The 230686-nt window shown below is 66.0% G+C and carries 194 protein-coding genes, 4 tRNA genes, 1 other RNA gene and 1 pseudogene (2 of these 200 running past the window's edge); 101 read left to right on the forward strand and 99 right to left on the reverse strand.

All coding sequences use genetic code 11. From position 1 onward, the window contains the following. On the reverse strand, positions 1–542 hold the 5' portion of the coding sequence (dnaK, locus tag ABEA50_RS04580) for a molecular chaperone DnaK (protein ID WP_345493746.1). Its footprint begins 1315 nt before the window's first position; the window shows 542 of its 1857 coding nt (coding positions 1–542); its start codon is at positions 540–542; the stop codon falls past the left edge of the window. Between the two features lie 684 nt (positions 543–1226). Here dnaK and ABEA50_RS04585 point away from each other — a divergent pair. The 5 genes from ABEA50_RS04585 (at position 1227) to ABEA50_RS04605 (ending at position 9143) form a co-directional block, all read left to right on the forward strand. Beyond that, a complete protein-coding gene (locus ABEA50_RS04585; RefSeq protein ID WP_345493747.1) occupies positions 1227–3842 on the forward strand; it encodes a LuxR C-terminal-related transcriptional regulator in 2616 nt (871 codons plus the stop codon). Between the two features lie 83 nt (positions 3843–3925). After that, positions 3926–5053, forward strand: a complete 1128-nt coding sequence (locus ABEA50_RS04590; RefSeq protein ID WP_345493748.1) for a hypothetical protein — start codon at positions 3926–3928, stop codon at positions 5051–5053. Between the two features lie 178 nt (positions 5054–5231). Next, on the forward strand, positions 5232–6590 hold the full coding sequence (locus ABEA50_RS04595) for a S1 family peptidase (protein ID WP_345493749.1): 1359 nt from the start codon (positions 5232–5234) through the stop codon (positions 6588–6590). A 157-nt stretch (positions 6591–6747) separates the two neighbouring features. Further along, positions 6748–8076 (forward strand): S1 family peptidase, encoded by a 1329-nt coding sequence (locus ABEA50_RS04600; protein ID WP_345493750.1) that lies wholly within the window; start codon positions 6748–6750, stop codon positions 8074–8076. A gap of 158 nt (positions 8077–8234) precedes the next feature. Next, positions 8235–9143: an NRDE family protein gene (locus ABEA50_RS04605; RefSeq protein ID WP_345493752.1), complete on the forward strand. Its 909-nt coding sequence runs from the start codon at positions 8235–8237 to the stop codon at positions 9141–9143. Positions 9144–9248: 105 nt separating this feature from the next. Here the strand turns inward: ABEA50_RS04605 and ABEA50_RS04610 are convergent, their stop codons facing one another. Further along, complete coding sequence (locus ABEA50_RS04610; RefSeq protein WP_345493754.1) at positions 9249–10022, reverse strand: hypothetical protein; 774 nt, start codon at positions 10020–10022, stop codon at positions 9249–9251. A gap of 450 nt (positions 10023–10472) precedes the next feature. On the opposite strand from ABEA50_RS04610, the gene ABEA50_RS04615 reads away from it, so the two are divergent. The 8 genes from ABEA50_RS04615 (at position 10473) to ABEA50_RS04650 (ending at position 20180) form a co-directional block, all read left to right on the forward strand. Further along, positions 10473–13748, forward strand: coding sequence for a heterodisulfide reductase-related iron-sulfur binding cluster (locus ABEA50_RS04615; RefSeq protein WP_345493755.1), 3276 nt, complete (start codon positions 10473–10475; stop codon positions 13746–13748). A 114-nt stretch (positions 13749–13862) separates the two neighbouring features. Next, on the forward strand, positions 13863–14357 hold the full coding sequence (locus ABEA50_RS04620; RefSeq protein ID WP_345493756.1) for a hypothetical protein: 495 nt from the start codon (positions 13863–13865) through the stop codon (positions 14355–14357). 22 nt (positions 14358–14379) lie between these two features. After that, complete coding sequence (locus tag ABEA50_RS04625; protein ID WP_345493757.1) at positions 14380–14709, forward strand: hypothetical protein; 330 nt, start codon at positions 14380–14382, stop codon at positions 14707–14709. A gap of 77 nt (positions 14710–14786) precedes the next feature. Further along, a complete protein-coding gene (locus ABEA50_RS04630; protein ID WP_345493758.1) occupies positions 14787–16529 on the forward strand; it encodes a hydroxysqualene dehydroxylase in 1743 nt (580 codons plus the stop codon). A 494-nt stretch (positions 16530–17023) separates the two neighbouring features. Then, positions 17024–17665 carry a pyridoxamine 5'-phosphate oxidase family protein gene (locus ABEA50_RS04635; RefSeq protein ID WP_345493759.1) on the forward strand — a complete coding sequence of 214 codons (642 nt, stop codon included), beginning with the start codon at positions 17024–17026 and terminating at the stop codon, positions 17663–17665. A gap of 110 nt (positions 17666–17775) precedes the next feature. Next, on the forward strand, positions 17776–19014 hold the full coding sequence (locus ABEA50_RS04640; RefSeq protein WP_345493760.1) for a Mur ligase family protein: 1239 nt from the start codon (positions 17776–17778) through the stop codon (positions 19012–19014). Then, positions 19011–19721 carry a type 1 glutamine amidotransferase gene (locus tag ABEA50_RS04645; protein WP_345493761.1) on the forward strand — a complete coding sequence of 237 codons (711 nt, stop codon included), beginning with the start codon at positions 19011–19013 and terminating at the stop codon, positions 19719–19721. Before ABEA50_RS04640 ends, ABEA50_RS04645 begins: the two co-directional genes overlap by 4 nt. Positions 19722–19868: 147 nt before the next feature. After that, a complete protein-coding gene (locus tag ABEA50_RS04650) occupies positions 19869–20180 on the forward strand; it encodes a hypothetical protein (RefSeq protein ID WP_345493762.1) in 312 nt (103 codons plus the stop codon). 158 nt (positions 20181–20338) lie between these two features. On the opposite strand, the gene ABEA50_RS04655 is transcribed toward ABEA50_RS04650, so the two are convergent. Both ABEA50_RS04655 and ABEA50_RS04660 read right to left on the reverse strand, forming a co-directional pair. Continuing rightward, the gene (locus ABEA50_RS04655; RefSeq protein WP_345493763.1) at positions 20339–21235 is read right to left on the reverse strand and encodes a transglutaminase family protein; all 897 of its coding nucleotides are present in this window, start codon (positions 21233–21235) and stop codon (positions 20339–20341) included. Next, positions 21232–24933 (reverse strand): circularly permuted type 2 ATP-grasp protein, encoded by a 3702-nt coding sequence (locus ABEA50_RS04660; RefSeq protein ID WP_345493764.1) that lies wholly within the window; start codon positions 24931–24933, stop codon positions 21232–21234. Before ABEA50_RS04660 ends, ABEA50_RS04655 begins: the two co-directional genes overlap by 4 nt. Positions 24934–25133: 200 nt before the next feature. On the opposite strand from ABEA50_RS04660, the gene ABEA50_RS04665 reads away from it, so the two are divergent. Together ABEA50_RS04665 and ABEA50_RS04670 are read left to right on the forward strand one after the other, a co-directional pair. After that, positions 25134–25343 carry a hypothetical protein gene (locus ABEA50_RS04665; RefSeq protein WP_345493765.1) on the forward strand — a complete coding sequence of 70 codons (210 nt, stop codon included), beginning with the start codon at positions 25134–25136 and terminating at the stop codon, positions 25341–25343. Positions 25344–25367: 24 nt separating this feature from the next. Beyond that, positions 25368–26009, forward strand: a complete 642-nt coding sequence (locus ABEA50_RS04670; RefSeq protein ID WP_345493766.1) for a hypothetical protein — start codon at positions 25368–25370, stop codon at positions 26007–26009. 474 nt (positions 26010–26483) lie between these two features. On the opposite strand, the gene recR is transcribed toward ABEA50_RS04670, so the two are convergent. The 3 genes from recR to ABEA50_RS04685 all read right to left on the reverse strand — a co-directional run bounded on the left by recR (position 26484) and on the right by ABEA50_RS04685 (position 27957). Next, the gene (recR, locus tag ABEA50_RS04675; protein ID WP_345493768.1) at positions 26484–27092 is read right to left on the reverse strand and encodes a recombination mediator RecR; all 609 of its coding nucleotides are present in this window, start codon (positions 27090–27092) and stop codon (positions 26484–26486) included. A gap of 19 nt (positions 27093–27111) precedes the next feature. Next, complete coding sequence (locus tag ABEA50_RS04680) at positions 27112–27459, reverse strand: YbaB/EbfC family nucleoid-associated protein (RefSeq protein WP_345493769.1); 348 nt, start codon at positions 27457–27459, stop codon at positions 27112–27114. A 63-nt stretch (positions 27460–27522) separates the two neighbouring features. Next, positions 27523–27957 carry an SRPBCC family protein gene (locus ABEA50_RS04685; protein WP_345493770.1) on the reverse strand — a complete coding sequence of 145 codons (435 nt, stop codon included), beginning with the start codon at positions 27955–27957 and terminating at the stop codon, positions 27523–27525. Positions 27958–28272: 315 nt separating this feature from the next. Between ABEA50_RS04685 and ABEA50_RS04690 the strand changes: the two genes are divergently transcribed. Further along, the gene (locus ABEA50_RS04690; RefSeq protein WP_345493771.1) at positions 28273–29712 is read left to right on the forward strand and encodes an FAD-binding oxidoreductase; all 1440 of its coding nucleotides are present in this window, start codon (positions 28273–28275) and stop codon (positions 29710–29712) included. Further along, positions 29709–31025, forward strand: a complete 1317-nt coding sequence (locus ABEA50_RS04695) for a class I SAM-dependent methyltransferase (RefSeq protein WP_345493773.1) — start codon at positions 29709–29711, stop codon at positions 31023–31025. Before ABEA50_RS04690 ends, ABEA50_RS04695 begins: the two co-directional genes overlap by 4 nt. 37 nt (positions 31026–31062) lie before the next feature. Here the strand turns inward: ABEA50_RS04695 and ABEA50_RS04700 are convergent, their stop codons facing one another. From ABEA50_RS04700 to ABEA50_RS30895, 5 genes are all read right to left on the reverse strand, one after another. Further along, positions 31063–34695: a protein kinase domain-containing protein gene (locus tag ABEA50_RS04700; RefSeq protein WP_425577566.1), complete on the reverse strand. Its 3633-nt coding sequence runs from the start codon at positions 34693–34695 to the stop codon at positions 31063–31065. 410 nt (positions 34696–35105) lie between these two features. Next, positions 35106–35519, reverse strand: coding sequence for a PPOX class F420-dependent oxidoreductase (locus ABEA50_RS04705; RefSeq protein ID WP_345493776.1), 414 nt, complete (start codon positions 35517–35519; stop codon positions 35106–35108). Between the two features lie 134 nt (positions 35520–35653). Further along, complete coding sequence (locus tag ABEA50_RS04710) at positions 35654–37804, reverse strand: 3-hydroxyacyl-CoA dehydrogenase NAD-binding domain-containing protein (RefSeq protein ID WP_345493777.1); 2151 nt, start codon at positions 37802–37804, stop codon at positions 35654–35656. Between the two features lie 134 nt (positions 37805–37938). Beyond that, a complete protein-coding gene (locus tag ABEA50_RS04715) occupies positions 37939–39153 on the reverse strand; it encodes an acetyl-CoA C-acetyltransferase (protein WP_345493778.1) in 1215 nt (404 codons plus the stop codon). A gap of 292 nt (positions 39154–39445) precedes the next feature. After that, on the reverse strand, positions 39446–42529 hold the full coding sequence (locus tag ABEA50_RS30895) for a DNA polymerase III subunit gamma and tau (RefSeq protein WP_425577527.1): 3084 nt from the start codon (positions 42527–42529) through the stop codon (positions 39446–39448). A 464-nt stretch (positions 42530–42993) separates the two neighbouring features. Between ABEA50_RS30895 and ABEA50_RS04725 the strand changes: the two genes are divergently transcribed. The 3 genes from ABEA50_RS04725 to ABEA50_RS04735 all read left to right on the forward strand — a co-directional run bounded on the left by ABEA50_RS04725 (position 42994) and on the right by ABEA50_RS04735 (position 46855). Then, positions 42994–43845, forward strand: a complete 852-nt coding sequence (locus ABEA50_RS04725) for a hypothetical protein (RefSeq protein ID WP_345493779.1) — start codon at positions 42994–42996, stop codon at positions 43843–43845. A gap of 95 nt (positions 43846–43940) precedes the next feature. Further along, positions 43941–46187, forward strand: coding sequence for an MMPL family transporter (locus ABEA50_RS04730; RefSeq protein ID WP_345493781.1), 2247 nt, complete (start codon positions 43941–43943; stop codon positions 46185–46187). Continuing rightward, a complete protein-coding gene (locus ABEA50_RS04735) occupies positions 46184–46855 on the forward strand; it encodes a TetR/AcrR family transcriptional regulator (RefSeq protein ID WP_345493782.1) in 672 nt (223 codons plus the stop codon). Before ABEA50_RS04730 ends, ABEA50_RS04735 begins: the two co-directional genes overlap by 4 nt. A 21-nt stretch (positions 46856–46876) precedes the next feature. Here ABEA50_RS04735 and ABEA50_RS04740 read toward each other — a convergent pair whose 3' ends face one another. Next, a complete protein-coding gene (locus tag ABEA50_RS04740) occupies positions 46877–48040 on the reverse strand; it encodes a neutral zinc metallopeptidase (protein WP_345493783.1) in 1164 nt (387 codons plus the stop codon). A gap of 75 nt (positions 48041–48115) precedes the next feature. Between ABEA50_RS04740 and ABEA50_RS04745 the strand changes: the two genes are divergently transcribed. Continuing rightward, on the forward strand, positions 48116–49765 hold the full coding sequence (locus tag ABEA50_RS04745) for a DUF2207 family protein (protein WP_345493784.1): 1650 nt from the start codon (positions 48116–48118) through the stop codon (positions 49763–49765). Positions 49766–50035: 270 nt separating this feature from the next. Here the strand turns inward: ABEA50_RS04745 and ABEA50_RS04750 are convergent, their stop codons facing one another. After that, positions 50036–51343, reverse strand: a complete 1308-nt coding sequence (locus ABEA50_RS04750) for an ROK family protein (protein ID WP_345493785.1) — start codon at positions 51341–51343, stop codon at positions 50036–50038. A 668-nt stretch (positions 51344–52011) separates the two neighbouring features. Continuing rightward, positions 52012–52587 carry an HhH-GPD-type base excision DNA repair protein gene (locus ABEA50_RS04755; protein WP_345493786.1) on the reverse strand — a complete coding sequence of 192 codons (576 nt, stop codon included), beginning with the start codon at positions 52585–52587 and terminating at the stop codon, positions 52012–52014. Positions 52588–52767: 180 nt separating this feature from the next. Here ABEA50_RS04755 and ABEA50_RS04760 point away from each other — a divergent pair, with 180 nt between their 5' ends. Beyond that, positions 52768–53574 carry a methyltransferase domain-containing protein gene (locus tag ABEA50_RS04760; RefSeq protein WP_345493788.1) on the forward strand — a complete coding sequence of 269 codons (807 nt, stop codon included), beginning with the start codon at positions 52768–52770 and terminating at the stop codon, positions 53572–53574. A gap of 53 nt (positions 53575–53627) precedes the next feature. On the opposite strand, the gene ABEA50_RS04765 is transcribed toward ABEA50_RS04760, so the two are convergent. Further along, on the reverse strand, positions 53628–54917 hold the full coding sequence (locus ABEA50_RS04765; RefSeq protein WP_345493790.1) for an aminotransferase class I/II-fold pyridoxal phosphate-dependent enzyme: 1290 nt from the start codon (positions 54915–54917) through the stop codon (positions 53628–53630). Positions 54918–55100: 183 nt separating this feature from the next. Then, positions 55101–55195, reverse strand: an RNA gene (gene ffs / locus ABEA50_RS04770) — signal recognition particle sRNA small type. A 106-nt stretch (positions 55196–55301) separates the two neighbouring features. Between ffs and ABEA50_RS04775 the strand changes: the two genes are divergently transcribed. Further along, positions 55302–55386, forward strand: a tRNA-Ser gene (locus ABEA50_RS04775). A gap of 114 nt (positions 55387–55500) precedes the next feature. On the opposite strand, the gene ABEA50_RS04780 is transcribed toward ABEA50_RS04775, so the two are convergent. Beyond that, positions 55501–55698, reverse strand: coding sequence for an NADPH-dependent FMN reductase (locus ABEA50_RS04780; RefSeq protein ID WP_345493792.1), 198 nt, complete (start codon positions 55696–55698; stop codon positions 55501–55503). 192 nt (positions 55699–55890) lie between these two features. Further along, positions 55891–57270 (reverse strand): wax ester/triacylglycerol synthase domain-containing protein, encoded by a 1380-nt coding sequence (locus tag ABEA50_RS04785; RefSeq protein WP_345494653.1) that lies wholly within the window; start codon positions 57268–57270, stop codon positions 55891–55893. Positions 57271–57429: 159 nt separating this feature from the next. Here ABEA50_RS04785 and qcrB point away from each other — a divergent pair, with 159 nt between their 5' ends. Then, complete coding sequence (qcrB, locus tag ABEA50_RS04790; RefSeq protein WP_345493793.1) at positions 57430–59043, forward strand: cytochrome bc1 complex cytochrome b subunit; 1614 nt, start codon at positions 57430–57432, stop codon at positions 59041–59043. A 218-nt stretch (positions 59044–59261) separates the two neighbouring features. On the opposite strand, the gene ABEA50_RS04795 is transcribed toward qcrB, so the two are convergent. Continuing rightward, on the reverse strand, positions 59262–59447 hold the full coding sequence (locus tag ABEA50_RS04795) for a DUF397 domain-containing protein (protein ID WP_345493794.1): 186 nt from the start codon (positions 59445–59447) through the stop codon (positions 59262–59264). Positions 59448–59890: 443 nt separating this feature from the next. Between ABEA50_RS04795 and ABEA50_RS04800 the strand changes: the two genes are divergently transcribed. From ABEA50_RS04800 to ABEA50_RS04810, 3 genes are all read left to right on the forward strand, one after another. Continuing rightward, positions 59891–60463, forward strand: a complete 573-nt coding sequence (locus ABEA50_RS04800) for a DUF309 domain-containing protein (RefSeq protein ID WP_345493795.1) — start codon at positions 59891–59893, stop codon at positions 60461–60463. Positions 60464–60529: 66 nt separating this feature from the next. After that, positions 60530–61450, forward strand: a complete 921-nt coding sequence (gene gluQRS, locus ABEA50_RS04805; RefSeq protein WP_345493796.1) for a tRNA glutamyl-Q(34) synthetase GluQRS — start codon at positions 60530–60532, stop codon at positions 61448–61450. Positions 61451–61516: 66 nt separating this feature from the next. Continuing rightward, entirely contained in the window at positions 61517–62275 is a 759-nt protein-coding gene (locus ABEA50_RS04810; RefSeq protein ID WP_345493797.1) for an RDD family protein, read from the forward strand. Positions 62276–62375: 100 nt separating this feature from the next. Here ABEA50_RS04810 and ABEA50_RS04815 read toward each other — a convergent pair whose 3' ends face one another. Then, the gene (locus ABEA50_RS04815; RefSeq protein ID WP_345493798.1) at positions 62376–62960 is read right to left on the reverse strand and encodes a DUF4190 domain-containing protein; all 585 of its coding nucleotides are present in this window, start codon (positions 62958–62960) and stop codon (positions 62376–62378) included. A 104-nt stretch (positions 62961–63064) separates the two neighbouring features. Here ABEA50_RS04815 and ABEA50_RS04820 point away from each other — a divergent pair, with 104 nt between their 5' ends. Beyond that, a complete protein-coding gene (locus ABEA50_RS04820) occupies positions 63065–63862 on the forward strand; it encodes a queuosine precursor transporter (protein ID WP_345493799.1) in 798 nt (265 codons plus the stop codon). 32 nt (positions 63863–63894) lie between these two features. On the opposite strand, the gene tgt is transcribed toward ABEA50_RS04820, so the two are convergent. From tgt to ABEA50_RS04845, 5 genes are all read right to left on the reverse strand, one after another. Beyond that, positions 63895–65133 (reverse strand): tRNA guanosine(34) transglycosylase Tgt, encoded by a 1239-nt coding sequence (gene tgt / locus ABEA50_RS04825; protein ID WP_345493800.1) that lies wholly within the window; start codon positions 65131–65133, stop codon positions 63895–63897. Positions 65134–65205: 72 nt separating this feature from the next. Beyond that, positions 65206–67119: an ABC transporter ATP-binding protein gene (locus tag ABEA50_RS04830; RefSeq protein WP_345493801.1), complete on the reverse strand. Its 1914-nt coding sequence runs from the start codon at positions 67117–67119 to the stop codon at positions 65206–65208. Beyond that, positions 67116–68849: an ABC transporter ATP-binding protein gene (locus ABEA50_RS04835; RefSeq protein ID WP_345493802.1), complete on the reverse strand. Its 1734-nt coding sequence runs from the start codon at positions 68847–68849 to the stop codon at positions 67116–67118. Before ABEA50_RS04835 ends, ABEA50_RS04830 begins: the two co-directional genes overlap by 4 nt. Before the next feature lie 91 nt (positions 68850–68940). Beyond that, positions 68941–69399: an RrF2 family transcriptional regulator gene (locus tag ABEA50_RS04840; RefSeq protein WP_345493803.1), complete on the reverse strand. Its 459-nt coding sequence runs from the start codon at positions 69397–69399 to the stop codon at positions 68941–68943. A gap of 59 nt (positions 69400–69458) precedes the next feature. Beyond that, a complete protein-coding gene (locus ABEA50_RS04845) occupies positions 69459–70052 on the reverse strand; it encodes a TetR/AcrR family transcriptional regulator (RefSeq protein WP_345493804.1) in 594 nt (197 codons plus the stop codon). A gap of 221 nt (positions 70053–70273) precedes the next feature. Here ABEA50_RS04845 and ABEA50_RS04850 point away from each other — a divergent pair, with 221 nt between their 5' ends. Both ABEA50_RS04850 and ABEA50_RS04855 read left to right on the forward strand, forming a co-directional pair. After that, positions 70274–72568 carry an MMPL family transporter gene (locus ABEA50_RS04850; protein WP_345493805.1) on the forward strand — a complete coding sequence of 765 codons (2295 nt, stop codon included), beginning with the start codon at positions 70274–70276 and terminating at the stop codon, positions 72566–72568. Between the two features lie 200 nt (positions 72569–72768). After that, the gene (locus ABEA50_RS04855; protein ID WP_345493806.1) at positions 72769–75048 is read left to right on the forward strand and encodes an MMPL family transporter; all 2280 of its coding nucleotides are present in this window, start codon (positions 72769–72771) and stop codon (positions 75046–75048) included. On the opposite strand, the gene ABEA50_RS04860 is transcribed toward ABEA50_RS04855, so the two are convergent. After that, entirely contained in the window at positions 75016–75279 is a 264-nt protein-coding gene (locus ABEA50_RS04860) for a hypothetical protein (protein WP_345493807.1), read from the reverse strand. The genes ABEA50_RS04855 and ABEA50_RS04860 overlap by 33 nt on opposite strands. A 121-nt stretch (positions 75280–75400) precedes the next feature. Then, positions 75401–75610: a hypothetical protein gene (locus ABEA50_RS04865; RefSeq protein WP_345493808.1), complete on the reverse strand. Its 210-nt coding sequence runs from the start codon at positions 75608–75610 to the stop codon at positions 75401–75403. A gap of 210 nt (positions 75611–75820) precedes the next feature. Here ABEA50_RS04865 and ABEA50_RS04870 point away from each other — a divergent pair, with 210 nt between their 5' ends. Next, positions 75821–76132 carry a DUF6191 domain-containing protein gene (locus ABEA50_RS04870; RefSeq protein ID WP_345493809.1) on the forward strand — a complete coding sequence of 104 codons (312 nt, stop codon included), beginning with the start codon at positions 75821–75823 and terminating at the stop codon, positions 76130–76132. A 237-nt stretch (positions 76133–76369) separates the two neighbouring features. Here the strand turns inward: ABEA50_RS04870 and ABEA50_RS04875 are convergent, their stop codons facing one another. Both ABEA50_RS04875 and ABEA50_RS04880 read right to left on the reverse strand, forming a co-directional pair. Then, positions 76370–76717: a hypothetical protein gene (locus tag ABEA50_RS04875; RefSeq protein ID WP_345493810.1), complete on the reverse strand. Its 348-nt coding sequence runs from the start codon at positions 76715–76717 to the stop codon at positions 76370–76372. Beyond that, positions 76714–77007, reverse strand: coding sequence for a hypothetical protein (locus ABEA50_RS04880; protein ID WP_345493811.1), 294 nt, complete (start codon positions 77005–77007; stop codon positions 76714–76716). Before ABEA50_RS04880 ends, ABEA50_RS04875 begins: the two co-directional genes overlap by 4 nt. Positions 77008–77139: 132 nt before the next feature. Here ABEA50_RS04880 and ABEA50_RS04885 point away from each other — a divergent pair, with 132 nt between their 5' ends. Beyond that, positions 77140–77874 (forward strand): helix-turn-helix domain-containing protein, encoded by a 735-nt coding sequence (locus tag ABEA50_RS04885; protein ID WP_345493812.1) that lies wholly within the window; start codon positions 77140–77142, stop codon positions 77872–77874. A gap of 270 nt (positions 77875–78144) precedes the next feature. Then, entirely contained in the window at positions 78145–78453 is a 309-nt protein-coding gene (locus ABEA50_RS04890) for a putative quinol monooxygenase (protein ID WP_345493813.1), read from the forward strand. A gap of 467 nt (positions 78454–78920) precedes the next feature. On the opposite strand, the gene ABEA50_RS04895 is transcribed toward ABEA50_RS04890, so the two are convergent. The 3 genes from ABEA50_RS04895 to ABEA50_RS04905 are packed head-to-tail and all read right to left on the reverse strand — an operon-like array spanning position 78921 to position 80619. Next, positions 78921–79787, reverse strand: a complete 867-nt coding sequence (locus ABEA50_RS04895; protein WP_345493814.1) for a helix-turn-helix domain-containing protein — start codon at positions 79785–79787, stop codon at positions 78921–78923. Further along, complete coding sequence (locus tag ABEA50_RS04900; protein ID WP_345493816.1) at positions 79784–80332, reverse strand: DUF6879 family protein; 549 nt, start codon at positions 80330–80332, stop codon at positions 79784–79786. Before ABEA50_RS04900 ends, ABEA50_RS04895 begins: the two co-directional genes overlap by 4 nt. Next, entirely contained in the window at positions 80320–80619 is a 300-nt protein-coding gene (locus tag ABEA50_RS04905) for a hypothetical protein (protein WP_345493817.1), read from the reverse strand. Before ABEA50_RS04905 ends, ABEA50_RS04900 begins: the two co-directional genes overlap by 13 nt. A 211-nt stretch (positions 80620–80830) precedes the next feature. On the opposite strand from ABEA50_RS04905, the gene ABEA50_RS04910 reads away from it, so the two are divergent. Next, the gene (locus tag ABEA50_RS04910) at positions 80831–81121 is read left to right on the forward strand and encodes a hypothetical protein (protein ID WP_345493818.1); all 291 of its coding nucleotides are present in this window, start codon (positions 80831–80833) and stop codon (positions 81119–81121) included. After that, the gene (locus ABEA50_RS04915; RefSeq protein ID WP_345493819.1) at positions 81118–81270 is read left to right on the forward strand and encodes a hypothetical protein; all 153 of its coding nucleotides are present in this window, start codon (positions 81118–81120) and stop codon (positions 81268–81270) included. The genes ABEA50_RS04910 and ABEA50_RS04915 overlap by 4 nt, the downstream gene beginning before the upstream one ends. Before the next feature lie 207 nt (positions 81271–81477). Here the strand turns inward: ABEA50_RS04915 and ABEA50_RS04920 are convergent. The 3 genes from ABEA50_RS04920 to ABEA50_RS04930 form a co-directional block, all read right to left on the reverse strand. Next, a tRNA-Ser gene (locus tag ABEA50_RS04920) sits at positions 81478–81565 on the reverse strand. A 67-nt stretch (positions 81566–81632) separates the two neighbouring features. Beyond that, on the reverse strand, positions 81633–82067 hold the full coding sequence (locus tag ABEA50_RS04925; protein WP_345494654.1) for a nucleoside deaminase: 435 nt from the start codon (positions 82065–82067) through the stop codon (positions 81633–81635). A gap of 25 nt (positions 82068–82092) precedes the next feature. Next, complete coding sequence (locus tag ABEA50_RS04930) at positions 82093–82632, reverse strand: tRNA adenosine deaminase-associated protein (protein WP_345493820.1); 540 nt, start codon at positions 82630–82632, stop codon at positions 82093–82095. 57 nt (positions 82633–82689) lie between these two features. Here ABEA50_RS04930 and ABEA50_RS04935 point away from each other — a divergent pair, with 57 nt between their 5' ends. After that, on the forward strand, positions 82690–83640 hold the full coding sequence (locus tag ABEA50_RS04935) for a prephenate dehydrogenase (protein WP_345493821.1): 951 nt from the start codon (positions 82690–82692) through the stop codon (positions 83638–83640). Positions 83641–83807: 167 nt separating this feature from the next. Here the strand turns inward: ABEA50_RS04935 and ABEA50_RS04940 are convergent, their stop codons facing one another. After that, entirely contained in the window at positions 83808–84356 is a 549-nt protein-coding gene (locus ABEA50_RS04940; protein ID WP_345494655.1) for a putative glycolipid-binding domain-containing protein, read from the reverse strand. Positions 84357–84895: 539 nt separating this feature from the next. Here ABEA50_RS04940 and ABEA50_RS04945 point away from each other — a divergent pair. Continuing rightward, on the forward strand, positions 84896–86338 hold the full coding sequence (locus tag ABEA50_RS04945) for a serine/threonine-protein kinase (protein WP_345493822.1): 1443 nt from the start codon (positions 84896–84898) through the stop codon (positions 86336–86338). 473 nt (positions 86339–86811) lie between these two features. Here ABEA50_RS04945 and ABEA50_RS04950 read toward each other — a convergent pair whose 3' ends face one another. The 4 genes from ABEA50_RS04950 to ABEA50_RS04965 form a co-directional block, all read right to left on the reverse strand. Further along, positions 86812–88731, reverse strand: a complete 1920-nt coding sequence (locus ABEA50_RS04950; protein ID WP_345493823.1) for an ABC transporter ATP-binding protein — start codon at positions 88729–88731, stop codon at positions 86812–86814. After that, positions 88728–90542 carry an ABC transporter ATP-binding protein gene (locus ABEA50_RS04955; protein ID WP_345493824.1) on the reverse strand — a complete coding sequence of 605 codons (1815 nt, stop codon included), beginning with the start codon at positions 90540–90542 and terminating at the stop codon, positions 88728–88730. The genes ABEA50_RS04950 and ABEA50_RS04955 overlap by 4 nt, the downstream gene beginning before the upstream one ends. 209 nt (positions 90543–90751) lie before the next feature. Continuing rightward, on the reverse strand, positions 90752–92677 hold the full coding sequence (gene fadD32, locus ABEA50_RS04960) for a long-chain-fatty-acid--AMP ligase FadD32 (protein WP_425577528.1): 1926 nt from the start codon (positions 92675–92677) through the stop codon (positions 90752–90754). A gap of 136 nt (positions 92678–92813) precedes the next feature. Next, on the reverse strand, positions 92814–94064 hold the full coding sequence (locus ABEA50_RS04965; protein ID WP_345494658.1) for a KasA/KasB family beta-ketoacyl-ACP synthase: 1251 nt from the start codon (positions 94062–94064) through the stop codon (positions 92814–92816). 429 nt (positions 94065–94493) lie between these two features. Here ABEA50_RS04965 and ABEA50_RS04970 point away from each other — a divergent pair, with 429 nt between their 5' ends. Then, positions 94494–95627: a DNA cytosine methyltransferase gene (locus ABEA50_RS04970; RefSeq protein WP_345494659.1), complete on the forward strand. Its 1134-nt coding sequence runs from the start codon at positions 94494–94496 to the stop codon at positions 95625–95627. After that, positions 95624–96037 (forward strand): very short patch repair endonuclease, encoded by a 414-nt coding sequence (locus ABEA50_RS04975; protein ID WP_345493825.1) that lies wholly within the window; start codon positions 95624–95626, stop codon positions 96035–96037. Before ABEA50_RS04970 ends, ABEA50_RS04975 begins: the two co-directional genes overlap by 4 nt. Here ABEA50_RS04975 and ABEA50_RS04980 read toward each other — a convergent pair. Then, positions 96021–96146 (reverse strand): hypothetical protein, encoded by a 126-nt coding sequence (locus tag ABEA50_RS04980; protein WP_345493826.1) that lies wholly within the window; start codon positions 96144–96146, stop codon positions 96021–96023. The two genes, ABEA50_RS04975 and ABEA50_RS04980, sit on opposite strands and share 17 nt — an antisense overlap. A 157-nt stretch (positions 96147–96303) precedes the next feature. Here ABEA50_RS04980 and ABEA50_RS04985 point away from each other — a divergent pair, with 157 nt between their 5' ends. Continuing rightward, positions 96304–96996, forward strand: a complete 693-nt coding sequence (locus tag ABEA50_RS04985; protein WP_345493827.1) for a DUF998 domain-containing protein — start codon at positions 96304–96306, stop codon at positions 96994–96996. On the opposite strand, the gene ABEA50_RS04990 is transcribed toward ABEA50_RS04985, so the two are convergent. Both ABEA50_RS04990 and ABEA50_RS04995 read right to left on the reverse strand, forming a co-directional pair. After that, on the reverse strand, positions 96977–98554 hold the full coding sequence (locus ABEA50_RS04990) for an esterase-like activity of phytase family protein (RefSeq protein ID WP_425577529.1): 1578 nt from the start codon (positions 98552–98554) through the stop codon (positions 96977–96979). The two genes, ABEA50_RS04985 and ABEA50_RS04990, sit on opposite strands and share 20 nt — an antisense overlap. After that, complete coding sequence (locus ABEA50_RS04995) at positions 98551–98703, reverse strand: hypothetical protein (protein ID WP_345493830.1); 153 nt, start codon at positions 98701–98703, stop codon at positions 98551–98553. The genes ABEA50_RS04990 and ABEA50_RS04995 overlap by 4 nt, the downstream gene beginning before the upstream one ends. Positions 98704–98839: 136 nt before the next feature. Between ABEA50_RS04995 and ABEA50_RS05000 the strand changes: the two genes are divergently transcribed. Further along, positions 98840–99574 (forward strand): maleylpyruvate isomerase family mycothiol-dependent enzyme, encoded by a 735-nt coding sequence (locus ABEA50_RS05000; protein ID WP_345493831.1) that lies wholly within the window; start codon positions 98840–98842, stop codon positions 99572–99574. A gap of 373 nt (positions 99575–99947) precedes the next feature. Here ABEA50_RS05000 and ABEA50_RS05005 read toward each other — a convergent pair whose 3' ends face one another. The 6 genes from ABEA50_RS05005 to ABEA50_RS05030 all read right to left on the reverse strand — a co-directional run bounded on the left by ABEA50_RS05005 (position 99948) and on the right by ABEA50_RS05030 (position 103905). Beyond that, entirely contained in the window at positions 99948–101312 is a 1365-nt protein-coding gene (locus ABEA50_RS05005) for an amidase (protein ID WP_425577530.1), read from the reverse strand. Positions 101313–101715: 403 nt separating this feature from the next. Next, entirely contained in the window at positions 101716–101967 is a 252-nt protein-coding gene (locus ABEA50_RS05010; protein WP_345493833.1) for a hypothetical protein, read from the reverse strand. Beyond that, on the reverse strand, positions 101964–102467 hold the full coding sequence (locus ABEA50_RS05015; protein WP_345493834.1) for a RelA/SpoT domain-containing protein: 504 nt from the start codon (positions 102465–102467) through the stop codon (positions 101964–101966). Before ABEA50_RS05015 ends, ABEA50_RS05010 begins: the two co-directional genes overlap by 4 nt. 401 nt (positions 102468–102868) lie before the next feature. After that, positions 102869–102941, reverse strand: a tRNA-Arg gene (locus tag ABEA50_RS05020). Between the two features lie 36 nt (positions 102942–102977). After that, positions 102978–103067 (reverse strand) — tRNA-Ser (locus tag ABEA50_RS05025). 91 nt (positions 103068–103158) lie between these two features. After that, positions 103159–103905, reverse strand: a complete 747-nt coding sequence (locus tag ABEA50_RS05030) for a dienelactone hydrolase family protein (RefSeq protein WP_345493835.1) — start codon at positions 103903–103905, stop codon at positions 103159–103161. Between the two features lie 194 nt (positions 103906–104099). Here ABEA50_RS05030 and hisC point away from each other — a divergent pair, with 194 nt between their 5' ends. Continuing rightward, on the forward strand, positions 104100–105179 hold the full coding sequence (gene hisC, locus ABEA50_RS05035) for a histidinol-phosphate transaminase (protein WP_345493836.1): 1080 nt from the start codon (positions 104100–104102) through the stop codon (positions 105177–105179). Positions 105180–105323: 144 nt separating this feature from the next. Further along, a pseudogene (locus tag ABEA50_RS05040) lies at positions 105324–105458 on the forward strand (HAD-IIA family hydrolase); the annotation flags it as partial. 59 nt (positions 105459–105517) lie between these two features. Here ABEA50_RS05040 and ABEA50_RS05045 read toward each other — a convergent pair. The 5 genes from ABEA50_RS05045 to ABEA50_RS05065 form a co-directional block, all read right to left on the reverse strand. Beyond that, complete coding sequence (locus ABEA50_RS05045; protein WP_345493837.1) at positions 105518–106591, reverse strand: alpha/beta hydrolase; 1074 nt, start codon at positions 106589–106591, stop codon at positions 105518–105520. A gap of 285 nt (positions 106592–106876) precedes the next feature. Then, positions 106877–108709 (reverse strand): phosphoenolpyruvate carboxykinase (GTP), encoded by a 1833-nt coding sequence (locus tag ABEA50_RS05050; RefSeq protein ID WP_345493838.1) that lies wholly within the window; start codon positions 108707–108709, stop codon positions 106877–106879. A gap of 224 nt (positions 108710–108933) precedes the next feature. Next, a complete protein-coding gene (locus ABEA50_RS05055) occupies positions 108934–110673 on the reverse strand; it encodes a hypothetical protein (protein WP_345493839.1) in 1740 nt (579 codons plus the stop codon). Further along, positions 110660–111793: a hypothetical protein gene (locus tag ABEA50_RS05060; protein ID WP_345493840.1), complete on the reverse strand. Its 1134-nt coding sequence runs from the start codon at positions 111791–111793 to the stop codon at positions 110660–110662. The genes ABEA50_RS05055 and ABEA50_RS05060 overlap by 14 nt, the downstream gene beginning before the upstream one ends. Before the next feature lie 76 nt (positions 111794–111869). Further along, a complete protein-coding gene (locus ABEA50_RS05065; RefSeq protein WP_345493841.1) occupies positions 111870–112652 on the reverse strand; it encodes an SDR family oxidoreductase in 783 nt (260 codons plus the stop codon). Positions 112653–112878: 226 nt separating this feature from the next. Between ABEA50_RS05065 and ABEA50_RS05070 the strand changes: the two genes are divergently transcribed. The 4 genes from ABEA50_RS05070 (at position 112879) to ABEA50_RS05085 (ending at position 119697) form a co-directional block, all read left to right on the forward strand. Further along, positions 112879–114213 (forward strand): lipase family protein, encoded by a 1335-nt coding sequence (locus tag ABEA50_RS05070; RefSeq protein ID WP_345493842.1) that lies wholly within the window; start codon positions 112879–112881, stop codon positions 114211–114213. Positions 114214–114332: 119 nt separating this feature from the next. Further along, a complete protein-coding gene (gene trmB, locus ABEA50_RS05075; protein ID WP_345494660.1) occupies positions 114333–115085 on the forward strand; it encodes a tRNA (guanosine(46)-N7)-methyltransferase TrmB in 753 nt (250 codons plus the stop codon). Further along, positions 115082–115840 carry an NYN domain-containing protein gene (locus ABEA50_RS05080; protein ID WP_345493843.1) on the forward strand — a complete coding sequence of 253 codons (759 nt, stop codon included), beginning with the start codon at positions 115082–115084 and terminating at the stop codon, positions 115838–115840. The genes trmB and ABEA50_RS05080 overlap by 4 nt, the downstream gene beginning before the upstream one ends. Next, positions 115840–119697 carry an MMPL family transporter gene (locus tag ABEA50_RS05085; protein ID WP_345493844.1) on the forward strand — a complete coding sequence of 1286 codons (3858 nt, stop codon included), beginning with the start codon at positions 115840–115842 and terminating at the stop codon, positions 119695–119697. Before ABEA50_RS05080 ends, ABEA50_RS05085 begins: the two co-directional genes overlap by 1 nt. Positions 119698–119787: 90 nt before the next feature. On the opposite strand, the gene ABEA50_RS05090 is transcribed toward ABEA50_RS05085, so the two are convergent. Then, positions 119788–121860: a DUF2339 domain-containing protein gene (locus ABEA50_RS05090; protein ID WP_345493845.1), complete on the reverse strand. Its 2073-nt coding sequence runs from the start codon at positions 121858–121860 to the stop codon at positions 119788–119790. A gap of 441 nt (positions 121861–122301) precedes the next feature. Further along, entirely contained in the window at positions 122302–122760 is a 459-nt protein-coding gene (locus tag ABEA50_RS05095) for a hypothetical protein (RefSeq protein ID WP_345493846.1), read from the reverse strand. Between the two features lie 271 nt (positions 122761–123031). On the opposite strand from ABEA50_RS05095, the gene ABEA50_RS05100 reads away from it, so the two are divergent. Next, positions 123032–124210, forward strand: coding sequence for a helix-turn-helix domain-containing protein (locus ABEA50_RS05100; RefSeq protein WP_345493848.1), 1179 nt, complete (start codon positions 123032–123034; stop codon positions 124208–124210). A gap of 5 nt (positions 124211–124215) precedes the next feature. Here the strand turns inward: ABEA50_RS05100 and ABEA50_RS05105 are convergent, their stop codons facing one another. The 4 genes from ABEA50_RS05105 to ABEA50_RS05120 all read right to left on the reverse strand — a co-directional run bounded on the left by ABEA50_RS05105 (position 124216) and on the right by ABEA50_RS05120 (position 128698). Further along, a complete protein-coding gene (locus tag ABEA50_RS05105) occupies positions 124216–124890 on the reverse strand; it encodes a DUF1707 SHOCT-like domain-containing protein (protein ID WP_345493849.1) in 675 nt (224 codons plus the stop codon). A 599-nt stretch (positions 124891–125489) separates the two neighbouring features. Further along, positions 125490–126122 carry a response regulator transcription factor gene (locus tag ABEA50_RS05110; protein WP_345494661.1) on the reverse strand — a complete coding sequence of 211 codons (633 nt, stop codon included), beginning with the start codon at positions 126120–126122 and terminating at the stop codon, positions 125490–125492. A gap of 73 nt (positions 126123–126195) precedes the next feature. Beyond that, entirely contained in the window at positions 126196–127383 is a 1188-nt protein-coding gene (gene macS / locus ABEA50_RS05115) for a MacS family sensor histidine kinase (protein ID WP_345493850.1), read from the reverse strand. Next, on the reverse strand, positions 127361–128698 hold the full coding sequence (locus ABEA50_RS05120) for an AI-2E family transporter (RefSeq protein WP_345493851.1): 1338 nt from the start codon (positions 128696–128698) through the stop codon (positions 127361–127363). The genes macS and ABEA50_RS05120 overlap by 23 nt, the downstream gene beginning before the upstream one ends. Before the next feature lie 189 nt (positions 128699–128887). On the opposite strand from ABEA50_RS05120, the gene ABEA50_RS05125 reads away from it, so the two are divergent. The 3 genes from ABEA50_RS05125 to ABEA50_RS05135 all read left to right on the forward strand — a co-directional run bounded on the left by ABEA50_RS05125 (position 128888) and on the right by ABEA50_RS05135 (position 131987). After that, complete coding sequence (locus ABEA50_RS05125; RefSeq protein WP_345494662.1) at positions 128888–130408, forward strand: adenylate/guanylate cyclase domain-containing protein; 1521 nt, start codon at positions 128888–128890, stop codon at positions 130406–130408. 4 nt (positions 130409–130412) lie between these two features. Then, positions 130413–131501 carry a lysylphosphatidylglycerol synthase transmembrane domain-containing protein gene (locus ABEA50_RS05130; RefSeq protein WP_345493852.1) on the forward strand — a complete coding sequence of 363 codons (1089 nt, stop codon included), beginning with the start codon at positions 130413–130415 and terminating at the stop codon, positions 131499–131501. A gap of 84 nt (positions 131502–131585) precedes the next feature. Further along, positions 131586–131987: a DUF3054 domain-containing protein gene (locus ABEA50_RS05135; RefSeq protein WP_345493853.1), complete on the forward strand. Its 402-nt coding sequence runs from the start codon at positions 131586–131588 to the stop codon at positions 131985–131987. A gap of 27 nt (positions 131988–132014) precedes the next feature. Here ABEA50_RS05135 and ABEA50_RS05140 read toward each other — a convergent pair whose 3' ends face one another. Next, entirely contained in the window at positions 132015–133637 is a 1623-nt protein-coding gene (locus ABEA50_RS05140; RefSeq protein WP_345493854.1) for an NTF2-like N-terminal transpeptidase domain-containing protein, read from the reverse strand. A 462-nt stretch (positions 133638–134099) separates the two neighbouring features. Here ABEA50_RS05140 and ABEA50_RS05145 point away from each other — a divergent pair, with 462 nt between their 5' ends. Both ABEA50_RS05145 and aroQ read left to right on the forward strand, forming a co-directional pair. Continuing rightward, on the forward strand, positions 134100–134744 hold the full coding sequence (locus tag ABEA50_RS05145) for a hypothetical protein (protein WP_345493855.1): 645 nt from the start codon (positions 134100–134102) through the stop codon (positions 134742–134744). 18 nt (positions 134745–134762) lie between these two features. Continuing rightward, positions 134763–135206: a type II 3-dehydroquinate dehydratase gene (gene aroQ, locus ABEA50_RS05150; RefSeq protein WP_345493856.1), complete on the forward strand. Its 444-nt coding sequence runs from the start codon at positions 134763–134765 to the stop codon at positions 135204–135206. On the opposite strand, the gene ABEA50_RS05155 is transcribed toward aroQ, so the two are convergent. Then, positions 135198–135704, reverse strand: coding sequence for a nitroreductase family deazaflavin-dependent oxidoreductase (locus ABEA50_RS05155; RefSeq protein ID WP_345493857.1), 507 nt, complete (start codon positions 135702–135704; stop codon positions 135198–135200). The genes aroQ and ABEA50_RS05155 overlap by 9 nt on opposite strands. Positions 135705–135830: 126 nt before the next feature. Here ABEA50_RS05155 and ABEA50_RS05160 point away from each other — a divergent pair, with 126 nt between their 5' ends. Further along, positions 135831–136253: a TIGR03618 family F420-dependent PPOX class oxidoreductase gene (locus ABEA50_RS05160; protein WP_345493858.1), complete on the forward strand. Its 423-nt coding sequence runs from the start codon at positions 135831–135833 to the stop codon at positions 136251–136253. Here the strand turns inward: ABEA50_RS05160 and ABEA50_RS05165 are convergent. Further along, complete coding sequence (locus ABEA50_RS05165) at positions 136250–137377, reverse strand: helix-turn-helix domain-containing protein (protein ID WP_345493859.1); 1128 nt, start codon at positions 137375–137377, stop codon at positions 136250–136252. The genes ABEA50_RS05160 and ABEA50_RS05165 overlap by 4 nt on opposite strands. A gap of 675 nt (positions 137378–138052) precedes the next feature. Between ABEA50_RS05165 and ABEA50_RS05170 the strand changes: the two genes are divergently transcribed. Together ABEA50_RS05170 and ABEA50_RS05175 are read left to right on the forward strand one after the other, a co-directional pair. Next, on the forward strand, positions 138053–138346 hold the full coding sequence (locus ABEA50_RS05170) for a hypothetical protein (RefSeq protein WP_345493860.1): 294 nt from the start codon (positions 138053–138055) through the stop codon (positions 138344–138346). 10 nt (positions 138347–138356) lie between these two features. Beyond that, positions 138357–138575 carry a hypothetical protein gene (locus ABEA50_RS05175; protein ID WP_345493861.1) on the forward strand — a complete coding sequence of 73 codons (219 nt, stop codon included), beginning with the start codon at positions 138357–138359 and terminating at the stop codon, positions 138573–138575. Between the two features lie 27 nt (positions 138576–138602). Here ABEA50_RS05175 and ABEA50_RS05180 read toward each other — a convergent pair whose 3' ends face one another. After that, the gene (locus ABEA50_RS05180) at positions 138603–139484 is read right to left on the reverse strand and encodes an NAD(P)-dependent oxidoreductase (RefSeq protein WP_459077153.1); all 882 of its coding nucleotides are present in this window, start codon (positions 139482–139484) and stop codon (positions 138603–138605) included. A gap of 138 nt (positions 139485–139622) precedes the next feature. Between ABEA50_RS05180 and ABEA50_RS05185 the strand changes: the two genes are divergently transcribed. Next, a complete protein-coding gene (locus tag ABEA50_RS05185; RefSeq protein ID WP_345494664.1) occupies positions 139623–139988 on the forward strand; it encodes a winged helix-turn-helix transcriptional regulator in 366 nt (121 codons plus the stop codon). 93 nt (positions 139989–140081) lie between these two features. Here the strand turns inward: ABEA50_RS05185 and ABEA50_RS05190 are convergent, their stop codons facing one another. Beyond that, positions 140082–141200: a glycerate kinase family protein gene (locus tag ABEA50_RS05190; RefSeq protein WP_345493862.1), complete on the reverse strand. Its 1119-nt coding sequence runs from the start codon at positions 141198–141200 to the stop codon at positions 140082–140084. Positions 141201–141968: 768 nt separating this feature from the next. Next, on the reverse strand, positions 141969–143570 hold the full coding sequence (locus ABEA50_RS05195; protein ID WP_345493863.1) for an alpha/beta hydrolase: 1602 nt from the start codon (positions 143568–143570) through the stop codon (positions 141969–141971). A gap of 179 nt (positions 143571–143749) precedes the next feature. On the opposite strand from ABEA50_RS05195, the gene ABEA50_RS05200 reads away from it, so the two are divergent. After that, the gene (locus ABEA50_RS05200; protein WP_345493864.1) at positions 143750–144061 is read left to right on the forward strand and encodes a GNAT family N-acetyltransferase; all 312 of its coding nucleotides are present in this window, start codon (positions 143750–143752) and stop codon (positions 144059–144061) included. Here the strand turns inward: ABEA50_RS05200 and ABEA50_RS05205 are convergent, their stop codons facing one another. After that, positions 144062–144823, reverse strand: a complete 762-nt coding sequence (locus ABEA50_RS05205) for a lysophospholipid acyltransferase family protein (RefSeq protein ID WP_345493865.1) — start codon at positions 144821–144823, stop codon at positions 144062–144064. Positions 144824–144960: 137 nt separating this feature from the next. Here ABEA50_RS05205 and ABEA50_RS05210 point away from each other — a divergent pair, with 137 nt between their 5' ends. Continuing rightward, the gene (locus ABEA50_RS05210; protein ID WP_425577531.1) at positions 144961–145605 is read left to right on the forward strand and encodes a YqgE/AlgH family protein; all 645 of its coding nucleotides are present in this window, start codon (positions 144961–144963) and stop codon (positions 145603–145605) included. A 122-nt stretch (positions 145606–145727) separates the two neighbouring features. On the opposite strand, the gene ABEA50_RS05215 is transcribed toward ABEA50_RS05210, so the two are convergent. Further along, on the reverse strand, positions 145728–146138 hold the full coding sequence (locus ABEA50_RS05215; RefSeq protein ID WP_345493866.1) for an SdpI family protein: 411 nt from the start codon (positions 146136–146138) through the stop codon (positions 145728–145730). A 274-nt stretch (positions 146139–146412) separates the two neighbouring features. Between ABEA50_RS05215 and leuS the strand changes: the two genes are divergently transcribed. Then, on the forward strand, positions 146413–149277 hold the full coding sequence (gene leuS, locus ABEA50_RS05220; protein ID WP_345493867.1) for a leucine--tRNA ligase: 2865 nt from the start codon (positions 146413–146415) through the stop codon (positions 149275–149277). 864 nt (positions 149278–150141) lie between these two features. Here the strand turns inward: leuS and ABEA50_RS05225 are convergent. Then, complete coding sequence (locus tag ABEA50_RS05225) at positions 150142–150852, reverse strand: SDR family oxidoreductase (RefSeq protein WP_345493868.1); 711 nt, start codon at positions 150850–150852, stop codon at positions 150142–150144. A 171-nt stretch (positions 150853–151023) separates the two neighbouring features. Between ABEA50_RS05225 and ggh the strand changes: the two genes are divergently transcribed. Then, positions 151024–152364 (forward strand): glucosylglycerate hydrolase, encoded by a 1341-nt coding sequence (gene ggh / locus ABEA50_RS05230; protein WP_345493869.1) that lies wholly within the window; start codon positions 151024–151026, stop codon positions 152362–152364. Positions 152365–152476: 112 nt separating this feature from the next. Beyond that, positions 152477–153229 carry a glycoside hydrolase family 25 protein gene (locus tag ABEA50_RS05235; RefSeq protein ID WP_345493870.1) on the forward strand — a complete coding sequence of 251 codons (753 nt, stop codon included), beginning with the start codon at positions 152477–152479 and terminating at the stop codon, positions 153227–153229. A gap of 162 nt (positions 153230–153391) precedes the next feature. Here the strand turns inward: ABEA50_RS05235 and ABEA50_RS05240 are convergent, their stop codons facing one another. The 3 genes from ABEA50_RS05240 to ABEA50_RS05250 form a co-directional block, all read right to left on the reverse strand. Then, the gene (locus tag ABEA50_RS05240; RefSeq protein ID WP_345493871.1) at positions 153392–155458 is read right to left on the reverse strand and encodes a PhoX family protein; all 2067 of its coding nucleotides are present in this window, start codon (positions 155456–155458) and stop codon (positions 153392–153394) included. 123 nt (positions 155459–155581) lie between these two features. Next, positions 155582–156388, reverse strand: a complete 807-nt coding sequence (locus ABEA50_RS05245) for a hypothetical protein (protein WP_345493872.1) — start codon at positions 156386–156388, stop codon at positions 155582–155584. Between the two features lie 111 nt (positions 156389–156499). After that, on the reverse strand, positions 156500–157033 hold the full coding sequence (locus ABEA50_RS05250; RefSeq protein ID WP_345493873.1) for a lipoprotein LpqH: 534 nt from the start codon (positions 157031–157033) through the stop codon (positions 156500–156502). Positions 157034–157163: 130 nt separating this feature from the next. Between ABEA50_RS05250 and ABEA50_RS05255 the strand changes: the two genes are divergently transcribed. Together ABEA50_RS05255 and ABEA50_RS05260 are read left to right on the forward strand one after the other, a co-directional pair. After that, positions 157164–157460, forward strand: coding sequence for a hypothetical protein (locus ABEA50_RS05255; RefSeq protein ID WP_345494733.1), 297 nt, complete (start codon positions 157164–157166; stop codon positions 157458–157460). Positions 157461–157551: 91 nt separating this feature from the next. Next, entirely contained in the window at positions 157552–157716 is a 165-nt protein-coding gene (locus ABEA50_RS05260) for a hypothetical protein (protein ID WP_345493874.1), read from the forward strand. 223 nt (positions 157717–157939) lie between these two features. Here the strand turns inward: ABEA50_RS05260 and ABEA50_RS05265 are convergent, their stop codons facing one another. The 5 genes from ABEA50_RS05265 to ABEA50_RS05285 all read right to left on the reverse strand — a co-directional run bounded on the left by ABEA50_RS05265 (position 157940) and on the right by ABEA50_RS05285 (position 162242). Beyond that, positions 157940–158113 (reverse strand): hypothetical protein, encoded by a 174-nt coding sequence (locus tag ABEA50_RS05265; protein WP_345493875.1) that lies wholly within the window; start codon positions 158111–158113, stop codon positions 157940–157942. 81 nt (positions 158114–158194) lie between these two features. Beyond that, a complete protein-coding gene (locus ABEA50_RS05270; RefSeq protein ID WP_345493876.1) occupies positions 158195–158491 on the reverse strand; it encodes a hypothetical protein in 297 nt (98 codons plus the stop codon). A 131-nt stretch (positions 158492–158622) separates the two neighbouring features. Next, positions 158623–159348 (reverse strand): amino acid ABC transporter ATP-binding protein, encoded by a 726-nt coding sequence (locus tag ABEA50_RS05275; RefSeq protein WP_345493877.1) that lies wholly within the window; start codon positions 159346–159348, stop codon positions 158623–158625. Continuing rightward, entirely contained in the window at positions 159349–161151 is a 1803-nt protein-coding gene (locus ABEA50_RS05280) for an ABC transporter substrate-binding protein/permease (protein ID WP_345493878.1), read from the reverse strand. Between the two features lie 296 nt (positions 161152–161447). Then, on the reverse strand, positions 161448–162242 hold the full coding sequence (locus ABEA50_RS05285) for an LLM class F420-dependent oxidoreductase (protein WP_345493880.1): 795 nt from the start codon (positions 162240–162242) through the stop codon (positions 161448–161450). Positions 162243–162503: 261 nt separating this feature from the next. Between ABEA50_RS05285 and ABEA50_RS05290 the strand changes: the two genes are divergently transcribed. Further along, complete coding sequence (locus ABEA50_RS05290) at positions 162504–163583, forward strand: ABC transporter ATP-binding protein (RefSeq protein ID WP_345493881.1); 1080 nt, start codon at positions 162504–162506, stop codon at positions 163581–163583. 525 nt (positions 163584–164108) lie between these two features. Here ABEA50_RS05290 and ABEA50_RS05295 read toward each other — a convergent pair. Further along, positions 164109–164633, reverse strand: a complete 525-nt coding sequence (locus ABEA50_RS05295; protein ID WP_345493882.1) for a winged helix-turn-helix transcriptional regulator — start codon at positions 164631–164633, stop codon at positions 164109–164111. A gap of 101 nt (positions 164634–164734) precedes the next feature. Between ABEA50_RS05295 and ABEA50_RS05300 the strand changes: the two genes are divergently transcribed. From ABEA50_RS05300 to ABEA50_RS05310, 3 genes are all read left to right on the forward strand, one after another. Next, complete coding sequence (locus tag ABEA50_RS05300) at positions 164735–165904, forward strand: thiolase family protein (RefSeq protein WP_345493884.1); 1170 nt, start codon at positions 164735–164737, stop codon at positions 165902–165904. A gap of 256 nt (positions 165905–166160) precedes the next feature. Then, positions 166161–166352, forward strand: coding sequence for a hypothetical protein (locus ABEA50_RS05305; protein ID WP_345493886.1), 192 nt, complete (start codon positions 166161–166163; stop codon positions 166350–166352). A gap of 94 nt (positions 166353–166446) precedes the next feature. After that, on the forward strand, positions 166447–167418 hold the full coding sequence (locus ABEA50_RS05310; protein ID WP_345493888.1) for an o-succinylbenzoate synthase: 972 nt from the start codon (positions 166447–166449) through the stop codon (positions 167416–167418). 33 nt (positions 167419–167451) lie between these two features. Here ABEA50_RS05310 and ABEA50_RS05315 read toward each other — a convergent pair whose 3' ends face one another. Together ABEA50_RS05315 and ABEA50_RS05320 are read right to left on the reverse strand one after the other, a co-directional pair. Further along, positions 167452–167964: a TIGR04338 family metallohydrolase gene (locus tag ABEA50_RS05315; RefSeq protein ID WP_345493889.1), complete on the reverse strand. Its 513-nt coding sequence runs from the start codon at positions 167962–167964 to the stop codon at positions 167452–167454. A 136-nt stretch (positions 167965–168100) separates the two neighbouring features. Beyond that, a complete protein-coding gene (locus tag ABEA50_RS05320) occupies positions 168101–168976 on the reverse strand; it encodes a DUF2786 domain-containing protein (protein WP_345493890.1) in 876 nt (291 codons plus the stop codon). Between the two features lie 124 nt (positions 168977–169100). Here ABEA50_RS05320 and ABEA50_RS05325 point away from each other — a divergent pair, with 124 nt between their 5' ends. From ABEA50_RS05325 to ABEA50_RS05350, 6 genes are all read left to right on the forward strand, one after another. After that, a complete protein-coding gene (locus ABEA50_RS05325; RefSeq protein WP_345493891.1) occupies positions 169101–170402 on the forward strand; it encodes an ABC transporter substrate-binding protein in 1302 nt (433 codons plus the stop codon). Positions 170403–170533: 131 nt separating this feature from the next. Continuing rightward, on the forward strand, positions 170534–171478 hold the full coding sequence (locus tag ABEA50_RS05330; protein WP_345494666.1) for a carbohydrate ABC transporter permease: 945 nt from the start codon (positions 170534–170536) through the stop codon (positions 171476–171478). After that, positions 171478–172374: a carbohydrate ABC transporter permease gene (locus ABEA50_RS05335; RefSeq protein ID WP_345493892.1), complete on the forward strand. Its 897-nt coding sequence runs from the start codon at positions 171478–171480 to the stop codon at positions 172372–172374. The genes ABEA50_RS05330 and ABEA50_RS05335 overlap by 1 nt, the downstream gene beginning before the upstream one ends. Before the next feature lie 212 nt (positions 172375–172586). After that, positions 172587–175166 (forward strand): transglycosylase domain-containing protein, encoded by a 2580-nt coding sequence (locus tag ABEA50_RS05340; RefSeq protein WP_345493893.1) that lies wholly within the window; start codon positions 172587–172589, stop codon positions 175164–175166. Between the two features lie 245 nt (positions 175167–175411). Continuing rightward, the gene (locus ABEA50_RS05345) at positions 175412–175870 is read left to right on the forward strand and encodes a GyrI-like domain-containing protein (RefSeq protein WP_345493894.1); all 459 of its coding nucleotides are present in this window, start codon (positions 175412–175414) and stop codon (positions 175868–175870) included. Positions 175871–175879: 9 nt separating this feature from the next. Further along, on the forward strand, positions 175880–176305 hold the full coding sequence (locus tag ABEA50_RS05350; RefSeq protein WP_345493895.1) for a GyrI-like domain-containing protein: 426 nt from the start codon (positions 175880–175882) through the stop codon (positions 176303–176305). 82 nt (positions 176306–176387) lie between these two features. Here the strand turns inward: ABEA50_RS05350 and ABEA50_RS05355 are convergent, their stop codons facing one another. The 4 genes from ABEA50_RS05355 to ABEA50_RS05370 all read right to left on the reverse strand — a co-directional run bounded on the left by ABEA50_RS05355 (position 176388) and on the right by ABEA50_RS05370 (position 180266). Further along, positions 176388–177470, reverse strand: coding sequence for an inositol-3-phosphate synthase (locus tag ABEA50_RS05355; RefSeq protein WP_345493896.1), 1083 nt, complete (start codon positions 177468–177470; stop codon positions 176388–176390). Continuing rightward, positions 177463–178020 (reverse strand): PadR family transcriptional regulator, encoded by a 558-nt coding sequence (locus ABEA50_RS05360; RefSeq protein WP_345493897.1) that lies wholly within the window; start codon positions 178018–178020, stop codon positions 177463–177465. The genes ABEA50_RS05355 and ABEA50_RS05360 overlap by 8 nt, the downstream gene beginning before the upstream one ends. A gap of 267 nt (positions 178021–178287) precedes the next feature. Beyond that, positions 178288–179106 carry a DUF1707 SHOCT-like domain-containing protein gene (locus ABEA50_RS05365; RefSeq protein WP_345493898.1) on the reverse strand — a complete coding sequence of 273 codons (819 nt, stop codon included), beginning with the start codon at positions 179104–179106 and terminating at the stop codon, positions 178288–178290. Between the two features lie 23 nt (positions 179107–179129). Further along, complete coding sequence (locus ABEA50_RS05370) at positions 179130–180266, reverse strand: DUF1707 SHOCT-like domain-containing protein (protein ID WP_345493899.1); 1137 nt, start codon at positions 180264–180266, stop codon at positions 179130–179132. A gap of 114 nt (positions 180267–180380) precedes the next feature. Here ABEA50_RS05370 and ABEA50_RS05375 point away from each other — a divergent pair, with 114 nt between their 5' ends. The 3 genes from ABEA50_RS05375 (at position 180381) to ABEA50_RS05385 (ending at position 185631) form a co-directional block, all read left to right on the forward strand. Next, positions 180381–180800, forward strand: coding sequence for a DUF5318 domain-containing protein (locus ABEA50_RS05375; RefSeq protein ID WP_345493900.1), 420 nt, complete (start codon positions 180381–180383; stop codon positions 180798–180800). 805 nt (positions 180801–181605) lie between these two features. Further along, positions 181606–183777, forward strand: a complete 2172-nt coding sequence (locus ABEA50_RS05380) for a transglycosylase domain-containing protein (protein WP_425577532.1) — start codon at positions 181606–181608, stop codon at positions 183775–183777. A 102-nt stretch (positions 183778–183879) separates the two neighbouring features. After that, positions 183880–185631 (forward strand): glycosyltransferase family 87 protein, encoded by a 1752-nt coding sequence (locus tag ABEA50_RS05385; protein WP_345494668.1) that lies wholly within the window; start codon positions 183880–183882, stop codon positions 185629–185631. A gap of 18 nt (positions 185632–185649) precedes the next feature. On the opposite strand, the gene ABEA50_RS05390 is transcribed toward ABEA50_RS05385, so the two are convergent. The 6 genes from ABEA50_RS05390 to ABEA50_RS05415 all read right to left on the reverse strand — a co-directional run bounded on the left by ABEA50_RS05390 (position 185650) and on the right by ABEA50_RS05415 (position 195028). After that, positions 185650–187200 carry a TerD family protein gene (locus tag ABEA50_RS05390; protein WP_345493901.1) on the reverse strand — a complete coding sequence of 517 codons (1551 nt, stop codon included), beginning with the start codon at positions 187198–187200 and terminating at the stop codon, positions 185650–185652. Between the two features lie 32 nt (positions 187201–187232). Beyond that, positions 187233–188639: a TerD family protein gene (locus tag ABEA50_RS05395; RefSeq protein ID WP_345493902.1), complete on the reverse strand. Its 1407-nt coding sequence runs from the start codon at positions 188637–188639 to the stop codon at positions 187233–187235. A gap of 93 nt (positions 188640–188732) precedes the next feature. Beyond that, positions 188733–189569 carry an HAD family hydrolase gene (locus ABEA50_RS05400; protein WP_345494669.1) on the reverse strand — a complete coding sequence of 279 codons (837 nt, stop codon included), beginning with the start codon at positions 189567–189569 and terminating at the stop codon, positions 188733–188735. A gap of 62 nt (positions 189570–189631) precedes the next feature. Then, positions 189632–192577: a phosphoribosyltransferase gene (locus ABEA50_RS05405; RefSeq protein ID WP_345493903.1), complete on the reverse strand. Its 2946-nt coding sequence runs from the start codon at positions 192575–192577 to the stop codon at positions 189632–189634. Continuing rightward, positions 192574–193788, reverse strand: coding sequence for an HpcH/HpaI aldolase/citrate lyase family protein (locus tag ABEA50_RS05410; protein WP_345493904.1), 1215 nt, complete (start codon positions 193786–193788; stop codon positions 192574–192576). Before ABEA50_RS05410 ends, ABEA50_RS05405 begins: the two co-directional genes overlap by 4 nt. A 13-nt stretch (positions 193789–193801) precedes the next feature. Continuing rightward, positions 193802–195028: a hypothetical protein gene (locus ABEA50_RS05415; protein ID WP_345493905.1), complete on the reverse strand. Its 1227-nt coding sequence runs from the start codon at positions 195026–195028 to the stop codon at positions 193802–193804. Between the two features lie 141 nt (positions 195029–195169). On the opposite strand from ABEA50_RS05415, the gene ABEA50_RS05420 reads away from it, so the two are divergent. The 3 genes from ABEA50_RS05420 to ABEA50_RS05430 all read left to right on the forward strand — a co-directional run bounded on the left by ABEA50_RS05420 (position 195170) and on the right by ABEA50_RS05430 (position 197754). Further along, positions 195170–195745, forward strand: coding sequence for a TerD family protein (locus ABEA50_RS05420; protein WP_345493906.1), 576 nt, complete (start codon positions 195170–195172; stop codon positions 195743–195745). A gap of 179 nt (positions 195746–195924) precedes the next feature. Next, the gene (locus ABEA50_RS05425) at positions 195925–197037 is read left to right on the forward strand and encodes a DUF475 domain-containing protein (protein ID WP_345493907.1); all 1113 of its coding nucleotides are present in this window, start codon (positions 195925–195927) and stop codon (positions 197035–197037) included. 93 nt (positions 197038–197130) lie between these two features. After that, a complete protein-coding gene (locus tag ABEA50_RS05430) occupies positions 197131–197754 on the forward strand; it encodes a TerD family protein (RefSeq protein WP_345493908.1) in 624 nt (207 codons plus the stop codon). 24 nt (positions 197755–197778) lie between these two features. Here the strand turns inward: ABEA50_RS05430 and ABEA50_RS05435 are convergent, their stop codons facing one another. Next, positions 197779–199188 carry a glycosyltransferase family 87 protein gene (locus ABEA50_RS05435; RefSeq protein ID WP_425577533.1) on the reverse strand — a complete coding sequence of 470 codons (1410 nt, stop codon included), beginning with the start codon at positions 199186–199188 and terminating at the stop codon, positions 197779–197781. A gap of 184 nt (positions 199189–199372) precedes the next feature. Here ABEA50_RS05435 and rpsF point away from each other — a divergent pair, with 184 nt between their 5' ends. The 10 genes from rpsF (at position 199373) to ABEA50_RS05485 (ending at position 210332) form a co-directional block, all read left to right on the forward strand. Then, on the forward strand, positions 199373–199660 hold the full coding sequence (gene rpsF, locus ABEA50_RS05440) for a 30S ribosomal protein S6 (protein ID WP_345493909.1): 288 nt from the start codon (positions 199373–199375) through the stop codon (positions 199658–199660). A gap of 90 nt (positions 199661–199750) precedes the next feature. Continuing rightward, on the forward strand, positions 199751–200287 hold the full coding sequence (locus ABEA50_RS05445; protein ID WP_345493910.1) for a single-stranded DNA-binding protein: 537 nt from the start codon (positions 199751–199753) through the stop codon (positions 200285–200287). A gap of 58 nt (positions 200288–200345) precedes the next feature. Continuing rightward, positions 200346–200597, forward strand: coding sequence for a 30S ribosomal protein S18 (gene rpsR / locus ABEA50_RS05450; RefSeq protein WP_040871322.1), 252 nt, complete (start codon positions 200346–200348; stop codon positions 200595–200597). A 17-nt stretch (positions 200598–200614) separates the two neighbouring features. After that, the gene (gene rplI, locus ABEA50_RS05455; protein WP_345493911.1) at positions 200615–201067 is read left to right on the forward strand and encodes a 50S ribosomal protein L9; all 453 of its coding nucleotides are present in this window, start codon (positions 200615–200617) and stop codon (positions 201065–201067) included. A 676-nt stretch (positions 201068–201743) separates the two neighbouring features. Further along, positions 201744–204341: a replicative DNA helicase gene (gene dnaB / locus ABEA50_RS05460; protein WP_345493912.1), complete on the forward strand. Its 2598-nt coding sequence runs from the start codon at positions 201744–201746 to the stop codon at positions 204339–204341. Between the two features lie 552 nt (positions 204342–204893). Further along, positions 204894–205817, forward strand: coding sequence for a helix-turn-helix domain-containing protein (locus ABEA50_RS05465; RefSeq protein ID WP_425577567.1), 924 nt, complete (start codon positions 204894–204896; stop codon positions 205815–205817). Continuing rightward, complete coding sequence (locus tag ABEA50_RS05470) at positions 205817–206017, forward strand: DUF397 domain-containing protein (protein ID WP_345493913.1); 201 nt, start codon at positions 205817–205819, stop codon at positions 206015–206017. Before ABEA50_RS05465 ends, ABEA50_RS05470 begins: the two co-directional genes overlap by 1 nt. A 479-nt stretch (positions 206018–206496) precedes the next feature. Further along, positions 206497–206946 (forward strand): VOC family protein, encoded by a 450-nt coding sequence (locus ABEA50_RS05475; RefSeq protein WP_345493914.1) that lies wholly within the window; start codon positions 206497–206499, stop codon positions 206944–206946. A 226-nt stretch (positions 206947–207172) separates the two neighbouring features. Further along, the gene (locus ABEA50_RS05480; protein WP_345493915.1) at positions 207173–208132 is read left to right on the forward strand and encodes a DNA-processing protein DprA; all 960 of its coding nucleotides are present in this window, start codon (positions 207173–207175) and stop codon (positions 208130–208132) included. A 511-nt stretch (positions 208133–208643) separates the two neighbouring features. Then, entirely contained in the window at positions 208644–210332 is a 1689-nt protein-coding gene (locus tag ABEA50_RS05485) for a cutinase family protein (protein WP_345493916.1), read from the forward strand. 382 nt (positions 210333–210714) lie between these two features. Here the strand turns inward: ABEA50_RS05485 and ABEA50_RS05490 are convergent, their stop codons facing one another. The 3 genes from ABEA50_RS05490 to ABEA50_RS05500 form a co-directional block, all read right to left on the reverse strand. Then, positions 210715–211131, reverse strand: a complete 417-nt coding sequence (locus ABEA50_RS05490) for a hypothetical protein (RefSeq protein WP_345494672.1) — start codon at positions 211129–211131, stop codon at positions 210715–210717. 315 nt (positions 211132–211446) lie between these two features. After that, the gene (locus ABEA50_RS05495) at positions 211447–212682 is read right to left on the reverse strand and encodes an epoxide hydrolase family protein (protein ID WP_345493917.1); all 1236 of its coding nucleotides are present in this window, start codon (positions 212680–212682) and stop codon (positions 211447–211449) included. Further along, entirely contained in the window at positions 212679–213146 is a 468-nt protein-coding gene (locus ABEA50_RS05500; protein WP_345493918.1) for a MarR family winged helix-turn-helix transcriptional regulator, read from the reverse strand. The genes ABEA50_RS05495 and ABEA50_RS05500 overlap by 4 nt, the downstream gene beginning before the upstream one ends. Before the next feature lie 362 nt (positions 213147–213508). On the opposite strand from ABEA50_RS05500, the gene ABEA50_RS05505 reads away from it, so the two are divergent. From ABEA50_RS05505 to ABEA50_RS05520, 4 genes are all read left to right on the forward strand, one after another. Continuing rightward, complete coding sequence (locus ABEA50_RS05505; RefSeq protein WP_345493919.1) at positions 213509–213964, forward strand: nuclear transport factor 2 family protein; 456 nt, start codon at positions 213509–213511, stop codon at positions 213962–213964. A 32-nt stretch (positions 213965–213996) separates the two neighbouring features. Continuing rightward, on the forward strand, positions 213997–214650 hold the full coding sequence (locus ABEA50_RS05510; RefSeq protein ID WP_345493920.1) for a class I SAM-dependent DNA methyltransferase: 654 nt from the start codon (positions 213997–213999) through the stop codon (positions 214648–214650). Between the two features lie 136 nt (positions 214651–214786). After that, a complete protein-coding gene (locus ABEA50_RS05515) occupies positions 214787–216187 on the forward strand; it encodes a WS/DGAT/MGAT family O-acyltransferase (RefSeq protein WP_345493921.1) in 1401 nt (466 codons plus the stop codon). A gap of 258 nt (positions 216188–216445) precedes the next feature. Then, entirely contained in the window at positions 216446–217567 is a 1122-nt protein-coding gene (locus ABEA50_RS05520; RefSeq protein WP_345493922.1) for a nitronate monooxygenase, read from the forward strand. Positions 217568–217814: 247 nt separating this feature from the next. On the opposite strand, the gene ABEA50_RS05525 is transcribed toward ABEA50_RS05520, so the two are convergent. After that, the gene (locus tag ABEA50_RS05525) at positions 217815–218600 is read right to left on the reverse strand and encodes a GntR family transcriptional regulator (RefSeq protein WP_345493923.1); all 786 of its coding nucleotides are present in this window, start codon (positions 218598–218600) and stop codon (positions 217815–217817) included. Between the two features lie 125 nt (positions 218601–218725). Here ABEA50_RS05525 and ABEA50_RS05530 point away from each other — a divergent pair, with 125 nt between their 5' ends. The 4 genes from ABEA50_RS05530 (at position 218726) to ABEA50_RS05545 (ending at position 224899) form a co-directional block, all read left to right on the forward strand. Continuing rightward, a complete protein-coding gene (locus tag ABEA50_RS05530) occupies positions 218726–220219 on the forward strand; it encodes an ABC1 kinase family protein (protein WP_345493924.1) in 1494 nt (497 codons plus the stop codon). A 151-nt stretch (positions 220220–220370) separates the two neighbouring features. Beyond that, positions 220371–221165, forward strand: a complete 795-nt coding sequence (locus ABEA50_RS05535; protein ID WP_345493925.1) for a 2OG-Fe(II) oxygenase family protein — start codon at positions 220371–220373, stop codon at positions 221163–221165. After that, entirely contained in the window at positions 221152–221871 is a 720-nt protein-coding gene (locus ABEA50_RS05540; protein WP_345493926.1) for an SDR family NAD(P)-dependent oxidoreductase, read from the forward strand. Before ABEA50_RS05535 ends, ABEA50_RS05540 begins: the two co-directional genes overlap by 14 nt. 655 nt (positions 221872–222526) lie before the next feature. Further along, the gene (locus tag ABEA50_RS05545) at positions 222527–224899 is read left to right on the forward strand and encodes a lysylphosphatidylglycerol synthase transmembrane domain-containing protein (protein WP_345493927.1); all 2373 of its coding nucleotides are present in this window, start codon (positions 222527–222529) and stop codon (positions 224897–224899) included. Positions 224900–224983: 84 nt separating this feature from the next. Here ABEA50_RS05545 and ABEA50_RS05550 read toward each other — a convergent pair whose 3' ends face one another. The 3 genes from ABEA50_RS05550 to fadD5 all read right to left on the reverse strand — a co-directional run bounded on the left by ABEA50_RS05550 (position 224984) and on the right by fadD5 (position 227887). Continuing rightward, entirely contained in the window at positions 224984–225499 is a 516-nt protein-coding gene (locus ABEA50_RS05550) for a hypothetical protein (protein WP_345493928.1), read from the reverse strand. 98 nt (positions 225500–225597) lie between these two features. Next, a complete protein-coding gene (locus tag ABEA50_RS05555) occupies positions 225598–226203 on the reverse strand; it encodes a cysteine hydrolase family protein (protein ID WP_345493929.1) in 606 nt (201 codons plus the stop codon). 100 nt (positions 226204–226303) lie between these two features. Further along, complete coding sequence (gene fadD5, locus ABEA50_RS05560) at positions 226304–227887, reverse strand: fatty-acid--CoA ligase FadD5 (protein WP_345493930.1); 1584 nt, start codon at positions 227885–227887, stop codon at positions 226304–226306. Between the two features lie 357 nt (positions 227888–228244). Here fadD5 and ABEA50_RS05565 point away from each other — a divergent pair, with 357 nt between their 5' ends. The 3 genes from ABEA50_RS05565 to ABEA50_RS05575 all read left to right on the forward strand — a co-directional run. Next, positions 228245–229222: an NAD(P)H-dependent flavin oxidoreductase gene (locus ABEA50_RS05565; RefSeq protein WP_345494673.1), complete on the forward strand. Its 978-nt coding sequence runs from the start codon at positions 228245–228247 to the stop codon at positions 229220–229222. 201 nt (positions 229223–229423) lie between these two features. After that, on the forward strand, positions 229424–229738 hold the full coding sequence (locus ABEA50_RS05570) for an acyl carrier protein (RefSeq protein ID WP_345493931.1): 315 nt from the start codon (positions 229424–229426) through the stop codon (positions 229736–229738). Next, positions 229735–230686: the 5' portion of an SDR family NAD(P)-dependent oxidoreductase gene (locus tag ABEA50_RS05575; RefSeq protein ID WP_345493932.1), read on the forward strand. 4475 nt of this gene lie beyond the right edge of the window; the window shows 952 of its 5427 coding nt (coding positions 1–952); its start codon is at positions 229735–229737; its stop codon lies beyond the right edge, outside the window. Before ABEA50_RS05570 ends, ABEA50_RS05575 begins: the two co-directional genes overlap by 4 nt.

Genomic DNA, 230686 nt, shown 5'->3' on the forward strand with positions numbered 1-230686 from the left:
AGCAGCGAGACGTCGAAGGTGCCGCCACCGAGGTCGAAGACCAGGATGGTCTGTTCCTTGTCGCCCTTGTCGAGACCGTAGGCGAGCGCGGCCGCGGTGGGCTCGTTGACGATGCGCAGCACATTGAGGCCCGCGATCTGTCCGGCTTCCTTGGTGGCCTGGCGCTGGGCGTCCTCGAAGTAGGCGGGAACGGTGATCACCGCGTCGGTGATCTCCTCACCGAGGTAGGACTCGGCGTCGCGCTTGAGCTTCATCAGCGTGCGCGCGCTGATCTCCTGCGAGGTGTACTTCTTGCTGTCGAGCTCGACGGTCCAGTCGGTGCCGACGTGGCGCTTGACCGAGCGAATGGTGCGGTCGACGTTGGTGACGGCCTGGTTCTTCGCGGGCTGACCGACCAGCACCTCACCGTTTTTGGCGAAGGCGACGACCGAGGGGGTGGTGCGCGACCCTTCCGAGTTGGCGACGACCACCGGTTCGCCACCTTCGAGCACGGCGACAACCGAGTTCGTGGTCCCGAGGTCGATTCCGACCGCACGAGCCATTGTGTTTCCTCCTCTTTCACTGTGTCCGGTACTTGCAGTTCGTGTGTGGGCGCCGAGGCGACGGTGTCGCCCGTGGGCAGACAGGCATCGCCCTGTGGCACAAGACATCCCGTGCCTTCAGACCTCGCTCCCCGGCGCCGCGGTAGAGCACGATCTCAGCAACGCTGAGCGTGGTCGGCTCAATCCTGCACCCGATCGAGTCGGGAGTCAAACCAAACTTGAGCCTCGTTCACTCAACATCGTCACAGTGCTCAACGGGCGACCCGCGCGAATGATTCCCGAACCGCGAAATTCACAGAGCCGGACCGGCGACAACTACCCTGACCAGCAGCGATTCATCCCAACTCCGCAGCGGAAACCCTGATAACCACCCATCGCCGCCAGCTTGATGGTCCGATCACCGGTACCCGCCGCAACGGCTGGCCGAAGGGCACGGCCGGGGTGCCGCCAGGATCACCACCCCACCGCCGTTTACCGCCGAGCGGTAACGACCGTCGACCCAACCCCGACAGACAGATGTGTCGGCGCACACTCCCTCTCGCCGTGCTCACCGACGCCTTCCGCACGTCACCGCGCCAACCGGCCGCCGGAACCACCGGCGATACCCACCGACACAGTTTTCGAACGGGGTTCTCGAATGACACGACGCATCGCGGTTCGGACGCCACCGCACCACGACCTGTCATGAACGGCAACGACCTCGGCCGCACCCGCCCGGTACCGCCGAGAGCGTGGGGGTCGAGGAACGAGTCGGCGCGCCTGCCCGCTGGGCACTCGCTGCCGGCCCTCGGCGCCGCGTTCGACACCATCCCCCGTGCACGCGAGATCTTCCGTGCCCTCGATTCCGCCGAGCAGAAACCGGTGGTCTATCTGATCCGCGGCCGATCGGAGACCGGCAAGTCGACGCTGCTGTCCGCGATCCGCGCCAGGTTGCGCGCGCGCGGCATTCCGCTCGCCGACGACCCGACCACCCGCGCGTCGGACCTGCTCGCGCGCAGTGCGCTCGTCGTCGACGACGCGCACACCCTCGGCCGACGCGAACTCGAATCGCTCTGCGCCACCATCGAGTCCAGACACTGCACGGTGGTGGTGGCCACCCGGCCACACCCGCACGACCGCGCGCTGCGCACCCTCACCGACATCGCGGCCCGCCGCGGGCGCGTGGTGGACCTGCGCGCGCTCGGCGTCGTCGATATCGCGCCGTTCGCACGGGAACTGGGCATGATGGTGCCGCGTCACGTGGCCACCCACATTCACCAGCAGACCGCGGGGATCCGCGGCGGCGTTGTCGCCGCGCTCGACGCCGCGCGCTCCACCAGGACCGACGCGGGAACCGCCGCACTCGACGCGGCGATCGCCACCTGGGCACGCACACTACTGGACGATCTGCCGCCGGAGCTGTGGGAAACCCTGGTCGTCGCGGCGGTCGGCACCGGACTGGACCCCGGCGAACTCACCGAAACCCTCGGCATTCCCGCCGACCTCGCCCAGGACCACATCGACCGGGTCAGGGCCACCGCACTGGTCACCGACGCCGACCTGCTGCTCGCGCCCGCGGTCGGCGGACTGCGCACGCTGCTCGGCGACCGCACATTCCTCGCGGTGCAGCGCACGCTGCTCAACGCGCGCCTCGACGCCGGATTGTTGCGCGATCACACCGCACTGTTGCTCGCCGAGTCGGGAGTGCGCGACCCTCGGCTCGCGGAATTCCTCAGCGGCGCCGCGGACAAAGCCGGTGCGGCGAGCGCGCGCTACTACGCTGCCGCCGCCGCGGCCGGTGCCGAACGTGACCGGATCGCGCTGCGGTGGGCAGAGGCGGCCGCACGCGCCGGCGATAGTGATACCGCGCTACGACTGGCCGAACCGATGCTGATCCGTACCGACCTATCCGACACCGACCTGGCCTCGGCGGTGCGCGTCTGCGCTGGCGTACTGACCAACCGTGGCCTGGTCGGCCGTGCCGCGCAGCTGTATTCCTGGCTCGGCGCGCACCGCGTCGGCGCGGACTGGTCGATCGGCGCCACCGTGCTGTATCTGGCCGGTGACGCCGAGGGCGCCGAGGCGATGACCGCGTCGGCGTCTCGATGGCCGCCCACCGAGGCCACCGCCCGCGACCGGCTGATCGTCGCCGCGCTCGCGCATTCGATGCGCGCCGGTTCGAGCGATGACGACGTCGCCTCGGCGGTGTCCGAGCTGATCCAAGCGACACACGCCGGTGATTTCGCCGCGCTCCCGTGCGGCCCGGAAACAATCGCCACGCTGCTGTGCCTCGGCACCGGACAGCCGCGAAGGGCCGAAGACGCGTTGAACCGAGCCGTGGCGGGCAGTACCCGCGCCGACGCGGCGACACACGGCCGACAACGAGTGCTCGCGGCATGGACGGCGATGCTCGGCGGCGACGAGTTCGCCGCGGCCGCGACCTGCGCCGCCCTCGACACCGACGCCCTCGACGACCGCGATCGACTCCTCGCCTTCGGACTCGAAGTCGGACTCGCTCGGCGCACCGGCGACCGCACGGCGCTCGCCGCCGCGTGGCAGCGGGGGCGCGCACTGCTCGACGAGGTGACCGCGGATCTGCTCGCCCTGCTGCCGATCGGTGAATTATGGCTGGCCGCGATCGAGCTCGATGACGAACGCAGGGTCACACCGTTGGTCGAGGCCGCCTCGACACTGGTGAGCGGCCTCGGGGAGCCACCGGCGTGGGCCACCGTGCTGCGCTGGTACGGCATTCGCGCCGCACTGGCTCGCGAGGACATCGCGGTCGTCACCGAGCGCGCGGGCCAGCTCGCCCAGACGGGCGAGCACCTGGCGCGGACACTCGCCGCTGCGGGGCAGATCTGGGCGCGCGTGCGCGGCGGCGAGGTCGAGGTCGAGTCGGTGCGGGAGTCGGTCCGCGCGTTGCACGGTGCTGGCATGAGCTGGGATGCGGCGGCGCTCGCGAGTGAGGCCGCGCGCGCGAGCGACGGGCCGGCGAGTACGCAGGGATCGAGCGCGCAGGGGCTGCGCGAGCTCGCCAGGATGGTCAGGGCCGACAGTAAACCGCAGGAGCTCCCCGCGACTGGGAAGGCGCGCGACACCGCGACCGTCGATCCCGCCGCGGTGTTGAGCGACCGTGAACGCGAAGTGGTCGAGCTGGTACTTCTCGGTCTGACCTACCGCGAAATCGGCGCTCGCCTGTACATTTCCGCCAAGACTGTCGAACATCACGTCGCCCGCATCCGGCGGCGGCTCGGCGCGCGATCGCGTGCGGAGTTATTGTCGATGCTTCGCGCAATGGGACACGGCTCGCTGCTGGTGTGACCACGGCGCGTCAGCCCGGCGAGGATCGCCGGTTCAGCGTCCGCCGGGCCGGACGACGCACACGGCGAAGTGAGGTAACGAGGATGGCCACTGGGGTGGGCCTGCGGATCGCCGACGACCAGTGCACGGCGGCGATCGTCACCGACGGCGACGAACCACCGCAATTCATCGTTCGCGAGTCGGTCTTGCACATGTCCGAAGACGGCGATGCGGAACTCGGTGGCACCGCCCCCGAGCGCTCGCATTCGATTACCGGATTCGTCGGTGCGATCGGTGACCCCGCTGGCATCAGAGTCGACGACGGCGAGGCATACCGGGCCGAGGACCTGGTAGCCACCGCGTTGTTCTGTTTGATCAATCTGACCGCTGAGCACCTCAACGGTGCGGCCGAGTTCTACGCCACCCACGGCGCCGACTGGCCGCAGGAGTACGTGCAAGCGCTGCGCGAAGCGCTCGACTATCTCGGCTTGCGTTCGGTCGCGCTCATCTCCGAGGGTGAACTCCCCGGCACCGAAACCGAGGTAGCCGGTACGTCTTTCGCCTACGACGCCGGGATGGTCGCGCTGAACTCGGTGCTGGCCACCCCGGCGGGAGCTACCCCGCCCGATCCCACCGACACCGAGAACTCCGCGGACGTCACCGATGTCATCCCCAGTGTTCCCGAGCCGACACCGCAGGCCTATTCGGCGGCGTTCCCCAGCGCGCGACCGCACCTCGCCCCGGAGTCGGCGGCGCCGGAGACCGCGATCGCGCACCCGGTCACCCCGCAAAAGGTCGCGCCGACAAGAGATTCCGACAAAGATCGCAAACGCATCCCGCTGCTGGTCGCCGCCGCGGCGGTGGTCGGGCTCGCGCTCGGCGCGATTGTCGTCGGGTTATTGTTTCGCGGCAACGAGCAAACGTCGGTGCCGCCGATCCAGGACGCGCAGTCCGAGCCGTCTTCGGTGACGCCCACCCCGACAACGCCGGTCGAGTTGCCTCCCGTGGCACCCATCGAGGTGACAACCACCGAGCCGGAGGAAACGACGACCGAGCCGCCCGAAACCACCACGGAGGAGCCGACACCGTCGTCGGAGCCGCCGCCGAGCACGACGACCGCCCCCCGCCCGACCAGCACTACGCGTGTTCGGCCGACCACGACCAACCCGTGGGGTTACCAACCGCTGCCGGAGATTCCGTCGATCCCGACTCTCCAATACCCGGGACGTTAGGTACCCGCGTGCCGGATTGGTCAGCCGACAAACCGTTTGTGCCTTAAAGTGATCCGCTGACCGGTGCCATGCGAAACGGGGCACCACAGACCATTGCTCGAAGAAGACTGTTCGCCACGGAGATTCGGACCCGCGGCGTAGGTTTAGCAGGCACTTTTGTGCCGAACGAAGGGACTTCATGCGCAAGTTGGTGGCGCGTCGCGCCGCGGTCAAAGCAGTTGCCATCGCTTCGACTGTTCTTTTGGCTCCCTTGTTCGGCATCACTACCGCCTCGTCGGCACCCGAGGCTCCGACGCAGCTCGCGGCCGACGGCCTGCCCCCGGAATTGGCGGAGGCGGTCGCCCGCGACCTGCACATGACGCCCACCGAGTACCTCGATCGTGCGGCACGCGCCCAGCAATTGCGTGACTACGCACGCGATTTCCGCGCCGAACGTCCCGACGCGTTCGCGGGAGCGTGGATGGGCGCCGACGGCAAACCCATCGTCGCGGTGACCTCGCCGGCCGCCGCGCAGATCGCGTCGGCCGACGGATACCAGACCAGCCTGGCGCCGATCTCGGCCGACGGACTGGAAGGCTCGCTGACGCAACTCAATCAGTGGGTCACCACGCTGCCGAAGGAACTGTCGCAGGCGATCAACTCGGTGGCCATCGATTTCCTCGGCAGCCAGCTGGTGATCTCGATCGCCGACAGCGCGATCGGCCACCTGCTGAACCTGCCGACACTGATCGCGAACATCAAGGTGATCCTCTCGCCCGGCGGCGGTGGCCCGGTGGAACGCAAGCCGATGGGTGGCGACACCTACATCAGCGCGCCGACCGCGCTCAGCGATGCCTCGCTCAAGAGCGTCGATGTCTGCTCGTTCGGTTTCAACAGTGTCGACGCGGCCGGTAATGCCCTGAATATCAGTGCGGGACACTGCAATCCGAACCTCGATGCGGGTAGCCAAGAGGCCACCGTCTACATGCCCGACGTGCACAACATCCCGTCGAGCCCGGAACTCGGCACCTTCGTGCGCTCGACGCTCGGCGACGAGAGCGGCCTGGACTACTCGGTGATCAAGCTCAACGAGCGCGCTGTCGGCGCGGGCATGGATCAGCCTTCGGTGCGCGGCGCCAACCGGACCACGCTGCCGGTGACCGGCACCGCGGATCCGATCGTCGGTGCCCCGGTGTGCAAGTCGGGCCAGTCCTCCACCTTCACCTGTGGTTACGTCGTCGCCGACCGCGTCGAGACACAGCTGTTCACCGCGTCCGGCCAGAGCAAGACCGTGCGCGGCTTCGCCAGCTCGGCGTGCACGCTCGGCGGCGACAGCGGCGGCGCGATCGTGTCGGGAACGCTTGCCCTCGGCATCACCAGCGGCTCCAACGCTGCCGACGCGCCGGACTGCAACCAGGCCAACATCTCCCTGGCGCAGTACGGCGGCACCGCGACCCTCGGCATCCCGATCCGTTCGATCCTCTCCGACATCGACGCCTCCTCCGGCGGCGGGATCGGCAGCGGAATCTCGGTGCGCACGCGCCCTGCCACCAGCTGACATGTGCGCGTAAGCGCCAGCAGCACAACCCGATGCGGTGTGTCGGCCGACGTCACCACCGGTGTGTCGGCCGACATTTCGCGCTCGTTCGCACTATTGAACAAACCGACCCGCCACACGAGTAGGCACATGGCGCCGGAGCCCATATAGTCTGTGCATGCTCCTGCCACGTATAGGTCCGCTTCGATCAGCCGCGCGCCAGACCAGGATCCGAAAAACCGCTATCGCCGCTTCGGCGGCGATCTTGCTGTTCGGGCCCACAGCGGCAGTTGCCTCGGCCCAGCCCGCCGATCCCGCACCGAACCTGCCCGCCGATCTGGTGGCCGCGGTGACCCGCGATCTCAAGATCTCACCGGAGGAATACCTGCACCGCGCCGACGTCGCGCAGCAGGTAGCGGGCTTCGCCACCAACGCGCAGAACCAGTACCCCGAGGTCTTCGGTGGTGCGTGGTTGGACGACGCGGGCAAGGCCGTCGTCGCCCTCGCCCAGGGACCGAAGGCCGATCAGGCGCGCGCCGCGGCGGAATCCGCCGGTTTCCAGGTGCGCAATGTCGCCAAGAGCGAGGCCGCGCTGCGCGGTGAGAAGTCCGCGTTCGAGCAGTGGCTCGACACCCAGCCTGCCGAGGTGTCGGCGCTGGTGCGCGGTGCCGTCGTCGACACCGTCAACAACACCATCGCGGTGCGTGTCGAGAAGGCCGGACTGCCGTTGCCGAACTTCATCGACCCTGCGCGGGTGCTGGTGATGGCCCCGCCGGTGGCGGCCGAACCCGGCCCGCCGCAAGCCGGTGACATTGCCGGTGACGCACACGGCGCGCTGGCCGGTGGCGACGGATTCGCTTCGGTCGCCGGCAAGACCTCGCTGCGCTGCTCGCTCGGTTTCAATGGCACCGACGGCAGCGGTAACACGGTGAATATCACTGCGGGCCACTGCAACCCGAATCTCGAGGCGGCTGGTACCGCCGACGCGGCCGGCGTGTACGACATCAACGGCGACCGCCTGGGCGCGCAGCTCGGCGTTTTCCAGAAGTCGGTGCTCGGCGCGCAGGACTACTCGGTCGTCCGCATCAACGATCAGGCCAAGGATCGCTTCGCCAACAACACCGTGCGTGGCCCCGGCGGCGGCACGATCGCCGTCGACGGTGTCGCTACCCCGGTGGTCGGCGCGCCGGTGTGCAAGTCCGGTGCGCGGACCGGCTTCAGCTGTGGCGTTGTCAACGCGGTCGACCAGACCGTGCAGGTCGGCGAGCGGGAGCTCACCCAGAGCTTCTCGGCCAACATCTGCGCGCTGCCCGGCGACAGTGGCGGCGCGATCGTGACCGGTACGCAGGCACTCGGTATCTCCAGTGCCTCGTCGGTCGCGGACTTCCCGATCTGCGAGATCCCCAACATCATCGGCGCCCTCACCGGCGATGCACCCCAGCTGTTCGCGCAGCCGGTGAGCGTTGTGCTCGCGGACAACCCCGGTCTGGAAGTGCGTACCAACTGACCTGCCTGAGCGGGTAGCGGTCGAACAGGGGCCGACAGCGTTCACCTCGGTGTCGCTGTCGGCCCTTTCGCTGTCTTCTGGAGCCTTTTCGCTGTCCCTACGCGGACCATTCTCGTCGAGGCCGTCGCCGCGTCGGATTCGTGCGGCATCCTGGAGGTATGTGTTTGGTGTTGATCGGGTGGCGGGCGCATCCGAAGTATCGATTGATCGTCGCGGCCAATCGCGACGAGTACTACGTTCGGCCCGCCGAGCCGATGCGTCGGTGGCCGGAGGTACCCGGCCTGATCGCCGGGCGCGATGTCGGCGCCAAGAACAAGGCGGTCGGCGATCCGCCGGGGACCTGGCTCGGGCTCACTGCGGAACCCAACGGCCACAACCGTTTCGCTGCGGTGACCAATGTGCGTAACCCGAGTGACGAACGCGCGCAGGCACGTTCGCGCGGCGCACTGCTGATGGATTTTCTCGGCGGTGGCGGCGACGACCCCACACAGTTCAACAAGAAGCGCTGCGACCCAACGGAATACGTGCGCTCGGTAGCGTCGGCGCCGGATGATTACAACGGCTACAACCTCGTCGTCGGCGATATGGCGTCGCTGTGGTGGCATTCCAATCGAGGCGAGGCGACCCCGCAGCGGCTCGTTCCCGGCTTCCACGGGCTCTCCAACGCCGCGTTCGTCAGCTCTGTGGGTGTTGACCCACCCGGGGCGGAACTGACGGCGCCACAGCCGGTCTGGCCCAAAGTGCGTGCGGGCGTGCTCGGTCTGCGCGCAGTGGTCGAATCCGACGCGGACGCGGTGGACCGGTATTTCGAGGTGCTGGCCGATCGGACGAAGGCCCCGGACCGGCTACTCCCGCACACCGGCGTTTCACATGCGATGGAGCGCGCGCTCTCGTCGCGGTTCATCGCGCATTCCGTGCACGGAACGCGGGCGAGCACCGTCCTACTGGTGGGCGAGGACGGGTCGTTCGAGATCACCGAGCGTTCGTTCGGGCGCCTCGGGCGGCTCACGGGAACCGTGTCGTTGCACGGACCTTCCGGCACCATGGCGTTGCCCGACGTGGCGTAGCGACGGCACGGAAACGGGCCGAAGACCAGACTGAGAAAGGCCACTGGCCCGTTCTCCGCGGAGAACGGGCCAGTGGCAGGTATTCGATTTTATGGGTGCACCGGTTTACTTCGGTGCTTCCTCTGTCGAGTTGGCCGCGTCCACCTTCGGCTCCACCGGCTTCACGTTGGCCGCTTCCGCCCACTTGGTGGTGCCGTCCGGCGCCTGCATGGTGTTGACCAACTCCAGGCCAGCCGCGACCAAGGTGGGACCGCCCACCGCGATCGTGCCGAGGATGCCGCCGACGCCCGCACCGATCGGCAGGCCCGCGAGGCAGCCGACGCCGAGAAGCGGCAGGCCGAGGACACAGCCGGCGACCGCGCCGATGGCGGTGCCGACGAACCCACCGATCATGGTGGCGAGACTGAAATTGCTCGCGAACTCGTCCTGTGCGTACTTGTTCTCGAGTGGGGACGCGATCGACTTGGCGACAACCGGCTTGGCAACCACGGGCTTGTCGGAGACGACCAGCCCTTCGGGCTTGTCCGGGGTGATCTCGAGGACGCTGTCGTCCTTCTGCAGGTTCGTCTTGACCGGAACAACGGTTCCGTCGACGTTCATGTCGAGCGGGAACGAGACAACCGTGTTGCCCTTGTCGTCGCGCACGTTGGCGATCGTGGTCTTCGGAGCGTCTTCGGTAGCTCCGTCTTCCTCCGTCACCGCGAAGGTGCCGCCTTTGAGCGACGCGACGACCGTCTTGTCGACCAGCTTGACCGAGTATGCGATACCAGGGTCGGCCGGAGCGGGCGCCGGGGCCGGGTCCGCGTGTGCGGTGCCGACGCCAATGGTCATAGCACCGATGACCAACGCGGCGGCCGCGGTGGTTTTACGGAGTTTCATTCAGTTTCCCATCCATCATCAGGTTGTCCGCCGCGTTCGCGTCACGCGAGAGCTCATTTCATCAAATCCGGTGTGACTGTGCCGGATCCACCCCGAGCGGTGACCTTGAAGTACGACAGACAAGAACGTCGGCGAGCGTAGTCGAACCCGGTCTGGTATGCGAGAAGCGTTACACCCCTTGTGGACTAAGCCTGTCCTTAGCGATTAGTCCCGTTGCCTCGACGTTTACCGTGAGCACAGCCGTGCGCCTCCCCAACGCTGGGCAATCGTATGTGATGCTGATCACAGACGTACTGGCGAGTAAGACCCTATGAAATGGGGCAGGCGCGCGGCTGACAACTCCAAAACCGACGCCTGTTACTGACGAGTAACTTACCGCCGGTTAGGATACGACCCACTGGGCAGTTCCGAACTGCCCCGCTCGTGATGCCTCTAAAGAAAGGTCGCGACATGAATGCCCTGACAGTGACGCTGGGCACGATTGGGGCGGCGCTCAGCCTCCTGTGTTGGGCGTCGTTCTTCGGCGGCGTCGGCAGCATCGTCCGCGCCATCATGATCGGCCAGCCCGCACCGGACCGTTGGCGACCGTTCTTCCCCCGCTTGAAGACGATGCTCGTCGAGTTCCTCGTTCATACCCGAATGGCCAAATTCCGCACGGTGGGCTGGGCGCACTGGCTGGTGATGATCGGCTTCATGGGTGGTTTCATCCTGTGGTTCGAGGCATACGGTCAGACGTTCGATCCCGAATTCCACTGGCCGATCTTCGGCGACTGGGCGATCTACCACCTGTGGGACGAGATCCTCGGTATCGGCACCGTGCTCGGCATCGGCACGTTGATGGTCATCCGTCAGCTCAACCACCCGCGTGTGCCCGAGCGGCTGTCGCGCTTCAGCGGCTCCAAGTTCGGGCCCGCCTACGTCATCGAGCTGATCGTGCTGATCGAGGGCCTCGGCATGGTCTTCGTGAAAGCGGGCAAGATCGCCGCCTACCACCACTCGAACCCGGCGACCGACTTCTTCACGATGCAGGTCGCCAAGCTGCTGCCCGCCAACACCACCATGGTCGCGCTGTTCGCGTTCGTGAAGCTGATGTCCGGCATGGCCTTCCTCTACCTGGTCGGCCGCAACATCACCTGGGGCGTGGCCTGGCACCGTTTCTCGGCCTTCTTCAACATCTACTTCAAGCGTGAAGACGACGGCGGCGTCGCGCTCGGCGCGGCCAAGCCGATGATGTCCAAGGGTCAAGCCCTCACGATGGAGAACGTCGACCCCGACACCGACACCCTCGGTGTCGGCCGGATGGAGGACTTCTCCTGGAAGGGCTGGCTGGACTTCACCACCTGCACCGAGTGTGGTCGTTGCCAGTCGCAGTGCCCGGCGTGGAACACCGGAAAGCCGTTGTCGCCCAAGCTGTTGATCATGTCGCTGCGCGATCACGGCGACGCCGTCGCGCCGTACCTGCTCGCCGGTGGTCGTCGCGACCCCGAGGGCACCGAGATCGGGCTCGTCGACGACGAGGGCAACCCGGACGAGAAGGCGCTGGCCAAGATCCCGGCCGCCGCGCGCGCCGAATCCGAGCGGCCGCTGGTCGGCGGCGAGGACGTCAACGGCATCATCGACCCCGAGGTGCTGTGGAGCTGCACCAGCTGCGGCGCGTGCGTCGAACAGTGCCCGGTCGACATCGAGCACGTCGACCACATCATCGACATGCGCCGCTACCAGGTGCTGATCGAATCGGACTTCCCCTCCGAGCTCGCCGGGTTGTTCAAGAACTTGGAGAACAAGGGCAACCCCTGGGGCCAGAACTCCAAGGACCGGCTCAACTGGATCAACGAAGTCGACTTCGACATTCCCGTCTTCGGTAAGGACGCCGACAGCTTCGACGGCTACGACTACCTGTTCTGGGTGGGTTGCGCCGGTGCCTACGAGGACCGCGCCAAGAAGACCACCAAGGCCGTCGCCGAACTGCTCGCCACGGCGGGCACCAAGTTCATGGTGCTCGGCGCGGACGAGACCTGCACCGGTGACTCCGCGCGCCGCGCGGGCAACGAGTTCCTGTTCCAGCAGTTGGCGCAGCAGAACGTCGAGACCATCGACTCGGTGTTCGAGGGCATCGCCGACGACAGGAAGAAGCAGATCGTCGTCACCTGCGCGCACTGCTTCAACGCACTCAGCAACGAATACCCGGAGCTGGGCGGCAAATACAACGTCGTGCACCACACCCAGCTGCTCAACCGGCTCGTCCGGCAGAAGAAGCTGATTCCGGTCGCGTCGGCCTCGCGCAATGTGACCTACCACGATCCCTGCTTCCTCGGCAGGCACAACAAGGTCTACGACGCGCCCCGCGAGCTGATGGCCGCCTCCGGCTCCACGCTGGTGGAGATGCCGCGCCACGGCGAACGTTCCATGTGCTGTGGCGCGGGTGGCGCGCGGATGTGGATGGAAGAACAGCTCGGTAAGCGCATCAATGTCGACCGCGTCGACGAGGGCCTGAACACGCTGGCGTCCTCGAACGGCGGCGAACCCGGCAAGATCGCCACCGGTTGCCCGTTCTGCCGCGTCATGCTCACCGACGGCGTCACCGCACGCCAGGACAGCGGGCAGGGCGAAGGCGTCGAGGTGGTCGACGTGGCCCAGCTGATGCTCGACTCCATCGACCGGGTCGAGTCCTCGACGCTGACCGAGAACCTCGTCGTCGTCCAGGAGCCCAAAGCGCCTGAGACGCACGAGGAGACCGAGCCGGAACCGGCACAGGCTCCCGCCGCGGAGCAGGCAGAAGCTCCCGCCAAGGCGGCACCATCCGGTGGTGGACTCGCGATGAAGGGTCCTGCCAAGGCACCGGGCAAGGCGGGTGGCGGCCTCGGTATGAAGGGCGCCGCCAAAGCACCCGGAGCCAAGGCTCCTGCGGGCGAAGAGGCCGCCGAGACCACCTCGGCTCCGGCCGCTCCGGCCAAGGGCCTCGCCATGAAGGGCCCGGCGAAAGCTCCTGGCAAGGGCCTCGGCATGAAGGGCGCCGCCAAAGCACCGGGCGCGAAGGCACCGGGCAACGCGGCCGCCGAAGCACCGGAAGCCGAGGCGGGGAGCGAATCCACGCCCGCGGCGCCACCGGTCAAGGGGCTCGGCATGAAGGGCGCCGCCAAGGCACCGGGAGCCAAGCAGGCGCCCGGCGCCAAGGCCCCAGGCGCCAAGACATCCGACACCGAAGTATCCGACGCCGGTGCGGCGAGCGAACCTACGCCCGCCGCACCTCCGGTGAAGGGACTCGGCATGAAGGGCGCCGCCAAGGCACCCGGTGCGAAGAAGGCGGCGGCACCCGCGCCGTCTGCGGAAACCTCGGCACCCGAGGACACGTCGGCTGAAGAGTCGGCGGCGACCGAGGACGCCACGGCTTCGGCCCCCACCGAAACCAAGCCGTCGATCCCCGCCAAGGGTCTCGCCATGAAGTCGGGCTTCAAGCGACCGGGAGCCAAGGCGCCCGGCGCCCCGGCAGCGGCGAAGTCGGAACCGGCAGCGCCGGAACCGAAGCCGGCCGAGCCCGAGGAGTCGACCGAAGCCCCCGCCACGGAATCCGCTGAGCAATCACCGGAGCCCACCAACGGGACTTCCCCCGACCACACCAACGGCTCCACCCAGCCGAGCAACGGCGCCGCCAAGCCCCCCACCGCCAAGCCAGGCGGCCTCGGCTTCAAATCCGGCACCAAAGCCCCTGGCAGCCGCAAGAACTAACACAACGGAAAAAACCGCACACACCGCGAGCCGGGTCCGCACTTCGGACCCGGCTCGCGGTGTATTGACGTTTTTCGGTTCCAATATCAGAAGTAGTTCTGATATCATTTCCGTATGAATGCGACAGCCACATGGTCGGAGTTCCTACGCGACCCGAATCGGATCATCGACGACATGGAACGCAACGGCGACATCACACTCCTGCGCCGTTCCGCGCCGTCCGTTCGTCTTTCCGATGAGGCCGCGGCCGCAGCGACAGAAGAGACGCTCAGTGCGCTCACACTGTTGATCGCGGCCGTCATGGACGACGAGGTACTCGATCGCCTAGTGGAGCGACTCGCGCTCCCATTTCCGTGGATCGAGCTGCTGCCACAGGCAGATCGGACCGAATTCATCGCTGATTTCCTCGCGCACGCGCGGGGCGACCTCGCCATCGGTCGAGTCAGCGCACTCTCCACCACACTTGCCGCCTGGCGTGACACAGCCGCAGCGTACGCGGATAGTCGACTCGGCCTTGGCACTACAGACCTGACCTACCTCGACAAGCCGGTGCCGGTGGAGCGACCCGAACCAGAGGTAGCTGAGCCGCCAGGGACGACGAGTGGGTAGGAATCGCGATGTCCCGAGACCATTGAAACGTTCCGAATACACGATTGTTTTCATCACCAGCGAGGCACAAAAGGGATGGATCGACTGCCTCGCCGCAGCTCGCAACGCAATGGTCGAGGCATGGGACACGCTGACCCGCGAACCCGTGCAGCAGTCAGCGAGGATCTACCCGCTGAAGGGCGGACTTCGCTATGGCAGTTACCAGGGAAGAACCTACGAACGGTTCCAGTACAAGTTCACCGACGGCGGGCGTCTTTGGTACTTCATCGAACCTACGCCCAAGGGGAGCGCGACAGCGGGCCGTGTGCTGCTCGAACGGTGCTTGACCGGGCACCCGAAGGAGACGGAATAGCGGATCTCTGCGATCGCACTGCGGGCCTCAGGAGGGTGGAATAGGTTGGGGCCCAAGCGTGGTCGAGGGTTGGTTGGGTGGCGATTCGGTTGGGTTTTTCGCGTAGGGGATTGTTGCGGGGGGCGGTCGCGGCCGGTGCTGTCGGTGCGGTGCGACCCGCTGTGGCGGGAGCGGATTCGGGTGGTCGGCGCGTCGCGGTGCTCGGGGGTGGGGTTGCCGGGTTGACGGCGGCGCACGAGTTGGCCGAGCGTGGGTTCGCGGTGACGGTGTATGAGCGTCGGGCGTGGGGTGGGAAGGCGCGCAGCGTTCCTGTGCCGGGAAGCGCGGGCGACGGTCGGCCAGAACTGCCCGGCGAACACGGGTTTCGCTTCTTTCCCGGTTTCTACCAGCATGTTCCGGACACGATGCGGCGAATCCCTTTCGCGGACAACGCGAACGGCGTATGGAACAACCTGGTCTCGGTGCCACAGGCCAGGGGTGCCCGCCTCGACGGCGACGATTTCGTCGTGCCGCTCAGCGTCGACGGGGTGGGGATCGCGCCGGAGGTCTTCCGCGAGACGCTGGGCGCGAGCATCGCGACCGCGCTGCGCATGCCGATGAGCGAAGAGCTCTACTTCGCGAACCGCCTGCTGGTGTTCAACAGCAGCTGCGACGCGCGCAGGCTCGGCCAGTGGGAAAACACCTCATGGCGTGACTTCGTCGGCGCGGGCGAACGCTCACACGAATTCCGCGCGCTGATCTCCCGCAGCCTCACCAGCCTCTTGGTCGCCGCGAAGGACGACATCGCCAGCGTGCGCACGATCGGCACGATGGGCGAACAGTTCCTCGGCAACCCGCTGAGCATCGGCAACGACGGCAGCATCGATCGCGTACTGAACAACCCGACCAACACCGCGTGGATCGACCCGTGGACGCAGCGACTCCAGGCACTCGGCGTGAATATGGTCCTCGGCACCGAAGTGACCGGTTTGGACGTGCGCGACCGCAGGATCAGCCGCGCATTCGCGACCGACAACGACGGCACACCCCGAGTCATCGACGCCGACCACTTCTTCGTCGCACTGCCCGCGGAACGCGCACGGCAACTGTGGTCGCCGGAGGTGTTGGCCGTGCGGCCCGAATTGGCAGGAATGGACCGGCTTTTCACCGATTGGATGAGCGGCATCCAGTATTACCTGCGCAGCGAAGGTGGCATCGTCGACGGCCACGTCGCCTACATCGATGCGCCGTGGGCACTCACCTCGATCAGTCAGAACAGCCTGTGGTCGAACAAGCTCGACTCCTACGGCGACGGCACGGTGCGCGACTGCCTCTCGGTGGATATCTCCGACTGGAACACCCCCGGCATCCGCTACGGCAAACCGGCCAAGGAATGCACACACGAGGAGATCGCCCGCGAGGTGTGGGCACAAATGACCGCGCACCTCAACGACCGAGGACCCGTGTTACGCGAGGCCGACCTGCATTCCTGGTTCCTCGATCCGGGCATCACCTGGCAGGAGCGCACCGGCCGCAACACCAACGCGGACCCACTGCTGATCAACACCGCCGGTTCCTGGCAATACCGTCCCGAACCCCACGGCAACCTGGAAAACCTCTATCTGGCAGGCGATTACATACGCACGAACATCGACCTCGCCACCATGGAGGGCGCCAACGAGTCCGCCCGCGCGGCAGTGAACGCACTACTGGAGGTCACCGGCTCGCACACACCCCGCTGCCGCACCTTCACCCTCTACCGCGCCCCCGAACTGGACCCACTGCGCCGCCTGGACGAATCCCGCTACGCAACCGCCCAACCCAACCTTTTCGACACCTGACCCCAAACACTCAAAGCCCAAGGAAACCACAACACCACCCCCCGGGCTCACCCCTGATACCCAGTGAAACTCCCGCTACCCCAACAAAACTCACCAAAGCACGAGCCGCCAAACCATTATTCCGAGCGCAGCGAGACCGGCACAGTAAGTTCGCGGCCGTCTCGCGTTCGAGTGCCCGTTTCGTAGGCGACGAAGGAGCAAGAAACGGGTACTCGAACGCGAGACTCTCCGGCCGCGAACCACGCGGCGCCAGCCGCCAAAAAACACAGCGAGGAGATCCTCACCCCCGCACACCACCCCGCACCCGTCACTCACCCCCGCACACCACCCCGCACACCCTCGACAACACCAAAACCAGCACCCACACCACGTCAACCCTCCAACAAGAATCACCCTGCCCCAAACCCGATAACCGCAGCTCCGTGGGATTTGTCTCCCCCCAGCTGACCGGTATTCGATCGCCTCGACCACCCCTCCGATGTTTCAATCGATGCATGCTCCAGCGCAGGGACAGCAACGAGATCACCGATCCGGCCGATTTGCGGCAGCTCCTCGGTGCGGTAGCGCCCCGGGTTGCCGACAAGGACCGGCCGAAGCTGCACCCGCTGGATCGGGAATGGATCGCCAATTCGCCGTTCATCGTGCTCAGCACCAGCGACGAAGACGGCAACTGCGACGCTTCCCCGAAGGGTGATCCGCCTGGATTCGTGAAGGTGCTCGACGACAGCACGATCGCCATCCCGGAACGACCGGGCAATCGGCGCGGCGACGGCTACTTCAACATTCTCACCAACCCGCATGTGGGCGTGCTGTTCCTCATTCCGCGCAGGACCGACACGCTCCGGGTGAACGGTCGCGCTCGCCTGGTCCGCGAAGCGCCCTACTTCGATGACATGTTGGTGCGCGGACATCGCCCGATCATGGCGATCGAGGTCGACGTGGAGCAGGTGATGCACCATTGCGCCAAGGCGATCATGCGCAGCCATCTCTGGGAACCCGACGAGTGGCAGGACGACACGCTGCCGAGCCAGGCGCGGCTGGTGAAGGAGATCCGCACCGACATCGCCGAGTCGGTCGAGGAGTTGGAGCGGCATTACGCGCCGGAGCTCTACGAGAAGTATCTGTACAAGGGCTGAGCCTCCACGCGGCTCTCGCGAAGTGCGCTACCGAGTGGATTACGCCACACGAGGCGCACCGCGACGGACGTCGTGTCGAACACCGACGGCGACGAACATAGACTCGCCGCGTGGCAAACATAACGGTGCGCGGGCGAATCGCGCTGCGGGCGGCGGCGACGGCCTCGTGGGCCTCGCAGAAGGCGGGCCGCGGCAAGGGTTCGATGATCGGCGGGCTGATCGCCCTGCTGATCGACAAGACGATCATGGATCAGCTCGGCCGCGACCGTCGCACGGTGTTGATCACCGGAACGAACGGCAAGTCGACCACCACCAGGATGACCGCGGCGGCCCTGGGCACCCTCGGTCGGGTGGCCACCCAGGCCGACGGCGCCAATATGGACGCGGGCATCGTCGCCGCGCTCAACCTCGACCGCGCGGCCGAGTTGGCGGCGATCGAGGTGGACGAGTTGCATCTGCCGCATGTCACCGATTCGTTGAATCCTGCGGCGGTGGTGCTGCTGAACCTCAGCCGCGACCAGCTCGACCGGGTCGGCGAGATCAACATGATCGAACGCAAGCTGCGCGCGGGTTTGGCCAGGCATCCCGACACCGTGGTCATCGCGAACTGCGACGACGTACTGATCACCTCGATCGCCTACGACCACCCGAACGTGGTGTGGGTGGCCGCGGGCGGCGGCTGGGCGATGGACGCCACCAGCTGCCCGCGCAGCGGTGAGCCGGTGCTCTGGGAGGGTGCGCACTGGCACAGCACCGGCACGGATTTCCAACGGCCCGAACCGAATTGGTGGCTGGACGGCAACGATCTCGTCGATGACACCGGTCGACGTTTCCCGCTGGAGCTTGCCTTGCCCGGGCGCGCGAACCGAGGTAACGCAGCGCAGGCGGTAGCCGCGGCGGTCGCTCTCGGCGCCGATGCCGAGGGCGCGGTCGCGGCGGCGGCCACCGTGCGTGAGATCGCGGGCCGCTACCGGACGGTGCGAGTCGGCGAGCATGCCGCGCGGTTGTTGCTGGCGAAGAATCCCGCGGGCTGGCAGGAAGCGCTGTCGATGATCGAACCGTCGTCGGCGGGTTTGGTGATCGCCGTGAACGGCCAGGTGCCCGACGGTGAGGACTTGTCCTGGCTGTGGGATGTGCGTTTCGAGCACTTCGAGGGGGTGCAGGTGGTGGCCTCCGGTGAACGCGCCACCGATCTCGCGGTGCGCCTCACCTATGCCGGTGTGCGGCACGAAACCATCGCCGATCCGGTGCGCGCCATCGCGTCCTGTCCGGCGGGGCACGTCGAGGTGCTGGCGAACTACACCGCGTTCCGTGATCTGAACCGTGGCCTCGAGGAGCGGACGGCATGAGCGAATCCACTGTGCGCATCGGCCTGGTGCTGCCGGATGTGATGGGTACCTACGGCGACGGCGGCAACGCGCTGGTGCTGCGGCAGCGGCTGCGGATGCGCGGCTACGACGCGGAGATCGTGGAAATCACGCTGCCGCAACCGGTGCCGAATTCGCTGGATCTCTACGCACTGGGTGGCGCGGAGGATTCGGCGCAGCGGCTGGCGACGAGACATCTCCAGCAGTACCCCGGTTTGCAGGAGGCGGCCGCGAAAGGTGCTCCGGTGCTGGCGATCTGCGCGGCGATCCAGGTGCTCGGCGAGTGGTACGAGACCGCCGAGGGCGAGCGCGTCGACGGTGTCGGCCTGCTCGACGCGACCACAACGCCGCAGGCCAAGCGTGCCATCGGCGAGGTGACGACCACACCGTTGCTGCCGGAGCTCACCGCCGCTCTCACCGGATTCGAAAACCACCGCGGTGGCACGAAACTCGGCGGCGACGCGACCCCTTTCGCCAAGGTGACCCGCGGCATCGGCAACGGCATCGGTGACGGCCTGGAAGGCGTGGTCCAGGGCTCGGTGATCGGCACCTACATGCACGGCCCAGCCCTCGCCCGCAACCCGGAACTGGCCGACCTTCTGCTCACCCGGGCCCTCGGCATCGATTCTCTGCCCCCACTGGACCTGCCCGAGGTAGACCAACTCCGCAAAGAACGCCTCCGCACGTAGGAGTTAGCGCCCAACCACCAAGATCGCCAGACAATTCAGCGGTGCGACCCGACCAACTCGACAGGCAGCTCCGGCGATCCGGACTCGACCGCGTCCGCGAGGGTAGCGAGCTCGGTTGGCCGTACGCGCGAAGACTCCGCGGCCCCTGTGCCCCGCGAGCCGGGCCACCAAGATCACCGGGACATCTCGGCATCGCCGCTCGACAAGCCGGTGCTCGCCCGGCCATTGACCAGGTGCGCCAAAGACAAGGCACACCACTTCAGCTTGCTGGCCGATGTGGTGGGGCGCTCTCTGCGGGTGGGCGGTGACACGGCGGTCGAACCGATCCGCGACGCCATCGCGAACTTCCGGATGCCGTTGTCGGACACCGTGCGCGGATATCGGCTGGGCACTATCACCAAGATCACCAGGACAACTCGGCGGCGCAGCTTGATGGACTCCGCACCTGAGTCCTGCTGACTCAGCGCGATCGCATCGCGTGGGTGGTGGGGGCTCGCGACTGTGGTGGCTCGGGGGCGCCGAGCGTCCGAGCGGCATCGAACCTTTGACCGAAGGCTCATCGGGGTTTCATGATCAGCGGGGAACTCGCTGACGCGGGCATCCTGGTGGGGCGGCGGCTAGGCGGGGATGACGTCTACCGAGACGGTGATGGTGCTTTGGGCGGCGTCGGTGTAGATGATTCCGCGCAGCGGGGGGACGTCGGTGTAGTCGCGACCCCAGGCGAGGGTGATGTAGCGGGTGTCGGCGAATTGGTTGTTGGTGGGGTCGAAGTCGAGCCAGTGGCCGGTGCCGGGTTCGGTGCTCGGGATCCACACCGCCGACCAGGCGTGGGTGGCGTCGGCGCCGACGACGCGTCGGCCGCCGGGCGGTGGATCGGTGGCCAGGTATCCGGAGACGTAGCGGGCGGCGAGGCCGTGGGAACGTAGGCAGGCCACGCCGATTCGGGCGAAGTCCTGGCAGACGCCGGTGCGTGCGGCGAATACGTCGGCGACCTTCGTCGCGACGGTCGTGGAACCGGAGCGATAGCCGAAATCGGTGTGCACGCGGTGGAAAAGTTCGGCGACGGCCTCGCGCAAAGGCCTACTCGGCGTGAATGATTCGGCGGCGTAGGCGGTCACTTCCTCGGTGATCTCCGCAGGCTGGAGGTCGAGGGTGAATTCGACGGCAAGCGGGTTGGTGGTCGGCCGCATCTGCTCCCACGGCTGTCCAGCCAACTCGAGCACGGTCGGATCGGGTGCGGCGACCTCGACGAGCGATTCGCCGGTCACCACGAGCTGGTCATGTGCCGCACTGACCTGGAAGTAGGCGGTGGTGTTGCCGTAGACGTCGGGGCCGACCGAACGATCCGACGGCTGCGGGTCGATGCGCAGCTCATGGCCGAGAACGCGTTGCCGAGGCAAGGTGCGCGGGGTCAGATAGGCCCGGCCGTAGGAGCCGCCGACCTCGTCGGAATAGGCGTAGGTGGTGACGTGCCTGATCCGGTAGCGCCCCGAGAACTCCACCTCGCCGCTCATTCGGACGCTCCGTCAATCGGCGCCGGACTCTGCGGCGCCGGGTTCTGCGGCGCCGGGTTCTGCGGCGCCGGGTTCTGCGGCGCCGGGTTCTGCGGCGCCGGGTTCTGCGGCGCCGGGTCGTTCAGCGCCGAGTCATACGCTGCCGGGTCACGCCCCACCGAATCATGCGCTGCCGAATCATGCGCTGCCGGGTCATGCCCTGCCGAATCACTCCTTGCCGAGTCGCGCCCTGCCCGGTCACGCTCCACCGAATCACGCTCCACCGAATCACGCCCTGCCGAGTCGCACCCTGCCGAATCACCCCCCACCGAATCGCGCCCTCCCGAATCACGCCCTGCCAGGTCGCGCCCTGCCCGGTCACGCTCCACCGAATCGCGCCCTCCCGAATCACCCCCCACCGAATCACGCCCTGCCGAGTCGCACCCTCCCGAGTCGCGCCCCACCGAATCACGCGCGGCCGAATCACGCCCTGCCCGGTCACGCGCGGCCGAATCACGCAACGCCAGGCCACGTCCCACCGAGTCACGCCCTACCGAGTCCTGCAAGGCCGAGTCCTGCAAAGCCGAGACCTGCAAGGCCGAGTCATCCTTCACTCGAGCATCGCCGCCCGCGTCACCCCACAGCGGACGCGTGCCCGACGGCGGGGAGAGCGCACCGGTCTCGAACACCTCGGCCAGTTCGCGTAGTCGCAGATCTATCTCCGCGAGCAATTCCGCGAGTTCGGTTCTATCGCAATCCTCGTCGACGATATCGAGGTCGTCGGGGTCCACGCGGCGCAGCACGCGTTTGGCGTCGGCGAGCAATCGTTGCGCACGCGCCGAACTCGCCGCGCTCGGCAAGGCCGCGAAATCGTCGTCGAGCCGGTCGAGTTGGTAGGCCAGCGATCTCGGATTGCCGGTGTCGAACAGCAGCAGTCGCGCGACCGAGGCGATGCGCACCGAATCCCCGTAGCGGCGGCGGTAACTCACGGCGGATTCGGTGGCGCGTAAGACCGATTCGGTGATCACCCGTTCGGCTTCCGCAGGGCAGGTGCGCACGAACGCGGCCGAAAGCACGCCGGTGAGCGCGAGCCCACGCTCGATCCGTTTACCGATGTCGAGCACGGTCCAACCGGTATCGCGCACATGGGATTCGGCGGCGATTCCCGACAGCGCCAGTAGCGCGGCGAGGGTCAACGAATGGACCGACGACAGCGACGAATCCCGCGTCCCGTCCCGGTAGTCGGCGATCGCACGATCGACGGCGCCGAGAATCATCCAGGTGTCCGCCGAAAGTTGATCACGCACCGAGCGCGCGGCGCTCCCGTATCCGTCCACCGCGAAGGCGAGCGACCCACACATCTCACGATCGACGGTCAACGACACCAAGTAGTCATGCCCCGCGCGCGCGGCACCAGACAACCCTGATCTACCCGCTTCTTCCCCCCGCACACCCCGCGAGTCGACCGCATGCCGATCCACATCCGCCGATACGCCCGCACCGGAGTCACGCTCAGCCCCAGCCGGTCCCACTACACCGCCGCCTGCCCCACGCACCGACGAGCCGAACTCCACAGCGCCCTCCGAGACCGAACCAGGACCCCGCACATCATGGCGTTCCTTGCCTTCTTGTTCCGCGGCACGCGAGCCACCACCTGACACCACCCCGTTATTCACCGCCGGACCCCGACGAGCTACACCCTCGCGGTTCGCATCTCCCCGGACCCGATCATCTCCACCCGATCCCGGCCGACTCGAATCCGACTGTGCCGCAACCGCCTGCGTCGTATCGGGCGCCGCCCGCTCCACCTGGCCCCCAGCACCCGCACTTTCCGCAACCGCACCACCGCGACCCACCTTCGCCCCCGGCTCGACCGACTGAACCGGGTCGTCCTCAGCCACACCCGCTCGGCCGAACGTGACGGCAGGTGCGGCAGTGGAGGTGGTGGCGGCGAGCGCGTCCATCAGTACCGGCAGCGCCTCGACGCCCGCTAACCATGGGCGGTAGCGGTAGTCCTGGTAGCGGTCGTGAGTCGCGATGAGTAGGCGTATGACCGCCTCGGCGCGTTCGCCGTAACGGCCCATCCGGAACTGGGCCTCGAGTACACGGGGTGAACTGATCGTCTCGGCCACGGTGCTGCGCCGATCCCGTTGCGCGCGGGTGGTTTCGGCGGCAACTGCCGCCGAACGACTGGGCTCGGCCTTGACCCATACGTCTTTGGCCGCCACCTTGGTGGCCGTGCGATCGTCACCGCGCGCACGCATCTGTCCGAGGCCGCCGGTCATCGCCATGTGGCCGTCCCGTCTGGCAATGGTGAACAGCCGCATCCCGACCGGCGCCGAAGCCAACGCGCCGGCGCGCACCGAGGGCGCTACCGAGAACTGCGCGGGTTCCTGACCGACCCACTGCCACCCGGTCTGTTGGATCTTCGCCTTCAATTCCGCGCGCTGCCGAATCGACAAGCCTGGCCCGAATACGGTGCTGCCGTCCACCGCCGACCGGAGCACCAGGCGGTGCAGGTTGGTGATCAGGTGCGCGCGCTGCACGTCGTCGCCGCCCCAGTACGACGGCGCGCTCTCCAGCAGCAAATCCTCCCCGAGCAGCGTGCGCGCCACCCGGGGCAGCAACGCCGCCAACGCCGGATTCTCCAGTAATCCGCTGCCCAACGTGTTCACCACCGTCACAGCACCGCGCCGCAGCGCCTCCACCAACCCCACCACCCCGCTGCCGGAATCCGGACTCAGGTCCAGCGGGTCGCAGCACCGCGCGTCCAGTCGACGCAACACCACGTCGACACGTTTCAACGTGCCGAGCGAACGCATCAACAACGCGCCGTCGCGCACCACCAGATCCGCACTCTCCACCAGGGGAAACCCGAGTATCGACGCGAGGTGTGCCTGGTCGAAGGCGGTATCGGCGTGCGCGCCTGGACTGAGCACAACGACGACCGGCTCGTCCCCGTCACCGGTCTGCGCCGCCTCGATCAGCAGCAGCCGCATCGCCCGCGCGAAGGGGCCGAGCGGACGCGGGTCGGCATGCTCGAACGATTCGGGGATCGCCGTGGACACCACCCTGCGGTCGGCGAGCGCGTATCCCGCACCCGAAGGGGTTTGCGCGTGGTCGGCCAGTACACGGAAGCGCCCGTCGGCCCACCGGCTGATGTCACAGCCGTGTAGGAACAGCTGATGCTGTCCGGGCACCGTAATGCCGTGTGCCGCACGGAGATAACCATTGTGGCCGAATACCACCTCGGGCGGAAGCAAACCCGAGGTCAGTGTGCGGCGCGGACCGTAGATGTCGGTGAGTACCTCGTCGAGCACGCGGGAGCGTTGCACGAGACCGGCTTCCAGTCCGGCCCAGTCGTCGGCCGCGACCAGCAGCGGGACGGGGTCCAGCCGCCATGGCGTCGACCCGTCCCTGCCGACCTCGGTGTAGGTGATGCCGTCATCGGCGATCAGCCTGCGCACCCTGCCGTCGAGCCGGTCGAGGCCATCAGCGTCGAGCTCGGCGAAATCGTTCGACAGCTCCGACCACCGGCCGCGTATCCGTCCCGTCGGCTCGATCAGTTCGTCGTAGTAGCCGTCGGTCGACTCACCGCATTCGTCGTACGGCGCGTCCTGCCCCTGCGTTCGGTAGCTTTCGAGTTGCTCGATGGCACGAGTCCGGGAGTCCGATACCCGAGGACGATCGACTACACCACTGGTCAGAGCAACTTGCACGGACTCCGATCGCCGCTCTGCGGAAGGATTGCTGACCATCCAGTCATCATCACATCGTGGCGAGCGCCATGGGCGGGCATCAGCTCGGCGATTTCGTGTCCGGCCACCGCCGCCACTCGACACACCGCCGCCGACCTCCCGCAGCGCACGCCAGCCTGGTGCTATGACCGAATAACGGCTCGATCACGACGGGAGACACCATGCGCACCGACCGCTGCCTTTTCTGCGATCGCGCGATCGACCACTGCCACGGCACCCTGATCGTGCACGCGGGAAACACCACCGAATGCACCGAACGCGACTGCGTTGATCTCGACCACGCCCGGCACACGTTCGTCATCGACTGCGGCGACCTCGCGGGTGGCTGCGCGTGCGCCGAGCCGAACATCGCGATGCGCGAAGGTGCGTGAACCGCGCCAACTACCCTGACCCGGATGAGTTACGAGCACGTGTTGCTGCCCTCGGGGGCCGCTACCTCACCCGCCGAGGCCGACGCCTACCTCAGCACCCAGCAGGGTGTTCCGGAATCGGCGACGGTCGCCGCGATCGCCGCCGAACTGAACCGCCGCGACGAACAAACCCCCGACGAGGACACCTTCCTCGCCGCCGCACCGGTAGGCGGAGCGCAGACGGGCGCGGCACTGGTGGTGTCGAGCCCGTACGACGCCATCGGTTTCGTCCGCGCGCTGCTGTTCGAGCTGGCGACGCCACGCGATTACGCGCTGTATGACCCGCAGTTGGCCTGGCTCATCGACCCGGCCGGACATGTCGAGGTCGAAGTCACCCACGGCGGCGCGGGAGAATTTCCCTATATTACTAAAACCCTTGCACAACAGTGGGTTTCCGCTTTGAGTGACCCCGAGCCCTACATCATCGCCTCGCGTGACGACCACGAATACATCCAGGCATACCGCATGGGCGAGGACGAATTCACCGTCGAATATCGCGACGGATCCCCGGAAAAGCACTTCGCCACGGCACTGGACACCGCGGCGACCGCCGAGGTGATCTGGGCGTGGGCGAACAACGACACCGCGCACATCGGATCCCTGCCGTGGACACGGGTGAAGTTCTGAGCGCCAACGCTTCTGGCGATTGCCGAGTGCAGTTCACACCCGGTGACCGCGCGGGTGCCATTCCTGCGCCGACCGAAGGCAGCCACCGCGCCTCGGCTTCTACCGAGATGTTCTCGCGACACGAACACCATTCGAGCACAAAGTATTTCGCCGAAACCCGCGCTGCGGTAGTTGGAGCTTGCCGACGTCGAAGCCGGTGCGCGACATCGGCGGCACCGTAGATCACCGCACAGACACAGTTCGGCGCACGCGCAGCGACTCGACCTCGAAACGCGTTCGAACCCGCGCGACCAGAGCGGTTCGCTACCGATCGTCCGCTAGCTCGCCCGCAAGACTTACGGAGACTTCAAACACCTACTGAGGGCTGTAAAAAGTCCGGTCACTTGGCGGAGGGCACGCCCCGAGGAAACAGGAACCCACCGAAAGCGCCGCTGACGCTGGTAGGAATCTCCATCCTTCGGTGTGGAGAGGATGTCAAAGCACGCGCCGTCCCGACAGCGCGCGCCCGAGCGTCAACTCGTCGGCGAACTCCAGGTCGCCGCCCATCGGCAGACCCGAAGCCAACCTCGTCACGCTCAGCCCGGGGAAATCACGCAGCATGCGCACCAGGTAGGTGGCCGTCGCCTCGCCCTCGGTGTTCGGGTCCGTCGCGATGATCACTTCGCTGACGTCCACCCCGTCCTGCTGGTTCCCGATGCGCGCCAACAACTCCCGGATACGCAACTGGTCGGGCCCGACGCCGCTGAGCGGGTCGAGCGCACCACCGAGCACGTGGTATCGGCCACGGAACTCACGGGTGCGCTCGATCGCCTGCACGTCCTTCGGCTCCTCCACCACGCAGATCATGGTGCGGTCGCGGCGCGGGTCGGCGCAGATGCGGCACAATTCGCCGTCGGACACCGTGCCGCAGACCACGCAGAACTGCACGCCGTCACGCACCTTCTGCAACGCGGCCTGCAACCGGTCGATATCCGGTGGTTCCACCTGCAACAGGTGAAACGCGATTCGCTGCGCGCTCTTCGGACCGACGCCGGGCAACCTGCCCAATTCGTCGATCAGATCCTGAACCGGCCCCTCGTACACCCTGTTCGCCTAGGTCGACTCAGAGACCGGGCAGACCGGGGATCGAGCCACCGCCGCCGAGCCCACCCGACAGCGGTCCGAGACGCTCGGCAGCCAATTCCTGCGCGTTGGTCATGGCGGTGTTGACCGCGCCGATCACCAAGTCCTGCAACGTTTCCACGTCGTCGGGGTCGACGGCCTTCGGATCGATACTCAGCGCGACGATCTCACCGGAGGCCTTGATGGTGACCTTGACAAGGCCGCCGCCCGCCTGGCCCTCGACCTCGGCTTCGGCGATCTCGGCCTGCGCCTGCATCACCGCCTCCTGCATCTGCTGCGCTTGGGCGAGTAACTGCTGCATGTCGAACTGCTGACCACCGGGCTGCACGGCAATGTCCTCTCTGGAGAAAGTGTCTTCGGCCAGCCTAGACCCGTCGCTACCGCGACCCGATCAGGCGAGTTCGCGCTGCAGATTCCCCAGCACCTCGGCCTGGATCTTCTTCAGACCCAGCGGCGCGAAGATGCCCTCGAAGATGCCGCCGATACCGCCGGCACCCTGCCACGCCGTCTCCACGTCGACGCGCGAACCGGCACCGTCCGGCGCGACCGTCCACGTGGTGACCAGGGTGGAGTTCGAATCACGCTCGGTGACTACCGAATCCGACACCGAAATGGTGGCGTGCACATTGCGCGAGCGCTTCTGCGTGGCCTGCAACGTCCATTCCGCCACGGTGCCTTCGCCCTTACCGCCCTCGACGAGGCGGTAATCGCGGTAGTGCTCCGACAGGATGCGCGGACGCACCGTCTCGTAGTCCGCGATCGCGTCGAGCGTGCGCTGCGGGTCCGCCGTCACGGTGATCGAACTGCTTGCGCTGACCTGTCCCACTATGAGCTCCTTGTTCGGGTTTTTATCCGGTTTGTCCCGATTAGCGTAGTTCGGGATTTATTTCGGCGAGATCGGATACGCCTGCTACGAAACCGATCTCCATCCTGCCCTGTCGAACCATTGCCGGCGCGGTGAGGGCGGGCACCGGACACCGCGTGCGGTACTTCGCAACGCCTACAACACTCGCTGCCGCGCCACGGTGAAATTATGCGAACCGGCACGGCTCGACTTCGCAACATATGCGTGACTTTTCGCCCGTATGGTGCCCTCGCGGTAGCCGGGCATAATGACGAGTACTAGCGTCGAGGGGTGGCATTGAGTCTGTTTGGGAACGCCGGACAAGGATCAGCCGTACGCGAATCGGGGTTCGCCGCGCATCAGGCGGGTGTCGATCGCCTACTCGCGAGTTATCGCGCCATCCCCGACGACGCCAACGTGCGATTGGCGAAAAAGACCTCCAACCTCTTCCGAGCCAGGGCGGCCAACCCCGCCCCCGGGCTCGACGTCTCGGGGTTGACCAAGGTCATCACCGTCGACCCGGTCGCCAAGACCGCCGACGTCGCGGGGATGACGACCTATGAGGAGTTGGTGGCCGCCACCCTCCCCTACAACCTGGCCCCGCTGGTGGTGCCGCAACTCAAGACGATCACCCTCGGCGGCGCGGTGACCGGTCTCGGCATCGAATCCACCTCTTTCCGCAACGGCCTCCCGCACGAATCCGTGCTGGAAATGGACGTGCTCACCGGCTCGGGCGAGATCATCACCACCGCACCGAACGGGCCGGAAGCCGACCTGTTCCGCGGCTTCCCGAATTCCTACGGGACGCTCGGCTACACCGTGCGGCTGAAAATCGCACTCGAATCGGTCCAGCCCTACGTGGCGCTGCGGCACGTGCGCTTCCACGACCTGCGCGCCCTCGAATCCACCCTCGCCGAAATCGTCGCCGAGGGCAGCTATGACGGCGAACACGTCGACTACCTCGACGGGGTGGTCTTCACCGCCGACGAGAGCTACCTGACCCTCGGCAGGCAGACCGACGAACCGGGCCCGGTCAGCGATTACACCGGCATGGACGTTTTCTACCGGTCCATCCAGCACGATTCGACCACCCCCAAGCGCGACCGGCTCACCATTCACGACTACCTGTGGCGCTGGGACACCGACTGGTTCTGGTGCTCGCGCGCCTTCGGCACCCAGAACCCGAAGATTCGCCGGTTCTGGCCGAAGCGCTACCGCCGCAGCAGCTTCTACTGGAAGCTCATCGCGCTGGACCACAAATACAACATCGCCAACCGGCTGGAAGCCCGCAAGGGCAACCCGCCCCAGGAACGCGTAGTACAGGACATCGAGGTCCCGGTGGAACGCACCGCCGACTTCGTCGAATGGTTCCTGCGCGAAATCCCGATCGAGCCGATCTGGCTGTGCCCGCTGCGACTGCGCGACACCGGTGGGCCCGAAACCTCGGGACGCACCTGGCCGCTGTATCCCCTCGAGCCGAAACGGACCTACGTCAACGTCGGGTTCTGGTCGGCCGTCCCCACGACCTCCGGACAGCAAGAAGGAGCGGCCAACCGTGCGATCGAACGCACCGTGACCGACTTCGACGGACACAAGTCGCTCTACTCGGATTCCTATTACGAACAGAGCGAGTTCGCGGCGCTGTACGGCGGAAACACCTATACCGAACTCAAAAAACGTTATGACCCCGACCAGCGCTTGCTGGATTTGTATTCGAAGGCGGTGCAACGCAAATGACGACTTTCAAGGATCGCTCCGAGGTCTTCGCAGAACTCGGAACCAAGCTCAGCATTGCCGAGATCTTCGAGACCCTGCTCGAGGGCCCGCCCCCGATCCGGCTCACCGCATACGACGGTAGTGCCACAGGTCCGGAAGACTCGCAATACGTCCTGGACATCAAGACCCCGCGCGGCATCAACTACGTGGCGACCGCGCCCGGCGACCTCGGGATGGCGCGCGCCTACATCTCGGGCGACATGACCGCGACCGGCGTGCACCCCGGCGACCCGTACGAGTTCCTGAAGGCGATGGGTGAGCTGAAGTTCCGGCGCCCTTCGGCGCTGGCGCTGGTCACCATCGCGCGCTCGCTCGGATGGGAACGCCTCAAGCCGGTTCCGCCGCCGCCACAGGAAACCCTGCCGCGGTGGCGTCGAATCGCCTTGGAGGGCCTGCGGCACTCCAAGGCGCGCGACGCCGAGGCGATCCACCACCACTACGACGTGTCCAACGGCTTCTACGAACACGTACTCGGCCCGTCGATGACCTACACCTGCGCGGTCTACGGCGACGAGAAATGGACGCTGGAGCAGGCCCAGGAGAACAAATATCGGCTGGTCTTCGAGAAGCTGCGGCTCGAGGAGGGCGACCGGCTGCTCGATATCGGCTGTGGCTGGGGCGGCATGGTGCGCTACGCCGCCAAGCGCGGCGTCAAGGTGATCGGCGCGACGCTTTCGGCCGAGCAGGCGCAGTGGGCGCAGCAGAAGATCGCCGAGGAGGGCCTTACCGAGCTCGCCGAGGTACGGCACTCCGACTACCGCGACATTCCTGAGGGCCAGTTCGACGCGGTCTCCTCGATCGGTCTCACCGAACACATCGGTGTGCAGAACTACCCGTCGTACTTCGGGTTCATGAAGGGCAAGCTGCGCGACGGCGGCCTGTTCCTCAACCACTGCATCACCAGGCCCGACAACCTGCGCACCACCAAGGCGGGCGACTTCATCGACCGGTATGTCTTCCCGGACGGTGAACTGGTCGGCTCCGGCAGGATCATCTCCGAGATCCAGAACCTCGGGCTGGAGGTTCTGCACGAGGAGAACCTGCGCGAGCACTACGCGCTGACCCTGCACGAATGGGGCAAGAACCTGGTCGAGAACTGGGATGCCTGCCTCGAAGAGGTCGATGAGGGCACCGCGAAGGTGTGGGGCCTGTACATGGCGGGTTGTCGACTCGGCTTCCAGCACAACGTCGTTCAGCTACACCAGGTCCTCGGCGTCAAGCTGTCGGCCGACAGCAGTTGGACGGTGCCGCTGCGCCCGTGGTGGACCGCCTGATTCTCGGCATTCGAGAGGCTTGCCCGCACTGCCCGCTCTAGTCCAGGAGTTCATCCAGGAACAGGGCGGGCAGTTCCATGTCGCCATCGATCCCGAATTCCGATGCCGCCGAAGCAGAGTCATCGCGCAACACACCGAGGATCGCGACAACTCCCGGCCCCGCATCCAAAAGCGGCCTGGTCCAACCCAGTTCGGCGCAGGTAGCCGCGGCAGGCAACAGTAGACCGGTCGCTTCGCCGACCCACCCGGAAGCCGCGAGGCACTCGGCCAACAGCAGCGTGGCATCCAGACCCGCCCGTGGCCGCGCGTTCTCCGACATCCGCCCGTGCAGCGCACGAGCACGGCGTACCGCCTGATCGTCGGAGTCGAGCCGATGGTCGGCGAGCAACGCGCGGATCGAGGCGATCTCCTCGGCCTCCGCCGCCAGCAACGCCGCACCATTCAGCCGCCGGCCCGTATGCGGCGGTGCCGCAGCATGATCCGGCCGCTGCCCGGTGCTCACCTCGGGCCGCAATCCCATCCGCAGCCGCTCGGCGCGAATATGCGCGGCCAAGCGCACCAACCGGTTGTCCACCGCGATCCGCGCGCCCTCGTCCAACCTCGCCACCGCCGTACGCATGTCGCCGCGCGCCGCCTTCACCCGCGCACCGACCACAAAGGTGGAGATGAGGAAATCCACCGGGCCGACCCGTGTCACCAACTCGTGGCTCTCGTCGAGCAACCGGTCGGCCTCGTAGAGATCGCCACGGCGGTAACTCAATTCACCGAGCAGCGCGGCCGCCACCCGCACCGCGTGCGAGCGGGGGCCAGCCCTGGCCCGCGCCACCTCCCACGCCTGCTGAAAGCATGTTGTCGCGGTGGGGATATCGAGCTGCTCGTAGGCCGAGGCGCCCTGCCCGCACAGGCCGAACACCGTACCGAGTGGATCCTTCGAGGTCGCGTGGAATTGCGCCGCCCACCGCTGCACCTCGCGGGCGCCGTCGAAATCGAACTCGCACAATCGCACGAACGTGGTGAGATTCGCCGCCGTCGACACCGTCCACGCCGGCAATTCCTCCGGCCGTTCCAGACAACCGGAAATCCGGTCGAGCACACCGGCGGTGTGGTCGCGCGCGACCTGATCCGACGCCGCCAACACCGCCGCCTGACACCGCTGCCGATCGACATCGTCGGCCGAGGAGCCGCGCGCGAGCAGGTTCGACAGCTTGCCCAGTGCGGTGCGCGCGGCCCCGGCCTGCTGCACATTGAGATTGGCCCTCGCCACCGCCATCAGCAGCTTGGACCGTGAAGCCACCTGCTGCACCGGCAGTTTCGATACCGTCCCCAGCAGCGTGGCCAGCCGCGAACCGTCGATCAGGTCCATGCCGCCGCTCTCGATGAGGTCCAGCGCCATCTTCAGATCGGTGGCCTCCAACGCGTGATCGACCGACTTGCGCAACAACTGGTGCTCGGCATACCACCGAGCAGCCTTACGGTGCAACACTTTCAGCTTGCCCGGCCGCGCGCGCTCCAGCCGCGCGCGCAGATGTTCGGCGAACAACGGCTGGATCCGAAACCAATCCGGGTCGTGCTCGATGCGGCGTACGAACAGCTCGCGCTGTTCGGCTTGCGCCAACATTCGCTCGGCATCGTCGTCGCCGGACAACGCCGAGGCCAACGAACCGCACACCCGCTCGGTCACCGAAATGGCGGTGAGAAAATCGAGCATCTTCGGTTCCAGTGTGTCCAGGACGTTTTCGGCCAGATACTCCCGGATCCCGTGATTGCCTTCGGCGAGATTGGCGATCAACTGACCGGGGTCGACGTTGCCGCGCAACGCCAACCCCACCAGCTGGATCGCGGCGGGCCAACCGTCGGTGGCCGAATGCAACTGCTCGACCTCTGTGTCGGTCAGCGGATAACCATTGCGCCGCACCAAGATCTGCCTGATCTCGGCGGTGGTCATGCGCAGCGCCGTCGAGCCGATCTCGACCAGCTCGTCGTGCACCCGCATCCTGCTCGTCGGCAGACCGGACTGCTCCCTGCTGGTCACCACGAAACGCAAATGGTGACACCCGTTGTCCAACAACGCCGCCATCGCCCGGTGCGCGCCCGCGTCGGTGATCCGGTGCCAGTCATCGATGATCACGACGACCGTCGTGCCGCCCGCGTGGATCTCATCGATCAACGTGGAAATCACGAATGTCGTTGCCTCCGAGGGGCGCTCCTCGAGCAGCTGATCCAAACCGGTGCCGATATCGGGACACACCCGCCGAATAGCCTCGATGAGATGGGCGAGAAACCAGATCTCGTTGTTGTCGTCGCGGTCGACCGCGATCCAGGCGACCGGCACCCCGTTGCCGGCGAGCTCACCGCGCCACTGTGCGGCCACCGTGCTCTTGCCGAAACCCGCGGGCGCGTGGATCACCGCGAGTCTGCGCCGACCACCCGCGCGCAGCAGATCGAGCAACCGTGGCCGCCGCACCGGGTCGCGCGCGGGTGTCGCCGGCCGAAACTTGGTGGTTGCCGTGGGCGGCACCGTCGTTCCCGTCGGCGGCAGCGCCGCGGCGGTCGGCTCCGGTTCGTCCGCTCGCGGCGCCGAGGCGCGTAGGCGCAATGGCCGACTGCGCCGCGCCGAGACCGCGGGCCCGGATTCGGAGAGCCCGGTGGAGTTTTCGAGGTCGGTGCGCAATTCGAGATCAGGGTCGCGACCCTCGCCGATGATCGATTCCGGCAAGGCGACCGCGTCGAGCAACGCCATCTCGTCGGGGACCTGACCGTGCGCGCGCTGTACCTCGCGCAGCAATTCACCGAACGCGAACGCCGACGTCGGCCGCTGGCCGGGCTCCATCGCCATCGCCTGCGCGATCGCGTCGGCGACATCCGCGGGAATGTCCTGCTCACTCAGGTCGGGTACCGGCTGCGTGGTGATCCGCAGAAACTGCGCCACCACCTTCTCCCCCGCCTGTCTTTCGAACGCGGCATGCCCGGTGAGCAGCGCGAACAATGTCGCACCGAGCCCGTACACATCCGAACTGACCGTCGGCGCAGCACCTTTGAGCACCTCGGGCGCGGTGAACGCGGGGGAACCGGTGATCAGGCTGCTCGAGGTCTGGAAACCGCCGGTAATCCTGGCGATACCGAAATCCGTGAGCTGCGGTTCGCCGTAACTACTGAGCAGGATGTTCGCGGGTTTCACATCCCGATGCAGGATCCTCGCCCGATGCGCGCTCTCGATCGCACCGGCCAACTTCACCCCGGCGCGTAGCGAATCCGCCCACGACAGCGGACCGTGATCGCGCACGACCTGTTCGAGCGATCCGCGCGTGCAATACGGCATCACGATCAGCGGCAATCCGCCGGGCGTCACGTCTACCTGCAAGATTTCGACGATATTCGGGTGCCCGGACAGCCGCCCCATCGCCTGCTCCTCACGCAGGAACCGCTCCCGGCTCTCGACATCGATCTCCTCGGAGAGCACCTTCACCGCGACGACGCGCTCGAGCGCGCGCTGGATACAGCGATACACCACACCGAAACCGCCTCGACCGATCTCGCGCGCCGCCGACAAACCCATCGACGCGAGTTCCTCGACGATCACGGTCGGTTCGACCGAAGCGGCCGACGCGCGCTCGGTCGACTGACGCTGGGTCGTCGATTCTCCGGTATTCGGCCCGGGGGTGTTCGGCACCGAGGTATTCGACTCGGCCGGAAGTGATTCGGGGCTCACCCTGCCCGAGCGGGCTTGCGGGTTCATGTGATCACCTCGAACTCACATCGAATCGACGTCACCGGCGACCGAGCGGCGCGCCTGCATCGAACACCTCCAGTGTCCCTCAGGTTCGGCGGCTTGTCCGTTTTGTCGCGACCAGTCCGTTACCCGACCCAGCTGAACGGAGATAGCCCGTGCTGCCTGCGCTCACTCCAACGTAGCGCGGGCAGGCGATCGGCGCGCCGAGTTTCGCGGCAAGATCATTTCCACCCCGACCTTCCTGGTAATTCGCCACACCGTCACGCCGACGCCGACCTGCGACGATCACGAAAGCCGATGACGTGCCTCGACGTAACGATCCCCGCGCCGAGCCGGGGACCGCCGCGGGCTCAGTCGCCGAATCCGGTGATCTTCCTCGGCGCCACGCGCACCACCAGTCGTCGCACCCGTGCCGGCTCGGCAGGTGGCGGTTCCCCGATGTACTTCTGGGTAAGCGCGTACGACCACACCCTGTCCGTATCATCGACCAGCTCCGCGATGCCCTGGATATCGACGGTGCGGTAAGGATTGTCCTGGTCGAAGACCGTGACGCCGATACGCGGATCGCGCGCCAGATTTCGAGCCTTGCGCCGCTGCGCCGTGGTACTGAACACCAAGGTGTCGCCGTCGAGTCCGACAAAGACCACCGAGGTGTGCGGTGCTCCGTCCTCGTCCAGCGTCGCCACGGTGGCGAACGCCTTTCCCGAGATCAATTCCTTCGCGCGCTCATCGAGTACAACAGCCGCGTCATCACTGGAGGTCATACCGCGGTGCAACGCGGCTTCGCGCGACAAACATCCCCCGCGACGACGAGAACCCGCCCCCACGAAGGGGACGGGTTCTGCCGTCTGCGGCTACCGCGCAGCATTTACTTTCCGTGGGAACGCTTGCGCGCCCGTTACTTCCGCAGCGAAGCGGGGACCTCGAAACGGTCGCCGTAGGTCTTCGCCAGCTCGTCGGCGCGGGCGACGAAGCCCGCCTGGCCGCCCGGGTAGCCCACGATGAACTGGTGCACGCCACCGGTCCAGGCCGGGTAACCGATACCGAAGATCGAGCCGATGTTCGCGTCGGCGGTCGTCTCGAGCACACCCTCGTCGAAACACTTCTGCGTCTCGATCGCCTCGATGAACAGCATCCGGTCGATGAGGTCCTGCAAAGGAACACCGAAACCCGCGGTCGTCTTGAAGTGCTCACGCAGCCCGGGCCAGATGCCGGTGCGCTTGCCGTCTTCGTCGTACTCGTAGAAGCCGGCCTTCTCCAAACGACCGGGACGACCCTGCTCCACCAGGTAGTTGATCACGTCCTGGGCGGGGTGGCGCTTCTTGCCGAGCGTGGCGTCACCCTTGGCTGCCGCCTCCTCGGTCTCCGTGGCGATCTTCTTCATGAGCTTCAGGTTCAGCTCATCCGACAGCTGCAACGGCGGCGCCGGGTAACCCGCCTGCGAGCCGGCCTGCTCGATGGTCGCGGGCTCGATGCCCTCACCGAGCATGGCGATCGCCTCGTTGACGAAGGTACCGATCACCCTGGAGGTGAAGAAACCACGGCTGTCATTGACCACGATCGGGGTCTTCTTGATCGCGAGGGTGTAGTCGAACACCCTGGCCAACGCCTCGGGCGAGGTCTTCTCACCCTTGATGATCTCCACCAGCGGCATCTTGTCCACCGGCGAGAAGAAGTGGATGCCGATGAAGTCTTCCTTGCGCTTCACACCCTCGGCCAGGCCGGTGATCGGCAGGGTCGAGGTGTTGGAGCCCAGCAGCGCGTCCGGGGTGACGATGTCCTCGATCTCCTGGAAAACCTTGTGCTTGAGCTCGGTGTTCTCGAATACCGCCTCGATCACGAAGTCGACACCGTCGAGATCCTTGGCATCGGCCGCGGGGGTGATCCGGGCCAACAGCGCCTTGGACTTCTCCTCGGTGGTCTTGCCCCGCGAAAGCGCCTTGGCCTCGATCTTCTCCGAGTAGTTCTTGCCGCGCTCGGCCGCCTCGATCGTGACGTCCTTCAGCACGACCTCGTAACCCGCCTTGGCCGAGACATAGGCGATACCCGCGCCCATCATGCCCGCGCCGAGCACGCCGACCTTCTTGATCTCCTTCTTCGGCACGTCATTCGGCCGCGACCCACCGTTGTTGATGGACTGCAGGTCGAAGAAGAACGCCTGGATCATGTTCTTCGCGACCGGCCCGGTGAGCAGGTGCACGAAGTACCGCGACTCGATCAGCGACGCGTTGTCGAAATCGACCTGCGCGCCCTCGACCGCCGCGGCCATGATCGCGCGTGGTGCCGGCATGTTCGCGCCCTTGATCTGCTTGCGCAGGTTGGCGGGGAACGCCGGCAGGTTCGCCGCGAACGCGGGCGAGGACGGGGTGCCGCCGGGGATCTTGAAGCCCTTGACATCCCACGGCTGCGCGACCTTGTCGGGGTTGGCCTTGATCCACGCCTTGGCGGCGGGCAGCAGCTCCTCGACCGAGCCGACCAGCTCGTCGACCAGGCCGATCTCCTTGGCCTTGGCGGGCTTGTTGCGCTGGCCCTGCAACAGCACCTGCATCAGGGCCGACTGCAGGCCGAGCAGGCGCACGGTGCGCACAATGCCGCCACCGGCGGGCAGCAGGCCGAGGGTCGCCTCCGGCAGGCCGATCTGCGAACCGGGCACGTCAGCCGCGATCCGGTGGTGGGTGGCCAAGGCGATCTCCAGGCCGCCGCCGAGCGCGGCACCGTTGATGGCCGCGACCACGGGCTTGCCGAGCTGCTCGAGCCGACGCAGCGCGCCCTTGATCGTGCCGAGCTCTTCGAGCAGGGCCGCACCGTCGTCGGGACCGACATTCATCATGTTCTTCAGGTCGCCGCCGGCGAAGAAGGTCTTCTTCGCGGAGGTGAGCACGACACCGGTGATGTCGTCCTTCTCGGCTTCCAGCCGGTCGACCGTCGCCGACATCGACGTCTTGTACAGGTCGTTCATCGTGTTGGCGCCCTGGTTCGGGTCGTCCATCGTCAGCACGACGATGCCGTCCGAGTCCTGCTCCCAACCGATCATGTTGGCTTCGCTCACAGCTTTCTATGTCTCCTCGTTGAATGTGCGACGCTCGTGGTTTCGGCGGCGGCGTGCTCCCCGCTCGGGGAGCAGCTGCCGTCCTGCCGGTCCGAACTCGCGCCGCAGCGAATTATCAGCTGCCGGTGGGGAACTCAGATGCGTTCGATGATGGTGGCGACACCCATGCCGCCGCCGATGCACAGGGTGACCAGCGCGTAGCGAGCGTTGCGGCGCTCGAGCTCGTCGACCATGGTGCCGGTGATCATCGCGCCGGTCGCGCCGAGCGGGTGACCCATCGCGATCGCGCCACCGTTCACGTTCAGCTTCTCGTCCGGGATGTTCAGATCCTTCTGGAACTTCAGCACCACGGAGGCGAAGGCCTCGTTGATCTCGAACAGATCGATGTCGTCGAGTGTCAGGCCCGCCCGGTCGAGCACCTTCTTGGCGGCCGGCGTCGGGCCGGTCAGCATGATGGTCGAGTCGGCGCCACTGGTCGCGGTCGCGACGACGCGCGCACGCGCGGTCAGGCCCGAGGCCTTGCCCGCCTCTTCCGTGCCAACCAGCACCAGCGCGGCACCGTCGACGATGCCGGAGCTGTTACCGCCGTGGTGGACGTGGTTGATCTTCTCCACGAAGTGGTACTTCTGCAGCGCGACCGCGTCGAATCCGCCGATCTCACCGATCGTCGCGAAGGACGGGTTCAGCTTGCCGAGGTCGGCCGCGGTGGTGCCGGGGCGCATGTGCTCGTCCTTGTCCAGTACCACGATGCCGTTGATGTCCTTGACCGGGACGACCGACTTCGCGAAGTAGCCACCGGTGGTGGCCTTGGCCGCCAGATCCTGCGAGCGGACCGCGTAGGCGTCGACGTCGTCGCGGCTGAAGCCCTCGATGGTGGCGATCAGGTCGGCCGAAACGCCCTGCGGCACAACGTAGGTGTCGTAGTTCGTGGCGGGGTCGAGCATCCATGGGCCGCCGTCGGAGCCCATGGCCACGCGGGACATGGACTCGACACCACCGGCGATGACCAGGTCGTCGAAGCCGGAGCGCACCTTCTGCGCGGCGAGGTTCACGGCCTCCAGGCCGGAGGCGCAGAACCGGTTGAGCTGGAAGCCGCCGACGGTGTCGGGCAGGCCCGCCGCGGTCGCCGCGGTGCGGGCGATGTCCATGCCCTGGTCACCGACGGGGCTGACGACGCCGAGGATGAGGTCGGAGATCCGATCCTCGTCGAGGTTCGGGAAGCGGCCGCGCAACTCCTGGATCAGACCAACGGTCAGGTCGATCGGCTTGACCGAGTGCAGCGAACCATTCTTCTTGCCGCGGCCGCGTGGGGTGCGGATGGCCTCGAAAATGTAGGCCTCTGTGGTCATATCGGAGTGTTCCTTCCTTAAGGGTGCAGCGGCCGGACTCGTGTCCGACCGAGCGCTCTGTGCTGCGCCACCGCGTGCCGCGGTATCGCTGCGGGTCACCTCGCCGATCGGCCCCTGCCGACCGTTGTCCTAACGCTGTACAAAACACGGCAGGACAACGGTCGTACGCGCCGATCGCCCGTACGCCTTGGCATACCTTAAAACCTCGGAATACCGAAGTTCGCGGCTACCCGCCCCATCCTAGCGCGAGATGCGAACTCCGGTTAACTTAACGTCGCCTGAACGGTGCTTGTCAACCGTTCAACTGTGTGGCACCCAGCTCACTTTTCAGCAACTCCATAGCCACCTCGTCCGGGTCGCGACGATCCTCGGGCGCGACGGGATCGGCGGCGGCCGCGAGCATCTCCTGCTCCTCTTCGGGTGTGGCGGGACCCAGCGGCCGCTTGGTCTCCCAATCACCCCCTGCTTCCGGGTCGTTACCGCCGACCTGGGCCGGTTCCTGCGGCGTGAAGTCCGAGGGTCCCGGGTCGTCCGGGAGATCCGGGTAATCCGGCGGTGGGATGTCGTCGTCACGCGAGGGTCGCGCGTCGGGCCGTTGTCCAGCCCCATTTCCACCCGACCCCCCGCCGCCCGCGTTCTTGGCTTGACTCGGCCGCGAATACCGAGGAGCCGACTGGCCGGAAGCTTCGCGCCCCTGCCGAGCGGTCGTCTTCGGCGGCGGCGCTTGGCGCGGGGTGCCGCCACCCACTTCCCATCGCACCTCGCGATCGCCGCCGACCACAGCACCCACCGCGGTACGCATCGCCGCGAGATTCTGCGGCGTCGACAATCGCTGCGCCAGCGGCGCGTGCTGGTGGCCGAACACGATGACCGCGCCGGGGCCAGCGCCCTCGACCCGAAGCACCGAACCACCCGCCAGCATGGCGTGTACCGCCGCGCCCCCGACCTCGCGCACCTTCGCGCGAATATCCGCCCACGCGGCCTCGACCTCGCGCACCAGGTCGCCGGTCGACTCGGTCACCGGCGCGGCCTCCTCCGCGGGCGTCGGCGTGACATCCGCGCCGACCGCTGCCGTCCGCGCATCCGATTCTCCGTGTGCCGCAGCATCTTCCGGCCCGGTAGCCGTATCGGTCCCGAGCCCGACCGCTGCCGGGCTCGGATCGGATTCACGCTGTGGCGCACCCTGTTCCGGCTCGTTCGCCGCACCGGTTTCGAGCCCGCCCGCCGCGTCCGAATGCGGTGCGTCGGAGATCCGCTGGCCATCGCCCGACCCCGACCGTGGGCCGTCCGAATCCGGGGCACCGGATTCCTCCGGCACTCGCACGGTCGGCCCGACAACTCCCTGCGGATCCGGGCTCGACGTCCCTCCGGCGTCCGCGTGCGCACCGGAACGATCCGGAGCATCCGATACGTGCGTGTTCGGGTCCGGTGACCTCGAGCCCGACATGTCGTCCACGGCATGCCCGTTCGGACCCTCTGCTTCCGCGCCGGGGCCCGCCACCTGCCCCGCCGCATTCGCGTCGGCACCCTGCACGTCCGAACTCGGTCCAGTGGTGCCGTCGTGGGTCGCCTCGGACTCCGGTGGCGGCATGTCAGGCGTTCGCGACGTTGGGCTCGCCGGATCCGAACCTTGATCGCGCCCTGCTCGCGGCGAACTCGACCCCGTAGCAGCCGATGAACCTGCGGAGTTTCCCCCTCGTCCGGCTTCGGTCGTGCGTGAATCGGAGGCCTCGGCACGAACCGGCGCCGAACCCTCGTGCGAATCCGCCCCGGTGGTGGCACCACCCTGCGCGTTCCCGCGCGCCGGGACGGTGGCGGCATCGCTGCCCCGCGCAGGCGCGGCTGCCGAATCTCGGCTGGACGAGTTCGACTCTGCCGCACTCGATTCGGCGGCATACGCGACCGCTGCGGCGGGTTCCTGCGCACCCGACCCCTGTGCATCGACGGTCCGCACGGGCGGCCCGGCATGTGCCTGGTTCGCTCCCGCGACCTCGGCGCCTTCTGCACCCCGCCCCGACGACCCCTGGGTGGGCTCCGATTCGCTGCGACCGGCGGCGGAAGGTGGGTTCTCGCGGCGCATCGCGGCCAGCGCTTCGGCACCGCGCCTGCGCGGCGGACCGGAAGGCACATCGGGTTCGGCGGCGGTAGGCGAGCCGACCGTTGCGGCGGCCGAACCGCCCTGTGCCGTTGCGGTTCCCGCCGACGCCGCCGAGAACGTACCGTCGGCGAGACCACGCTCCAGTCGTTCCAGCCGTTGCAGTGTCGCGGATTCGGTCTCGGAAACGGCGGGTAGCAGCATTCTGGCGCACACCACTTCGAGCAACAGCCTCGGCGCGGTGGCACCGCGCATCTCGCCGAGCCCTTCGTGCATCAGCTCGGCGTAGCGGGTCAGTGTGGCCGGGCCCAGGCGTTGCGCCTGCGCGCGCATCCGGTCGAGCACATCGCCGGGGCCGGAGACCAAACCCCGTTCCGCCGCGTCGGGTACCGCGCGCAAGAGGATCAGGTCGCGCATTCGTTCCAGCAGGTCGACGGCGAAGCGACGCGGATCGTGGCCGGCCTCCATCACTCGGTCCACGGTCCCGAACAGTGCGGCACCGTCACCGGCGGCAAGCGCCTCGATGGCGTCGTCGATCAGCGCCACATCGGTGACGCCGAGCAGCGAGACCGCCCTCGGATAGGTGACGCCCTCGGGACCGGCGCCTGCCAGCAGTTGGTCGAGCACGCTGAGGCTGTCGCGGGGCGAGCCACCGCCCGCACGAATCACCAACGGGTACACCGCTTCTTCGACCGGCACGTGTTCCTGCTCGCAGATCTTTCCGAGCAGCCCACGCATCGTGGCGGGCGGCAGCAACCGGAAAGGGTAATGGTGGGTGCGCGATCGGATGGTCGGCAGCACCTTCTCCGGCTCGGTGGTGGCGAAGATGAAGATCAGGTGTGCCGGCGGCTCCTCGACGATCTTGAGCAGCGCGTTGAAGCCCGCCGTGGTGACCATGTGCGCCTCGTCGACGATGAACACCCGGTAGCGGGATTCGGCGGGCGCGTAGAAGGCCCTGTCGCGGAGTTCGCGGGTGTCGTCGACACCACCGTGGCTCGCGGCGTCGAGTTCGATGACGTCGAGGTTGCCGGTACCACCGGGGCCGAGCGCGACGCAGGACGCGCACACACCGCACGGAGTCGAGGTCGGCCCTTCGACGCAGTTCAGTGAACGCGCGAGGATGCGCGCGGAGGAGGTTTTGCCGCAACCGCGCGGGCCGGAGAACAAGTAGGCATGACTGATCCGCCCGGTGTCGAGCGCGATGCTGAGCGGGTCGGTGACGTGCTCCTGACCCACTACCTCAGCGAACGTTGCCGGTCGGTACTTCCGGTACAGAGCCACGGCCAGAGGCTACCGGCGAGGGCCGACAAAGAACATTCCCGCTGCACATCGGCAGCAGGACCGACCCGATGTCTCCAAAATATCCGCAAATGTGATGCACATCACATAACGACGAGCGCGCGCTTTCAACCGCTGGAATGGCGACAGCGAAAGGCAATCAACGAGCAAACACGCGCCACCCGTCCGCCGAACTCAATAAAAGTCATGCGACCAATTCCTATGACCTGGATATACAAACCAAGTCCCCGTTACATCCCCCGATCGGGAATATAACGAAACAATCACCAGGGATGACAGTACCGCGATTGTCTGGTTACCGTGGCACTCGGCAGCTTCGGTTGCCAAACCTTCATCAGGTTGGTGGCCCCGGCCGGTCCCTCATCCCGACCGGGGCGCAACCGAACACAAGCTTCCACTATTTCGGGTGCTTTCCCGATTCACACACTTCCGGAGGAATTTCCACCGTGCCGTCGTGTGACGATATCGCCGCAGCCTGGCTCTCGGGCACCGACTTCGCCGGCGACCGCGATGCGGTCGACCTGCTCAGCCGCGCGATCAGCCCGCAAGAATTCGCCATCAATCGCGAATCGCTACCCGTCACGGCTGCCGCCGACCCCACCACCGCCGAAGCCATCCTGGAATTGCTGCGACGCCACCAGGTACCGACCATCGCCGCGATCCGCACCCTCACCGCGCAGAACGACATGCGGCGCGAGGCCGAGCGGATCGAACGACTCGGCCGCCGCGCGCAGCGCAGCATCGACGACTTCGGACGCGTCCTCGCCACCCTCGCCGACGCGCACTGGCGCGCACACGGCACCGGCCCGACGCGCCGCGATGTGCTGTCCTCCGAGCAGATCATGCACTTGGTTCAGGCCAAGCTCGGCAATATCGCCCCCTCGGCCGTGAAGCATCTCTGGCTGATCGAACGGGCGCAACGGGCCGGATGGATCGCCTCCAACGCCGATCCAGGATCGCTGTGCGCGGGACGACGATTCCACGCCAGCCAATACGGCAACCGGGTCTCACTACGTCCGGTCAACACCATCGGCACCGCGATCGCCGCCTACATCGACGACCGCATCGCGGAGAACGGTGTTGCACCGCGCTGGTCGACGCTCACCCAGGAGCTGCGCGACGATCGCGGCCGCAGAATCTTCCACAACACCGCCGACGCACGCGCACAAGAACTCTGGCTGTCGACGGCGGGGTGGATCGAGGTCCGTGACGGGCTGCTCTACCCAGGTCGGCGCGGCCTGCGCGCGATCGCCAGACAGTCTCGTACCCGCGAACGAGACACGGTCGGTTCGCACTGACTCCTCGACAGTCCTGTGTTAACGGCGTTACGCTAACGCCGTTAACACAGAGCGCTCCTGGTTGAGAGCAGCGCTCCTTCCCAGGAGGCAGCCCCATGCTGACCAGGATCACCCGGTTCACCACCCGTTTTCCCCGAGCCGTTCTCGGCGTGGCAGCGATCGTCGCGGTCCTGTGCGCCCTCTTCGGCGCGAGCGTGGCAGGCCACCTCGAGTCCGGCGGCTTCGTCTCCGACAACGCCGAATCCACCAGGGTCCCGCAACTGCTCGCGCAGAACTTCGACGGCGCCGCACCCAATTTCGTCCTACTGGTCACCGCCGAGGCGGGAGCCGACGACCCGGCGACCAAAACGGCAGGGCACCGGATCACCACGGCGCTCGCGACTCGCCAGAATGTCCAAGGCGTGCAGTCGTATTGGACGACCCCCGCGCCGCTGTCCGCCGCGCTGCGCAGCTCCGATGGCAAGAGCGCGCTGATCGCCGCGGTGCTCACCGGTGACGACACCCAGGTGCAGCGGATCGCGGGCGAGCTCACCGACGAATTCGCGGGCACCGACGCGGGCATCACCGTGCGTCAAGGTGGTGTCGCCGCCGTCTATCACGATGTCACCACCCAGACCAGCCGCGACCTCGCCGTCGCCGAGGCCGTCGCGATACCGCTGTCGATGATCGTGCTTGTCCTCGTCTTCGGCAGCCTGATCGCCGCGTCGCTGCCGCTGCTGATCGGCCTGTTCGCGATCGTCGCGACGCTGGCGGTCCTGCGGGTGTTCACGCTGGTCACCGACGTCTCGATCTACGCGATGAACCTGACCACCGCGATGGGCCTGGCGCTGGCGATCGACTACAGCCTGTTCATCGTCAGTCGCTACCGCGAGGAGCTCGGCAACGGCCTCGACTACACCGCGGCAGCCGTGCGCGCGGTCCAGACCGCGGGCCGCACCGTGCTGTTCTCAGCGCTCACCGTGGCGCTGTCGCTCGCCGTTCTCGCGGTCTTCGACCTGTACTTCCTGAAGTCGTTCGCCTACTCCGGAGTCGCGGTGGTTGTGACTGCCGCTGCCGCGTCGATCCTGATCCTGCCCGCGGCGCTGGTCTTGCTCGGACCCCGCATCAACACACTCGACCTGCGAGTTCCCTTGCGGCGGTTGTTCAGACGCGGCGATCAGGAACCGGGACCGATGGTCCCGGAGCAGACCCGCTGGTATAAAACGACACAGGCCGTGATGCGCCGCGCGGCACCGATCTCGATCGTCATCATCGCGCTGCTGCTCGCGCTCGGCTCCCCATTTCTCTCCGTGCGTTTCGGCTACCCCGACGACAGGGTGCTACCGGCCAGCGCGCCCAGCCGTGCGGTCGGCGACGTGCTGCGCACCGAGTTCCCGCAGGCCGACCCGGTCAGCGCCACCACGATCGTGCTCGACGGCTACCACGGCGACAACGCGGCGATCGGCACCTACGCGGCCGCGTTGTCCAGGATCGACGGGGTCCCCGCCGTGCTCTCGAGCGCAGGCGTCTACCTCGGCGGCGGACGCGTCGCGGCGCCACCGCCCGGCATGGCCAACGACACCGGGACCTACCTCAACGTATCCACCAGCATCGACCCGTTCTCCCCCGAGGGCGGTCGACAATTGGACGAGATCCGCGACATCGCCGCGCCTGCGCCCGCACTCTACGGCGGCGCGGCGGCAACCAACGCCGACGGCCTCGAGGAACTCGGTGCCCGACTACCGCTGGCGGGTGCACTGATCGCCTTGGCCACCTTCGTGGTGCTGTTCCTGTTCACCGGGAGCGTGGTGCTACCGCTGAAAGCCCTTCTGCTCAACACCTTGTCGCTGGCAGCCTCGTTCGGCGCGATGGTGTGGATCTTCCAGGAGGGCCACCTGTCCTGGCTGTTCGACTTCACCGCCGTCGGCTACCTGGTGCCGACCATGCCGATCCTGATGTTCTGCCTGGCCTTCGGACTGTCGATGGACTACGAGGTGTTCCTGCTCTCCCGCGTGCGCGAGGAATGGCTGGCCGGCCACGACAACACCCGCGCGGTGGCGATCGGCGTCGCGCGTACCGGACGCATCTTCACCGCCGCCGCCGTACTGATGGCGATCGTGTTGGGCGCCCTTGCCACCGCCAAGGTCTCGTTCATGCAGCTGATCGGACTCGGGCTCACCCTGACCGTGCTGGTCGACGCCACCATTATCCGCGGCCTGCTCGCACCGGCACTGATGCGGCTACTCGGCCCCGCCAACTGGTGGGCACCGAAACCCCTTGCGCGACTGCACGACAAGATCGGTTTCCGCGAAGCGACCGACGCGTCGCCGCAGCGCCACCTCGACAACGCGCAGCAGCGATGACCGGCCTGCGTCGACCACGCTCGGCACGCGGCTCCGGCGCCGAGCTACGCGACGAAATCCTCACCGCCACAGCGGGATTGCTGGCCAGCACCGGGCACGCGGACGCGGTGTCGATCCGTGCGGTCGGCAAGCTCGTCGGGGTCAGCGCGCCGTCGATCTACCGGCACTTCGCCGACAAGAACGCGCTGATCGACGCCGTCGTCGCGCAGGTATTCGAGGCACTGGCCGACGCACTACGTGCGGCGACCGACCCGTCGACCTCGCCGGTGACGCAACTGCGTGATCAGGGAACGGCTTACGTCCGATTCGCGTTGGCGCACCCCGAGCAGTACCGGCTCGCGATGGTCACCAACCCCGACGGCGCAGTCGATCAGGTACTCGGCAGCGGCGCCTTCCACCATTTCGCCGACACCGTGCGCGCGTGGATGGCCACCGGCACCATCGAATCCGGCGACCCCACCCCGATCGTGCTGGAATTCTGGGCGGCCGCACACGGAATCGCCGCGCTGTTGATCGCTAAACCGTACCTGCCGTGGGGCAATGTCGAGGACGCCGTGGACAGGGTGCTCAGCGCCGCCTGCGTCGGACGCGCCGTGCTCGGCATGATCGGCGGCGAGCCGTCCCCCGATTCGGTCGAGGAATGGATCGCGCACGTACGCGAGTCATGAGTCGCGCTGCCACGCTGGAGGTCAGCTCACCTCGCCCGACGACGCGGTGAAGGTGTTGCACTGTTGTGTGCGGTTGTGCTCGGCGCCCGCCTCGAACCACTGGCCGCCGTGCGCGGCGCTGCCGTGATCGCGCATATCGCCACCGGAGTCGCCACGATTGTGCGAATCCTCGGTGGCGTCGTTGAGCTGCGAACTCGTCAGCGAACCACCGTCTTCGGACGAACCGAGGTACATCCCGTCGAAGCAGTTGGCCTGCAACTCCACTCGCCGCGACAGCTCGAGCCCGCTGGTGCTGCGCACACCGGCCGCGACACGATCACGATTGGCCTTGCCGAGAATGCCTGCCACCGCCTGCACGTGGTGCCCGTACTCGTGCGCGAACACCGAGAGATACACCACCCAGTCGTCGCCGAACATCTCGGTCTGCAATTGGCTGATGGGCATGTAGATGGTCTTGTTCGCCGAGCAGTAGAAGGCGGCGAAGTTGGTGGTTGTGCCGGTGCACGGAGTGCTGATACCCGAGGTGTCGGCGGTGACATTGAGCTGTGGACGCTCGAACGGCAGGCCGGCGGCACGCAACACCGGTTCCCACGCGGAAGCCAAACAGCCTGCGGCGCTTTCGAAGAACGAGCGCGCGGCCTGCACCTGTGTGCTCCACGGCGAGTAGTCACAACTCGCGGGCAAGAGCGTGGCGTTCGGGTCGGTGAGCAAGGGATTGTCACCGGTCTTCGCCGGTGCGGTCGCGTTACCCGGCGATGATTCCGACGACGTGGTCGCCCCACCGGGGTAGGTGAACGTCGGTGCGGTTCCCGAGGAAACGGTCGAATCAATACCGGCAACGATCGCCATCCGCACCACCCCGACGACAACGATCAGCACGACGATCAGCAACGCGGCGACCCAACCGCCGGACCCGCGATTCGGCGGCCGTGGCGGGCGGCCCGGCGGACCGTAGGGCAGCGGCGGCGGAACCGGAGGGCGGTAACCGGGTGCGGGACCGTAGCGCGGCGCAGAGCCGTACCCTTGCGGCGGGCCATAATTGGGGGCTGGCGGATAACCGGGCGGCGGGCCGTAACCCGGTGGTGGGCCGTACCCAGGCGGGCGACCATAGCCGGGGGGCGGCGGATATCCAGGCGGCGGGCGGTAACCAGGTGGTGGTCCGTACCCAGGCGGTGGTTGTGTCACGCCCCCGCACCCCCTCATCTCCGTGTTCACCGACAGCCGCTGACGCAGGATAGCAAGCTGTCTAAAGTGACAGCCATGCCGTTTTCTCGGGGGGGCGCCTCGCGCGCGCTGTTTCTCGCCACCGCAGGTCTGTCCGCCGCCGTCGGTTTACTCGCCACCGCGGCGCCGTCACCCGCCCAGCCCGCCCCTAGCGGTGCCACCATCACCGCGGATCTGACGCTCGACGAGCAGGGCGTACTCCAAGTCTCCGAACGGGTTTCGGTGCCCGACGGTGGTTCGTTCCGGATGGTGTTGCCGCTGCGCTTGCAGATCACCGACGACGCCGAGCGCGTCTTCGAGGTCACCGATGTGCATACCGAGGGCGCAGCCACCGCGAACGTCGCCGACGATCAGTTCACCATGGAGTCCCATCCCGGCGAATCCAGTTTCCGCTACGCGATCCACAACACCGTCGACGAAGCACCCGGCACCCAGGTCTTCCACTGGCTCGGTGTGCTGAACACCGACATCGCCTCGATCGATGCCGCGTTGATCAGCCCGAGCTTCGAAATGGGCATCGTCGACTGCAAACTCGGCCCGCCAGCGGCGGCGAAACCGTGCGCGAACGTGCGTGTCGAACCCGACGGCGTGCTCGCGCTGCAACAGACCGACCTGCACAAGGGCGACGCCATCGACCTGACGATGCAGATACCGCCCGGCACCGTGCCGAGCAATGCCGACGTGCGCGATTCCGGTGCGGCAGGGCCGTTCTCGGTGACGACACCGGTGCTCGTCGCGTTCGGCGTGCTGGTGCTCGCGCTCGTCGCGGTGGCGGTGCTGGTTGTGCTGCGGCGCAAACGGGCCACCGCGGACTCCGACGCGACCCAGACGATCGACCCGTTGTTGCGCGACGGCGACCGAGTGCAGTTCACCTCACCCGACGGCGTGCTTCCCGGCGCGGCGGGTGTCTTGCTCGACGAGCAGGTCGATCCGGTCGATATCGCCGCCACCGTCGTGGATCTCGCGGTGCGCCGCTACATCTGGGTGACGCCGCTGAGTGACAAGGACTGGCGGATCACCCGCGTCAACGCGCCGGACGACCAACTACGGGCGTACGAGAAGGTGGTGTACGAGACGCTGCTGCCCGAGGGCACCGACACGGTGACGGTCGCCGAGTTGCGCGCGCCGGGGCGGGTGCTTTCGGACCCCGTGCGCACCGCGATGCGCCAGGACGCGGTGGAGCACGGCAACTTCGTCGACCACCGCCGCGTCGGCGTGCCGGTGTGGCTCGGCGGCGGGTTGATCCTCGTCGGCATCATCGTGGCCATCGCCCTCGCACTCACCTCGGGACACGCCCTGGTGGGTGTCGCGATCGCGCTCGGCGGGGTCGCGTCGCTGGCCTTACCGAAGTTCCTCCCGCTGCGCACCACCCGAGGTGAGCACCTCTGCGCACAGGTCCGTGCGCTCCAGCGCGGGTTGGAAGCAACTCGGCGCGAACAGATTCCACCGGTCGACCAGGAAACCGTGTTCTCCCGCGGCCTCCCGTTCATGCTGATCGGCGGCCGCGTGGACAACTGGATTCGCGGCTTCCGCGACATGGACCCCACCGCCGACGCGCAACCGGGCCTGTACTGGTTCGGCGGCTTCGAACGCGACCGCAACCTCCACCGCTTCGCCGGACACTTCCCCTTCTTCATCACCGCACTGGAAAGCGCCTTCACCGCGGCGGGCGACCCACACCGCTGAACCCTGAGCAGAACAAGTGCAGCACAATGCTGTCACCGCGCGGCCGAGCTCTACTCCGCGTCCGACTATCAGCGGCCTTCGCTCCAGAGCCAGCCGCGAATCAGCCCACGCTGCGAAGCCGCAGCGTGACCCGGTGCGGTCGGATGGTGTGGCGCAAGCGAACCGCGGTGACGCCGAATCGAACTCGCACCGAAGCCGACTGTGCCCCCTGTGCGGCACAGTCGGCTCGGATTCGACTACGGGTGCGAAGAACCTTGGGCCCGCGAACGCTCAGCCTTCGCTGCGGGTGCGACGGATCGCGCCGAGCGGGTCGGCGTACAACGCGCTCAATGAGGTGACCACGGCGGCGAATTCCTGCACCTTGCCGCCGAATCCGCTGATGCGGATGTCGGTGGGTGGCAGCGTCGAGCCCTGGTTGAACGCGCGCGAGACGTGGGCGAGCGCGGGACGGTAGCCGGTGAAGGCCTGACCGCCGAGGATCACCCGGTCCGGGTTCAGCATGTCGCGCACCAGTGCGACGGTGTTGCCGAGCATGGTGGCCCGCTCGGCGAGCAGGTCTCGTGCTGGCTGCGAACCCGCCTCGGCCACCCGGTACAGGTCGGCGAGGGTGGAACCGGCGGTCCCGTTGTGCGCGGGGATGATTCCGCGCCCGACCGCCCGCGCGTGCATCGCGCGGTCACCGACCGTGACCTCGAGGCAGCCGCGCCGGCCGCACGCGCATTCGACGTCCGATCCGGTGGGAAGGTGCGCGATGGAGCCGGGGCCGTTGCTCGGCGTGTGCACCCTGCCGTCCAAAGTGACCGCGATGCCCGCGGTTTCACGTACATAGAAATACAGGCTGCTGCCGCGCTCCGGTGCGGTGGTCACCGGCCGCGCATCCACCGGGGGCAACAGCAATTCCGAACCCGCCATCGCCTCGACATGCGGAGCTACCGAGACCGGTAGCTCGAGCACCTCGCCGAGGACGGCGCCGACCTTGGCGCCCTGCCAGTCCAGCTTGGGGTGGTCGACGACGCCGGTGAGCGGGTCGACCCGGCCGCCGATCGCGACACCGGCCCACAGCGCCTTGCGGCGATGCCAACGCTGCAGGAAGGCGCGTGCACTGCGGGCGACCGTGGTGGTCGCGAATTCCTGTCCGCTTTGCGGGGTGGCGATAGCGAGACCGCCGAGAATACGACCGCGCAGATCGGCGGCGACGATCTTGGTCACCGCGGCGCCGATGTGGATGCCGATGGTGAGGTAGGCCTCATGGTCGATCTCGAAGGGGACGCGGGGGCGGCCGACCGCGCCGGAGGCGGTGAGGTCGGGGCGCTCGCGCAACAACCCCGCCGTGAGCAACGCCGACACCTGACGGTTGACCGTGGCGATGCTCAAATCGGTTGTGCGAGCGGCATTGTCACGCGAGACCGGGCCGGCCATCGCGGACCGCAGTACTGCGGCCGCCGGATTGTCGGCGACACGTAATTCGGGGGCGACAACCGGCCGCTGAACGCGGGTACGACCGGTGGCGGCCCTGGTGGCGGAGCGTTCACGAGCGGTGCGACTGAGAACTGAAGGGCGAGAGGTGGGAGCAGACACTATGCGAAATTCCTTGCCGAAGTCTCGCCGATTCCCGACGAGACATGCCTATATGGGCGGCGAGGCAGCAAATATGTCGATCAATCGACGTTGCTGCGCTAAGCGCAACTACACAATTCGCGGGTCAACGGCAACCGCAAACCTAGCGCGGTGGTCACATAGGTGACTCGCAGCGCGGTAGATCGGATGCCGGACATGTTGAATAAATTAACACCAGAATCGACGATGCACCACCCCATGCCTGGCACTGTGCTTGCGCACACATTGTTTGCGCAGCTAGTCGCGTGCGACGACGTCGATCCGGCGACGACCAGCGCCGCACCGGACCGGCCTGCGCGACCCTTCGTCGGCGCATGACCGGGTCACCAGCCGTTTTCGACCGCCGAGCCGCACCATGACGACAGCCGGGATCGGTTTCCTGGTTCGCCTACGCGAGGGCGAGCACTGCGGTAAAATCCGTTGCGGCACCCAAGATTTCGATTTATTGACAATATTGTTCATCACGCTGTGTCGACACAGCGTGGTCGTAAACCCTGAAATTTAAAAGTCCGCAAAATTGCGGGAAATACAGACACCCCGGCAACCAGGCAATTAACCGGTTATGTCGATTTACGCGACGGCCTATCACGGTCCGGCAACATCGCGACCACGCCGCCGGCGAACCTCGGCTACCCCGCCTTTGCCGCCGCTTTCGCCTGCTTCTTGAATTCCCTTACCTGCGAGAGCGTTTCGGCATCGACGACGTCCGCCACCGACCTCCGTGACCCGTCGTCGCCATACGAGCCCGCCGCCGCGCGCCACCCCGCCGGCCGCACCCCGCGCTGTTTGCCGAGAAGTGCCAGGAAAATCTTCGCCTTCTGCTCGCCGAACCCCGGCAAGGCCCGCAGCCGGCGCAACACCTCCTTGCCGTCCGGATCACCGACGGACCACAGGTTCTCCACCTTGCCGTCGTAGTGCTCGAGCACATACGCGGCAAGCGCCTGCGCGCGACGCGCCATCGACCGGCCGTAACGGTGAATGGCGGGCGGCGTCGCGGCCAATTCCTCGAACGCCTGCGGATCAGCCTCGGCGATGCGATGGATGTCGAAACCGCCCATCCGGTCGGCCAACTTCTTGGGGCCACGGAAGGCCTGCTCCATCGGGTACTGCTGATCGAGCAACATCCCCAACAGGGTGGCGAAATGGTCGGTGGACAGTAACTCGTCGGCCTCCGGGTCCTGGGCAAGGCAGAGTGTGCGGCTCATCGTCGGCTCCTGTTCTCGGGGCCTCCCATGCTATGTGCGCCCCGGTGCGTCGCAACAGCTTCGAACAAGCCGCCTTGCTACGTGCGGGTAGGTTTTCGCGCGCGTAGGCTCCTGGAAATGCCTGTGATGACGGCAACACCCCTAGGCACGACAGCTCCGGCTGAGGATGGACACGGCTCGATGAGCACCTACGGTTTGCGACCGGATCGATTCGATCGCGCTGGCCAGGACGAAGTAGTCGACGCTCGCGACCTTCAGGCCGCGCTGCCGGGAATCCACCGACTGCGCGGGTGGGCACACGAGGTGCTCGCACCTCGTCCGGGTGAGAGCGTGATGGATATCGGGTCGGGCACCGCGGCCGAGGCGATCTCCTTCGCCACCGCCGTCGGCCCCTCCGGCAGCGCGTTCGGTGTGGAACCCGACCCGCAGCTGCTGGCCGCCGCCCAACGTCGCGCCGCGCAGGCGGGCTCGGCGGCCGAATTCCATTCCGGCGACGCCTACGGACTGCCCTTCGGCGCGGAACGCTTCGACGCCGTGCTCAGCGAACGCGTGTTTCAACATCTCACCGCGCCCGCGCGTGCCGCGAACGAGATCATCCGAGTACTGCGTCCCGGCGGTCGAGTCGTGGTGATGGACACCGACTGGGGGACCACGATCGTGCACCCCGGCGAGCACCGGGTGGTCGCGCACGTGGTCGACACGTTGATCTCGGCGACCACCAATCCGTTCGCCGGACGCGGACTCGCCGGATGGTTGACCAAGGCGGGGCTGGTCGTCGACGACATCGGCTCGCACGCGTTGGTCCAAGACCGCTCCGTCGGCGCGGGTTCGTTGGTCACCCGAATCTCGGGGATGGCGGTGGCGCGCGGCGTGATCACCGAGGCGCAGCGGGAGAAGCTGCTCGCCGACCTCGCCGTTGGCGCGGACCGGGGGGATGTGCACCTGTCGGTGACCATGTTCGCCGTGCTCGCCCACAAACCCGACTGACCGAAGAGGAACGGACGCGTACCTACTCGGTACGCGTCCGTTCGTTCGGTCCGCTACTTGCCGAGCGCCTTCTCCGTGGCCGCGAGCAGCACACAGGTGGCGAGGCCGTCCATCGCCGTCTCCAGCTCCGAGAGTTTCGGGAAGCTGGGGGCGATGCGAATGTTCTTGTCCTCCGGGTCGTTTCGGTACGGGAACGCCGAACCCGCTGCGGTGAGCGAGATCCCGGCCTGCTTGGCCAGCTCGATCACCCTGGTCGCCGTGCCCTCGGGCACGTCGAGGCTGACGAAGTATCCGCCCTTGGGCTCGGTCCAGGACGCGACCTTCGCCGCGCCGAGCCGGTCTTCCAGAATGCGCAGCACCATGGCGAATTTGGGCGCCAGGATCTCCCGATGCTTCTGCATGTGGGCGCGTACGCCCTCGGCGTTGCCGAAGAAGCGCACGTGCCGCAGCTGGTTGATCTTGTCGGGGCCGATGCTCTTCTTCGCGGAGTGCCCGAGGTACCAGTCCAGGTTCGCGGTGGAACCGCCGAGGAAGCTGACGCCGGAACCCGCGAAGGTGATCTTGGAGGTGGAGGCGAACACCAAGGGGCGGTTGGGGTTTCCTGCCGCAGCGGCGAGCCCGAGAATGTCGAGATTGGGCGCCGCGGTGTCGGTGAGCGGATGCACCGCGTAGGCGTTGTCCCAGAACAGGCGGAAGTCTTCGGCTGCGGTTGGCATCGAAACCAGTTCCCGAGCAACCTCTTCGGAGTACACGACACCGCTCGGGTTGGCGTAATTCGGTACCGCCCACAGCCCCTTGATCGCCGGATCGTTGGCGACCAGTTCGGCGATGGCATGGGTGTCGGGGCCGTCGTTACCCATGGCGACGGGGATCATTTCGATCCCGAGTGATTCGGTGATCGAGAAGTGCCGGTCGTAGCCGGGACACGGGCACACGAATTTCACCGTGGGCTCGTCGACCCAGCGGCGAGGCGAATCGTTGGTGCCGTACAGCATCGCGAAGCTGATCGCGTCGTGCATCAGTTCGAGGCTGGCGTTGTTGCCCGCGAGCAGGTTCGCCACCGGGATACCGAGCAACTCACCGAAGATCGCGCGCAGTTCGGGCAGGCCGTGCAGGCCGCCGTAGTTACGGCAATCGGTGCCCGAGGAGTCGCGGTAGTCGCCGTCGCCGGGGAGGGTGAGCAGCGCCGAGGAGAGGTCGAGTTGTTCCGGCGACGGTTTTCCCCTGGTCAGATCCAGCGTGAGCTTCTCGGCCGCGAGCTTCTCGTAGTTCGAGGTCTGGGTCTCGTGTTCGGACACGAGCTCCGTGTTGCTCATCAAACCGATCTGCGTTTGCCGGGGCATCCTGGACAGCCTTTCAACGACACGTGGTGTGGAGGGAATGATGTCCGCGGCGAGCGCACCCGCGACAACGGACCGTGTTCACGTTACCCGGCCCAGGCATGGATTTGGCGGCATTATCGGCGGCAATGGGAAGCGACACCCACCGCGTGAATCTGGCAGACCCCCTGCCCTAGCCCCTGAAATATAAGGGGACCCCGCGCACCCGGCAGAGCCCGTTGACCCTTGCTGCCTTCCGGCCCTGGGGGAGTTCACAGGATGCGCGCCGCGCGGGATCCGTTGGCCAGTGTAGCCGCCCCCACCGGACCCATGGGCCAGGGGTGCGCCGACCGCCCGCGAACCACCCGATTTGGTAACCACCCGATGCCTACCGGTATGCTCCTGGACGGAGGATTCGCCTAGTGGCCTATGGCGCTCGCCTGGAACGCGGGTTGGGTTAACGCCCTCAGGGGTTCAAATCCCCTATCCTCCGCAGCGAACGCGCTGGTCGGTGCCGGTCTCAACCGGCACCGACCAGCGCGCAGCCTTTTCCAGGCAGATTCCTGGCCACAGCGGACAACAACCCACCAAGACCGATCCATGGAGTTCACGCGACGTAGGGGAGCGGATCACCGTGCAGGTTGGCGGGTAACGGGCGGTCGGCGAGATCGATGACGTCGATGGTGATCCCCTCGTATCCGGCCGCGTAGGCGGTGAACCAGTCGACGATCGTCGGGGCGAACCGCCCCTGCCTGGTGCTGCCCACAATGACCGCGACGTTTCGTGACTTTCGCTGTGTACTCATGCTTCTCAGCATGCAACCTGAACTAAACTTCAGGTCAACTGTCGTGCGCCGTTCCGTTCCCAGCAGGACGCGGCGCATGGATCGGGACCGAACGAGTCGCGGGCGCCGAGGGTGCGGCCACCAATACGCTCCTCGCTCGATCCGTGCGCGCGGCGAGCACCGATTCGTACACGAACCGGCAGGAGCGCAGCGCTATTCGAGCGCGGAGACCACCTCGAGCAGCGCGGCGCGCAGCAGCACGGCATAACTGTCGAGGTCGGGGACCGTGACGGGGTCGGCATGCAGGGAGACGGTGATCGTGTCGCCGATGCCGTGTATGCCGTGGGTCAGGTGCATCACCGAGCCGATGGCGGGGAAACCCGCGGTGAAGCGGACGGTTCCGCCACCGAACGCGAGGTCGGCGGGCCCGCGGTCGACGCTGGAGACAACGGTGTGACCGGCGATCTTCGGCGGCACCGTCTCGAGGGGATAGCGGTCGACGTCACGGCGCAACAGCGGCGCGGGCAAACCGGCGGTGACGCGATCCTGCGCGGAAAGCAGGGGGTGTTGGGCGCGCTGGCGTCGGTCGGCCAGCGCTTCGGCGATGCCGTCGGCTCGGCGGCGCAGATCCGGCTCGTCGGCCAGCAGATCCACGCCGACACTGCGAAAGTTATTGCGCGGATAGGTTTTGCGCCCCGAAGGCGGTCGCGGCAACGCCACGGGAACTTGAGCTCCCAAGCGGTCGATCGGTGCGCCACGGTCGGACAGATGCCGGGCGAGGGCGAGCGAGATCGCGGTCAGCGCGATAACGGTGAGCGTCCGGCCGGGAACTCGCAGGGCGGCGGCGGCGAAGACCATCATGCGGACCTGATGGTCCTGCTGCCCTTCCAATACGGTCCGATTCACGATGCTCGGCACGAAATCCGGCCCTGGACCGGGTAATTCACCGGACGCGGTCAATTCGCCCAGTTGCCGTCGCGCTCGCGCGGCGTGGAAACCGCGCACCACCGTGGCCGCGAAATCACCGGGGAACCGCAGCAGCCCGAGCGCACCCATCGAGGGGGTGCCACCTGACATGCGCCCGACCGACGCGCCACCCTCCTCGCGCACGCCCGCCACCGGCTGGGGGTTCTGCGCGAACAAAGCGCGCGCCAACGCCGCGGCACGGCGCCCATCGGCCAACGCGTGCGATATCTGGAGCACCGTGACCAGCGCGCGCCCCCGGTCCTCGTAGCCGGGTGCGCCGGTGATCGCACGGAAGACATGCAGCCGCCACGGCCGTTGCACCGCGTCGACCCCGGTCCCGACCAGTTCACCGAGCGCAGCGGTGACCGAGGACCAATCCGGTTGCGGCAGCGTGTGTTCGACAAATTGCTGAGCGGCGAACTCGCACCGGACCCAGGACGGATAATCCATATCCCCGCGCACCTCGCGCAGCCGCACCCGCAACTCGGCGATATCACTGGAACGGCGGGCGATGAATGCGCGCAATTCGTCGGTTTCGCGGCCGACGTCGTCGAAGCAGTACAGCAGGAACAGGTCGTTGCGGGTACGGCCGGACAGCCAGTACATGGTCGCGTCCTGCGGTGCCATCACATTCACCAGGCCACGATATCGGCGGACGCCAGTCGTGAAGACAACGATGCGGCGGCATTCGCGAAAAGGTCCGCACGCAAACCCATCGATTCGAAAGCCCACTACTGCTACGCTGTGTAGTAGATACAATCTCTCACCCAGGGCGGGGTGTCGACCATGACAACACAGCTAGGTCGTACGACAAAAGCGCAGGCGGACGGGTTCGATGAGCGATATCGCGCCGCCAGTTTTCTCCGGCGCTCGATCAACAAAGTCTTTCCGACGCACTGGTCGTTCCTCCTCGGCGAGATCGCGCTCTACAGCTTCATCATCCTGCTGCTCTCCGGGATCTATCTGACCTTGTTCTTCGATCCTTCGATGACCGAGGTCGTCTACGACGGCGCCTACCAACCCTTGCGCGGTGTCACCATGTCGCGGGCATACGAGACCGCGCTGAACATCTCCTTCGAAGTGCGCGGTGGAATGTTCGTCCGACAGGTACACCATTGGGCCGCATTGCTTTTCGCGGCATCGATCATCGTGCACCTGCTGCGCGTCTTCTTCACCGGCGCGTTCCGCAAACCGCGTGAGGCGAATTGGGTGATCGGCTCGCTCCTGCTGATCCTGGCGATGTTCGAGGGGTACTTCGGCTATTCGCTGCCCGACGATCTGCTCTCGGGCACCGGATTGCGTGCCGCGTTCTCCTCCATCACGCTCGGGCTCCCTCTGGTGGGCACCTGGCTGCACTGGCTGATGTTCGGCGGCGACTACCCGGGGACCGACATTATTCCGCGTCTTTTCATCGCCCATGTGCTGCTGTTTCCCGGCATCATGCTCGCGCTGATCGCCGCGCATATCGCGTTGGTCTGGTACCAGAAACACACCCAATTTCCCGGGCCGGGCCGCACCGAGAAGAACGTGGTCGGCGCGCGCATCGTGCCGGTGTTCGCCGCCGATCAAGGCGCGTTCTTCGCCTTCACCCTCGGCGTCGTCGCCGTACTCGGCGGGGCGTTCCAGATCAACCCGATCTGGAATCTCGGTCCCTACAACCCTTCTCAAGTGTCGGCCGGTTCGCAGCCGGACTTCTACATGATGTGGACCGACGGGATGATGCGCCTGATTCCTCCGTGGGAGCTGTACCTCGGGCGCTACACCATCCCCGCGCCGGTATGGGGCGCGCTGATCATGGGTCTCGTCTTCGCGGTCCTGATCGCCTACCCGTGGATAGAGCGTCGCCTGACCAAGGACACGGCCGCGCACAATCTGCTGCAACGACCGAGGGACGTCCCCGTGCGCACCGCGATCGGCGCGATGGCCGTCACCTTTTACCTGGTACTCACCCTGTCGTGCGTGAACGACATCGTCGCCTACAAATTCGACATCTCGCTCAACGCGACCACCTGGATCGGCCGGATCGGGGTGTTGCTTGGGCCGCCGATCGCCTATTTCCTCGCCTACCGGTTCTGCCTCGGCCTGCAACGCAGCGACCGCGCGGTGCTGGAGCACGGTATCGAGACCGGTGTGATCAAACGCCTGCCGCACGGCGAGTACCTCGAGGTGCACCAGCCGCTCGGCCCGGTCGACGACCACGGCCACCCGATTCCGTTGGAGTACCAGGGCGCTTCGGTTCCGAAGAAGATGAGCAAACTCGGAGCCGCCGGCAAGCCAGGCACCGGCGGTTTCCTGCGCGCCGACCCGCACGAGGAGTCCGAACGCGCTCGCGAGGCCGACCACCGGGAAGAGCGCGAACAGCTCGCGGTGCTGCGGCGTTATCAGGAGATCGAGGAATAGCTCCCGACCGGCGACGGAAAACAGAAATGGTCGGTTGCATAAATCGCGAACGCGGAAACAAAGGCTCGGAGAGAATCCCGAAACATTACTGAAACAAATGCGAAGGCCCCGAGCCATATCGGCTCGGGGCCCATTCCACCTGGTGTTCGGACCGGCAGGTCATTCAGGCGCCACAGTGCGCCTCATCGCGCCTCATCGCGGACCGAACACGCGCCGCGCTATAGCCCGGTCAGAAACGCGTCCCACTCACCTGGGGAAAACGCGAGAACCGGGCCGACCCCGTTATCTTTGGTGTCGCGGACAGCGACATCACCATTGCCGAGAAAAGCGACTTCCACGCAGTTCCCGTCCGGGCCGCTATGCGTGCTCTTACGCCACATCGCACCCGTCACATCAACCTTCACGGACTAGCTCCTTCGCTGCGTCGAGAACGAAATTTCTACTGACATCGTTCTAACAAGCACTGTTCCAACTAGCTCCAACTAGCGCTGACATCCAGCGGGTAACGCCGAATCACCATGCTGCGCCCAGCGATAGCGCGCGACATTCGTATGCGTCGTTTCGCACTGTACGTCGAGGCGGAATGCACCGCACGAGGGCCCACCCGCGCGCTAAAGACTAGCAGGTCTCACGAAAGTCCGCCGAGCTAGTTCGAATTACCTCAACAGTGCTGTCGGGATTGTGAAAGATGATAGTTGCGGGAACATTGCTGAGAGACTGCATTCTTTGAAATAGTATTGAACTGCAATCGTTTCACCTTATGTGATTGCGTTGTGATCCGACGCTTATTCAACGCTCAGGTCACGCACCATCGACCGCGCACCCGACCGGCGTGCATGATGGACGTATGACCGAACGCGATCGCGACGACGCAGGTCGCGCACAAAATGCCCGTCCACGCGACGAACTCGGGCGACCGCTTCCGCCAGGAAGTGCCGGGATTGCCCGAATTCCAGACGATCTCGACTTGCCACCGGACGAGACGCTCACCTTCGCCCAACAACTGCTGGACGACGGTTTGGCGTTCAACGCACACGAGGTATTGGAGGCCGCGTGGAAGAACGGGCCGTTCGCCGAAAGGATGCTGTGGCAAGGTCTCGCGCAACTCGCTGTCGGGGTCACACACATCCAACGCGGGAATCGCAGGGGCGCGCGCACGCTGTTGACGCGCGCGGTGTTCCGATTGACCGCTTCTAGCGACAGCCTCCAGAACCCAGATGGCACAGATACGCCGCAAACCAGCGACCCCACGGCCGCCGAGCGTCCCTACCTCGCCCACGATCCTGACGACGACCCCTACGGCATCGACCGCGCGGGACTGATCGCCTACGCCGAGGGCTTGATCGCCGCGCTCGACGACCACACCGAAATCACCGAGGACCGATTGCGGCCTAGGCTGCGTCATCGACCGCTTGGCTAGCATGGCGGGCGTGCGCACACCGTCGACCGCGAACCTCAGCTCTCGACGCGCCCACCCGAGCAGCCGATGAACGCGAGCCTCGGCGCGGGGCGCTACGCGCCGAGCCCGTCGGGCGATTTCCACCTCGGCAACCTGCGCACCGCGCTGCTCGCATGGGCATTCGCCCGCGCCGACGGCAAACGCTTCCTGCTCCGGGTCGAGGATCTCGACCGCGTACGCCGCGGCGCCGAACAACGCCAACTCGACGACCTCACCGCGATCGGGCTCGACTGGGACGGGCCGGTGCTACGACAGTCCGAACGCCTGCCGCACTACCGGCAGGCCATCGACCGACTCACCGAGGCCGGACTCACCTACGAATGCTTCTGCACCCGGAGAGAAATCCAGCAGGCCACGAGCGCGCCGCACGGGCCGATGGGGGCCTACCCCGGCACCTGCCGCACGCTCACCAGCTCGCAGCGCGCCGAATTTCGCGCTCAGGGTCGCCGCGCCGCACTGCGACTTCGCGCGCGGCGCACGCAATTCGAGATCGTCGATGAACTGCACGGCGACTACCTCGGCCAGGTCGATGACGTAGTGCTGCGCCGAGGCGACGGCATCCCCGCCTACAACCTGGCCGTCGTGGTCGACGACGCGGCGCAGGGAGTAGACCAGGTCGTGCGCGGCGACGACCTGCTCGCCTCGACACCACGCCAGGCCTACCTCGCCACCCTGCTCGACCTGCCGATCCCCCGATACGCCCATGTGCCCCTTGTGCTCAACGCCACAGGAGCGCGCTTGGCCAAGCGAGACGGCGCGGTAACCCTGGCTGATCAGCGCGAACTCGGCATTACACCGACACAGGTAGTCACCGCGCTCGCCCACTCGCTCGGCGTGCGGGCACAGACCTCGGCGCAGTTCCTCGAACGTTTCGACCGCGCGCGACTGCCCCGAGAACCGTGGGTACTGGGAACGAATGGGTTGTTGCAACACGACCGATGTCCGTAACGTACGCATTTCGTTCCATCTACGGAACACAGTTCATCGACCGATCCACGACGAGGACCAGTAACTATGACAAGCGGTGGGTACGACCCCAACCAATATCCGCAAGGCGGACAGCCGTACCCGCAGGGCGGGCAACAGTATCCGCAAGGCGGACAACAATATCCACAGGGGGGGCAGCCCGGCTACGGTCAGCAGCCCCAGTACGGCCAGGACCCTTACGGCCAGCAGCAGTACGGGCAGCCGCAGCAACCGCAGCAGCCCCAGTACGGCCAGCAGCCACAGTACGGTCAGCAGCAGCCGCAGTACGGCCAGCAGCCACAGTACGGTCAGGATCCCTACGGCCAACAGCAGCAATTCGGGCAGCCGGGCTACGGTCAGCAGCCCGGTTTCCCCGGCGGCGCAGGGCAACCGGCGGATATCGGCATTCGCCTCGGCGCGCGCGTGATCGACGCAATCATCGTGGGCATTCCCGTCGGCGTCATATCCGCTTTCCTGCCGAACGGCTTCGGGGGGCAGTACATCGCCCAGATCCTGATTGTCGTGGCCTACTTCGCGTACTACGTCGCGTTGGAAACCACCCAGGGCGCCACTCTGGGCAAGCGGATTCTCGGTCTCCATGTCGTCGCGCCCGGCGGTGCGCCCAAGATCGACCCGGCCACTTCGTTCAAGCGCAACCTCTTCTACGTGGCGAACATCGTTCCGTGCATCGGCCCCTTGGTGTCGCTCGGCCTGATGATCTACATCGCGGTCACCGCTTCGCAGGACCCCTACAAGCAGGGCTGGCACGACAAGTTCGCCGGCGGCACCCAGGTCGTCAAGGCCTGATTCACCTTCCGTCTCGAACAACCAGGGGCGCACCCGATATCGGGTGCGCCCCTGATGTTTTCGAGGATGCTGGGGCAATCGACCGTGCCTGAGGTCAAGGTCAACTAGAGGCCGCGGCCACGATGACGACCACGAAGTACGCGATGATCAGCACGATCACCCCGACACCGATCCAGATACCCGCCTGCGCCATACCCCGGCCGTCCTGACCGCTCTGCTTGATCTGGTTCAGCGAGATGACACCGAGAATGATGCCGACGATCGCGCCGACACCGCAGGTGAACAGTCCGGCGATCGAAGCGATCAGCGCACCGATCGCCATACCGTTGGTCCCCCGCGTCGGCATACCGTAGGGCTGGTACTGCGCCTGGTACCCGTAGTTCGGCTGCTGCGGGTACGGCTGCTGGCCAGGATAGGGTTGCTGGCCAGGGTAGGGCTGCGCCGGATACGGCTGCGGCTGTTGCGGTTGCTGCGGCTGTTGCGGATAGGCAGGGTACTGCGGCTGTTGAGCCTGCTGCTGTGGCGGTGGCGTCTGCTGCGCTGGATACTGCGGCACCGACGGATAACCCGACGGCTGGTCGACATTCGGATACTGCGGACCCGAATTCTGTGCACCAGACTCCGACGAGACGCCTTGCCCGCCGTATTGCTTCCACCATTCGTCGGAATCGCCGGGGTTCGTCATGGCCTACACACTAATGGGTCGCACCGGACACGCGATGCCCCGAATCCGTGCGGGATGACAGGGGTGGTGATAGCCGACCGGCCGCCGCCCGACCTGGTTTGATGATGCGGGTGAGTGAGACCGACAAGTCCGAAACGCCCCTCGAACGACAACCCGACGACAACGGGTCTGGACACCCCGATGGCCACGCGGCATTCGCCCAGGTCACGCGGGGTTACTACACACCGGTCGTCGTCCTTTTCGCCGTCACGCTGATCATCTCGAATATCTGCGCCACCAAGGGCGTCGAATTCTTCGGCGATGCCTCGGTGTCGCTCGGCCCCTTGCAGATCCTGCCCATCGCCACCGACGGCGCCTTCTTCCTGTTCCCACTGGCCTACATTCTCGGCGACGTGCTCAGCGAGGTATACGGCTTCCGCGCCACCCGCCGCGCCATCTACTACGGCTTCGCCGCGCTGCTGCTGACGGTGGCCTGTTTCGCGATCGCGATCTGGCTGCCCGCCGCGGGCTTCTACGAGAACCAGGACGCCTTCCGCACCGTCATCGGGACGACACCGCGCCTGGTGATCGCCGGGCTCGCAGGCTATTTCGTCGGCCAGTTGCTCAATTCCGCGACACTGGTGTTGATCAAGGAACGCACGAAGGAAAAGCACCTGTGGGCGAGGCTGATCGGCTCCACCGTCGTGGGCGAACTCGCCGACACCCTGCTGTTCTGTTCGATCGCGGCCGGGGCGATCGGCATCGACTCCTGGCAACAGTTCGTCAACTATGTGATCGTCGGCTTCCTCTGGAAGACGCTGTGCGAGGTGCTCGTGCTGCCGATCACCTACCGCGTGATCGCCGTCCTCAAGAAGCGCGAACCCAGTTACGCCCCAAGGGAATCCGACCCTCTGCACGCCTGAATCTCAGCGCGGTCGCCGCACCGGATCGAAGGTCACGGCGCGGCGACCCTGCCTTTCCAACGACCGAGGGCCTCGGCCTTGTACTCATCGAAGTACCCGCCGTCGATGCTCGCCCTGATCCGATCCACCAGTCGCACCGTGTAGCGCTCGTTGTGGATGGTGCACAGTGTCGCGGCGAGCATCTCCTTGGCCTTGAACAGATGATGCAGGTAGGCGCGGGTGTAGTTGGCACAGGTATAGCAGTCGCAGTGCTCGTCGATCGGCGTGAAGTCGCGCCGAAAACGGCTGGTGTTGATATTGAAACGCCCCTCGTCGAGGTAGATGGCGGCATTACGAGCCACCCGCGAGGGGTTCACACAATCGAAGGTATCCGCGCCGTTCTCCACCGCGGTGAAGATGTCCTCCGGCTCGCTGATCCCGAGCATGTGTCGCGGCTTGTCTTCCGGCAGTTCGTCGCAACACCAGCCGACGATCGTGCCGAGATTGTGCTTCTCCAACGCGCCGCCGATGCCGTAACCGTCGAAAGCGGTTTCCGCCGCGCCCCGTAACGTCTCCAGCTCGCGACATGCCTTGCGGCGCAGGTCCTCGTACTGCGCGCCCTGGATCACCCCGAACAGCGCCTGGTAGGGCCGATGGGTGCGCGCGGCGGTCAGTCGCTCGTGCTCGTCGAGACAGCGCCGCGCCCACTCGTGCGTGCGCCGCAACGATTTCTCCTGGTAGTCACGGGTATTGAACAGCGTCGTCAACTCGTCGAAGGCGAACATGACGTCCGCGCCGAGCTGATGCTGGATGTTCATCGACACTTCCGGGGTGAACCGGTGCTTGGAGCCGTCCAGATGCGAACGGAAGGTGACACCGTCGTCGTCGACAACGGCGAGCCGTTCCTTGCCCTTGGCGATCACGTCGTCGCTGCGCACCCCCACCGACTCCATCGCGATAACCTTCTTGAATCCCGCGCCCAGCGACATCACCTGGAAACCACCGCTGTCGGTGAAGGTGGGGCCCGACCAGTTCATGAAGTTACCGAGCCCACCCGCCTCATCGACGATGTCGGCGCCGGGTTGCAGGTAGAGGTGGTAGGCGTTGGCGAGCAAGGCTTGGGCGCCGAGTTCGCGCATGGTCTCCGGCAGCATCGCCTTCACCGTCGCCTTGGTACCCACCGGGATGAAAGCCGGGGTCGCGATCGTGCCGTGCGGTGTCTCGAGCACGCCGGAGCGACCGTTGCGCCCGTCGAGGCGGGTGCCGATGGTGAAGGAGTAGGACGCGACCACGACGTCATCCTTGCAGCAAGCGCCCGCGACACCGATCGCACCCGCCCGTGGCGGTGATCGAGGCCACGGGACCTATGCCTCGGCCGCGGCCGCCTCGAACTGGGCGTTGTAGAGTCGGAAGTACGCGCCACGCTCGGTCAGCAGCCGGTCGTGGGTCCCGTGTTCCACGATGCGTCCCTGCTCCATCACCACGATCAGGTCCGCGTCGCGGATGGTGGAAAGCCGGTGGGCGATCACGAAACTGGTGCGATCCTTGCGCAACGCCGCGGTCGCCTGCTGCACCAACAGTTCCGTCCTGGTATCCACCGAGCTGGTGGCCTCGTCCAGGATGAGGATCGACGGCTTGGCCAGGAAGGCCCGCGCGATGGTGATCAGCTGCTTTTCACCGGCGCTCACCCCGGAGCCCTCTTCGTCGATCATCGTGTCGTAGCCGTCGGGCAGCGCGTGCACGAAACGGTCGACGTAGGCGTCGCGGGCGGCGTCCAGGATCTCCTGCTCACTGGCGTTGGTCTTGCCGTAGGCGATGTTCTCCCTGATCGTTCCGCGAAACAGCCAGGTGTCCTGCAACACCATGCCGATGCGGGAGCGCAGGTGATCGCGGGTGATCTCGGTGATGTCGACGCCGTCGATGGTGATGGCGCCGGAATCGAGTTCGTAGAAGCGCATCAGCAAATTGACCAGGGTGGTCTTACCGGCGCCGGTGGGCCCGACGATAGCGATCACGTGGCCGGGGTCGGCGACCAACGACAGCCGCTCGATCACCGGCTTGTCCTTGTCGTAGCCGAACGAGATGCCTTCGAATTCCACCCTGCCCCGGTCGACCGGGCGCGTTTCGGCCATCACCGGGTCGGGGCTCTGTTCCGGAGCGTCGAGGATCTCGAAAATCCGCTCGGCCGAGGCGACCCCGGATTGCAGCAGGTTGGCCATCGCGCCGATCTGCGTCAGCGGCTGGCTGAACTGCCTGGAGTACTGGATGAACGCCTGCACCTCGCCGAGCGACAGGCTGCCCGTCGCCACTCGCAGGCCACCGACCAGCGCGACGAGTACGAAATTCACGTTCCCGAGAAACATCACCGCGGGCATGATCAGCCCGGAAATGAACTGCGCCTTGAAGCTCGACTCGTAGAGCCGCTGATTGCGCTTGTCGAACTCCGCGGCGACCTCGCGGCTTCGACCGAACGCGGTCACGATCTCGTGGCCGGTGTATGCCTCCTCCACCTGGGCATTCACCAAGCCGGTGTATTTCCACTGGTCGACGAAGTGCGGCTTCGAACGCTTCGCGATCTGCGCGGTGACCACGATCGCGGCCGGCACGGTGAGCAACGCGATCACCGCGAGCAGCGGCGAGATCCAGAACATCACGATGAGAATGCCGAGCACCGTGAACACCGAGGTCAACAGCTGACTCATGGTCTGCTGCAAGGTCTGCGAAACATTGTCGACGTCGTTGGTGACGCGACTGAGGGTGTCGCCGCGCGGGGCGGAATCGAAGTAGCGCAACGGTAGTCGGTGGATCTTTTCCTCGACATCGCTCCGTAGTCGCTTCACCGTCCGGTTGATCACCAGGTTGAGCAGGAAGCCCTGCAACCAACCGAACACCGCCGCACCGAGATACAGCGCCAGCACCAGCACCAGCGTGCGGCCGACGGCACCGAAATCGACGCCGACACCGGGGACGACATTCATCGCGCCGAGCATGTCGGCGAAGGTGTTGTCGCCCTTGGCACGCAACGCCTCGATCATCTGCTCCTTGCTGACCCCCTCGGGCAGTTGCCTGCCGATCACACCGTCGAAGACGAGGTTGGTGGCCTTGCCGAGGATGTAGGGCCCGAGCGTATTCAGCACCACCGAGGTGGTGACGAGCACGACGATGAGCACGACCAGCACCCGTTCGGGTGCGAGCCTGCGCAGCAGTCGCTTCAACGAAGGGCCGAACGATTTCGGCTTGGTGTCCGGTGCGCCAGGCGCCGGTGCTCCCGGTCTCACCGAACCTCCTCCGCGCTCAATTGCGAAGCCACGATCTCCTGGTATTCGCCGCAGTCGCGCAACAACCGTTCGTGTGTTCCGATCCCGACGATCGCGCCGTCTTCGAGCACCACGATTTGATCCGCGTCGCGGATGGTGGCGACCCGTTGCGCCACGATGATCACCGACGCCGCACGGGTGACCGGACGCAGCGCGGCACGCAGCCTGGCGTCGGTGGCGACATCCAGTGCGGAGAACGAATCGTCGAACAGGTAGACCCTCGGCTGTTTCACCAAGGCGCGCGCGATCGCCAGGCGTTGACGCTGACCGCCGGACACGGTGGTTCCGCCCTGCGAAATCGGCGTTTCCAAACCTTGCGGCATGCCGCGAACGAAGTCAGCGGCCTGCGCGATCTCCAGGCTGCGCCACAGCTGCTCGTCGGTGGCGTCGGGGTCGCCGTAGCGCAGATTACTGGCCACCGTGCCGGAGAACAGGTACGCCTTCTGCGGCACGAGACCGATCTGTTGGCGCAGCAGTTCCAGATCGAGCTCGCGCACATCGGTGCCGCCGAGAAACACCGCGCCACCGGTGACATCCATCAGGCGCGGAATCAGATTCACCAGCGTCGACTTGCCCGCGCCGGTCGAACCGACGATCGCGGTCGTGGTGCCGGGCTCGACGGTGAACCGGAGCGCGTGCAATACGGGTTGTTCGGCGCCGGGGAAACAGAATTCGGCATCGCGAAAATCCACCTGGGCCGGGTCGCCGAGGAACGGCTTCGGGACGCTCGGCGCCACCACCGACGACTCGGTCGTCAACACCTCGCCGATCCGGTCGGCCGATACCGCGGCGCGCGGGGCCATCATCGCGAGGAACGAGGCCATCATCACGGCCATCAGAATCTGCATGATGTAGGACAACATCGCGGTGAGCGAGCCGATCTGCATCTGCCCCGAGTCGATCAGGTGTCCACCGAACCAGATCACGCCGACGGCGGTGACATTGCTGATCAGCATCACCGTGGGGAACATCAGCGCCGTCAGCCTGCCGACCCGCAACGCGGTCTCGGTGAGTTCGGTGTTGGCCACGCCGAACCGCCACGTTTCCTGGCGCTCACGAACAAAGGCGCGGACCACCCTGATGCCGGTGATCTGTTCGCGCAGCACCCGGTTGACCGCGTCGATGCGGATCTGCATCTGCCGGAAGCCCGGCACCATCCGCGCGATGATGAGCGCCATCGACAGCCCGAGCACCGGCACCGCGATCAGCAGCAGCCACGACAGTCCGATGTCCTCGCGCAGCGCCATGATGATTCCACCGACGCACATGATCGGCGCCATCACCAGGACCGTCGCCGACATGACGATCAACAGCTGCACCTGCTGGATATCGTTGGTGTTGCGCGTGATCAGCGACGGCGCGCCGAAAGCCCCGACCTCGCGCGCGGAGAAGGTGCCGACCCGATGCAGCAACGCACCGCGCATATCCCGGCCGGCACCCATCGCGACCTGCGCACCGAGGTACACCGAGAACGCCGACGCGATGATCTGCACGCCGGTCACCGCCAGCATCCACAGGCCGGTAGTCCAGATGAAACCGATATCGCCCTTGGTGACGCCGTCGTCGATCAGATCGGCGTTCAGACTCGGCAGATACAGCATCGCCAGTACCGAGACCAGTTGCAACGCGACAACCCCTGCCAACTGAGCGCGGTAGGGGCGTGCGTGGGTGCGGAGCAGGCTGATCAACATGGTTGATCGCAGACTACTTGGCCGCACCGACCACCGTCGCGAACATTCGCTACCAGCGCGAATGCTTGCCGTGTGCGGTCGGCGCGTTCCTTCATCTGCGTACCCAGGCTCCGGGATCCTCGGTCAGCGTGTCGAGAAAACCCGGTAGTCGGTCCTCGGCGATCTCGGCGATCGAGACGTTCTCCAGGACGGCGCGAATGTTCACCCGCAGCGCGATCCACACCAATTGCAGCGGTTGCGCGGCACCGGGGTAGCGCACGTCTTCGGGTCTTTCACCACGCACCGACGCGAGCGGACCCTCGACGGCGCGGATCACGTCGGCGACGGAGATCTCCTCGGCCCCTCGGGTGAGCCAGTATCCGCCGTCGGGTCCGCGGCGCGAGACCACCAGGTCGGCTCTTCGCAGGTCGCCCAGCACGCTCTCCAGCACTTTGGGAGAGATGTGTGCGGCGGTGGCGATGGTCTCGGCCTTGACCGCGGCGGCGGACGACGCACGAGCTATCTCCAGCAACGTCCGCACCGCGTAGTCGATCTTCGCGGTGATGTGCACGGAGGTGACTTTCTGACCTAGGGGTGGGCGCGGCTGGCTGGAAGGATTCCGAGACGAATCTACGCGTCCTCGCCCGCACTGAGTACCGTGGTCGCCGCGTCGAGCAGTACGCGTTCGACCAATTCGTCCGACCCTCCCGGCACTACGTCCTTGGAAACCATTGCCACTCTGAGGATTTCGATGGCGACACCGGCACGGAGCTTGCCCTCGTCGGTGGCGTCGGGTCCAGCGAGCCAGGCCAGCAGCGCACGGTTGGCGTCGAGGATGTCGGGGTATCGGTTGGCGGAGGCGTTGAGGATGGCGACCGCGTCGCGCGAAAGCAGTACGCCGACATCGCGGTGTTCGATCAGGCCGCGCAGGTAATCGCCGAGCACAGTTCGGATGCCGTCCGCGTCGCGCGGGATCTGCGCCAGTTCGTCGGAGACCGTGCGCATGTGATCGATGATCGGGTTGATGATCGCCATCAGCAGATCGAGCTTCGACGAGTAGTGATAGTAGAGCGATGCCTTTGTGATCCCTACCGCATCCGCGACCTCGCGCAGGCTCGTTTGTTCGAATCCCTTGGCGCCGAACAACGTTGTCGCGGCGTCACGTATCGCGAGTTTTGTCCCACTACCTGCGACAACACTTTCCGATGCAGCATGGACGGCCATTGATGAATCCTCTCACCACTGTCGCGGCGACGTAAGCCAGGTCACTAAAGCAGAGGTTGTACCTCCGCTTTTTTCCCGGGTAGCCTACCTACCGTACGGTAGGCAGAGAGCACCTCGTCACGGGCGGTACCGCAGTGCAGGCGGCCCCCGACGCGACACCATCGAGAGCTTTCGGCCGTAGGCCAGCACGTCCCCCAGCCACCATCGCTAGGAGAAACCCTGTGTCCGTGTATCTGTATCGATGGGGAAAGTTCGCTTTCCGCCGGAAATGGATCGTCCTTCCGGTCTGGCTGCTACTTCTCGTACTGATCGGCGCTCTCGGCCAGCAGCTGAGCAAGCCGATGACCAGTAATTTCAGCATCCCGAACCTGCCATCGGAACGCGCGACCGAGATCCTCGACAAACACTTCCCCGGCATGTCGGCCGCCTTCGAATTCGACGCGGTCACCGGCACCTACGTCATCGCGGCACCCCAGGGCCAGAAGCTCACCGACCCGACCAACCATGCCGCCGTCGAGGAACTCATCGCCCAGCTCGGCAAGCTCGACATCGTCGACCACAGCAAGCCGCTGGTCGACCCCATCGCCGCCACCGAACAGATGGGCTGCCTGGCCGATCCCGACCCGGCCAAATGCAGTGGCGCACCACTGAACGTGCTCAACGACGCCGCACCCGACACCGTCGCGGTGGTCAGCGCGCCCTTCACCATCGACAAGGTCACCGACGTCACCGACGCGCAGCGTGATGCCGCCTCCGAAGCGGCCGCGACCGCGCGCGCCTCCGGGCTCGAGGTCGAACTGAGCGGTTCCATCGCGATGAAACAGGAGATGCCCAGCGGGCAGTCCGAGATCATCGGCATGGGTGTCGCCCTGGTCGTGATGGTGGTGGCGTTCGGTGCCATCGTCGCCGCGTTCGTGCCGATCGTCACCGCGATCGTCGGGCTCGGCGCGGCCACCTCGGTGATCTTCCTGGGCAGCGCCTTGTTCGAGATCCCAAGCTTCACCACGTTCCTCGCCTCGATGATCGGCATCGCGCTCTCGATCGACTACGCGCTTTTCATCGTCTCGCGCTATAAAACCGAACTGCCGGAACAAGATTCACCCGAGGAAGCCGCAGGCGTCGCGACCGCGACAGCGGGCTCGGCCGTGGTGTTCGCCGGGCTGACGGTGATCATCGCGCTGGCCGGACTCAGCGTCGTCGGCGTCAGCTTCATGACGTTCATGGGCCTCGGCGGCGCGATTGCCGCCGCGTTCGCCGTGCTCACCGCGATCACCCTGATGCCAGCGTTGCTCGGCGCAATCGGCACCCGACTGTTCAAGCCGAAGCTGCCGTTGGTCGCCCAACACAACCCCGAAGACCCGAATTCGGTCACCAACGGCATGCGCTTCGGTCGCCTCATCGGCAAGGCGCCCTGGGCGGCGCTCGGCCTGAGCGTCCTCGTGCTCGGTGCGTTGGCCGCACCCGCGGCCGGACTGAACCTCGGCCTGCCCGGCGACGACAGCATGGCGAAGGATTCCACGATCCGTAAGGCCTACGAGCTGCGCACCGAAGGATTCGGCGAAGGCAGCAACGGCGTGCTCAATATCGCCGCCGACCTGTCGGCCGTGGCGCCCGACCGTCGCGAAGCCGCCGTCGCGGCATTGCACGACAAGTTGCTGTCCTACGAGGGCATGGACTACCTCACCGCGCCGCAATGGAGTCAAGACAAGCAGGGGGCCGTGTTCAACGGTGTCCCGAAGTCGGGACCCAACAACCAGGACACCAAGGACCTGGTGAGCCACGCTCGCGACGCCGAAGGCGACCTACAGGCCGAATACGGCATGGAATACGGCATCACCGGCACCACCGCCATCTATGCCGACATCGACCACGTGCTGCTCAGCAAGATCCTGCCGTACCTGGCGGTCGTCGCCGGCGCGGCGTTCCTGTTGCTGATCCTGGTGTTCCGCTCGATCCTGGTCCCGCTCACCGCCGCACTCGGCTTCCTGCTCTCGGTGGCCGCCACCTTCGGCGCGACCGTACTGATCTTCCAGGAAGGAAAGTTCGGGCTGATCGACGATCCGCATCCGATCATCAGCTTCATGCCGATCATCCTGATCGGCTTGGTATTCGGGCTCGCGATGGATTACCAGGTGTTCCTGGTGACCAGGATGCGTGAGGAGTTCGTGCACGGAAAGTCACCCAAGGACGCGGTGGTCGCTGGTTATCACCACGGTGCCCGCGTGGTGACCTCGGCCGCGATCATCATGATCTCGGTGTTCGGTTCGTTCATCCTCTCCAGCGACGCGATGGTGAAGTCCTTCGGCTTCGCACTGGCCGCCGGTGTGCTGTTCGACGCGTTCATCGTCCGCATGGTGCTGATCCCCTCGCTGCTGGTCCTGATGGGCAAGTGGTCGTGGTGGATCCCGAAGTGGCTCGACCGCGTGCTCCCCGATATCGACGTCGAAGGCGCGAAGCTGCGCGAGGTGCAGCGCAAGTCGATCGAAGAGGAGAAGGTCCCGGTCGGCGTCAGCTGACCGAAGCAACATCCTCGACCCCGTGTCCCCGCGAGAGGGCACGGGGTCGAGTGCTGTCAGGCATACTCTCAGCTATTGCTCGTGCCGACAGCGCGGCACAGCGTTGTACTCGCTCGACCCGGTAGTCCCGGCCGATCCAGCCGGAAGAAGTTCGTCGCTCGCCCAGAACCGGCAAACTCGATCACCGCGAGGAGAACATCGTGTCCGTGTATCTATACCGGTGGGGGATGTTCGCTTTCCGCCACAAGTGGGTCGTGCTACCGGTCTGGCTCGTATTGTTCGTGATTCTCGGCGCGCTCGGCGCCCAACTGAAGAAGCCGATGACCGACGACTTCAGCATGCCGAACCTACCGTCGGAGCGCGCGACGCACATTCTCGACGAACACTTCCCCGGCATGTCCGAGTCCTTCAAATTCGACGCCGTCACCGGCACCTACGTGGTCGCGGCGCCGCGGGGACAGAAGCTCACCGACGAGCCGAACCGGCAGGCGATAACCGCGCTGCTGGAACAACTCGGCGGCCTCGCCATCGTCGACCACGCCAAGCCCCTCGCCGACCCGATCGCCGCCACCGAGAAAATGGGCTGCCTGGTTCCCGACCCCGACCCGAGCAAATGCGGTGGCGCACCACTGAATGTGCTGAGCAAGACCGCACCCGACACCGTCGCGTTCTTCAGCGTCCCGTTCACCCTCGAAGAGTTCAGCGACATCACCCCCGAAGACCGCACCGCCGCCTACGACGCGGCCGACGGCGCACGCGCCGCCGGGCTCACCGTGGAGATCAGCGGGTCGATCGCGACCGAGCAGGAGGCGCCGAGCGGGCAGTCCGAGATGATCGGTATGGCCGTCGCGCTGGTGGTGATGATCATCGCCTTCGGCGCGCTCGTGGCGGCCTTCGTGCCGATCATCACCGCCATCGTCGGACTCGGCGCGGCCACCTCGCTGATTTTCCTCGGCACCTCGGTCACCTCGATCCCCTCGTTCACCACCTTCCTCGCCTCGATGATCGGCATCGCGCTCTCGATCGACTACGCGCTGTTCATCGTCTCGCGCTACAAACACGAACGGGCCGTACTGGATTCGCCCGCACAGGCCGCCGCGACGGCGATCGGCACCGCGGGCTCCGCGGTGGTCTTCGCGGGGCTCACCGTCATCATCGCGCTGGCGGGGCTGAGCATCGTCGGCGTCAGATTCTTGACGTTCATGGGCTTGGGTGGCGTCATCGCCGCGGCTTTCGCGGTACTCACCGCGATCACCTTGATGCCGGCGATCCTCGGCGCGTTCGGCCGATTCCTGTTCACACCGAAGCTGCCGTTCGTCGCCAAACACGACCCGGAAGACGACACCTCGATCACCAACGGCATGCGCTTCGCAAAGCTCATCGCCAAGGCGCCCGCGATCGCGCTGCTGCTCAGCATCATCGTGCTCGGGCTGCTCGCCGCGCCGGCCACCGGACTGAGCCTCGGCCTGCCCGGCGAGGACAGCATGCCGAAGGACACGACCGTGCGAAAAGCCTACGAGTTGCGCACCGAAGGCTTCGGCGAAGGCAGCAACGGCACCCTCATGGTGGTCGCCGACCTCTCCGACGTGCCGCAGGACCGCAGGACCGAAGCGCTCGGCGCGCTGCGCGACGAACTCGTGGCCTATCCCGACATGGACTACGTCAGCCAGCCGCAGCCGAGCCAGGACGGCCGAGGTGCACTGCTCAACGGGACACCGAAATCCGGGCCGAACAACCAGGACACCAAGGATCTCGTCGCCGATGCCAGGGCAGCGGAATCCGAGCTGAACTCCGAATACGGCATCGAATACGGCATCACCGGCACCACCGCCATCTACGCCGACATCGACCACGTGCTGCTCAGCAAGATCATTCCGTACATGGCGATCGTCGCTGGCGCCGCGTTCATCCTGCTGATCCTGGTCTTCCGCTCGATCCTGGTCCCGCTCACCGCCGCACTCGGCTTCCTGCTGTCCATGGCAGCCACCTTCGGCGCGACCGTGCTGATCTTCCAGGACGGCAAGTTCGGTCTGATCGAGGATCCCGGCCCAATCGTGAGCTTCCTGCCGATCATGCTGATCGGCCTCGTATTCGGCCTCGCCATGGACTACCAGGTGTTCCTGGTGACCAGGATGAGCGAGGAATACGTGCACGGAAAATCACCCACCGACGCGATGGTCCTCGGATATCACCACGGGGCCCGCGTGGTGACGGCGGCGGCGATCATCATGATCTCGGTGTTCGGCTCGTTCTTGCTGGAAAGCAATGCCACCGCCAAATCGATGGGTTTCGCGCTGGCGGCAGGCGTGCTGCTCGATGCCTTCGTCGTGCGGATGGTGTTGATCCCCGCGCTGTTGGTCCTGCTGGGCAAATGGGCGTGGTGGATCCCGAAGTGGCTGGACAGGATCGTGCCGGACATCGACGTGGAGGGCGCGAAGCTGCACGCGCTACGCGACAAGGGCACCGGCGGCGCCCACTGACTCGTCTCCGTCGGTCGGTGTCGGCAGGTCGCAGTGCTCGACCTTGGGGTCCATGCCCGCGTAGTTCAGCGGCCCGGTGAACGCGGTCAGCGCGATCGTCCCGAATCCCGCGCAATCCAGCGGCCTGCTGTCGAGATAGTGCCGTTGATTCGCGGCCAGCAGCCCCACCGCTATCCACACGAGAACCAGAAATCCGAACAGCCGAGGACCCGCACTTCTCCTGGTCCTCACGCGATAATCATCGTTGCGCATCGCATCGGTCCCTTCCGTGCTCCCGGTCGGGCGAGTACCCCCGGATTCGGGGGTTACCCACTGGCTACGGAATGAGTCCGGGCAATTCGGCCGACGACGGTTAGGGGCTGGGCTGCGGTATATCCGGTATATCGCAGTTTTCGACCTTCGGGTTGACGCCCATGTAATTCAGCGGCCCCGCGATCACGGTGACCGCGATCGTGCCGAGCCCCGCGCAGTCTCGCGGCCCACCCTCGAAGTAGTCGCGCTGCGCCGAGGCGGTGATACCCACCGCCAACCAGATCAGGAGAATGACACTGCCGATTCGCATGCTGCCTCGCGTTCACATCTACCGCGCGGATCATTCACTGGCGCAACGTTTCACCGCGACCACACCGCCGCCGACCCGGTGGCCGACACCACTGATGGTACCGACCCGGCGCCGTGGGACCCGGACAATCGCGGCGTCCTTGTGACATACGCGTGACCGACGTTCAATGGAGCGATGACGGCGTTCTTCGGGTGGATGATCCCGGGTTGGGTGATCCTGCTGCTGGTGGTGGCGGTATTCGAACTGACGGTGAACAAGCGCCGCAAGCAGCGCAAGACACCCGTGTCCGGCACCTTCACCGACGAGTTCACCGCCTTGTTCTACTCAACCAAGCGCATGGAACTCGACCACCGCGCCTCGGTCGCCATGCTGCGCGACGAACAAGCCGAGGGCGCACCCCCGTTCGGCGTCGATTTCACCAGCGGCACCGTCACACTGAGCAGTAAACCCACTACGCCGCAACAGCTTTCAGAACCAAACCCACCCGAAAACAAAAAGCCCCTCACCTGCCGTAACAAGTGAGGGGCATAAGCGGTGACGGAGGGAGTTGAACTCTTTCCGCCACCGTGGTCACAGCCGAAAAAGTGTTTTTGCCTGCAAGAACACATCAGCGTGGATCAGCCAGAGCCATCGGTGATTGTGCCCAAGGGCCGTAGTTTCGGTGGTCGCCGAACAACTCTCCGACCCGGATTGTGCTGGCGCCGACAAGGTTGGCGGGCGCGCGAAACTTGGTCCGAGTTGGGTCTGGTTTCCATGGGCTCACAGCCCGATCGGCGGCCCTTCGATCGGCAGCGCCGGATACCCGTCGTACGTTTGCTCCGGGTACAGCGTCGTCACCCCATCCAGTTCGGCAAGCAGGGCGCGCACCGCGGTTTCGGGCAGATGCTCGACCGTCGGCACGAACAGCGCTACGGCGTTCATCCGGCGCACGATGTCCAACAAGTTCGCGGTGCGGCGCAGTGTCCGGTCCGAGTGCGTGACAATCAGGGGCATCTCGTACCCCCATCGGGTCGCCAAGACGCGTAGACGCTTCGAGTGCCATTGCTCCTCGGCGCCGGACAAGTCCGTCCGCAGGTAGCCCAAGGCAATGAGTGGTTCGTCCGTCATCGCTCGACCCCCACGGCCGGGGTCGCACGGCCGGAATCGACCATCGTCCAGAACGCGGCATGCTTGTCGGAACACGTCGCAATGTCGCAGTTGATCCGCACCTGCAGAACCCGATGAGCCTGCTCGACTGTGTACGGAACTTGCGGGGCCGCATGGCATTCCCGGTTCAGGATCTCACCCACCGGCACCGCGCCGGGTATCTCGAACGCCCTATCGAGAAGCCAGGACAGTAACCAGAAGATGACGCCGATGCCAGCCAGGACAATAACGGCAGTGATGAGCACGATCACGGACACCTCTCGCCATATGAGTTCGGTCCCCTCAGCGTGTTCTCGGCGTTGTGTCCATGCGACGACTCATACGGCGTCAAAGCACCCTCACATAGGGCGACATTGAGGCGTCAAAAGACTACCGTTCGGAACATGAGCACACCCAACACGGCACTACGGGCGGCCCGAAACGCCCGCCTGATGAGCCAGGACGATCTCGCCCGAGCACTTCGGGACGCCGGGTGCGTCTCCGCGACGAAACGCCTTGTGCAGCGGTGGGAATCGGGAACCACCACCCACCCGCGACCCACCCATGCTCGCGCGCTCGAGCGGGTGATGGGCTTGCCGATCGAAACGCTCGGCTTCGGCACGGTGATGGCTGGACGAGCGCTCGGCGGTGAGGACGACGGCAGTCATGAGGTCGAATCGGAGATCGGCGCCGTTGCGGCTGTCCACGTTCGCGGGCTGCCCCGTGGAACAGGCAGCTACTCCGGCATCTGGGTGTCGCGCTACGAGTACTACTCGAGTGGACGAGAAGCGACATTCAAAGCGGCTCACTACGTCGTCATCCTCCAGCACGACGACCGCTTGACGGTACGCAGCCTGCCGGGTTCGGCGCCGTCCTCGCTACAAATGGATCTCAGCCTTGAAGGCAACGTCGCTACAGGTACGTGGCACGAACACACTGCACCGGAGGGCTACTACCGAGGCGCCCACTACCACGGCGCCATCCAACTACTGATCGAGTTGACCGGGCGCAGAATGGCAGGGAAGTGGGTCGGGTTCGGCAAGGGCTTCAACGTGAACGTTGGACCGTGGGAGCTGGTGTTGCAGGACCCATCCACGAGCAAGTCGGCCGTCGATGCCTATAACCGCCCGGTTGAGTGAGAGGCGACCGCCGACAACATGACTGGGTGCCCGTGGACGGACTGCCCGCTACCCACGGCTATTCACCGTCGAGCCGGCATATGCCCCGTACGCGACGAAATCGCCTCGGCGAGAACCACTCTGCGAGATGATGGAATGTTGACCGGACGACGAAAGGGAGACGCGCGCGTGAAACCGGGGGCACGATCTGGCGCTGGAACTCCCGCAACGGTACCGGTGTCGCCGAACTCGCAACCGTCGACGCAGGCAGCTTCACGGTACGGTCGGTGCGTGTTCGCACTCGTGGTGAAGTTCAACCTGTACAGCGACGAGAAAGCCACGGCCTTCGACCAGTTGGTTGCCGAGACCGTCGAGCAGATCACTGTCCACGAGCCCGGAACTCTGGTGTACGCCACGCACACCGTTGCCGACGAACCACTGTCACGGGTGTTCTATGAGGTCTACCGGGACCGTGAGGCGTTCGACGAGCACGAGCGGCAACCCCACACCAAGCGTTTCCTGGACGCGCGCGGCGAGTTCGTCGAGTCCTTCCGGGTCGAGTTCGTCACCCCGACCGTGTCGAAGGGATTGCCGACCTAGGTCACAGACCCCCGGCTATCCCGCACCACACGGCCAGCCCGTGCACGGTGTCGACGCTGCGCGCTTCGGCACGCGCCAACGCCCGGACTGTCTCGTGCACCATCGGGTTGTACCGGGTCTGCGACGGCGCCACATCCTTCGCCGTAAGCAACGCATGCTCGGCGCGACGCGGTCCCCGTGCAGCAGGTAGGCGCGCGCGAGGTCGATGTAGTGGTGCCCCGCTCGCTCCCTCGGTGCGTCGGCCGGAATCACGAGGTGCTGTGCGCGAGTGAGCGCGCCGAACTGGCGAACGATCTTGTCGTCGCTGCCCAGTTCGGACAGCAGAAGCTGAGACCATGGGGCGATGGGATAGTTTGGCACAACGACCTGCGATTTCCGGATCGGTCACCCGACCGGATAGCCAGGCTGACAACATATCTCGGGCACGGCGCAGATGTTTCATACAGCTTCCAGGTCCACCGGTCGCGCTAGTCGGCGTCCGAATGCCGACCTGCCATGAGTCGATGCTCGGCCTCCAGTCGGTCGAGGATCTCAACAGCCCCGCCGCCGTGTACCGCAAGCTTGTGCATCGCACCGAAAACCTGGTCATAGATTGCGATCTCCGATGGTCTCGTGACCGTCAGCTCGGCACTGATGGTCTCGACCATGACGCTCTCGCGGTCGAACATCGCGAACCCGTGAGACCCGAGCAGAGTGTTCGCCGCGAGCGGCACGATCGCTAGGTCTACTCGAGGATTTCTCGCTTCCTCGATGAGTCGCCGAATCTGTTCAACCATCACGAGCCGTGAACCGACGACCTGATGCAAGGCGGCCTCGGCCACGATGAACGCGAACCGCCGGCGCCCCGACCGCAAGATTCGTTGCCGAGTCATCCGCACCGCGACAGCTTCATCTATATCGTCGCGTCCACCGGGAATTTGGGATCGGCATTCCAATAGAACGGCCCGCGCGTATTCGGCTGTCTGCAATAGGCCGGGAACCACGGCGTTCTCGAACCACCGGACATGCTGTGCGCGGCCTTCGATTTCGAGGGACTGGCGTTGCCTGTGGGCTCGGCCGGATGCGACGACTCGTCGCCATTCCAGGTACATCGACTGCACGTTGCGCAGCGTCGCGATGAGGTCGTCGTACACCAGCAGCGAGTCGGTTGCGCGGCACCACGCTAGAAGGTCGTCCTCGCTGGGTTGCTGCTTGCCCATCTCGATGCGAGACACTTTGGACGGGTGCCAGCCGCACGCGGCAGCCATGTCTTTGCCGGACAGGCGGGCATCTCTTCGGAGTTCGCGCAACCGCGCTCCGAGAGCCGCACGCGCCTGCCCGACGTTGCTACTCACCGGCTGACGGACTCCTTGCGCATATATTCCACGCGGTCGATCCCCTGCTCCCACAACCGTTGTGCCGCTGTCGCACACACCTTCGCGATTTGCTGGTCCGTGGTGACTGCCACCCCTTCCCCAGCGCCGTCGTCATCGACGGTGTTGAACGCGACAATCGCATCATCGATCAGCCAGAAGTCGTCGGTCGGAATATGACCGGCCGCCACGTGCCGAGGTAGGTATCGGATTTGCTCACCGGCCGCGACATTGGGCGCGCACGCATCCAACAACCAACGGGTGTACTCGACATGCGGGACGGTGACCACCCGAATCCGGCGCACATCGACACCGCGCGCGACAGTCTCGGCGACGAGCCTGCACCAATCCCGACCGCCGTTGGTCTCGACGATCGCGCCTGTCTCGCGCCATACCGTGAGCGGTTCGTACTCGTCGGGCATTTGGTAGCTGTCCTGGACTTCGACATGCACGAGACTGGATTGCGCTTGGCGGAAGTACTGGCCGTAGATGCCTTGCCCGGAAAGTTCGCCGGTTACCGCCCGCACCGCGGTACCTCCACTGCGGTCTCGTCCGGATCGAGGATCAGCTTCGAACGAACTTCGTCGGTAACCGGCGAACCGGCGACAAGCACAAGTTCCGGTGTCTCGGTGGTCTCCACGGTGATGGTACTACCGGCCTCTGCCCACTCGAGCAACTGCGAGTGCGGCATCAGGACTGCGTGACCGTCACGGGTCGCGATGCCCTGATAGATCAGGGTGTCGGTGTCAGTGGCATACAACGCGGGGCACCCGCCATCCTTCGATCCTGAGCCGAGCAAGCGTAATTCGGTCATGAGAGCTTCCTTCGCAAAAGGTAGATGCGGACAACGCAATTCTCCGAGATCATCGCCGGTATTGCACACGATTACCGCGCAATCTCCCGCAATTCGCTGGTCCGGTATGCACGCCACTTCGTAGCTTCAGATCAGCCCCGCCGCCGGGCCGATCTTCATTCCCCGGCGGTGGGCGCCCTCCACAGCACAACGCCGCTAAGGGGTCACTGCGATGCCCGAGTTCACCGCTGTCGTCATCACGATCGTTGCCACGCTGGTCAGCTTGTGGGTGATCTTCGCCGTCCGACCGCACGTCATCACCTACGGATTCACATGGCGACACGCTCGGCTCGAACCCGAATGCCATGCTGCACCGGAGATTCCGTTCACCGCCGAGCAGGCCAGCCGGGTAATGCAGATTCTGATCGACTGCGACGCGAACACCTGCGCCCGAAAACGCGCCGCCTACTGGACATGGGTAGACACCGGCCACGCCACGGCGGCCGTGGAGGTTCGGCGATGACGTGGCGCATCGTGTGGGACGAGGACAACCGGCCGGAGAAGCCGCGCGGTTGGCTGCGGCGCGACGACGGCACGGTTGCCATGGTCACCGAGGGCGGGCGGGTGCTCGATCCCGAGGAACTAGACCCGGAGGGTCGGCAGAGCCGATGACTCCACAACGTCACTGCGACCATAAGGACCTGCTCAGACTCTCGCGATGAACGCGCACCGCTCGGTTCTATGCGCGAACTCGCCGACACCATGGACGCGGCGTATTCCTCGGCCGGTTGTGAGCAACATGTGGGCACGGAGCCAGATCGAGAATTCCGCAGAGATAAAAAAAGCCCCTCACCTGCTGGAGCAGGTGAGGGGCGTAAGCGGTGGCGGAGGGATTTGAACCCTCGGAGGGGGGTTACCCCTCACACGCTTTCGAGGCGTGCTCCTTAGGCCGCTCGGACACGCCACCGGGAAGTACCCTACCGGACGGCCTGGCTGTTCACTAAATCGCCGCTCGAGCTGGGCAAACGCCGGGCTCAGCGTTGGGTGTGGAAGAAGGTGTCGAGCAGTGCGGCACACTCGGCTTCGAGGATGCCACCGCGCACTTGGGGACGGTGATTGAGCCGACGGTCGCGCACGACATCCCACAGCGAGCCGACCGCACCGGTCTTCGGCTCCCACGCACCGAACAGCACCCGCTCGACGCGCGCCAAAACCAGGGCCCCCGCGCACATCGTGCACGGTTCCAAGGTCACCGCGAGGGTGGTGCCTTCCAGCCGCCACCCGTCACCGACGATTTCGGCGGCGCGACGCAGCGCGAGAACCTCCGCGTGCGCGGTGGGGTCGCCGAGTGCTTCCCTCGCGTTCGCCGCGCGGGCGATCTCGTGGCCGGAAGCATCGAAAACCACGGCGCCCACCGGCACATCACGCTCGTCCGCCGATGCGGCCGCGGCGATGGCCGCACGCACCATGGCGGCGTCGCGCTCGGCCGACACGTCAGTGCGGCAGCTTGTCCAGCACCGCCGACAGCTCGTTGGCGAAGCCGAGACGCTGCGCGATCATGTTCAGCTGCTCGTCGGGGTAGAGATCGGTTTCGGCGAGAATCACACTCAATACCGGCTCGGGCAAACCGAGATCGGCGAGCACTCCGAGGTCGCCCTCTTCCCACGGGTCGATGTCGTCGAGTTCGTCGGGATCGATATCCGGGATCTCCACGTTCAACGCGTCGAGCACGTCGGCGGCGATGTCGTAGTCGATCGCGGCCGTCGCGTCCGAGACCAGCAACCGGGTTCCGCTCGGCGCGGGGCGCAGCACGATGAAGAACTCATCGTCGACGTCCAACAATCCGAATACCGCTCCGGAACTGCGCAGGGCTTTCAATTCGTTTTCGGCTGCGGACAAATCGAGGAGTGCGGCGGAAGTCAGCGGACTACACCGCCAGGTACCGTCTTCGCGGACCACCGCGACTGCGAACCCTTCCACGTCATCGAAGTCATCCGACGCCGCCCTATTCGTGCCCGAGCGCTGTGCTGCCATGCCGCAACGGTAGTCCGCCGAGGCGGAAATGTAGAAGTCGTATGCGAATCTGTTCGCGTGACTGCTGAACGGAATGCGCCGGTGTGCGTCCTCGGAACGGGTTTGATCGGCGGTTCCGTGCTGCGAGCCGCCACGGCGGCGGGTTACCGCGCTTGGGGTTTCAACCGTTCCTCGGTCGGAGCCCGCGCGGCGCGCGCCGACGGATTCGACGTCACCGAAGACCTGTCGAGCGCCCTGAACCGCGCCGCGCGGACCGAGGCGTTGATCGTCCTCGCCGTGCCGATGCCCGCGGTCGGGCAGCTACTCTCGGCCGTGCGCACGCACGCCCCGAACTGCGCGTTGACCGATGTGGTGAGCGTGAAAGCCCCGGTCGCGGCGGCGGTGCGCGAATACGGCCTCGGTGCGAATTACGTCGGCGGCCATCCGATGGCTGGCACCGCCGAATCCGGCTGGGCCGCTACCGATCCCGAACTATTCCGCGACGCGGTGTGGGCGGTCGGTGTGGATGCGGGCACCGCGCGCCAGGCATGGACAACGGTGGTGCGGTTGGCGCTGGATTGCGGGTCGGTGGTGGTGCCGGTGGTGGCGGACGAACACGATCGCGCGGTCGCCAGGATTTCGCATCTCCCGCACGTTCTGGCCGAGGCTTTGGCGCGGGCCGGTGCGAATGGTGGCGAATTGGCGCTCGGGCTCGCGGCCGGATCATTCCGCGACGGGACGAGGGTCGCGGCGACCGCACCGGATCTGGTGCGCGCGATCTGTGAACCGAATTCCGTGGCACTGCTCGAGGTTTTGGACGAGACGCTGCGGGCGCTCGGCGCCGCACGTGAGAGCCTGCGCGCGAACGCTCACCTCGGCGAACTGGTGGATTCCGGGCACGGCGCACGCGAGGAGTTCGACAGAAACCGGCGCTGGGAAATCACCGATATTCGCGTGGGGGAGGATAATTGGCTGGAACGTTTACGCGAGGCCGGTCGACGTGGCGGGGTTTTGACACGGCTGCCGTGAGCAACATCGCACAGGTTCCCTGCGCTTGATTGAATTCTGTACGAGTTCCGGGTCGGGTGCGATAACGGCGACACCGCACCGGTGCCCACTTCTCGACGAGGAATCCGAAATGCGCCGCCGACGCCGGTATTCGAGGGAATCGGCCCGCCACCCGCCGCGCCGACGGCTCAGACCCGCTCGGCCAAGCCGGGATAGTCGAGCAGGAACCCATCGGGGTCGACGGTGACGGTCGCGCTCGAGACCGGTGACAGCACGCTGATGCCGTCGGTACCGCTGCTGTAGACGAGCGTCGCCTCCTGCACCAACAGGTCGGGTAGTCGCACATACACCACCGGGATCTGCACCTCGTCGAACGCGTAATGCAGTCCGAATCGGCGGATCGGCAGCGTATTGAAGAATGGGCTCAGCACCACGTCGACGTCGAGCGCACCGGCGAAGGTGGAGCGGCCACGGTCGCTCTCGGTGTCGACCAGCCAGTAGTTCTCCTCGTCGCGCGCGATCGAGGCATGCCGCTCACCCGCCTGCGTCGTGGTGCGCAACGAGAGTCGTTTCGTCGCGCCGTTCTCATCGGTGACGAGATCGTAGGACGCGCTGAACGGCGGATGATCAACGCTGTCGGCACCGATCATGCGGCCCGCGGCGCGAATCCGATTGCCATTGACGGTGACGCGCACCGACTCCATCCGTGCACCATTGTGCGCGCGCCACGTCAGCATCGTCGGCCACCTCGACGCGGGTTTACCCTCGGCCGCGGGCGCGGTGCCGGAGGCTTGGTTCGCGGATCCGGGGGCTTGATTCGTCACCTGTCTACCGTAGGCGACATCCCCCATCCCTCGGCACAACATGGTGATCGCATCGACTTCGTGGCCGAGTACGTCGACGTCGTCGCCGGTGCACAGCGACCGGCACGAATACAACTCCCGCTCTCGCTCGACCGAGTAGCGGCATACCCCCGATATGCGCCCTGTTCGACCGAGTGATCGTCCCACTGGCGACGATCGCTAGACGTACCCGAGCGTCAGTGGCACTCGGCGAGAGTGCGCCGGTTGTCGGGAATGTCGCGCAGTGCGCCGGCCGTGTCCGGTGTGTGGTCGACAGAGGACCTTGCCAACGGTGGACGCCCGCACCGAGAGCGTGGGCGAGGTGGCCGCCGACGCCGACCGTCGTCAGGCCGAGTGCGGGCAGCGATGGGTCGCCCCGCGCACCGGTATCCACGATTTCGGCGATGTGTCTCGGCCAGGTAGCGTCTGCCACTGTGCGTGGGGGTTCGGAAATCGGTGGTTACTCGATCGAACAGGTGATCGGCCGGGGCGGGATGGGCACGGTGTACCTCGCACGCCATCCACGGTTGCCGCGCAGCGTCGCGCTCAAGGTCATGACCGGCATGAACGAAGCAACCGATCCGGAACTGAGCCGCCGCTTCGAACGGGAAGCCGATATCATCGCCCGGCTCGAGCATCCGGGAATCGTCGCCGTCTTCGACCGGGGCGTCGACGACGGTCAACTGTGGATCGCGATGCAATACATTCGCGGCACCGACGCCACGAACTGGGATGCCTCGGCTCATGCTCCGGCGGACACCGTGGCCATGCTGAGCGAAACCGCGGCCGCGCTCGACTACGCCCACAGCTGTGGCGTCCTGCACCGCGACGTCAAACCCGCCAATATCCTCATCGCGGACGCCGAGGCACACCGCGAAAGCCGCGCGGTCCTCACCGATTTCGGCATCGCCAGGCTGACCGATACCGCGAGCACCCAACTCACGGCGACGGGATCGGTCACCGCGACGCTCGCCTACGCCTCGCCCGAACAGCTCTCCGGCGAGGTGGTGGATCACCGGTCCGATCAGTACTCCTTGGCATGCACCCTGTTCGCGATGCTCGCGGGCCAGCCGCCTTTCGTCGCGACGAATCCGGGGCAGGTCATCATGGGCCACCTCATGCAGCCGGTGCCACGCCTGACCGGCGTCCGGCCGGACCTGCCTCCCACCGTGGACGCGGTTCTCGAGCGCGCCATGGCCAAACGACCGGACGAAAGGTTCGCCAGCTGTGGCGAATTCCTCGCCACCATGCGTGCTGCGCTCGACGGACGGCACATCGCCGCGCGTTTCGCACCGACCGTATTCAACGCGCCCGCGCACGCCATGATGCCGAGCATGGGGCCGCTTGCCGGTCCTGGTCCGCACGCGAATCCGGTAATGCGCGAAGCCGAACCACCAAGCGAAATTCCCGTTGAGCTCGAGCCACCGAAACGGCCTGTGGCGGCTCTTGTCTCCGCGCTCGCCACGCTCGTCGTCGCACTGGCGATGACGTGCGTGACTGTCATTTCGGTGATCCTCGCGTTCGAGCAATGGGACCCAAAATACGCGACCGAGACACTGGTAGGACTCGGCGTCTACCTGCTGGCCACTGCCGTGTGGGCGGGCGCGGGACTGCTACTGCTGTCCGGACGACGCTCAGGTCAGGTCCTGACCATTTTCTGCGCGCTTGTCGGTGCGGCTTTCGCTGGCTTCATCCTGATCGTGAACATGATGAACCACAACATCGTCGGCTTGCCCTTGTTCCTGTTCTCCGGCTTGCTGATCGCGTCGGGAATCGCCCTGCCCTGCGCCTTGACGAGCACGACACGACGCTGGATCACCCATGGCACACTCCTCGCCCAGCGTGCGCGGGAACTGACCACTTTCCTCCCGATGTGAAACTCGGGTCGCGACCGCGCGAATCGGTCGTAGTTTCGCGCTCGACCAGACTGCCTCGATGTCGCGGCGAGCCGACAACTGCGCAATATGCGAGGGTGGCGGCGCGGACTCCGCGTCCCTGCGGGCGCAGACCGACGCGGGCAAGTTCTTCTCGACTCACCCGCCGCGTTCTACTGCAACGAACAGCTTTTCGCGCCTGCACCCTTTGCCTTTTGCCGGTATGACCGTCCTTGCCGGAATGACGGGCAAGGGCGACACCCAGGCGCATCGCACAGTTCACGCCTGACCTGGTAGAAGGTGTAGAAACCCGCCCATGCCTTTGTTCCGCTGTAGCCGAGCAGGACAACCGGCCGAAATATCGTTCCCGACGCACGCGGACAGCCATACCGTGGATCTGTCACCGCCCCGTCGAGGCCAGGTGGCGAGCAACGTGGGATGCCCCGCAGCGGACGAGGCCTGCGACGTACATCGTTTCACACCAACGACTCTCGCCACGCCGCGTGCAGGCTGGCGAAGCGGCCGGTGGTCGCGATCAGGTCGGCTGGGGTGCCGTCTTCGATGATGCGGCCGGATTCCATCACCAGCACGCGGTCGGCGATTTCCACGGTGGACAGGCGGTGGGCGATGATCACGGCGGTGCGGCCGTGCAGTAGCCGTTCCAGGGCGTGTTGCACCAGGCGTTCGCTGGGAATGTCGAGGCTGGAGGTGGCCTCGTCCAAGACCAGAACCGCGGGGTCGGCCAGGAACACTCTGGCGAAGGCGACCAGTTGGCGCTGGCCCGCCGACAATCTGCCGCCGCGCTTGCGCACGTCGGTGTCGAAGCCCTCGGGCAGGGTCCGCACGAAGTCGTAGAGGCCGACGGCGCGTGCGGCGGCGTGTACCTCGGCGTCGGTTGCTTCCGGTCGCCCGAGTCGGATGTTGTCGGCCACCGAGCCGGAGAACAGGTACGCCTCCTGGGTGACCATCACGACGTGGCGGCGCAGATCGGCGTCGGTGATTCGGCGCAGGTCGACGTCGTCCAGGTAGAGCGCGCCGCCGACCGGATCGTAAAACCGGGTGAGCAGTTTGGCCAAGGTCGACTTGCCCGCGCCGGTGGCGCCGACCAGCGCGATCACCTGGCCCGCGGGGATGTCCAAGTCGAATTCCGGTAGCACAGGGCGCGCGGGTTCCTCGGTATCCGAACCCGACCGCGATCCGTAACCGAACCAGACTCGTTCGATCCGCACAGCACCCTGCACCTCGGTACGGTGCACCGGATCGCGCGGCTCCTGGACCTCGGGCTCTTCCTCCAACACCCCGGAGATCTTCTCCAACGCGGCCGCCGCGGACTGGTAGGCGTTGAACACCTGCGCCAATTCGTCGAGCGGATCGTAGAACTCGTTGAGGTACAACAGGTATGCCGCGAGCACGCCGACCGCGAGGTTGCCCTCGATCACCTGCCACGCGCCGACCGCGATCACCAGCACCTTCGTGAGGTTGCCGAGCAGACGGGTGAGCCCGGCATAGTCGCCCATCCCCCGCATCGCCATAACCGTCGCGGCGCGGTACTGCTCGTCCTCGGCCGCCAACACCGACTCGTTGCGGCGCTCGCGCCGAAAGGTCTGCACCGCGCGCATGCCACCCATGGATTCGACGAACTGCACCACCACGCGCGCGATCGCGCCCCTGGTACGCCGGTATCCCGCGCGCTGCCTGCGCTGCGCCCAGCGCGTCACCCACAGCAGCGGCACGAATCCGACCAAAACGATGACCGCGAGCCCCTGGTCGAGGTAGATCAGGATGCCCGCGATGGTGAGCACCGAAAGGATCGCGCTCAGTGCCTGATTGAGGGCGCTCTCCAACAGTTGTTGCAGCGTTTCGATATCGCTGGTGAGCCGAGCGACGGCCTTACCCGAGGTGTACTGCTCGTGGAAGGAGACGCTGAGCCGCTGCATGTGGGTGAAGGCGCGGGTGCGCAGGTCGAACAGCACGCTCTGGCTGAGCTTGCCGGACAGTCGCAGGAAGGCGAAGAGGGTGAGGCCGCCGACCAGGGAGGTCGCGAGGTAGCCGCCCGCGCTCCAGATCAGCGGCGCCCAGTTTCCCTTGGCGCCCTGGGCTATTCCCGCGTCGATGCCGTGCGCGATGAACAGCGGCGACGAGACGTGCAGCAGGTTCTCGAGCACGACGAGCACGAGCACCAGCGCGGTGAGCTTGCGGTACGGGCGAATCAGGTCGAGCAGCAGGCGCCGGGAGCGCCCGGCCAGCACCCGGTTCCCGGTGACGGTGACCTCTTTTTCCTCACCGGCGATGCCGCGCCAGTCGGCGACCGCGTCACCGCTTCGCGGCGCCGCCTCGTCGGCGACCGGCGCGAGAGCGTTCGTCTCGGACTTCGAGGTATCGGTACCGGTGCTCATCGCGGCGCCCCTCCCATCAGCGCGCGGTAATGATCGCTGCTGCGCAGCAGTTGTTCGTGTGTTCCTTCGTCGACGATGCGACCGTCCTCGAGTACCACGACGCGATCCGCCAGCGCCGCCGTCGAAGGACGATGCGCCACAAGCAGTGTGGTCGCGTCCGCCAGCACCGCACGCAGCCGTTGTTGCACCAACTCTTCGGTGCGCACATCCAGCGCCGAGAGCGGATCGTCGAGCACGATGACACGGTGGTGATCGTCGGCCCGCGCACCGACGACCGACCCGCGCAACACCGCGCGCGCCAGGGCGAGCCGCTGCCGTTGCCCACCCGACAGGCTCAATCCTTGTTCGCCGATCCTGGTGTCGAGGCCCCACGGCAGCTCGTCCACGAATTCGCTCGCCTGCGCCACCGCGAGCGCGCGCCGAACTTCGGCGTCGCTGGCACCGGGATCACGGAGCGCGACGTTCTCCCGCACGCTGGCCGAGAACAGCACCGGGTCTTCGAAGGCCACCGACACCAGCGAGCGCAGATCCGCGATCCGCAATCGCGCGATGTCGAGGCCGTCGATGGTGATCGCACCGGCGGTGACGTCGTAGAGGCGAGGAACCAGGTTGAGCAGCGCGGTCTTTCCGCTCCCGCTCGCACCGACGAGCGCGACCGTCTCCCCCTGCTCCACGGTGAACGAGACTCCGCGCAGCACTTCGTCTTCCGCGCCGGGGAAGCCGAAACGTACGGTGTCGAAACGCAATCGGCCACCGGTCCGCGACGGTAAGGCCACCGGGTCGGGCGGGTCGGTGATGTCGAGGGGAATGTCCATGATTTCCCAGTACCTGTCGGCGGCGGTGCGCGCGTTGTTCAGCTCGGCGAGCAGGAATCCGGTCCAGGCGATCGGCCACTGGAGGAAGCTGGCCAGCGTCATGCTGGCGACCAACGCGCCCAGCGTCATCGAGCCGTGCACCACCGCGTACCCGCCGTAGCCGAGCGCGAACACGATCGCGAGTCTCGGCAATACCGTCATCGAAGGCCACAGCATCGCGTCCAGGCGCACCTTGACCAGTTCGGTCCTGCGCAGCGCGCGTGACTGCGCGATGAACCGACCACCGAAGAACACGCCGCGACCGAATGCCTTGAGCACGCGCACGCCCTGCGTCGATTCCTCCGCGGTCGTGGCGAGGTCGCCCGCCTGATCCTGCGAGCGCCGCGCCGCCACCGCGAAGCGCCGTTCGAAGTACACGCACACCCACAGCAGCGGGACCGCGATGACCAGGAAGGCGAGCCCGATCTGCCAGCTCAGCACCAGCAGCACCAGCAACCCGACCGGGATCATCACCCCGTGCAGTACGAGGGCCGAACCGGCGAAGACGACGAAACGCCGCAGGGTCGCCAGGTCGTCCACCGCGCGCGAAAGCAACTGCCCCGATTCCCAGCCGTCGTGGCGCGCGATCGCCAGCGACTGCAACTTGCGAAAGATCATCGCGCGCAGGTCGATCTCGAACCTGGTGGCAGGCTTGGCGATCACCCAGCGCCGCCCCCACACGCCGAACGCCTCGGCGACACCGACGACGAACACCAAAACCACCGGCAGGAGTACGGCGGCGAAATCGCGGTTCGCGACCGCGCCGTCGATGATCCGCGCGACCAGCAACGGACTCGCCAACGCACCCGACCAGGCCAACACCGCCAGTACGTTCGTGGCGAGCACCGCCCACCGATGCGGACGAAGATAGGGCCAGAGGCGTAATAGCGAACGCAGCAGGCCGGGCCGCTGCGGCTCGGGTAAGTCGGGTTCCGTTCCGGTAGGTGCGGAATCCACGGTGACAGACAATGCTCCCCCTCGGCATGCGTGGATCGTGGTGTCCTGGAATGGATCGCCCGACGATGATGACACCGGGGTCCGACAATCCAGCCTCGCATCAGCACCACGCTCGGCCAACTGATTTTCGGCCGAGCCCGCGCCTGCCTGATCCAGGAACATCACCCCACTCAACAACCTCGAGTTAACTCGAGGTCAAGGGGCTTGCCTCACACCGATGCGGTCTGCGACACCACGCCGATCTCCGCATCGGGAAACGCCTGCTGTTGATGCCCGCCGCGCAATGTGCCCGCCAGGTACGCCGAACGGCATGCGCGCCTGGCGATCTTGCCGCTGGAGGTACGCGGTATCGAACCCGCCGGCACGAGCAGCACATCGCGCACAGTCACCGCGTGCCGCTGGACGACCGCCATGCGCACAGCGTCCGCGATGGGTTGCGGGTCGAGTTTGCCTGCGCCCGTATTGCGTTCGGCGACAATCACCAACTGTTCGGAGGTGTCGTCGGCGTCGAAACGCAGACCCGCGTGACTGCCGCGCTCGAACACCAACGCGGGCAGCTCGTTCGCGGGTACCGAGAACGCCGCGACGAAACCGGGCCGCAAGGCCGTGCTCGATTCCTGCGCCGAATACTCCAGATCCTGCGGGTAATGATTGCGACCGTCGACGATCACCAGATCCTTCACCCGTCCGGTGATGTACAGCTCGCCGTCGAGGTAGGCGCCGTAGTCGCCGGTGCGCATCCAGTTCGCGTCCTCGGCGGCACCCTCGGCGTGACTGGCCTCGGCATTGCGACGGGTGAGCGTGGCCCGGAAGGTGGTTTCGGTCTCCTGTGGCCGTCCCCAATATCCGATGCCCATGTTCTCCCCGTGCAACCAGATCTCACCGACCTCACCGTCGGCGCGTTCGACGCCCGTTTCCTGGTCGACGATCACCGCCCACTGCGACAACGACACATACCCGCAGGACACCTGGGCGATCGCACCCTCGGAATCGGGGTCGACCTGGCGCATCCGCCCGGAATTCAAGGCGGCCCGCTCGACATAGACCACCTTCGCCTCGTCCTGCGCCCTGGTGGCGGAGACGAACAGGGTGGCCTCGGCCATCCCGTAGCAGGGTTTGATCGCCTTCGGCGATAGACCATAGGGCTCGAATGCCTCGTTGAACTTGCGCATCGAGGCCACCGACACCGGCTCGCTGCCGTTGATCAGGCCGATCACATTCGAAAGATCGAGCACCTCGTCCTGCTTCGGCAATCCGCGCGCCGCGGCGTGCTCGAACGCGAAGTTGGGTGCGGCGGCATAGGTTCCCGCCCCATCGGAAGCGGCGGCCAATTCCTTGATCCAGCGGTAAGGCCGCCGGACGAACGCGCTCGGGGACATGATCGTGATGAATCGGCCGGCAATGGTCGGCAGAATCACGCACAGCAAACCCATGTCGTGGAACATCGGCAGCCAGGTGACCCCGCGCGAATCTTCGGTGACCCCGATGGCGTCGATCATCTGCAACAGATTGGTTCCCACCGCGCGGTGGGTGATCTCCACTCCCGCAGGCGTTCTCGTGGAACCCGAGGTGTATTGCAGGTAGGCGACGCTGTCGATATTGATATCGGGCCGCACCCACGCCGCACCAACCGAATCCGGAACAGCCTCCACCGCAAGAATTCTCGGCCGTCGTGGCGCGGGAAGACCACGAAACATGTCACGCACGCCCCCCGCCGCCGAGCTGACGGTCAGAATGGCAGCGGGCGAACAATCGGCGAGCACCGCCTCCAGACGATCGGAATGCCCCTGCTCCTCGGGGTCGAGCAGCGGCACCGCGATATTGCCCGCATACACCGCGGCGAACACCGACACCACGTAGTCCAGGCCCTGCGGCGCCAGAATCGCCACCCGATCGCCCGGCTCGGTGACCTGCTGCAACCGTGCCGCGACCGCACGCAGTCGGTGACCGAACTGCCGCCAGGTCAACTCGTGATACTCGCCGTCACGCTCACGGGAGTAGTCGATATAGCGGTAGGCGAGGTCGTCGCCGCTTTCGGCACTGTGCTTGTCGACGAAGTCGATCAGCGTCTTGTCGCCGCGAATCTTGATATTGCCGTGCTCGTCCAGATAGTCATCGAAAGTCTCGTCGATCATCGCCTTATCCTTTTGCCAACGCGCGTCCCAGCGAGGACGCGCAGTTACACCGAACACAGGTCGATCACGAAGCGTCGCCGACGCTAGCAGGCGCGACCTCGTGTACTGAAAAGCCCCTTGGCGCCGCCGAGCGGACTCAGTACCGCCCGAAAGTCAGCGCGACGTTGTGTCCGCCGAATCCGAACGAGTTGTTCACCGCGTAATCGACGGCGCCCTGCCTGGCCTGACCGTGCACGATGTCGAGGTCGACCTCCGGGTCCTGGTTGTCCAGATTCAACGTCGGCGGGACGACGCTGTCACGCACCGACAGCACGGTGAGCACCGACTCCAGCGCGCCCACCGCGCCGATCGAATGCCCCAGCGCCGACTTCGGGGCATACACCGAAGCATGGTTGCCGATCGCCGAGCTGATCGCCCTGGCCTCGGCGGTGTCACCGATCGGGGTCGCGGTGGCGTGCGCATTGATGTGCGACACATCGTTTTTCGTCAATCCCGCTGTCTGCAACGCCCGCGTCATCGCGCGGGCCGCCCCCGCGCCCGAGGGGTCGGGTGCCACCAGGTGAAAACCGTCGGAGGTGATCCCAGCGCCGAGCAACCTGGCATGGATCGTCGCGCCACGTGCTTTCGCGTGCTCCTCGGTCTCCAGCACCATCAGCGCGCCGGCCTCGCCGAAGACGAAACCGTCGCGGTCGGTATCGAAAGGACGCGAAGCGCTCTTCGGGTCGCCATTGCGGGTGCTCATCGCACGCATCATGGTGAACGCCGCGATCGCGATCGCCTGGATCGAACCCTCGACACCGCCGGTGACCACCATGTCGGCATCGCCCATCACAATCGTCTTCCACGCGTTGGCAATCGCCTCCGAGCCCGAAGAACATGCCGAAACCGGGGTGCTCACACCGGCTCCCGCCCCCAACTCGATCGCGACACACGCCGCGGCACCGTTGGGCATCACCGCCTGCACGGTCATCGGCGAAACCTTGCGGTAGCCACCATTGTTCAGCTTGTCCCTGGCGTCGATGATCGCCTCCGCACCACCGAGACCGGTACCGATGCTCACCGCGAGGCGATGCTTGTCGACCTCGGGACTGCCCGCGTTGCGCCACACCTCACGCCCGAGCACGGTCGCCATCTGCTCCACATACGACAGTTGCCGCACCTCGGCCTTCGTCAACGAGGCCGCAGGCGAGACCTTCAGATGGCCGCCGATGCGCACCGGCAGCTCGAACTGATCGATGAACGAGTCCTCGAGGACATCGATGCCGCTGTCGCCGCCGAGCAGGCCCTTCCAGGTGGAATCGACATCGCCGGCGAGTGAGGTGGTCGCGGCGAGGCTGGTGACGACGACATCGGGAAAGCTCCCGTTCGCGGTGGACGGAATCTGCATCTGTTCGCTCACTTTCCCTAGCGTCGCTCTGGAAACTGTGTCGAGCCGAAAACCTGGTCACGCGGCCGATCGAACGACGCACGCGTGGCACAACCGTGTGCCGACAAGCTGGTGGCGCTGAAACGCAAACTGCGGACAAACCGAACTACTGGCAACCGAACAGCGAAAACGGTGGGGCACAAGCAAACACACGAACCGCGGTGGCCATCTTCCCGCTGGTCAACGGTGGCGTTCGGCGCGGATAAATTATCGAACAACAGCCTACCGAGCGCAGGAAGTGACACGCGGACGGTACCAGCTCGCACACCCGCGATCGGACGGTTCGGCGATCGCTTTGCGCGACTCGAGTAACCTGCACCCCTGGGTACGACGCGACATCGGCGACGTCCATGGGTGCAGGTGAGGAGGAAGCCGTTGGCGAGCGCGCGAATGGTCGGACTGTTCGCCGGGATCGGTGGACTCGAACTAGGACTCGGCGCCAGCGGCTGGCACACCGAACTGCTCTGCGAGATCGATCCCGGCGCTCGCGGCGTGCTCGCCCACCGATTCCCCGACACACCACTGCATCCCGACGTCACCCGATTGCGCGCGATTCCCGCGAACACCGAACTGGTCGCGGCGGGGTTCCCGTGCCAGGACCTCTCCCAAGCAGGCCGCACCGCCGGTATCACCGGCACCAGGTCGGGCCTGGTCGACGAGATATTTCGGCTGGTACGCCGCCGGCGCGGGCCGCGCTGGCTGTTGCTCGAGAACGTGCCGTTCATGCTGCAACTCGGCCGAGGCGCGGCGATGCGCCACATCGTCGACGCCCTGGAGGAACTCGGCTACACCTGGGCATACCGGGTGGTCGACGCGCAGGCGTTCGGGCTACCGCAACGGCGCAGGCGGGTGCTGATGCTCGCCTCGCGCACCGAGGACCCCAGGACCGTGCTGTTCGGCGAGGACGCGGGAATCCGCACCGTCGGCGACCCCGAACACGATCCGTGCGGCTTCTACTGGACCGAGGGCGTGCGCGGCCTCGGTTGGGCGGTGAACGCGGTGCCGACGCTCAAAGGTGGGTCGGGGCTCGGCATCGCGAGTCCGCCCGCGGTCCGGCTGCCCTCCGGCGAGATCGTCACTCCCAGCATCATCGACGCCGAACGCCTGCAAGGCTTCGAACCCGGTTGGACCGCTTCGGCTTCCACCGTCCCCGGGGTACGCGAGGGACACCGGTGGAAGCTGGTGGGCAATGCGGTGAGCGTGCGCATGGCGCAATGGGTCGGTGGACGGCTGGCCGACCCACTCCCACCACTGCCCGGCCAACAGCACCTCGTACCGGGAACGCCATGGCCGGTCGCCGCGTGGGGGCACAACGGTGTCGCCTATCGCATGCCATTGTCGACCTGGCCCGTGCACGAGCCCTACGAAGATCTGCGGGAATTCCTCACCGACGCGCGCTTGCTCTCCGCGCGGGCGACCGCGGGATTTCTGCGCAGAACCACCATGGGCAATCTGCGATTTCCGCCGGGATTCCTCGACGACATGGCAAGCCACCTCGACCGCATGGGCGGATGGGCGGCATGAGTACCTCGCCACGCACCGACGCCGCGACCAGCGCGCGAATGGCCCGTCAACGGCGCACCGGCACCAAGCCGGAGCTGGCCTTGCGCAGAGAATTACACCGACGCGGCCTGCGCTACTTCGTGGACCGTGCGCCGCTGCGTGGCCAACGCCGACGCGCCGATCTGGTGTTTCCCCGCAGCCGCGTCGCCGTCTACGTGGACGGCTGCTTCTGGCACCGCTGCCCGAGGCACGCCACCGACCCGAAGAACAACGCCGAGTGGTGGGCCACCAAGCTCGCGGGCAATGTCGCGCGCGACCGCGCCACCGACGACACACTCGCCAACGCGGGCTGGCGGGTCGTCAGGGTGTGGGAACACGAAAGCCCGATCGAGGCCGCCGACCGCGTTCAGGCGACTATCGCGGCGAGCTGACCTGCTTGACTCGCACAAGGGTGCGCGGCGCGTGTGCGGCGATGTAGCCGGACGCGACCATCACCGCCATCACCGCTAATCCTGCGACGGCGGTCGCGAAGCCGATCATGGGAGACCTCCTCATATTGCCTACCTATAACAATGTCGACCGAACCTGACAGAACACTGTGTAGCGGTTGGTAATGACGTGTGTGATCTCACTCTTATCAGGACACGGTGACATCTAGTCGCACATTCGTCCGGTCACACACGCGAGAATTGCCGATGTGACCGATAGCCCCAAGCGTGTGCGGGTGGCCGTGGCGCTGCTGGCCGGGGCGCTCGCCCTCGCAGGACTGTGTTATTCGTCCTGGATTCTCGAGTTCGTCCTGCCCATCGACATCGACCCGGTGAATACGTTCCTGAGCGAACTCGACGCGGTAGGTAAGCCCTATCGTGCGGTGTTCGCCACCGCGGACAAGATCGTCGGCGTGCTGCTGGTTCCCGCCGCGATCGCGGGTCTGCTGCTGTTTGCTCGGCTACGGTGGAGCACGATCGGTTGGGTGGCGCTGCTGTGCTTCGGTGCCGCCACCATCGCCGACGCGATGCTGCCACTGCACGACTGCGTGCCGACCCCGAAAACGACGTGCGGCGGCCCACGCGCCCTGTTTCCACAACTGCACGAGCCGCATGCGCTGTCGAGCAGCCTCGCGGTGTGCTCGATCGCCGTGGCGGGTATCGCCTTCAGCGTCGCCGCGTTCCGCTACCGACGCTGGGCGCTGCTACGGACGGTAGGCACGGCGATCCTGGTGCTCGGCACCGCGGCGACGGTGTGGATGATGGTCGCCGACGACCTGTCCGGCCATTACGCCCTCGGCATCGCCCAGCGCATCCAGGTCGGTGCGATCTCGCTGTGGTTGATCGTTTTCGGGATCGCCGTCACCGACCGATCCGAACGAGTCAGCTCTGCTCGACCTTGACCCGCACGGTGCGCGTGTCCTTCTCGGCGGGCAATTTGGTCGTGTCGACGAACAGAATCTCGCCGGTGTCCTGCACACCATTCGGCAGCGTCTTCGCCAGCAGACCGAGCGGCGGGTGATCGCCCTCGCTCGCGGCAAGGCCGAAATCGCTGTCGTTGGCGATATACAGCGTGGCGCCACCGTCGAGCGTGGCGACACCCTCGATCTTGTCGTGACCGAAGAATTCGCCGTCGGCATCGAGTTCGGTGACCAGACCAGCGAAATCGAAGTCCGCGGTGCGCGCGACCGGGGTAATGCCCGCCTTGGCCAACGCCGCGATCCCATCGGCTGTACTGCCCGAACCGACAAGCGACTCCACCGGTTTGTCGCCGACCAGCAAACCGCCGTGTTCCGGATCATAATGCGCGCCAGCGACTTTCGCAGCAGGACCGATATCGGTCGCACCCGAGATATCCACGGTCCGCAGCTTCTTGTTGGCGTCCGGCGGCAGGTTTCCATCACGCTCGTCGACCAGGAACGTGGTCGCGGTCAGTGCGGTGATCTCCGAATCGGCCACCTTCGTCGAACTCGGATTCTCCAACGGCAACGCGAATTCCTTCTGCGCCTTGGATCTCAGATCGACCGTCACGATCCTCGTCATCGGCACGTCCTTCGCGGAGCCTGCCAGACCCGGGGTGTTCAGCGCGCTCTGCATGACACCGACCAACGTGTTCCCGTCCGGCGTCACCGTAAGACCCTCCATGCCCTGGTTCGGGGTGCGCAGCGAAAGCTCTTTCGGCAGGCCGTGTCCCGGCGTGAGCCGTTCGATCTCGGTGCCGTCGGCGGCGAAGTGGGCGACGAAGGGTCCGTACTCGTCCGACACCCAGAACGTGCCGTCGGACAACGCGACCAAGCCCTCGGGATCGATGCCGTGATCGGTGGGCGCCAACACGTTGCCGTTCAGGTCGAGAATCGTTTCCCCGGTGTCGGCGGACACGTCGACCTGACCGTTGAACGCGACACCCCGCGCCGTACGCAGATCGATCGTCGAACGCAACACGGCACGACTGTCGACCAACTCGAACCGGCCGATCTTCGGCACGAAATCCGGTGTCGGCGCGATCTTCTCGTTCTTGTTCGGACCATCCACATTGGGACCACGATCGGTGAGACCGTAGAACTCGTTCGGGCTGCCGGGCACCGGAGCCAACGCCGAACCGAAACCGCTGCCCTGCACCGTTGTCCCGCCGAATTCGCCGAACGTAGGAATGTCGGTGGTGTACAGGCGCACCGCGTCGGTGGTGGTCACCTCGAAGGCGTCCGCACCCGAATACCCCTCCTTCGGGGTGTACACCAGCGCGCCATCGGTACGCCTGCTCAGCTCACCGTGCTCGGGGTCGGCCACGCGAAGCGCGGCACTACCACCCGTCTTCGCCAGCAGGTCGTCGATCGAGATCACCAACGGCTGTCCCGCCGTCGCGGTGAAATCCGTGGCGGGGGCCGAAGCGGAACAGCCGACGACCGCACCTGCACCAACGAGGGCGATCGCGACGCGAGCGGAACGAGACAAAGCTTTCACCACCATTGCTTACCCCGCCGACCGGGCTGTGCGCGTACCTGTGGGTGAAAATTGGGTGTCGCGACGGTGCCTTCGATGTCTTCGGTCGGCGAAAACCGGTAAGCCACTCCCGTGCCGTCCTCGAGATCCGCAGGGTCGTGTCGATTCACGCAGGACACAATGCGAATCGCAGCACCAACATCGGCGGCCCGCGATGTCGTGTCCATTCGCGCGAAACACGATTCGGCCGCAGGCAGCTCCGGGCAGCAGCGGATGTTCGCCCACCCGACTCGTTAGAGTCGAAACGTGACCAGCACTGCCCGAGAACATCCCTCGCCCGACCACGTCGTAGCCCTCGACACGGTCGAGGCGGCAACCACACGGCTGTTCGACACCGCACGCACCCTCAGCGATGACGACCTCGCTGGCCCTTCACTCCTACCGGGTTGGACGCGCGGTCACGTACTCGCCCACTTCGCCCGCAACGCGGACAGTCTGGTCAACCTGCTGCTCTGGGCCCGCACCGGCATCGAAATCCCGCAGTACGCCAGCACTTTCCTGCGCGACCACGACATCGAGGCTGGCGCGCCCCGGCCGATCGCCGAGCAGGTCCTCGACAACGAGACCGCCGCCGAACGCTGGCTCGCCCTCGGCAAGGCACTTTCGCAGCAGCAGTGGGAGGTCGAGGTCCGCACTCGGCAGGGTCATCCGATCCGCGCGACCGAGGTGCGATGGATGCGTCTACAAGAGGCCGAAATCCACCACGTCGATCTGAATGTCGCCTACCAGCCCTCGGATTGGCCCACTGATTTCGTCGAACGCGTTCTCACCCAGGCCAGCGCCGACCTCGACCGCAGCACCGCCGAGGACACGGTCTCGTTCACAGTGCGTGCCACCGACCTGGATTTCAGCGCCACCATCGGACCCGACCCCACCGCCACCATCACCGGTCCCGCGTCGTCCCTGGCCGCCTGGCTGCTCGGCCGTTCCCCCGGCGAAGACCTCACCGGTGACGTCCCGGCACTACCCGCCTGGAAATAGTCGCCGGACAGACCCCGTCAGGCACCATCGATCCGACCGCTGCCATCGCACCATCCACTACCCTCGCTGATCCCCGAACACGCAGGGGACGCACTGGAATCGTGCGGCGAGGAGACCACCCCTCGCCCGTTGCCTGATCACCTCCAGAAACCTGCACCGGCATCAGTGAACTGGCGCACGAACTCCTTCCTGGCACCGAGTGCTGTCGCACACGCGCGCACATGGACCAGCCGCAAGCCTGAAAGCGCTGTCCTCGCTCAGCCTGTGCGGCATGGACGGGTGTACCGGCGTAGTCCAGGGCGGTGCCAGGCGGCTGCCCAACCAGGCGACAGCTTCGGGCCAGGTCAGTGCGGCGAGTTCGGCGCGTATGGTCTCAACCGGTGATCCTGGGGAACGGACTGGCCGCCTCGAGCTGATAGGCCAGGTCGAGCAGGGTCCGTTCGTCGCCACGCGCGGCGGACAGCTGCACCGAACCCGGCAGGTTCCCCGACATGAGGCCGTGCGGGACCACGATGGCTGGTCCGCCACCCACGTTGTTCAACGGCGTAAAGCCCACGTAATCGATGAGTTTGGTGAACAACTCGGCGAACGGTTGGCTCGGGGAATGTTCACCGATCAGCGGCGCCGGTTGGGACAACACCGGCGAGATCAGTACGTCGATGTCGTCGAAGTGGCCGTCATAGATGCGGGTGGCGCCCTGTAGCCGACGAATCGCCGGCACCAGACGATGGGGGTTGCTGGCGGCGTAGCGCGCGAGCCCCCGGGTGAACGGGTCCAGGCCGCGGAGGCGAAACTGCCTGCGGTGCGTGAGCTTCGCCGACCCGCCCATCAGGATCGCGACCAGCGCCCAATAGAGCTTGAAGTCCTCGACGAATTGCGGGTCGAGCCGCAATCGGAGCTCATCGACCTGATGCCCCAGCGCGGCAAGGGTCTTCGCCGCCGACTCGACCGTCGCGTCCACCTCATGATGCACCGAGCGACCCAGTACGTCGTGGCGCACCAATCCGATGCGCAGCCGCCGACCGGTCGGCCCTTCGACGAGCCCCACCGGCGTCAGCTGTGGATTGGCGCGGAAACTTTCCGCAGCGGCCAGGTAGTGCGCGGTGTCGCGCACCGTGCGCGTGACAACACCCTCGGCAACGAGATTGACCGGGAGCTGCCGCACCCCCGGCTGGTCGAGAAGCCGAGCACGCGTCACCTTGAGGCCGACCAACCCGTTGACCGCGGCGGGTATGCGGATCGAGCCACCACCGTCATTGGCATGCGCGATCGGCACCGCCCCCGCGGCCACCAGCGCCGCCGACCCACCAGAGGACGCGCCCGCGGAGTGTTCGGTATTCCACGGGTTGCGCGTCGGCGGCCGATCGACATATTCGGTGCTCGCCGTCAGCCCGAACTCAGGCAGGGTCGACTTGCCGAGCAACGTGAACCCTTGGGCAAGAAACTGTTCGGCGGGTTCGCTGCTGCGCTTGGCCGGATGCGTGGTGAAGGCGGCAGAGCCGTGCCCGGTGGGCAGCCCCGCGACGTCGACATTGTCCTTGATGAACGCGGGCACCCCCGCGAACGGCCCGGTGCTTTCGGATTGCTCGCGAGCGCGCTCGAAACACGCGAATTGCACGCCCCGCAACCGAGGGTCGACCCGCTCGACACGCGCGATCGCCGCCTCGAGCACCGCGTGCGGATCGAGCACCCCCGCCCGAATCTCGGCAGCCAACCCGACAGCGTCATGATCGCCCATGACGTCATCAACGAACGCATGAACAGTCGATTCGTCGCCCATATGGCTCCCATTTCTGCCGCCGATACGTGTCGATCCACCCGACACACGTTCCATTATCGGGTGGACACGGCATGTGGCCACCGCCAAGACGGCCGGCTCGCCCAAATTCGACAGCAAAGCATCTTCTGGAAGCCGTTATTATCGCCACCTGCTGCGGTATCACCTGTGCTGCATGGCCTCTGAATCATCCAGACGCGGCGTGAGCCGATCGGCCATCTCGACCGCACGGCGACACTGTTCCGGACGACTCAACGCACCTGTCGCATCACCACGCAGCGAAGTCCTGAACCCAGCCAAGCTGGAAATTTCAAAGCCTCAGCACACCTGGGCCGCCTTGGCCGCGAGAAGGGCAATCCGTGGGTCAGATGCCCGCGAAGTACTTCGAGACCGCAACCGTGCCGTCGAAATAGTTCGCGTGCGTCACCTTGACAGTGTCGAGCGAGTCGGACCCGATCAAGATGATCTCGATCTGATCGCCTTCGTTCAGGTGCTGCCGCTCGAGTCGGGCGTACTCCGCCATCGCCAGCGCGGCGTCCGACCCGAACTCTCGGATGTCGTCCAGCTGCGCCTTCGAGTGGTCGAACACGAGCAAGAAGTGATTCAGTACGCTCACTGCCAGCCTCGCTTCAGTAATGGTTCCGCCTGCTCTCGCAGTGTAGTCACGTTCGCGGCCAGCGTCCCGCTGACAACTCCTCCAGACTCTTCGATGGCCATGGCCTCCGACACCGCCTTGAACCATCTCTGGACCTCATCCGGCCCCCTGCCGCCCTTGACGTCCACGTTGAGTCGACCAGTCACCGTTTCAACCATGAAAGCCCATTCGTGCATCGCACGCGTCCGGAGTTGGACTTCGATCAGACGCTCGTCGTACTGCACAATGATGTGCACTGCCCGATACCCCGTGTCGCGCGGGGCAACGATGTAGTCCCTGGTGCGAACCGCTCGGTCTCGCTGCTCCCATCGCCGTTGAACTCGCCTCAGCTCGTCGACATTATTGAGGACGGCTCGGCATCCACCGATGTCTGCCATCGTCGACAACGCCATAGTCGGCTCACGCTTCAGCTTGTCGAGGATCGTCGGTGTCCGTTTGAGCCGTTGCGAAACCTTCGGCATCGCACACTTCTCCGCACTCACCCGAGACCGCAAGCCCATAGTCGCTTTCTGGAGCGGCCCAGCATGCGCTGTCCGCCAAGCGACCAGCGTGTCATACGCCGGTGTGACTTCGAAGGCATCTAGATCACCGGTCATGTACCGGCGCAGGACCTTACCAGCCTTGTTTATCTGTTTTTTGACGGCACACCCCGACCCGGCACTCCGCGAAGAGTACTCGGTTGACAGCCCACACAGCGCAACCGAACAGCCCGTTACCTAGCGGAAGGCACGTCGAGAACGGGAATCACCCCGCGCTACCTCGGCAAGCGCGGCGTACAAAATCGTTTCAACCGACCGCCGTACCGCGCAGCAAAGATCAGGAGGCCCCTTCCGTAATACCGGAAGGGGCCTCCTGAATAAAGTGCGGCTGAAGGGATTCGAACCCCTAACCTTCTGATCCGTAGTCAGATGCTCTATCCGTTGAGCTACAGCCGCGAGTGTTATTCAGTTGTGTACCCGGTTTCCCGGGTGTGGCGGAGGCGAGAGGATTTGAACCTCCGGTCCCGGTGAAGGGACAACTCATTAGCAGTGAGTCCCATTCGGCCGCTCTGGCACGCCTCCTGGAGCCTTCTGACGAGGGCACCGGTTCCTTTCGAACCACCGAGCAGAAAGGTTACAGTAGCTGCGGGCGAGATAACAAAACGCCTGGTAGTTAGCGCAAATTACTGTCGAACCAGTCGAAAATCCGTGACTGAGAACCGACTTCGTCACCGTCTTCCTCGGCCGGGCCGAGGTTGTCGACGCGGTGGTGCAGATCGGGGTAGCGGACGACGAGACTCGCCACCGCCGCGCGGGCGGTGGCATCGCGTAGTCGGTCGACATGGTCGGCGGGGGTGTTGGGGTCGTCGGAGCCGAACAAGCCGAGCCAGGGAGCCTGGAGGAGGGGTGCGACGTCCACCAGTGCGTCACCCTGTGCGGCGATCGGCTCGATGATGCCGTGCGCGGACACGCTCACCGCCGCCCCGATCGGGCGGTTGGTCGCGACCAGGAAGGCCGCGGTCCCCGCGGTGTCGAAGCCGAGCACACCGACCGTGTCGGGAAAGACGCCGCGACCAGTGAGCCAGTCGAAGCACGCGTCGAAATCGTCGAACAGATCGTCGCCGAAGACCTGACTCACCGGGGCCGACTCCGATCGGTGGAACAGATTCGGCGCGACCACCGTCCACCCGTCGGCGGCGAGCGCACTCATCAGCGCCAGCAACGTGCCGGTGAACTCCCTGGACTCGTGCAGCACCACGATGCCGCCGCGGGCGGCGCGCTCCGGTTCCAGCACGGTGATGGGTACCTGGGCCGCGGCTCCGGCGCGCTCGCGCCCATTGGCCGTCGAGGAGGTCACTCGATGGTTTTCGAGGTCTGCGCCGCCACGAAGTGGGGCAATATCGTTGTAAGTGCCCGACATGAATCCAGGGTAGGCGAGTTCGGGACGTTCGGCAGAAATCGCACGTGAGAGCTGGGGAACCGGAAAATTTTCGGTAGCTTGCGGTCCTCCGCGAACGCGCAGGAGACACCGCGCACCTCGGGCTAACTCCTGGCCGCGCAGTCCAGGCATGGACCAGGCCATGGACGCCGACGCGCCACGACTACAGTTGGAGTGTGACAGCGCAGACACGGCCGGACCTAGCTTCGATTCCGGCGTACGTCCCAGGCCGCGACCGTCCCGGCGCGGTCAAGCTCGCCAGCAACGAGACCACCTTCGGTCCGCTGCCCGCCGCCACCAAGGCGATCACCGAGGCCGTGGAACTGGCCAGCCGGTATCCGGACAACCAGTCGACGCAGCTGCGTACCGCGCTCGCGAAGTTCCTCGACGTCGAGGTCGCGCATGTCGCCGTCGGGTGCGGCAGCGTGGCACTGTGCCAGGAACTGGTGCAGATCACCTGCGCGGCACCCACCGACGAGGTGCTGTTCGCGTGGCGCTCGTTCGAGGCGTATCCGATCGTCACCCAGGTCGGCAACGCCACCGCCGTGCGGGTGCCGCTGAACTCGGAATTCGCGCACGACTTCGACGCGATGGCGGCTGCCGTCACCGAGAACACCAAGCTGATCTTCGTCTGCAACCCGAACAACCCGACCGGCACCGCCGTCGGCGAGGACGAGCTGACGCGATTCCTCGACGCGGTCCCTGCGCACGTACTCGTCGTGCTGGACGAGGCCTACTACGAATACACGCGATTCCCGAAGGAAAACCACCCCGACGGGGTGGAATTGGGCCGCAGCAGGCCCAATGTCGTTGTGCTGCGCACCTTCTCGAAAGCCTATGGCCTGGCCGGGTTGCGCGTCGGCTACGCCGTCGGCGACCCCGAGGTGATCACCGCGCTGATGAAGGTGCATATTGCGTTCAGTGTGAGCCGGGTAGCGCAGGCGGCGGCGATCGCCTCACTGGAGGCCAGGCACGAATTGCTCGACCGCACCGACGCGCTCGTCGCCGAGCGCGACCGGGTCCGCGACGCATTGCTGGCGGTGGGCTATCAGGTGCCGCCCAGCGAGGCCAACTTCGTCTGGCTACCTCTTGGCGAACGTAACACCGAGTTCGCCGACGCCAGCGCGGAAGCCGGTGTGCTCGTGCGCCCCTACGGCGTCGACGGTGTGCGCGTCACGGCGGGTGATCCGCATGAGAACGACCTGTTCCTGAAGTTCGCCACCAGCGAGGAGACCGTGGCCCGCTTCGTCGGCTGAGGGTTCCCCCGCCAATCCGCTCGCGGACGAACACCGACCGCGAACTCATCAAGGCGTGGGTGACGCCGTCGACACCGATACCGACGCACGTCGGCGTGTACCGAGTCACCGAGACGCGGCGTCGACGTTGGTGCACGGCCGGGCCGCGAGCTCGACTGGACCTCCGCGCTGGTCACCGCGACCTTCCTCGACGAGTAACGCCTTAACGCAACCGCATACGTGGTCGGCGAATCCGGACTCACCACGGCACTGCACGAGATCGGCTACGTCCGCACCGAGACGATCCGACTGTGCCGCCCCGCCGAGAATGCTGCCGAGTCCTATCGACCTCGCGAGTCCTACGCGACCCCGAGAGCCCCGGCGACCGTCGGCCAAGACAGGGCGAGCTCGTCGGCCCAGTACGGCCACGAATGCGTGCCGGTCTCCCGGAAATGCGAAGTCACTGGGATACCGAGGGATTGCAGCCGATCGGTGAGCCTGCGCGTGCACAGGTTCGTGGCGGCCTCCAACGGCCCACCGAAGCCGATGGTGCTCGGCAGGTCGATATCCGGGGTACCCGGCACGTCGTAGCGACCGGGGATGCCGCTGCCGACCGACAGGTAGATCGCCTTGCCGCGCAACGCGTCCGCGTGCAAGGTGACGTCATGGGCGAGCCATTCCGGGTCTTCCTGCGCACCGAACATATTGTCCGGCTCACCGTCGTAGGTGGCGATCACAGCGCGTGCCTGCGCCTGCCCGATATCGGTGCCCATCGAGAAACACCCGCTGTGCGCGGCGATCGCCGAATACAACTCGGGGTGGCGGAACGACAGCATCATCGCGGCCTCGGCGCCCATCGAAACGCCCATCACCGCATTGCGGCCGTTGCCGTTGAACTTCGCGTCGATCAGCGGTGGAAGTTCCTTGGTCAGGAAGGTTTCCCACATGTTCGTACCGAGCACCGGGTCCGGGTGCTGCCAGTCGGTGTAGAAACTGGCTGGTCCGCCGACGGTGAGCACCACGTTGACGTTCTTGTCCGCGTAGAACTGATCGGCGTGCCCGAGCTTGGTCCAATTGTTGCTGTTCGCCTCGGCGCTGCGGCCGTCGAGCATGTAGACCGTCGGTCGCGGGCGCGAGGTGTCCTTGGGTAGCAGCACCTGCACCTCGACGGTGCGTTGCATGGCCGGTGAGTCGACGAATACGCGCACCCACTGATCGCTGATCGGCTCCACGCGGTCGACGCTGGTGAGTAGGGGCGGACGATCGGTCGGTTCGGCGGGCGCGGGCCCGTCGGACGAACCGGTGCTCGGGCGCGGCGGATCGGCGGGGGCGGCGAGGACATGGGGAGCGGCCAGAACGGCCGCACTCGAGACGAGCGCGGCACTCACCAACGCGTTGGACAACCAACGCCGCACTCCGTGCCGGGACAGCATGCGGCCCATCCTGCCAGAGAATCAGCGGTGCTCCGCACGCCCTCGGCTGCGTCGGTGGTTCGCTGCCACAGACATACCCTCGCGCACGGATCCACCCGCGCCGACACGGCTGTCGACCAGGTCACTCGCCCAGTGATTCGCTATCACTTCTTAACCGCTACAGCCGTCGCGAGTCGACCGCTTCGAGGACCGGACAGGCTGGGACACAACAGAATTCGACGACGACAACAAGAGCGGGACGCATCCTCGCTGTTCGAGGAAGAGTCCCGCTCTCGGAAAGAAAGATCAGCCGAGCCGTTCCTTCAACGCCTCGAACTCATCGCGCACGCCGGAAGGCAACTTGTCGCCGACGAACTCGAACCACTCCTCGATCAGCGGAATCTCCTTGCGCCACTCCGCCACATCGACCTTCAACGACTCGTCCACATCGACGGGATCGACATCGAGACCGTCCAGGTCGAGATTGCCCGCCGTCGGCACGTGACCGATCGCGGTCTGCTCGGCGTTGGCGTTGCCCTCGATCCGACCGACGATCCACTCCAGCACCCGCGAGTTCTCGCCGAATCCTGGCCACAGGAAACGCCCGTCCTCGCCGCGACGGAACCAGTTGACGTAGAAGATCTTCGGCAGCTTGGTCGCGTCGGCGTTCTTGCCGAGATTGATCCAGTGGCCGAGGTAATCGCCCACGTTGTAGCCGATGAACGGCAGCATCGCCATCGGATCGCGGCGAACGGTGCCCACCTTGCCCTCGGCAGCGGCGGTCTGCTCCGACGACAACGTCGCGCCCATGAAAACGCCGTGCTGCCAGTCGAAGGACTCGGTGACCAGCGGGACCGTGGTCTTGCGGCGCCCACCGAACAGGATCGCCGAGATCGGCACGCCCTGCGGGTCGTCCCACTCGGGAGCCAGGATCGGGCACTGCGACATCGGCGTGCAGTAACGCGAATTGGGGTGCGCGGCATGGGTTTCGGTCTCCCGAAGCACCCAGTCGTTACCCTTCCAGTCGATCAGGTGATCGGGCTCGCCTTCCAGGCCCTCCCACCACACGTCGTTGTCGTCGGTCAGCGCGACGTTGGTGTAGACGGTGTTACCCGCGTCCATGGTGGCCATGGCATTCGGGTTGGAGCTGTGGTTGGTGCCCGGGGCGACGCCGAAGAAACCGAACTCCGGGTTCACCGCGTACAGCCGACCGTCCTTGCCGAACCGCATCCACGCGATGTCGTCACCGAGGGTCTCGGCACGCCAGCCCGGCACGGTCGGCTGAATCATCGCAAGGTTGGTCTTGCCACAGGCGCTCGGGAAGGCGGCGGCGATGTAGTAGGCCTTGTTCTCCGGGGAGATCAGCTTGAGGATCAGCATGTGCTCGGCGAGCCAGCCCTCGTCGTGCGCCATGGCCGAGGCGATGCGCAACGAGTAACACTTCTTGCCGAGCAGTGCGTTGCCGCCGTAGCCGGAGCCGAAGCTCCAGATCTCGCGGGCCTCGGGGAAGTGCGTGATGTATTTGGTGTCGTTGCACGGCCACGGCACATCGGCCTGACCATCGGCCAACGGCGCACCCACCGAATGCAGGGCCTTCACGAACGGCCGATCGGTGCCGAGTTTCTCCAGCGCGGCGGCGCCCATCCTCGTCATCACGCGCATCGAGACCACGACGTACTCGGAGTCGGTGATCTCCACACCCAACTTCGGGTCCTCGGCGCCGAGCGGGCCCATGCAGAACGGCACCACGTACATGGTGCGGCCACGCATGCTGCCGCGGTAGAGCTCGGTGAGGGTGGCGCGCATCTCGACGGGATCGACCCAGTTGTTGGTGGGGCCCGCACCCTCCTCGGTCTCCGAGCAGATGAAGGTGCGCGACTCGACGCGCGCCACATCGGACGGGTCCGACAACGCGAGGAAGGAGTTGGGCCGCTTCTTCTCGTCGAGCCGCTTGAACGTGCCTGCCTCGACGAGCTGCGTGGTCAGTCGGTCCCATTCCGCATCGGAACCGTCGGCCCACACGACCTGGCTCGGCTGAGTGAGTTCCGCGACTTCTTGTACCCAAGCTAGTAGTTCGCCGTGCTCGGTCGGCTTTTTGCCGTCGGATCCACGAAGACCAGGAATGGTCGCTGAAGTCATGAAAACTCTCCTGAGATGGGCGGCGGTCTGCGGTATTTCACCTTCTGGCCCAAGGCCCATGACCAGTGCGAAAACACCGAGCGCCACCATTGGCGGGAAGGCACCCGCTACGAACCAGTCGAAAGCACGCCCCGGCTGGACGGCGTACAGGTACTCAGCGGACGCCCAAGTTCCTGATTAAAGGTTAACGCTATGTGACGACCGGTACGGTATCGGGTTCCCCACTATGTACCCGATCGGTTACCCATTTCAACCAGGGAGTTCCAGCGATCGACCGTGGCGATATCGCGCTCACACGCGGCGAGCTGCGCGGGCTGCTCGGCGACGAATCTGCGCAAACGAGTCTCCAGTTCCGCGACGCGCCGATCGGCGTCCACAATGCGTGTCGTGCTCGCTTTGACGACCAGATCGGCGAGCGCGGTCTCGGTTTCCACCAGTGCCGTCGCCACTCGCTGCTCGAACTGGGCCTTTACATTGACCAACGCGTCGGAGACCCATTGCCTGACGTGTGCACGATCGGCCAATTGGCCGCGGGCGCGCACCACCCACGCCGCGGCGCCGCCACCGAGCAACAGGGTTACCGGGACGCTGGCGAAGTCCAATGCCGGCAGGAGCGAAAAGGGAGCTACCAGCAACCGACCGAGGCCCACACCGGCCGAAGCACCCAGCGCGATCATGAGGTGATCTTCGACACCCCGGTGCCGTGGTTCCGGCTCGGGACCGACGCGCGGCGCGGGGTCGCGGCGGCGCACCAGGACGGTGTGCGCGGAAATCGCACCGGGTTCGCCGCCGCCGCGTGACTGCGCGGCACTCTCGTCCAGCCGGGCCGCCAGTTCCGCGAGTCGCTGATCCATCGCCGTATCGAGCACACCGGTCAGTTCGGTGACCGCCTGCTGTAACCGATGCGGATAATCGCGCAGCTCGGATTTGCGCAGCCGGTCCAGATCACTTCTGGTCGCCGTGTGCAGGGCGCGCACCCTGCCACCCACCTCGGTGATCAGATCCACCCGCGCCAGATGCAACTGGCCGCGCAAGGTCGACATGGCAGTGGAGCGACCGCCATCGCGCCCGGCGAGCAAGGTGGCCCGCTCCTCGCGCAACCGCGCGACCTCGACCCCGGAACGCAGGGCGGTGACCTGCTCCACCACCCGCTGCCTGGTGTCGGCGAGTACCCGCACGGTCACCGGCGCGACCCGACCCCCACCGGTCCCCGCGGCGGCGACCGCGAGTTGCGCGTGCAACGCACCGAGGCCCGAACGATCGAGCAGCCCCGAGTCGCCCGCTGTCCGCGCGGCCGCGGCCAGCCGTGCGGAGACCGGGATGATGTCCAGATCGGCCATGCCCTGCGTCGCGAACGATTCGAGATCACGAGTTCGGACCGTGCGCCAGTCCTGATAGGCGTGAATCCCGTTCATGGCGAGCAGGATTCGGATTCCGTCAGCGCGCAATGCGGTGATCAGGCGCAACGTGTCGGCGCCGACGGTGGTGCCCGCGTCGAGCAGGATCAGCGCCACCGAGAACGCCGACGGCGCGGGTGCGGCCGCACCGTCGACGGACGCGAGCGCGGTCGGGTCGGCGACCGCGTCCGAGAGCTCGATCCTCGGTTCGAATCGGGCCAGTTCGGTGCGCAGCAACGTGGTATTGGCGTCGGCGGGGCCGACCACCGTCACCGCCCCACCCGCGCCCGCCGAACGCACAGCCCGCAGCAATGCCATGCCCTGGGGATTCCAGCGCTCGATCACCGCCTCCACTTCGGCAGGCGGCTTCGTGTAGTCGAGCCCCGCGCCCTGCGCACGATCGGGCCCCGCGCCCTGCGCGCGATCGAGCCCCGCGCCCTGCGCACGATCGAGCCCAGCGCCCTGCGCCGACGCCACATCGCCGACAACAGGATCGGCGGGCAAGGTCAGCGGACGGTCGGAGACCGCCCGCTGACCGGGGTCGGGCGGCTGGTCAGAGTCCGGCACTGCTCATTCGCTCCCATAGTCGGACGTAACCGTTGTGCACACGCAACGCCGCCCTGCGTGCGGCCGGGGGCATGTCACTGGACACCACCGCCCGCCAGCGCGCCGCCCTCGCCAGCGCGTCATCCGCGTCGGCGGGCGCAGGTGCGGGATACCCGGCGGCCAAATGCGCGACGCCGGGGTCGGCGAGACCCGCGCACAAGGCCAACCACGATGCCTCGTCGCCATACAGATAGGTCTCGAACATGTCGCGACCGCTGCTGTGGTCGCCGGGGACCGCCCGCGCGGCCAGTCGTGCCAATTCATCGAGCAGCGCACCACCGCGCAGCGCGGAGACCTGCTCGTACCTGCGGTGCAGCAGCCGATGCAGCGGGTCGATACCGCTGGCCGCGTGCAGGATCTGCAACAACGCCTGCGGCAGGATGCTCGGCTCGTTCGCCAACACGACCAGCGCACAGGTGACGCCGTACAGATCCCACTTGCGCAGCAGTTCCTCGCGTTCGGCGAGACCCGGGCCAGGCGCGAGAAACAGGTCGGGCGAAAGTGTCAGCGCCGCATCGGCATTCGTGGCCAACGCGCGCAACGCGGCCAGGTCGGCGTCGGAAACCGCACCGGCCCTCGTCCGCACCGCCAGCGAAGCGACAACGGGCAAAACCGCAACCCCGAGCTCGCGCGCGTATTGGTCGGCCGCCGCGACCGCGTCCCCCCAGCGTGCGCCGATCGCGTCCGCCTTGTTCAACACCACGACGGTGCGCTCGCGCGGCAAGGTCGCCAGCAGCCGCCGGTCGGCCGGTGTCGGCGCGGCCGAAAGCACATAAACAACGATGTCGCCGTCGAGCACCGGCTCATCGACACCGGGTTCGTCGACCGGCCCGGTCTCCATCGCCGACATCAACGCCAGCGCGTGCAACACGGTCGTACGCCCCGAATGCGCGCGGCCGGTCACCTGAATCCGCGGCGGCTTGCGCCACGCGCTCACGGCCGCCGCCGCGTCGTAGCCGATCTTCGCGTCGCTGCCCGCGCCGAAGCGCAGATCGGAAAGCAACTGGTCGAGTTGGTCGTGTTCGCGCGTCGGCACCCCGCGCTCCCGGATCGGACCATTGGACTCGGTGGCTGTCGACATATGGCACACCCCCTTTACGGTGGGCAATTCTGTCAGAAGTCGGCCCGGCCCACGGGGTCGAGGGCCGCGCCAGCGATCAGCCTCTGCTGAAGAACTTGTTCGCGGTACGTACGGCCCAGTTCGGGGAGTACTTCGCGACGTTGGCCAATACCTTTGCCTGCGCGCCGATCTCGTAGTGCACCCGGGGCAGGCGTGGACGTTTGCTGGTCGCCGACCAGATGCCGGAGGCGACATCCTCGGCGCTCAACCGCACACCGAGCGAGCGCGTCGTCCCGGTCCGCACCCCGTGCACCATCGAGGTGTCGACGAACATCGGCAGCACCGAAAGCACCCGGATGTCGTGACGCTCCCACTCGAGATCCAGTGCCTCGGTCAGGCTTTTGACCGCCGCCTTCGTCGCGCCATAGGTGGCGAGTTCGGCCTGGCCGTAGATCGCCGACGCCGAGCACAGATTCACCACCTGCGCGCCGGGCGTCTCGCGCAAATAGGGGAACGCCGCGTACGTCCCGTTGAGCACCCCACCCACATTGACCCCCACGACCGCGTGATGTTGTGCCAGGTCGATGGACTCGAACTGCCCCGACCGCAAGATGCCCGCGTTGTTGATCAGAATGTCGAGTCGCCCCGAGTCCGCATGGAATTCGGCCAGTCGCTGCGACCACTGCGTGGCGTTCGTCACATCCAAGGTCCCCGTACGCACCGCACCGCCGGCGCCCGCGATGTCGGCGGCCAGGCGCGTCAACCCGACCTCGTCGATGTCATAGCCGCCTACGTGATAGCCGTTGGCCGCGAAGAGCAGGGCACACGCCCGGCCGATACCGCTGGCCGCCCCGGTGATGAACACTGCCGGTCTGCCCATGCGAGGCAGTCTAATCCGGCGGTAGCGGTCGGCTACCGGAAGAATCCGACAGGCCAGTAGCAAGCGATGATCGGCTCCGAGCCCAGGAACGGTCACTTACGCTGCGAAGTACGGTCACCCGCCACCGGGTGCGCGAATTCGTATGCGAAATACGGCGTTCCACCGCAGGTAACGAGCCCGAAAATCCAGCGAATATCAGGTATATGGGTTCGACGAGGAGGTAGCCATGACAATGGATGTCGTCGGCGCGGGGGAAGAACTCGACGTCAACACGCCCCTGCTTCCCAGCAAGGATCCATTCCTGCGCCCGCCCAAGGGTTTCGCCGCCAAATCACCCGGCACCATTTTGCGCAGCCGCACCGTCGAGATCGCCCTTTTCGGCCGGGTCTCCCAACAGGTTCGCGCATGGCAATTGCTCTACCGCAGCGCGGATCTGCACGGCGCCCCCGAGGTGGCCATCACCACCGTATTGTTGCCGCTGGACGCCGACCCGGCCGAAGACCGTCCGCTGCTGGCTTTCCAGAGCGCGATGGACGCCGTCGCCGAGCATTGTTCGCCGTCGTACGCGCTGCGCAAAGGCGCCAAGGCGCTCGGCACCGTCACCCAACTCGAACTGTTGCTCGTCGCGAACGCGTTGCGCAGGGGTTGGGCGGTGAGCATCGCCGATCACGAAGGCATTCATGGCAATTTCGGCGCACCGCGTGAGCCGGGTTATCGCGCGCTCGACGGTATCCGCGCCGCACTGCGCTTCGCCCCGCTCGGTCTACGACCCGACACCAAGGTCGCCGTGTGGGGGTATTCCGGTGGCGGCATGGCCAGTTCGTGGTTGGTCGAGATGGCACCCACCTACGCACCCGAAATCAGCATCGTCGGCGCGGCGCTCGGCGCCCCGGTCGGTGACCCGGGCGAGGTGTTCGCCCGGCTCAACGGCACCCGCTACGTGGGACTGCCCGCGATCGTCATCGCCGCGCTGCGTGGGCTGTATCCGGCCCTGGCCACGATCATCAACGACGAACTCACCCCCGAGGGCCACCGCTTCATGGCCCGTGCCGCACGCTCGACCCCGCTCGGGGTACTGGTCGCGTTGGCGAATCAGAAGTTCGACGACTACCTCCCACGCCCGCTGGCCGAGGTACTCGACGAGCCGCCACTGCGCGCGATGCTCGACGAACTGCGCCTCGGCAATGCGACGCCGACCTGCCCAATGCTGGTGCTCCAGCCGGTGCACGACCAGATCATCCACGTCGACGGCGTCGACGGTCAGGTGCGGCGCTACCGTCGCGGCGGCGCGCACGTCACCTATCTGCGTGACCGATACAGCGAGCATCTTTCGCTGCTTCCGCTGTCGACGAGCTACAGCCTGGACTGGTTGGCCGATCGGATCGCCGGGGCCCCGGCCACCGAGAACTCCGATCGAACGATCCGCTCGGTGGTCGGCTCGGTCGCGGGGGCACGCGGTCTGCTCACCATCGCCGCCACGGCAGCGAAGGTGGCGCTCGGACGCCCGCTGCGTCAGGAGACCATCCCGGCGACCGCGAGCACGCGCGCACGCGCGGCGTGACCTCGCGATCGCAGATGAGCACGCGGTCGGCTGCCGAGCCGGTCGCGGGATGCTGGACAATGGACACCGTGAACGACGCCGCGAACCCTACCGCCGAGTCCGTTCCCGGCCCGCCATCGATGGCGCCGGCCCCGGTCGAAGGCCCCGCGCGGCATTCCACCGGCTCACGCCTGTACCCGAGAGTCACCAGCTTTCGTTCCCGTCGCGGCGCGCTGACCCCCGGTCAACGCGAGTCGTGGGAACGGATGTGGCCGACGATCGGTCGACAGGTCGCCGACGAACCCATCGACGCCGCCGCCTGGTTCGGCCGTGACGCACCACTGGTCATCGAGATCGGATGCGGCACAGGCACCGCGACGGCGGCGATGGCGCAGGCCGAACCGCACCTGAACCTGCTCGGTATCGAGGTCTACACCCCCGGCCTCGCCCAGTTGGTCCAGCGGATCGAGCGCGAGGACATCCGCAATATCCGGATGCTGCGCGGTGACGCGGTGGACGTCTTGGAGAACATGATCGCCGCGCATTCGCTGACCGGTGTTCGCGTGTTCTTTCCCGACCCGTGGCCCAAGGCGCGCCACCACAAGCGACGGCTGCTGCAACCGGCGACCTTCGCGCTGATCGCCGATCGCCTCCGCCCCGGCGGCGTCCTGCATGTGGCCACCGATCACGCGGATTACGCCGAGCACATTCACGAGGTCGGCATGGCCGAACCGCTGCTACGCGGCTTGAACGCGACGACGGGCGGCGACGCGGACAGCGCGCGCGCGACCGCGCCGATCGGCTTCGAACGCCCTGTCACGAAATTCGAGGACAAGGCACATCGCGCGGGCAGCGCGATCACCGAGTTCATATGGGGGAAGATCGAGCAATGAGCGTGCACGCGATGGACAACGACGTGTCCGATGTTGCCGGAGCACCGCACGGCAACGAACCCGGCGGGGTGGGCATCGACAGTCCCTCGGCAGAAGTCCTCCCCAGCACGACACCGGATCTGCGCAGGGTCCTGTTGGTGTGGGACGCACCGAATCTCGACATGGGTCTCGGCGCCATCCTCGGTGGTCGCCCCACCGCCGCGTACCGCCCACGCTTCGACGCGCTCGGTCGCTGGCTGCTTGCCCGCACCGCGGAACTATCGAAGAACAGCACCGAACGGATCGAACCCGAGGCAACCGTCTTCACCAATATCGCGCCGGGCACCGCCGATGTGGTCCGGCCGTGGGTCGAGGCGCTACGCAACGTGGGCTACGCGGTCTTCGCCAAACCCAAAATCGACGAGGATTCCGATGTCGACGCCGACATGTTGGCGCACATCGCACACCGCAGCCGGGCCGGCGGCCTCGCGGGCATCATGGTCGCCTCGGCCGATGGCCAGGCGTTTCGCGAACCGCTGGAAGCTCTCGCCGGGCAAGGAATCCCGGCATACGTGCTCGGCTTCCGCGAGCACGCGAGTTGGGCCGTCACATCGGATACCCTCGAGTTCGTTGATCTCGAGGACATCCCCGGCGTGTTCCGCGAACCGTTGCCGCGGGTGAGCCTCGACTCGCTGCCCGATGAGGGTGCGTGGTTGCAGCCGTTCCGGCCGCTCACGGCACTGCTCACCACTCGCCCCGCACAAGGAGTCGCTTAGTGTTCACACGCTGGGGCGAACAGGTCGTCAAGCTGCGCTTCGCCGTCATCGGCGTCGTCGTCGCCGCGCTACTCGGTCTCGGTGGGTACGGCCTCGGCCTGGAAGACCACCTGAGTTCGAGCGGATGGGACGACCCGACCTCGGAGTCGGCGGAAGCGGCGCGCCTGTCCGACGAGGCATACGGACGCGACCACACCAGCGACGTGATCGTGCTCTATCACGCACCCGCGGGTAAGACGATCGATGATCCCGAGTTCAGTGCGAAAGTCATCGACAGTCTCAACCGGTTGCCCGCCGAACATCCCGAGCAGATCAGCAAGGTCAACGGGGCGTACTGGCCGACAACGACCGGGCCCGCGTTGCAGTCGACCTTCGGGTCCAAGGACAAGACCGCCACCTTCGCCTCGATCGCCATTCAGGGCGACAACGACACCGAAATGGTGCGCAATTACCGTGCCGTGAAGGATGTCTTCGCGATCCCCGGTATCGACGTGCAGGTCGCCGGATTGCAGGCAGTCGCGGGCACTTTGAACGACACCATGGCCGAGGACCAGTTGCGGATGGAGATGCTGGCCATCCCCGCGGTCGCGGTGCTGTTGTTCTTCATCTTCGGCGGTGCGGTCGCCGCGGCGCTGCCACTGGTCGTCGGCGGTCTCACCGTGATCGGCGCCTGGGGCATCGTCCGGTTCATCACGCAGTTCACCGACGTCAACTCGTTCGTCTCACCGGTCGTCTCGATGATCGGGCTCGGGCTCGCGATCGACTACGGCTTGTTCATCGTCAGCCGTTTCCGCGAGGAACTCGCCGCGGGGTACGACACACCCGCGGCCGTGCGCAGATCGGTGATGACGGCGGGCCGTACCGTCGTGTTCTCGGCGACGATGATCATCGCCAGCCTCGGCGGCATGCTGCTGTTCCCGCAGGGCTTCCTGAAATCGATCGCCTACGGCTCGATCGCCACGGTGACGCTCGCCGCGCTGACCGCGATCACGGTGTTGCCCGCGATGCTGGCTGTCCTCGGTCCCCGCGTCGACATGCTGGGGCTCAAGCGGTTCCGCAAGACCAAAACCGCGGAGGAAGTGGAAAACGGCTTCTGGGGTCGCACCACCCGGTGGGTGATGCAGCATCCGTTGAAGATCGCCATCCCGATCTGCATCCTGTTGTTGCTGCTGATCATTCCGGTGAAGAACCTCGCGTTCGGTGGTATCAACGAGCGCTATCTGCCGCCGGACAACGCGACCAGGGTCGCCCAGGCCGATTTCGACAAGATCTTCCCGCTGCGAAAGTCCGACCCGGTCCAGTTGCTGTTCGTTTCCGACAGCACCGACGCCATCGGCGATGTGTGGGAGCAGGCGCAGAAGGCGCCGGGGCTCGCGGGCAAATTCGATCTCCCCGGAGGGTCGAACACGCATCCTGACGTCTACCGCACCAGTGCGACGCTGGTGGATTCCGACGACGCCGGCCCGACTCTCGACTATCTGCGTTCGCTCGATATTCCCGACAATGTGCAGATGTATGTGGGTGGCCAGCCCGCGATTCAGAAGGACAGTATCGACGCCCTGCTCGGGCGCATGCCATTGATGATCGCGTTGGTCTTGTTCGTCACCACGCTGCTGATGTTCTTGACCTTCGGATCCTTGGTGCTGCCGATCAAGGCCGCGCTGATGAGCGCGCTCGGCCTCGGTTCGACACTGGGCATTCTGACCTGGATCTTCGTCGACGGTCACGGTGCCGGCCTACTGAATTTCACGCCACAGCCGATCATGTCGCCGGTGCTGGTGTTGATCATCGCGATCATCTACGGCCTGTCCACCGACTACGAGGTGTTCCTGTTGTCTCGGATGGTGGAGGCGCGCTCGCAGGGCGCCTCCACGACCGAGGCGGTGCGCATCGGTACCGCGCATACCGGGCGAATCATCACCGCGGCGGCCCTGATCCTGCTCGTGGTCACCGGCGCGTTCGCGTTCTCCGATCTGGTGATGATGCAGTACATCGCCTACGGCATGATCGCGGCGTTGTTCATCGACGCCACGATTCTGCGCATGCTGCTCGTGCCCGCGACGATGAAGTTGCTCGGTGACGACTGCTGGTGGGCGCCCGCGTGGATGAAGCGAATTCAGCAGAAGATCGGGCTCGGTGAGCCGATTCTCGATGATGAGCGTCCCGGCGGCGGCGAAGTGGTCGACCTGGTGAAGACCACCCCGATCACCGATCCCGTGACCATGACCATCCCCGCGGTCGCCGACGGCGGTGCCCGTCCTTCCCGCAAGCGCCCGCGTAGACCGCGCACCGTCGAGGAGATCGAGGCCGAGGCGCCGACGCAGCGGCTCGACAAGCTGCCACCCGCCGACCCGCAACCGCAACCGAATCCGCCGGTGACACCGGCGCCCGCGCCCCGCAATCCGACCAGGCCGAGGCCCGAATCCTCCGGACCCGCGACCAAGTTCAGCGCGATCGCGCACGACCCGACCGGACCTCGGCCGCCACGGCCGCCGCGACGGCCGGATGCGTCCGGTGAGTCGAATGGTGCGGGCCCGACGGGGCTTTCCTCGAACTCGAACGGACGCGCGGCGGTGTCGGGCACCGCCGACCAGCACGAAACACCAGACCACGACTCACCGTTCAGCATGGACGCGACAGGTGTGGACGCGACACCGTCATCGACGGATGTGCCGTTCGGACTGTCCGACATGGTGGGAGCGTCCGGTGTAATCGGTGCTTCCAACGCACCGGACTTCGAGGCCGACCACAACGAACACGACGACCCACCGCGGTCACCACTCGCTTCACTCGTCCGAGCACCCGCCGAACCAGCGGACTACGACACCGGCCGGGGCACCGCCGACTACGGCAACGAGACCGACAACTACGACGAGCACGGCGAACCACCGCCGTCGCCGCTGGCCGCACTCGTCCAGATGCCCGCTGAGTCGAGGGACTACGACGCCGACCGAGGCGCTGTCGATCACGGCGACGAGACCGGCGATTACTCCGAGGACGACAACCCACCGGTATCGCCACTGGCCTCCCTGGTGCAAGCGCCGGTCGAACCGTCGGACTTCGATCGAGACACTGCCGAGCGCGGGAACTACGACGAGCAAGGCAACCCACCGGTGTCGCCACTGGCCTCTCTCGTGCAGGCGCCGGTCGAACCGTCGGACTTCGACACCGACCGAGGCGTCACCGATTCCGGTGCCGAGGACTACGACGAGCGCGACAACCCACCGGTGTCGCCGCTGGCTTCCCTGGTGCAAGCCCCCGTCGAACCGCCCCCGACCGAACCGTCCGCGGTCGCGGAGGGTTTCCGGACCAACGGTGCGGTTCCTTACGAGCCTCAGTCCGAACCACGCACGCCCGCACCGGAACCGGATGCGCAGCGACGCATCCCCTCGGTCGCTTTGCCGTTCGGTAACCTGCCGCGCCGTCCGCGCACGATCGCCTCGGCGCCCGTAGCCGAGCCGGAGCCGACCAGGACCGAACATCCCCGGCCCGTCCAATCGCCGCCCACCGAAACGCGCGTCGAAGCACGCAGGCGGCGCGAACAGCAAGAATCGGTGGCGACCCAACCCGCGGGCTTCGAGCAATCCCCCGAGCCCACAGCCGAATCCACGCCAACCCACCCCGAGCCACCGGCGCCCGAGGCACCCCCCACCGCCGAACCGTCACACACCGCCACCAACGGCACAGGTGACAACAGCGACGACACGGACCCCGACCCCGACCGCGACGGCATCGAAGACTGGATGGCCCAGCTCCGCTCGGCCCGCCGCACCCCACCCAGCGAGGGCCGCCACTCCAGCACCGACACCCGCACGGTCAGCGTCAACGAACTCCTCCGCCGCCGCGACCGCGACTAACCCCAACCCACCAAGATCACCAGGACCTCACCGGAGCCACCCACCGGCAAACACCAACCCACGTCCTGGTGATCTTGTCGGTGCACCTTGCTAGGTGGGCGAGTGTTCGCGCTGAGCGCTCGCGTCTGCGAATGCTCTTGCGTAGCGGGTGCCCACGACCAGTAGCAGGACGCCGACAGCCAGAAAGGCCGCGACTCTCAGTAATCCGTCCAGGGTGGCGAGGTCGAAGAGGAATAGTTTCGCCAAAGCGGCTGCGGTGACCGACAATCCGGAGCCGAGAGCCAGTTTGGCTACGGTGCCGGATTCGGCGAGGTGGCGCAGACCGTAGAACAGTGCGGAGGTCGCGGCGATCATCCACAGGATGGTGGCGGCACTGTGACCGATGAGGAAGCCGTCGGCGGCGCCGGTCGCTACGCCGATCGATACCGCCACCACGGTGACCGCGTAGAGCCCGACGATGCTGACGCAGACCCAGCCGGCGCTGCCCACGGTGACGCCGGGGAGCCTGCCAGCACACCACATGCCCACCGCGACGACCGCGAGCGCGAGCAGCGCGCCCAGAATCGTCGAAACACCGAGCCGGGATTCCGAAAGACGTTCGGAGGAAAGAACTCCCGGTCCGGCCCTGTCCAGGAGGGTGAGGGCACCGAGTACGGCGAATACCGCGCCGGTGACTGCCGCCACCCTGGCACGTCGTTGCCCCGCGACAGCGAGGTAGGCCACCGCGACCAGGAGGAAGGCGATCGGCAGTGTCTGGGTGTTCGTCGCACCGAAGCATGCTTCCAACACGGCGAACGCACCGGCGACGGCGGCAACTACGGTCGTGTGTGCGGGCACTCGGACGAGCTCACGCACGATCGGCACGGTGGCGCAGGCCACGATCGCCAAGAGTACGGCGGCGACGGTCGTGGCGATCGCGACGACGAACGTGCGCTCACCGGTGTACATGCCCGGGACGAGCAGGGCCGGGACCGTCGCCGCGGCGAGCATCACCGAGGCGGTGACATCGGTCGGTCGGACGCGCACGGCGGCGAGGGTGGCGACCAATCCGACCAGCAGGATCGCGGCGGCGGCCAACAACAACAGTGGCCGTCGACCGGAGTCGTTGTCGAAGGCATTCCAGGCGATGAACGCCGTGCAGGCAAGCACCGCGGGTAGCGTCCGCACGACGTGCAGGTATGGCCACTCTCGCACCGAATGCACCGGCACACAGGCTAATTGGAGTGCGATCAAGCAGGCGAGCAAACTCACACTTGTGGTGAGTACGGGGGTGAGGACGGCCGCGCCGAGGATCACCAGCACCGCGAGCGGTTGCGAGTTCCAGCGCATCGCCAGCGCGACACCACCCGCCGCGACACCGAACGCTACGGCGAATCCGAGCAGGGGGTGCAGCCAATGGTAGGTCGCGCTCACGGCGACCACATCGAGATACATGCCCGCGAATCCGGTGGCGGCCAACGCGATCGCGCCGATGCGGCCGCCTTCGCGGCCGAATACCCGGATACCCGCGGCTACCAAACCCACCGAAAACGCCGCACCGGCAAGCACTCTCGGCACCGGACCGAACCATCCCGCCTGTGCGGCGAGCACCAGCAGCATGACCACGCCGATCAGGGTCACACCGACACCCGCGACCGCGAGCACCCGGCTGATCACTCCGTCGCGCTGCCACCATGGAGTTTGCGTAACCCGCGATTTCCCCGGCACAGGCTGACGCGCACCGCGTGTCGGCGGGCTCCACCGAGGCGCGGGCATACCGTGCGGTGGCGGCCAAGGCCCGGAGGGCGATGGGCCCCATGCGGGCGCGTTCGGTGGCGGGGGCGCGAACTGGGGTGCGTAAACGGGCGCGAGCGGCGGTGCAGCCTGCGGCGCAGGCACTGGCGCACCCCACGGCGCACCCGGGTTGACGTTCGAAGCCTGTTGCCTACCAGCAGGAGCTGCCGATTCAGTCGGTGCGGTAACGGCTGGACGGGCGGTACCGGTCGAGGCCGAGGTGCTTGCGGAGTCGGGACGCGACTCTGCGGCTCCCGCGGCGCGCGCGTCCGATCCGACCTGTTTGCCGAGCGATTCCAGATCCCGCCCGAGGGCCCACAATCGCGTGCCCAACGCGTCGAATTCCCCCGAGATCCGCGCGAGCAACGCGGGATCGATTGCTGTACTCATTCTTCTATGGTCGGCGCGCACCCTCGGCAAGACATGAGTAGAAACCCCCTTTACTCAGCCGGTATCTACCCGAGCCGCGCCGATGAGGGGTGCACGCGCCATGCGGTGGGTCGACCTGCTTGCCTCGGTAGTTTCAGCGCCCGGCCCGACGAGCTCAGCAGACCGAATCCACCTCATCGCCCGATGCCGGTTCGTGCATCGTCCAGCGCTCGGCTGCTGAACTGGTCCGGCGCCGTTCGCGCACGTGGGTCTTGTCGGCGGGACGGGATGCACACCGACCGATGACGAATGCTCAACGGATTCTGTCGAGGACTACGGGCGCCGAACCCGTCTCTGTCGAGCCTCGAACAGGCCACGCACGAACACAACACGCACGACCGGCTTCCGAACGAGGGCTCGAACAGCAGCCGGTCGCGGCGAAAACGCAGTACCCCTGGGAAATCAGTGCGCGCCGACTCGATTGCCGGTCACCGTGTACACGGCGTCGATCACCGCCGACCTGAGCGGCATGTGTAGTGCTTCGGGAGCGGGCTCCCCTGCCCAGTGCCAACCGTGCGGTGTGTCGGACTCCGGTAAGAGCACGCAGTGCCCGCCGGGGACGACGGTGACTTCGTACTCGGCCAGATAACGACGGGTCGGGATCGATACCGGGGTGGCCGGAAACGGCGGGGTGACCAAGAAGGTCCAGCTACGACCACCCGGTTCGGCGATCACCGGCGCGGGGTGGGTGCGGTCGAGCACGGCGAGCACCTTGCGGCCGAGTTCGGGTGGCATCACGATGGCGCCCAGTACAGAGCCGGTGGTGACCGACGGTCGTCCGGCGAGCAATCGCACCGGCAACCCATAGCGGTGCCGCAGAAAATGCGCGGTCTCCTGCGGCGTATGACAATGCTCGAACATCGCTCTACCTCTCGCCGATATCGGATCCGATCGCGGGGGAGGACTTTCGGCGTAGCGACTCGTGTGGGTCGCGAATCGTGGTGCAATGGCAATTTCTTCGCGTTCTACCGCTCGGCATGGTGATCAGTGCCGCCCTTCGCTGTGAAAGTTGCTGAGCGACAACAATATTTCAAGCGGCGGGAAAATAGTCGTACGCAATGTCCCACTTTGCTGGGTTTCGGTGATTTAGCGTCGTACTCTGAAACCTGGATGTAACAAAGGGGTTGGATACATGGACGAGTCGATCGGTGTTCGTATCCGCCAGTTCCGGGGCAAAGCGCTGACGCAACGTCAGCTCGCCGATCAGGCGGGCGTCAGCGTCGACCTGGTGCGCAAGCTGGAACAGGGCGGGCGCCAAACCGCGTCCATCGCCAGTTTGCAAAAGCTCGCGCGCGCACTGGATGTCGATATCGCCGACCTGCTCGGTCGCCGCCACGGCGTCCCCTCCAGCAATCCGGCCTCCGGCATCGTCGCGATCCGGCGTGCGCTCACCCCGGTCGACGACCTGCTGGGTGAGCGACCACCGGAGGCCCCCGGCGGCGTGGCGCAGGCGCGGCGCACGGTCGAATACGCCTGGGGCGCCTACTGGTCCGGCCGCTACGAGTTGCTCACCTCGATGCTTCCCTCGGGGATCACCGAATTGCGCGCGACCGCGCGTGCCAGCGACGAGGCCACCGCACAGGAACTGTTGGCCCGAATGTTCTGGGTTACCGGCTGCACCCTGGTGCATCTCGGCCAAACCGATCCCGCGTTCGTCGCGATCAGGGCGGCGTTGGCCGCGGCCGAACGCGGCAACGATCCGTTGCTCGCCGCGACGTTGCGCGGATCGATCGCCTGGCAACTACTGGTGCAGGGGCGGTACACGGAGTCGCGGGATGTGGCGCTGACGGCAGCACGCGCGCTGGAGCCCTCGGGCGCGGTCACCCCGCAACATCTGGCCACCTACGGCTCACTCGTGTTGCAGGGTGCGACGGCCTCGGGCCGCGCGCAAGACACGCAGGAGGCGTTGGCGTTGGTCGCGACGGCCGATGAGGTCGCGCAGCGGATCGGCGTCGACCGCGCCGATTACGAAACCTATTTCGGCCCCTCCCAGGTGGTTATGCAATCGGTGGACGTGCATCTGTCCTGCGAGCGCTACACCGAGGCGCTCACCGTCGCCAAGCGCATGCCGACCGAGTGCGGACTCCCGCAGGCGGCCCGCGCTCGTCATCTCACCGACACCGCCGTGGCACTCGCCCGCACCGGCCAGCGCAAGCGTGCGCTCACCGCGCTGCTCAATGCCGAACGCGTCGGCGGAAAGGACTGGCTCAAACACCAGTCCCTTTCTCGGCACACGGTGTCCGAGCTGCTCGACCACGATCGCCGACTCCCGTTGCGCGCCTTGGCCCGTCGCATCGGCGTGCACACCTGAGACGGCTAGCCGCCCAGGCGCGCGCCGCGCATCCAGCGCAAGCGGAACGGGGTTTTCACATCGACGGAGCTGAGATTCAGCCGACCGTGCACCACGAGGTGTAGCGGACCGATCGGGGGCCCGGTGCGCACCCGATTATGTGCGCCGGAACCGACCAGGTCGAGGCCGTTGAGGTCCACCGTCGCCTCACGCGGCACGATCAGATCGACCGAACTGCACGTGGCGTCCACGCGGATCTCGACAACCTGTGTCGACATGATCGCCGTGGTGAAATCCAGGTCAACGCTCGAGAACCAGCAGTCGATCCGCAGAGTCGGCGGGACGTGCCACGGGCCGCGGCGCTGCACACTCGAAAATCGGCCGCGGATAGCGCCGTCGGACCGTGCCGAACCCACGGCGGGTGCCGTGTACCGCGGGGGCGCCGTTGGACCGAACGGGCGGCCACCGAGTTGGATGCCGGGCAGGTCGATGAGCACCGCGTTGAGTTCGCCACGGGTCTTGGCCGCCAAGACGGTGTCCATGCGCTCGGTGAATTCACCGAGCGAGAGCATGCCGAGGCCGACCGCTTTTTGGAGAAGCTGTCCGACGTGCTCGCGTTCGAGGTCCGAGACACGGAGGTCTCGGTCGCCGACCGCCGTGCCGTCGACACCACTACTGGCCGCTGTTTCTGGACCGCCCATAGCTGCCAGGTTACCGAGCATGCCGGGCAGAGACATCAGGGAAATCCCGGAATAGTCGATCACCCGCGCGTGGGCTGGCGCGCCGGTCGGTGGCGGGACGAACAGGTCGAGCCCCCACGAACCCCCGACTCGGATCCTCGGCCTCACGGCGCGGACCGCCCGCGCGGGGACAGCTCGGATCGCGCCGCCCTCCGCAACAATATGACCATCCCGCACGAGCGTGCGTGGTCGCTAGCAACCGCGCCGCCGTTCGTCGGCGGCGAGCAGCCGTGATCGGCGATAGCCGCCACGGTGTTCAGCACCGGCGGATCGCAGAGCGCAGCTGCCGCGACGGTGACAACGGGGTAGTGGCGAGCGACGAGGAAAAGCTCTTCGCCGAAGCAGTCGGCGGTGCTGCGGCGACACCCGATCCGACGATGATGGGTTCTTCCGCCGGATCTACCGCGCGCATGGGCGGACCACCGGTAGTCGGGCGAGGTGATCGCGGCTTCGGCCCGGACGCACCGATCGCCGACGGCGACGACATGGCGGCTGCCGCCGTGTTCCTCGCCTTGTCGCGGGCCGGTCGCACGACGGTCTTCACCTCCGAGTCTCTCGACCTATTCGAGCCCCTGCTCGATCGCGTATCGCGTGAGTTCCACCCGATTGGCCAGTTGCAGCTTGCGCAACGTCGCCTGCACATGGTTTTCCACCGTGCGATGACTCAAGCCGAGTCGATTCGCGATCTGCTTGGCCGACAGCCCTTTCGCGACCATGCGCAGCACCTCGGTCTCGCGTTCGGTGAGTGCGGGCCGATGTGGCTGATCGGGTTCGGCAGGCGCGGTGGCCATGCGCCGGTACTCGCCGAGCACCAGTCCGGCCAGCCCCGGTGTGAAGACCGCCTGCCCCGCGGCGGTGGCGCGCACCGCGTCGATCAGCTCCGCCACCGACGCGCTCTTGACCAGGTAACCGGTGGCACCGGCCTTGATCGCGTCGAGCACGTCGTCGCGTTCGGCCGACGCCGAGAGCACGAGCACCCGACTGTGCGGTGAGACGCCGAGTACCTCCGCGGTCGCCTGCGCGCCGTTGCCGTCGGGCAGCTGCATATCCATCAGCACCACCGAGGGACGCACCGCGGCCGCCCGCCTGGTCGCCGCCGCGACACCGTCCGCGGTGGCCGACACCAGGAACCCGGCCTCGCCGAGGTCACGCGACACCCCGTCGCGCCACATCGGGTGATCGTCGACCACCATCACAGTGATTTGTTCGGCCGCACCGGCACCGCTCTGCTCATCGGTCACGTGACACCTCCCGTGTCGTCGGCTCTCATGCGCGTGCCGTTCGGGGCACCCGGAATTCCCATTCGGCGCCGTCGCCGATCCCGCCTTCGGACTCGGTGAGCAGATTCGCCGTACCGCCGAGGGCTTCGATCCGTCCGACGATCGAGCGCGACACCCCCATGCGACCCTCCGCTTCGGCCTCGGCCAATCGACCTTCCGGAATGCCGACACCGTCATCGCGCACGCTGATCACCACCTCGTCACCGGTATCTTCCAACAACACATAGGCTTTCGCGCTCTTCCCGGCATGGAGTTCGACATTCGACAGCGCCGTCGCGACGGCAGCGGCGATCTCGCGCACCACCCGATGCCCGAGTGCGACCGGGTCGCCCGGCGTCGACACCGACACCGACGGCCTGGCCTGCGCGGTGAGCAGCGGACGCAGATCCTCCTCCGGCGCACCCGTCACATGCCGATCGGCCTGCTCGGAGATCAGGACCCGCAGCGCCACTTCCTGTTCGGCCGCGCGTCGCGCCAATTCGCCGGTGGGTCCGCCGATCTCGTCACCGCGTCGTTTGATGTAGCTGAGCACCTGGAGGACACCGTCGTGCACCTCGCGCGCGAGACGCTCCCGCTCCTGCGCGGCCGCGGTGAGCCGTACGGCCTGCTCCAGTTGTTGCTGGGACCGCCGCGCGGTGTTCGCGGCGAGGCCGAGCGCCAAACCGACGGAGACCAACACGGGGACGGTCGCATCGGTCCACACGTCTTGACCCCACTGTTCGCGCACCGTCAGTGAGACCGACGCGATGAACGCCCCCGAGATCACACCCGTCACCGGCCCACGCAGGATCGCGGCGCCGATGACCGCATTGGTCGCCCACAGCGTGGTCGGCACGGTCTGATGCCAGTGATACCACTCGTAATTCGACACCAGCCTGGTCGAGGCCATCAACCCGACGACGACCAGATGATCACCGAACACCACCCAGGCGCGTAACCGCCCCACATCGGGAAAACGCCACTGTGACAGCAGAACCGCCGAGCAGCCAGCCCACACCGCCATCAACGCGATCAGCACCCAACTCAATCGCGGATTCAGATAGTGCGGCGCCGAGGAGATCTGTTGTCCTACCGCGTAAACCATGGTAACCAGGCGCAAGGCCTGGGCGGCCCGCCACAGCGGCGTGGTCGCCGCGTCCGCCGAGCTGGGTTCAGTCCTCGGTGTCGCCATCATCGGTTCGCGGTCGTTCGGTGTCGGAGGTCTTGTCCGACTTGGCGTCTCGTGTCGTGCCGCTGTCCGCGTCCGAGGGTTCGCCCGCCGCACGGCGCGCCCCGACGAACGGCAGCGACGGAAGGCTGATGCCACCGGCATCGGCCCGATCCGGGTCCGCGGGGAACATCGTCTTGTGCTCGCCCGCGGTGTGTAACTCCTCGAACAGTTCTTCTGGACGCTCGGTGAGCAACGAGCGGATGGCGGTATTCATCACCGCGACGAACGGCACCGCCAACAGGCCGCCGACGATCCCGGCCAGCACCACCCCCGCGGTGATCGCGAGCACCACGGCCAACGGATGGATGCTCACCGCCCGCCCGAGCAGAAGCGGTTGCAGCACATGACCCTCCACCTGCATCACCGCGATGATGATGCCGAGCACAATCAGCGCGGTGACCAGACCCTTGGTCACCAGGGCGATGAATACCGCGATGAATCCGGCCACGAACGCGCCGATGATCGGGATGAAGGCGCCGAGGAACACCAACGACGCCAACGGCAGCGCCAGCGGAACACTCAGGATGCCGAGGCCCGCACCGATACCGATGGCGTCGACCGCTGCCACCGCGACGGTGGCCCGCACGAACCCCACCAGCGTGCCGAACCCGAGTTGGCCTGCCGTGCGCACCCTTTCGCGCTGCTGGGTCGGGATGACCCGGGTGACGAACTGCCAGATCTGATCGCCGCCATAGAGGAAGAAGATCAGGATGAACAGCGTCAGGAACGTGCCGGTGAGCATCTCCCCGATCACGGTCGCGGTGGTGAGCGCGCCGCTGGTGACACTGTCCTGGTTGGACTGGATGGTTTTGATGATGGTGTCACCGGCATTGCGGATCTGGTCGTCGCTCAGGTGCAGCGGGCCCGTGATCAGCCAATCCTGAATCTGGTGAATGCTGTTGGTGAATTCGTCGGTCAGCTGCGGAACGCCCGCGACGAACTGTTCGACCACGAAGGTCATCACACCCGCCAGCAGTCCGAGCGAGCCGACCAGCGCGACGAACACGCCCAGCGCTCGGGGAATCCCCACCCGCTGCATCCAATCGACGACCGGCGCGAGGAACGCGGCGGCGAGCAAAGCGATCGCCAACGGGATCAGCACCGTGGCCAGCCGCTGCACGATCATCGTGAGAGCGATCACCACCGCGAAGAGCACCAGCAGCCGCCAACCCCACTCGGCGGAGACGCGAACGATCGGGTGCACCGAGTCCGCGGCCGAACGGGTTGACGCGTTCTTCGACGAACTTGACGAACTTGCCTTCGGGTCGGTCACCTCCATGACCCTATCGGCCGCACCCCGCCCCGAACACGTACCGCAGACCGAAAGATTGGTCACGGTTTTCGCCGCTCCCGCACCGCCGCCATCGCCGTCCGATCCGGCATGCGGGCTCGTCTGCGAACATGCCCGATTGATCGAAACGCTAGATTGGTCAACGTGTCAGTGCCTCTGGAAGCGGTCAAACAGACCATGCGCACGCGCTGGCCGCTGTATCTGACATCGATGTTGCTGGCGAACGCCTTCGGCGCCGTGCTGGTGTGGGCGTTCATCCAGTACGGGCTGCCGGTGCCCGAAGGGGAGCCGATCGGCGCGCGCAGCACCGGATTGGCGATTCCGGCGACGGTGTTCATCACCGGCGGGCTGCTGAGCTTGGCCGCCTCGGCGCTGATGTTGCGCCCGGTGATGCGATGGCAGATGCGTGGCGGGCCGCCCAGCCGCCAGGAGCAGATGGCCGCGCTGCACGCGCCGCTGCGCCAGGCGATCCTGCACTTGTCGCTGTGGTTCGTCGGTGGTGCCGTGCTCGGCGCGTCGATCATCGTGCACACCCCCGCGCTGGCGGGTGCGGTCATCATCACCGAATGCATGGCCGCCACCATCGTTTTCGGCTTCACCTACATGCTCGGCGAGCGCATCCTGCGTCCCGTCGCCGCCGAGGCGCTCACCGAGGGCAGCTTCGATCGCACGCTCACCCCCGGCGTCGGCACCAGAATGGCGATGACCTGGGGCATGGGCACCTTCGCGCCGACTATCGCCATCGTGCTGCTGTGTGTCACCCAGATCTCCTCGGAGGTGAAATTCTCCGCGCAGTCGCTGGCCATCTCCATTCTGCTGCTGTGCGGCGTGGTGATCATGCAGGCGTTGGCGCTGTCGATGCTCGCGGGATCGAGCATCTCCGACCCGGTTCGCCAACTCAGCCAGGCCATCGAGCAGGTGCAGGCGGGTGCGCGGGACGTGCACGTCGAGGTGTTCGACGGCAGCGAGATCGGCCTGCTCCAGGTCGGATTCAACCGAATGATGGAGGAAGCGGCCAAGCGCAGGCAGTTGCAGGAGCTGTTCGGCCAGCACGTCGGCGCCGAGGTCGCCCAGCGCGCACTGGATTACGGCACCGAACTCGGCGGCGAGACCCGATTCGTCGCCGTGCTGTTCGTCGACATGGTCGGCTCCACCGCCACCGCGGCCGAGCATCCGCCCACCGAGGTGGTGCGCCTGCTCAACGAGTTCTTCCGGATCGTCGTCGACGTCATCGACCGCCACCACGGCTTCGTCAACAAGTTCGTCGGCGACGCGGCGCTGGCCATCTTCGGTGCGCCGCTGGATCGTCCCGACGCGCCGACCGCGGCACTGGCCGCCGCGCGCGAACTTCGCGAAACGCTGCGCCAGGTCCCCGGCCTCGATATCGGTATCGGGGTATCGGCGGGGCTGGCCGTCGCCGGAAATATCGGCGCCGCAAACCGTTTCGAATATACGGTGATCGGCGACCCGGTCAACGAAGCCTCTCGATTGACCGAATTGGCCAAAGATCAGCCAGGTAGGACACTGGCGTCGGGCAGCGCGCTGTATTTCGCCGAGGAAAGCGAGCAGGCCAGTTGGGAATCCGGCGAAGAGGTCCAACTGCGAGGTCGGCGCAAAAAAACTCGATTGGCGTGGCCGAAAGAATCCGACCACGCCAACGGCGCCTCGGACATCGATTCAGGGGATTCGTTAGGCTGACCTTGTGACGGCCAACGGGGAACCGGCAGGAGAATCAACGCCGCCACCCACCGTCGCCCGCCGACGCGGCAAATTCTGGTGGGTCAAATGGGTGCTCGGCGTGGTCTTGTTGGCGCTGCTGGTCGGCGAAGGGATCTATCTTTGGCCCCGCCTGCACGAATCCTGGCGCACGCTCACCGAAATCCATTGGGGCTGGGTGGTGGCGTGCGTATGGCTGCAAGCGCTGTCGATGAGCGGATTCGGCCGAGTGCAAAAGCAGCTGCTGCGCGCCGGTGGTGTGCGGGTGAGCCAGCGTAAGTCGGTCGCGGTGGTCTACGGCGCGACCGCCATGTCGGTGTCGCTGCCCGCGGGACAAGTTTTCTCGACGGCCTTCACCTACCGCCAGACCCGTCGGTGGGGTGCGAGCCCGATCGTCGCGTCGTGGCAGCTGGTGTTCTCCGGTGTCGTCGCCGCGGTCGGCCTCGCACTGCTCGGGGTCGGTGGCACCTTCCTCTCCGGTGGTCAGGTCGGCCCGTACAAGCTGATCCTCTCGCTGGCCGGTGTGATCGCGCTGGTGTGGGCGGGCAACTACGTCTCCCGCAATCCCGGCTCGCTCGAGACGCTGCTGCGCAAGTCGCTCGCGCTGGTCAACCGCGTGCGTAAACGACCGGCCGAGCACGGCAGGGACAAGATCGCCGAGGTGCTCGCCCAACTGGAGTCGGTGGAACTCGGTAAGCGCGACGGCGCACTGGTCGGGGTATGGGCGCTGGTCCACCGCTTCGCCGACGTCGCGTGCCTCGGCGCCGCCTGTTACGCGATCGGCGCGGACCCGCGCATATCCGGGTTGCTGCTCGCCTTCGCGGTCGGCAAGGCGGTCGGCTCCATTCCGTTCGCGCCGGGCGGCATCGTCTACGTCGACGCGACACTGATCTACGGCCTTACCGCCGCGGCTGGCCTGCCCGCGGCACAGGCGGTGGCCGCGGCGTTCGTCTATCGGCTCGTGAGCTTCATCCTGGTCGCGATCATCGGGTGGATCGTGTTCCTGTTCCTGTTCCGGCGGCCGCAAGCCGACGACGACGAATACACCAAGGAATTCGAGCAGCGCCGATTCTGATCCCGCGCCGCTCACACCGAACCTGTTCGCGCCTCGGCGGTGTCGCGGTTCGCCGCCGATCGGCACCGGATTACCCTCACGACCGTGAGGAGATTCGTATCGTTCGTGGTCGATCTGGTGCTGGTACTCGTGTTCTGCACGATCGGCAGGCTCAACCACAATGAATCGATATTCGGTGGACTACCGAAAACCGCGTGGCCGTTCGTCGTCGGACTGGCGCTGGGTTGGCTGGCGGCGGTCATCGTGACCGATCGGTTGCGCGATGGTGGCGGCAATCCGAAGCCGTTCGAGTCCACCGCGTTGTGGCCGACCGGCGTCGTGGTCTGGGTGTGCACCCTGGTCGGCGGCATGCTGCTGCGCGCGGTGAGCGGGCAGGGCGTCGCCGTGAGCTTTGTGGTGGTCGCCGCGATCGTGCTCGCGCTGTTTCTGCTCGGCTGGCGTGGCGCGGCCAGGGCGCTCGGCGTGAATCTGGAGCCGCAGCGCTGAATTCGGGCCAGGTAGCCGAATCGCGGATCAGGTATCCGGGGTTGCGAGTGCCTTGAGCAGTCGCACCGCCATGCGCGCGGTGGCGTCGCCGCTGTCGGCCTCGTTGATGTGCACGGCGAAAGCGAGGTCGTTCATCGTCACGATCAACCAGCCGTCGTTGCCCGCTGTCGCGGCGAAGGCGTTGACGTCACGGAACGCACGCACCCCGGCGAGCTGCGGCGCGTTGGTCCCGTCGCGCAGCATGCCGCGCAGTCGGTCGGTGACCGGTCCGGGGAACGGCCCGAGTGGAGCGTCCGTGGTGGCGGGGCGTCCGGCCTCGATCATCGGCGGCGCCACCGAGCCTCGTGCGATCGCGGCCGCGGCGACGGCCATCCCGAACGGGCTGGCCAGCACCGCGTCGGCGCCACCGCCTTGGCGCACCTGTTCGCCGCTGCGCCCCGCGATGGCCATGCGACCGGTCGTCTGATCGAGACCAGGCACCTTGAAGTCGACGCCGATGCCGAGTGTGCTCGCCGCCTCGGCGGCATCCTGCGGCGAAACGTCTTTCGGATCCACGTTCTTCGTCGCGGCGACGATGGTGCGAAACAGGTCGAAATTGCCGCCAACTGGGTAAAGCCCGGTGAACGCGACCGGACCGTGCTCGCTGGCGTAACTGTTCTGCGCCGCGGCGACAACGGCGCCGGAGGAGGGCTGCACCGCGACGATGGAGGCGGGCGTCCCCACGCTCACCACCGCGTCCTCGGCGGCGCGTTGCAGACGCTGGTCCATGGTGCCCGCGATGTCCGGCCCCGGCGGCCCTTGCTCGCCTGCCAGCTGACCGACGAATCGCCCGTCCTGTTCGAAAACTTGCACGCCCCACCCGGAGTGCGCGTCCTGACTTTCGGCCTGCACCTTGCTCAACGCGTCGAGCATGGGCGACCAGACCCTGCGGTCGGCGGAGACCATGCGCGGCTGCTTTTCCAACACGACTCCCGGGATCGGCGCCATGCGCGGTTCCAGGATGGCGAAATCGTCGTCGCGGAGGTTGACCGCGGTGATCGGGCTTCCGCCGGAGGTGGATAGCTCTTGGCGTAGGGAATCGCCGGTGATCAGCGGCGCGACCGGCTCGATCGCCTTGGCCAGCGCGTTGGAGGAGGCGACGGGGTCCGGCATCTTGCCGGGGTCGAGCTTGACCACGTTGATGGTCTGCTCGGTCATCAGCGGTGCACCCACGATGTCGTTGACCTTCGGCGCGGGCGCCGGGGTGGTACGTACCAATCGTACGGTTCGGTTGTTCTCCAGCTTCGGCACGACAATCGCGGGGTCCCAGGAGATGCGCCAGCCGGTCGCGAGTTTGCGGACGGTGCCTTCCAGGCTGTAGTGCCAGTCCTTCTTGTCGCCGAAGTTCCAGTCGGCTTCCATGCTGAAGATGCCCGAGGTGGCGTCGAGCCCGATGAACTGAGTCTTGGTGTAGTCGGGTGTGCCCGGTTGCAGGCCCTCAAACATTTGCTTCAATGTTGCCGACGCGGCGGCCGGATACGAGGTCAGCTCCGAAGCCTGGGCATAGTCACGATCATCGAGCAGTTCGGTGAAGCGGTCGACAACGGTCTCGGCCTCGTTCTGCTTCTCGTCGACCGCGCACGACCCCATGGCAATTGCGAGCGCCGCCACCCCCGTGAGTGCTATTGCGCCCCGGACGCGAAAGCGGCGAAATCCCCACACATCCATATCGCCCACTCTTCACTCTTGTCACTCCAGTAACAAGACCACCGTACTGAAAATGGTCTACCGGCTGCCAACGCCGAGCAGATATCGCCCGTGCTCAGCCTCACAATTGTGCCCGAGATTCCACTGTCCCGGGGCCGATCAGGATCGATGCTCGGTCATCGAACGCAACCGGCGTCGATACCGTACCGGCCCCTCGACACGCTTGTGCACTCACGGGCACCATTCGGCGTTTCACTTCACTGGATACCCCGCCCAGAACGCCTCGAATCATGCGGGACGGCGCCATTGCGGCGGTTCTCGCAAAGACGTTCACCGACAGCACAATCCGAGGGCGTTCGACACGTAGTTCAACGACGTAATCTTGTAATCACAGCAACAGGCACGAGTAGTTGGCAGGTGATCAGCATGAGAAACGCGCAGCGAGGACGCGGTTTCGGGCGACCGGGCGGCTGGCAGCAAGCCGACCTGCCCGACGTGGCAGACGCGCAGGACTGGTTCGCGGGAAGATTGCCCGAAGACTGGTTCGTGGGCAAGCCGGTGTTGGAGATCGACCGTGAGGAGATCGTCGTCGTCGGCGAACTGGCTCTCGCGCGACCGGAGCGGGCCGGAGGACAGCGGCCGGGCAGCCCGGATCCAGAGTCGGCTACCGATGGCGCGTCCACCGAGAAAACCGACGAGATCGGTGATCTGCCGCGCGCGACTCGCGACGGCGCGATCGCGCGCTTTCGCGAGTCCACCCGACCCGCGCGCATGCGGATCGCCGACGAGGCGCAGCAGCGCTACCGGCGCAGCGTGGCATGGGGCGTCTCGGTTGGCGGCGAGCGCGTCATGTTTGCCCAGTTGGCGGTGCCGATCATGACCAGGTTGCGGCAACCGGAGCGCATGGTGCTCGACACGTTGGTCGACGCGGGGGTCGCCCGCTCGCGTGCCGACGCACTCGCGTGGACGGTGAAGTTGGCGGGCCAACACGCCGAGCCCTGGCTGGCGGAACTGCGGGTGGCGATGCGCAAGGTGGACGACCTACGTTCCACCGGTCCGCAGGGTTTATGACCGGCTAACCTTGCGGGCATGGCTGACACCACCGCCCCGATCCTCGTGCTCAACGGCCCGAATCTGAACATGCTCGGGGTTCGCCAGCCGGAGGTCTACGGAACGGCGTCGCTCGAGGACGTGGTGGCGTTGTGCACGAAGACCGCGGCCAGGTTCGAGCGGGAAATCGTTGCCTTCCAATCCAATTCCGAGGGCGAGTTGATCGATCGCATCCATCGTGCGCGGGGCGCCGAATCCGGCATTGTCGTCAATCCCGGTGGACTTACCCATACTTCGGTCGCCTTGCGTGATGCCCTGGTGATCCCCGAGGTGCCGATCGTCGAGGTGCACATCAGCAATGTGCATGCCCGTGAGGAATTTCGGCACCATTCGTTCATCTCGCCGATCGCGACGGCGGTGATCGCGGGATTGGGCATACAGGGATATGCCGCCGCAATCGAGTTCCTCGCGCTTTCAGTGTGATTCGAGAATCGCGCCCTTGCCGCCGATGATTTCGGCGCGGTCGATATTCCGATCGTAGATCCGAAAAACCGGAAATCCTGGTGCGATGGCGGCCAGTTCTTCGTCGGTGGAATGCGCGCTGACTCCTTCGAAGAACCTGCCGACCTCCCAACCCCACTTGCGCAGGTAGAGACGCAGCAGCGCGACCTTGTCGGCGTCGGGGATCTCGTCGGCGGTAAACGCCTCGACCTTGCGACCGAGCCGCAGCTCGCCGTCACCGGCCACCCGGAGGTTGCGCACCCACTGGGTGTGTCCGCGCGGCGCGACAAGAAAGCGCGCGCCGTCTTCGCGCACCATCAGATTCACCATGGTGGTTCGCCATTCCCCCGACTTGCGGCCGCGTACCGCGAGCAGCCGTGATCCCGCGATTCCGATGCCGAGTCGCGGCAGCCAGTTCGCGATCCTGCCCATGATCGGGTCGATGCCGGTCGGGCCGAGGTAGCGGGTGCTGAGGTCCATGATCTTCTCCTTTTGTGAGCAGTGCTCTCTATAAAGAGAAGTGTTCCACCCTCGTCACCACCCGTCAAGAGCAGTGCTCTCTATTCTTGCGGGAATGAAACCCGCACCCGTTCGGTAGGACTGAAGATGAAACTCCACGAATCCGCCCGCGCCCTGATCGGCGCGGGTGCCGACGCCACCATGGTGACGCTGAACCCCGATGGCAGCCAACAGATTTCGGTTGTCTGGGTCGCGCTGCGCGCCACCCCTGACGGCGACGAATTGGTCTCCGGCCACCTGGGTGAGTACAAGAAGATCCGCAATCTGCGCCGCGACAACCGCGTAGCGCTGACCATCCTGTCCCAGGAACGCGGCGAGGTAATGCGGCCCTACCTGGCCATCAACGGCACCGCGCGGGTGGAAGAAGGCGGAGCGCCCGAGCTACTCGCCGAGCTCGCCGCGACGCTGGCTTCCCCCGGCGTGCGTTTCCCACCCGAGGACGCACCGCCCGGCCTGCTCATCCGCACCAGGATCGAGAAGGTCGGCGGTATCGGCCCCTGGGCCGGTTAGACCCGACTCGGCGCCGCGTCGGTGACCTCGGCCATCAGCATGCGCAGCGTGAGCGAATGCTTGCTCGCGGGAAGGGCATCGAGTGCGACGCGCGCCTGGCGCACCCCCTCGGTACGGTCGCCCGAGCGCACCAGCATCAGCCCCCTGTGCATTTCCAAATGCGTCGCGAATCGCGGCAACTCTTCGGGCAGTTCGTGTTTCGCTTGCTCCTGCGCCTCGCCCGCGAGCTGCTCGTCACCAAGGCGCGCGGCCAACAGCGAGAGGAAGACATTCATCCGCCACCACGGCACGGCGTAGTCGGAGGTCTGCTCGTAGGAACCGGCCCGATCGAACACGCGTCGGCCCTCTTCCGCCAGGGCCGACGCGCTCGCTCGATCGCCACGCAATGCCGCGCTGTGCGCCTTACCCATCAGCGCGTTCAGCCTGCCGAGACTCGGGCGCTCGGACAAGGCCAGCGCCTGATCGGCGAAGCGGTCGGCGATCGGCAGCGCGGCGCCTTCGTAGCCGAGCGCGATGGCGGCGCGGCCACGGACCCACACCCTGGTGTCGTCCTCGCCGGACCGATCGGCGGCTTCGGCGGCCATCCGGTACCAATTCACCGCCTTGTTACCGTCTGAGCCAGGAAAGGTCTTCGCGTACAACGTCATCAGCCAGGCCGCCGCCGCCCACATCTGCGGCTTGTCGAGTTGCTGTTGCAGAACGGCCAGATCGACCGCGAGACGCCGCTGGATTTCCGCACCACCCTTGGTCATGTAATCGGTGCCGTAATCGACGAGCTTGGCCTGCCAATCGTCCATGGTCGGCCCCAGATCGTCGAGCCGTGCCGAGAACCCCGCGGCGAGCAGATCCGACGCGATGATCGGGGTGACGCTGGCGGCCGCGGTGTGCGCCAGAAACTTTCGTCGGTTCACGTCGTCGTCCTCCAGGATCGCTAGCGGAACGTCCAATACGGCCGAAAGATGGCGCAGCCAAAACGCGCTCGGTGTGGTGTCTCCGTTTTCCCACCGCCTCGAGATGTACTCGCGAGAGATATTGGCCCCCGAGTGCGCGCTCAACTCGTCGGCTAGTCGCCCCTGCGACCAGCCACGCGCCTTGCGTAACTCGCGGATGATTTCTCCCACCACACTTCGATCATCTCCCCGAGAGCGCGTCACGGGAAGGGTTTGACGCTCCTGAGACGGTATTTGCCACTGGTGATGCCACTATCCCGCCGAAAAGCCGCGCGGAGCGACGACAAGGCGATGCCACTGCCGGTGCTACTGCTGGCGCGGGGTGGATTCGGGCGACCCTCGACGTAGCACTCGGCGCCGGGTCGATGCCGCTCACGCGGCACGCAGACCCGCTGTGAGCGGCCAGTCGGCGGCGAAAGCCCCCGGCGCCGAGTGCCCTCCACCGTCACGAGGGGCAGGCACGCATTTTGCTCGAGATTTCGATAACCACGCGCTGTCTCGGCGCCAACAAGCACTTCGCCCACGTGATCCGTCGCAAAACGCAATAATGCGTTCGCAAAACAACTTTCAGAGTCGCCGCGCTCGGGGCAGGAGTCGACTCTGGACCAATTCGATTCGAGTAGGCGTTCCGCAGATGAACCAAGCAGCTTTCGGGCAGACGACCGCACGCCGCCATGCCCCCCTCCGATCCACCGACGACCGCCGATTCAAGATCAATCCAAGCCCATTGGGACACATCACAATTCCGTGGCGCAATACCTCGAGAGATTTCACACGGTCGGCGAAGGTGACCACGGATTCCACGCGCCCCCGCGCCGGGCGCACCAGACCGGACACGGGGGTAATCGCATGAACGACAAGGACAACGGCCCGTGGATCACGCTGACCCAGTGCGGCGGAGGCGGATTCGACGCCGACGGCGCCCTCGTCCAAGTGCTGTGCGTCTCGCGATTCTGCCTCAAATGGGTGCCGCTGATCGAGGGCAGGATCGCCCCGCACACCACGGCCGTCTCCGGGGCCGGTCGCTGTCCATGGATCGGGACCAGGGTGGTGGACGACCGCGCCGACTCAGACAGCCGGCTCTACTACACCGAGCCGGTAGGCGACAGCGACGACCCATACGACACCACCGACCTCCCGTGAAGGAAACGCGTTGCGAACCAACGGCTCCCCACACCCGGACGAACCCGATATCCACCTCACGGTGTCGCTGTGCGGAACCCGCTTCGCCTACGCCGCCTGCCTCACCGCCGCCATGGCCTTCCTGCAAGACCACCAACAACGCCACCACAGCGACGCGGTCGAGGTACGCGACGAGACGACCGAAGGACTACATCGACTCCCCAACGAACGGCTATTTCTCGGTCCTTGACCTGCGTAGGGCGCCGCCCGGAGCTGTTCAGCGCTGACCACCGCGCAGTAGTTCGTACGGCGAGACCACGTGGTCCGCCGCCTCGGTGGCGGCGATAGCCCGCTGCCAGATCGCGGCGGCGGCTCGCGACAGCGCCGGGTCGACACCGACCTCTTCGCTCGCCTCGATGATGTGGTGGGTGCTCGCGTCCATCATCTGTAGATGCGCGGCGGTCGCTTCCCCTCCGCGCTGCGCGGCAGCGGCGGCGTGTTCCATGAAGAACGGGAAGGCCTCGGCCGAGCGGGTGGCGAAGGGGACGAACCGCGCGACGTCGTGGCCGGAGCGCTCGATCAACGCCGCGGCCTGTTCGAAGGCCAGCAACCACGGATGGAAGACGGTGAGCAGCGCCTGGTAAAAGACCTGGGCCACACCGTCGTCCGTGCCGAGGTATTCCTGCGGACTCAGCGGCCGCAGCAGCTCGGCGTGCGCGTCGAACACCGCACGCGGACCGCTGTAGAAAATGTAGGACGCGGGGTGGGCGATGTTGTCACCCGCGGACATCACACAGCCGGACAGGAACTCGGCGCCATTGGCCCGCGCCCACTCGGCACCGCGCCGGGTCCGCGCGGGTGAATCCGAGGAGAGATTCACCATCACCTTGCCCGACAACCGATCACCCACCTCGCCGAGCACCGCGTACATGGCGTCGTAGTGGGTCAGGCTGAGCACGGTCACCTCGTTGGCCGCCAACGCGTCGGCGGCGGTGGCTGCCTTACGCGCACCCAATTCGACCATGGCGTCGGCCTTCGCGGCGGTGCGGTTGTACACCGTCACCTCGACACCGGCGGCGAGAAACGCACGGACCATCGCCTGTCCCATCGGGCCGAGACCGATCACGGAGACGGAGCGGGTGCTGGACAGTTCTGACATCGGGAGTCCCTTCGGGGTGGGGCGAATCGGTGTGCCCTTGGGCGAAATTCATCGTCGTTGCCGCAGGTAGAGTCGGGAAGACCGCACATGTCGGTGAGTTACGCACCCAGAGGTGAGCCACGTGGTCACGGGAAGGTGATCGAGATGAGTAGTGATACGGATCACGAGGTCTGTGGGATGTCCTTGGCGATCGACGTCGTCGGCGGCAAGTGGAAGATGCACCTGATGTGGGTGCTCGGCGAGGGACCGCAGCGCTTCGGGCAGATCCGCCGCTTGCTCGACGGGGTGAGCGAGAAGGTGCTCGCGGAGAACCTGCGTCAGCTGGAGGCCAGCGGTATCGCCCACCGCGAGGTGTACGCCGAGGTGCCGCCCCGAGTCGAGTACTCGCTCACCGCCCTCGGCGAGGAACTGGCGGTAGCGTTGCGACCGCTCGGCGAGTGGGGCGAGCTGCGCAGGTGCGAACTGGAAGCCGTCGCGTGCGCGGTGCCGGAGGCCGTCAGCTGAATTTTCACGATCGCCTCGAAATCTGTGGGGAACAGCCAAGCGCTGAAACGAGACAAGGCGATTCGTCGGCGGAAGTCATGCTCGAGGCGACGCTCACAGTTTGTCCGCGATGCGTTCGCCGATCCTTTCCAACAGCGCAGGGGCTTCGGCGATCGAGCGCGCGAGGTCGGGTTCGAGGTCGGCGAGGCTGTGGCAGGTGCGAAATCCCGCGTCGCGCAGCTCGTTCGGCCCCAGCAGGCAGCGTCCCGCGACCGCGACCGCCGCGACGCCCGCCGACCGCGCGGCCTTCGACACCCCCACCGGTGCCTTGCCGTGCAGGCTCTGCGCGTCCAACGAACCTTCCCCCGTGACCACGAGCTCGGCACCGGCCAGCAGGGTGGGAAAATCCAGTAGCTCCAAGATGGCCTCGATCCCGCTGCGCATCCGCGCGCCGAGTACCGCCATCGCGCCGAACCCGGTCCCGCCCGCCGCACCCGCACCGGGCGCGTCCGCGTATTCCGGTCCGACCAGCCGGGCCCAGTTCGTGAGCGCGCGTTCGAGCAACTCGAGATCAGTGGATGTGGCGCCCTTTTGCGGTGCGTAGATCGCCGTAGCCCCGGAGAGACCGAGCAGCGGGTTGTCCACATCGCAGGCGAGGGTGAACCGGGCGGCGGCGATCGCGGGATGCAGTCCGGTCAGGTCCACGGCAGCGGCGTCGACCAATGCCGCGCCACCACCCGGCAGATCACGTCCCTCCATGTCGAGCACGCGGCCACCCAGCGCTCGCACCATCCCAGCCCCGCCATCGGTCGAGGAACTGCCACCGAGTCCGAGGACGATATCGGTACACCCGTGTTCGAGCGCGTGCGCGAGGACGACGCCGAGCCCGAATGTGCTTGCGCCCAGCGCGTCCAGTGCCCCCTCGGGCAGCCGCTGCGCACCGACCACGGACGCCAGTTCCACCACCGCCTTCGTGCCGAGCACCGCGTAGGAGGTGACGCCGTCGACGCCGGTCGGACCCGGCGCCGTCAGCTCCACCTTGCGCCAGCCCGCGGCGACGAACGCCTCGACCGTGCCGTCGCCGCCGTCGGCGATCGGTACTCGCCGGACATCACTGTGGGGCGCGACGCGCGTAATACCCGTCGCCAGCGCCGCTGCCACTTCGGCAGCGGTGAGCGATCCCTTGAACTTGTCCGGCGCGAGGATCACTCGGCGGGTCGGCGTGCGCGTCATCTCCACATTGTCTGCCGTGGTTCGGCGATTGTCGCGGCGCACGACCATGGCAAGAAGGAGCACAACGCGCATCGACGGAGGGCCATCGTGCGCACTGCCCCGAGCACGGCGCGGCGCGCGACATTCGATCGCGAAATATATATTAGACTACTAAAATTTCTAGAATTCGGTAGATTTACCGGAAACGACTCCGAATAGCCCTCTGAGCCCCGCGTCGGTCGTAGTACGAGCCCCGACCCGAACTACCAAGAAGCGCGCCGCACATCGAATTCGAGGCGTGCCCGCTGCCGGCTGACGACCAGTGAAGACACCGAACACCGCGACCAACCCGAATCGGGTAGATCAACACTGCGAATCGCGACACATGCTCCCGAATGCCCGAAGCCCCACCATGATTGGCATCGGTACTTCCGTTCCAGCCGGTGTTACTCCCGGGGGGAACCGACATCGTCTTCACCAGCACGCGGGCCCGCAACGGTCGGTCCGGAATCTCTGTGATGAGTATCGATGGTCAGAATATTCGACTACGCGACGACGACGCGGCCTACCTGTCGTTCTCGCCGGATGGCACCCAGATCATCTTCACCCGTTCCACCCGTGACGCGGAATCTACGCACGCAGCGAGGCACTCCGCGATCTGGGCGATGAACCGTGACGGCAGCGACCCACACCGCCGCACCGATCCGGAACAGCCTGTGCGGCCGACCGATTGGCTCGCTCAGTTGGGGCCGAACAGCACAGGGTTGATCTCGCTAGGACCGACCCGCCTCACGAGGTGGGCAACGGCGCCTGTTCGGCTTCGCCGATGGTGACCTCACCGGTGTCGAGGTAGGTCATCACTGCGGGATCCAAGGCCGGATTGCCGCGGCCGAAGGTGCCGTGGTCGCCGCCCTCGACGGTGATCAGTGCACCGCGCAGGGCTCGCGCCATCGCCGGGCCGCCTTCGAATTCGGTGAGTGCGTCATGGCGACTCTGCAACACCAAGGGTGGTGTGGCCATGCCGTCGCCGGTGATCGGCACCGGCGTTGTCGCGGGTTTCCAATCCCCACACGCCATCCCGGCCCGCACCAGATCGGCGCGAGCATCCATGGCATTGCCACCGGAGGCGATGGTGGCGGCCGCGCGTCCGAGCATTTCCGGCCGGTCGGGGATCGCGTTCTCGTTGCAGGTGATCGCGGCGAAGACCAACTGGCCGGTGGGGTCACCCGAGGTGGCGCCGCTGATCAGACGCAAACGCCGCACATTCGTCGGATCGGCGTGCGCGTCGGCCATGGCGCCGGCGAACAGCGGCCAGTAGGTGCGGGTGTAAGACGCCACCGTCGTCGCGCTCAACAGCGGGCCCTGCTCCGAAGCGCCGCCGGTGATCAACGCGCGCACCAGATTCTGCACCTTGCCCAGCTGCTCCACGCTGCCGTTGAAACCGTCGCGGGCGATCTCGGACAGTGGATCCGGCAGTGCGCCCGGCAGATCGGCGACGCTGGCCGGCGGCGGCGTGAGGTTGGCGTACCACCCACCGCCCTGCTGGGTGGCCAACTCCACCCAGGTGCGGTACACGCGCAACGTGGTGTCGCCGAGGTGATATTCGGCGTCGTGCTCGGCGATCCAGCCGAACAGGTCGTCGAGTCGTTGTTTGCCCGCGGCCTGCTGTTGCGCGAACTCCTCGGTCCACACCCAGTCCGGATTGACGTTGGAGTCCAACACCATTCGCTCGATCCGGTCGGGGAACAACGAGGCGTACACCGCACCGAGATAGGTGCCGTAGGAGGTGCCGAAGAAATCGATCCGCGACAGGCCGAGTGCCGCGCGCACCGCATCCATGTCGCGGGCGTTGCTCTCGGTGGTGATGGTCGACAGATAGCCGGGAAGCGCTGCGTCACAGGCCTTCTTGATCGCGTCGCGGTCGCCGTTACCCAGCGCCACCTTCGTTCCCTCGGCCTGCCGCTCGGTGCAGTGCAACGGCGTCGACCAGCGTAATCCGCGTGGCTGCACGGCGATTCGGTCGTAATGCGTGGCGAGGTCGGCGGGAAAGGCGACACCCGGCCTGCTCCAGAAGTCCAGTGCGTCCGCGCCGGGGCCACCGGGATTAGCGAAGACGACCCCGCGCCGCTGCCCTTCGGCCGCCACCTTGCTCACGGTGAGTTCGATCGTCGGCCCCTGCGGGTCCGCGTAGTCCTTCGGCACGCGCACCACCGCGCACCGCACGCCGGTGCCCTCGGTCACCGAGCCCTCCGGGCACGCACCGAAACCGGGTTCGGGTGCACCATGGGCGACTCCGGTCACGGCCGACCCACCGAGCATGCCGAACGCCACGGTCACGGCGGCGACCCGAACAATAGGCGCCCATCGCCCGTCGGGCATGGTCCTCGTCATGACTTGTCCGTCCCTCCCGCGCCGAGCGTCGTCACGGCCACCGCGAGGACGGCCCCGATGATTGTCGATGGCCGAGGGCCGAGCGACAACTCGGGCAGCGAGATTACCCACAGTGCGGATCGGGCGCGCAACGGCATTGCGGCTCGATGGATGTGGCACGGCCGGAGTAACTTCGAGCCATGTCGACCGAGGTCCGCAACAACACCGCGCTGGAACGTTTCGAGATCTACGTCGATGACGCGATCGCCGGATACGCCGAATATCAGGACACCGCCGCGGAGCGCGCCTTCGTGCACACCGAGATCTACCCGCGCTACGAAGGGCAGGGATACGCCAGCCTGCTGGTCGAAACGGCGCTGAACACCACCCGCGCCGACGGGCTCGGCGCGCTACCGATGTGTCGGACGGTCAATCACTTCATCGAGACCAGACCCGAATACCTCACGATGGTGCCGCACTGGGCCCGTGACCGGCTCAACCTCCCGCAGTAATCAGTACGCGGCGACGGCACCGTCCAACGCCCGCTGCAGATCGGTACGCACCAACCGCGCGATTTCGCCAGGTTTGCTGGGCAATTCGGCGACGGGGACACCGAAGTAGAAGCTCGCCGAGCGCGCCTCTTCCTTGGTCGGTGACACCGAGGGATCGGGCCTCTGGCCGTAGCTCAACGCCATCGACACCAAGACCGGTTCGACGCCGAGCTTTTGCGCGCGAAACGCGATGTGCCCGATCCCGCTGCCCACCGGCTGCACCTGCGTAGGATCGATATCGTTGCAGGTGCCTTCGGGAAACACCGCGACACCGTCACCACCGGCCATGCGCTGCGCGCAAATGTCCATCATGCGTTGGCCCGCCGCGTTCACCGCCCTGATGCCGTGGTCCTTGCCACGAAACACCGGGATCCCACCCATCATGTCGATCTTGCGCTGCTGCTCGGGGTCGGCGAACAACTCGTCCTTGGCCAGCACGCGCACCCGCCCGATCACCGGACGCAAGCCGCTGCGCCATGCCGCCGCCGCGACGGTGTACGGGTCGTGCTCGGAGAGGTGATTGATCGCGAGCAACAGTGGTCTCCGCTGCCGGACAACCTGGCGCAGCGCTTCGCGGGCACCGTCGGCATAGGAGATCCTCGGCCGGTACCTGCGGGCTAGAACGGCGTACGCGCCCCACGCTTTCAGTCGGTTCTGCTGGTGGCTGCGGTAGAAGTCGTAAACGGCCTCGCTGTTGTCGAGCGTGACTTCGGGCGGTGGCATAACAGGACTCTACGACCACCTCGGCTTCGGACACTTTCCCACCGTGGGGCCCGTGTGCCACATTCTGTCGGCGATCGCGGTGCGCGAAAGTGCGGCCAAGGGGCGCGCGGCGGGCCGACAACTGCGATGATGTGGGGGTGGCACGCGCAGAAGAACCGGACGATCGGCAGATTCGCGGGGGGCACGGCGACCGTAAGCGGCGCGAATCCCGACCCGCCGAGCAGGTGGTTCGTGCCGGAACCCTGTTGGTGTCGTCCACCGAATTGGTCGAGCCGACCTTTCGCCGCACCGTCATCTACATCATCGAGCACAACGACGCGGGCAGCCTCGGGGTCGTGCTCAACCGACCGAGCGACACGCCCGTCCACGATGTGCTGCCGCGATGGAGCGAGGTGGTCGCCACTCCGCGCACCTTGTTCGTCGGCGGGCCGGTGAAGCGGGACGCCGCGCTGTGCCTCGGGACGTTGCGAGTCGGGGTACGCACCGAGGGGATCACCGGAATACGCAGGGTCGACGGCAGAGTGGTGCTGATCGATCTCGACGCCGACCCCGAGCGAATCGCACCGCTGCTCGAAGGCATTCGCGTGTTCGCCGGCTACTCGGGCTGGACGTTCGGACAATTGGAAGGCGAATTGGACAACAACGACTGGATCGTGTTGTCCGCATTGCCGACCGACCCGATCAGCACCGGCCACACCGATCTCTGGGCGCACGTGCTGCGGCGGCAACCGCTGCCGCTGTCGTTGCTCGCCACCCACCCCCTCGAGGTAGAACGCAACTAGCGCGTGGCCTCGGCCCGCTGCGGCCAGTTGTCCCCGCCCGCTGCGGCCAGTTGTCCCCGCCCGCTGCGGCCAGTTGTCCCAGCCCGCTGCGGCCAGTTGTCCCAGCCCGCTGGCTAGCTGTCTCAGCCCGCCGCGGGCTCGCACGCATCGCGCAGCGAGCACGCGCCGCAAGAGCTGCCGCAGTCACCGGCCGGCGCGGGCGGTGCGAGCGATTCCGCTGTCTGGGCACCGGCGTTGGCACCCGCACCGAGGGTGAACAGGGCGACCACCGCCGTCACCACGGCAACCAGGACGGCGACCACACCACCGGCCGCCATGGCGATGAGCCCGCCCGCGAACAGCAGCGCACCCGCGGCCACCGAGGTGGGCGCGGCCACGCGGTTGGCGACGCGGAAGATCTGGTCGTCGGTGAGCGCCGCTTCGGTGTGCACCCCGACGAAACGGTTGCGTGGAAGGCGGCCGCTGAAGCCGAGCGCGCCGATGGTGAGGGCGACGAGCGCCAGCACGAACAGGATCAAGGCGACGACGAACACCTATGCAGGCTAGCGCATCGACATTCGGCGACAACCGCCCACCGGCCGCGACCGTCACCACCAGTGAGCTCTGGACCAGCGGTTTTATTGGTGTGGTGTAGGCAACCACACACCACACCGCGCACCGAAACCCCAGCGCGGCAACCCCGTATCGCTGGTCGGCCCGCCCGCGAGCAGACCTGCGGTCGGACCGTTTTCGGTCGTGGGGCGCCGACGATCTACGCTGATGAGCAAAGTTTGTCGGGGATCGACGACCAAGACGTAAGGCAGGACCGTGCAGGACACACGTGCAACCGGAAGCGACGTACCAGAGCATCGGTACAACGCGGAGCTTGCCGAGCGCATCGAGCGCCGGTGGCAACGGACGTGGGACGAGCGCGGCACCTTCCACGCGCCGAATCCGGTCGGACCGCTGGCCGGGGACACTCCGCAGGACAAGCTGTTCGTGCAGGACATGTTCCCCTACCCCTCCGGCGCCGGGCTGCACGTCGGTCACCCGCTCGGCTACATCGCCACGGACGTGTTCGCGCGGTATCACCGGATGCGCGGCCGCAATGTGCTGCACGCACTCGGCTACGACGCCTTCGGCTTGCCCGCCGAGCAGTACGCGGTACAGACCGGTGCGCACCCGCGCGACACCACCGAGGCCAATATCGGGAACATGCAGCGCCAGCTGGACCGGCTGGGTCTCGGCCACGACCGCAGGCGCTCGTTCGCGACCACCGACCCGGAGTTCTACCGCTGGACGCAGTGGATCTTCCTGCGCATCTACAACGCCTGGTACGACCAGGAGGCCGATCGCGCGCGTCCGATCGCCGAGTTGGTGCAGCAGTTCGCCTCGGGTGCGCGTCCCGCACCGGACGGCAACGAATGGGCGGAGCTGACCGGCAGCGAGCGCGCCGCCCTCATCGACTCGTATCGTCTTGTGTACCAAACGGATTCGGTGGTCAACTGGTGCCCCGGCCTGGGCACCGTGCTGTCGAACGAAGAAGTCACCGCCGACGGTCGCAGCGAGCGCGGCAATTTCCCGGTATTCCGTAAGCGGTTGTGGCAGTGGATGATGCGTATCACCGCCTACTCCGACCGGCTGGTCGACGACCTGGACCACCTGGACTGGCCGGACAATGTGAAATCCATGCAGCGCAACTGGATCGGGCGTTCACGCGGCGCGCGGGTGCGGTTCGACACCGAGGTCGATGGTGCCGACACCGAGCAGATCGAGGTGTTCACCACCCGCCCCGACACCCTGTTCGGCGCGACCTACCTGGTGCTGGCACCCGAACACGAACTGGTCGACACACTGATCGCCGACGCGTGGCCCGCAGGGGTCGACGAGCGCTGGACCGGAAAGTCCGAGAACCCCGCCGACGCCGTGGCCGCCTACCGGGAGTCGATCGCGGCCAAATCGGACCTGGAGCGGCAGGAAAACAAGGAGAAGACCGGCGTCTTCCTCGGCACCCACGCCGTGAATCCGGTGAACGGCGAACGTATTCCGGTGTTCATCGCCGACTACGTGCTGGTCGGCTACGGCACCGGCGCGATCATGGCGGTGCCGGGTCACGACCAACGCGACTGGGACTTCGCGACCGCGCTCGGGTTGCCGATCAAGGCGGTCATCTCCGGCGGCGACATCACCGAATCCGCGCACAACGGCGAGGGTGAGTTGGTGAATTCCGACTACCTGGACGGGCTTTCGGTCGAAGAGGCCAAGGCCACGGTGATCGGCCGCCTGGAAGGCGACGGGCACGGCAACGGCACCGTGCAATACAAGCTGCGCGACTGGCTGTTCGCCAGGCAGCGCTACTGGGGCGAACCGTTCCCCATCGTCTACGACGAAGACGGCGCACCACACGCACTGCCGGAATCCCTGCTGCCGGTACGGCTTCCGGAGCTCGACGACTTCGCACCGGTAACCTTCGACCCCGACGACGCGAGCTCGGAGCCATCACCCCCCTTGGCAAAGGCCACCGACTGGGTGAATGTCGAACTCGATCTCGGCGACGGCCCCAAGCGCTACCGTCGCGACACCAATGTCATGCCCAACTGGGCCGGTAGCTCCTGGTATCAGCTGCGCTACGCCGATCCCACCAACGCGGACACCTTCTGCGCGCCGGAGAACGAGCGGTACTGGCTCGGCCCACGCGCCGAGGCCGGAGCGGACGATCCCGGCGGCGTCGACCTGTATGTCGGCGGTGTCGAACACGCGGTGTTGCACCTGCTCTACGCGCGGTTCTGGCAGAAGGTGCTGTTCGATCTCGGCGATGTGAGCAGCTACGAGCCGTACCGGAGGCTGTTCAACCAGGGCTACATTCAGGCGCACGCCTACACCGACGCGCGGGGAGCGTATGTGCCCGCGGCCGAGGTGGTGGAGCACGCCGACAAGCCAGGCAAGTTCTTCTGGACCGACACCACCGGCACCGAGATCGAGGTGTTCCAGGAGTACGGCAAGATCGGCAAGTCGTTGAAGAACGCGGTGTCGCCGGACGAGATGTACGAGGCCTACGGCGCGGACACGTTCCGCTTCTACGAGATGGCGATGGGTCCACTGGAGACCTCACGTCCGTGGTCGACCAAAGACGTGGTCGGCGCGCACCGCTTCCTGCAACGCGTGTGGCGACTGGTGGTCGACGAGGAATCCGGCGCGGCTCGGGTCACCGACGCCTCCCCCACCGCCGCGACGCAACGCCTGCTGCACAAGACAATCGCCGGTGTCGACGAGGATTTCGCGGCCCTGCGCGACAACACGGCGGGTGCGAAGCTGATCGAGCTCACCAACCACCTCACCAAGACCTACCCCGACGGCGCGCCACGCACCGTGGTGGAGCCAGTGGTGCTGATGCTGGCGCCGCTGTCTCCGCATATCGCCGAGGAACTGTGGGAACGCCTGGGCCACACCGATTCCCTCGCCCACGGCCCCTTCCCGATCGCGGACCCCGCGCTGCTGGTCGACGAGTCGGTGGAATACCCCATCCAGGTGAACGGCAAGGTGCGCAGCCGAATTCAGGTTCCCGCCGATGCCGACAAGGGCGCGATCGAAGCGGCGGCGCTGGCGGACGAGAAGATCGCAGCGCTGCTCGACGGCGCGGCGCCACGCAAATTGATCGTGGTGCCGGGGCGGTTGGTCAATATCGTCGCTTGAGGTGGGTGGGGTGCTTGGTTGGGCGTCCTAATAGTGGTGTGCGGCTGGGGTTTTGGGCGTTGGTGCGCGGGTGTTGGGTTGCGCGAGTCGCGTGCGGCGGCGAGATGTTGCGGGACGCGGCAATAAGGCACGTGGCGGGGGTGGGGCTCGGCGACGCGCTGTGCGGGGTGGTGGTCCGGTAGGGCGGGGTGATATGCGGGGGCGAGGATCTCCTCGCTGTGTTTTTTGGCGGCTGGCGCCGCGTGGTTCGCGGCCCTGAGGTCTCGCTGTTGAGTACCCGTTTCTTGCTCCTTCGTCGCCTACGAAACGGGCACTCAACAGCGAGACGGCCGCGAACTTACCGTGCCGGTCTCGCTGACGCTCGGAACACGTGTTTGGGCGGCTCGCGGGGTGGGTTGAGTTGGGTACGGGAGGTGGTGGTTTCACCGGGTGGCCGGGGTGTGCTTAGTAAACGGGTAATCGAACGCGGGATGGCCGCGAACTTGCTGTACCGGTCTCGCTGACGCTCGTAACAGGTGTTTGGGCGGCTCGTGGGGTGGGTTGAGTTGGGTACGGGAGGTGGTGGTTTCACCGGGTGGTCGGGGTGTGCTTAGTAAACGGGTAATCGAACGCGGGATGGCCGCGAACTTGCTGTGCCGGTCTCGCTGACGCTCGGAGCAGGTGTTCGGGCGGCTCGTTGAATGGCTGAGTTAGGTTCGGGCGGTGACAGTTTCACTGGGCGCCTGGGGCGGTCGCCACACAGGACGAGCAGAACCTGGTGTGGGGTGTGCTGGTGTTGTGGCGCTGCCGGGGTTGTTCTGGTGATGGTGGTTCTGCGTGCCGTCGCTCGTGGTGGGGCAGGATGACGAGTCGGGTCGGTGCGTATTACTTCGTCGGCTTGGGGGCCGGGCGCAGGATCAGTTCTGTCGGGTGGACATCGCCGGGAGTGTCTACGGCCGAACGGATCGACAGGGCGATCGATTCCGGGCGCATGAAATTGTCGGGGTCGTAGGTGTGGCCTTCGCCCTCGGTGATCGTGCGTTGCATGTCGGTGGCGATGCGGCCGGGGAAGATCGAGGTGACTCGGAGGGTGGGCTCCTCTAGGCGCAGGGCGTCGGCGAAGGCGCGGAGTGCGAATTTGCTGGCGGCGTAGGAGGCCCAGCCGGGGTTGGCGCGTAGGCCGGCACCCGAATTGATCAGGACCACATGGCCTTCGGCCGCACGGAGCGCGGGCAGGAGCAGCCTGGTCAGTTCTACGACGGCGATCACGTTCGCTTCCAACGTGTTTCGCCACTGGTCAGGCGAGGATTCGGCGATCGTGTCCAGATCGGCGACACCCGCGTTGTGCACCAGCAGGTCCAGTCGTCGGATCGGTGCGGTCGCCTCGGCCACCGCCGCGTAATCGGTCAGTTCCACCGGCCATTTCGTCGCGTCGGGCAGGTCCTTACCGATGGCGCTCAACGCGTCCGCCGAGCGCGCGCCGAGCAACAGGTCGTGGGTAGCGCCGAATTCGCGGGCGATGGCGGCACCGAGTCCTCGGCTCGCACCGGTGATCAGTGCGGTCGGTCTCGGTGAGCTGGTCACGGCGGAGGTCATGCGGCCACCGTAATCGTCAACGCCCGGTGGGTGGCGCGGCACGCGTCACCCGTGTTGCGGATGTCACTGTGTGCGCGATTACCAAGCGTCGCACCCGAACCGCCATGGCTTTCGAGCACGACGCACCGGGCTGAGCGGGCATTCGCGCGGTTGACATCGCAGAATAGGGAGATGGCATATCCGGGTTTCACCCCGACTCAGCTCGCGGCCCGCGCCGCCTATCTGCTGCGGGGCAATGACCTGGGCACGATGACCAGCGCAGCACCCCGCCTCTACCCGCACATGTGGAGCTGGGACGCGGCCTTCGTCGCCGTCGGCTTGGCGCCGCTGAGCGTGGAGCGCGCGGTGATCGAACTCGACACGCTACTCACCGCGCAGTGGAAGAACGGCATGATCCCGCACATCGTGTTCGCCAACGGTGTCGACGGCTACTTCCCCGGACCCGCACGCTGGGAATGCAAAGCGCTCGCGGCCAACGCCCCCGACGGACCAGACACCTCGGGGATCACCCAACCGCCCGTGCACGCGATCGCGGTGCAACGCATCCTCGACCATTCGCGCAGGCAGGGCCGCAGTACGCGGGCGGTGGCCGAGGAGTTCCTGAATCGACGCTGGCCCGATCTTGTGCGCTGGCACCGATGGCTCGCGCACGCGCGTGACCCCAAGCAGACCGGAAGAATCACGCTGTATCACGGCTGGGAATCCGGGATGGACAATTCCCCGCGCTGGGACCGCGCCTACGACAACGTGCGGGTCGGCCCGGATCTGCCACCGTACAGTCGCGAGGACGTGCTGGTGGTCGCCGACCCGACACAGCGCCCGAGCGACCGCGAATACGACCGCTACCTGTGGCTGGTGGAACAGATGCGCAGGGCCGGCTACGACGATTACCAGCTGTCCTCGACCATGAGCTTTGCCGTGGAGGACGTGTTCGTCACCGCGATCTTCGCCCTGGCCTGCGAGGTGCTCGCCAATATCGGTGAGGAGTACAAGCAGCCGAACGCCGACGTGCGCGATCTCTACGGGTGGGCCGAGCGGTTCCGCAAGGGTGTCGTCGAGACCACCGACGCCCGCACCGGGGCGGCCCGCGATTTCGATGTGCGGCTGCAACGGTGGATCAGCACCGAAACCCTGCCGATGTTCGCGCCGCTGCTCTCGGGTGGGTTGCCGCGCGAGAGTGAACGCGCACTGCTGCGGCTGTTCGAGGGGCCACGCTTCTGCGGTCACCCGGACCTTCGGTACGCGTTGCCGCCCTCGACCTCGCCGGTGTCGCGCGATTTTCGTTCCCGCGAATACTGGCGCGGGCCGGTGTGGCCGGTGATGAGTTGGTTGTTCTCCTGGGCGTTCGCGCGCCGCGGTTGGGCCGAGCGTTCGTTCATGTTGCGTGCCGAAGGGTTACGGCAAGCCAGCGACGGCAGCTTCGCCGAGTACTACGAACCGTTCACCGGAGAGCCACTCGGCAGCATGCAGCAATCGTGGACCGCGGCAGCCGTACTCGATTGGCTCGGCTGAGACGCGGGCGGCACACAGACGCCGCCCAGCGGGGCATAAACGGGACAGACCAGGGGAAATACCCACCCCGGATGCTGGTGACCGCCAGGGTGCGCCGCTATCGTCGACGGGCATGACCCCCTCTCCGCGAAGATCTACCGGCGCTCGCCGCGCCACCGCGCTCTCGGTGATCGCACTCTTCGGACTGCTCGCCGCGACACTGCCCACCGCGTCGGCCGAGCCGCGCGGGCCCGACGTTTCGTCCTGGCAGCACGTCGACGGTCGGCTGATCGATTGGTTCGCCGTCAAGCGCTCTGGCCACGATTTCGCGATGCTCAAGGCCACCGAGGGCCTGAATTACGTCAATCCCTATTTCGTCCCCGACAGCGTGTTGATGCGCGCGGCGGGCGTCGCGCGCGGCACCTACCACTATGCGCACCCGGAGACTTCCCCGGAGGCGCAGGCGGCGCTGTACGCGGCGACGGTGCTCGGCCAGAACGGCCCGTTGGATCTGCCCCCGGTGCTTGATCTGGAGAATTCCGGCGGGCTGGCTCCCGCCGACCTCATCAACTGGACTCACCGCTACCTGAACACGGTGCAGGCACTGACCGGTCGGGTGCCGATCGTCTACACCTACCCCGTGTTCTGGAAGACGGCGATGGCCGACTCGAACGAGTTCACCCAGTACCCGCTGTGGATCGCCGACTACCGAGGCAACCCGCAACCCGAGGTGCCGGGCGGCTGGTCCACCTGGACGTTCTGGCAGACCACCGACGCAGGCCGCGTCGACGGCATCGGTGGCGCCACCGACGTCAACCTCTACAGCGGCGCGCAGGGCGACTTCGCGCGCTTCGCCAATTCTGGCGGTCTCACCGGAAGTAGCTGAGCGCGAACCGGTTTCGGCTGATACCGACACGCCCGCCACTGCGCCACACCGGGCCACCACGAGACACGACTGCGCGTTGCCGCCGTCGGACCAGTACGACCTCGCACGCCTCGGCCAATTCCGGCGTCAAACCGGAAATAGCTGAGCGCGTACCGATTTCGGCTAGATGCCGATGCGCCCGCCGCCGGTGCGCCACACCGAGGTCACCGCGGGACGCGGCTGCGCGTTGCCGCCGTCGGGCCAGTGCGACAGCGGATTGTCCGGGGTTGCGTCGTCGTCTTCGCCGGGATGCTGCACGCACACCAGCACGCGGGACTCGGTGACTACCGGCCCGCAGGTCTCCGCGCCGCGCGGCACGGTGAGGAACTGCTTGGTCGCACCGCGGTTCGGCCCGTCGAGCACCACGGCGAAGAGGCCGTCATTGGACTTCAGCGCATTGCCGTCGGTGGAGATCCACAGGTTGCCGTACGGGTCGAAGGCCAGGTTGTCCGGGCAGGAGATCGGGCTGACCTTCGTCTTGTCGAAACCGGCGTAGTAGGTATCGGCCGCGGCGGGGTCACCGCAGACCAGCAGCAGCGACCAGGTGAATTCGGTGCCCGCGTGGTCGTCGTCGAGCTCGAGGACCTGACCGTTCTTGTTCAGCTTGCGCGGGTTCGCCTCGTCGACACCCTGCTTGCCTTCGGCACCGCGGTTGTCGTTGTTGGTGAGCGCGGCGTAGACCTTGCCGGTGTAGGGGTTGGTCTCGATGTCCTCGGGGCGGTCCATCTTGGTGGCGCCCACCTTGTCGGCGGCCAGCCGGGTGAAGACGGCGACCTCTTCGGCGCTCATGCCCTCGACCAAGGACTTACCCTTACCGTCGGTGCCGGTCTCCAACAGGGGAATCCATCGGCCCTTTCCGGTGAATCCCTGGTCGGACGGCGGCTTTGCGCTGCCGTCGATCTGCTCGGCGTGGTCGCCGGTCAGCTGCGCGACATACAACGTGCCCGCGTCGAGGATGGTCAGGTTTTCGCGGGTACTCGCGGCACCGCCGCCGGAGCGAATCTTGCGCGCGGAGACGAATTTGTAGATGTAGTCGAACTTCTCGTCGTCGCCGGTGTAGCAGACCACCTCACCCTTGTCGGTGACATGGATGGTGGCGGCCTCGTGCTTCACCCGGCCGAGCGCGGTGTGCTTGATCGGGGTGGAGTCGGGGTTCCACGGGTCGACCTCGACGACGTAGCCGAATCGGTTCGCCTCGTTGGGTTCTTTGGCCAGGTCGAAGCGCGGGTCGGTGCGTTCCCAGCGGTTGGCGGTGGGCCCCGCGACGAAGCCGTAGCGTTTGATCCGCGCGGCCGCGGTGGGTTCGGTGACCTTCTCGCCGTTGGCGAAGTAACCGTGGAAGTTCTCTTCGCCGGAAAGGATGGTGCCCCAAGGAGTTACGCCGCCGGAGCAATTGGCGAAGGTGCCGAGCACTTTGGTGCCCGTCGGGTCGGCGGTAGTGCGTAGAAACTCGCTGCCCGCGGCAGGGCCGGTGAGGGTGAACCCGGTGGTCGCGGTGATCCTGCGATTGTATTTGCCGAAAACCGGGGTGAGTTTTCCGGAATTCTGTTCGCCTTTGACCTCGACGACACCCAAACCGTGTGCGGCCTTGGTGATCTCGATCTGTTCGTCGGTGGGGGCGTCCTCGTTGTAGCCGCGGAACATCTGCGGCCCCGTGGTGTATTCGTGGTTGACCACCAGCAGAAAAGCGTTGGGCTGGCCTTCGATTGGCAACAGGGCCGCGAAGTCGTTGTTGTAGCCGAACTGTCGCGCCTGCGCGGCCGCGGTCTGCTTGTCGAAGTCGAAGGCGGGTGCGTCGGGAAACAGCGGGTCGCCCCACCGAATGACGACGGCCTGCTCGTAGCCGTCCGGAATCACCAGCGCGTCTTCCTTGTTCGGCGCGACGGAGGCGAAGTCGGTGCCGGTGCCGGGCGTGCCCGCGGGCGTACCTGTGCCGTTACCACCGGGGGTGTCGTCGCCACCGCAGGCGGTGAGTGCGCTCGCCGCGCCGACGGCCAGTACGGCGGCGGCGCCACCGGTGATGAGGCCGCGACGATTCAGCGAGCCGACGATATCGCCGAAGTAGGCTCCCGCGCTGGTGTTGGGTACTTCGTGGAAGCAGGCGTTCGCGCACTTGTAGGTGCAGGTCATCGCGGATCGCGAGGACTGACCGTCGTGTGCGACGAAAAGTGCCAGCGGCTTCAGGCTCATATCGACTCCCGGTGGTTCGAGCTACCGGGCGCACGCTAATTGATTCGGACAATCCGGGATAAACGCTCAGATGAACAGCTGGCCAATTAGGTAACCCTAAATTTGCGGGCCGCGAAGTTGGTGTCACGCCGAAGGATTCGCCGGTAGCGCGAGCACAACGTCGTTCTCGTCCTCGGCCAGATAGCGGACCTCGACAATCCTGCCTACCTGCGCCTGGCCGACCGCGGCGGGCGGCAGGAACGTCTCTGACCTGGTGACGAAGTTGCTGCCGTCGGACCGGGTGACCACAAGTTCCAACACCACCTTGGAACTGCCGCCGCGAATCTCCCCTGGCACCGACAGCGACCGCACCACTGCCTGCGCGGCGATACCGCGCGCCGCGATGTCGAGCTTGTGCGCCGTGGTGACGCCGCGGCGAATCATGGCGTCGTTCATCGCCCGCTGCGCCTGCGACGCATCACCGGACTTGTCGATCTGCACCTCCGTACTGCCGGGCAGGTAGCGCACCGGTAGCACCACACCGGGGCGCAGCAGCGGGAGCTCGGTGAGCGGCACGATCATCTTGGTATATCCGTCGAAGACGGCGCCGTCGACGCCCTCGACGCTGAAATCGATGCGTAACTGCGGCTGGTCATTGATACTCAGGCCGGTCTGATGGAACGAGCGCACGGTGCCGATGCCGATCGGGCTGCCACGAAAACGGGCGGTATTGTCCTTGCTCAGCAGCGCGGCGAGATCGGCGACGGTGAAGACGAATACGAGCGCAGCGGCGACGCACGCGATGATCGGCAGCGCCATCTGCGGTCCGACCCAGGCGAGCACGTCTGGGCCGTAATCGGTGGAGCCGCGGTAGGTGAGACCGTGCCAAAGGTAGTAGCCGACCGAGCCGACAAGGAATGCGACGGCGGCCGTGCGGGCGAGGATTTTCATGGCGAGTCCTTCTGTGCGAAAGAGGTATTCGAGGCCGGTCGTACCGACGTCCCGGCACCTCGAGCGTGGAACTCGCGGTCCGGAACGTCGGGAACGGAAGGGACAGAAGGATCAGCCGCCGACAACGGTCGAGCAGTCGAAGGTGACCTCGAAAGTAGAGGTGCTCGGGCCAGCCATCGGGTTGCCGAGATCGACGCCGCCGACCCCCTCGCCGCTGACCCGATAGGTGTTGCCGTCCTTGCTGAGCGTCGCCGAACCGCCCGGCATACCGCTACCGAAGCCGAGGGCGAACGGGGTCGAGTCGGCCCCTCCCTTACTGCCCGCGAAGGCGACGGCCTGCACTGTGTCGGCGCCGGTGACGCTCGCGCTCACCGAGAGCGTGCCGTAGGTGGGATTGTCTTGGTCGACGAGCGCGAGGGCGAGGTTGTCACCTTGCTCGGCGCAAGTCGTCTCGAATTTCGCCTCGATGAGCTTCCCGTCGACCGAGGCGCTCGACCTGCTGGATACACCACCTTGCGGTTCAGCGGTCGCAGCGGTGGCGGTGTCCGCGGCGGCGTCCTCGGAATTATCGCCACAACCGGTGAGCAGGAGGGCGAGTGCTGCGGCCGAAGCGGTGACCGCGGCGGTAACGGACTTGGTGTTCATAGGATTTCCTGACTCTCGTTCAGTCGGTCCGTCTCGGGCCGATACGAGAAATCTAGGAAGCGCTCGCGCCCTACCGATCCCAGGTTTCGCACGCCGACCAACCGAACATCACCTCGGCGAGCCTGGTCGAATGCGGCGACCGCGCGCCATGGTGCTCGATGCGGCGTGGCGCGAACTCGACGGTGTCGCACCGCTCAGTTCGGCGACCGGTGGACCGCTGCGTCGCACGGTGAAGCTGATGCTCGATCCGCTGGTGATCCGTCCGGTCGCGCATCCGTTATGCGCGGGTCCGCTGGTGAACGCCGACGGACGCTGGCGGCGTGCCGGGTATGTCCTGCGCGCACGACGGCTCACAGTAAACCCTGATGCGACATCGCGCTCCCGGCGCGACCGATGGCCCGCTGGCGGCCATCGCCACCGAAGCTGACCACCCCTTGGCGCCCCTGCCCGCGCACACCCTGGGTTCGGCTGCACGGACGCGATGTGCGCCACGCTCCGGTGGACGAACCGCAGCAGCTGTGGAACCTCTCGACGAGATCGCCGCGCTCAGCGAAGACCGCGAGCAGCTCGTCGACGGCGCGGACGCGCAGAGAGAGCCCGCCGCGCGCATCGAAATCACCGGCCGCGCGGGCGATTATGCGTTGGCTGCTGGCTCGGCGTCGCTTCTTCACCAGATGCGCTGATATCGAACAGTGGGACCACAGGCGGGAGTGGCAGCTGTGTTCACCCGGCCTGCTCGACGCACCCGAAAGTTCGGTATCATGAGAGTTGTTGCGCGACAAGGGAGATACTCTCATTCGGATCCATACGGTCGGCGCACCGGGGCTGACCGGCGACATCCCACGCCATCGACATCGGCCACGAAACCGACTCCTCCACCGCGAGATTCGCCACGTGGCAGCAGCGTCAGCTCACCGAATGGCGCACCCGCGCGGCACGATCGAGCACTCCCAAACCCTCTGGCTGCCTTCGCCACCACGCTCGGCTAGGCCAACTATCGACCAGCTGCCCGGGAAGCACCGAAATATCCAGTGCGCGAATCATTTCGGTGCCGCCCGCGGTGAACAGACGCACCGTCACGATCACGGGTTACGCTCCAAGGGTGGGCGCCGTTGTCGGCGCCGCACTCATCGATACGAGAAATCGACAGGGCCCGGCGCCTCAGTGGTCGTCGTAGTGACCGTCGTGTTCGGCGTGTCGGTGGCCGTCGTGGAGGTAGTCGACGTGGTCGCCGTGTTCAACGGCATCGTGGCCACAGTCGGGGCCGTGGATGTGCGAATGGTCGGCATGTTCGATGTGTTCGGCTGGCTCGCACTCGTCGTAGTGATCTTCGTGTTCGCGGTGCAGATGCCCGTCGTGGGCGTAGTCGACGTGGTCGCCGTGCTGAACGGCCACGTGACCGCAATTCGGTCCGTGCACATGATCGTGACCGGTGTGTTGCTGATGCGCTGTAGTCATCTGACCTCCCTCTTTTTGGATATCGGACAGGTAAAGCGTGATGACTAACACATTATCAAATGCGCATTAATGAAGATAACTGAGAATGCGCTGTGGGCCCCTGGGGGCTCCCAGGGGACTCAGGGGAACTCTCAGAGGATCTGCGACAAGAAGCGCTGTAGGCGCTCGGTCTCGGCACCCTCGAACACTGCCTCGGGCGCGCCGGTCTCCACCACCCGCCCCTGGTCCATGAACACCACGTTGTCGGAAACCGTTCGGGCGAAACCCATCTCGTGCGTCACTACGATCATCGACATACCACCGGCGGCCAGGTCGGCCATCAGCGCGAGAATGCCCTTCACCAACTCGGGGTCCAGCGCCGAGGTCGCCTCATCGAAGAACATGATGTCCGGCTTCATCGCCAGCGCACGCGCGATCGCGACCCGCTGCTGCTGCCCGCCGGACAGATTCGCCGGGCGACTGTCCGCCTTCTGCGCGAGCCCCACGATCTCCAACTGCTCCACCGCGAGCGCGCGCGCCCGCTCCTTCGACAATCCGCGCAACTTGCGCGGCCCCAGCGCCACATTGTCGGCGACACTTTTGTGCGGAAACAGGTTGAACTGCTGGAACACCATGCCGATGCGCTGACGCAGCTTGTCGGGGTCCTCGGTGCGCACCGATTCACCGTCGAGCAGAATGTCGCCCTTGTCCGGCTCGTAGAGCCGGTTGAGCACCCGCAACAGCGTGGACTTTCCGGAACCGGACGGCCCGATGACCGTGGTGGTCTTGCCGGCGTCGACATGGACATCGACTCCGCGCAGCACGTGATTGCTACCGAGCGTGAGGTGCAGGCCGGTACCGGTGAGGGAGGCACTCATTTATCCGCGCCCTTCCGTGATCGTCTGTGTTTCAACCGGATCGACCGCCCGGTCCGGCCGTCCCGTACGCATCCGGCGATCGATGTAGTTCACCAAGTGCGTGAGCGGGATGGTGAGCAGCAGATACACCAGACCCGCGGCGACCAGCGGGGACAGGTTGCCGGTCTGCGCGTTGAGATCACGTCCGACCGCGAACAACTCGCGCTGGGTGGCGAGCAAGCCGAGGAAGTAGATCAGCGACGAGTCCTTGATCAACGCGATGAACTGGTTCATCAACGCGGGCAATACTCTTCGCACGCCCTGCGGGATCACCACCAGCGTCATCGACTGGCGATAACCGAACCCGACCGCGCGCGCCGCCTCCAATTGGCCGGGCTCCACCGACTGGATACCGGATCGGAAGATCTCGCCGATATACGCCGAGGCCAGCAAAGCCAGGGCGACAGCACCGAGCCAATACGGGTTGTTGCCGGTGATATTGCGGACGACAGGACCGACACCCAGACCGATGATCAGAATGATCACCACGGCGGGCAGACCACGAAAAATATCGGTGTAAACCCGTGCGGGCCAACGCAACCAGCGTGTCCGCGAGATTCCCGCGACGGCCAGCAACATACCGAACACGGTGCCGAGCACACCCGAAACCACTGCCAGGATCAGCGTATTCGGCAAGCCGGTCTTGAACAGGTCGGGAAACGCCTTGCGGTACAACGACCAATCGAAGAAGGTGTCCCGCAATTGTTGCAGCGTCGACTTCGGCGCAGTGCTCGTCGTGGCATCGGGCTGCTGCTCGGCGGCGATCGCGGCGAAGTCCGGGAACTGTGGTTCGGCGGCCGCCTTGGAGCCCGGCTTCCAGCCGGGAGGTGGCTCGCGCGGCACCCAATCGCTGTAGAGCTCGGCGTAGGTACCGTCGGCGATCACCGCGTCCAGACCGCTGTTGAGGGCGTCGATCAGCGGCTTGTTGTTCTTGGCGACCGCCCAGCCGACAAAGTTGTCGAGGCTGAAGGTGTTCTGTGCGACCGAGGTCGCGTCACCGGGCTTGATCGCCCCTTCCGCCTGCGCCGACGGCGCCACCCACGCGTCGACCTGGCCGGTCTTCAGGTTGCTGTAGGCAGTGTTGTAGTCGGGGAACTTCACCGGATCCAGGTGCAGCTGGTTGACCACGTACTCGTCCTGCACCGTGCCCTGCACCACGGCGATCCGACTGCCTGGACCGAGATCGTCGAAGCTCTTGACCTTGCCGTTGTTGCCGACGACGAGCGAGAAGTACCCGAAGTCGTAGCCATTGGTGAAACCGACCAGGTTACGCCGCTCGTCGGTAGTGGTGATGCTCGAAGAACCGACGTCGAAGCGACCGCCGGAGACCTGGGCGAGCAGGCCGGCGAACTCGGTGCCGGAGAACTCCACGCGCAAACCGAGTTTCGCGGCGACGGCCGCGAGAAGTTCGTTGTCGAAGCCGGTGAACTTGCCCGAGGAGTCCACACAGATGCTCGGCGGCGCGTCCGACAGGGTGCCGACGCTCAGCGTCCCCGGCGCGAGCAACCCGAGCTTCGAGGTATCGATCGAATCCAGCGGCGGCGCGTTCGGCGTGGTGTATTTGTCCACGCCCGCGTTCCGCGTGGACGCCAGGTTCGTCGGCGCGGGCGCGGCGGCCGCCACTCCGGGCGGGGCACACAGGTCGCTCGTCGTCGAGGTACTGGCGTCGTTCGAATCGGCGCCGCATGCCGTGGCGAAGAGCCCGATGGCAAGCAATATCACGGCGATCAGCGAACGGGACCGCACAACGGGCAAACCAGCCATGGCTGGTAACCCTAGCCGCGCAATAGGGCTATCTCACAGCTACCTAGTTCGAGCGCGGCAGCTCGCGCCATTACCTGGCTCGAATATCCAAGGAGGTGGGTTCGGATCGCAGCGACCCGAACCCACCTCCTCGACGTCCAAGCGCCCTCTGCTTATTCGCCGCCGGACTCAGTGTGCGAGGCGGAGCGAGAACGCGACGAGTCGACCGCACCGGCCGGTTCGAGCAACTCTCGCATCGCGAAGCCGTCGGCGCTGCGCGACCCCACCGACCCGCATGCGTGCACGGGGACCGTCACTCAGGCAATCCCGGTGACCGGTTGCGGATTCACCTCGTCACGCCAGCGAATCGCGTTCTTCAGTTCGCTCAGGTCGTAGTCGGGGCCGCTGACCCCGACGGTGAAGGTCGTGACGCCCGCGTCGACCAGGGCCTGCGCCTTTTCGGTGCCCGCCCACTGCACCGACCGCTCGATGCGTGCCTGATCGGTACCCACCGCGGCGCAGTGCTCGGCCAGCACCTTGTTCTTGTGCGCCAGCACGTCGAGATCGGCGAAGGTGTGCCACATGTCGGCGTATTCGGCGACCAACCGCAGCGTCTTGCGCTCGCCGCCGCCACCGATCAGCACCGGAATGTGGCGGGTGGGAGCGGGGTTCAGTTTCTTCAGCCGGTCGGTGATCCGAGGCAGGTAATCGCGCAACAGATTCAGGCGTGAACCCGCCGTCCCGAACTCGTACCCGTACTGGTCGTAGTCCTTCTCGAACCACCCGGCGCCGAGGCCGAGAATCAGGCGGCCGCCGCTGATGTGGTCGACGGTGCGCGCCATATCGGCGAGCAGGTCGGGGTTGCGGTAACCACCGCCGGTAACCAGCGCGCCGATCTCCACGCGCTCGGTCTGCTCGGCGAACGCGCCGAGCATCGTCCAGCATTCGAAGTGCGCGCCCTCCGGATCGCCGCTGAGCGGATAGAAGTGATCCCAGTTGAAGACGATGTCGACACCCGCGTCCTCGGCGCGCAGCACCGCGTCACGAATGAGCCCGTAGTCAGGCGCGTGCTGTGGTTGCAGTTGAACACCAATACGAACCGGTCGGCTCATGGATAGCTCCTTGTCAGATACTCCGACGTCTGGATGATCGCGAAATCGAGGCTACTCGCGCGGCGTGCGACCCCGGTCACACGAAAAGCCCCGACGAATGGGGGACAACGCGGCGGCTTCCGGTCGAATTCCCCCGCACCGCATCCGGTGCCGCGCTCGATTCGGGCATTCTCTGCGCGGCAGCGGCATCGCCCGTAGTATCCGGTCCACCCTTACTCGGATCGTCCGGCACGTTCCTGCCGGTGATGGGATGGATTTTTCATGGCTACGGTGACCTTCGAACAAGCGACGCGGCTCTACCCCGGCGCGACGACCCCCGCTGTCGATCAGCTGAATCTGGAGATCGAAGACGGCGAATTCCTGGTACTGGTCGGGCCTTCCGGCTGCGGCAAGTCGACCTCGCTGCGCATGCTCGCCGGACTGGAGGACGTGAATTCCGGGCGCATCCTGATCGGCGACAACGACGTCACCCACGCCGAACCCAAGGCGCGCGATATCGCGATGGTGTTCCAGAATTACGCGCTCTACCCGCACATGACCGTCGCGGAGAACATGGGATTCGCGCTGAAACTGGCCAAGGTCGCCAAGGCCGAGACCAAGACGCGAGTGCTGGAAGCGGCCAAGCTGCTGGACCTCGAGCCCTATCTCGACCGGAAGCCGAAGGCACTCTCGGGTGGTCAGCGCCAGCGTGTCGCGATGGGACGCGCGATCGTGCGCTCGCCGCAGGTGTTCCTGATGGACGAACCGCTGTCGAACCTGGACGCCAAACTGCGGGTGCAGACCCGTACCCAGATCGCCCAGTTGCAGCGCAGGCTCGCCACCACCACCGTCTACGTCACCCACGATCAGGTCGAGGCGATGACCATGGGCGACCGGGTGGCGGTGCTGAAAGATGGCCTGCTGCAGCAGTGCGCGACCCCGCGTGACCTCTACCGCGACCCCGCGAACGTGTTCGTGGCCGGATTCATGGGTTCGCCCGCGATGAATCTGTTCACGCTGCCGGTCGCCGACGGCGCCGTCACGCTGGGCGGGCACACGCTGCGCCTGCCCAGGACGGTCGCGGACGCGGCGGGCACCTCGGTGACCCTCGGCATTCGTCCCGAACACTTCGAGATCGGCGCGAGCGAGGGCATCGCCATGGAGGTGGACGTCGTGGAGGAGCTCGGCTCGGACGCCTACATCTATGGCCGCACGGTAGACTCCGACACCGGCAGTGCGGGGGAAACCATTGTGGCGCGGGCGGATTGGCGTAACCCACCGGCCAAGGGCACCAAGGTGCGCTTGACCTCGGACGCCGAGCACACCTACTTCTTCAGCACCGAGGGCGCGCGACTCAACTGAGCGGCATTCACCCGGACCGATCGGCTGACGGACAACGGCGTTGTTCGTCGGCCGACTCCCCGGACCGATTCAGCCATCGCTACGACGATCCAGTCGCCATCGCGACCCGAATGTCGCCGTCGCGACCCGGAAATGACCTCGACCCGCCGCTGCCGCGATGTCGGCAACCCCGCAGTGCCGCAGAGCCTTCCGAAGGTCGCCCGGTACTCGAACGCAACCGGCCGATCGCTGCGGCAACGCACCACATACCTGGTGCGACCCGACCTGCGAGATCGGGCACACCACAGCGCTCCTGCCACGGGAACGAGGGCGTCGACCAGGAGACCCGGCCGCGGTCGACACCATCATGGTGCGAAACTTTTCGCTCATCCGGCCAGGATGCGCGGACTCCAGCTTTCGGCCGCGCAGGCATAGGCGCACCGAACTTTCTCGCCATCGCATCGAGCGTCTCGGGCGGCGCGAAGAAGGGCAGCGGTCCACGCTTGGCACCTCGACGCCGGAATGCCGCGCGCCGTCGTGGCGGGACTACTTCTTCGCGTGCCGCTGGCGCCGCTTGTGCGACACGTAATCCTCGTTGAGCCGAATACCCAACTGCTCCAGGCCGATCTCGCGTCCGTTCTCGCTGCGCACCTGCACCCGAACCGGTGTTCCGGTCGATTCCTCGACCAATCGCAGTGGTGCGGGCCCGGATTGGAGGTAGGCGTCGCCCCATTGCATCAGGGCGAGCACCGCGGGTAGGAGACCGCGACCCATGTCGGTGAGCACGTACTCGTATCTCGTGCGCTTGCCCTCTTCCTGGTACGGCTGCTTGCCGAGCAACCCCGCGGCGGTGAGCTTGCGCAACTGCCGTGCCGCGGCGGCGTCGGTGATGCCGACCCGCGCGGCGAAGCCGTCGAACCGACGGGTGCCGTAGTAGGCCTCGCGCAGAATGAGCATCGCCGATCGGGTGCCGACCAGGCCCAACGCCTTGTCGATCGAGCAATCCACCGGCTGCCACGAGCCGAGATCGGCCAACTGTCCTTCCATCACCGCTGCCATGACGCACATCATAGCCCCGCCTGACTTTAGTTGACTAAACTCAGGCGTAAGCTGACTATGTGTTGATAGAGTCAGGGCAGCGGCGCCCGGCTCTCGGTCCGAGAGGAATCCCCATGAAAGACGCGGTGATTGTCGAGGCGGTACGCACCCCGATCGGCAAAGGCAAGCCCAGCGGCGCACTACACGACGTGAACGCCGTCGACCTGCTGGCACACAGCCTGCGCGCGGTGGTCGAGCGCAGCGGCATCGATCCTGCGCTCATCGACGACGTGATCGGCGGCGTCGTCACCCAATACGGCGAGCAGGGCGCCAATATGACCCGCCGCGCGGCACTGGCCGCCGGATACCCGGAATCGGTGCCGGCCACCACCGTCGACCGACAATGCGGCAGCAGCCAGCAGGCGATCCACTTCGCCGCACAGGGCGTGATCTCCGGCGCCTACGACATCGTCGTCGCCGCGGGTGTCGAGTCGATGGGACGAATCCCGATGGGCGCCAACCTGGTTGGTTCCGACGACATCTCCGGCATCGGTTTCACCGAGCGCTACCCCGAAGGCCTTGTTTCCCAAGGCATCAGCGCCGAACTGATCGCGGCCAAATGGGGACTGACACGCGGCCAACTCGATGAATTCGCGCTGTGCAGTCACGAAAAGGCCGCGCTGGCAACGAAAGACGGCGGATTCTCCCGAGAACTCGCCCCGATCAACGGACTCGACACCGATGAGGGCATTCGAGTCGGCAGCACCCTGGAAACACTCGGCAAGCTGAAGCCCGCCTACTACGATCCCGCGATGTCGGCGCGCTTCCCCCAGATCGACTGGGCGATCACCGCGGCCACCGCGAGCCAGGTCAGCGACGGCAGCGCCGCGGTACTGATCATGAGCGGTGAACGCGCACGGGAGCTCGGACTGCGCCCCTTGGCCAGGGTGCACAGCTTCGCCGTCGTCGGCGACGACCCATTGCTGATGCTCACCGCGGTGATCCCCGCGACCCGAAAGGTGTTGCGGCGCGCCGGGCTCGCCCTCGCCGATATCGACCTGGTGGAAATCAACGAGGCCTTCTCCCCCGTCGTCCTCGCCTGGGCACAGGAGACCGGCGCCGACCTGAACACGGTGAACGTCAACGGCGGCGCCATCGCCCTCGGCCACCCCCTCGGCGCCTCCGGCGCCCGCCTGGCCACCACCCTCGTCCACGCCATGCACAACCGCGACGCCCGCTTCGGCCTGCAAACCATGTGCGAAGCAGGCGGTCTGGCCAACGCCACCATCTACGAACGCCTGTGAGGCTTAGCGGCGGTGGCGCCGCCTATCGCAAGCGCCACCGCCGCCGAACAGATGTGGACCAGCCGTACCTACGTGTGGACAGCGCCCGACAGCCCGATCGTCAGTGCTTTCTACGCGATCACGCCCACCTCGGTCGATGCGGAAACCGATGGCCTCTCCGCACAGCTCGCCAAGGGTTTGGAGGTCGGTCCCCGCCTTCCTCTCGGCGAAATTCGCCCTGGACAAAACGCTCCATGAGCAGGGGCTCGGCGAGTAGTTGCTGATCGATGCGGTCAGCAAGATCATGGGCGCCGCACAGGCATCCGGCGGCCGACTGATCGTCGTGGACGCGATCGACGAATCCGCGTTCGATTTCTACCGGAAGTACGGCTTCACGCCGGTGCGAAATACCGAAACCCAGTTGGTGATGAAGAGGTCGACCGCGCTGGCCGCGTTCGGCGTCGGGTGAACACCGCCCCGCGCTCGTGACGTACACGTCGTCGCGGACGACGAATCGAGCGGACGTAGGAACAGGCTCGCCGAGGTGCAATAGCCTGCTGGGGGTGATCGACTTTCTGGATCCCGAGGCGGCCATCGTCTATGCCATCCCGATGCGAACGCGGTTTCGTGGCATCACGGTGCGGGAGGGGATGGTGGTGCGCGGGCCGCTCGGATGGGGAGAGTTCTGTCCGTTCCCCGAGTACGACGATCGCGAGGCCGCTGGGTGGTTGGCTACCGCCGTCGAGCAGGTGACGCTCGGGTGGCCCGAACCGGTGCGTGATCGGATTCCGATCAACTGCACCGTGCCCGCCGTCGACGCGGAGCACGCGGAGGCGATTGTCCGCGAATCCGGATGTCGTACCGCGAAAGTGAAGATCGCCGACCATCCCGATTCGTTGGCCGAGGACCTCTCCCGCGTAGCCGCGGTGCGCGCGGCCCTCGGGCCGGAGGGGGCGGTCAGGGTTGATGCGAACGCCGTGTGGGACGTCGACACCGCCATCGAACACATTCGCCGAATCGACCGGGCCGCAGGCGGTTTGGAGTACGTCGAACAGCCGTGTCGGACCGTCGAGGAATTGGCGCAGGTGCGGCGCAAGGTGGAGGTGCGGATCGCCGCCGATGAATCCATCCGGCGCGCCGAAGACCCGTTGCGGGTCGCGGTCGCGGGTGCCGCCGATATCGCGGTTCTCAAATGCACACCACTCGGCGGGGTTCGCCGAGCACTTCAGGTAGCCGAGGCCGCCGGGCTGCCGTGCGTGGTGTCCTCCGCATTGGAGACCAGCGTCGGGCTTGCCGCGCAGCTGGCGCTCGCCGGTGCGCTGCCGGAGCTCGAATTCGCCTGTGGGCTCGGCACATTGTCGCTGTTGGACGGGGACACGGTGGCCGAGTCGTCGCGGCAGGTCGGCGGGTACCTGCCGGTGCCGAAGGTTGCGCCGGTCGCGGACCCTGCGCTGTTGCAGCGGTATCGGCATCCTGATGGCGATCGGGTTGCGTGGTGGCGGGATCGGCTTCGGCGGGTGCAGGGGTTGCTTTGAGTGGGTGGGGGGCGATCTCTGGATTGTGGCGCGCTAGCCGATGCGGGCGCCGCAGCCGAGCATGGTGGTGCGTAGGAGTAGGGCCGCTTCTGGGCCTATCACTCCGTCGGTGAGTTCTATGTAGCGGGAGCAGAATTCGGGGCCGTGGGGGGCTGTGGTGAGCGAGGGGTCTTCCAGGTGGTGGGCCAGTTCGTGCAAAATCACCAGTTCACGTAAAGCCCATGCGGTGGCGCCGGTGTGCAGGGGGACCGCGAGGACTGCGGATTCGGATTCGTAATGTGCCGCAGCGGTTCCCGCGCGCGCTCGCACGCGGACGGGAACCACCGCGCGAGCCCAGCGCGCGCGAATCCAGTTCAGTGCCAATACTTTGTCGGCGTAGGACTGGACCGAATCCACCGAGGCGAAGCGGCGCTCCACCGGGAGCGTCAGGTGCGAGCCGTGTACCTCTATGGTGCGGTTGCCGAATTCGTCGGCACGGTCGAGGACACCGCGCACCATCGCTTCGGCGTCGTATACCTTGGCGCGCTGCGAATCTCGCGGGGTCATCGGGTGCGGTGCGACTCGGTAAGGAGATTTCCGCTTCGTCCTCGACCACCGCGTGGCGTCGCCGTTTCGGGTGGCCGCCCGCGACCGGGCAGATCGCTGTCGGCCACGGGGATCCGCGATTCGGAGACCGGTCGCATCACGAGTCGCCAGCTCCACGGTCGGTCAATTGGCCACGGGCAGCGCCGAGTTCGGTCGAACGACCGATGCGCGCGAGCTTTCCCGCGCGATCACCCGCTCGCCGTGCGGCGGCGGAATTTCCGGTCGAGGTCTGCGGGCCACGCCAGGTCCCCCGCGCCTCGGAAGTACGCGAATAGAAGTCCGACAACTCGATTTCCTTGCCGCGCAACGCCAATGCCGTTCCGGTCGACGCCGCATCGGTCACCGTGCTGGCGGCGGACTCGTCATCGACCGCTTCGCGCACCACGGTGGCGCGCACCTGCGCCAACCGCTTGCCGATCCGCGCCGCGAACGCCATCTGGAAATTCAGCCGCGCCGTCACCCCGGCAACCGGCACGCGCACCACCCGCCGCACTCGTCGGCCGGCCCGCCGCTCGACGACCACCTTCTCCACCGTCGCCGACCGATACTGCCCGGACTTGATGTACTGATCCGAGGCACGCACCATCTGCACGATCAAACTGGCGTACAACGCCTCGCACGCGTCGATATCGGAATCGAACCCGTAGGCGTACACCTGGGTCGAGGTGCGCGCGACATCACAGCGCACATCATTGGCCGAGGCGATCGCGACGAACAGTTGCACATAGGTGCGCAACCCGCGCTTGCCCGCGGTGCCGATCGGAATCATCCGCTGCACCGGTGTCGCCCTACGCTCGCGACCCGCCACATGTGCTCGCGCCACCGTGAGGTCGATCGAAGACCTGGTCGCCAGGCGTTGGGCCGCGGCGAGAAACGCCTCGGCCTCATGCTCGTTATCGGTGGATTCGGCTTTGCGTAGCAAGCCGCCGATACGCGTCAGCATCCGATCGGGAACCGGGTTCGACGAAGTCATCCCCCGCAGCCTAGCGACGCGGTTGCCGCCGCCATCCGGCGCGGCAGATGAACACCATGTATCTTGCGTTGTGCAACGGGCAGGGTGTGCTGCTGCTCACGTCTCGATCCTGGAGAGTCTTGCGATGGCTGTGAAAAAGGTGTCGACCCTACGTTCGTCGATCGTGCCGAGGGCCGCGCTGGCGGTAGCCTCGGTGGCTCTGCTGACCGCGCCGTTCGCCAGCGCGTGCTCCAGCGACAACGGCGGGAACGCGACGAGCCAGAACCTCAGCGGTCGCGGCCCCATCACCTACGTCGAGGGCAAGGACACCACCGAGACCGGCGCCGTCAAGCAGCTCATCGAACGCTGGAACGCCGCGCACCCCGACGAACAGGTGACGTTCAAGGAGCAGTCCAACGACGCCTCCCAGCAGTACGACGACCTGGTCGAGCACGCACGCTCCAAGCAGTCCGACTACGACGTCGTCGCCCTCGACGTGCCGTGGACCGCGGAATTCGCCGCCAAGGGGTGGATCCAGCCGCTGAAGGACTCCTTCCAGCTCGACACCTCCTCGCTGCTTTCCCCGCCGGTCGCCAGCGCCACCTACAACGGCACGCTGTATGCCGCGCCGCGAAACACCAACGGCGGCTTGCTGTTCTACCGCAAGGATCTGGTGCCCAACCCACCGAAGACGTGGAACGAGATGATGGGCAGCTGTCAGATCGCCAAGGACCAGAACATCGGCTGCTACGCAGGCCAATTCGCGCCCTACGAGGGCCTGACGGTGAACGCGGCCGAGGCGATCAACGGCTTCGGCGGCACCTTCGTCGGCGCCGACGGCAAGACCCCGACGGTGAACAGCCCACAGTCCCGCGCCGGCCTCAACGCACTCGTCGAGGCCTACAAGAACGGGAACATCCCCAAAGAGGCCATCACCTTCAAGGAGCCCGAGAGCAGCAACGCCTTCTCCGAGGGCAAACTGCTGTTCCTGCGTTCGTGGCCCTCGACCTACGGTGACGTGACCGGCGAAGCCTCCACCGTCAAGGACAACGTCGGCGTCGCACCACTGCCCGGCGAGAACGGCGTCGGCGCTTCCACCCTCGGCGGCTACAACGCCGCGATCAGCGCCTACTCCAAGAACAAGGCCACCGCGCTGGACTTCCTGCGCTTCCTGATCAGCGAGGACGCGCAGAACATCGTCGCCGCGGGCGCGCTGCCCTCGGTGCGTGCCTCGATGTACGACGACCCCGCGCTGATCGCCAAGATGCCCTACCTTCCCGCGCTGAAGGACTCGATCGCCAGCGCGGTTCCGCGCCCGGTCACGCCGTTCTACCCGGCGGTATCCAAGGCGGTGCAGGACAACGCTTATGCTGCCATGAACGGAACCAAGTCCGTCGATCAATCGATCAACGACATGCAGAAGGGCATCGAGACCGCGGGATCGTAGCGGTGAGCGCAGCGGACCGGACGAACCCGCAGGAGAGATAGACGGTGTCGGCTCCCCGAAACACGAGCAGCACGGCCACAACTGTGCCGGAAGACGAATTCCTCCCGCCCCAACGCGGATTCGGCGCACGCATGGCGATCGAGTTCCGCAGCTCGGCCAAGGCATGGATGTTCATCACGCCGGTGCTCATCGCGCTGGCCGTGGTGATCGGTTATCCCGTTGTCCGCGCGATCTGGATGTCCTTTCAACGCGACTCGGGACTCGACGCCGAAAGCGGCATGTTCGTCGAAGGCGGCAACGCGGGCTTCGACAACTACACGCACTGGTTGTTGCAGCAATGCCAAGCAGCCGGCGAAACCGTCAGCTGCCCGACCGGAAACCTCGGCTCGCAGTTCTGGCTCGCGATCGGTGTCACGCTGTTTTTCACCGTGATCGCCGTGACGCTGGAGGCGGTACTCGGACTCGGTATGGCGATGGTCATGGGTAAGACCTTCCGCGGCAGGGCATTACTCCGCGCGGCGGTGCTGATCCCCTGGGCCATCCCGACCGCCGTCACCGCTCGGCTGTGGGAGTTCATGTTCCAGTACGACGGCGTGGTGAACCGGATACTCGGCACCCACATCCTGTGGACCACCGACCCGTGGGCAGCGCGCTTCGCGGTGATCGTGGCCGACGTGTGGAAGACGACACCGTTCATGGCGCTGCTGCTGCTCGCCGGACTGCAAGTGATCCCAGCCGATGTCTACGAGGCGGCACGGGTGGACGGCGCTTCGCCGTGGCAACGCTTCACCAGGATCACCCTGCCGTTGCTCAAGCCGGCATTGCTGGTCGCGGTGCTGTTCCGCACCATGGACGCGCTGCGCATGTACGACCTGCCCGCGATCATGACACTGGGTAACCCGTCGACGCGCACCTTGTCGATGCTGGTGGTGGATCAGGTCCGGCAAGGACCCAACAGCGCGGCGGCACTGTCGACGATCACCTTCCTGCTGATCTTCGCGGTCGCGTTCGTGCTGGTGAAAGTGCTCGGCGCCAACGCGGTTCGCACGCAAGAAGATCAACGGAAGGCGGCGTGATGACGGCCGTTCGGACGCAGCCCGAGTCGGCACCGAGGAAACCGGCGAGCCAGCCGGTTCCGTTGCGCAAGCGCCTCGGCACAGTTCGCCTCTACCTCGGCGCGCTCATCGTATTGCTGTGGGGTCTCGCGCCGTTCTATTGGATGGCCGTCACCGCGCTGCGCGACCCGGCCTACACCTTCGACAGCACTCCGTGGCCGACCCACCTCACCATGGAGAACTTCCGCAACGCCTTCGACACCACCCGCGGCAACGACTTCGGCAGGGCACTGCTCAACAGTGTGATCATCGGCGCGGCAAGCACCGTCATCGCCTTGGTACTCGGCGTCTTCGCCGCCTACGCGCTGGCCAGGCTCACCTTCAAGGGCAAGTACCTGGTTTCGGGGCTGATCCTCAGCGCCTCGATGTTCCCGCTGGTTGTCTTGGTGACGCCACTGTTTCAGCTGTTCACCAATCTCGGCTGGATCGGCCAGTACCAGGCGATGATCATCCCGAACATCGCCTGCGTCATGCCGATGACGGTGTACATCCTCGCCTCGTTCTTCGCCGACCTGCCTTGGGAACTCGAAGAGGCGGCGCGCATCGACGGCGCGAACAAGTTCCAAGCCTTCCGATTGGTGATGCTGCCGTTGGCCGCGCCAGCGGTGTTCACCACGGCGATCCTCGCCTTCATCGCGGCGGTCAACGAATATCTGTTGGCTCGGCTGCTTTCCGGCGCCAAGACCGAACCGGTCACCGTCGCGGTCGCCCGATTCTCCGGCAACAACCCCTTGGTGCAGCCGTACGCGGCGATCATGGCGGCGGGAACGATCGTCACCATTCCGCTGGTCATCATGGTGCTGCTGTTCCAACGCAGGATCATCTCCGGTCTCACCGCCGGCGGCGTGAAGAGCTAGAACGCGATACGCGTAATCGCATCGAGTTCCACAGCGCGCACTGATAACGTCGGCGAGCGTCGGCGACACGATAAGGTTTTTGCGAGCCGTACCAGTCTCGACCACCGACTCCTGGCAGTGTCGCCTCGACTCGAGCACCGCGGTCGACCGCTGGTCGGCCAGCTAGAGAGCACCGTTCGTGCAGGTGGGTTGCTATCACGCTCCGGGAGGAGATGATCGTGGGCTCGTTGGGCAAGCGGCAACACAGCGGACAGGGCGGCACCGGGAACGCGCGGGGGCCAGGCGCGGTGCCGTATTCCACGATCGCGGGCTGGACCGATCCCAAATCAGGTCTGCGCGACCCACGGTCATCGGTCCGCGCCAGGAATCGGCCGAGCCCGAATCCCTATCGCAATGGACCGAGCCGACGGCACGGACCGTTGGGCGGCCCCTACCCGGCCCGACCGCCGCGCACCCGAGGCCAACGACTACGCCGACTACTGCTGGCGCTGTTCACCATCTTCGGTGTCATCCCCGCGCTGTTGCTCGTCTTGGCCTACTGGAGCGCCGAGATTCCCGACCCTTCGGCGGTCAATACCAATCAGATCGCCAGCATCGTCGCCGCCGACGGCCAGACGCTGATCGCGAAAGTCATCCCGCCCGAGGGCAACCGGACGCCGGTACCGCTGACCAAGGTGCCCAAATCGGTACGTGACGCCGTGATCACCGCCGAGGACCGCAACTTCTACAGCAACCCCGGCTACTCCACCTCCGGGTTCCTGCGCGCGGGCCGCGACAATCTGCTCGGCAACGACGACGCGGGCGGCGGCTCGACCATCACCCAGCAGTACGTGAAGAACGCCTTTCTCGGCTCCGAACGCACCGTCACCCGCAAGATGCGCGAGCTCGTCATCGCCGCGAAGATGGCGCGCCAGTGGAGCAAGGACGACATTCTCGCCGCCTACCTGAACACCATCTACTACGGCCGTGGCGCCTACGGCATTTCCGCGGCGGCGACCGCGTACTTCCGCAAGCCGGTCGACCAGCTCACCCTCGCCGAGGGCGCCATGATCGCCTCGCTCATTCGGACACCCTCGCTGCTCGATCCCGAAACCCACCTCGAGGATTTGAAAGCCCGCTGGCACTACGTCCTGGACGCCATGGTCGAGGAAGGCATGCTCTCGCCAGGTGACCGCGACGCCACCCAATTCCCCGGATACATTCCGATCAGCGAAATCCCCGAGGCCGATGTCGCCCGCGGCCCGGAAGGGTTGATCCGCACCCAGGTGTTGCAAGAACTGCGCGCCGCCGGGATCAGCGACCAGGACATCAACACCAGGGCGTTGCAAATCACCACCACGATCGACCCCGGCGATCAGCAGGCGGTCATCGACACCGTGAACAACCGTCTCGACGGACAGCCACCGGAACTACGCGCCGCGGTCGTCTCCATCGATCCGCGCAGCGGTGCGGTGCGCGCCTATTACGGCGGCGCGGACGGTATGGGCTACGACTTCGCCCAGGCGCCGTTGCAGACGGGTTCGGCGTTCAAACCGTTCGCGGTGATCGCCGCGCAGCTGCAGGGCATTCCGCTCTCGCGCGTCTACGACAGCTCGCCGGTGCAGGACTACGGCAACACCGTCACGAATGTGAACAACGAGTCCTGCGGCGCGTGTTCGGTCTCCGAGGCGCTGAAACGCTCACTGAACACCAACTTCTACCGACTTACCCAGTCGATGGCCGACGGCCCGCAGGCCATCGCCGACGCCGCGCATGCCGCGGGCATCCCCGAATACATCCCCGGCGTCGAGGGCAAGACGCTCACCGAGAACGGTGAACCGCCGTACAACGGAATCGTATTGGGCCAGTATCTGGTTCGACCGATCGACATGGCGTCGGCGTACGCGACCATCGACGCGTACGGCGTCTACCATCAGCCGCACTTCGTGCAGCGCGTGGTCACCGGGTCCGGTGAGGTGTTGCTCGACCGCGGCGAGGACGAGGTGGGCGATCAACTGCCACCGGCCGAACAACGCATCCCCCGCGCGGTCGCCGACCAGACCATCAAGGCGATGGGGCCGATCGCCGGATACTCCAACGGCCACTCGTTGGCGGGGGGACGACCGTCCGGCGCCAAAACCGGCACCACCCAGCTCGGCGACAGTCAGCTGAACAAGGATGCGTGGATGGTCGGCTTCACGCCGTCGCTGTCCACCGCGGTGTGGATCGGCACCGAACAATCCCAACCCATCCACACCGCGGGCGGCGGCATGATCTACGGCTCCGGCCTGCCGTCGGAGATCTGGCAACAATCGATGGACGCCGAACTCGACGGCACCCCGGTCGAACAATTCGTCCCGCCCACCGAGCCACCGGCGGACCCGCCGAAACTGAATCAGGGTGGCGGACAGGCCGGACAGTCCGGCGGGCCCTACGACATCCTCAACCCGCCGCCGAAGCCGGACCAGCCGCAGCAGAACGCGCCGCCGCCGAATCCACCGGCGGAGCAGAACCCCCCGCCGCCGCCGGCGCCGTCCAGCGGTCCCTTCGACATCTTGAATCCGCCGCCACCCCAGGACACCGCGCAACCCGCGCCGCTCAATGAGCAGACCCCGTATTCCCCACCTCCGCCTCCACCGGAGAACACGGCGCCGCAACCCGAGTACACCGCACCCGAACCCGCGAATCCGGCGCCGCGTACCGAAGGCGCACCGCGCGAACCGCAGCTCGGCGCGCCGCCGCCACCGCAGGGGCCACCCGCCCCGCGCGAGATCGAGATACTGCCGGGAGTTCGAATTCCCATCCCCGGATAGCGACGATGCTGTGACCTTCCTCCCCCCGAGGGAACGCATGACATGGCAGCATCGTTTGCCAGAGTGAGAGCGAACAGCAATGGTGTCTACACGGGCGCGCGGAGCGCGGCGGCCGGGACCGGCACCGGCGGGCAGGAGCGAAGGCAAGTCGCGTATGTGGCTGGGCCGACGCCGATGCCGCTGAACAGATGCGGAAGGATATGCGCTCGAGCGACGACGGAAGACGAGACATAGGGGCTACGCCGGTGGATTTCAATGTCGTTGACCAACCCGAGACGCTGGTGGCGGGGCTCGTGCTGCGCAGCCCAGCGCTCGCGGTCGAGGGGCCACGCCGCCTCAAGGTCGAACAGGCGTGGAAGCGCAACCTGGCCAGACGACTGCCGGGGCCGCCGACCAGTGCCTACGTGGATCACGCGCCGGAGATCAACTCGTATCTGACCCATATTCTCGGTTACCGATGCACTGATCTCGAGGACCTCTTGCCGGGCGATGTGCTGGCCAGGGTGCCCGCGGGCCGTTTCGCGCGTTTCGTCGCCAGCGGCGACAACCGCGGTGACACGATCGTGCACATCTGGCGGTCGGTGTGGGACGCGGAAGCCGCCGGTCGGCTCACTCGCTCCTACACCGGGGACTGGGAGCACTACCCCGAACAGAACACGGTGGAGGTCTTCGTAGCGTTGGCAGACGATCAGGTCGACGGGTAGGAACGGGTAGTGGACTTCGAGATAGTGACGTTGGACGAAAGCATGGTCGCCGGGCTCACGATCCCGCTGGCCGGGCGGGAGGTGACCGCCCGCGATCTCGATCTCGTCAACTTCACCTGGGACCGGTATCTGTCGCGCGAGAAGAACGTGCCGAGGATGGCCGCCTACATCGGGCAGAACGAGCACGCGGTCGCGGTGCTCGGCTATGAGGTGCGTTCCTTGGACGATATGGACGCGGGCGACGTGCTGACCCGCATTCCGAGCGGTCGCTACGCCAAGTTCGTGGTCTCCGACAAGCCCTACGACCTGTTGCGCACCGCGTGGGCACAGGTCGCCAAGGCCGAGAGCGCGGGAACGATCACGCGCTCACACACCGCGGAGGTGGAGCGCTACACCGGGCCGACCTCGGTCGAGGTGTACGTCTCACTGGACTGACCGCGACAGACCCGGCATACGAGAAAGACTCGCCGCCAACCCTTCGCGGGGATGGCGGCGAGTCCTTGTTGTGCCTGGTTACTCAGCCTTCGATGAAGGTCTCCAGCTGCTGGCGGGCGACATCGTCGGCCAGCTGCTTGGGCGGGGACTTCATCAGGTAGGCCGACGCGGGGAAGACCGGTCCGCCGATGCCACGATCCTTGGCGATCTTGGCGGCACGCACGGCGTCGATGATGATGCCCGCCGAGTTCGGCGAATCCCACACCTCGAGCTTGTACTCCAGGTTCAGCGGCACATCACCGAACGCGCGACCCTCGAGCCGCACGTAGGCCCACTTGCGGTCATCGAGCCAGCCGACGTGGTCGGACGGGCCGATGTGCACGTCCTTGGCGCCGAGTTCCTTCTTCAGGTTGCTGGTGACAGCCTGGGTCTTGGAGATCTTCTTGGACTCCAGCCGCTCGCGCTCGAGCATGTTCTTGAAGTCCATGTTGCCGCCGACGTTCAGCTGCATGGTGCGGTCGAGCTGCACGCCACGGTCTTCGAAGAGCTTGGCCATCACGCGGTGGGTGATGGTCGCGCCGACCTGGCTCTTGATGTCGTCACCGACGATCGGCACACCGGCCTTGGTGAACTTCTCGGCCCACACCGGGTCGGAGGCGATGAACACCGGCAGCGCGTTGACGAAGGCGACACCCGCGTCGATGCAGCACTGCGCGTAGAACTTGTCGGCCTCTTCCGATCCCACCGGCAGGTAGGACACGAGCACATCGACCTCGTTGTCGCGCAACGCCGCCACCACGTCGACCGGCTCGGCCTCGGAGAGCTCGATGGTCTCGGCGTAGTACTTGCCGATTCCGTCGAGGGTGGGACCGCGCTGGACGACCACGTCACTCGGCGGCACATCCGAGATCTTGATGGTGTTGTTCTCGCTGGCGAAGATCGCCTCGGACAGGTCGAAGCCGACCTTCTTCGCGTCCACGTCGAACGCGGCCACGAACTGGACATCCCGCACGTGATACTGCCCGAACTTGACGTGCATCAGCCCGGGGACGGTCGCGGTCTCATCCGCGTCCTTGTAGTACTGCACGCCCTGGACCAGGGAGGAGGCGCAGTTGCCCACACCTACGATGGCGACGCGAACTCGATTGCCGGTTTCACTACTCATGGCCGATATTTCCCTCTTTCTGTGGTGCCGCCTTCGTCGATTGCTCCGCCGCAATCAACTCGTTGAGCCAGCGCACTTCGCGCTCGCTGGATTCGAGCCCGAGCTGATGGAGTTGGCGGGTGTAGCGATCCAGCGAACCGCTGGCTTTCTTGATCGCTTCCCGTAGCCCTTCTCGGCGCTCCTCGACCTGACGCCGCCTGCCTTCCAGGATGCGCATCCGCGCCGCCGCCGGAGTGCGGCTGAAGAAGGCCAGGTGGACGCCGAAGCCGTCGTCGGTGTAGTTCTGCGGTCCGGTATCGGCCAGCAATTCACTGAACCGCTCCCGACCTTCCGGAGTCAGCTGATAGACCCGTCTCCCGCGGCGGGCGGTGGCACCGGCGGGAATCTCCTCGGCGATCAACCCGTCCGACTGCATGCGGCGCAGCGTCGGATAGAGCGACCCGTAAGAGAAGGCCCTAAAGGCCCCGAGCAGACCGGTCAGCCGCTTGCGCAGCTCGTAACCGTGCATGGGCGCTTCGAGGAGCAGCCCGAGAATCGCCAACTCGAGCATCGGGCTTCACCTCCTGACTGGGCAGAAACTTCACTGGATACGATCGCCAACTATATCGGACCGATATAGTTGGCGACAGGGTCACCCGGTATATCGAGCGAGAGTGTGGCCGAGCGAACACCGCGTCGAGGATGCTCGGGGCAAACTTCTCGACAACATGTCGGGTCAGCGAATCACGCCGGATCGACGCCGCGCGTTACCGGGCATGTGTTGCGAGACAGGCACGTTCGCTTTTCGACGCGGCAACCGACGGCGCGCCGTCGCGCGTCAGGACGGCTGGTCGAGACGAATCAGCGACCCGTCGAAAGCGACCATCATCATCCCGGTCTTTCCACCTGCTCCCTCGGCGAAGAGGGTGATGATCGGCTGCGTGCCGAGGACCTGGGGCGGAGAGGCGAGAACCAGGTGACTGATCGAGCCGCCCGCCAGCCCCATCGAACTCGGCGCACCCGCGAGAACCCGCGACAACGTGTCCAGGTCGAGGTCGGCGAGGTCGATCGGACGTTTGTCGGTCGTGCCCGCCGAACCGGACGTGGTGAATTCTCCGTCGTAGCGATAGCGCTGCGCGGGGTCACCCTGTGTGACCACCGCGTACTCGGGGAAGAAGGTCACATCCACCGCCTCGGTGTCACCGAACTTCTCGCGATAGCGCTGGACGAATTCGCCGATGCCACGTCCCTCGGTCAGATTCGGCACCTGCGCCTGCACCAATGCCGAGATCGGCGCATCCGGATGCGCGCCCACCTGGCGAACCACCACCCCGAGCACACTCGCGGCCAACACGACGACCACCACCCCGATCGTGCGACGCACCCACCGTGGCCAGCGCGTCGGCTCCGATGACGTTGCGGCTTCGGCGGATTCACCTGGCAATTGCAAATCACCGATCAAGGCGCGTAATGCCTCGACGAACTCCGCTTTCATCGCCGAGGCGGTGCGTTCGGAGTGTTCGGCCGCGGTGAGCTGACCGTCCTCCAGCGCGGCGTCCAGCAATCCGCAAGCCTCGACGCGGTCGACGTCACGCGCACGCACGGAATCGGTTTCGCGGGCTCGCCGAGCATCGTGCGGCCGTGAACTCTGGTCCATCTACTCGTCCTGTGCTGGTAGGGCTATCCGTCGAACGGATGCTCGTCCACTATCTCACCGCTCGGCGTCACGGTGAGGTGCCCGGACTCACCGAAGTCGTTGCCCACGTATACCGCTATCTCGGGCACCGCATCGTGCGTGCCGAAGGAAAGATCGGTGCCGAACGAAAGGTGGGAGACACGACCCTCGGGCACCGCGAGTCGCGTGGGAGCCGCCACGATGACGCGTTCCAACGCGTCGAGGTCGACGGTGGCGAGGTCGATCGTTCCGGTATCTTTCGGCCTGGTCGTCACGCCCGACTCGGTGAATCCGCCGCGATAGTTATAGCTCGCGCTGCGGTTGGGTTGGCCGGGCAGCTGCCGATCGAGCACCGCGTAGTCGCCGAAACTGTCGACCTCGTCGACCACGGCGTCGCCGAACTGCTTTCGGACGTTGTCGACAAAGAGACGAAGCCCATTGGCGGACATCAGGTCCGGTGTCGCGAACACCAACGGCTCCGGCGAATCCGGCTCGGCCGCAACGGGAGCCGCGCCGGCCGCGGCTGGCGCTCGCGGTTCGTCGCCGGTACCGACGAAACCGACAACGAGAAACACGGCGACCCCGATGACCAGCAGGAGGCCGACGAAGATTCTCGCCGAACGCATTCGACGCCGCTGCTCGGCCAGCCCGTCCGCGTGCGCCGCTGAGTCGGGTCGCAGATCGGATGTCAGGTCACGAATCTCACCGATGGTCGTGGCCTCGGCGAGCAGATCCACTCGCTCACCGTGCTCCTCGATGGTCAGCTGCCCCTGGGCGGCCGCGACATCGAGCAAGCGGGACGCCCGCGCTCGATCGGAGTCGCGAGCCCGCAGTAGTCGTGGTTCGCGCTCGTCACCCATCTCGAGACGCCGCAGGGACTCTCGGAGCTCGACAGGTGGCCCGATATCGGGTTCACCGGGCTTGCCTGCCGAATCGGACGGGCGCAATCCGGCCGGTTTTTGCAGGTCACCGAGAATTCCGTTGATATGCCCCATGGTTCGCGCCGAGCCTGCGAGCGCGGTGCGATCGTGATATTCATCCGCGTCGAGTTGCCCCTCGGCGTAGGCGGCATCGAGGAACGCGCGAGCATTGGCACGATCGAGGTCACGCGCGCGCATGCCGCCCTCAGCTTCGGTGGACACAAGAAAATCCTAATCGCCCAAAGGCAAGGATGTCCCACCTCGGAGCGGGTATGCCCGTACCCAATCCCGTCGGGCCCGGCGCGGGCGCTATCCGGCACCGCTACTCTGGTTCTCGTGCGAATTCAACGGCAAGTGGTCGACTACGCCCTCCGGCGTCGGTCGCTGCTCGCTGACGTCTACGCGGGCCGCGTCGATGTGGCCGGAGTATGTGACGCCAATCCCTACCTGCTGCGTGCGGCGAAGTTCCACGGCCAGGGGAGCGAGGTCACATGCCCCATCTGCCGGAAAGAGCAATTGACCCTCGTATCGTGGGTCTACGGTGACAGCCTCGGACCCGTAGCAGGGTCGGCGCGCACACCCGAGGAATTGATCCGTCTCGGCGAGACTCGCGAAGAGTTCTCGGTGCATGTCGTCGAGGTGTGCCGAACGTGCAGCTGGAACCACCTGGTGCAATCCTATGTGCTCGGGTTACCCCCGGCACCGACACGACGTCGCGCCGGGACACGGACAAACCGGCGCAGCGCCGCCGAATGAACAGCCAGGTCAACTGTCCGCCGGATGGCTCGCACAGGAGATCAGCGGCCACTGCGGTACCCGACACCGCTGCGGCCGAGCGAAGCCATCGAACCCGTTACGAGTTATGGAGATCTTGTCAGTGAATTCGCCCTACGAGACTTCCCCCCACGGCGATGAACCGCACGGCGGCCGTACTCAGCGAAGTTCACAGCCGGGCCCCAACCCGTACCCCACGCAACGACAGGGTCCGCCACCCGGCGGGCGGCAAGGCCCGCCACCCGGCGCACGCGGCCCGAGGCAGGGTCCGCCACCCGGTCCCCGACCGGGGCCTCCCCCCGGCCCGAGGCAGGGCCCGCCACCCGGCGCACGTCCCGGTGGACCACCGCCGGGACCCCGACCGGGTCCGCAGGGTGGTCCGCCACCAGGAGACCCGCGCGGACCGCAACGCAGGCCGGGCCCCCCACCACAGGGCCGCCCACCGCATCAGGCCCCCGCGAGTGGCCCGCCGCCACGCAATCCGAGGCCGAGCTCGCTCACGGAGGCGGTAGCCGAGCGCAATCGGCGGCCAGGCCCGCCCAGCGGTGAGCGACCGGTCACCGGACAACGCCCCGCGGCAGGCCGACCCCCCACCGGCGAACGTCCCGCGACCGCACGCCGTGGCACCGCGGCGGGACCGAGCACCGGCGAACGCCGGCGCACCGCGGGCGGACCGCCCTCGGGTCCGCCGCCTCGACGCGGTGGTGGCAGCGGCGACGGCTCCGACGGGCCTGGCAAGCGGCCGAAACGCAAGTCGCCGTGGCGCATCGTCCGAAGGACGCTGTATGTGCTTGTCGCGCTTGCCATCCTGGTGCCCAGTGGGATCTTCCTCATCGCCTATTCCACCGTCTCGGTACCCGAACCCGGCGACCTGCAAACCAACCAGGTCGCCAACATCATGGCCGAGGACGGCCAGACGGTGATCAGCAAAGTCGTTCCGCCGGAAGGCAACAGGACCGACGTGACGATCGACCAGATTCCGCCGCACGTGCGCAACGCGGTGATCGCGGCCGAGGACCGGGACTTCTACACCAACCCCGGTTTCTCCATTTCCGGTTTCACCCGCGCCGCCCGCGACAACGTGCTCGGGCGCGACAGCGCGGGTGGTGGTTCCACGATCACCCAGCAGTACGTGAAGAACGCGCTGGTCGGTGACGAGCGCTCGCTCACCCGCAAAATGCACGAGCTGGTCATCTCGGCCAAGATGGCCAGGCAGTGGAGCAAGGACGAGATCCTCGCCGCCTACCTGAACACCATCTACTTCGGTCGCGGCGCCTACGGCATCAATGCCGCGGCGAAGGCGTACTTCGACAAGCCGGTCCAGGATCTGACCGTCGAGGAAGGCGCGGTCCTGGCCGCCACGATCCAGCAGCCCTCCGGCCTCGACCCCGAGAAGAACCCCGACGGCGCGAAGTTCCGCTGGAATTACGTCCTCGACGGCATGGTCGCCGGCGGCAACCTGCCGCAGGCTCAGCGAACCGGTTTGCAGTTCCCACAGGTAGCCTCCTCGGCCGCCGTCGCAGAAAAAGGCTCCGGCGAAGGACCGGAAGGGCTGATCAAGACCCAGGTATTGCGTGAGCTCGCCGCGGCGGGCATCAGCGAACAGCAGCTCAACACCGCCGGACTGACCATCACCACCACGATCGACCCGAAGGCGCAACAGGCCGCCGTCGAGGCCGCACAGAACAACATGGAGGGCGAGGACGAGTCCATGCGGGCCGCCTCGGTCTCGGTGGACCCGCGCAGCGGCGCGGTGCGCGCGTATTACGGCGGTGACGACGGCTACGGCTACGACTTCGCCAATGCCGGTTTGCAGCCGGGCTCGTCGTTCAAGGTGTTCGGCCTCGCCGAAAACCTGGAACTCGGCATGCCGCTGTCGCAGATGTACGACAGCTCGCCGCTGGAAGTCAACGGCATCAAGATCACCAACGTCGAGGGCGAGTCCTGCGGGATGTGCACCATCGCCGAGGCGCTCAAGCGGTCGCTGAACACCAGCTTCTACCGCATGCAGCTGGATATGCAGAACGGCCCGGTGAAGATCGCCGACATGGCGCACCGACTCGGCATCCCGGATTCGTTCCCCGGTGTCGAGAAGACCCTCGCCGAGCCCGACGGTGGCCCGCCGAACAACGGCATCGTGCTCGGCCAATATCAGGCGCGCCCGCTCGATATGGCCTCGGCGTACGCGACACTGGCCGCCTCCGGCGTGTACCACGCACCACACTTCGTCTCGAAGGTCGTGACCGCCGACGGTGAGGTGCTACTCGATCGCGGCGAAGTGGCGGGCGAGCAACGGGTTTCGGCAGCGGTGGCCGACAACGTCACCGCGGCGATGAAGCCGATCGCCGGCTACTCGCGCAATCACAACCTGGCGGGCGGCCGCGAGTCGGCAGCCAAGACCGGTACCGCCCAGCTCCTGGACACCGGAGACAACAAGGACGCCTGGATGGTGGGCTACACCCCGTCGCTCTCGACGGCCGTGTGGGTGGGCAGCATCGACAACTCCGCGCTCTACAGCGCGGCGGGCGGCATGGTCTACGGTTCCGGCCTGCCGTCGGACATCTGGAAGCAGACGATGGACGGCGCCTTGGACGGCACGCCCAAGGACACCTTCCCGAAGCCAGCGCCGATCAAGGGCCAGGCGGGCGTACCGGAGTGGTCGGCGCCCTTCACGGCACCCTCGACCAGCGAGTCGCCCTACGAGCCGCCCGTGGTGATCCAGCCGTCGCAGGTGGAGATTCTGCCCGGCGTCGTGATCCCGGTTCCAGGGATCGCGCCCGCACCGCAGACTCAGTCGCGGCCGCAACAGCAGCGCGAGTCCTCCGACACCGGCGCGGGCCCGTTGCCCGGCCAGCCGATGGACGCGGGGCCGACGACGGCACCGGGCGGCGCGCGCCCCAGCGCGAGCAACAATTCCGAGGAAGACTCCGAGGACAGCGAGTCGCCCTCTCGCCGCTAGCGCGACCACGGCCTCGCCTACGCACTCGTTCGAGCGCGTAGGCGAGGCCGAGCTGGACCGCGAGCACGCCTGTTAGGCTCGGCTGCCGTGACCGATCAGCACTTGGATCAGCGGACCGATGGCAACGTTCCGCTATCTCCTGGGTCGGGCACGCCTTCCGTCTCACCAGCTCCCCTCGCCCCCGACCTGCGGTCCGCGGAGGGACGAGATCGGCCGAGCCGCAACGACTCACTGACCGCGCAACTGTCCGGCGTGGTCGGCGGTCCGGTCGGTGAGCACGCGCTGATCGGCAGGACGCGATTCTGGACGCCGATGCGGGTGTTGCTCGCGTTCGCCCTGGTTTTTCTCGCACTCGGCTGGTTCAGCAAGGCCGGGTGCATCCAGCAGACCAACGGCGCCAACGGCGCGCTCACCCTCGACTGGAACAACGGTCGCCAGTACACGGCGATGTGCTACTCGGACACGGTGCCGCTCTACGGCGCCGAGCGGCTCAACGAGGGCGCTTTCCCGTACAAGAAGTTCTGGATCGAGGAATCCGCCGGCGGCGACACCGAGACCAGGTACATGGAGTACCCGGTGCTTTCGGGCCTCTACCAATACCTTTCCATGCGCATCGCGAAGAGCTGGGACGCCTCGGTGCTACCCGGTGCGTTGCAGGTGGTGTTGTATTTCAACGTCGTCGCGTTCGGGCTCGCGCTGGCATGGCTCGTCACGCTCTGGGCTTCGGTGCGCCTGGCGGGACGACGCGTGTGGGATGTGGCACTGCTGGCGTGCTCGCCGTTGGTGATCGTGCACGCGTTCACCAACTTCGACGCGCTGGCCACGGCGTTCGCGGCGACCGGCCTGCTCGCCTGGGCGCGCAGACGTCCGGTATTGGCCGGTGTGCTGCTGGGGCTCGGCGGTGCGGCCAAGTTGTATCCGCTGTTGCTGCTCGGCCCGATTCTGGTGTTGTCCTTGCGCGCCGACCCGAGGCAACGGCTGGCGAGCACCCAGGTGGGGATGCGGTTACGGGAGGTCGAGAGCTGGTCGAGTTTCCGTACGTGGCTCACCGAAACACCCGCGCGGATACAGCTGCTCGGCGTTCGCCCGCTCGGCGCCGCGCTGTGCACGACCGCGGCGGCATTCGGCACCTGGCTGGTGGTGAATCTGCCGATCGCGTTGCTGTATCCGAATGGTTGGCGAGAGTTCTTCCGGCTCAACACCGAACGGCACGCGGACCCGGACTCGATCTATAACGTGATCACCTCGTTCACGGGTTGGGCGGGCTTCGACGGCAAGCTGGCCGACGGTCAGACACCGAGCGTTCTGAACGCGGTGTCGCTGTTCGTTTTCGTCGTGGCCTGCCTGGTGATCGCCTATATCGCACTCACAGCCCCGCGACGACCGAGGCTCGCGCAACTGTGTTTCCTGGTGGTGGCGGCGTTCCTGCTGACCAACAAGGTGTGGAGCCCGCAGTACTCGCTGTGGTTGGTGCCGTTGGCGGTACTGGCCCTGCCGCATCGGCGAATCCTGTTGGCCTGGATGACGATCGACGCGCTGGTGTGGGTGCCGCGCATGTTCTATTATCTCGGCCTCGACCACAAGGGTTTGCCCGAGCAATGGTTCACCGCCACCGTCGTCCTGCGTGATCTAGCGGTGATCGGATTGTGCGCGTTGATCGTTCGCCAAATCTATCGCCCCGACGAAGACCTGGTACGCCACGACTATGTCGATGACCCGGTCGGCGGCCCGTTCGATCGGATGCCCGATCCGCTGCTGCCGTGGCTGCCCGAGATGCTGCGACCCGGCATCGCGCTCGACAAGGAGAGGGCCGAGGCGGTGACGCGCGAACAGCCGGTGGGCGCCGCGCGATAACCTCCCTGCCCCGAACGCTCAGCGTGCGCGCAGATACCGTGCTTGCCGCGCGGGTTCGGTGGGCAATACATCGAGGTCGAGCTGCCACGGACTTCCCGTCCACGGATCGAACAGTGGTGTGCCCTGCACGGTCGGCAGGTGACGGCACGACTGCGAGAGCAGGGCGACGATCTGGTCGCCGGAATCGGATTCGTCGCTGCCGACGATCACCACCGACAGTCCGATCAGGTCACCCCTGGTGAGCAGGGCGCCGATGCGCTGGGCGTCCGAACTCTGGTATCCGTGCGGGAAATCCGCCGCCAACAGCACCCGGTGCTCGGTCGGTCGAGTGCGCTCGCCGCTGTTGTAGGCCATCTCGGCAAGTTCGGCGGCGTCGACCAGCGTTTGCAGGCGCGCGGAGATGTCGGTGTGGTCGGTGACGGGTGGACCGTTCAGTACGGGTTCCAGCATGCCGAGGAATCCGCTGAACGCCCCGGTGAGATCGATGACGTCCAGTGCGGTGCGCCGCGCGGGCGCCACCGCGAGCAGCCGGGCGAGCAACGCGCCGACCACGGGGGCGACCGCGGCGCTGGACTCGGTGTCGATCCACAGCGGCCGGTTCAACGGCACCGGAACGCAATACGGCACTCGCAGCGGCCCGCGTTCGAGCGAATACAACTCCCCCAGGCGGATACCGTCGCTGGCCACCGCGTCGCGATCCCAGGACGGCGAGTCCCAGGACGCCAGCGCGGGCGGCAGCATGACCTCCGCGTCGGCGAGTTCGGTGATCAGTTGTTCGGCGTCGCGCTGATGATTGCGTTCCGCGGTGGCGATCAGTTCGTCGTTGCGTTGTTGGGCGGCAAGCAACGCCTCGGCACCCTCGGGGGTGTTCCTGGTCGCGGGGTCGGAGACGGCCAGCGAGGATTCGTGGTCGAGTCGCTTGGCCGCGTACTCGCGCGCCGATTCCAACGCGGCCGCCGAACGCGCGGCGTCTTCGAAGATCATCCACAGCCGTTCCAGGCCGTGCCCGACTTCCAACGGGGCCGTCCCAGCGCTGCGTGCCTCGGTGGCCAGCGGGCCGGTCATCGTGTGCGGTTCGGCGGCCGCGTCGGCGACGTCGACACCGTGCGCGCCGAGCAGCACGGCCATGCCGCCCGCGTATCCCTGTCCGACAGCGCGCACCTTCCACGCCGTGCCGCGCCGGTACACCTCCAGGCAGATCAGCGCAGCCTCACCCGAGGTCGGCGTGGTGACGAATTCGGCGGTGGGGGCACCATTTTCGGCAAGCGTCGCGGTGACGGTGCCGAGTCCACCGTCGCGGGCCGGCGCGGCGGGGTCGGCGCTGATCACCAACAGCACGGCCTTGGCGTCGGCGCGTACCTGGGCGAGCGTGATTCGGAGGCCGTCGGCGGACAGTTCGACGCCCGCGCCCGTGGGTTGGTTGTAGAAGATGAAGTCGTCGGAGGAGAACACCTTCATGTTCTCCGCGACGACAAGCGCGGAAACGTCGAGGGGTGCCTCGGCTTTCGCGTCGACCATCACGGTTTCACCGGTCAGAGCGATATTCTGACCGGCTTTCAACTGAAACACTTTGTCCGCCCCGCTTATTCGTGTTGTTCCTGTCAGGTGTTGACGAGGAAGCGCCCCAGTTGTGGCACCGCCTCGCCGGGATGCTTGGCGTGGAAGCCTTCGCCGATCGCCTCGAGTTTCCAGTCCCCGCCGACCCGGAATACCTTCGCCATGAGCATCGCGGTGAACGGCATCCCACCCGCGAGGGTGTATCGGGCCAATTCGCCGTTGTTGGCGCCGTCTACCAGGCGAGTGAAGGCGTTCTGGATCTGTTCGAAAGTGTGCCCCTTGTAGGAGGTCACGATGAACAGCAACGAGGTGACGTGCGCGGGAATGCGGGTCAGATCCACCAGGATCACCTCGTCATCTCCTTCGCCCTCACCGGTGAGGTTGTCACCTTGGTGGCGGATAGAGCCGTCCTTGGAGGTGAGCTGACCGTAGTAGGCGACGTCCACCGGGTTCATGTCGGCGAACATGACCACCGACGCGTCGAGGTCGACGTCGACGGTGCGGTTGCCGAACATTCCCCTGCTGCGAACCGGATCCCAGCCGAGACCCATCTTCACGAAGGTCAGCGCATGACCGCCTTCCTTGCGCAGGGTTACCCGCTGACCCTTCTGCAAGCTGACCGGACGGTCCTTGCTCAGGCTCACCTCGGGAGCTTGCTGCGGCTGACCCTGCTGCGGCTGACCCTGCGCCGGATATCCGGGCGCGGGCGGCGGCGGGTAACCGGGCCCCGGTGGCTGCTGGTAGCCGGGGGCGGGCGGCGGCGGGTAACCGGGGCCCTGCGGCGGGTAACCGGGGCCCTGCGGCGGGTAACCGGGTTGCGGCGCGAACTGTTGCTGTTGCGGCGGCGGCTGCGTCGGGTAGGCCGGTGTGGTCGGCGGCGCGGCCGGGTATCCGGGCTGCTGCTGCGGCTCGGGTGGCGCGGGTGCGGGCGGCGCCGGGGCGCTCGGCGAATCATCGACGGTCACACCGTGATCGGTGACGAGCGCCGCGAATCCCCCCGCGTACCCCTGTCCTACCGCGCGGACCTTCCATGCGCCTTGACGGCGGTAGAGCTCCAGCGCGATCACGATCGACTCGGTGTCCAGGCCGTCGATTCGGTACTCGTACAACGCATTACCCGCGGCGTCGGACACGAGCGCGGTGGGCGCGGGAAACCGGCCGAAGTTGCTTGTCGCGTCGTCCAGCGTGATCACGGCACGGATCTGGGCGATATCGGCGGGCACCTGGCTCAACGACACCGCGAGTGCCGCGGGTTGGCCCTGCACGGGTTGCAGATTGACGCCGGGGCCGCTCGGCTGATTGAAGAACACGAAATCCGCGTCGGAACGAACCTTGCCCTGCTCGGTAACCAGCAGCGCGGACAGATCCGCCGGTGCGGACAATTGGATGGAGATCACCACATCGTTGGTGGCCAGCGGACCGTTCTGACCCTTGGCGAGTGTTGCGGACAAGTTCGACCCTTCGCTTGTCGGTGCTTTCGAATGCCACTCTACGAGATCGTGTCGCCGCCGGGCTCACACCGACGAGATACCGGGGAAACGACGCTATTCGACGCCGAGCGCCGCCGGTCGCATCGAATGGTCGTAGAACCATTCGATGATCTCCTCGCCAGCGCGAATACCGACGGCTTCGGTGATCGTGAGGTTGGGGTTGGTCCAGGACAAATATTCCAGTTCGCCGTGGCGGGGGCGGATGGCCAGGTCCGCGGCGCGCAGCATCTCGGCGTCCAGTGCGCCATCGCCGGCGGCCAGAAGTGTTGCCTCGGCGGATAATTCGCCGGACTCGTGGAGCCTGCGCCGTACCTCGGCGACCGCGGCGCTCTTACATACCGCGTTCGGCATCATGTAGATCTTGCGGCCCTGTTGGGACACCGACCAGCCGCGCTGCGCGCACCACGCACCCCACGTGGCGACGAAATCGCGGGGTACCGCGTCGGGCCGGACCACCAGGTAACAGAACAGCTCGTCGGCGACGCGAAATTTGTCGACCCAGGAATCGTCGATGAGGCCGCGCAGGCGGCTTGTCACCTCGGCGAGTACCACGCCGCTGGCTTCGACCTCGGCGGCGACCGACGCGCGCCACTGCGGGTCGGGTTCGCCGTCGCGGAGAATGTTTCCGCCATTGCTGGTGATCGCGTAACGCCAAGGGGCTCCGGGTAATCGGATGCGCTGGAATTGCGCGATGGTGCGCGTGGTGGTCGGGACTACGGGGACGGATTCGGCGAGGCCCCGTAAACGCCTGGCCGCGCTGGCCAACAGGAACGACAGCGGCGCACCGTCGAGATGCTCGACGCACACCGCCGAACCCGCCGCGGCGATGTCCGGGTTCTCGGCGATCAGCCGCTCGACCACGTCGCCGAACGCGGCGCGCGAGTAGATCATGGTCCGGTCGAGGTCGGTGGCGATCAGCACACGTCTTCGACCGTGCGGGGCTAGGGCGGGGTTCACCGTCGCACATCCTTGATCAGGCCCATGCAGGAGTAGGCCAGGTCGGGCACCACCTCGACCGGAACCGCGCGTGCGGCGGCGAGCATCCTGATGTGCGCGTGTTCGGGTGCGTCCGCCACGCGCACGAGCACCCGCCACGGCACGCGCCGCAACAACACCCGGGTGGTCTCGCCGACACCGGGTTTCACGAAGTTCACGCTCTCGATGCCGTACGCGGCGCGCACCCGTTCGACCGACGCCATGCCCGCCCATGTCGGTGTGCGGTCGCTCGCGCGGATCGCCGCGACGCTCCCGGGGACCCGGGAACGGATGGTGTCGAACGCACCGGACACGGTGTCGAGCAGTCGCACCGACACATCGTCATCGGCCAACTCCCGGTAGTACTTCGCGCCGTGGAAATCGCCGGGCCCGATCAGGGTGTCGTTCAATACTGTTCGCGAAACAAGCCCGGACACAGTGGAATTCAGGCAGGCCGAGGCGATGAGGAAATCGTCGCGCGTGCCATAGGTTCGCGCGCAGTGTCCGGGGTCGGCGAGCACCGCGAGTTCGGGATCGAACCACGCTCCCCCGCGCGCGTGATAGAGCTCGAGCGCTTCGGTGAGCTCCTTGGTGATCGCGCCCTTGCCCGTCCAGCCGTCGACGAACACCACCGAAGACGGATCATGGTGGTGGGCGAGGTAATCCAACGCCGTCGCGTCGATCCCGCGATCGCGGACAATCGACACCGCGTAGTGCGGCACCCGCAGACTCGGCGTCCGCGCCGCCAGCCAACGCCGCATCAGAATCCCCACCGGCGTGCCAGCCCGCGCCAACGACACCAGCACGATATCGCTGCCGCGCTCGGCCACCACCAGTTCGGCGACGGTCGCGGTCGCCAAAGCCAACCGCTGCGCGCTCTCGGCCAACACCGTGTCGAACAAGGCCCGGTAAGCGGCGTCGGGCTGGTATTCGATCGGCAACGACTCCGCGTAGTGCGCCTTGCCGGACTGCGCTCGTCGCTCCCGCTCGGCGACGTCGGCTTCAAGCGCCACCCCGGAGAGATCGGTTAAAAGCCAGGAAACCTCCTCCGCCGCATACGATCCGAACTCCGGCGCGGTCAGCGGTGCGGGCAATTCGGCTTCGCCGCCACTTCCCGCCGCGTCCGCTTCTCGTGCGGTCGGGGTTTCAGTGCGGGTTGCGGGTCGCACAGCGGCCACCGACGTAACGCGGGTCGCGGAAGTCGACGACTCACCAGAATTTGCCGATTCAGCGACGACTACCCGTTCAGCAGCGGTCACAGACCCAACCACGGCCTCAGATCCAGCAGCGGCCGCCAACGCAGCGGGGAGCGTGGGTTCGACGGGGGTCACCGATCCCACAGAGTCCGCGGGCTCAGCGGAGGTCGAGGACCCAACAGAAGCCACCTGATGAGCGACGACCGTCTGTTCAGCAACGGTCGCTGGCCCAGCCACGTCCGCGAATCCAACGGAAGTCGCTGGCTCAGCCACAATCGCAGATCCAGCAACGGCCGCCGACGCGGCGAGGGGCATGAGTTCGGCGGAAGTCGCAGGCTCGCCCGCGGCCGCGGACTCGGCATCGACCGCCTCGCGGAGACGATCGGCGCGCAACCGTCGCGGATCGGCACCGGGCACAACCGCCAGCACCACATCCGCGCCGGAGGCGGTGAGCACGTCGACCAAACCATCGTCGGCCACCAACGCGTTGGTGTCGGCCGGTGTGTCGATCACGACGAGCAGCACCGGTGGTTCCGAATCCGTTTCACCGCTGACGAATTCGCCCGTCGCCGCACCCGCGAAACCAGGGCCCCACTGCGCGTTGTACAGGAATCTCGGCTGGGGTTGCTCGAATTCCGGTGCCTGGAAACGGAATCCACGGCGCAACGGATATCCGGGCTCGTCCGCGACATAGGCTGGCGAACGAGTGGTGGTCTGAAATCTCGTCTCCCGCCCCGATTCCGCCAGGACGGCGGCCATCCGCAACGGCAGATACATCAATTCCTCGTGGCCGATGACGATCACCCGACGCCCGGCGAATCGGGAGTCCAGCAGCTCGGACGCTGTCGCGCCGACCGTTTCCAACGCCTGCTCGAACGCCGCGGTGTCGGAGGCCAGGATCCCGTGCCTGCCACCCTCCGGCACCCCCTCCGGCCAGGCCAGCTCCAGCCGCACCACCGAACCACGCTGTGGCGCGGTGGGATTGAGCGTCGGCTCGGGTAACGCGTTCACTACCAGTGTCATATCGTCCGGCAGGACGGTCGCACCATGAGCCAGGGCGACGGTGTCGATGCGCACACCGAGTTCGGCGGTGAACTTCCCGAAATCGGCCATGTCGTCCGGACCGCGCATGTCCACCAGTGAGGCGAGCACGTAGTGCGTGCGCGGCGCGAAAGCGTGCAGCGCGCGGATCGCATCGATAGCCGTACGCCCCGTTGATATTTCATCATCGACCAGCACCAACGGTAGCTCGTTGACGAACACCTCCACCGGCATCGGCTGCAACAGATGGGAAGTGGCATGGGAATGCCCCTCCTCGAAACCCGCCGTAGTCGGCGCGGTGGGTACCTCCCTGCGCGTCGAGTGCAGGTAGCACTCGGCACCGATACGCGCCGCCACCGTGTGCCCGAGTCCCGTTGCCGTCTCGGCGAATCCGAGCACCACCGCCGCGCTACCGTCGAGTGCGAGGGTCACCAGATCACCAAGCCGGTTTCCGCCCGCGAGCACCACCCGAGGGTCGGTCGGCAGATGCTTGCCGAGCACGGTCGACACCAACAGGTGCGCTCGTCGCGGGTTCCGGCGCAGCCCCGGCTGGACCAGCTCGGGAGTCGACAGGTTCGCGGGCAATATGTCCTGCCAGTCGATGCCACCGCCCGCGCGCACGTGCCGTAACTCGAAACCGAATTCGCGAGTCGGCCACGGCGACTTGTCGCCGTCGTGCGCGCTCACAACGTCACCAATGCCGTCAGCAGGTCGACGAACGACACACCCTTGTTCGCGACACCGAACACCTTGGCGCGCAACAACGTCTGCATCGCCCAGCTACGATGCGGACGCATCTCGTTCATCTTGTTGCGATATCCCGACGCCGCGACCCCGCCTACATCACCGCGCAAAATATCCTGCGCGTCGGTGTATTCCTCGTGCGTCACCACCGAGAGCGCGTGCACCGCGTTCACATGCGAGGGGTGAATCACCGTCTTGCCCTGCATCCCGTTGGCACGGTCCAGGGTGATCTCGCGCAGCAACCCATCCAGATCACGGCTGACCAGATACTGCCGAAACGGCACCGCGTCCGACTCCGCGAACGGCGCCGTGCGCAGCAACGGCCGGAACATTCGCTCGTGGTCGGCGAAGTACTCCCATACCGGTCCCGTGATCACGAAACCGCTTCCGTCGGCACGCCCGAGATAGTTCACGATGTCGGCGACCACGTCGGCGACCACCCGCACGTCGTAGATGGTCAGGTCACGGTCACGCCGGATACCGAAGATCGAGCACATATCGGTCGCGCCGATCCGCACCGCGAGAATCCGATCCCGATGCTGTGCAAGCATTTCCGCGATCGCGGTGAGCTCGCGATCGCGCGACTGCCTGTGCACGAGCGCCGCCGATTCGAGCACGGGCATGCCATACAACGGGCGCTCGACTCGGGCCGAAGCGATCTCTAGTGCCTCGAGATATCGTGGGCCGGAATCGGAATCGAACTTCGGGAAGACGAACCCGGTCAGCACCGCCGCACCAGCGCCGGCCTGCTCGATGATCTCCACAACGGTGCTCGCATCGCGAACCCGGATGAACAGCAACGGATTGGCGTCCTGGGTGTCGAGCAGTTCCGCCAGCGCGGCGACCGCCAGCTTCTTGGCCAGCTCCACCTCGTGATCGGCGACCGCGTCCTCCAGGTCGATCACCATCGAGCACACGCCGCGCGCCGCGCATCTTCGGATCGTCTCCGCGAGTTCCGGTCTGGTCGCAGGCACATACAGCGTGGCACCCAACCCCACCGCGAGTAACTCGCGGTCGGTGCGGTCTTCACCGAAAGGTTGCGGCAACTGGTGGAAAAGAAATCGTGCGTCCGGGCCGTGCAGCTGCCGAAAATGGCGCAGCGGCATTCGCTTCCGCAGGGAAACGCCCTGCTGGACGGCGATGCCTGCGGTCATCGTCACCCCATCCTCAATCTCGTTGTTGTCCTGCCTGTTTGCGCATTCGATCCACGACACCGGCGATGAAATCCGTGACGGTATCCAGTTCCGTCACATAGGCCAGGTAGTCGGGGTGGCGCCCCGTCAATGTCTCGGCGATCCGATCGATCCGCTCCACCTGCGCGTCGAGTACCGACCCCCAATCCGCGACGAGTCCTCTGCTCACCGCCAGCATTTGCGCATCCCGCAGCCGGAATCGTACGGCCTTGGATTTTTCCTGTGGATCGGCACGGACCTCGCGCAGCAGCGCCAGGCGTTTCGTCACGGCGTCGACATACTCTTCGGCCTCGCCGATGTGTCCGCGCGCGGCGGTGGTCAAGTCAAGTGCGGTCTCCGGATCATCGTTGGCCGCTGCCGCACGCGCCCGCCCGAGGGCTTCCTCCGCGGCGGCGGTGGCTCGCTCACTTTCGCGCTCATTGTTAGCCAAATCCGCCGAACTCGCAGCGTTGAATTCCCGCAGCAGGGCAGAGAACGCTGCTGCCAAGCCCTCGGATCTGGTTCGAACAGCGGAAAGTCGGGTACTCACCGACGTCAGCGCGGTTTGCGCCGCGTGCGCCCGTGTCGGTGCGGCGGCCAATGCCTGGTCAAGTTGCCTTGTCGCGGCTTGTAATCGGTTGGCCTGCTCGCGCTTCGTCGACGCGGACACCGACTGATCATCGTTACCCGCCGCGGCGAGTGTGATCATGACCTCATCCACGGCTGCCGCACCCGCACGCACCGACGGGTACCGCGCGTATGGCGATTGGTCCGCCCGTTCACGGGCCGCCACTGCCTCGGCCTGCACCTGCCGCACCAACTGCGGCACCGTGGCGAGCATCGCGACCGCGTGCTCCAGGTGTTCCTGGTTACCGAGATAGAACTGGTCGACTCCCCGCGCGGCCTCGTGCAACTGCCGGGCGACGCCGTCGGCGCGGCGCCGCCCGTCGGCTACCGAAGTACCGGCTTCCTTCGCCGCGTCCATCTCCTCGGTCAATGTGAGGTAGGCGGTAGCGGCGGCATAACATTGCGCGCGCAACGTTTCCCAGCGCCGCGCCATCGCGCGTTCGGGAGAAATCTGGTCGGAGGCGAGCACGGCGGCCTCGGCGGCGCTCTGGCGCTGGTCCATATCGAGGAACGCCGATACCAGCGACGTCCGGGCCTGTTCGATCCATTGATCGTCTCCGGACGACCGAAACCATCCACGCCTGCGGCCTGCCACGCCCCGATGGTAGATCTTGATGACCCTCCAGCGTTGTGACCGTTCCTGCGCAAGATCCGCGAAACCTACTACTGTCGTAAGGCGTACCCGGCGATTCGGACATGCTGGGATCAGCAATCAACTATTGAAAGGGAACTCCGCATGGGTGTCAGTCTGTCCAAGGGCGGCAACGTCTCACTGACCAAAGAGGCGCCTAACCTGACCGCCGTCGCGGTCGGACTCGGATGGGATGTGCGTACCACCACCGGTACCGACTTCGACTTGGATGCCAGCGCTATCGCGACCGGTGCGGACAAGAAGGTTCTGTCGGATCAGCACTTCGTCTTCTTCAACAACCTGAAGAGCCCCGAAGGTTCGATCGAGCACACCGGCGACAACACCACCGGTGAGGGCGACGGCGACGACGAGATCATCAACGTCGACCTCGCGAACACACCGCCGACCATCGAGAGCATCTTCTTCCCCGTCTCGATCTACGACGCCGAAACCAGGCAGCAGTCGTTCGGTCAGGTGCGCAACGCCTACATCCGCGTTGTCGACCGGTCCAACAACAACGAGCTGGCCCGCTACGACCTCACCGAGGACGCCTCCACCGAAACCGCCATGGTCTTCGGCGAGCTGTACCGCAACGGCGCCGAGTGGAAGTTCCGCGCGGTCGGCCAGGGCTACGCCTCCGGCCTGGCGGGTATCGCCCGTGACTACGGCGTAAACGTCTGAGGAACACTGCGTTGTTCGCCAGGGGGCCCGGCGACGGGCCCCCTCGTCGTACGCAGGCGCGTCAATACGACACCACGCAGGTGGCGGCAAACCCAGAGTTGGACATTCCACGTCTGAGCGGCCACGCTGGCAGGACTGTCGCCGACTAGTTGTTCCTCCATCACCGAAAGGGTCCCCGCGTGGTCCTGCGCATTTTCGGCATCTCCTTCATTGTCACAGTGGTCTCGCTCATCGCGGCCTTCCTGTACGGCGGGCCGACCGCCTTGGCGCTGGCCGCGATCCTCGGCATCCTCGAGGTCTCGCTGTCGTTCGACAACGCCGTCATCAACGCCACCGTGCTCCAGCGGATGAACGAGTTCTGGCAGCGGATCTTCCTCACCGTCGGCGTGTTGATCGCCGTTTTCGGTATGCGGTTGGTCTTCCCGCTCGCGATCGTCTGGATCACCGCGGGTCTGAACCCGGTCGATGCCTTCGACTTGGCCCTGAACCCGCCCGCGGGTGACGCCCCCTACTTCCCGGACGGCAGCGCCTCCTACGAGACGCTGCTCACCGACGCCCACCCGCAGATCGCGGCGTTCGGCGGCATGTTCCTCGCCATGCTGTTCCTCAACTTCATCTTCGAGGAGCGGGAGATCACCTGGCTGTCCTGGCTGGAGAAGCCGCTGGCCAAGGCCGGACAGCTGGACATGATCTCGGTACTGGTTGCCGGCGGTGGCCTGATCCTTGCCGCGGAATTCATCGCCCCCGACGAAAACCGCTCCACGGTGCTGATCGCAGGACTGCTCGGACTGCTCACCTACATCGCGGTTGACGGACTCGGTTCCTTGTTCCACACCGAGGAGTACGAGGAGCACCCGAGCGGTGGGCCTTCACAACTGGTGAAGGCGACGGGTAAGGCGGGATTCTTCCTGTTCCTCTACCTAGAGGTCCTGGACGCGTCGTTCTCCTTCGACGGTGTGATCGGTGCCTTCGCCATCACCTCCGACCCCATCCTGATCGCACTCGGCCTCGGCCTGATCGGCGCGATGTTCGTCCGCTCGATCACCGTGTACCTGGTCCGCAAGGGGACCCTGTCGGAGTACGTGTACCTCGAACACGGCGCGCACTGGGCGATCGGTGCCCTCGCGGTGATTCTGCTGGTCTCGATCGGCGTGCACATCAACGAGGTGATCACCGGTCTCGTCGGTGTCGCGTTCATCGGTGCCGCGTTCATCAGCAGCATCATTCGCAACAAGCGCGAGGGCGACAACCACGAAGTCACCATCGAACCGGAGACCACGCCGGTAGGCTGATCTGCGGCATGCAGCCGAAAGACCAACGCGGCAGCGGCCCCGTCATTCATGACGGACCGCTGCCGCTTTTCGTATGACGGGGGGATTTCCACCATGGCGATCGACAACAATCCCGGCGGGGTCAACCTGTCGAAGGTGACGCTGTCGAAGGCAACACCGAGTATCAATCTCACCAAACCCGGTGAACAGCAGGGTGTTCTGCGCGTCAACCTGAACTGGTCGTCGGGCTCGAGGGGTTTCTTTCGCAAGGCCAAGCCGGTCGACCTCGACCTCGGCTGCCTCTACGAATTGGCCAGCGGCGCCAAGGGTGTGGTGCAGGCGATCGGTGCGAGCTTCGGCAACCTGGAGGCCGAGCCGTATATCCGGCTGGACGCCGATGATCGCACCGGCACCGCCACCGGCGGCGAGAACATGCACATCAATCTCGCTCGGCCCGAGCTGTTTCGACGCATCCTGATCTTCGCGTTCATCTACGACGGCGTGCCGAACTGGGCTGCCGCCGACGGCGTCGCCACCCTGTACCCCACCTCGGGACCGCAGGTGGAGGTGCGCTTGGACTCGCCGGTGGATGGCGCGCGCACCTGCGCGATCGCGCTGTTGCAGAACCAGGGCGCGGGGATCACGGTCAATCGCGAGGTGCATTACGTCAACGGTGCGCAGCGGCAATTGGACGAGGCGTATCACTGGGGGCTGCAATGGCATTCGGCGAACAAGTGACGCCGAGGCAGTGAACCACCGCCGCTAGGCCACCGGAACCGGCACCGGATCGTCACGACCCGGCGTCGCGAGAGTCTGTGGTGGCGCACGGAATCCGCGCAGCTGTGCACGCAGAAACAGCACGAAGAACGCGACGAGCAGCACCGCGCGGCCCCACACCCCGAACTGCACCACCCGCTCCATCGTCTCCATCGATTCCCCCGAGCCGATCGAATAGAAGTAGCGGAACACCCCGACACCGATCGCCACATCGGCCACCAGGTAGGCGCCGATCAGCGTCCACGGCACCCGCAGCAGCACGAGGAACGGCACCAGCCAGAGCGTGTACTGCGGGGAATGCACCTTGTGGAAAAGCAGGAATCCGCACAGCATCGCCGCACTCACCGCGATCCACGGGAAGACTCCCGACCTGGTGTATCGACGCCATCCCAGCCACATGGCCAGCGCGAACGCCGCGATGATCAGGGCGGGTGAGGCAATCGAGACCGCGTGCTGAAATGCCTGCTCGTCGCGCTTGTCGGAGCCGTACAGCTGCCGAAGTCCCCAATACCACACGGAATTGGTGGTGATGTCGGCCTCGCGCAGCTGCTGGAAGGTGATCGAGGCACGCCACCCCTCGTACCCGGAGACGGCGAACGGCAGGTTCACCAGCACCACGGTGCCGATCGCCGCCGCGGCGGTCAGCAACGCTCCCCGCACGTCGGTGCCGGTCCCCCGGCCGTCGCCGTCGCGCTCGTCACCGCCGGTGGCTACGAACGCCAGCAACGGCAACACGAAGATGCCCGGATAGAGCTTGAGACAGAAACCCAGCCCGAGCAGCACCGCGGCCAGCATCCCCCTGGTACGCAACGAGAGCCGGGGCAGCGCCGCCATCACGTACACCGCGGCTACCGCTGTGCACACCACGGGTAGCTCCCAGTTGTGGAAGGCGTAGAGGACCAGCGGCGAGCCGATCGCCCACAGCAGTGCGGCCTTGCCGCTGAGCCTTGCCAGCATCCACGCGGTCAGCAACGCGAACGGCACCAGCAGCAATGCGGTGTGCAGCAGGAAGTCGGCGTCGGTGTGCGCGCCGATCGCGCCGAGCCACATCAGCAGCCCGCTGAGCACCGGGTATTCCACCGCACCGCCGACGAGCGCACCGTCGTCGGTAATCGATCCGCTCACATACGGAAAGGTGTGCTCGTTGATATTGCGACCTAGCCAGAGCAATTGGATATCCGAATAGCAGACATCGGAATCCTTGTGCATGTCGAAGACCAGGCTGCGGCCCTGTTCGTCGAACGGTTCGCCCGCGCAGCGCGCCTTGTTCAGGTAGCCGAGTGCGAGGGTGAGTCCGCACAGCAACACCACCACCGCGACCATCGCGGCCCTGCGCCGGTCGAGACCGCCCCCCGTCGCCGTCGTCCCGTCGCGTGCGGTCGGTCCGATCGGCATGGAAACCACCATAAGCGGCCCCCCGGCGGTGCGCCGCCGCTACCCCGGAGCTCGCCATGGGGCTCGGGCTCGATTTCGTTGCTCACCTGCCGCTCATGTAGCCTTGCCGGGTTGCTGACGCAACGAACCCTCCTGCCACGGACCGTCCGTGGCCGTTTCCTAGTCCACAGGAGGTGATTGGTCCGTGCGTCATTACGAAGTGATGGTTATTCTCGATCCAACCCTGGACGAGCGCACCGTTGGTCCGTCGCTGGAGAACCTGCTCAGCGTGGTTCGCACCGATGGCGGCAAAATCGACAAGGTCGACATCTGGGGGCGCCGTAGGCTCGCCTACGAGATCGCCAAGCAAGCCGAAGGCATCTACGCGGTGGTCGATCTGACCGCGGAGCCCGCGACGGTGAGCGAACTCGACCGCCAGCTCGGCCTGAACGAGACGGTGCTGCGCACCAAGGTTCTGCGCCACGCCAAGTAGTTTCGCCAACTCGCGAAAGCGTCCGACCCTATCTCTAGGCTCTAGCGCACACGCGAGACGCGAACTGCACACCGAGCAGGAGGAACCCACATGGCAGGCGACACGGTCATCACCGTCATCGGAAATTTGACGGCAGATCCCGAGCTTCGATTCACGCCGGCAGGCGCGGCGGTGGCTAATTTCACCGTCGCATCGACGCCCCGCATGTTCGACCGCAATACGAACGAGTGGAAAGACGGCGAGGCGCTGTTCTTGCGCTGCAACATTTGGCGCGAGGCTGCCGAGAATGTCGCCGAAAGTCTGACCAGGGGTTCCCGTGTCATCGTGAGCGGACGACTGAAGCAGCGCTCCTACGAAACCCGCGAGGGTGAGAAGCGCACGGTCGTCGAGCTCGAGGTCGACGAGATCGGCCCCTCATTGCGTTACGCCACGGCGAAGGTCAACAAGACCAGTCGCGGCGGCGGAGGCGGCGGTTTCAGCGGCGGTAACAGCGGTGGCGGCAATTCGGGCGGCTCCAATGGTGGGCGCTCCGGCGGTGGTAGTGCGCAGGAAGATCCGTGGGGCAGTGCCCCCGCGGCGGGCTCCTTCGAGGGCGGCAGCCGCGTAGATGACGAACCGCCGTTCTGATAACGGCATTCCTTCGGCCTGATCGATACGGGCCATCAGTGATTACGGAGTAGAGACCATGCCTAAAGCGCCAGCGCGCGAAAAGGTGCTCAAGAAGAAGGCTTGCGCTTTCTGCAAGGAGAGCAAGACCGGAACGGTCAACATCGACTACAAGGACACGGCGCTGCTGCGTAAGTACGTCAGTGATCGCGGCAAGATCCGCGCTCGTCGCGTCACCGGCAACTGCGTTCAGCACCAGCGTGACATCGCGGTAGCCGTCAAGAATTCACGCGAGGTGGCTCTGCTGCCGTACGTGTCGACGGCTCGCTGAGAAAGGGAGCACGCACAATGAAGCTGATTCTTACCGCTGACGTGGACAACCTCGGTGCCCCTGGCGACACCGTCGAGGTCAAGGACGGTTACGGCCGCAACTTCCTGCTGCCGCGTGGCCTCGCGATCGTCGCCAGCCGTGGCGCCGAGAAGCAGGTCGCTGGCATCCGCCGGTCGCAGGAGGCCCGCAAGGTGCGCGACCTCGGCCACGCCAACGAGCTGAAGCAGGCCATCGAGGGCCTCGAGTCGGTGTCGCTGACCGTGAAGACGGCGGGCACCGGCAAGCTGTTCGGCTCGGTGACCACCTCGGATGTCGCGACGGCCATCAAGACTGCTGGCGGCCCGATTGTCGACAAGCGCAGCATCGAATTGCCGAAGACGCACATCAAGTCGACCGGCGACCACACCATCTCGGTGCACCTGCACCCGGATGTTGTCGCCAAGTTCGACCTTCAGGTCGCCTCCGCCTGACAGCCTGAATAGGCGACTTTCACCAGGCGAAATCGAAGACCGCTCCCGTGCATGGCACGGGAGTGGTTTTCTTCGTGCGTTTCACCACCCCTGAATCGGTAACTAAATGTTTGCCTGTGGGGAATTCCGGTAATGCGGGGTTCCGCGCCGCATTCGGCGATCTCCACGGCGTCGCCCATCGGGCGCGCCTGTGGATCGATGACAAACCAACCGATCGTAATGTGATTCAGCTCATAGCTATTCCACCTGCCGTTAACCCAACACGCCCGGCTGTTCAACTCCGGCGACACGCGGAACTTTATTCATCCACACTCGAAATGTGTGAGAAACCAATATCTATCAGCGCATTTATCGCGCGTGACCTGGGTTTTCCCCAACTTGTCCACAGGGGGTGCACACGGTTAGGTGAACAGTCCCCAAGTTATCCACAGCTGTGTGCACAGGTGCGTTTGGTGCGCACCGATCGGGTCGCCTACGTTCGTCCTACACCGCGCGCGAACCGGCCGGGATCGACCGGATTGCGTAGCTCCCGCACCGATAGCTGGAAACCCCAGGTGGGCGCACGATCAACCGCGGAACATCCGCTACCGAGCACGCCGAACGTGTCGGTACCCGGGAGTAGAACCAGTCATCAATAGGGTCAGCCCTTGGTGGGGAGAGAGGACGGTCGAGTTTCGTGGCAGTCGTCGATGATCGTGGACACACGGACTATCCGCCCGAACCACCAGGTGAGGACTTCGGCCGCCAACCACCGCACGATATGGCCGCCGAACAGTCCGTCCTCGGCGGCATGCTGCTCAGCAAGGACGCCATCGCCGACGTCATCGAGGTGCTACGCCCCGGCGACTTCTACCGCCCCGCACACCAGGCCGTCTACGACACGATCCTGGACCTCTACGGTCGAGGCGAGCCCGCCGACCCGGTGACCGTGGCCGCGGGCTTGGAACGCCGAGGCGAACTCAAACGCATCGGTGGCGCACCGTATCTGGTCACACTCACCCAAACCGTCCCCACCGCCGCCAATGCCGGGTTCTACGCCGAGATCGTCTCGGAGAAATCCATCCTGCGCAGGCTCGTCGAAGCGGGCACCCGCATCGTCCAATACGGCTACGCGGGCGCCGACGGCCAAGACGTCGCCGAGGTGGTCGACCGCGCACAGGCCGAGGTCTACGAGGTCACCGAACGCCGCACCACCGAAGATTTCATGCCCCTGGAAGAACTCCTCCAGCCCACGATGGACGAAATCGATTCCATCGCAAGCCGAGGCGGCATTTCTCTAGGCGTCCCCACCGGTTTCACTGAGCTGGACGAGGTGACAAACGGCCTGCACCCAGGCCAAATGATCATCGTCGCTGCGCGTCCTGGTGTTGGTAAGGCACTCGCGTTGGACACCCCGCTACCAACTCCCACGGGTTGGACAACCATGGGCGAAGTACGCGTCGGCGATGAACTCATCGACGCCGATGGTCACCCGACCCGAGTCGTCGCCGCGACCGAGGTATTGACCGAGCGCGCCTGCTACGAGGTCGAATTCTCGGACGGCACAGTCATCGTCGCCGACGAACAACACCAGTGGCTCACCGACACCAGGGCGTCTCGACGCAAGACGCGCGGCAGCGCCCCAGAAGTGCGCACGACCGCGCAGATCGCGAACACCCTGCGCTGCAACACCAGCGACCGCCGACTCAACCACTCAGTGACGAACGCGCAGCCACTGGACTTGCCACCGGCCGAATTGCTCGTCCCGCCATACACACTCGGTGCGTGGTTGGGCGACGGCACCGCGGCCGTCGCCCAATTGACAACCGCCGACCCTGAAATTGTTGTCCGCATCGAGGGGGAGGGGCTGACGGTCGTTCCGTCTTCATCCGCCTACCTGCGATACGGACTGGTTTTGCCCCAGGAAGACCCGATCGCGGTGCGCGAGTGCGTGGTCTGCGGCAAGGAATTCACGCCTTTCACCGAAGAAGTCCGGACCTGCGGGCGGTCCTGCGGTGGTAAGGCCAGGTTCTGCTCCGCGCCGGTTACTCCGCCGACCTGCCCACAATGCGGCGGCAAATCCATCGGCCTCCGGATGTGCCAGCGATGCCGAAACACCATCGGCAGCGTGCAGGCCCGGCTGCGGACCATCGGAGTGCTCGGCGACAAGCACATTCCGCCCCAGTACCTGCGCGCATCCGAAGCGCAACGACGAGCGCTGCTCGCGGGCCTGCTCGATACTGACGGAACGGTCACGCAGGGCGGCTCCGTGCAGTTCTGCGTGACGAATGAGCGGCTGGTCCATGGTGTTCGCGAACTGGTCGTCAGTCTCGGATACCGGTGCCATCTCTCGACCAAACGCGTCGCCGGACGGACCGAGCAGTCCTCGACCGCTTTCACACTGACCTTCGCCACCGATGACATCGTCTTCGGCCTGCACCGAAAGGCATTACTGCACAAGCAACGTCGCGCGAGCCAGAGCACGGTGCGGTCGAGCGCACGTTTCATCACCGATGTCAGGAAGGTCGAGTCCGTCCCGGTGCGGTGCGTCGAAGTCGACAATGCCGACCATCTCTACCTCGCGGGACGTGCGATGGTCCCCACGCACAATTCCACCCTGGGCATGGACTTCATGCGCAGCTGTTCCATTCGGAACGGGCTGCCGAGTGTCATTTTTTCCTTGGAGATGAGTCGCACCGAGATCGTGATGCGTCTGCTTTCGGCGGAGGCGAAGATCAAGCTCGGTGATATGCGCGCGGGGCGGATGAGTGACGACGACTGGACGAAGCTCGCCCGCAGGATGAGCGAAATCAGTGAAGCGCCACTGTTTGTCGATGACTCGCCGAACCTGACGATGATGGAAATCCGCGCGAAGGCACGGCGCCTCAAGCAACGCCACGACCTGAAACTCGTTGTGGTGGACTACCTCCAGCTGATGACCTCCGGTAAGAAGGTCGAATCCCGTCAGCAGGAAGTCTCGGACTTCTCCCGAAATCTGAAACTTCTCGCCAAGGAACTCGAAGTGCCAGTGGTCGCGATCAGCCAGCTGAATCGTGGTCCCGAACAACGAACAGACAAGCGCCCTATGGTCTCTGACCTGCGCGAAAGTGGCAGTCTCGAGCAAGATGCCGACATGGTCATCCTGCTGCACCGCCCCGATGCGATCGAACGCGACGACCCACGCGGTGGCGAAGCGGACCTGATTCTCGGCAAGCACCGTAACGGTCCGACCGCGACGATCACGGTGGCGCACCAACTGCATTTGTCTCGCTTCGTGGACATGGCTCGCGGCTGACACATAGCTGTCACCAGTTCGTGTGACGGGGTCGAGCGATATCGACCCCCTCACACGTGGTTCAGGCGTTGATCGAGGCGTGCATTCGACCCGGCGCCGTCACCATGCGACCGATGATTCAGCCACTCTGCGCTACCGGCGGTTCCTGGTTATCGCTCCACGATGGTTGAAATATTCGGTGAAATCCGATGCCACTGGTGCACCGAACCACGACCCGTGATCGTCACAGTGACAGGCGAATTGGTTAGAATTAGTTTCATCGGTACCTCGTTGTCGTATGCTTCGTTTGGACATCGGCGCTGCCGCAAGTACTTTCGGTCCGCGCGCTAGATGGCAAGGGCGGGCACCCTGCCGGTCGAATCGGTCGAATCAAACACCGCGTATTGCGGCACTGTCATGGCGAACGAGTGGTTCGCGAGAATCCGTCGAAACCGCCCGCATGTAATTCACGCGGCGCGGCCTCATCGTTCAGTCGGTGTCGGCGGGTGGTCCGCAGGGGTGTGGTCGACCATCCGGAGATTCGTGAGCATTCATCCAATCGGGAGGTTCGAAGTGTCCACAGGGGGTTTCGGGAGTGCGGACGGGCGCACGACCCAGGGTTCCAAGCAAGGGGTAGTTGCCGGTTCGACCGTTCCGCGTAGGCAACTCGGCAGGCATCTGCGTGAGCTTCGCCAGGAATGCGGTATGTCCATCGCTGAGCTGGCCAAGCTCGTCGAGCGCAGTGCCGCAACGATCCAGCGGCTCGAAACCGGTACGGCGGAACGTATTCGGCTGTGGGATATCGAGGAGTTGTGCAGGGTTCTCGATGCGGACGAGACGATGACGGAGGGTTTGAAAGGTCTTGCACAGCAGGGTAATACCGAGAGTTGGTGGCATGAATACGGCGATCTGATTCCAAATGACTTCGATGTATACATCGGATTAGAATCAGCCGCAGACCAGCTCACGTCGTTCCAGGAGATCGTTCCTGGTCTGTTCCAAACACCCAGGTATGCGCACACATTGATCAGCGCAGCGCGACCGCATGGCCCGGCACCGGAGGTTGCCCGCCGAGTGGAGATGCGAATGCGCCGACAGCGGATGGTCACGAGGAAAACGCGTCCGGTGTCGGTCGACGTGATCCTCGATGAGTCGGTTTTGCACCGGGTGGTAGGCGACCGAAGGACGATGGCCGAACAGCTCCGACGGCTCGCCGACATCGGAACACTGCCGAACGTGAAGATTCGAATTCTTCCGTACTCAGCTGGTGTGCCGCTGGGCGATCTGACCGGCCCGTACATCACGTTGGATTTCGCGCCTACCAAGGGAAGACAAGAACCGTCAGTGGTTTACGTCGAGAACTACACCGGAAATATGTACCTTGAGCGGCCAGAAAGCGTTGATCGTTACCGCTCAGCGCATGCCTCGCTCGGGCGAGTAGCGTTGGATGAGCAGGCCAGTCGAAACCTGCTGCGGCGAGCAGCGAAGGAGCACTAATGAACGTCGACCTGTCCCAAGCCGTGTGGTTCAAGAGCAGCCACAGCGGCGGAAGCAATGAGTGCGTTGAAGTCGCGCACCTATCCGACGACCAAGTCGGCGTCCGCGACTCCAAGAACCCGACTGGCGCTGCGCTTCTTTTTTCGCCGACCGCGTGGGATGCCTTCACCACAAGCATCAACAACGGCCAGTTCAGCTGACCTGAACCACCCACCCAGCACGTACCCGCCCATGGGGGGATTCCATGGGCGGGTTAAGGGCGCGACAGCGAGCCGCCTAACGTGTCGTGCGCTAGGCGGCGGATTCTGTAATTCGTTGTGCTGGTTGGTTTTAGCTTGCTGGTCTGGTTGGTCGTGGTGAGTGGCCTCCATTGACGCGGGGTGCTCGTTTCGTAATTCTGACAACCGTCGCCGCCGGGTGTGTCCGCCACCCAAGCGAGTACAGCGGCGCGCCGGGTAAGTCCTCCTCAGGCAGAACGTGAGCATCACCGACCCCTGAACCTGCTCGCCGTCCACATACCCGGCGCTTCCGGTGCGAATCAGGAAGGTCGAGGACGCTCGGAACATCCAGTGGCTCACGGAGTTTGGCGAACGAGACGCGCTTCGGCGCTGCTGGAATCCTGGTGTGACTCGAACCGCCACGATGCGTCCTTGTCGGACCGACGGTCTATAACCAGCGCATGACACTGAACTGGAAGCTTGTGGTCGACAGCAGGAACGCGCCGGTGCTCGCCGACTTCTGGGCGGCAGCCCTCGGTTACGTGACGGAGGACCCCACCGCACTCATCGAGCAACTACTGGCGGCTGGCCACCTTCCCGAGGCCGCGGTGACCGAGCACGGTGGCCACAAAATCTTTCGCGGCTTCGCGGGCATCCGCCACCCCGACGACCCGTTCGACGCGGCCAGCGGAGTCGGGAAAGGACGCCGCCTGCTGTTCCAGGACGTCCCCGAGGAGAAGACCACCAAGAATCGTCTACACCTCGATGTGCACAGCGAAGGCAACCGAGACGCGCTGGTGGCGCGCCTGGAGCAACTCGGCGCCACCCGAGTCCAAGAGCACGACCAAGGCCCCGCTGGCCACTGGTGGGTCTTGCGAGACCCCGAAGGAAACGAATTCTGCGTCGCATAGCGACGCACGAACAACTCGAATCGGATTCAGTTATCGACGATGTGCCGCGGCGACCGGGGCGCAGCGCGAGTGCCGCCGAGTACAACTCGGCTCGCAGTGACCAGCAGGGGCCGAACTGCGCAACGGCATCGACTCCGCTGATGGACTGTGCAAGAATTCGAACTAATGTTCGCATACGTCGAAGTTCGCATACGTCGAAGTTCGCATACGTCGAAGTAGGAGGGCAGTGACACACGCACACGGCTCGCCCGATGACTGGGGTGACACGGCGACGGACGATCGGCTGCCACAGTGGGATGATCGCGATCGAGCCGCTCTTGTCGCGATGATTCGCCTGACCGCGACGCGCACCGAGTGGTCGAAGTTGGCCGAACGAATCGTCGACCGGCGCGGTGCATGGCCGCTGTGGGAAGACGAGCACCCCCGTAATCTGTTTGGCGACGACGACGCCTCAGCGGTCCTGAAACAAGCCGTCAGCGATATCGAAACGTGGCGAGATGCGCCATTTCGCTTTCACACTTTTTTCGATAGCGATTACCCCGAGCGGCTACGTTCCGTGCGACAGATGCCTCCGATCGTGTTCACACAAGGGAAGCTAGTGCCTCGTGAGGATGGTGTGTGTGTTGTCGGTTCACGCGCGGCATCTGAGCACGCCTTGCGGTTCGCTCACACCGTTGCGCAGGGCTTGGTAGCACACGACATCAGCGTGATCGCCGGTCTGGCTCGAGGCGTTGACACCGCCGCCCATCAGGCGGCGCTGACAGCAGGTGGTCGAACGGTAGCCGTATTGGGAAATGGCCTCGACCACATTTACCCTCGCGAGAACCGTGCTTTGCACACCGAGATAGGAGAACGGGGAATGCTGCTCACGCATTTCCTTCCTGAGTACGGGCCATCGCGGTGGTCCTTCCCGGCTCGAAACGTAACTATGAGCGCGTACGGGTCAGCCACGGTGATCGTGGAAGCAAATGAAAAGAGCGGCACACGAATTCAGGCCAGAGAAGCCGTCGCACACGGACGACCGGTCATTCTGAGCTCTCGCGTCGTCGATTCGACCACGTGGGGTCGAGCGCTGCAAAACGATCCCGGTGTATATGTCGCGGACTCGGCTGAGGAAGCCGTAGCACACGCAGTCGGGATCATCGATCGTCGATCAACGATCACGAGGCTGCTTGGAACTCAGTGACCGACTCCACACGCGACCTGTTCCTGCAACAGCTCGGCACATTCACAACTCATGGAACCCGCGCACCAGACGCGCACCCATTCCTCGATGCCACACCCGACGCAATGGCCCTACATGCTCTGGTTCGGGACCGAGTGCACCTGGACCACAGGCGCCAGTGCGCAGGGCGCGGCGAAACAGGCCGGGGCCGCATCGGTGACGATTTTGTGTGTGGCGCGGTGGCTGCGCTGGGACTGGGACGACCATAAACGCCTGATCGATGCACTCGAGGGTGGGTTCGACGCACTTCGCTGTCCTGTGCACGGACGCCCCTGCGAATCCGCTGCCGAATTCGTCTTGCCCGACTCACAAGGGTGATGCGAAGCCTGTCCTGACCTGACGTACCGGGGGAGGTCACGCGGCGCGGACAGAGTGTTCCGTAACGCTTGACGGACGGATTCCGACTTCCTCGGTGACACACGGCCCGTCGGGGGGCTGTCCCACCTTGGTATTTGGAATTGGGGATCAGGACATGGCTTTCCGCGAATTCTTCGGGCGCCACCGCATGGCTTCGGCCGTTGCCGCGCCCGCTGTATTGGGGGTCGCGGCCATTGTCGCCGCCTCGTTGGCGCTGACTGTGACGCCACGCACGGACGACACTCAGCTCAAGGCTTCGGTGACGGAATGCCATGACATGGTGACGATTTCGGTGGCTGGTCGTAATGACACACCGGTTTCGGGAACCACCAAGATGCTGGTGGGGCCGAATGGTGAGGAATTGCCCGCGGCACTTTCCGGTGATCATCAAAGCCATTGGGTCGACCCGGTGGTGAACGCACCGGCCGACGATGTCGAAGACGGTTCGTATGCCGCCGTGTACATCGCGTATCCGGCGAATATGTCGACCTATGAGGAAGCCGTCGACACCGGTGTCGCCAATACCAAACAGGTGATGCGCGAAATCGCCCAGGCCTGCCCCGATACCAAGTTCTCGATCGTCGGCTACAGCGAAGGCGCCGATGTGGTGCGCCGGGTCGCCATGGAGGTCGGGCACCAGGAGGCCGGGGACGACGGCTACGGGATCGTCGACCCCGACCATGTTCTCGGTGTCGTGATCCTCGCCGACGCGGGACGTTCGGCCGGTGACGGCCCGTTCCCCGGCGCGAAGGATCCCTACGGCAACCCCGACGGCTTCGACCAGCAGTACCAGGACGGCAAGAACCCGACCCCGGGCAAGGGCGCACTGCCGGGAACCAGCGGCGATTTCGGTTCGCTCAACGGCAAGATCGCGTCGTTCTGCTCCGACGGCGACCTGACCTGCTCGGCGCCGGAGAACATTTCGCTGTTGCAGTTGGCGGCGAACGTGGGCACCCAGCTGAACGTCGACGCGCTCGAACGCGAGGGCCTCACACCCGCGACCGGGCAAGATGTGGCCGTGACGCTCGGCAGGATCGCGATGGCGGCCTTCGCCGATATCGCTTCCAAGCCGAACTGGATGCAGAGCGACGAGACCTTCCTCGACGTGCTGCTGAAGGTGTCGGACCCGAACTACAAGCCGGGACAGTCCACACAGACTCCGGCGGACAACGACCCGAGCAAGCCGGGTTCGACCAAACCCGAGGCGATCTCGACCGATCAGATGTCCTCGCTGGCCTACTTGCCGCAGAAGGTGTTCAACGAGATCGTCGGCTTGATCGTGACCAACCAGAACACCATTCCGGTGATTCTGAACGACCCGTATGCGCTCACCCTCGGGCCGGACGGTCACCACTTCGACTACTGGCACGACAGCGATCCGAACAACGGCAAGCCCATGACCTCCGCCGAATACGCGGCCGCGTGGCTCACTCACCTCGCCAAGCAGGCGCAGGCCGGGGAGCCGGTCGACAAGACCGCCAAGCCCGAGCCCGCCGATCTGCTCGCGGCCTACAAGTCGCTGGAGGAGTCATCGACCACGACCGCGCCGAGCACCACGACACCCACGTCGGCGAAGTCCACCAAGACAACGACGACGACCACCGGTAAGTCGACGACGACCGGTAAGTCGACGACGAAACCCACCACGACCGAACCGACGACCACCACAACCAAGCCGTCACCGACCACGACGACCGCACCGAAGGTGACCACGACAACACCGACGCCGACCACCACCACCACGACGACGACCGAAACCACGACCAGCGCGACCACCACAACCAGCGCGAGTCCGTCGCACTGACCGCAGGATTCACACCGACGACTACGTCCCGGCATCCTTCATGGGAAATGCCGGGACGTAGTCGTTTCGCCCGTCGAATAACAGCTGACCAGCCAGGAAGCTCCCGAAACCACTGGCGCCGAGCACAAGCACCAAGCGGTCGCCCATTCGCGGCCGTACCGGTGCTGACGAACTCACCGCTCCGGCACCGGCACGGGCCGCCACGCACATCGACCACCACCACGCACGGCAGTCCGCGAGTTCCGTGTCTCCACCAGGACACGAACGCGCCAACAACCCCAAACCCGCACCGAAATGTCCTGATGATCACCCCAGAGCGGCACGCTAGGGGGCGCTGGGTGGGAGGACGGCGCGGGCCGCTCGACCGGTGATGCGGTCTGGGTTAGTTCCTGCGCAACAAGGTAACTCCCGCAAGTGGGTACGGCGCGATGATCGGGGTGTTGGCGATGTTGAGCGTTCCGCTCCAAATGCCCTGCCGCGGGTCGATATCGCGCAGGTCGAGCCCGACGGGCAGGCCATCGAACGCAACGTAGGTTTCATCGGTGCCTACGGGTGTCTGGTGACCGGCGCGAAAAGATCCACCGCACACCAGATTCGCGGTCCGGCCGTCGACGAAGACTTGCAGTTCACAATTCTCGATGGGTGAACCGACGACGTTCGAAGGATTGCGACTGATCAGGTAGGTGCCCGGCGGAATAATGCCGTTACGCGGAAACTCCGGGTCGTCCGCGGATGCCACGGCGGGTGCGAGACCGAGGGCGGTAGCCGCGAGCGCGAGCGCGGCGACGACGGTGCGCATTTTCACTGGTCAAGCCTTTCGTCGGTTCGTTCGAGACAAAGAGCATGCACAAGCGTTGGGGCGCTGGGGCTTACGTCGGTTCGATGAACACCGGAGCGACGGTGTCGCCCGAAAGCCGTCGGCGCGGCCCCGCGCCGACAGCGTAATACAATCGCGCGGACGAATTTCCCGCCGCGGCGCGAATGCGACGAAACCATTGTTTTCGTGTGGTTTTCGGACAGACCTCGCGGGTCCCCGGCAGAATCTGCCGCCGAGGATCCGCTTCAACGACTGGTCAGCACGTGCCGAGCCCGAACCGGTGCCGCGCCGGTTTCGCTAGCGACGACCGCGAAAGGTCCGACGCAGATCTTCGACCCATTGCGCCGGGATCTCCCAGGGAATGAAGTGCCCGCCGACCTCGTGTGCGGTGAGGTTGACGTGGTTGTACCAACCGGCGCGGTCGCTGTCGAGGAAGTTCCGCACCCGCTGGTCGGTGCCGACGCCGGGCGGATTCTCATGCCCGACGAAGGTGATTCCGGTCGGCGCCTCGATGACAGGCTGCCGGTCGTGTGCCGGCGTCCACGGGTACCGATTGTTGTTGGCATAGGTGCGAATCGAGCTGCCGATGGAGTTGGTGACCCAGTAAATGGTGGCGTGGGTGAGCAGATCGTCTTTGCTGAAAACGGATTCGATATCGCCGCCGTTATCACTCCAGGACATCCAACGTTCGAGAATCCAGGCCAGCATCCCGGCGGGCGAGTCGGACAACCCGGGAGCCAGGGTGCTCGGGGCGAGCATGTGTGCGGCGAGATGGACGGCGAACCGGTGGTCGAACTCGATGATGCCCGCGCGGATCTCGTCGGGGATGTCCTCGGGAATCGGCTTGCCCGCGGCGAAGTCCCAGGCGCGATCGCCGTTGAACAATGTCAGTTTCAGGCCGGACCCGATGTGAATGGCGTGCAGTTCGTCGGCGTACTTGTGGCCGAGCTGCCCGGTGACGAGCGCGCCGACATCGCACCCCGCCGCAGCGTACTTCCGATAACCGAGCGTGTCGGTCATCAGAGTGTGCCAGAGGTCGGCGACCTTCCAGTAATTCATATCCGGGTGATCGGGCAGGGGCGTGGAGAAACCGAATCCGGGAAACGACGGTGCGATCACGTCGAAGGCTTCGGCCGGGTCACCACCGTGCGCGCCGGGATCGGCGAGCGGGTCGATCACCTTCGCCCAGTGCCAGAACGTCCATGGCCAGCCATGGGTGAGGATCAGCGGTGTCGGATTCGGACCGACGCCTGGCTTGCGCATGAAATGTACGGGAACGCCGTCGACTTCGACGCGATAGTGCTCGTAGACATTGATCGCGGCTTCGGCGGCCCGCCAGTCGAATTCGGAGTGCCAATAGTCGAGGAGTTCACGCAAGTAGCCCGCATCGACGCCGTAGGACCCGTCGCGATTGCCGGGGTCGGGCGGAAGGCGGGTCGCGGCCAGGCGGCGACGCAGGTCGGCGAGGATATCCTCGTCGACGTGGATCGGCTCGGGTCGCAGCGGGAATGGTTGAGGTTCAGGCGCGCTCACGACTCGTCGTGTTCCCTCGAGCGGGCGTGGTCGAGTTCGACCAGCCGGGTGAGCGCGGGCAACGCCGTGGAGATGGCGGTCTTCTCACCCCGATCGAGGCGGGCGACGAGTTCGTCGAGACGGTCGATGCGGTCGCCGCGCCTGTTCTTGACGATCGCCGATCCTTGCGAGGTGATGTCGACCAGCACCGCGCGCCGGTCGGTGGGGTCTGGTGTACGCCGCACGTAGCCCTGCCGTTCGAGTTTGATGACGATCTGCGTGATCGCCGACTGCGTAACCTGTTCGCTGGCAGTGAGTTCGGTGAGCCGTCTCGGACCGCCGCCTTCGAGTCGGTGCAGCACCGACAGCGTGGTGAAGCTCAACCGCTCCAGCGAAGGCAGGCTGATGAACATGCGTGTGAAGTTCTCCAGGACACCGGTGAGTTCGCCGACATCCAGCTCGGCGTCCTGAGATTCGACTGACACACCTGCAATGTAGCAGCAAATAATATTAGTTTCTAATGCAGTCGGTTGAGTCCGGGTGTCGCACCGCACTTTCCGACCCCACGGATACGGCAGCGCGACCGTGTTCACCTACCCGTGTCGGCCCACGGCAACGGCTCGACCGCGCGGCCGAGACCGCACCGAGTCGACCCGCCCGCTGCCCACCGACGGCGCGACCTGATCGCCACGTGACCACGATTTTTCGCGGTCGAGGCTGGTCATGCGGTCGATTACCTCGCGGGTAATCGTGTCCACCGCGACATTGCGCCAAGCTTCCCGCATACCGAGGCGATGCTTCGCCGCCGGAACCGAGCCCCGAACATCGCACACGAGAAGAGATATCGATGACCACCACCGACCTGACCGCCGAGACCAGTACCCGCGCCGTGGCCGCCGAATTCCTGCGGCTGGTCGGGGCGGGCGACCCCGACGCCGTCGCGACACTGTTCGCCGACACGGTCGACTGGAAACTGAACTGGCCCGAGGACGAACACGGCCGCACGGCGACCCCGTGGATCATCCACCGGTCGACTCGAGCCGACGTCGCGGACAACTTCCGCGCGCTCACCACTTTCCACGAGCGGATCGACACCGAGTTGGAGCGCGTTCTCTTCGACGGCGCCCACGCGGTGGTGCTCGGCGTGATCCGCCAGACCGCCCAGCCGACGGGCCGGGCGTATCGCGCGCGATTCGCCCTGCATCTGACCGTCGTCGACGGGTTGATCACGCGCTACCACATCTACGAAGACAGCCTCGCGATCGCGCAAGCCTTCGCGCCCGGCACCGACGCGGCTGTTTAGCGCATACCGCGCACCGTCCGGATAATGGTCGGGTGACCGAGATTTCACCCGATCGCTCCGACATCGCCCGCACCCGCGCCGCTTATGACGCGTTCGCCGATCTCTACACCGAGGCCACCCGCGAGGCCATGGCGAGCCAGCCGTTCGACCGCGCGATGCTCGGCGCCTACGCGGATCTGGTCGGCGCCACGGGCGCGGGCCGCGTGCTCGAAGTCGGCTGCGGGCCGGGCCGAATCACCGCCCACCTCCATACCCTCGGACTCGATACCGAGGGAATGGATCTGTCGCCACGGATGATCGAACTGGCCGAAAAGGCTTATCCCGAACTGACGTTCGGGGTGGGATCGTTGGAGCGGCTCGATCGCGGCAACGGCACACTCGCCGGAATCGTGGCGTGGTACTCGCTGATCCACCTGCCACCCGAACGCGTCCCCGATGTGTTGAACGAGTTCTATCGGGTACTCCGTGGACAGGGACACGCGCTGTTGGCATTCCAGGCGACCGATACCCCGGACGCGGTAGAAGCGTTCGACCACAAGGTAACCGGCGCGTACAAGTGGGCACCGGAGCGGTTGTCCGCGTTGTTGACCGCCACAGGATTCACGGTGCGCGCCTCGCTCGTCCGGGCGGCGAGCGAGCGGGAGCACTGCCAACACGCCTACCTGCTGGCATCGAAGCCAGGTTGAGTCACCGCACGTCGCACGGCCGATCCGGGTAAAATTCGCGACGTCGCGCGGAACGATCAACGGCGCGCGCGTACCCGCGACAACGTGGTCGACTCGCCCAGCAACGCTCCACCACCGTCGGCAGGGGTCATTCACCATGGAATTCATCGCACCGATCGATGCCGTTTTTCTGATCGCCGAATCGCGCGAGCAGCCGATGCACGTCGGCTCGCTGCAGATCTTCGAAACACCCGAGGACGCCGGACCCGACTTTGTCCGGAATGTGTACCGAAAACTCTTGGCGGACAAGGCTGTTACACCAACCTTCCGGAAGCATCCCGCCAGCTTCTTCGGTGCACCGCAGCTGGCGTGGACCCGCGCGCAAGACGTCGAACTGGAGTATCACGTGCGTCACCTCGCCGTTCCCGCACCCGGTGGGCGCGACCAACTCGTGGAACTGGCGAACAGACTGCACACCTCGCTGCTGGATCGACACCGCCCGCTGTGGGAGATCTCGCTGATCTCCGGATTGGCCGACGGTCACTTCGCGGTCTACGCGAAGATGCATCACGGTTTGATCGACGGCGTCTCCGCGCAGCGGTTGATCGCGCGCACACTCACCAGCGATCCGCGTCCCGAGGACATTCGGGCGCCGTGGAATCTGCCGCGCAGGCAGCGGGTTTCCGAGCCCATCTCCTCGAAGCCCGTCTCCTCGAAGCCCGTTACCTCGAACGGTGGTGTTCGTGCGGCGGCGGGGAGCCTGAAGTCGACGGTCGCGTCCGGCCCGAAGCTGTTGCGCGCCGCGCGCACGGCGCTCGCGAGCCAGCAACGCGCACTGCCGTTCGACGCACCGCGCACCATGTTCAACGTGCCGATCGGCGGTGCGCGCCGCAGTGCGGTGCGGTCGTGGTCGATGGAACGGGTGAAGCAGGTGAAGAAGGCCGCGGGCTGCACCCTCAACGATGTCGTGCTCGCCATGTCGGCGGGCGCGCTGCGCGAGTACCTCGCCGAACGTGACGCGCTCCCCGACAAACCGTTGATCGCGATGGTGCCGATGTCGCTACGCGCGGGAGACGACGCCGACGACGCACCCGACGGCGTCAAGGTCGGTGCGGCGCTGTGCAATCTCGGCACCGATATCGCCGACCCGCTACAGCGGCTCACCGCGGTGAGCGAGTCGATGCGCCGCAGCAAGGAGGTCTACGGCGCACTGAACAGCACGCAGACGATGGCGTTGTCGGCGCTGATGCTCAGTCCGCTCGCGGTGACCCTGATGCCCGGACTGATCCCGCTGACGAAACCGGCGTTCAACATCGTCATCTCGAATGTGCCGGGCCCGCGCGAACCGATGTATTGGAGTGGCGCCCGACTGGAGGCCTCCTATCCGATGTCGATCCCGTTCGACGGCCAGGCGGTGAACATCACCCTGACCAGCAATGGGAGCAATCTCGACTTCGGTGTGGTCGGGTGCCGTCGCAGCGTGCCCGAGTTGCCGAGGATTCTCGACCACCTCGACCACGCGCTAGGCGAGCTCGAGCATGCGGCTGATCGCCTCTGATCCGGGAGTCCCGCCCGACGCAGCGGCGTCCTGGACCCGGCGGAAAATCGGGGATGCCGCACAAAACTAGAACATGTTACTGTCAATAAATGGCGTCGCGGACCTCCGAGGAGGTCGCGGCCGTGTCGTGGCGATACTGCGGCGCGCGACCGAATCGGCGGACATACGTCCGGGACGCCAGGCGACAATTATGTAACTCGTTCTAGGCATCTGCGGCGCGCCGTTCGCGGCGGTGGAGCAGTAAGGGAGACCACACCCATGCGTACCGAAATCTGTGAACGGCTCGGGATCGAATTCCCCATCTTCGCCTTCACCCACTGCCGCGATGTCGCGGCCGCGGTGAGCAACGCCGGTGGGATCGGGGTGCTCGGCGCGGTCGGGTTCACCGCCGAGGAGTTAGAGGTCGAACTGGCGTGGCTGGACGAGCACGTGCACGGCGTGTACGGCGTCGACCTGGTGATCCCGAGCAAGTACGAGGGCCAAGGCATCGACGGCCTCTCGCCGCAGGAGCTGGAAGACAAACTGGCCGAGGCGGTTCCGGACGGTCACCGCGAATTCGCCGAGAAGATCCTCGCCGACCACGGTGTGCCCGCGCTGCCCGAAGGCGAACACCACAACCAGTTGCTCGGCTGGACCGCGACAACGGCGGGCCCGCAGGTCGAGGTGATCCTGCGCCACCCCAAGGCGAAGCTGGTCGCCAACGCGCTCGGCACCCCGCCGCAGGACGTGGTCGCCCAGGTGCAGTCCTCGGGACGGCTCATCGGCGCACTGTGTGGATCGGTGAAGCACGCACTGAACCACAAGAACGCCGGCCTGGACTTCGTGGTCTGCCAGGGCACCGAAGGTGGCGGACACACCGGTGAGATCTCGTCGCTGGTGCTGTGGCCACAGGTGATCGACGCGGTCGGCGACCTGCCGGTACTCGCCGCGGGCGGTATCGGCAACGGCCGACAGATCGCCGCCGCGATGGCGATGGGCGCGGCGGGCGCGTGGACCGGCTCGGTCTGGTTGACCGTCGAGGAGGCCAATGTGCCGCCCGCCCAGATGCAGAGCTACCTCGCGGCCACCAGCCACGACACGGTGCGTTCGCGTGCGTGGACCGGCAAGCCCGCGCGCATGTTGCGCAACGACTGGACCGAGGCGTGGGAGCGCACCGACACCCCCGACCCGCTGCCCATGCCATTGCAGATGATGGTCGCGCTCAACGGCGTGAAGCGCGGACACCGTTACCCCGAGGCCGCCAAGGACGTGAACTTCAATCCGGTCGGCCAGGTAGTCGGCCTGATGCGCAAGGTGGAGCGCTCCGCCGACGTGGTGGGCCGATTGATCGAAGAGTACGTCGAGGCGTGCGAACGGCTGAACAAACTCAACGGCGGGTAAATCGCTGCCCTACCATCACATTCGCCGATGCCACCGGTGTTTCGCACCGGTGGCATTCGCATGTCCGCCCGGCACGGGGAACATTTGAGACAGGCGCCATGACTCAATCCGTCTGGGACAGAGAGGGTTGGGTTTTACATGCGCTCTCGGTCGAGGGTCCACGAAAACTGAAACACCGCTTACCATCTGACTTACCAGTAACCCAGACACTTGTCTTGTGGTATCACCGCGTACCACACGCGAGCGATCAGGCCGTGGCGGCGTGCACGGACGGCACCCGCTGTTCGGTTTGCGCATTCGCGCCGACCAACTCGTCGAACCGCACGATCACCCGCTCGTGATACATCCCGAACAAGTCCTCGAACAACGCGATCTGCGCCTCCGACGGCCCGGACTCCGAGGTCCACACCGCGGCAAGCGCACGCCACACCAGCACATGCAGATCCGGGGCGCCCGCGAAGAACGCCTGCACCGCCAGCGGCACCTCGAGCACGAGATCGCCGAGAGAATTCAGAATCGAGCGCCGCATAGATAGGCCGAGCACCGTGAGAAGCTTGCGCACCAACTCGATCTCGATCGCCAGCATGCGACGCAGATCCGGGTCTTCCTGGCGGGCCACCGATTCCAACTGATCGATATCGGCCTTCAGCTCACTGTGATCGAGACCGTGCGCGTTGCCGGTGTAGTCCAGCAACGCCTCCATCACGATGCCGCGCTCTACATCAACGATGTCGCGGAACATCTCCGAGGCGATCTCCGGCATCGGAATCGAAAACCGGAACAGCTGGCGATACACATCGACACCGCCCCTGGCACGCACATCAAGAATGGTGAAACCCTTGCCGCGCCGCGCTTCTACGAAGCCATAGGACTCCAGCCGACCCAGGGTCAACTGTGCCGTGGCGCGGTTCATCGAGAACTCCTCGGCGACCTGACGCACCGATGGCATGAGATCCCCGGGTTGGTATTCCCCCGCGGCGACCCGGCGTGCGAGCTCATCGGCTACGTCGGCGACTACCGTCTGGGCTCCCATCGATTTACCTTCCTCATGACCGGCGAACACACCCGATTCGGATACACGTCCCAGACAGCGTAAGCCCTACCAGGGCATACCCGCACTTGTGTCAGACTTGGCGCACGCACAGTGTGAGGTGAGTCATGAGCATCAGCAGAGTCGGGCGACCCCCCGACGAGGGCAGGGGCGGGCGCGGCTCACGACGATTCCTGCCGAGTTCAAGCGACAAACCACCTGTTCACAAGGCCGTTCGCGGTGCGAAGCTCGCCACCATCCCGGTCGCGTTCGCCGGACGGCGCGCGGCGGGGCTGGGTAAGCGCGCGCTCGGCAGGTCGGCGGAAGAAGTCAATCGAGATATCCAACTACGCACCGCGCAGCACATGTTCGAGGTGCTCGGCGAGCTCAAAGGCTGCGCGGCGAAGCTCGGCCAGCTCCTGGCGATCTACGAATTGGCACTGCCACCGGACCTGGCCGCGCCCTATCGCGCGGCGCTGAGCCTGCTGCAGGATTCGGCGCCGACGATGCTGCCCCGCACCGTGCATCTGGCGATGGCCGAGAGCATGGGTGCCGGATGGCGTTCGGAATTCCTGGAATTCGATGATCGTCGCGCCGCCGCGGCATCACTGGGGCAGGTACACCGCGGGGTGTGGCACGACGGGACACCTGTCGCGGTGAAGGTGATGTACCCCGGTGGTCGCGCCGCGGTCGCCGCGGATCTCGAACACCTGCGCCGTATTTCGTATCTGGCCGGGGTTTTTCTGCCGGGCGCCGACGTGAAATCGGTGATCGAGGCAATCTGCGTGTGTATCAGCGCGGAGCTCGACTACCCCGCCGAAGCGGAGTTCCAGCAGCGCTTCGTCGACGCGTACGCCGGAGACCCCGACATTCATGTACCTCGAGTGGTCGAGGTGCGCGGCGACGTGCTGATCACCGAATGGGTATCGGGCACACCGCTTTCGCACGTCATCGAATGGGGCACCAAGACCGAACGCGACCGGGTCGGCATGCTCATGATCCGGTTCATCACCTCGGCGTGGGGTCGACACGGTTTGCTCTACGCCGACCCCCATCCCGGCAACTTCCGCATCCTCCCCGACGGGCGCCTCGGCGTCTTCGACTTCGGCGCCTGCTCGACCTGGCCCCCCGACGACAGCTTCGAACAACTCGGGATCGACTGCTGCGAAGCGATTTTCGGTGGCGGCCCCGCCGACCTCGAAGCCGCGATCAGGCGCTACGGCTTCGTGGAACCCGGACGGCCGATCGACTGCGCCGCCCTGCTCGCCGCGGTGACCCCGATCGGAGAACCGCTGCACCAACCCACCTTTCGGCTGTCGAATCGGTGGCTACGCAAACAAGTACTGCGCACCACCAATCCCACCCTGACCAACGTGTTCCGCGAAGTGACGATGCCCGCCTACTTCACGCCGTTCGCGCGCTCGCTGCTCACCCTGGTCGGGGTGCTGTGCCAGCTGGAAACCGAAGGCGCGTTCCTCGAGGAAGTCAGGCGCTGGCTGCCCACCTACGCCGAGGCGATCAGCCCGCGCGGCGGACGCCCGACCGACACGAACGCGGGGGACGCACCGATCGATCTCGGCGCAGCGCGGCGCCGCCGCGACGCGGGCCGCACCGCGCGCTGAAACCCAGTGCCACCACGGTATTCGCGCGCTGTTCATCGCGGCGTCATCGTCGTTGTGTTAGCGAAACACCGTGAGCACGCCAAGTGCGATGCCGTTGAGCGTCGCCCCGGGACAGGCCATATGATCGCTGGGGTTCGACCGGGAGGGAGTGATGGTGACCGATCAGTCGCCGCCAACGGCACCAACGACACCACAGTGGTTCGCGGATCTTTTCGCCCATCGACGCTGGGTTCGCAGAACACACCCATTTCCGCACGTTTACGCGCGTGAGGTCTTCGTCCCGGAGTTCTATCAGCGGCTCACCGCCGATTGGGAACGCTTCCGGCGCGAGCACCCGGAGGAGTTGGTGCAGATCGCCAAGGGCTACAGCGCCGACGGCGTGCGCATCGCGGCACTGCGCGAGGGCCCGCTCGCGGTGTTCCTCTCCAAGGAGTGGCACGACCTGCTGGCAGGAGTCGGTGGCGTCACCGCGACCGGTGACATCGAGGGCTCGGTGCATCACCACGCGCCGGGCGCACCGTTCGGTTGGCCGCACAACGACTTGAATCCGGCCTGGTTCCAGGGCGAATCACCGGCACCCGGCGAGGTACGGGTGCCCGACGGCACCGTCAACACACACACCGGTGCCCGTGGCGAGGGTGTCGTGGCGCGGGAGACGATCCGCGGGGTCGCGATGCTGTACTACTTCGGCAACCCCGGCTGGCAGCCGGGCGACGGCGGCGAAACCGCGCTGTACGACCACCTTTCCGAAGGATCGGCCGCACCAACGGTGACACTGGTTCCGCCGCTGGATAATTCGCTGATCCTGTTCGAGGTGACGCCGCGCACCTGGCACACCTTCGCCGGCAACAACACCAAGGACCGCAACAGCGTGGTGATGTGGGTGCACCGTCCCAAGGTGGACGTGGAACAACGCTGGGGAGGAGAGAAAATTGTCCCGTGGTGAACGCCGGGTCTGTCTGCTGACCGGGGCGAGTGGCACCCTGGGCAACGCGTTCTGCGGCGCGTACTACAAGAACTACGACATCGTCGCGGTCTGCCACACCAAGACGCCTTCGGCACCCTCGCAAATGGAGTGGTTCGTCGATCCGCTGGCACCGGAAACCGCGGTGCCGGAGAACGATTCACGCATCTATGTGGTGCGCGCCGACCTCACCAAACCCGGCGAAGCCGAACGCGTCGTCGACATCGCGCTCGCGCGCTTCGACCAGGTCGACCTGCTGGTGAACAATGCCGCACACGTCGGCCTGCAACGCAGGGGCATCGTCGACGGCGATGACGCCCTCGACCAGTTCGACCCGCACTTCTCGCTGAATGTGGAAGTACCGCTGCGGCTCGCGACTCGGCTCGCGCAGCGCTCATGGGTGCACACGGGAACCGCGAACCGCGAACGCAACCGCAATATCGTGAACGTCTCCAGCATCTCCGGTTCCGAGGTCTACCGAGGTCAGGCGTTGTATGCCGCGTCCAAGGCCGCGCTCAATCACCTCACCCGCTACATCGCCGACGAGTTCGCGGAATTCGGTGTGCGCGCCAACGCCATCGCGCCCAACAGCTTTCCCGCGCGGGTTTCGACCCAGGAGGTCGTGCGCTCGATCATCGAACTGGACAGCATTACCATCAACGGCGGGGTATTCGGCGTCGGCGTGTAGGCGCTACTCGGGCCACCGCGCTACGCCAGTTGTCGGCGACGCAGTGGCCGAAACACCACCCAGCGCACGGTTCCCGTCGACAACACCGAACGTGCCCCACGACGTCGACACCCGCACCCAATCAGGTCGGACCAGCACCCGCAGCGACAGTTCTCGGCGACGCAACGGCCGAAACGCCAGCCAACGCGCTCATGCCCCGTCGACAACACCGAAGCCGTCCAGCGACACCACCGCGACCGGATCAGTAACACCGTCGACAACTGGAGCGCCGCGACTGGTCAGGCGCACGCACCAACGAGCTGTCGACAGGTGACCTCGCACGTTGACAGCGAAACCCGCACCGGCGGCATCTCGGGCCGTGGGGTTCGTCCTCGCGGCAGGTCGTGGCCGGTCCGGTCGGCGCGCAGACGGGCGCCCGAACAGCAGAACCGGCGCCGTCCCAGTCGCGGCGAGAGCCGAATCGGCGTTCGGTGAGATAGCACACATTCTGGGAAATTCTCGAGTGCTCGAGCGGTGCTCGAACCGCCCATCCATGGTGTGTTGGTAGGTGTCTCGGGCAGCTCTGCTGCATACTCACCGAGCGCCAGCCGGGGGCCGCACTTCCTGAAGGAGTGGGGTTGCCAGCTCCACCACGATCCGAAAGCACCGATAGCCCATGCGAGTCGACGGGCGGGAAATCCCGGTTACGGGCAGCCTGCTGCAACCGTTGACCCGGCGAACCAGCGACATCGTCCGGGTCGTGATCGCGGCGTTGTGGGTGGCCGTCGTGGTCACCGCCTCGTTGATCACCCGGCCGGAATGGTTGGCGTTGGAGCGTTCGGTTTCCAATATCGTCGGCTTCCTCGACCCCGCACAGTCGAACACGGTCTATTTGATCTACGGCGTCGCGATCCTGGTGCTGCCGTTCGCGATCCTGATCGAACTCGTGATCAACCGGCAGTGGAAGATGCTCGCCGGATACGCCGCCGCGGGGTGGATCGCGGTGCTGCTGCTCTCGATCACCGGAACCGGGATCTCGGGCCCGAAATGGCACCTACAGGTCCCCGATCGACTGGACACCTTCCTTTCCCAGTTCCTCGACGACCCGCGCTGGATCGCGATGATCGCGGCCGTACTGGCCGTCTCGAGCCCATGGTTGCCCACCAAGCCGCGGCGCTGGTTGTGGTTGCTGCTGATCGCGTTTGCCCCGATTCACCTCGTGGTGAGCACCGTGGTGCCCGCGCGCGCGATGTTCGGGCTCGCCGTCGGATGGCTGATCGGCGCGGTGGTCGTGCTGGTGGTCGGCACGCCGGCGTTGGAGGTTCCGCTGGCCGCCGTCGTGCGGGTGCTCGCCGAGCGCGGACACCGGGTCACCGGTTTCACCGTGGTGCGCCCGGCCGGACGCGGGCCGCTGGTGCTGGCCGCGACGGTCGAAGACGCCGAAGACGCGCTCACCGTGGAGTTGTACGGCAAGAATCAACGCAGCTTCGGTGCGCTGCATCAACTGTGGCGATGGCTCACTTTCCGCAGCAGCGAGACCGCCGCCATGCACGGCTCGATGCACCGCGCGGTGGAGCATCGCGCGCTGATGTCGATCGCCGTCGGCAAGCTCGGCCTGTCCAGTCGCGACCATGTCGCCCTCGCGGCACTGCGCCGAGGATGGATGGTGGTCGCGCACACCCAACCCAGGGGACTTTCCCTCGCCGAGGTCGATGCGGACGTGTTGCCCGGCGTGTGGGCCGCGCTGGAGAAACTGCACTCCGGCCAGATCTCACACGGCGATCTGCGGCCCGACGACGTGCGAACCCTCGACGGTGTCACCATTTTCGACGGATTCGGCAACGCCGAATTCGGCGCATCGGATGCCCAGCGGCAATCGGACATCGCACAGTTGTTGGTGTCCACCACCTCGGTCTTCGGCAAGGAAACGGCGGTGCGCGCGGCCATCACGGCCATCGGCGAATCCTCGGTGCTCGGTGCCGCGACCCGATTGAGCAAGTCGGCCATGCCCACCGGGCTGCGCAAGCAGATACCCGACTGGAAGGACGCGCTCTCGGCGACCCGCGACGAGGTACGCGCGCAGACCGGGCAGGACAAGATCGAGCGCGACCAGATCACCAGATTCAGTCGCAATCAGGTCATCCAGCTGGTGTTGCTGATCGCGCTCGTCTACGTCGCTTACCCGTTCATCAGCGCCGTGCCGACGTTCTTCCAGCAACTGGTCAGCGCCAACTGGTGGTGGGCGTTGCTCGGCTTGGCCGTCTCGGCATTGACCTACATCGGCGCAGCGGCGGCCTTGTGGGCGTGTGCGTTCGGCGCGGTGAAGCTGCGCGGCCTGGTGATCATGCAGCTGGCCAACACCTTCGCCGCGACAACGACACCGGCCGGGGTGGGTGGGCTCGCGCTGAGCGTGCGCTACTTGCAGAAGGGTGGCATCGGCACCGTGCGGGCGACCGCGGCGGTGGCACTGCAACAGGCGGTGCAGGTGATCACCCACGTGTGCCTGCTGGTGGTGTTCAGCGTCGCCGCGGGTACCTCGGCGGACCTTTCGCATTTCGTGCCGAGCGCCACGGCACTGTATTTGGCGGCTGGCGTGGGCGTCGGCATCGTCGGCACCTTCATGCTGGTGCCGACACTGCGGCGCTGGCTGAAGGATTCGGTGCGCCCGCAACTCCAGGAAGTGCTCGGCGAACTAGCCGATCTGATTCGCGATCCGCGCCGCTGTGCGGTGATCATCCTGGGGTGTGCCGCGATCACCCTCGGTCAGGCGGGTGCGTTGTGGGCCAGCGTCGAGGCCTTCGGCGGCGGCACCACGTTCATCACCGTCACGATCGTCACCATGATCGGCGGCACGCTCGCCGCGGCCGCGCCGACTCCCGGCGGCGTCGGGGCCGTGGAGGCGGCCTTGATCGGTGGGCTCGCCGCCTTCGGCCTGCCCGCCGACATCGCGGTGCCCGCCGTCCTGCTCTACCGAGTACTCACCTGCTGGCTGCCGGTGTTCGCCGGGTGGCCGACGATGCGCTGGCTCGGCGCGAAAGACTTGATCTGAGAAACGAAACCACGCAGCACGCCGAGCTTCGGTCCGGTGTGCTGCGTGGGTACAGGTGCCGCGTTGGCGGCGCGGCGCCGCAGATCAGCTCGCGCGCAGGCCGATGATCAGGCCGTCCTTCTCGCAACGCGACGGGTAGGTGGGATCGTCGGACTGCGGACCGCATTCCCAGCCCTCGACGGTCGCCGTCGGCTTGTTGCTGACCGTGCCAACGAAGACGGTGGCGACATTGATCGCCTCGGTGCAGCCGACCCGCCCCTTTTCGGTGCTGACCCCGACAACGGTGTGTGGCTTGCCGTCCGGATCGGTGACCGGGCCGCAGTCGACGTCGGAGGCCCCGCCCGGTGCCGCACCAGGGGTGGCTTCGTGCGAATGTTCCCCATGGGAAGGCGATTCGGACGTGTCGGGGGCCTCGGTGGTCGCATCGTCGGCCTCGGTCGTCGAGTCGCCGGATTCGGTCGTCTGCGCGTTCGAGGTGGCGGCAACGCTGCTCGTGGACTGGGTGCCCGACTCGGTGGCATCGTTCGAGCTACACCCGGTGGCCAGCGCCAATGCGGCCAGCGCGGCGAAGACGGGTAATCCGATCTTGGAGGCTTTCACAGCGGGGTTCTCCTAAAAACGTCGAATGTTTCTGGGCGACAAGCACTTTCGAACCAGGGCAGGCCGAGCTACCCGATCCGGGCAGCCGTGACCCACCGTCAACAGTGTTCGACCGACTCCAACACACGCGCTGCCGCCACACAACTTGACGTGACCAGTTCCAGATCCGCGATGGCCGCCTCGTGCGCGCCGGGGTCCGCCGCCGTGACGCAATCGATGACCGGATGCACAGTGAAGCCGAGGTCGGTGGCGTGGCGCGCGGTTTGCGCGACCGTGAGGTTGGTCGCGACCCCCGTGAGATAGAGGGTGTCGACCCCGTGCTCGGTCAGCCATCGCACCGCCGCATTGCCCGCGAGCCCGGAAAGTTTCTGGTTGTCGAAGACCTCGGTGGGCTGGTGCGCCATCTCCGGGATGATCGCCGCACCGGGTGCGTCGGGACGAAACTCGGTCTGCGCGTCGGCGACCGCGCGCATGAATGCTGTGTTGCGCACCAGCTGACCCTCACCGACCGGCACGGTGAACCTGGTGAACAGCAGCGGGATTCCCCGTGCGCGCATCGCCTCGTGCAAGGCGCTCGCGCGCTCGACGACACCACTCGCGGCGACCGGGGCCGCCAGCATCGGCCCGAAGAATCCTTCCGGCCGAATGACATTCACCTGCCAGTGCAGCGCGAGTACCGCAGCGCCGGTGCGTTGGATCGACATTCCACGACCATACGTAGTGCTCGGCGTTGCCGGGACCGACCGCCGCGACGAGAGGTAATACGTTCAAGGGCCATCGATCCCGGCGTCGTCTTCTGGCCGCTCAGGCCTCGGTTTTCGGCTCGAGGTCGGTGCGCAGCTGTCCCTTGACCACCTTGCCGCTGGCATTACGCGGCAACTCGGCGACGATCAGAATGTCCTTGGGTTGCTTGTAGCGCGCCAGGTTCTCGTTGAGGAAAGGCGTCAGCTCGGCCAGGGTCAGTTCGTCGTCGGGGTTGTGCAGCGCGAGCACCGCGACCGGCACCTCACCCCACTTCTCGTGCGGTCGGCCGATCACCGCGGCCTCGCGCACCTTCGGATGCGCGAACAACACGTTCTCCACTTCGGCGCAGTAGATGTTCTCGCCGCCGGAGATGATCATGTCCTTCTTGCGGTCGACCACGAATACGAAACCCTCGTCGTCGACACGGACCAGGTCGCCGGAGTGGAACCAGCCACCCGCGAACGCGGCGGCCGTCTCCTGCGGCTTGTTCCAGTAGCCCCGCATGAGCGTTGGCCCCCGGTAGACGATCTCGCCGATCACACCGGGAGCCACGTCGTTCATCTCGTCATCGACGACGCGCGCCTCGATGGTCGGGATGGGCTTGCCGACCGAGCCGAGCTTGCGGATCGCGTCCTTGCCTTCGAGCACACAGGTGATCGGCGACATCTCGGTCTGCCCGAACACCGCCACGTTCACCGCGTCGGGGAAGCATTCCGACATCGCGCGCAACACCGTGTCCGAGGCGGGTGCGGCACCCCAGCTCACCGTCTTCAGCGCGAGCTTGCGGGCACGCACGGTGGGGTGATCGCAGATCAGCTGCCACTGCGCGGGCACACAGAACACCGACGTGGCCTGCTCGCGTTCGAGCGCGTCGAGGAATTCGCCCGCGTCGAACGCGCCGAGTGGATGCAGCACCGTGGTCGATCCGAGCTGGAAAGCCGGTGCGAGGCTGCCGATTCCGGCGATGTGGAACAGCGGCGACGAACAGAGCCCCACCGACTCCTGGTCCAACACCAGCGCGCGAATGCAGGTGAGCGACTGGCTGTTCATGTTCGCGTGGGTGAGCACCGCACCCTTCGGGCTGCCCGTGGTGCCCGAGGTGTACATGATCAGACTCGGAGTGTCCTCGGGAATGTCGAGCGGGGTATGCGCCTGACCTTCCTCGGCGAGCAGGTCGTCGAAACCGATGACGTCTTCGCCGGATTCGCCGCCGATCACCACACAGGTCTGTATCTGCGGGGCCTGTTGGCGTACCGCGGTGGCCAGCGGCACCAACATGGCGTCGGTGACGACTGCCTTGGCGCCGCTGTCCTGCACGATGTAGCCGACCTCGGGCGGGGTGAGCCGGAAGTTCACCGGCACCGCGATGGCGCCGAGCGCGTTGATCCCGAACACGGCTTCGAGGTACTCGGGGTAGTTGAGCGCGAGGATCAGCACGCGGTCACCGAAGCCGACACCGCGGCGGGCGAGTCCGTCGGCGAAGCGCAGCGAACGCTCGTGCAGTTGCCGCCAGGTGGTTTCGACGCCACGGAAGCGCAGCGCCGCCTTGTCGGGGCGCATGCGCGCGTGCACGGCGATCTGGTTGTTCCAGTGATTGCGCCGTGACCGCATCGGCTCGTCGAGAGCTGTTGCACCGGTGGTCATCCCACGAACTCCTCTGTCGTCGAGAAATGCTTCGTCCGAGAGGCATGCGCCGTCGGCTGCGGAGACTGCTTGCTGCGCAGAAGCTGAACTTGCAGGAAGAATAGCAACTAACTTATGACAGCGGCAAGGATTGCGGTTAACCGCGAGACGCCGGAGCTCCCCGAACGATTATTTGGCTACTAGCTGGTAATTGTTTGAGACATGACTGTGGTTATCTATGATTTCTACACTGATCGATCTGCGCAGTCATGCGAACCCCGACTCACTTGTAGGTTGATCCGACGCACCCCCCATGTCACGATCAACAGCGCGAGGGCGCATTCACACGCCCGAATGAAGGCAGAGGAGAACGCGCACATGCTGCACACCAGGTTTACCGAGACCTTCGGCGTGGCACATCCGATCGTCCAGGGCGGGATGCAGTGGGTCGGCCGCGCCGAACTCGTCGCCGCCGTCGCCGAGGCGGGCGGACTCGGGTTCATCACCGCGCTCACCCAGCCGACACCCGAGGACCTCCGCAAGGAAATCGCGCGCACCAGGGAACTCACCGACAAGCCCTTCGGCGTCAACCTCACGATCCTGCCCTCGATCAACCCGCCGCCCTACGAGGAATACGCGCGCGTCATCATCGACAGCGGCGTCAAGATCGTGGAGACCGCTGGCAGCAACCCCGAACCCTTCCTGCCCGCCTACCGCGCCGCCGGAATCAAGGTGCTGCACAAGTGCACCAGCGTGCGCCACGCGCTCAAGGCCCAACGCATCGGCGTCGACGGCGTGAGCATCGACGGGTTCGAATGCGCTGGACACCCCGGTGAGGACGACATCCCCGGCCTGGTGCTGATCCCCGCGGCCGCACGCGAACTGTCCATCCCCATGATCGCCTCCGGCGGCATCGCCGACGCACGCGGTCTGGTCGCGGCGCTCGCACTCGGCGCGGACGGTGTGAACATGGGCAGCCGTTTCCTGTGCACACAAGAGTCCGCGATCGACCAGAAGGTCAAGGAGCGCATCGTCGCCAACTCCGAACGCGACACCAAACTCATCTTCCGCACCATGCACAACACCGCACGGGTCGCGGACAACGAGGTGAGCCGCAAGGTCGTCGAAATCGAAAAGGCCGGAGGAACTTTCGATGACGTGCGAGAACTGGTCTCCGGCGCGCGCGGGCGCACCGTCTACGAGAACGGCGACATCGACGCGGGCATCTGGTCGGTCGGCCTGTGCCAGGGCCTGATCCACGACATCCCCAGCTGCGCGGAGCTGATCTCCCGCATGGTCGCCGAGGCCGAGGAGTTGATCACCCAGCGGCTGGCGGCGGCCGTCGTCACCGGCTGAGCGCCCGCCGCACGCGCCGCGTTCCTCGGCACCGATGCCACCTTGCTCTCATCGATTTCTGCGGCATAATCGCGGGGGGAATGTGATGGGCGTCGAAGGCAGCCACCGTGACAACGGCGTGGGGGCGGCGCGACGGGAGCCATCGCACCCACTCATCGAAGATGACCGGGTGCGCGTGCCGGTGGAACACAGGAGGACGCGATGCTGCCCAGTCTTCCGGACGGGCACGGGGATTCGCAGCAGATCGGCACCGCAGGGGGGAACGTCGAATCGTTCGGCCACGGCAGAAGAGCCGAGTTGCTGTCCGCCGCCGTCACCGCGATCGCCGAACTGCTCGGTGTCGCACCCGAAACCGTCTCCACCACCGCACCGTTCGCCGACCTCGGCCTGAGTTCCACGCAGTTGGCCAGATTAACCGGCCAGCTCGAAGACGCGATGGGTGTCGAGGTCACCCTCACCGCGCTCTTCGACCACCCCGATATCGATCAGCTTGTCGAGTTTCTCGCCACGCAATGACCGGTCCAGACACGACACCGACCCCCTCCTCCCTTCCCCCGACCTCGGCGCCCGCCGTCGCGATCGTGGGGATGGGATGTCGACTGCCCGGCGCGAACGGCCTGGAGGAATTCTGGCGGTTGCTGCTCGCGGGCCGTGATGCCACCGCGACACCACCGCAGGGCCGGGTCGGCTCTCGACGCGGCGGTTACCTCGACGACATCGAATCCTTCGACAACGAATGGTTCGCCGTCTCCGATCGCGAAACCGCGACGATGGACCCGCAACAGCGATTGGCCTTGGAAGTCGCGATCGAGGCGATCGACGACGCCGGAATCGGCTACCGCGCCAAGGGTTGCGGCGCCGCCGTGGTGTTCGGCGCCTGCGGATACGACCACGGCATCACCGTGCTCGGCTCGCCAGGTCACGACGCGCCCTACGCCGTCACCGGGTCGGCGCTCAGCATCATCGCCAACCGCCTCTCCTACGTCCTCGACCTGCACGGACCGAGCCTGGTGGTGGACAGCGCGTGCTCCTCGTCGCTGGCCGCGCTCGACTACGCGGTGCGACTGCTCGCGGACGAGACCGTGCCGTTCGCGATCGTCGGCGGCGTGAATCTCACACTGCTGCCACACACCTCGGACTACCTGGCCGAAGGCGGCTTCCTCGCGCCGGACGGCCGGTGCAAGCCGTTCGACGCCGACGCCGACGGCTACACCCGAGGCGAGGGCTGCGGGGTGGTGATCCTGCAACGCACCAACGACGCCGTCCGCACCGGCAGCCGGGTGTACGCGGAGATCCTCGGTACCTCGGTCGGCTCCGACGGCCGCTCCAACGGCCTCTACGCCCCGAACGGACGCGCACAGCAGAGCACGTTGCGCACCGCGTGGGCGCGAGCCGGACTCGACCCGAGCACCGCGCACTACATCGAATGCCACGGCACCGGAACACCTTTGGGCGACGCCGTCG

The organism is Nocardia callitridis, assembly GCF_039543305.1.
Taxonomy (GTDB): Bacteria; Actinomycetota; Actinomycetes; order Mycobacteriales; family Mycobacteriaceae; genus Nocardia; species Nocardia callitridis.

What these genes read in the sequence shown, in the direction of transcription:
- ABEA50_RS04585 (WP_345493747.1), top strand. Translation starts at nt 1,227, where the DNA reads ATGAACGGCAACGACCTCGGCCGCACCCGCCCGGTACCGCCGAGAGCG.
- ABEA50_RS04590 (WP_345493748.1), top strand. Translation starts at nt 3,926, where the DNA reads ATGGCCACTGGGGTGGGCCTGCGGATCGCCGACGACCAGTGCACGGCG.
- ABEA50_RS04595 (WP_345493749.1), top strand. Translation starts at nt 5,232, where the DNA reads ATGCGCAAGTTGGTGGCGCGTCGCGCCGCGGTCAAAGCAGTTGCCATC.
- ABEA50_RS04600 (WP_345493750.1), top strand. Translation starts at nt 6,748, where the DNA reads ATGCTCCTGCCACGTATAGGTCCGCTTCGATCAGCCGCGCGCCAGACC.
- ABEA50_RS04605 (WP_345493752.1), top strand. Translation starts at nt 8,235, where the DNA reads ATGTGTTTGGTGTTGATCGGGTGGCGGGCGCATCCGAAGTATCGATTG.
- ABEA50_RS04610 (WP_345493754.1), bottom strand. Translation starts at nt 10,022, where the DNA reads ATGAAACTCCGTAAAACCACCGCGGCCGCCGCGTTGGTCATCGGTGCT.
- ABEA50_RS04615 (WP_345493755.1), top strand. Translation starts at nt 10,473, where the DNA reads ATGAATGCCCTGACAGTGACGCTGGGCACGATTGGGGCGGCGCTCAGC.
- ABEA50_RS04620 (WP_345493756.1), top strand. Translation starts at nt 13,863, where the DNA reads ATGAATGCGACAGCCACATGGTCGGAGTTCCTACGCGACCCGAATCGG.
- ABEA50_RS04635 (WP_345493759.1), top strand. Translation starts at nt 17,024, where the DNA reads ATGCTCCAGCGCAGGGACAGCAACGAGATCACCGATCCGGCCGATTTG.
- ABEA50_RS04645 (WP_345493761.1), top strand. Translation starts at nt 19,011, where the DNA reads ATGAGCGAATCCACTGTGCGCATCGGCCTGGTGCTGCCGGATGTGATG.
- ABEA50_RS04655 (WP_345493763.1), bottom strand. Translation starts at nt 21,235, where the DNA reads ATGAGCGGCGAGGTGGAGTTCTCGGGGCGCTACCGGATCAGGCACGTC.
- ABEA50_RS04665 (WP_345493765.1), top strand. Translation starts at nt 25,134, where the DNA reads ATGCGCACCGACCGCTGCCTTTTCTGCGATCGCGCGATCGACCACTGC.
- ABEA50_RS04670 (WP_345493766.1), top strand. Translation starts at nt 25,368, where the DNA reads ATGAGTTACGAGCACGTGTTGCTGCCCTCGGGGGCCGCTACCTCACCC.
- ABEA50_RS04695 (WP_345493773.1), top strand. Translation starts at nt 29,709, where the DNA reads ATGACGACTTTCAAGGATCGCTCCGAGGTCTTCGCAGAACTCGGAACC.
- ABEA50_RS04705 (WP_345493776.1), bottom strand. Translation starts at nt 35,519, where the DNA reads ATGACCTCCAGTGATGACGCGGCTGTTGTACTCGATGAGCGCGCGAAG.
- ABEA50_RS04715 (WP_345493778.1), bottom strand. Translation starts at nt 39,153, where the DNA reads ATGACCACAGAGGCCTACATTTTCGAGGCCATCCGCACCCCACGCGGC.
- ABEA50_RS04730 (WP_345493781.1), top strand. Translation starts at nt 43,941, where the DNA reads ATGCTGACCAGGATCACCCGGTTCACCACCCGTTTTCCCCGAGCCGTT.
- ABEA50_RS04735 (WP_345493782.1), top strand. Translation starts at nt 46,184, where the DNA reads ATGACCGGCCTGCGTCGACCACGCTCGGCACGCGGCTCCGGCGCCGAG.
- ABEA50_RS04745 (WP_345493784.1), top strand. Translation starts at nt 48,116, where the DNA reads ATGCCGTTTTCTCGGGGGGGCGCCTCGCGCGCGCTGTTTCTCGCCACC.
- ABEA50_RS04755 (WP_345493786.1), bottom strand. Translation starts at nt 52,587, where the DNA reads ATGAGCCGCACACTCTGCCTTGCCCAGGACCCGGAGGCCGACGAGTTA.
- ABEA50_RS04760 (WP_345493788.1), top strand. Translation starts at nt 52,768, where the DNA reads ATGAGCACCTACGGTTTGCGACCGGATCGATTCGATCGCGCTGGCCAG.
- ABEA50_RS04765 (WP_345493790.1), bottom strand. Translation starts at nt 54,917, where the DNA reads ATGCCCCGGCAAACGCAGATCGGTTTGATGAGCAACACGGAGCTCGTG.
- ABEA50_RS04780 (WP_345493792.1), bottom strand. Translation starts at nt 55,698, where the DNA reads ATGAGTACACAGCGAAAGTCACGAAACGTCGCGGTCATTGTGGGCAGC.
- ABEA50_RS04785 (WP_345494653.1), bottom strand. Translation starts at nt 57,270, where the DNA reads ATGGCACCGCAGGACGCGACCATGTACTGGCTGTCCGGCCGTACCCGC.
- qcrB (WP_345493793.1), top strand. Translation starts at nt 57,430, where the DNA reads ATGACAACACAGCTAGGTCGTACGACAAAAGCGCAGGCGGACGGGTTC.
- ABEA50_RS04800 (WP_345493795.1), top strand. Translation starts at nt 59,891, where the DNA reads ATGACCGAACGCGATCGCGACGACGCAGGTCGCGCACAAAATGCCCGT.
- gluQRS (WP_345493796.1), top strand. Translation starts at nt 60,530, where the DNA reads ATGAACGCGAGCCTCGGCGCGGGGCGCTACGCGCCGAGCCCGTCGGGC.
- ABEA50_RS04810 (WP_345493797.1), top strand. Translation starts at nt 61,517, where the DNA reads ATGACAAGCGGTGGGTACGACCCCAACCAATATCCGCAAGGCGGACAG.
- ABEA50_RS04815 (WP_345493798.1), bottom strand. Translation starts at nt 62,960, where the DNA reads ATGACGAACCCCGGCGATTCCGACGAATGGTGGAAGCAATACGGCGGG.
- ABEA50_RS04820 (WP_345493799.1), top strand. Translation starts at nt 63,065, where the DNA reads ATGCGGGTGAGTGAGACCGACAAGTCCGAAACGCCCCTCGAACGACAA.
- ABEA50_RS04835 (WP_345493802.1), bottom strand. Translation starts at nt 68,849, where the DNA reads ATGTTGATCAGCCTGCTCCGCACCCACGCACGCCCCTACCGCGCTCAG.
- ABEA50_RS04845 (WP_345493804.1), bottom strand. Translation starts at nt 70,052, where the DNA reads ATGGCCGTCCATGCTGCATCGGAAAGTGTTGTCGCAGGTAGTGGGACA.
- ABEA50_RS04865 (WP_345493808.1), bottom strand. Translation starts at nt 75,610, where the DNA reads ATGCGAATCGGCAGTGTCATTCTCCTGATCTGGTTGGCGGTGGGTATC.
- ABEA50_RS04875 (WP_345493810.1), bottom strand. Translation starts at nt 76,717, where the DNA reads ATGACGGACGAACCACTCATTGCCTTGGGCTACCTGCGGACGGACTTG.
- ABEA50_RS04885 (WP_345493812.1), top strand. Translation starts at nt 77,140, where the DNA reads ATGAGCACACCCAACACGGCACTACGGGCGGCCCGAAACGCCCGCCTG.
- ABEA50_RS04905 (WP_345493817.1), bottom strand. Translation starts at nt 80,619, where the DNA reads ATGACCGAATTACGCTTGCTCGGCTCAGGATCGAAGGATGGCGGGTGC.
- ABEA50_RS04910 (WP_345493818.1), top strand. Translation starts at nt 80,831, where the DNA reads ATGCCCGAGTTCACCGCTGTCGTCATCACGATCGTTGCCACGCTGGTC.
- ABEA50_RS04915 (WP_345493819.1), top strand. Translation starts at nt 81,118, where the DNA reads ATGACGTGGCGCATCGTGTGGGACGAGGACAACCGGCCGGAGAAGCCG.
- ABEA50_RS04925 (WP_345494654.1), bottom strand. Translation starts at nt 82,067, where the DNA reads ATGGTGCGTGCGGCCATCGCCGCGGCCGCATCGGCGGACGAGCGTGAT.
- ABEA50_RS04930 (WP_345493820.1), bottom strand. Translation starts at nt 82,632, where the DNA reads ATGGCAGCACAGCGCTCGGGCACGAATAGGGCGGCGTCGGATGACTTC.
- ABEA50_RS04940 (WP_345494655.1), bottom strand. Translation starts at nt 84,356, where the DNA reads ATGCTGACGTGGCGCGCGCACAATGGTGCACGGATGGAGTCGGTGCGC.
- ABEA50_RS04950 (WP_345493823.1), bottom strand. Translation starts at nt 88,731, where the DNA reads ATGAGCACCGGTACCGATACCTCGAAGTCCGAGACGAACGCTCTCGCG.
- fadD32 (WP_425577528.1), bottom strand. Translation starts at nt 92,677, where the DNA reads ATGATCGACGAGACTTTCGATGACTATCTGGACGAGCACGGCAATATC.
- ABEA50_RS04965 (WP_345494658.1), bottom strand. Translation starts at nt 94,064, where the DNA reads ATGCAGATTCCGTCCACCGCGAACGGGAGCTTTCCCGATGTCGTCGTC.
- ABEA50_RS04970 (WP_345494659.1), top strand. Translation starts at nt 94,494, where the DNA reads ATGGTCGGACTGTTCGCCGGGATCGGTGGACTCGAACTAGGACTCGGC.
- ABEA50_RS04975 (WP_345493825.1), top strand. Translation starts at nt 95,624, where the DNA reads ATGAGTACCTCGCCACGCACCGACGCCGCGACCAGCGCGCGAATGGCC.
- ABEA50_RS04980 (WP_345493826.1), bottom strand. Translation starts at nt 96,146, where the DNA reads ATGATCGGCTTCGCGACCGCCGTCGCAGGATTAGCGGTGATGGCGGTG.
- ABEA50_RS05005 (WP_425577530.1), bottom strand. Translation starts at nt 101,312, where the DNA reads ATGGGCGATCATGACGCTGTCGGGTTGGCTGCCGAGATTCGGGCGGGG.
- ABEA50_RS05015 (WP_345493834.1), bottom strand. Translation starts at nt 102,467, where the DNA reads ATGCCGAAGGTTTCGCAACGGCTCAAACGGACACCGACGATCCTCGAC.
- ABEA50_RS05030 (WP_345493835.1), bottom strand. Translation starts at nt 103,905, where the DNA reads ATGTCGGGCACTTACAACGATATTGCCCCACTTCGTGGCGGCGCAGAC.
- ABEA50_RS05045 (WP_345493837.1), bottom strand. Translation starts at nt 106,591, where the DNA reads ATGCTGTCCCGGCACGGAGTGCGGCGTTGGTTGTCCAACGCGTTGGTG.
- ABEA50_RS05050 (WP_345493838.1), bottom strand. Translation starts at nt 108,709, where the DNA reads ATGACTTCAGCGACCATTCCTGGTCTTCGTGGATCCGACGGCAAAAAG.
- ABEA50_RS05060 (WP_345493840.1), bottom strand. Translation starts at nt 111,793, where the DNA reads ATGTCGACAGCCACCGAGTCCAATGGTCCGATCCGGGAGCGCGGGGTG.
- ABEA50_RS05065 (WP_345493841.1), bottom strand. Translation starts at nt 112,652, where the DNA reads ATGGGCAGACCGGCAGTGTTCATCACCGGGGCGGCCAGCGGTATCGGC.
- ABEA50_RS05070 (WP_345493842.1), top strand. Translation starts at nt 112,879, where the DNA reads ATGACAATGGATGTCGTCGGCGCGGGGGAAGAACTCGACGTCAACACG.
- trmB (WP_345494660.1), top strand. Translation starts at nt 114,333, where the DNA reads ATGGCGCCGGCCCCGGTCGAAGGCCCCGCGCGGCATTCCACCGGCTCA.
- ABEA50_RS05080 (WP_345493843.1), top strand. Translation starts at nt 115,082, where the DNA reads ATGAGCGTGCACGCGATGGACAACGACGTGTCCGATGTTGCCGGAGCA.
- ABEA50_RS05090 (WP_345493845.1), bottom strand. Translation starts at nt 121,860, where the DNA reads ATGAGTACAGCAATCGATCCCGCGTTGCTCGCGCGGATCTCGGGGGAA.
- ABEA50_RS05095 (WP_345493846.1), bottom strand. Translation starts at nt 122,760, where the DNA reads ATGTTCGAGCATTGTCATACGCCGCAGGAGACCGCGCATTTTCTGCGG.
- ABEA50_RS05100 (WP_345493848.1), top strand. Translation starts at nt 123,032, where the DNA reads ATGGACGAGTCGATCGGTGTTCGTATCCGCCAGTTCCGGGGCAAAGCG.
- ABEA50_RS05105 (WP_345493849.1), bottom strand. Translation starts at nt 124,890, where the DNA reads ATGGGCGGTCCAGAAACAGCGGCCAGTAGTGGTGTCGACGGCACGGCG.
- ABEA50_RS05110 (WP_345494661.1), bottom strand. Translation starts at nt 126,122, where the DNA reads ATGGTGGTCGACGATCACCCGATGTGGCGCGACGGGGTGTCGCGTGAC.
- macS (WP_345493850.1), bottom strand. Translation starts at nt 127,383, where the DNA reads ATGATGGCGACACCGAGGACTGAACCCAGCTCGGCGGACGCGGCGACC.
- ABEA50_RS05120 (WP_345493851.1), bottom strand. Translation starts at nt 128,698, where the DNA reads ATGGAGGTGACCGACCCGAAGGCAAGTTCGTCAAGTTCGTCGAAGAAC.
- ABEA50_RS05125 (WP_345494662.1), top strand. Translation starts at nt 128,888, where the DNA reads ATGCGCACGCGCTGGCCGCTGTATCTGACATCGATGTTGCTGGCGAAC.
- ABEA50_RS05145 (WP_345493855.1), top strand. Translation starts at nt 134,100, where the DNA reads ATGAGAAACGCGCAGCGAGGACGCGGTTTCGGGCGACCGGGCGGCTGG.
- aroQ (WP_345493856.1), top strand. Translation starts at nt 134,763, where the DNA reads ATGGCTGACACCACCGCCCCGATCCTCGTGCTCAACGGCCCGAATCTG.
- ABEA50_RS05155 (WP_345493857.1), bottom strand. Translation starts at nt 135,704, where the DNA reads ATGGACCTCAGCACCCGCTACCTCGGCCCGACCGGCATCGACCCGATC.
- ABEA50_RS05160 (WP_345493858.1), top strand. Translation starts at nt 135,831, where the DNA reads ATGAAACTCCACGAATCCGCCCGCGCCCTGATCGGCGCGGGTGCCGAC.
- ABEA50_RS05170 (WP_345493860.1), top strand. Translation starts at nt 138,053, where the DNA reads ATGAACGACAAGGACAACGGCCCGTGGATCACGCTGACCCAGTGCGGC.
- ABEA50_RS05180 (WP_459077153.1), bottom strand. Translation starts at nt 139,484, where the DNA reads ATGTCAGAACTGTCCAGCACCCGCTCCGTCTCCGTGATCGGTCTCGGC.
- ABEA50_RS05190 (WP_345493862.1), bottom strand. Translation starts at nt 141,200, where the DNA reads ATGACGCGCACGCCGACCCGCCGAGTGATCCTCGCGCCGGACAAGTTC.
- ABEA50_RS05195 (WP_345493863.1), bottom strand. Translation starts at nt 143,570, where the DNA reads ATGACGAGGACCATGCCCGACGGGCGATGGGCGCCTATTGTTCGGGTC.
- ABEA50_RS05200 (WP_345493864.1), top strand. Translation starts at nt 143,750, where the DNA reads ATGTCGACCGAGGTCCGCAACAACACCGCGCTGGAACGTTTCGAGATC.
- ABEA50_RS05205 (WP_345493865.1), bottom strand. Translation starts at nt 144,823, where the DNA reads ATGCCACCGCCCGAAGTCACGCTCGACAACAGCGAGGCCGTTTACGAC.
- ABEA50_RS05225 (WP_345493868.1), bottom strand. Translation starts at nt 150,852, where the DNA reads ATGACCTCCGCCGTGACCAGCTCACCGAGACCGACCGCACTGATCACC.
- ggh (WP_345493869.1), top strand. Translation starts at nt 151,024, where the DNA reads ATGGCATATCCGGGTTTCACCCCGACTCAGCTCGCGGCCCGCGCCGCC.
- ABEA50_RS05235 (WP_345493870.1), top strand. Translation starts at nt 152,477, where the DNA reads ATGACCCCCTCTCCGCGAAGATCTACCGGCGCTCGCCGCGCCACCGCG.
- ABEA50_RS05240 (WP_345493871.1), bottom strand. Translation starts at nt 155,458, where the DNA reads ATGAGCCTGAAGCCGCTGGCACTTTTCGTCGCACACGACGGTCAGTCC.
- ABEA50_RS05245 (WP_345493872.1), bottom strand. Translation starts at nt 156,388, where the DNA reads ATGAAAATCCTCGCCCGCACGGCCGCCGTCGCATTCCTTGTCGGCTCG.
- ABEA50_RS05250 (WP_345493873.1), bottom strand. Translation starts at nt 157,033, where the DNA reads ATGAACACCAAGTCCGTTACCGCCGCGGTCACCGCTTCGGCCGCAGCA.
- ABEA50_RS05255 (WP_345494733.1), top strand. Translation starts at nt 157,164, where the DNA reads ATGCGGCGACCGCGCGCCATGGTGCTCGATGCGGCGTGGCGCGAACTC.
- ABEA50_RS05270 (WP_345493876.1), bottom strand. Translation starts at nt 158,491, where the DNA reads ATGACTACAGCGCATCAGCAACACACCGGTCACGATCATGTGCACGGA.
- ABEA50_RS05275 (WP_345493877.1), bottom strand. Translation starts at nt 159,348, where the DNA reads ATGAGTGCCTCCCTCACCGGTACCGGCCTGCACCTCACGCTCGGTAGC.
- ABEA50_RS05280 (WP_345493878.1), bottom strand. Translation starts at nt 161,151, where the DNA reads ATGGCTGGTTTGCCCGTTGTGCGGTCCCGTTCGCTGATCGCCGTGATA.
- ABEA50_RS05285 (WP_345493880.1), bottom strand. Translation starts at nt 162,242, where the DNA reads ATGAGCCGACCGGTTCGTATTGGTGTTCAACTGCAACCACAGCACGCG.
- ABEA50_RS05290 (WP_345493881.1), top strand. Translation starts at nt 162,504, where the DNA reads ATGGCTACGGTGACCTTCGAACAAGCGACGCGGCTCTACCCCGGCGCG.
- ABEA50_RS05295 (WP_345493882.1), bottom strand. Translation starts at nt 164,633, where the DNA reads ATGATGTGCGTCATGGCAGCGGTGATGGAAGGACAGTTGGCCGATCTC.
- ABEA50_RS05300 (WP_345493884.1), top strand. Translation starts at nt 164,735, where the DNA reads ATGAAAGACGCGGTGATTGTCGAGGCGGTACGCACCCCGATCGGCAAA.
- ABEA50_RS05315 (WP_345493889.1), bottom strand. Translation starts at nt 167,964, where the DNA reads ATGACCCCGCGAGATTCGCAGCGCGCCAAGGTATACGACGCCGAAGCG.
- ABEA50_RS05320 (WP_345493890.1), bottom strand. Translation starts at nt 168,976, where the DNA reads ATGACTTCGTCGAACCCGGTTCCCGATCGGATGCTGACGCGTATCGGC.
- ABEA50_RS05325 (WP_345493891.1), top strand. Translation starts at nt 169,101, where the DNA reads ATGGCTGTGAAAAAGGTGTCGACCCTACGTTCGTCGATCGTGCCGAGG.
- ABEA50_RS05330 (WP_345494666.1), top strand. Translation starts at nt 170,534, where the DNA reads ATGGCGATCGAGTTCCGCAGCTCGGCCAAGGCATGGATGTTCATCACG.
- ABEA50_RS05335 (WP_345493892.1), top strand. Translation starts at nt 171,478, where the DNA reads ATGACGGCCGTTCGGACGCAGCCCGAGTCGGCACCGAGGAAACCGGCG.
- ABEA50_RS05340 (WP_345493893.1), top strand. Translation starts at nt 172,587, where the DNA reads ATGATCGTGGGCTCGTTGGGCAAGCGGCAACACAGCGGACAGGGCGGC.
- ABEA50_RS05355 (WP_345493896.1), bottom strand. Translation starts at nt 177,470, where the DNA reads ATGAGTAGTGAAACCGGCAATCGAGTTCGCGTCGCCATCGTAGGTGTG.
- ABEA50_RS05360 (WP_345493897.1), bottom strand. Translation starts at nt 178,020, where the DNA reads ATGCTCGAGTTGGCGATTCTCGGGCTGCTCCTCGAAGCGCCCATGCAC.
- ABEA50_RS05365 (WP_345493898.1), bottom strand. Translation starts at nt 179,106, where the DNA reads ATGGACCAGAGTTCACGGCCGCACGATGCTCGGCGAGCCCGCGAAACC.
- ABEA50_RS05400 (WP_345494669.1), bottom strand. Translation starts at nt 189,569, where the DNA reads ATGATCTACTCGCGCGCCGCGTTCGGCGACGTGGTCGAGCGGCTGATC.
- ABEA50_RS05410 (WP_345493904.1), bottom strand. Translation starts at nt 193,788, where the DNA reads ATGACCGCAGGCATCGCCGTCCAGCAGGGCGTTTCCCTGCGGAAGCGA.
- ABEA50_RS05420 (WP_345493906.1), top strand. Translation starts at nt 195,170, where the DNA reads ATGGGTGTCAGTCTGTCCAAGGGCGGCAACGTCTCACTGACCAAAGAG.
- ABEA50_RS05430 (WP_345493908.1), top strand. Translation starts at nt 197,131, where the DNA reads ATGGCGATCGACAACAATCCCGGCGGGGTCAACCTGTCGAAGGTGACG.
- ABEA50_RS05435 (WP_425577533.1), bottom strand. Translation starts at nt 199,188, where the DNA reads ATGCCGATCGGACCGACCGCACGCGACGGGACGACGGCGACGGGGGGC.
- ABEA50_RS05445 (WP_345493910.1), top strand. Translation starts at nt 199,751, where the DNA reads ATGGCAGGCGACACGGTCATCACCGTCATCGGAAATTTGACGGCAGAT.
- rpsR (WP_040871322.1), top strand. Translation starts at nt 200,346, where the DNA reads ATGCCTAAAGCGCCAGCGCGCGAAAAGGTGCTCAAGAAGAAGGCTTGC.
- rplI (WP_345493911.1), top strand. Translation starts at nt 200,615, where the DNA reads ATGAAGCTGATTCTTACCGCTGACGTGGACAACCTCGGTGCCCCTGGC.
- ABEA50_RS05470 (WP_345493913.1), top strand. Translation starts at nt 205,817, where the DNA reads ATGAACGTCGACCTGTCCCAAGCCGTGTGGTTCAAGAGCAGCCACAGC.
- ABEA50_RS05475 (WP_345493914.1), top strand. Translation starts at nt 206,497, where the DNA reads ATGACACTGAACTGGAAGCTTGTGGTCGACAGCAGGAACGCGCCGGTG.
- ABEA50_RS05485 (WP_345493916.1), top strand. Translation starts at nt 208,644, where the DNA reads ATGGCTTTCCGCGAATTCTTCGGGCGCCACCGCATGGCTTCGGCCGTT.
- ABEA50_RS05490 (WP_345494672.1), bottom strand. Translation starts at nt 211,131, where the DNA reads ATGCGCACCGTCGTCGCCGCGCTCGCGCTCGCGGCTACCGCCCTCGGT.
- ABEA50_RS05505 (WP_345493919.1), top strand. Translation starts at nt 213,509, where the DNA reads ATGACCACCACCGACCTGACCGCCGAGACCAGTACCCGCGCCGTGGCC.
- ABEA50_RS05515 (WP_345493921.1), top strand. Translation starts at nt 214,787, where the DNA reads ATGGAATTCATCGCACCGATCGATGCCGTTTTTCTGATCGCCGAATCG.
- ABEA50_RS05520 (WP_345493922.1), top strand. Translation starts at nt 216,446, where the DNA reads ATGCGTACCGAAATCTGTGAACGGCTCGGGATCGAATTCCCCATCTTC.
- ABEA50_RS05525 (WP_345493923.1), bottom strand. Translation starts at nt 218,600, where the DNA reads ATGGGAGCCCAGACGGTAGTCGCCGACGTAGCCGATGAGCTCGCACGC.
- ABEA50_RS05530 (WP_345493924.1), top strand. Translation starts at nt 218,726, where the DNA reads ATGAGCATCAGCAGAGTCGGGCGACCCCCCGACGAGGGCAGGGGCGGG.
- ABEA50_RS05535 (WP_345493925.1), top strand. Translation starts at nt 220,371, where the DNA reads ATGGTGACCGATCAGTCGCCGCCAACGGCACCAACGACACCACAGTGG.
- ABEA50_RS05545 (WP_345493927.1), top strand. Translation starts at nt 222,527, where the DNA reads ATGCGAGTCGACGGGCGGGAAATCCCGGTTACGGGCAGCCTGCTGCAA.
- ABEA50_RS05555 (WP_345493929.1), bottom strand. Translation starts at nt 226,203, where the DNA reads ATGTCGATCCAACGCACCGGCGCTGCGGTACTCGCGCTGCACTGGCAG.
- fadD5 (WP_345493930.1), bottom strand. Translation starts at nt 227,887, where the DNA reads ATGACCACCGGTGCAACAGCTCTCGACGAGCCGATGCGGTCACGGCGC.
- ABEA50_RS05565 (WP_345494673.1), top strand. Translation starts at nt 228,245, where the DNA reads ATGCTGCACACCAGGTTTACCGAGACCTTCGGCGTGGCACATCCGATC.
- ABEA50_RS05570 (WP_345493931.1), top strand. Translation starts at nt 229,424, where the DNA reads ATGCTGCCCAGTCTTCCGGACGGGCACGGGGATTCGCAGCAGATCGGC.